166 protein-coding genes, 2 tRNA genes and 2 pseudogenes are annotated in these 172,679 nt (G+C 65.9%); 74 read left to right on the top strand and 96 right to left on the bottom strand.

Annotation, left to right across the window (positions count from 1 at the left end; translation table 11 throughout):
- The first annotated feature begins 54 nt into the window (after window positions 1–54).
- The gene (locus tag NMQ09_RS20455) at window positions 55–597 is read left to right on the top strand and encodes a hypothetical protein (protein ID WP_255192413.1); all 543 of its coding nucleotides are present in this window, start codon (window positions 55–57) and stop codon (window positions 595–597) included.
- Window positions 598–812: 215 nt separating this feature from the next.
- On the opposite strand, the gene NMQ09_RS20450 is transcribed toward NMQ09_RS20455, so the two are convergent.
- From NMQ09_RS20450 to NMQ09_RS20410, 9 genes are all read right to left on the bottom strand, one after another.
- A complete protein-coding gene (locus tag NMQ09_RS20450) occupies window positions 813–1,748 on the bottom strand; it encodes a glycosyltransferase family 4 protein (RefSeq protein WP_255192412.1) in 936 nt (311 codons plus the stop codon).
- Window positions 1,749–1,856: 108 nt separating this feature from the next.
- Window positions 1,857–2,954, bottom strand: a complete 1,098-nt coding sequence (wecB, locus tag NMQ09_RS20445) for a non-hydrolyzing UDP-N-acetylglucosamine 2-epimerase (RefSeq protein WP_255192411.1) — start codon at window positions 2,952–2,954, stop codon at window positions 1,857–1,859.
- The gene (locus NMQ09_RS20440) at window positions 2,951–3,997 is read right to left on the bottom strand and encodes a DUF354 domain-containing protein (RefSeq protein WP_255192410.1); all 1,047 of its coding nucleotides are present in this window, start codon (window positions 3,995–3,997) and stop codon (window positions 2,951–2,953) included. Before NMQ09_RS20440 ends, wecB begins: the two co-directional genes overlap by 4 nt.
- A gap of 30 nt (window positions 3,998–4,027) precedes the next feature.
- The gene (locus NMQ09_RS20435) at window positions 4,028–5,086 is read right to left on the bottom strand and encodes a glycosyltransferase family 2 protein (protein ID WP_255192409.1); all 1,059 of its coding nucleotides are present in this window, start codon (window positions 5,084–5,086) and stop codon (window positions 4,028–4,030) included.
- A complete protein-coding gene (locus tag NMQ09_RS20430) occupies window positions 5,086–6,417 on the bottom strand; it encodes a nucleotide sugar dehydrogenase (RefSeq protein ID WP_255192408.1) in 1,332 nt (443 codons plus the stop codon). Before NMQ09_RS20430 ends, NMQ09_RS20435 begins: the two co-directional genes overlap by 1 nt.
- Window positions 6,410–7,801: a nucleotide sugar dehydrogenase gene (locus NMQ09_RS20425; RefSeq protein ID WP_255192407.1), complete on the bottom strand. Its 1,392-nt coding sequence runs from the start codon at window positions 7,799–7,801 to the stop codon at window positions 6,410–6,412. The genes NMQ09_RS20430 and NMQ09_RS20425 overlap by 8 nt, the downstream gene beginning before the upstream one ends.
- The gene (locus tag NMQ09_RS20420; RefSeq protein WP_255192406.1) at window positions 7,794–8,786 is read right to left on the bottom strand and encodes a Gfo/Idh/MocA family protein; all 993 of its coding nucleotides are present in this window, start codon (window positions 8,784–8,786) and stop codon (window positions 7,794–7,796) included. Before NMQ09_RS20420 ends, NMQ09_RS20425 begins: the two co-directional genes overlap by 8 nt.
- Complete coding sequence (locus tag NMQ09_RS20415; RefSeq protein ID WP_255192405.1) at window positions 8,776–9,855, bottom strand: DegT/DnrJ/EryC1/StrS family aminotransferase; 1,080 nt, start codon at window positions 9,853–9,855, stop codon at window positions 8,776–8,778. The genes NMQ09_RS20420 and NMQ09_RS20415 overlap by 11 nt, the downstream gene beginning before the upstream one ends.
- Entirely contained in the window at window positions 9,855–10,448 is a 594-nt protein-coding gene (locus tag NMQ09_RS20410; RefSeq protein ID WP_255192404.1) for an acyltransferase, read from the bottom strand. Before NMQ09_RS20410 ends, NMQ09_RS20415 begins: the two co-directional genes overlap by 1 nt.
- Window positions 10,449–10,886: 438 nt before the next feature.
- On the opposite strand from NMQ09_RS20410, the gene NMQ09_RS20405 reads away from it, so the two are divergent.
- From NMQ09_RS20405 to NMQ09_RS20395, 3 genes are read left to right on the top strand one after another with little or no spacing between them, the layout of a single operon-like run.
- Window positions 10,887–11,168 (top strand): DUF8044 family membrane protein, encoded by a 282-nt coding sequence (locus NMQ09_RS20405; RefSeq protein WP_255192403.1) that lies wholly within the window; start codon window positions 10,887–10,889, stop codon window positions 11,166–11,168.
- A complete protein-coding gene (locus NMQ09_RS20400) occupies window positions 11,165–12,394 on the top strand; it encodes a DUF4350 domain-containing protein (protein ID WP_425607249.1) in 1,230 nt (409 codons plus the stop codon). Before NMQ09_RS20405 ends, NMQ09_RS20400 begins: the two co-directional genes overlap by 4 nt.
- Window positions 12,391–13,449: an AAA family ATPase gene (locus NMQ09_RS20395; protein WP_255192402.1), complete on the top strand. Its 1,059-nt coding sequence runs from the start codon at window positions 12,391–12,393 to the stop codon at window positions 13,447–13,449. The genes NMQ09_RS20400 and NMQ09_RS20395 overlap by 4 nt, the downstream gene beginning before the upstream one ends.
- A gap of 683 nt (window positions 13,450–14,132) precedes the next feature.
- Here NMQ09_RS20395 and NMQ09_RS20390 read toward each other — a convergent pair.
- The 5 genes from NMQ09_RS20390 to NMQ09_RS20370 form a co-directional block, all read right to left on the bottom strand.
- Window positions 14,133–14,342 (bottom strand): hypothetical protein, encoded by a 210-nt coding sequence (locus tag NMQ09_RS20390; protein WP_255192401.1) that lies wholly within the window; start codon window positions 14,340–14,342, stop codon window positions 14,133–14,135.
- 306 nt (window positions 14,343–14,648) lie between these two features.
- Window positions 14,649–16,040, bottom strand: coding sequence for a carboxypeptidase-like regulatory domain-containing protein (locus NMQ09_RS20385; RefSeq protein WP_255192400.1), 1,392 nt, complete (start codon window positions 16,038–16,040; stop codon window positions 14,649–14,651).
- Between the two features lie 118 nt (window positions 16,041–16,158).
- Window positions 16,159–17,028: a DUF7982 domain-containing protein gene (locus NMQ09_RS20380; RefSeq protein ID WP_255192399.1), complete on the bottom strand. Its 870-nt coding sequence runs from the start codon at window positions 17,026–17,028 to the stop codon at window positions 16,159–16,161.
- Window positions 17,025–17,528 carry a DUF8163 family membrane protein gene (locus NMQ09_RS20375; RefSeq protein WP_255192398.1) on the bottom strand — a complete coding sequence of 168 codons (504 nt, stop codon included), beginning with the start codon at window positions 17,526–17,528 and terminating at the stop codon, window positions 17,025–17,027. Before NMQ09_RS20375 ends, NMQ09_RS20380 begins: the two co-directional genes overlap by 4 nt.
- The gene (locus NMQ09_RS20370) at window positions 17,521–18,972 is read right to left on the bottom strand and encodes a DUF58 domain-containing protein (protein ID WP_255192397.1); all 1,452 of its coding nucleotides are present in this window, start codon (window positions 18,970–18,972) and stop codon (window positions 17,521–17,523) included. Before NMQ09_RS20370 ends, NMQ09_RS20375 begins: the two co-directional genes overlap by 8 nt.
- A 97-nt stretch (window positions 18,973–19,069) precedes the next feature.
- On the opposite strand from NMQ09_RS20370, the gene NMQ09_RS20365 reads away from it, so the two are divergent.
- The 7 genes from NMQ09_RS20365 to NMQ09_RS20335 all read left to right on the top strand — a co-directional run bounded on the left by NMQ09_RS20365 (window position 19,070) and on the right by NMQ09_RS20335 (window position 29,586).
- Entirely contained in the window at window positions 19,070–21,169 is a 2,100-nt protein-coding gene (locus NMQ09_RS20365) for a hypothetical protein (protein WP_255192396.1), read from the top strand.
- Window positions 21,162–21,395 carry a hypothetical protein gene (locus NMQ09_RS20360; protein ID WP_255192395.1) on the top strand — a complete coding sequence of 78 codons (234 nt, stop codon included), beginning with the start codon at window positions 21,162–21,164 and terminating at the stop codon, window positions 21,393–21,395. Before NMQ09_RS20365 ends, NMQ09_RS20360 begins: the two co-directional genes overlap by 8 nt.
- Window positions 21,385–22,470, top strand: coding sequence for a DUF1616 domain-containing protein (locus NMQ09_RS20355; protein ID WP_255192394.1), 1,086 nt, complete (start codon window positions 21,385–21,387; stop codon window positions 22,468–22,470). The genes NMQ09_RS20360 and NMQ09_RS20355 overlap by 11 nt, the downstream gene beginning before the upstream one ends.
- A gap of 162 nt (window positions 22,471–22,632) precedes the next feature.
- Window positions 22,633–23,802 (top strand): sugar phosphate nucleotidyltransferase, encoded by a 1,170-nt coding sequence (locus NMQ09_RS20350; protein WP_255192393.1) that lies wholly within the window; start codon window positions 22,633–22,635, stop codon window positions 23,800–23,802.
- Entirely contained in the window at window positions 23,802–25,604 is a 1,803-nt protein-coding gene (gene glmS, locus NMQ09_RS20345; protein ID WP_255192392.1) for a glutamine--fructose-6-phosphate transaminase (isomerizing), read from the top strand. Before NMQ09_RS20350 ends, glmS begins: the two co-directional genes overlap by 1 nt.
- 247 nt (window positions 25,605–25,851) lie before the next feature.
- Complete coding sequence (locus NMQ09_RS20340) at window positions 25,852–27,624, top strand: carboxypeptidase regulatory-like domain-containing protein (RefSeq protein WP_255192391.1); 1,773 nt, start codon at window positions 25,852–25,854, stop codon at window positions 27,622–27,624.
- A 105-nt stretch (window positions 27,625–27,729) separates the two neighbouring features.
- Window positions 27,730–29,586, top strand: a complete 1,857-nt coding sequence (locus tag NMQ09_RS20335) for a carboxypeptidase-like regulatory domain-containing protein (RefSeq protein ID WP_255192390.1) — start codon at window positions 27,730–27,732, stop codon at window positions 29,584–29,586.
- A 7-nt stretch (window positions 29,587–29,593) separates the two neighbouring features.
- Here the strand turns inward: NMQ09_RS20335 and NMQ09_RS20330 are convergent, their stop codons facing one another.
- Genes NMQ09_RS20330 through NMQ09_RS20320 form a run of 3 tightly spaced genes read right to left on the bottom strand, consistent with a single transcriptional unit; the run spans window position 29,594 to window position 32,696 of the window.
- A complete protein-coding gene (locus NMQ09_RS20330; protein WP_255192389.1) occupies window positions 29,594–30,817 on the bottom strand; it encodes an ABC transporter permease in 1,224 nt (407 codons plus the stop codon).
- Entirely contained in the window at window positions 30,814–32,004 is a 1,191-nt protein-coding gene (locus NMQ09_RS20325; protein ID WP_255192388.1) for an ABC transporter permease family protein, read from the bottom strand. Before NMQ09_RS20325 ends, NMQ09_RS20330 begins: the two co-directional genes overlap by 4 nt.
- Window positions 32,001–32,696, bottom strand: coding sequence for an ABC transporter ATP-binding protein (locus NMQ09_RS20320; RefSeq protein ID WP_255192387.1), 696 nt, complete (start codon window positions 32,694–32,696; stop codon window positions 32,001–32,003). The genes NMQ09_RS20325 and NMQ09_RS20320 overlap by 4 nt, the downstream gene beginning before the upstream one ends.
- Before the next feature lie 130 nt (window positions 32,697–32,826).
- Between NMQ09_RS20320 and thiE the strand changes: the two genes are divergently transcribed.
- The 3 genes from thiE to NMQ09_RS20305 all read left to right on the top strand — a co-directional run bounded on the left by thiE (window position 32,827) and on the right by NMQ09_RS20305 (window position 35,429).
- On the top strand, window positions 32,827–33,465 hold the full coding sequence (thiE, locus tag NMQ09_RS20315; RefSeq protein WP_255192386.1) for a thiamine phosphate synthase: 639 nt from the start codon (window positions 32,827–32,829) through the stop codon (window positions 33,463–33,465).
- Window positions 33,458–34,291: a hydroxyethylthiazole kinase gene (gene thiM, locus NMQ09_RS20310; RefSeq protein ID WP_255192385.1), complete on the top strand. Its 834-nt coding sequence runs from the start codon at window positions 33,458–33,460 to the stop codon at window positions 34,289–34,291. Before thiE ends, thiM begins: the two co-directional genes overlap by 8 nt.
- Before the next feature lie 88 nt (window positions 34,292–34,379).
- The gene (locus tag NMQ09_RS20305; protein WP_255192384.1) at window positions 34,380–35,429 is read left to right on the top strand and encodes a Leu/Phe/Val dehydrogenase; all 1,050 of its coding nucleotides are present in this window, start codon (window positions 34,380–34,382) and stop codon (window positions 35,427–35,429) included.
- Window positions 35,430–35,453: 24 nt separating this feature from the next.
- Here the strand turns inward: NMQ09_RS20305 and NMQ09_RS20300 are convergent, their stop codons facing one another.
- Window positions 35,454–36,845 (bottom strand): cytochrome P450, encoded by a 1,392-nt coding sequence (locus tag NMQ09_RS20300; RefSeq protein WP_255192383.1) that lies wholly within the window; start codon window positions 36,843–36,845, stop codon window positions 35,454–35,456.
- A 90-nt stretch (window positions 36,846–36,935) separates the two neighbouring features.
- Here NMQ09_RS20300 and NMQ09_RS20295 point away from each other — a divergent pair, with 90 nt between their 5' ends.
- The 4 genes from NMQ09_RS20295 (at window position 36,936) to NMQ09_RS20280 (ending at window position 42,079) form a co-directional block, all read left to right on the top strand.
- Window positions 36,936–37,631, top strand: a complete 696-nt coding sequence (locus NMQ09_RS20295; protein ID WP_255192382.1) for a helix-turn-helix domain-containing protein — start codon at window positions 36,936–36,938, stop codon at window positions 37,629–37,631.
- A 46-nt stretch (window positions 37,632–37,677) separates the two neighbouring features.
- Complete coding sequence (locus tag NMQ09_RS20290; protein WP_255192381.1) at window positions 37,678–38,652, top strand: AIR synthase family protein; 975 nt, start codon at window positions 37,678–37,680, stop codon at window positions 38,650–38,652.
- 45 nt (window positions 38,653–38,697) lie between these two features.
- On the top strand, window positions 38,698–39,189 hold the full coding sequence (gene tsaA / locus NMQ09_RS20285; protein ID WP_255192380.1) for a tRNA (N6-threonylcarbamoyladenosine(37)-N6)-methyltransferase TrmO: 492 nt from the start codon (window positions 38,698–38,700) through the stop codon (window positions 39,187–39,189).
- Window positions 39,190–39,355: 166 nt separating this feature from the next.
- On the top strand, window positions 39,356–42,079 hold the full coding sequence (locus NMQ09_RS20280) for a PAS domain-containing protein (protein WP_255192379.1): 2,724 nt from the start codon (window positions 39,356–39,358) through the stop codon (window positions 42,077–42,079).
- A gap of 62 nt (window positions 42,080–42,141) precedes the next feature.
- Here NMQ09_RS20280 and NMQ09_RS20275 read toward each other — a convergent pair whose 3' ends face one another.
- Together NMQ09_RS20275 and NMQ09_RS20270 are read right to left on the bottom strand one after the other, a co-directional pair.
- Complete coding sequence (locus NMQ09_RS20275) at window positions 42,142–43,317, bottom strand: NAD-binding protein (protein ID WP_255192378.1); 1,176 nt, start codon at window positions 43,315–43,317, stop codon at window positions 42,142–42,144.
- A gap of 128 nt (window positions 43,318–43,445) precedes the next feature.
- A complete protein-coding gene (locus tag NMQ09_RS20270; RefSeq protein WP_255192377.1) occupies window positions 43,446–44,669 on the bottom strand; it encodes a lactate racemase domain-containing protein in 1,224 nt (407 codons plus the stop codon).
- Window positions 44,670–44,791: 122 nt separating this feature from the next.
- Between NMQ09_RS20270 and NMQ09_RS20265 the strand changes: the two genes are divergently transcribed.
- Entirely contained in the window at window positions 44,792–46,441 is a 1,650-nt protein-coding gene (locus NMQ09_RS20265) for a tRNA uridine(34) 5-carboxymethylaminomethyl modification radical SAM/GNAT enzyme Elp3 (RefSeq protein WP_255192376.1), read from the top strand.
- Window positions 46,442–46,478: 37 nt separating this feature from the next.
- Here the strand turns inward: NMQ09_RS20265 and NMQ09_RS20260 are convergent, their stop codons facing one another.
- From NMQ09_RS20260 to NMQ09_RS20240, 5 genes are all read right to left on the bottom strand, one after another.
- Window positions 46,479–47,162, bottom strand: coding sequence for a hypothetical protein (locus tag NMQ09_RS20260; RefSeq protein WP_255192375.1), 684 nt, complete (start codon window positions 47,160–47,162; stop codon window positions 46,479–46,481).
- A 90-nt stretch (window positions 47,163–47,252) separates the two neighbouring features.
- Entirely contained in the window at window positions 47,253–47,459 is a 207-nt protein-coding gene (locus NMQ09_RS20255) for a hypothetical protein (protein WP_255192374.1), read from the bottom strand.
- A 63-nt stretch (window positions 47,460–47,522) separates the two neighbouring features.
- Window positions 47,523–48,296, bottom strand: coding sequence for an HpcH/HpaI aldolase family protein (locus tag NMQ09_RS20250; protein ID WP_255192373.1), 774 nt, complete (start codon window positions 48,294–48,296; stop codon window positions 47,523–47,525).
- Window positions 48,297–48,362: 66 nt separating this feature from the next.
- On the bottom strand, window positions 48,363–49,187 hold the full coding sequence (locus tag NMQ09_RS20245) for a ZIP family metal transporter (RefSeq protein WP_255192372.1): 825 nt from the start codon (window positions 49,185–49,187) through the stop codon (window positions 48,363–48,365).
- A 148-nt stretch (window positions 49,188–49,335) separates the two neighbouring features.
- Window positions 49,336–50,058 (bottom strand): hypothetical protein, encoded by a 723-nt coding sequence (locus NMQ09_RS20240; RefSeq protein ID WP_255192371.1) that lies wholly within the window; start codon window positions 50,056–50,058, stop codon window positions 49,336–49,338.
- A 171-nt stretch (window positions 50,059–50,229) separates the two neighbouring features.
- Between NMQ09_RS20240 and rqcH the strand changes: the two genes are divergently transcribed.
- Window positions 50,230–52,344 carry a ribosome rescue protein RqcH gene (gene rqcH / locus NMQ09_RS20235; RefSeq protein WP_255192370.1) on the top strand — a complete coding sequence of 705 codons (2,115 nt, stop codon included), beginning with the start codon at window positions 50,230–50,232 and terminating at the stop codon, window positions 52,342–52,344.
- A gap of 246 nt (window positions 52,345–52,590) precedes the next feature.
- Window positions 52,591–53,658 (top strand): mRNA surveillance protein pelota, encoded by a 1,068-nt coding sequence (locus tag NMQ09_RS20230; protein ID WP_255192369.1) that lies wholly within the window; start codon window positions 52,591–52,593, stop codon window positions 53,656–53,658.
- Window positions 53,659–55,038: 1,380 nt separating this feature from the next.
- On the opposite strand, the gene NMQ09_RS20225 is transcribed toward NMQ09_RS20230, so the two are convergent.
- Window positions 55,039–55,653 (bottom strand): hypothetical protein, encoded by a 615-nt coding sequence (locus NMQ09_RS20225; RefSeq protein ID WP_255192368.1) that lies wholly within the window; start codon window positions 55,651–55,653, stop codon window positions 55,039–55,041.
- Window positions 55,643–55,969 (bottom strand): DUF8065 family protein, encoded by a 327-nt coding sequence (locus NMQ09_RS20220; RefSeq protein WP_255192367.1) that lies wholly within the window; start codon window positions 55,967–55,969, stop codon window positions 55,643–55,645. Before NMQ09_RS20220 ends, NMQ09_RS20225 begins: the two co-directional genes overlap by 11 nt.
- A 297-nt stretch (window positions 55,970–56,266) precedes the next feature.
- Here NMQ09_RS20220 and NMQ09_RS20215 point away from each other — a divergent pair, with 297 nt between their 5' ends.
- The gene (locus NMQ09_RS20215; RefSeq protein ID WP_255192366.1) at window positions 56,267–56,923 is read left to right on the top strand and encodes a class I SAM-dependent methyltransferase; all 657 of its coding nucleotides are present in this window, start codon (window positions 56,267–56,269) and stop codon (window positions 56,921–56,923) included.
- Between the two features lie 80 nt (window positions 56,924–57,003).
- Here the strand turns inward: NMQ09_RS20215 and NMQ09_RS20210 are convergent, their stop codons facing one another.
- Both NMQ09_RS20210 and NMQ09_RS20205 read right to left on the bottom strand, forming a co-directional pair.
- Window positions 57,004–57,783, bottom strand: coding sequence for a LolA family protein (locus NMQ09_RS20210; protein WP_255192365.1), 780 nt, complete (start codon window positions 57,781–57,783; stop codon window positions 57,004–57,006).
- A 73-nt stretch (window positions 57,784–57,856) separates the two neighbouring features.
- Window positions 57,857–59,290: a S8 family peptidase gene (locus tag NMQ09_RS20205; RefSeq protein WP_255192364.1), complete on the bottom strand. Its 1,434-nt coding sequence runs from the start codon at window positions 59,288–59,290 to the stop codon at window positions 57,857–57,859.
- A gap of 156 nt (window positions 59,291–59,446) precedes the next feature.
- On the opposite strand from NMQ09_RS20205, the gene NMQ09_RS20200 reads away from it, so the two are divergent.
- The gene (locus NMQ09_RS20200) at window positions 59,447–60,532 is read left to right on the top strand and encodes a pyridoxal-phosphate-dependent aminotransferase family protein (protein WP_255192363.1); all 1,086 of its coding nucleotides are present in this window, start codon (window positions 59,447–59,449) and stop codon (window positions 60,530–60,532) included.
- 54 nt (window positions 60,533–60,586) lie between these two features.
- Here the strand turns inward: NMQ09_RS20200 and NMQ09_RS20195 are convergent, their stop codons facing one another.
- The 6 genes from NMQ09_RS20195 to NMQ09_RS20170 form a co-directional block, all read right to left on the bottom strand.
- Window positions 60,587–61,363, bottom strand: a complete 777-nt coding sequence (locus NMQ09_RS20195) for a hypothetical protein (protein WP_255192362.1) — start codon at window positions 61,361–61,363, stop codon at window positions 60,587–60,589.
- On the bottom strand, window positions 61,360–62,376 hold the full coding sequence (locus NMQ09_RS20190) for a signal peptidase I (protein WP_255192361.1): 1,017 nt from the start codon (window positions 62,374–62,376) through the stop codon (window positions 61,360–61,362). Before NMQ09_RS20190 ends, NMQ09_RS20195 begins: the two co-directional genes overlap by 4 nt.
- Complete coding sequence (locus NMQ09_RS20185) at window positions 62,373–63,440, bottom strand: hypothetical protein (protein WP_255192360.1); 1,068 nt, start codon at window positions 63,438–63,440, stop codon at window positions 62,373–62,375. Before NMQ09_RS20185 ends, NMQ09_RS20190 begins: the two co-directional genes overlap by 4 nt.
- Before the next feature lie 295 nt (window positions 63,441–63,735).
- Window positions 63,736–64,437, bottom strand: coding sequence for a hypothetical protein (locus tag NMQ09_RS20180; RefSeq protein ID WP_255192359.1), 702 nt, complete (start codon window positions 64,435–64,437; stop codon window positions 63,736–63,738).
- A gap of 138 nt (window positions 64,438–64,575) precedes the next feature.
- A complete protein-coding gene (locus tag NMQ09_RS20175; RefSeq protein WP_255192358.1) occupies window positions 64,576–65,997 on the bottom strand; it encodes a SipW-dependent-type signal peptide-containing protein in 1,422 nt (473 codons plus the stop codon).
- A gap of 13 nt (window positions 65,998–66,010) precedes the next feature.
- Window positions 66,011–66,799, bottom strand: coding sequence for a SipW-dependent-type signal peptide-containing protein (locus NMQ09_RS20170; RefSeq protein WP_255192357.1), 789 nt, complete (start codon window positions 66,797–66,799; stop codon window positions 66,011–66,013).
- Between the two features lie 429 nt (window positions 66,800–67,228).
- On the opposite strand from NMQ09_RS20170, the gene NMQ09_RS20165 reads away from it, so the two are divergent.
- On the top strand, window positions 67,229–67,759 hold the full coding sequence (locus tag NMQ09_RS20165; protein ID WP_255192356.1) for a DUF7344 domain-containing protein: 531 nt from the start codon (window positions 67,229–67,231) through the stop codon (window positions 67,757–67,759).
- Window positions 67,760–67,793: 34 nt separating this feature from the next.
- Here the strand turns inward: NMQ09_RS20165 and NMQ09_RS20160 are convergent, their stop codons facing one another.
- Window positions 67,794–68,636 (bottom strand): DUF8054 domain-containing protein, encoded by an 843-nt coding sequence (locus tag NMQ09_RS20160; RefSeq protein ID WP_255192355.1) that lies wholly within the window; start codon window positions 68,634–68,636, stop codon window positions 67,794–67,796.
- 294 nt (window positions 68,637–68,930) lie between these two features.
- Here NMQ09_RS20160 and NMQ09_RS20155 point away from each other — a divergent pair, with 294 nt between their 5' ends.
- Complete coding sequence (locus tag NMQ09_RS20155; RefSeq protein ID WP_255192354.1) at window positions 68,931–69,527, top strand: DUF7344 domain-containing protein; 597 nt, start codon at window positions 68,931–68,933, stop codon at window positions 69,525–69,527.
- Between the two features lie 53 nt (window positions 69,528–69,580).
- On the opposite strand, the gene NMQ09_RS20150 is transcribed toward NMQ09_RS20155, so the two are convergent.
- Window positions 69,581–69,952 carry a DUF5518 domain-containing protein gene (locus NMQ09_RS20150; protein ID WP_255192353.1) on the bottom strand — a complete coding sequence of 124 codons (372 nt, stop codon included), beginning with the start codon at window positions 69,950–69,952 and terminating at the stop codon, window positions 69,581–69,583.
- Window positions 69,953–70,034: 82 nt separating this feature from the next.
- Between NMQ09_RS20150 and NMQ09_RS20145 the strand changes: the two genes are divergently transcribed.
- Window positions 70,035–71,024 carry an NOG1 family protein gene (locus tag NMQ09_RS20145; RefSeq protein WP_255192352.1) on the top strand — a complete coding sequence of 330 codons (990 nt, stop codon included), beginning with the start codon at window positions 70,035–70,037 and terminating at the stop codon, window positions 71,022–71,024.
- A gap of 24 nt (window positions 71,025–71,048) precedes the next feature.
- Here the strand turns inward: NMQ09_RS20145 and NMQ09_RS20140 are convergent, their stop codons facing one another.
- From NMQ09_RS20140 to NMQ09_RS20125, 4 genes are all read right to left on the bottom strand, one after another.
- On the bottom strand, window positions 71,049–71,504 hold the full coding sequence (locus NMQ09_RS20140) for a hypothetical protein (RefSeq protein ID WP_255192351.1): 456 nt from the start codon (window positions 71,502–71,504) through the stop codon (window positions 71,049–71,051).
- A gap of 43 nt (window positions 71,505–71,547) precedes the next feature.
- On the bottom strand, window positions 71,548–72,840 hold the full coding sequence (locus tag NMQ09_RS20135) for a TIGR00341 family protein (RefSeq protein WP_255192350.1): 1,293 nt from the start codon (window positions 72,838–72,840) through the stop codon (window positions 71,548–71,550).
- A gap of 104 nt (window positions 72,841–72,944) precedes the next feature.
- Window positions 72,945–73,292 carry a four-helix bundle copper-binding protein gene (locus tag NMQ09_RS20130; protein WP_255192349.1) on the bottom strand — a complete coding sequence of 116 codons (348 nt, stop codon included), beginning with the start codon at window positions 73,290–73,292 and terminating at the stop codon, window positions 72,945–72,947.
- 406 nt (window positions 73,293–73,698) lie between these two features.
- Complete coding sequence (locus NMQ09_RS20125; RefSeq protein WP_255192348.1) at window positions 73,699–74,988, bottom strand: TIGR00341 family protein; 1,290 nt, start codon at window positions 74,986–74,988, stop codon at window positions 73,699–73,701.
- Between the two features lie 104 nt (window positions 74,989–75,092).
- On the opposite strand from NMQ09_RS20125, the gene engB reads away from it, so the two are divergent.
- Window positions 75,093–75,710 carry a GTP-binding protein EngB gene (gene engB, locus NMQ09_RS20120; protein WP_255192347.1) on the top strand — a complete coding sequence of 206 codons (618 nt, stop codon included), beginning with the start codon at window positions 75,093–75,095 and terminating at the stop codon, window positions 75,708–75,710.
- A gap of 5 nt (window positions 75,711–75,715) precedes the next feature.
- Here the strand turns inward: engB and NMQ09_RS20115 are convergent, their stop codons facing one another.
- Together NMQ09_RS20115 and NMQ09_RS20110 are read right to left on the bottom strand one after the other, a co-directional pair.
- A complete protein-coding gene (locus NMQ09_RS20115; protein WP_255192346.1) occupies window positions 75,716–77,023 on the bottom strand; it encodes a YncE family protein in 1,308 nt (435 codons plus the stop codon).
- Window positions 77,024–77,095: 72 nt separating this feature from the next.
- Window positions 77,096–77,671 carry a pyridoxamine 5'-phosphate oxidase family protein gene (locus NMQ09_RS20110; RefSeq protein WP_255192345.1) on the bottom strand — a complete coding sequence of 192 codons (576 nt, stop codon included), beginning with the start codon at window positions 77,669–77,671 and terminating at the stop codon, window positions 77,096–77,098.
- A gap of 169 nt (window positions 77,672–77,840) precedes the next feature.
- Between NMQ09_RS20110 and NMQ09_RS20105 the strand changes: the two genes are divergently transcribed.
- From NMQ09_RS20105 to NMQ09_RS20090, 4 genes and pseudogenes are all read left to right on the top strand, one after another.
- Window positions 77,841–78,233 carry a hypothetical protein gene (locus NMQ09_RS20105; RefSeq protein ID WP_255192344.1) on the top strand — a complete coding sequence of 131 codons (393 nt, stop codon included), beginning with the start codon at window positions 77,841–77,843 and terminating at the stop codon, window positions 78,231–78,233.
- A 141-nt stretch (window positions 78,234–78,374) separates the two neighbouring features.
- Window positions 78,375–78,647, top strand: a complete 273-nt coding sequence (locus tag NMQ09_RS20100) for a type II toxin-antitoxin system HicB family antitoxin (RefSeq protein WP_255192343.1) — start codon at window positions 78,375–78,377, stop codon at window positions 78,645–78,647.
- A 3-nt stretch (window positions 78,648–78,650) separates the two neighbouring features.
- The gene (locus NMQ09_RS20095; RefSeq protein ID WP_255192342.1) at window positions 78,651–78,896 is read left to right on the top strand and encodes a type II toxin-antitoxin system HicA family toxin; all 246 of its coding nucleotides are present in this window, start codon (window positions 78,651–78,653) and stop codon (window positions 78,894–78,896) included.
- Window positions 78,897–79,013: 117 nt separating this feature from the next.
- Window positions 79,014–79,303: pseudogene (locus NMQ09_RS20090) on the top strand (DUF7692 domain-containing protein).
- Between the two features lie 66 nt (window positions 79,304–79,369).
- Here NMQ09_RS20090 and NMQ09_RS20085 read toward each other — a convergent pair.
- The 4 genes from NMQ09_RS20085 to NMQ09_RS20070 all read right to left on the bottom strand — a co-directional run bounded on the left by NMQ09_RS20085 (window position 79,370) and on the right by NMQ09_RS20070 (window position 81,838).
- Window positions 79,370–80,083 (bottom strand): hypothetical protein, encoded by a 714-nt coding sequence (locus NMQ09_RS20085; RefSeq protein WP_255192341.1) that lies wholly within the window; start codon window positions 80,081–80,083, stop codon window positions 79,370–79,372.
- A 398-nt stretch (window positions 80,084–80,481) separates the two neighbouring features.
- Window positions 80,482–80,554 (bottom strand) — tRNA-Pro (locus NMQ09_RS20080).
- Window positions 80,555–80,633: 79 nt separating this feature from the next.
- Window positions 80,634–81,230 carry a tRNA (pseudouridine(54)-N(1))-methyltransferase TrmY gene (gene trmY / locus NMQ09_RS20075; protein WP_255192340.1) on the bottom strand — a complete coding sequence of 199 codons (597 nt, stop codon included), beginning with the start codon at window positions 81,228–81,230 and terminating at the stop codon, window positions 80,634–80,636.
- A 47-nt stretch (window positions 81,231–81,277) separates the two neighbouring features.
- A complete protein-coding gene (locus NMQ09_RS20070; protein WP_255192339.1) occupies window positions 81,278–81,838 on the bottom strand; it encodes a metal-dependent hydrolase in 561 nt (186 codons plus the stop codon).
- 147 nt (window positions 81,839–81,985) lie between these two features.
- On the opposite strand from NMQ09_RS20070, the gene NMQ09_RS20065 reads away from it, so the two are divergent.
- Window positions 81,986–82,144: an HVO_A0556 family zinc finger protein gene (locus NMQ09_RS20065; protein ID WP_255192338.1), complete on the top strand. Its 159-nt coding sequence runs from the start codon at window positions 81,986–81,988 to the stop codon at window positions 82,142–82,144.
- Window positions 82,145–82,186: 42 nt separating this feature from the next.
- Here NMQ09_RS20065 and NMQ09_RS20060 read toward each other — a convergent pair whose 3' ends face one another.
- The 4 genes from NMQ09_RS20060 to NMQ09_RS20045 form a co-directional block, all read right to left on the bottom strand.
- The gene (locus tag NMQ09_RS20060; protein WP_255192337.1) at window positions 82,187–82,429 is read right to left on the bottom strand and encodes a DUF8028 family protein; all 243 of its coding nucleotides are present in this window, start codon (window positions 82,427–82,429) and stop codon (window positions 82,187–82,189) included.
- Window positions 82,430–82,434: 5 nt separating this feature from the next.
- Complete coding sequence (locus NMQ09_RS20055) at window positions 82,435–82,635, bottom strand: DUF7511 domain-containing protein (protein WP_255192336.1); 201 nt, start codon at window positions 82,633–82,635, stop codon at window positions 82,435–82,437.
- A gap of 302 nt (window positions 82,636–82,937) precedes the next feature.
- Window positions 82,938–84,059: a S1C family serine protease gene (locus NMQ09_RS20050; protein ID WP_255192335.1), complete on the bottom strand. Its 1,122-nt coding sequence runs from the start codon at window positions 84,057–84,059 to the stop codon at window positions 82,938–82,940.
- A gap of 121 nt (window positions 84,060–84,180) precedes the next feature.
- On the bottom strand, window positions 84,181–84,375 hold the full coding sequence (locus tag NMQ09_RS20045; protein WP_255192334.1) for a DUF8024 family protein: 195 nt from the start codon (window positions 84,373–84,375) through the stop codon (window positions 84,181–84,183).
- A 102-nt stretch (window positions 84,376–84,477) separates the two neighbouring features.
- Between NMQ09_RS20045 and NMQ09_RS20040 the strand changes: the two genes are divergently transcribed.
- From NMQ09_RS20040 to yciH, 6 genes are all read left to right on the top strand, one after another.
- A complete protein-coding gene (locus NMQ09_RS20040) occupies window positions 84,478–84,834 on the top strand; it encodes a DUF7573 domain-containing protein (RefSeq protein WP_255192333.1) in 357 nt (118 codons plus the stop codon).
- A gap of 119 nt (window positions 84,835–84,953) precedes the next feature.
- Entirely contained in the window at window positions 84,954–85,148 is a 195-nt protein-coding gene (locus NMQ09_RS20035; protein WP_255192332.1) for a cold-shock protein, read from the top strand.
- A gap of 288 nt (window positions 85,149–85,436) precedes the next feature.
- The gene (locus NMQ09_RS20030) at window positions 85,437–86,426 is read left to right on the top strand and encodes an AAA family ATPase (protein WP_255192331.1); all 990 of its coding nucleotides are present in this window, start codon (window positions 85,437–85,439) and stop codon (window positions 86,424–86,426) included.
- The gene (locus NMQ09_RS20025; protein WP_255192330.1) at window positions 86,423–87,481 is read left to right on the top strand and encodes a DUF58 domain-containing protein; all 1,059 of its coding nucleotides are present in this window, start codon (window positions 86,423–86,425) and stop codon (window positions 87,479–87,481) included. The genes NMQ09_RS20030 and NMQ09_RS20025 overlap by 4 nt, the downstream gene beginning before the upstream one ends.
- Window positions 87,478–89,772 carry a transglutaminase TgpA family protein gene (locus tag NMQ09_RS20020; RefSeq protein WP_255192329.1) on the top strand — a complete coding sequence of 765 codons (2,295 nt, stop codon included), beginning with the start codon at window positions 87,478–87,480 and terminating at the stop codon, window positions 89,770–89,772. Before NMQ09_RS20025 ends, NMQ09_RS20020 begins: the two co-directional genes overlap by 4 nt.
- An 86-nt stretch (window positions 89,773–89,858) precedes the next feature.
- Window positions 89,859–90,152, top strand: a complete 294-nt coding sequence (gene yciH / locus NMQ09_RS20015) for a stress response translation initiation inhibitor YciH (protein ID WP_246972871.1) — start codon at window positions 89,859–89,861, stop codon at window positions 90,150–90,152.
- A 219-nt stretch (window positions 90,153–90,371) separates the two neighbouring features.
- On the opposite strand, the gene NMQ09_RS20010 is transcribed toward yciH, so the two are convergent.
- Entirely contained in the window at window positions 90,372–90,728 is a 357-nt protein-coding gene (locus NMQ09_RS20010; protein ID WP_255192328.1) for a rhodanese-like domain-containing protein, read from the bottom strand.
- Window positions 90,729–90,889: 161 nt separating this feature from the next.
- Between NMQ09_RS20010 and NMQ09_RS20005 the strand changes: the two genes are divergently transcribed.
- Window positions 90,890–91,555, top strand: coding sequence for an MBL fold metallo-hydrolase (locus tag NMQ09_RS20005; protein ID WP_255192327.1), 666 nt, complete (start codon window positions 90,890–90,892; stop codon window positions 91,553–91,555).
- Between the two features lie 150 nt (window positions 91,556–91,705).
- Here the strand turns inward: NMQ09_RS20005 and pdxT are convergent, their stop codons facing one another.
- Both pdxT and NMQ09_RS19995 read right to left on the bottom strand, forming a co-directional pair.
- Window positions 91,706–92,296, bottom strand: a complete 591-nt coding sequence (pdxT, locus tag NMQ09_RS20000; RefSeq protein ID WP_255192326.1) for a pyridoxal 5'-phosphate synthase glutaminase subunit PdxT — start codon at window positions 92,294–92,296, stop codon at window positions 91,706–91,708.
- A gap of 143 nt (window positions 92,297–92,439) precedes the next feature.
- A complete protein-coding gene (locus NMQ09_RS19995) occupies window positions 92,440–92,601 on the bottom strand; it encodes a preprotein translocase subunit Sec61beta (protein ID WP_255192325.1) in 162 nt (53 codons plus the stop codon).
- A 226-nt stretch (window positions 92,602–92,827) separates the two neighbouring features.
- Here NMQ09_RS19995 and NMQ09_RS19990 point away from each other — a divergent pair, with 226 nt between their 5' ends.
- On the top strand, window positions 92,828–94,363 hold the full coding sequence (locus tag NMQ09_RS19990; RefSeq protein WP_255192324.1) for a glutamate-cysteine ligase family protein: 1,536 nt from the start codon (window positions 92,828–92,830) through the stop codon (window positions 94,361–94,363).
- Window positions 94,364–94,462: 99 nt separating this feature from the next.
- Window positions 94,463–94,732, top strand: coding sequence for a thioredoxin family protein (locus tag NMQ09_RS19985; protein ID WP_255192323.1), 270 nt, complete (start codon window positions 94,463–94,465; stop codon window positions 94,730–94,732).
- A 47-nt stretch (window positions 94,733–94,779) separates the two neighbouring features.
- On the opposite strand, the gene npdG is transcribed toward NMQ09_RS19985, so the two are convergent.
- Entirely contained in the window at window positions 94,780–95,448 is a 669-nt protein-coding gene (gene npdG, locus NMQ09_RS19980) for an NADPH-dependent F420 reductase (RefSeq protein WP_255192322.1), read from the bottom strand.
- Between the two features lie 66 nt (window positions 95,449–95,514).
- On the bottom strand, window positions 95,515–95,775 hold the full coding sequence (locus NMQ09_RS19975; protein WP_255192321.1) for a hypothetical protein: 261 nt from the start codon (window positions 95,773–95,775) through the stop codon (window positions 95,515–95,517).
- Between the two features lie 92 nt (window positions 95,776–95,867).
- Between NMQ09_RS19975 and NMQ09_RS19970 the strand changes: the two genes are divergently transcribed.
- On the top strand, window positions 95,868–96,818 hold the full coding sequence (locus NMQ09_RS19970; protein ID WP_255192320.1) for a glycerophosphodiester phosphodiesterase: 951 nt from the start codon (window positions 95,868–95,870) through the stop codon (window positions 96,816–96,818).
- A gap of 159 nt (window positions 96,819–96,977) precedes the next feature.
- Here the strand turns inward: NMQ09_RS19970 and NMQ09_RS19965 are convergent, their stop codons facing one another.
- From NMQ09_RS19965 to NMQ09_RS19950, 4 genes are read right to left on the bottom strand one after another with little or no spacing between them, the layout of a single operon-like run.
- A complete protein-coding gene (locus NMQ09_RS19965) occupies window positions 96,978–97,925 on the bottom strand; it encodes a universal stress protein (RefSeq protein WP_255192319.1) in 948 nt (315 codons plus the stop codon).
- A 15-nt stretch (window positions 97,926–97,940) separates the two neighbouring features.
- Window positions 97,941–99,122 carry an ACR3 family arsenite efflux transporter gene (gene arsB, locus NMQ09_RS19960; protein WP_303842617.1) on the bottom strand — a complete coding sequence of 394 codons (1,182 nt, stop codon included), beginning with the start codon at window positions 99,120–99,122 and terminating at the stop codon, window positions 97,941–97,943.
- On the bottom strand, window positions 99,115–99,510 hold the full coding sequence (locus NMQ09_RS19955) for an ArsR/SmtB family transcription factor (protein WP_255192318.1): 396 nt from the start codon (window positions 99,508–99,510) through the stop codon (window positions 99,115–99,117). Before NMQ09_RS19955 ends, arsB begins: the two co-directional genes overlap by 8 nt.
- A gap of 52 nt (window positions 99,511–99,562) precedes the next feature.
- On the bottom strand, window positions 99,563–101,113 hold the full coding sequence (locus NMQ09_RS19950) for an FAD-dependent oxidoreductase (protein ID WP_255192317.1): 1,551 nt from the start codon (window positions 101,111–101,113) through the stop codon (window positions 99,563–99,565).
- Between the two features lie 133 nt (window positions 101,114–101,246).
- On the opposite strand from NMQ09_RS19950, the gene NMQ09_RS19945 reads away from it, so the two are divergent.
- Entirely contained in the window at window positions 101,247–101,495 is a 249-nt protein-coding gene (locus tag NMQ09_RS19945; RefSeq protein ID WP_255192316.1) for a hypothetical protein, read from the top strand.
- Between the two features lie 65 nt (window positions 101,496–101,560).
- Window positions 101,561–101,812 carry a hypothetical protein gene (locus tag NMQ09_RS19940; protein ID WP_255192315.1) on the top strand — a complete coding sequence of 84 codons (252 nt, stop codon included), beginning with the start codon at window positions 101,561–101,563 and terminating at the stop codon, window positions 101,810–101,812.
- Between the two features lie 30 nt (window positions 101,813–101,842).
- Here NMQ09_RS19940 and NMQ09_RS19935 read toward each other — a convergent pair whose 3' ends face one another.
- From NMQ09_RS19935 to NMQ09_RS19915, 5 genes are all read right to left on the bottom strand, one after another.
- Window positions 101,843–102,718 carry a TIGR01548 family HAD-type hydrolase gene (locus NMQ09_RS19935; RefSeq protein WP_255192314.1) on the bottom strand — a complete coding sequence of 292 codons (876 nt, stop codon included), beginning with the start codon at window positions 102,716–102,718 and terminating at the stop codon, window positions 101,843–101,845.
- A 102-nt stretch (window positions 102,719–102,820) separates the two neighbouring features.
- Window positions 102,821–107,389 carry a S8 family serine peptidase gene (locus tag NMQ09_RS19930; RefSeq protein ID WP_255192313.1) on the bottom strand — a complete coding sequence of 1,523 codons (4,569 nt, stop codon included), beginning with the start codon at window positions 107,387–107,389 and terminating at the stop codon, window positions 102,821–102,823.
- A gap of 452 nt (window positions 107,390–107,841) precedes the next feature.
- Window positions 107,842–108,546 (bottom strand): class I SAM-dependent methyltransferase, encoded by a 705-nt coding sequence (locus tag NMQ09_RS19925; RefSeq protein ID WP_255192312.1) that lies wholly within the window; start codon window positions 108,544–108,546, stop codon window positions 107,842–107,844.
- A 124-nt stretch (window positions 108,547–108,670) separates the two neighbouring features.
- Complete coding sequence (locus NMQ09_RS19920; protein WP_255192311.1) at window positions 108,671–109,972, bottom strand: DUF2238 domain-containing protein; 1,302 nt, start codon at window positions 109,970–109,972, stop codon at window positions 108,671–108,673.
- Window positions 109,973–110,052: 80 nt separating this feature from the next.
- Complete coding sequence (locus tag NMQ09_RS19915; protein ID WP_255192310.1) at window positions 110,053–110,526, bottom strand: hypothetical protein; 474 nt, start codon at window positions 110,524–110,526, stop codon at window positions 110,053–110,055.
- A gap of 235 nt (window positions 110,527–110,761) precedes the next feature.
- Here NMQ09_RS19915 and NMQ09_RS19910 point away from each other — a divergent pair, with 235 nt between their 5' ends.
- Window positions 110,762–111,403, top strand: coding sequence for a metal-dependent hydrolase (locus tag NMQ09_RS19910; protein WP_255192309.1), 642 nt, complete (start codon window positions 110,762–110,764; stop codon window positions 111,401–111,403).
- Window positions 111,404–111,492: 89 nt separating this feature from the next.
- Here NMQ09_RS19910 and NMQ09_RS19905 read toward each other — a convergent pair whose 3' ends face one another.
- The 6 genes from NMQ09_RS19905 to NMQ09_RS19880 all read right to left on the bottom strand — a co-directional run bounded on the left by NMQ09_RS19905 (window position 111,493) and on the right by NMQ09_RS19880 (window position 118,373).
- The gene (locus NMQ09_RS19905) at window positions 111,493–113,106 is read right to left on the bottom strand and encodes a long-chain-fatty-acid--CoA ligase (RefSeq protein ID WP_255192308.1); all 1,614 of its coding nucleotides are present in this window, start codon (window positions 113,104–113,106) and stop codon (window positions 111,493–111,495) included.
- A gap of 96 nt (window positions 113,107–113,202) precedes the next feature.
- Window positions 113,203–114,372, bottom strand: coding sequence for a DUF5305 domain-containing protein (locus NMQ09_RS19900; RefSeq protein WP_255192307.1), 1,170 nt, complete (start codon window positions 114,370–114,372; stop codon window positions 113,203–113,205).
- A gap of 190 nt (window positions 114,373–114,562) precedes the next feature.
- Entirely contained in the window at window positions 114,563–115,732 is a 1,170-nt protein-coding gene (locus NMQ09_RS19895; protein ID WP_255192306.1) for a signal peptidase I, read from the bottom strand.
- A 205-nt stretch (window positions 115,733–115,937) separates the two neighbouring features.
- On the bottom strand, window positions 115,938–117,161 hold the full coding sequence (locus tag NMQ09_RS19890) for a CARDB domain-containing protein (protein WP_255192305.1): 1,224 nt from the start codon (window positions 117,159–117,161) through the stop codon (window positions 115,938–115,940).
- Between the two features lie 144 nt (window positions 117,162–117,305).
- Window positions 117,306–117,842 carry a hypothetical protein gene (locus NMQ09_RS19885; protein ID WP_255192304.1) on the bottom strand — a complete coding sequence of 179 codons (537 nt, stop codon included), beginning with the start codon at window positions 117,840–117,842 and terminating at the stop codon, window positions 117,306–117,308.
- 24 nt (window positions 117,843–117,866) lie between these two features.
- The gene (locus tag NMQ09_RS19880) at window positions 117,867–118,373 is read right to left on the bottom strand and encodes a hypothetical protein (RefSeq protein ID WP_255192303.1); all 507 of its coding nucleotides are present in this window, start codon (window positions 118,371–118,373) and stop codon (window positions 117,867–117,869) included.
- A gap of 766 nt (window positions 118,374–119,139) precedes the next feature.
- On the opposite strand from NMQ09_RS19880, the gene NMQ09_RS19875 reads away from it, so the two are divergent.
- The 5 genes from NMQ09_RS19875 (at window position 119,140) to NMQ09_RS19855 (ending at window position 127,096) form a co-directional block, all read left to right on the top strand.
- On the top strand, window positions 119,140–119,676 hold the full coding sequence (locus NMQ09_RS19875) for a DUF7344 domain-containing protein (RefSeq protein ID WP_255192302.1): 537 nt from the start codon (window positions 119,140–119,142) through the stop codon (window positions 119,674–119,676).
- A gap of 93 nt (window positions 119,677–119,769) precedes the next feature.
- The gene (locus tag NMQ09_RS19870; protein ID WP_255192301.1) at window positions 119,770–120,558 is read left to right on the top strand and encodes a hypothetical protein; all 789 of its coding nucleotides are present in this window, start codon (window positions 119,770–119,772) and stop codon (window positions 120,556–120,558) included.
- Between the two features lie 381 nt (window positions 120,559–120,939).
- Window positions 120,940–124,689, top strand: a complete 3,750-nt coding sequence (locus NMQ09_RS19865) for a DUF7289 family protein (protein WP_255192300.1) — start codon at window positions 120,940–120,942, stop codon at window positions 124,687–124,689.
- 253 nt (window positions 124,690–124,942) lie between these two features.
- The gene (locus tag NMQ09_RS19860) at window positions 124,943–125,278 is read left to right on the top strand and encodes an EMC6-like membrane protein (RefSeq protein WP_255192299.1); all 336 of its coding nucleotides are present in this window, start codon (window positions 124,943–124,945) and stop codon (window positions 125,276–125,278) included.
- Window positions 125,279–125,281: 3 nt separating this feature from the next.
- Complete coding sequence (locus NMQ09_RS19855) at window positions 125,282–127,096, top strand: ribosome biogenesis/translation initiation ATPase RLI (protein ID WP_255192298.1); 1,815 nt, start codon at window positions 125,282–125,284, stop codon at window positions 127,094–127,096.
- Here the strand turns inward: NMQ09_RS19855 and NMQ09_RS19850 are convergent.
- The 4 genes from NMQ09_RS19850 to NMQ09_RS19835 all read right to left on the bottom strand — a co-directional run bounded on the left by NMQ09_RS19850 (window position 127,084) and on the right by NMQ09_RS19835 (window position 129,554).
- A complete protein-coding gene (locus NMQ09_RS19850; RefSeq protein WP_255192297.1) occupies window positions 127,084–127,413 on the bottom strand; it encodes a putative toxin-antitoxin system toxin component, PIN family in 330 nt (109 codons plus the stop codon). The genes NMQ09_RS19855 and NMQ09_RS19850 overlap by 13 nt on opposite strands.
- Window positions 127,410–128,162, bottom strand: a complete 753-nt coding sequence (locus tag NMQ09_RS19845) for a hypothetical protein (RefSeq protein WP_255192296.1) — start codon at window positions 128,160–128,162, stop codon at window positions 127,410–127,412. Before NMQ09_RS19845 ends, NMQ09_RS19850 begins: the two co-directional genes overlap by 4 nt.
- A 154-nt stretch (window positions 128,163–128,316) precedes the next feature.
- Entirely contained in the window at window positions 128,317–128,994 is a 678-nt protein-coding gene (locus NMQ09_RS19840) for a class I SAM-dependent methyltransferase (protein WP_255192295.1), read from the bottom strand.
- Window positions 128,995–129,032: 38 nt separating this feature from the next.
- Window positions 129,033–129,554 carry an archaemetzincin family Zn-dependent metalloprotease gene (locus tag NMQ09_RS19835; RefSeq protein ID WP_255192294.1) on the bottom strand — a complete coding sequence of 174 codons (522 nt, stop codon included), beginning with the start codon at window positions 129,552–129,554 and terminating at the stop codon, window positions 129,033–129,035.
- A 39-nt stretch (window positions 129,555–129,593) separates the two neighbouring features.
- Here NMQ09_RS19835 and NMQ09_RS19830 point away from each other — a divergent pair, with 39 nt between their 5' ends.
- Entirely contained in the window at window positions 129,594–129,998 is a 405-nt protein-coding gene (locus NMQ09_RS19830) for a UPF0146 family protein (RefSeq protein WP_255192293.1), read from the top strand.
- A gap of 409 nt (window positions 129,999–130,407) precedes the next feature.
- Entirely contained in the window at window positions 130,408–131,193 is a 786-nt protein-coding gene (locus NMQ09_RS19825) for a DUF4397 domain-containing protein (RefSeq protein WP_255192292.1), read from the top strand.
- 57 nt (window positions 131,194–131,250) lie between these two features.
- On the opposite strand, the gene NMQ09_RS19820 is transcribed toward NMQ09_RS19825, so the two are convergent.
- Complete coding sequence (locus NMQ09_RS19820) at window positions 131,251–132,993, bottom strand: excinuclease ABC subunit C (RefSeq protein WP_255192291.1); 1,743 nt, start codon at window positions 132,991–132,993, stop codon at window positions 131,251–131,253.
- 89 nt (window positions 132,994–133,082) lie between these two features.
- Here NMQ09_RS19820 and NMQ09_RS19815 point away from each other — a divergent pair, with 89 nt between their 5' ends.
- The 3 genes from NMQ09_RS19815 to NMQ09_RS19805 all read left to right on the top strand — a co-directional run bounded on the left by NMQ09_RS19815 (window position 133,083) and on the right by NMQ09_RS19805 (window position 135,213).
- Window positions 133,083–133,352, top strand: a complete 270-nt coding sequence (locus tag NMQ09_RS19815) for a DUF7967 family protein (protein ID WP_255192290.1) — start codon at window positions 133,083–133,085, stop codon at window positions 133,350–133,352.
- A 74-nt stretch (window positions 133,353–133,426) separates the two neighbouring features.
- Window positions 133,427–134,344 (top strand): ABC transporter ATP-binding protein, encoded by a 918-nt coding sequence (locus NMQ09_RS19810; RefSeq protein ID WP_255192289.1) that lies wholly within the window; start codon window positions 133,427–133,429, stop codon window positions 134,342–134,344.
- Window positions 134,341–135,213 carry an ABC transporter permease subunit gene (locus NMQ09_RS19805; protein WP_255192288.1) on the top strand — a complete coding sequence of 291 codons (873 nt, stop codon included), beginning with the start codon at window positions 134,341–134,343 and terminating at the stop codon, window positions 135,211–135,213. Before NMQ09_RS19810 ends, NMQ09_RS19805 begins: the two co-directional genes overlap by 4 nt.
- On the opposite strand, the gene NMQ09_RS19800 is transcribed toward NMQ09_RS19805, so the two are convergent.
- Window positions 135,210–135,641, bottom strand: coding sequence for a JAB/MPN domain protein-containing protein (locus tag NMQ09_RS19800; protein ID WP_255192287.1), 432 nt, complete (start codon window positions 135,639–135,641; stop codon window positions 135,210–135,212). The genes NMQ09_RS19805 and NMQ09_RS19800 overlap by 4 nt on opposite strands.
- A gap of 255 nt (window positions 135,642–135,896) precedes the next feature.
- Complete coding sequence (locus tag NMQ09_RS19795; protein WP_255192286.1) at window positions 135,897–136,727, bottom strand: N-acyl homoserine lactonase family protein; 831 nt, start codon at window positions 136,725–136,727, stop codon at window positions 135,897–135,899.
- A 139-nt stretch (window positions 136,728–136,866) separates the two neighbouring features.
- Here NMQ09_RS19795 and NMQ09_RS21205 point away from each other — a divergent pair.
- A pseudogene (locus NMQ09_RS21205) lies at window positions 136,867–136,917 on the top strand (hypothetical protein); the annotation flags it as partial.
- Window positions 136,918–137,031: 114 nt separating this feature from the next.
- Here NMQ09_RS21205 and NMQ09_RS19785 read toward each other — a convergent pair.
- Window positions 137,032–137,712 (bottom strand): hypothetical protein, encoded by a 681-nt coding sequence (locus tag NMQ09_RS19785; RefSeq protein WP_255192285.1) that lies wholly within the window; start codon window positions 137,710–137,712, stop codon window positions 137,032–137,034.
- A 750-nt stretch (window positions 137,713–138,462) separates the two neighbouring features.
- On the opposite strand from NMQ09_RS19785, the gene NMQ09_RS19780 reads away from it, so the two are divergent.
- A complete protein-coding gene (locus tag NMQ09_RS19780; RefSeq protein ID WP_255192284.1) occupies window positions 138,463–139,188 on the top strand; it encodes a VOC family protein in 726 nt (241 codons plus the stop codon).
- A gap of 407 nt (window positions 139,189–139,595) precedes the next feature.
- Here NMQ09_RS19780 and NMQ09_RS19775 read toward each other — a convergent pair whose 3' ends face one another.
- Entirely contained in the window at window positions 139,596–140,135 is a 540-nt protein-coding gene (locus tag NMQ09_RS19775) for an HIT family protein (RefSeq protein ID WP_255192283.1), read from the bottom strand.
- A gap of 276 nt (window positions 140,136–140,411) precedes the next feature.
- Between NMQ09_RS19775 and NMQ09_RS19770 the strand changes: the two genes are divergently transcribed.
- Window positions 140,412–140,612: a DUF7835 family putative zinc beta-ribbon protein gene (locus NMQ09_RS19770; protein ID WP_255192282.1), complete on the top strand. Its 201-nt coding sequence runs from the start codon at window positions 140,412–140,414 to the stop codon at window positions 140,610–140,612.
- 54 nt (window positions 140,613–140,666) lie between these two features.
- Here NMQ09_RS19770 and map read toward each other — a convergent pair whose 3' ends face one another.
- From map to NMQ09_RS19755, 3 genes are all read right to left on the bottom strand, one after another.
- On the bottom strand, window positions 140,667–141,563 hold the full coding sequence (map, locus tag NMQ09_RS19765) for a type II methionyl aminopeptidase (protein WP_255192281.1): 897 nt from the start codon (window positions 141,561–141,563) through the stop codon (window positions 140,667–140,669).
- A gap of 64 nt (window positions 141,564–141,627) precedes the next feature.
- Window positions 141,628–142,431: a TrmB family transcriptional regulator gene (locus NMQ09_RS19760; RefSeq protein ID WP_255192280.1), complete on the bottom strand. Its 804-nt coding sequence runs from the start codon at window positions 142,429–142,431 to the stop codon at window positions 141,628–141,630.
- An 83-nt stretch (window positions 142,432–142,514) separates the two neighbouring features.
- Window positions 142,515–144,152, bottom strand: coding sequence for a DUF255 domain-containing protein (locus tag NMQ09_RS19755; protein WP_255192279.1), 1,638 nt, complete (start codon window positions 144,150–144,152; stop codon window positions 142,515–142,517).
- A 144-nt stretch (window positions 144,153–144,296) separates the two neighbouring features.
- Here NMQ09_RS19755 and NMQ09_RS19750 point away from each other — a divergent pair, with 144 nt between their 5' ends.
- Window positions 144,297–144,896, top strand: coding sequence for an FxsA family protein (locus tag NMQ09_RS19750; protein WP_255192278.1), 600 nt, complete (start codon window positions 144,297–144,299; stop codon window positions 144,894–144,896).
- 67 nt (window positions 144,897–144,963) lie between these two features.
- Window positions 144,964–145,037, top strand: a tRNA-Ile gene (locus tag NMQ09_RS19745).
- A gap of 359 nt (window positions 145,038–145,396) precedes the next feature.
- Here NMQ09_RS19745 and NMQ09_RS19740 read toward each other — a convergent pair.
- Both NMQ09_RS19740 and NMQ09_RS19735 read right to left on the bottom strand, forming a co-directional pair.
- The gene (locus tag NMQ09_RS19740; protein WP_255192277.1) at window positions 145,397–145,903 is read right to left on the bottom strand and encodes a hypothetical protein; all 507 of its coding nucleotides are present in this window, start codon (window positions 145,901–145,903) and stop codon (window positions 145,397–145,399) included.
- On the bottom strand, window positions 145,903–146,442 hold the full coding sequence (locus NMQ09_RS19735) for a winged helix-turn-helix domain-containing protein (RefSeq protein ID WP_255192276.1): 540 nt from the start codon (window positions 146,440–146,442) through the stop codon (window positions 145,903–145,905). Before NMQ09_RS19735 ends, NMQ09_RS19740 begins: the two co-directional genes overlap by 1 nt.
- An 836-nt stretch (window positions 146,443–147,278) precedes the next feature.
- On the opposite strand from NMQ09_RS19735, the gene NMQ09_RS19730 reads away from it, so the two are divergent.
- On the top strand, window positions 147,279–147,572 hold the full coding sequence (locus NMQ09_RS19730) for a hypothetical protein (RefSeq protein WP_255192275.1): 294 nt from the start codon (window positions 147,279–147,281) through the stop codon (window positions 147,570–147,572).
- A gap of 141 nt (window positions 147,573–147,713) precedes the next feature.
- Window positions 147,714–148,631, top strand: a complete 918-nt coding sequence (locus tag NMQ09_RS19725) for an EamA family transporter (RefSeq protein WP_255192274.1) — start codon at window positions 147,714–147,716, stop codon at window positions 148,629–148,631.
- Between the two features lie 3 nt (window positions 148,632–148,634).
- On the opposite strand, the gene NMQ09_RS19720 is transcribed toward NMQ09_RS19725, so the two are convergent.
- The 3 genes from NMQ09_RS19720 to NMQ09_RS19710 form a co-directional block, all read right to left on the bottom strand.
- Entirely contained in the window at window positions 148,635–150,242 is a 1,608-nt protein-coding gene (locus tag NMQ09_RS19720) for an AMP-binding protein (protein WP_255192273.1), read from the bottom strand.
- Between the two features lie 232 nt (window positions 150,243–150,474).
- A complete protein-coding gene (ddh, locus tag NMQ09_RS19715) occupies window positions 150,475–151,410 on the bottom strand; it encodes a D-2-hydroxyacid dehydrogenase (RefSeq protein WP_255192272.1) in 936 nt (311 codons plus the stop codon).
- Between the two features lie 171 nt (window positions 151,411–151,581).
- Entirely contained in the window at window positions 151,582–152,868 is a 1,287-nt protein-coding gene (locus tag NMQ09_RS19710; RefSeq protein WP_255192271.1) for an eIF2B alpha/beta/delta subunit family protein, read from the bottom strand.
- Between the two features lie 438 nt (window positions 152,869–153,306).
- Here NMQ09_RS19710 and NMQ09_RS19705 point away from each other — a divergent pair, with 438 nt between their 5' ends.
- The 6 genes from NMQ09_RS19705 (at window position 153,307) to NMQ09_RS19680 (ending at window position 158,722) form a co-directional block, all read left to right on the top strand.
- Window positions 153,307–153,897 (top strand): helix-turn-helix domain-containing protein, encoded by a 591-nt coding sequence (locus tag NMQ09_RS19705; protein ID WP_255192270.1) that lies wholly within the window; start codon window positions 153,307–153,309, stop codon window positions 153,895–153,897.
- Between the two features lie 45 nt (window positions 153,898–153,942).
- Complete coding sequence (locus tag NMQ09_RS19700) at window positions 153,943–154,386, top strand: magnetosome magnetite crystal formation protein family (RefSeq protein ID WP_255192269.1); 444 nt, start codon at window positions 153,943–153,945, stop codon at window positions 154,384–154,386.
- 7 nt (window positions 154,387–154,393) lie between these two features.
- Window positions 154,394–155,260 carry a magnetosome magnetite crystal formation protein family gene (locus NMQ09_RS19695; RefSeq protein ID WP_255192268.1) on the top strand — a complete coding sequence of 289 codons (867 nt, stop codon included), beginning with the start codon at window positions 154,394–154,396 and terminating at the stop codon, window positions 155,258–155,260.
- Window positions 155,261–155,398: 138 nt separating this feature from the next.
- The gene (locus NMQ09_RS19690; protein ID WP_255192267.1) at window positions 155,399–156,157 is read left to right on the top strand and encodes a coenzyme F420-0:L-glutamate ligase; all 759 of its coding nucleotides are present in this window, start codon (window positions 155,399–155,401) and stop codon (window positions 156,155–156,157) included.
- Window positions 156,154–157,149 (top strand): 5,10-methylenetetrahydromethanopterin reductase, encoded by a 996-nt coding sequence (locus tag NMQ09_RS19685; protein ID WP_255192266.1) that lies wholly within the window; start codon window positions 156,154–156,156, stop codon window positions 157,147–157,149. Before NMQ09_RS19690 ends, NMQ09_RS19685 begins: the two co-directional genes overlap by 4 nt.
- A gap of 238 nt (window positions 157,150–157,387) precedes the next feature.
- Window positions 157,388–158,722: a tRNA pseudouridine(54/55) synthase Pus10 gene (locus NMQ09_RS19680; RefSeq protein WP_255192265.1), complete on the top strand. Its 1,335-nt coding sequence runs from the start codon at window positions 157,388–157,390 to the stop codon at window positions 158,720–158,722.
- Window position 158,723: 1 nt separating this feature from the next.
- Here NMQ09_RS19680 and NMQ09_RS19675 read toward each other — a convergent pair whose 3' ends face one another.
- The 3 genes from NMQ09_RS19675 to NMQ09_RS19665 are packed head-to-tail and all read right to left on the bottom strand — an operon-like array spanning window position 158,724 to window position 161,215.
- Complete coding sequence (locus NMQ09_RS19675; protein ID WP_255192264.1) at window positions 158,724–159,437, bottom strand: ABC transporter ATP-binding protein; 714 nt, start codon at window positions 159,435–159,437, stop codon at window positions 158,724–158,726.
- A 3-nt stretch (window positions 159,438–159,440) separates the two neighbouring features.
- Window positions 159,441–160,244 (bottom strand): ABC transporter permease, encoded by an 804-nt coding sequence (locus NMQ09_RS19670; protein ID WP_255192263.1) that lies wholly within the window; start codon window positions 160,242–160,244, stop codon window positions 159,441–159,443.
- A complete protein-coding gene (locus NMQ09_RS19665; RefSeq protein ID WP_255192262.1) occupies window positions 160,244–161,215 on the bottom strand; it encodes an aliphatic sulfonate ABC transporter substrate-binding protein in 972 nt (323 codons plus the stop codon). The genes NMQ09_RS19670 and NMQ09_RS19665 overlap by 1 nt, the downstream gene beginning before the upstream one ends.
- A 340-nt stretch (window positions 161,216–161,555) precedes the next feature.
- Between NMQ09_RS19665 and rnhB the strand changes: the two genes are divergently transcribed.
- Window positions 161,556–162,215: a ribonuclease HII gene (gene rnhB / locus NMQ09_RS19660; protein WP_255192261.1), complete on the top strand. Its 660-nt coding sequence runs from the start codon at window positions 161,556–161,558 to the stop codon at window positions 162,213–162,215.
- Window positions 162,216–162,254: 39 nt separating this feature from the next.
- Here the strand turns inward: rnhB and NMQ09_RS19655 are convergent, their stop codons facing one another.
- Both NMQ09_RS19655 and secF read right to left on the bottom strand, forming a co-directional pair.
- The gene (locus NMQ09_RS19655) at window positions 162,255–163,886 is read right to left on the bottom strand and encodes a preprotein translocase subunit SecD (protein WP_255192260.1); all 1,632 of its coding nucleotides are present in this window, start codon (window positions 163,884–163,886) and stop codon (window positions 162,255–162,257) included.
- Window positions 163,883–164,761, bottom strand: a complete 879-nt coding sequence (gene secF / locus NMQ09_RS19650) for a protein translocase subunit SecF (RefSeq protein ID WP_255192259.1) — start codon at window positions 164,759–164,761, stop codon at window positions 163,883–163,885. The genes NMQ09_RS19655 and secF overlap by 4 nt, the downstream gene beginning before the upstream one ends.
- Before the next feature lie 114 nt (window positions 164,762–164,875).
- Between secF and NMQ09_RS19645 the strand changes: the two genes are divergently transcribed.
- From NMQ09_RS19645 to NMQ09_RS19630, 4 genes are all read left to right on the top strand, one after another.
- Complete coding sequence (locus tag NMQ09_RS19645) at window positions 164,876–165,217, top strand: DUF7968 family protein (protein WP_255192258.1); 342 nt, start codon at window positions 164,876–164,878, stop codon at window positions 165,215–165,217.
- 171 nt (window positions 165,218–165,388) lie between these two features.
- On the top strand, window positions 165,389–165,967 hold the full coding sequence (locus tag NMQ09_RS19640) for a DUF6789 family protein (RefSeq protein ID WP_255192257.1): 579 nt from the start codon (window positions 165,389–165,391) through the stop codon (window positions 165,965–165,967).
- 135 nt (window positions 165,968–166,102) lie between these two features.
- Window positions 166,103–166,888: an ABC transporter permease gene (locus tag NMQ09_RS19635; protein ID WP_255192256.1), complete on the top strand. Its 786-nt coding sequence runs from the start codon at window positions 166,103–166,105 to the stop codon at window positions 166,886–166,888.
- A 122-nt stretch (window positions 166,889–167,010) separates the two neighbouring features.
- A complete protein-coding gene (locus NMQ09_RS19630; RefSeq protein WP_255192255.1) occupies window positions 167,011–167,181 on the top strand; it encodes a hypothetical protein in 171 nt (56 codons plus the stop codon).
- Window positions 167,182–167,211: 30 nt separating this feature from the next.
- On the opposite strand, the gene NMQ09_RS19625 is transcribed toward NMQ09_RS19630, so the two are convergent.
- A complete protein-coding gene (locus NMQ09_RS19625; RefSeq protein WP_255192254.1) occupies window positions 167,212–168,294 on the bottom strand; it encodes a glutamate-cysteine ligase family protein in 1,083 nt (360 codons plus the stop codon).
- A 252-nt stretch (window positions 168,295–168,546) separates the two neighbouring features.
- Here NMQ09_RS19625 and NMQ09_RS19620 point away from each other — a divergent pair, with 252 nt between their 5' ends.
- Window positions 168,547–170,058, top strand: a complete 1,512-nt coding sequence (locus tag NMQ09_RS19620) for an amidase (RefSeq protein ID WP_255192253.1) — start codon at window positions 168,547–168,549, stop codon at window positions 170,056–170,058.
- 21 nt (window positions 170,059–170,079) lie between these two features.
- Here the strand turns inward: NMQ09_RS19620 and NMQ09_RS19615 are convergent, their stop codons facing one another.
- Complete coding sequence (locus tag NMQ09_RS19615) at window positions 170,080–171,078, bottom strand: DUF7972 family membrane protein (protein WP_255192252.1); 999 nt, start codon at window positions 171,076–171,078, stop codon at window positions 170,080–170,082.
- Between the two features lie 77 nt (window positions 171,079–171,155).
- Window positions 171,156–172,631 carry a PQQ-binding-like beta-propeller repeat protein gene (locus tag NMQ09_RS19610; RefSeq protein ID WP_255192251.1) on the bottom strand — a complete coding sequence of 492 codons (1,476 nt, stop codon included), beginning with the start codon at window positions 172,629–172,631 and terminating at the stop codon, window positions 171,156–171,158.
- Window positions 172,632–172,679 lie beyond the last annotated feature (48 nt).

Genomic DNA, 172,679 nt, shown 5'->3' with positions numbered 1-172,679 from the left:
TTCACCTCAATGAGCGCGATGTATGCATTTGTACGGATGTTCTTACTTGGTAACATGGGAATTACTGCTTCATATTTCCCTGCTGTATTTGCAGCCGCATACTTATATAATAAACATTTTCATTACGATAGAAGGTTGTTCTCAAGTAAGTTTGTGAAAATCCACCAGAACTGGGCAATCATAGTCACTATAATCCTTTTATGTACCTCTTTAGTCCCACATGGGATTGATGAGACCAGGTCTGATAATGAACAAATCGAATATCACCAATTAAAATCTCCTGCCGAATGGCAAGCCCAATACTCTGAACAAACAGTAGTCACAGATGAATTTACATCTAATGTTTTCAATATACACACATCAAAACTTGAAGGAGATCATATCCGTGCAAAAAGGATGACTGCTGATCATGCGTTGTCGATAACGGGGTTTAAAAATGATGACGTCGATAGCAGTATTATTATAAACCATAATAGGGAATCAATGTCTTTGGCGTCATATAGGATTATCAAGTCATGGCGACACTGGCCAATAGATGATCAAAAAGGACTGAACAAAGTATATTCAAAAGACACTATTGAAGTCTATCAGTCATAGCCACTACTATATGGCGATATTTTAATATATTTCAACAATGCAACAGTTATGTGACCTTAGCACTATAAAGAGATGACTGGTAAAATTGTATTATAATGGTGATGAAATTGGCACTTCACAAAGCCGCTTAGTTAGCACGTCTACTGCTGTGAATGTGCATAGCAGACAGCAGCAAGAAGACAGTGAAAATGTGATAAATTTATGACTCATCTAATCTATTCGAGAGCGTGCTTGTACACATCCAAAATTTGCTCACCCATCTGGTCTATGCTGAGATCACGGATATGTTCTCTCCCGTTAGATCGTTCATTTCGCTCGAGCACTTCACAAAGCGCTGCAACGAGCTCGTCTTCAGTCGTACATACGAACGATGGTTCCACCTCGCATAGCCGTTCTTGAACGTCACCAACGTCGGTAGCAACGACGGGGAGATTACATGCCATCGCCTCTTTGACCGAGTTGGGAGAGCCTTCCCGGTGAGACGTTAACAGAAGTGCATCGGCGGCGTTCATGTACGTCGAGACATCGTCGTGGTCAACCCCATACACCGTCTGTAAACAGACTTTTTCGGGTAATTCTTCGTCGACTCGCTCTACGACGCGTTCGGCCAACGGGTAGTTCTTCACTGGTCTCGAGGGCGGATACGGGAACAGCACGTGCTTTTTCGATGGGTCCCATCCAACTGAGCGTGGCGCGTCGAGCTGAGGGTGTGGTTTGAATTGCTCCATGTCGATCCCCGCCGGGATCACGTGTGCGTCTCTTCCTAACTCACGACACATCTCCTCGTTTCTGACTATCACTTCGTCACAGAATTGAGCGCACCGTTTCGTCACCGACCCATACTTTCCAGCTAAATCGGATCCCCAGAGTGTGAGGACGATCGGGCGGTGCGGTTGAGCAAGAGCAAATGGCGCTGTTTTTCCGTTGTTAGCATGAACGAGATCGTACTCTTTAAACGCTTTTCGGATAGGTCTAGAAAACAATGGAAGATAGTCCACATACGACCTCGAGATCTGTTGTTGTTCTTCGTGATCTTCAGTCTGTTTTCGTGGATTCACATGGTCTATGTTGATACCTCTCGATTCTAATTCAACAGTCTGATTTACGTAGAACGGAGCGTACCGATTTGTGACAAGTGATAAGACGTTCATTCTCTAACTTAGTTACTCAGCATGATTCTATTACAGACACCATCCCTGCCATGGCAACACATCTGAAGATCGGCGTTAGGTGGGCAACATAATATGAACTCGGAGTCGTCACGCATCCTCGAGACCCCCTACTGTCGTCTCCGCTATATATTCGACGAGCACTTCCACGATCCGTTCGGCGGCAGTTCCGTCGCCGTACGGCGTTGGTTTCTCCTCGAGATAGCGGTTCACGCGAAGCTCTTTCTCGATTCGGTCTCGATCCGCGCCCACGAGTACGTTCCAGCCGCTGTCGACCGTCTCGAGCCACTCCGTCTCCTCACGCATCGTCACACAGGGGGTGTCGAGATAGAACGCCTCCTTCTGAACGCCACCGGAGTCGGTCGCAACTCGCTCCGAACCGTCGAGCAGCCGGACGAAATCCAGGTAGCCGACCGGGTCGATCACCTCGAGTGCCGCCGTCGCTCGCTCCCACAGTCCGTACTCCTGAAGCCGGTTCTCGGTCCGGGGATGAATCGGGAGCACGACCGGAAGCGGCGCGTTCGAGAGGGCGTCGATGATCGCCTCGAGTCGGTCGGGGTCGTCGGTGTTGCCCGCCCGGTGGACCGTCGAGAGGATGAACCCACCGTCCTCGACACCGACGCGACCGAGCACGTCCGACTCGCGCTGTGCGACGTCTCGGGCCCAGAGGATCGCATCGTACATCACGTCACCGACGACGTGGACGCCCTCGGTGATCCCTTCTCCCTCGAGCGTGTCGGCGGCCGACTCACTCGGCGGGAACAGTAGATCCGAGGCGTGGTCGGTCAGCACGCGGTTGATCTCCTCGGGCATCTCCCGGTTGTAGCTCCGCAACCCGGCCTCGACGTGGGCGACGAGCGGCTCGATCTTCGAGGCCGCGATTGCACCCGCGAGCGTCGAGTTCGTGTCGCCGTAGAGGAGCACGATGTCGGGGGTTTCGGCCTCGATGATCTCCTCGAGTCCCTCGAGCATCGCAGCCGTCTGTCGGCCGTGACTGTCGGAGCCGACGCCGAGGTTGTACTCTGGCTCCGGAATCCCGAGCTCCTCGAAGAACACTCCGGAGAGCTCCTCGTCGTAGTGCTGGCCGGTGTGAACGAGCACTTCCTCGTGCTCTTCACGGAGGACGCGGGAGACGGCGAACGCCTTGACGAACTGTGGGCGAGCACCAACGACCGTGACGACCTTCATGCAGCTGCACCCCCAAGCTCGAAGATTTGCTCGAGCATGTACTCCGTGACGTCGATCTTGTCGTCGATGAGTCGCTCCCGTTTCTCCTGCCAGCTGTCCTTTACGTTCGGATCGGCGAGCAGTTCGCGGATGATTTCGATCGTCTCGTTCTCGTCGGACCGTGAGTAGAGTAACCCGTACTCTTCTTCCAGTTCGACGAAGTTGCTCATGTCGCCATCGCCGGCAAACGAGTTGGATCGCACGGCTGGGGTGCCGAGGATCGCCGCCTCGGTGGCCATCGTTTGTGAATCACCCGCGTACAGATCCGCGTAGTAGAGCAGATCGTGCATTCGCTCTGGTGGGATCGGGAGGCGGTAGGCTTCGAATTCCGTAGGGAGGGGACTCTCACTGGTGATGTACACGTCGCCGTGCTCGGACAAGAGGGAAACGAGTTCCCGTTTTGCGTCACGAGAGAACCCGCTATGGCCGACATCGTGGTGTGCTCCCCACGAGACGAAGCGAAGTACCGAGTACTGATTATCCAGCTCTACCCCGTTCTCTCGTAGTGCGTCCGGGTTGGGATCGAATCGATCTGGATGAAGATATGCGAGTTCGTGGTAGCCGTCGTAGCGCTCTTGCTTTTTACCGATATCTGCGTCGAAGTTTGCAGGAGTACAAATTCGATCCGCAAATGGATGAGCGAGCTTCGACTGGAGATGTGCCGGCTCACTGTCGTTGAACACAATTTTGGGGCAGCCAACGATTTTGGCAGCGTGGGCTGCTGGTGGGCTGGCAACACTCAGAACGATATCAGGGTCATATGACCGAGCTATTTTAATAGTATGATACTCGCGCTTTGTCCATTCAGTGATGAGAGAGAATTTCCTCGAACCCATCGCTGATAATGGGTTATGTTTTATTTCGTACCCGTTTAACAGAGCGATTGTAATCTCCTTATCTCTCGACAGCACGCATGTATCGTGTCCCTCTGATTTGAGTTCGGATATTGCGTGCTTGAACAAGTGGACGTGAGCAGGATGTCCAATGTCAAATAATACCTTCATGAACCACTAATGTATTTAATTATGACTATTTCACTCACGGAGCTGCACCTCTTTACTTTCATTCACCTGCATGTCGAACAGCATCGCGAACATCACGAACATGCTCCCGACGCTGAACAGCAACAGACTCGAGCTCGCCCGGACGAACAACGAATCCCCGAGCATGAACTTCGCGTACAGCGACCATCCGCCGCCCAGGATCCCGAGTGCTGCCAGTGCAGCCCCGAAGAGGTAAAACAGCGCCAGCGGATGGAAGTCGAGCACGAGATATTTTACCTTCAGCCGCCAGAGGAAGTTCCGAAGCAACATCCACGACACCTTCCGGATGTAGGTCCGGTACCTGATCGAGGATTCCTCGTCGCCGTACACCGCCGGCATCGCGACGTCGGCGACGCGCATCCCCTTGGCGTTCAGTTTTACGAGCAGGTCGTTACAGTAGCCGTAGTACTCGTACATCGACGCGATGCCGACGTTCTCCAGCGCGTAATGGGAGATCGCCGTGTAGCCGTTCTGGGGGTCCATCGTCTTCCAGTAGCCGCTGGCGATCTTCGTCAGGAAGGTGAGGATCGAGTTGCCGAAAAAGCGGAACTTCGGCATCGCGGATCGGTACTCCTTGTACAGCAACCGGTTCCCTTTCGCGTAATCGGCCTCGCCTCCGACGATTGGATCGAGAAGCCGCGTCATCTGAGTCAGATCCATCTGGCCGTCGCCGTCGACCGTGACAGTCACGTCGGTCTCGTCCTCAAGCGCCGCCAGATAGCCGGTTTTGATCGCGCCGCCAGCACCGAGGTTTTCGCGGTGCTGGATCGGGGCCACCCGACCGACGGGCTCGTGAACAGTCGCCCGTTCGGTTAGCAACGAGCCGCCCCCGTCCGCCAGAACGGTTTCGTCGTCGTACTCGAGGGGGAGCTCCGACTCGGCGTCCTCGCCCGCCGCCTCGAGGATCTCGTCCCAGGTGCCGTCGGTCGAACAGTCGTCGATGACGTACATCACGTCGACGTAGGCGGGCATCTCGCGGATGACGTCGCCGACGAAGCCCTCCTCGTTGTAGGCGGGGATGACGACACCGATCGTGTGATCTCGATACATCAGATTCTCCGATACTCGAAGCCGTACTCGGTCAGCTCTGTCTCGTCCATCGCCGCATCCACGTCGAGGAAGAACGGCCGCTCGTCCATCTCGATCGCCGCCGACTTGTAGTCGATCCCGAGGAACCGATCGTGGGGCGTCGCGAGCACGATCCCGTCGACGTCCTCGAACGTGAGTTGCTCGAGGATCTCGATGCCGAACTCCTCGCGCATGACGTCGTCATCGGCGTGGGGGTCGAAGCCGACGACGTCGACGCCGTACTCCTCGAGGTAGTCGATCGTGCCGTCGACCGCCGACGTCCGGACGTCGCCGACGCCGGGTTTGTACGCCAGCCCGAGCACGAGCACCGTACTCTCCTTCGGAACCTGCCCACAGTCGTTCATCGCCTTCAGCGCAAGTTCGCCGACGTGTTTGGGCATGTACTCGTTGACCTCGCGGGCCTGCTGGACCAGCTTCGGTGAGTAGCCGTTGCGTTCGGACTGGTAGACCATGAAGAACGGATCGACGGGAATGCAGTGGCCGCCGACGAGCCCGGGCCGATAGTCGTGAAAGTTCCACTTCGTGCCGGCGGCCTCGAGGACGGCCCGGCCGTCGACGCCCAGATTCTCGGCGGCGATGGCGAGTTCGTTGACCAGCGCGATGTTCAGATCCCGCTGGGTGTTCTCGACGACTTTGGCCATCTCGGCGACCTCGATCGCGGGCGCCCGGTGGACCCCCGCGTCGACGATCCCCTCGTACAGCGACGCCACCTCCTCGAGGGTCTCCTCGTTCTGCCCGCTGACGATCTTCACGACGTTCCGCAGGCCGTGCTCCTCGTCGCCCGGCACCATCCGTTCTGGCGAGTAGCCGACGAAGAACTCCTCGCCGTAGGTGAGCCCTGAGGCCTCCTCCACGGCGGGGGCGAAGATCTCTCGGGTCGCGCCCGGGTAGACGGTCGACTCGAGGACGACGGTCGTTCCCGCTTCGATGTGGCGGCCGATCGTCTTCCCGGCGGACTGGACGTAGTCCAGGTTGGGGTTTTTCATCTCGTCGACCGGCGTCGGCACCGCCACGAGGACGAAATCCGCCTCGCCGATCGCCGCCTCGTCGGTCGTGAACGCGATGCTCGAGTCGGCGATCTCCGCGTCGCCGACGTCGCCGGTGGGGTCGATTCCGCGTCGCAGCTGTTCGATTCGCCCGTCGTCGATGTCGAAGCCGACGACGTCGTGGCCGATCCGGTCGAACTCGTAGGCCAGCGGCAGCCCGACGTAGCCGAGTCCGACGACGCAGACCACGTCGGTCAGTCTGGACCGTCTCGCCTGTGATTGTCTCGTGCGCTCTGGTTCACTCATCGTATCCCCTCCCGATCGTGTACACCCGAGCCCCCACAGCGTCCGCCTCGAGCGCCTGTCGTCCATCGATCACGATGGAGAGACTATCACTGTTGCGATGAACGTCTTCCCAGTTGATATCGAGGAACTCCTCGTGGGGCGTCACGAGCACGATGGCGTCTGCCTCGAGCTCGAGTGCCGCCTCCAGGTCGACCTGCTCGAGGGCGAATTCCTCGACGGAATCCAGCATCGGATCGACGCCGTACACCGTCGCCCCGAGTGACGACAGCTCCTCCGAGATCGGAATCGACGGCGTGGCGCGGATCTCCTCGACGCCGGGGCGATAGGTCAGCCCCAGCACGACGACGGTGGACTCCGCGACCGACTTTCCGTCGGCTTCGAGTCCTTCCTGGACCTTCTCGACGGTGAACGCGGGCATCGAGTCGTTGACTGCACGTGCGGTCTCGAGCAGCGACGAGTCGGCCTCGAACGGCTCGATCATGAAGTACGGGTAGTACGGGATGCAGTGACCCCCGACGCCGGGGCCGGGCGTGTGAATATCACAGAACGGCTGGGTGTTCGCCACGTCGATCGCCTCGGTGACGTCGATCCCCAGCTCGTCGGTAAAGCGCGCCAGCTCGTTCGCGAGCGCGATGTTGACGTCGCGGTACAGCCCCTCGAACACCTTCACCGACTCCGCGGTCGTCGCGTCCGAGACCGGGAGCACGCCCTTGGCGTTGAGCTCCTCGTAGATGAGCGTCGCCGCGCGCGTGCTCTCGTCGTCGACGCCGCCGACGACCTTCGGGTAGGCCCCGCGGATGTCCTCGAGCGCGCGACCCGACGACGTCCGTTCGGGACAGAACGCCAGGCCGAACTCGCCGCGTTCGAGTCCCGAGGCGTCCTCGAGGGCGGGCAACACCCGCCGTTCGGTCGTCTGCGGCGGCACCGTACACTCGATACAGACCAGATCGCCTTCCTCGAGGCCCGCCCCGATCTCCTCGACGACGGCGTCGAGAATCGCCAGATCGGGCTCCTTGTCGTCCGTGATCGGCGTCGGGACGATCACCACGTGGACCGCCGCCGCCGACGCCGCCTCCCGGGGCTCGGTCGTCGCCGACAGCGCCCCCGCCGAGACCAGCTCGAAGACGAGGTCCTCGAGGCCGGGTTCGCGTTTGACGTGTGAGCCGCCGTCCTCGATCGTCTCGACGACCGCGGGGTCGATATCCGCGCCGATGACGTTGCGCGAGACGTCGGCGAACACCGCTGCCAGCGGCAGCCCCATCTTTCCGAGGCCGTAGACGGCGACGGGCACCTCGCCCGCGAGGAACGACGCCCGCTGGACGGCGTCGTCGGCCTCGGCGCCGTACAGCGAGTCGACGGCCTCCGCCGACGCTGGTTCAGTCATCGGCGGCCACCGTCCGCGGTGCAACGTCGCTCTCGAGGGCGTCCGCTTCGATCTCGAGGGCCACCGACAGCGCGTCGATGCCGTCCTGGACGGTCACCTCGGGGACGCCGTTTCGATCGACGGTCCGCACGAACGACTCGAGTTCACACCGCAGCGGTTCGTCGTTCGCCACCCGTGGTTTCTCGACGATGCTTTCGTGTTTGAACCGGACGTCGCCGTTGCGCTCGACGTACTCCGGGATCGAGTTGCGGTGGATCTCGATCGACTGGTCGATGTAGTCGAGTTCGACGAAACACTCCTCGGCCGTGATCTCGAGGGTGCGCACTTTGCGCTGGGTCTTTCGACTCGCCGTCAGCGACGCCATCACCCCCGAGTCGAACTCGAGCAGCGCCGAGGCGTGTCTGTTCTCGTCGACGCCGACGCTCTTGACCGAACTCGGGACCGAATCGAGCAGCGAGCAGACGACGTCGATATCGTGGATCATCAGGTCGAGCACGGCGCTGTCGTCGATCTCGCGACCCGGCGGTGGGCCGAGGCGCTGGGCGCGGATGCTGACGATCGAGAGCTCATCGACGATCTCGGCGAGCGCCGTCACCGCCGGATTGAAGCGCTCGATGTGGCCGATCTGGACGGGAACGTCCGCGAGTCGAACCCGCGAGAGCAGGTCGTCCGCGCGCTCGAGGTCGCCGAGCACCGGCTTTTCGATGAACGTCCCGACGTTGGCGTCGAGACACTGCATCGCCATATCGTAGTGGTACTGCGTCGGGACGACGACCGAGACAGCGTCGACGGCCCCGAGCAGCGCGTCGAGGTCCATCGCCTCGACGCCGTGTTTGGCCGCCACGGTCTGGGCCTGGTCGTCGTCGACGTCGAAGACGCCGACGAGGTTCGCGTTCGGTAGTTCGCTATACACCCGTGCGTGATGTCGTCCCATCGAGCCGACGCCGATGACGCCGACGTCGATCGAATCATCCTCAGTTATCATAGTCGTTGAGTACCTCCACAATGTGGTCGATCTCCGTTCCCGAGACGTTCGGATGAACGGGCAGCGAGAGTACCTCCTCGGCGGCCGTCTCCGCGTTCGGCGCCGAACAGTCGACGCCGTCGTAGGCGGGCTGGTCGTGAATGCACGTCGGGTAGTAGACGCCCGCGCCGACGTCGTTGGCCTCGAGGTGTGAGAGCAGGCCGTCCCGATCCGCCGTCCGGATCGTGTACTGGTGGTAGACGTGCGTCGTGCCGTCGGGCTCGACGGGCGTCGTGATACCGTCGGCCGAGATGCCCTCGGTGAGCCGGGCCGCGTTCGCCCGGCGGGCCTCGATGAAGTTGGGCAAGCGCTCGAGCTGGACGCGCCCGATCGCTGCCCCGATCGACGTCAGCCGGAAGTTGTGCCCGACCGTCTCGTGGGCGTAGGTGCCCGAGCCGCCCCGGCCGTGGTTGACGAAGCGCTCGAGGCGGTCGGTGACGTCGGCCCGGTCGGTGACGACCATGCCGCCTTCGCCCGTCGTCATGTTCTTCGTCGGATAGAACGAGAAGCAGCCGGCGTCGCCGACACTGCCGACACGGTCGCCGTGATAAACGGCGCCGTGGGCCTGGGCGGCGTCCTCGAGCAGCGCCACGTCGAGCTCCTCGGCGAGGTCGACGAACGCCTCGAGGTCGGCCGGCAGGCCGTAGAGGTGGACGACGACGATCGCGTCGATCGACTCCTCTTTGGCAACCGCCCGCGCCGCGTCGGGATCGAGGTTGTACGTCGTTGGATCGATATCGGCGAAGACGGGCTCGGCGCCGGCCAGCCGGATCGCGTTGGCCGTCGCGATAAAGGAAAATGGCGTCGTCAGTACCCGGTCCCCCTCGCCGATGCCGAGGGCGACGAGGGCGGCGTGCAGCGCCGTGGTCCCGTTCGACGTCGCGACGCCGTGGGCGGCGCCACAGTAGTCGGCGAACGCGGCCTCGAACGACCGGACCTCCGGCCCGTCGGCGAGCATGCCGCTCTCTAAAACGTCTTCGACCGCCCGTTGCTCCGCCGCACCGAGTTCGGGATCTGCAATCGGAATCATTAGATGTCGTTCGAACCTCGAAGTGGCTCCGGCAATGGGTTGTGGCGCGCGGGAGCACCCACGGCCAGCGTCTCCTCCGGGACGTCTTCGGTGACGACCGCCCCGGCGGCGACGAACGACCCTCGGCCGACGGTCACGCCGGGCAGGACGGTCGCGTTCGCGCCGATCGAGACGTGCTCTTCGAGCGTCGGGCCGACCAGCTCGACGTCACGACGGATCGGGTACGGATCGTTCGTCAACACGGCGTGGGGGCCGAGGAAGACGTGGTCCCCGATCGTCGTCTCCGACGGGACGTAGACGCCCGTCTGGAGGCTCACGTTCGAGCCGATCGTCGTCCGCCCGTCGATCACCGTCTTCGTTCCGACGAGGACGTCGTCACCGATCTCGGTCAACTCACGAACCAGTGCGAAGTGGCCCGTCGAAAACCGTGCGCCAGCAGCGACGTCGTCGTAGATGATCGTTCCCGCCCTGATCGTCGACTCGTCTCCGATCGTGGGGGGCTTCGACTCGTTACTGTACGAGTGTCCAACCGTTGCAGTGTCGTCGACCGTACTGTCTTCACCCACCACGGCCGCAGTCCTCTTCTCACACATCCGTCTGAACCACCGTACTCCGCCACATACAATCAAAGATGAATCTACATCGAAGGCACATATAGGTAACGGCTTGCTGTCAACTCGCCGTCGCCGTGGCTATTTTCGCCCCGAATCTCGAGAGCTCACGCTCGAGTGCGTCACGAGCGCACCCCCCGAAAAACGCCTGGAGACGCCCGGGGGCGATGACCATTGCTCACACGGCCCCTTCCGGGACGCCTCCCCCAGCCGAGGCGGCGCGGTCGCCGGACGGTCTTCTCGGAATCACTGTCATAAACGGAAATGTTTACGCGTATATGGCTGTAATTTCGGCGCGTCTGACGGACGAATGCGCACTCGAACTGGACACCTGTACAGAGTCACACCCGGCTCCGCGTCGGCTCGTTCACGGTCGGCGGACGCTGGATTTACGGTCTCCCCCTGGCTTGGGTCGAACAGATGGCGACCCGACGGCGGATGCGATTCGTCCACTGGCAGCTGGCCTGGATGCTAGCCGCGGCCCTGGTGCTCGCAACGCTGGGGGCGCTCTCCGCCGAGCTCTTTTTCGTGCTCTCGTTGATCGGCCTGCTGATCGTCACGGAGCTGACGGCGCCGGTTAACGTCACCCCCGCCTGGCGCAAGCGACTGGTGTGGCTCATCGGCCTCGGCCTGGCGGGCTTCGCCGTGATCGTCGTCCGGCGCATCCTCGAGATCCTTCCCCCGGAGGTGCTCCCGCTGTGACGACCGACGACGACGCGACGCGACGCGCCGACGACTCACTCGAGCGATCCCCCGGGGGTGAGCGCGCGATGAACGGGCTCGAGGCGTTCCGCGACGGTCCGCGACTCGACTGGCCGCGAATACTCCTGTTCGCGCTCGCGCTCGTGATCGTCCTCGCCCTCGGGGTGGGCGCGGCCACCTCCCCGACGGCGTTCGGGCCGTACAACCCCGCCTGGGACGGCACCAGCGAGTTCCGCACGCAGGTCGACGCCGACCCGACCCGCGAGACGGTCTTGCTGCGCGACCCCGCGGCGTACGACGACCTCGAGGCGACCGAGACGGTGGCGTTCGTCGTCGCCCCCGGACCCGTCGACGACGCCGACGCGGACCGGCTACGTGCGTTCGTCGACGCCGGGGGGACGCTCGTCGTCCTCGAGAACTTCGAACCCCACGGCAACGAGCTCCTCGCGGCCGTCGGGGCCGAGGCGCGCTTCGACGGCCAGCTGGTGCGCGACGAGCGCCACCACTACCAGGGGCCGACGATGCCGGTCGCCACCGGCGTCGAGCCCCACCCGCTGACGGCCGACGCCGAGCAGCTGACGCTCAACTACGCCACGGCCGTCGAGCCGGGCGAGGCGACGGTGCTCGTGACCACGAGCGACTACGCCTACCTCGGCGCCGAGGCGGACGAACTCGACGACGACAGCGAGCTGGCAACCTATCCGGTCGCCACGCTCGAGGAAGTCGGCGACGGGCGGGTGATCGCGGTCGGCGACCCGAGCGTGGTGATCAACGCAATGATCGACCAGCCGGACAACGCGGCGTTCGTCCACGGCCTGACCGCCGACCGCTCGACGGTCGCAGTCGACCTCACCCACGGCGAGGGCGTGCCGCCGCTCGTCGGCGCCGCGGTGACCCTCCGGGAGTCGGGCGCGCTCCAGGCGCTGGTGGGACTGGCCGTCCTCGGCGCGACCGCGCTGCTGCTCGAGCCGCGCGGGAGGCCGATCCGCGAGCGCGCCCGGTGCTTGCGGTCCCGAATTCGAGCCGAGCGCGGTCGCCGGGGCCGACGCGAGAGTGAGCGCCAGCGCCGAGGTGGTGGATCGACCGACCCGTTGGTCCCCGAACTCACCGAGGAGCAACGCCTCGCCGTCCTCCGCGAGCGCTACCCCGACTGGGACGAGGCACGACTCGCTCGCGTGATAGGAGCATTTAACCGAACTGATCAGAGAGAGACAGAGAAGGAATGAGCGGGGACGATTCACCGACCGCCGGACGCACAGCCGGCGAGCCGCGAGCGGTGTTCGACGCGTTAGCCGAGGAGATGGGCCGCGTCCTGGTCGGCAACGACGACGTCGTCGAGCATCTGACGATCGCAATCTTGACCCGCGGCCACGTCCTGCTCGAGGGCGTGCCGGGCGTGGCGAAGACGACGATCGCGGAGCTGTTCGCGCGCACGACCGGCCTCGAGTACACCCGGATTCAGCTGACGCCGGACGTCTTACCGGCGGACATCACGGGCACGCACATCTATCGCGAGCACACGGGGGAGTTCGAACTCAAGCGCGGGCCCGTGTTCGCGAACCTCGTCGTCGCCGACGAGATCAACCGGGCGACGCCGAAGACCCAGAGCGCGCTGCTCGAGGCGATGGAGGAACGCCGGGTCACCATCGAGGGGGAGACGCTCGCGCTGCCGGAGCCGTTTCTGGTCGTCGGGACGCAGAACCCGATCGAGATGGAAGGCGTCTTCGAGCTGCCGGAAGCCCAGCGCGACCGGTTTCAGCTCAAGCTCACGATCGACCTGCCCGACCGGACGGCCGAACGGGAGCTGGTCGACCGCTTCGACGACGCACCCGAACTCGACGCCAGCGCGGTCGACGACGTGGTCTCGGCCGACGAGCTGCTCGCCGCTCGAGACGTGGTCTCGGCCGTCTACGTCGCAGCCGCCGTCAAGGAGTACGTCCTCGATCTCGTGGCGGCCACGCGTGACCACCCGGACGTCGATCACGGCGCCTCCCCGCGAGCGACGCTGGCGTTCGTCGACACGGCGAAAGCCCGGGCGGCGATCCACGGCCGCGAGTACGTCATCCCCGACGACGTGAAGGCGCTGGCCGAACCGATCCTCGCCCATCGGCTGGTGATGACCGCCGACGCCGAGCTGAGCGGCGTCTCGCAGGCCGCCGTCGTCGGCGAGATCCTCGACGCCGTCGAGCCACCGGGGGCGGAGACCGATCGCTTCGTCCCGCCCGGGGAGGCGGTCGCCAGCACCGACGACGTCGACGTCGAGCACCCCGGGATGCAGTAGCGCCCCGGCGTCGCTCGACGCCACCGAAATCGTCACGCCCGGACTCGCGAGCCACTGGCCCGGACTGGGCCAGTGCTGGTCGCTGCACCGTGAACGCCGTCGCCGTTTTCTCGCGGTGAGACGGGGTGGCGTCACTCGCTACCTCCTGCTCCACCAGCACAACCGCGAACCGACTGCGGGTGTGCCAGTACTGTCGTCGACGTGACGCCGCCGGCGTGGTTGGGGTCGCTGTGAGCTTCCTGTCCGCTCCGACGAAGGGACAAGCTCCGGTGAAAACCCGGATCGCTCAGCCCACACGGAGCGACTCGAGTGGGTTCGAGCGCGCCCGGGTGGAGGCGATAACTCGCTGACGTCCTCGCCCTACTCTTGAGTTGGCTCGTCGACACTGGCGCCACAGACGGCGCACAGGTCTGCCTGCCACGGCACCGTTTTCGTCAGTTCCTGCACTTGATTGCATCGGTGGCAAAACCCCCGAACGGTCTGCTCCATCTTTTTTTTAAACTCCCACCACACCCTCGCGGTACTGGATTATGAACCCATAGCCTACCGGAACAGAAACAGCGGTTCTCACACAGAATTTACGAAGAGGATACTGGCGACCGAGAAGCACCGTTGTACCTGGCCACCGCTGATCGCTGACTCCGCCGCCGGCGATCGCCAGTCCGTGACTCCAACGGTCTCGCTCAGGAGTGGTCGCGATCCCAGCGACAGGTGACCAGCCAGTCGGCCCGGTCGTCGCCGGGCTCGTCCGCTCGAGGCTTTTTCACCCGTCGACAGACGCGCTGTGGGCTTCGAAAACCGTTCCAGTCGCGGTTCCGCGCTGGCGTGAGGGTTCCGTCTTCGAGAACTTCGTCGGTCGCGCCGTCTGGATTCGCCACGAGTTCGGCGACCAACTCGAGACCTACTCCCGCGCAAACGGGAGGCGGCGATCACCGACGTCCGTCAGTCCGAATGGCTTCTGAAGATCCAGGGGCTGTTCACGGCCGCCCGGTCGAATCAGGGTGGGGAAACGGATCACGTGGCGTTTCCAGAGATTGACGTCCGTTTTGAGTAGCCGATGGCGAGGACTTCGAGGACGATCCATCAGCGAGTGAAGAACCCGTGACAGTGGCATCACCGAAGAAGGCTCTCGAAGGCGTCCTCGAGCAAAATCCCGTGTCTGCACTCGCTGTCGTGACGCGAGCCGCCACTCGAGCGAGTCAGTTTACCTGGTCGCCGCTTCGCCAGTAGTCGATGACGTCCCGCAGGAGGTCGGTGTCGACGTCGCCATCGCGCCAGTCGTCGATCGCATCCCGAAGCCCATCGGTTTCTACTCGTCCTGATTTGGGGGAAGCGTACTCTTCGACCGACGGTAACTCGGCGCCTGCAATTACGATGTCTCTATTGACAGTCTGTGCTTCGAGATCCGGAATCGGTTCACTCACACCCGTTTCACCCTCATATTCAGCTTCAATCTGGTAATCGTCACCAGTCACGACACCAACGAATGAGTATGATCCTTCGGGACCAGTAATAGTATTATCAACGACCTCATCGAAGTCGTTAGTGGCTGTGTCACCCCGAAAGAGCGTCACGTCTGCCCCCGGGATCAGTTCGCTCTCATCGGTAATGACGTCGCCGGTGATCTGGCCGGTGTCGTAGACGAAGACTGTAGCATTTTGACTGCTGTCCGTCTCGAACGTCTCATTTTCCGCGTTCCAGGTCACCGCGTCGATGTCTGTCACTCCCTCCTCGGGACCTGCTTCGAAGATGGTGCTCACGATACCGTCTGCGTCCAGCACTACTTCTGTACCGTACAGGTTACCGACTTGGTCATTGCTGAGAGTGAGCTCGACGGTCTGACCGGCGGCAGGCCAGGAGTCCTCACCATCCTGTGATAATACATGGCCTTCGATTCGAACCTCGGTCGTAGTCCCGTTGTGGAGGACTGCCTCGTCAACGAACTCATCGTGTTCGAGCGTCAGAACCTCGGTCGGACCGGTCTGGTCGGGGTCGTGGAGCGAGACTTGACTCGTGCTAGGCACGAACCCGCGGTCCTCGTTCACCGCACGAATGACGTAGTCGACGTGGCTATCTGGATCGGCGGAGTCGCCGACTGCCAGCCCATCGAACGTGGAGATGTTGCTATCCTCACCGGTGTTTTCGACGCTGAGCGGAATGGACGTGTCGGGGTTACCGGTCCAGTCTTCCGCGTGGTAGAGTTCGACCGTTGAGTCGGGAATCTCGTCACCGGCGGGGCTCTGAATCAACACGGTGATCGAACCGCTGACGTCAAGGACCGCTCCGTCTGGGGATCCGGAAACGGAGGTCGACGCGCTAACGCCGTCCTCCAGCGTCGAATCACCGTCCCCAGCGGACAGATCGGCCGTGTTGGGATCCAAAACGGTGACCTCGAGTTCGTAGTCGTATGCCGTCGTCGCCGTCGCTTGTCCGCCCGTCATCCCTGTCAAAAGCAGCCCAACCGCACTCCCGGCCGAGTACTGGAGCAACCGACGACGGGGAACGACCGTCTCTTGCTGTTTCGCTGCACAATCCGCCGTACCGATGGCTGTCTCGTCATCAACATCAGTTCCGGATTCTGAACTGAACATGTTTTGATTTATAATCAATGAATAATGTGTGTTGTGGCAGTTAGCAGGGGGGGAGCGACACGCAAAATACCGTCCGTCTCATCGGGACCAACGCCGTGGACTCGGAACGGCGACGCGCTCACTCCTCGAGCGGCAGGCGACAGGTGACCAGCCAGTCGGCTCGGTCGTCGCCCGGGTCGACCTCGAGGGAGATCGGCCGGTCGAGGCCGGTCGCGACGCCGACAGCAAAGAAGGAAGCGACGGGGTGATCGAACCGGTCGACGGGGCCGAATGCGGGGTCGACGAGCGCCACCGTCACCCGGCCCGCCTCGGGGTCGACGTCGGGCTCGGCGCTCCGGGCGAGTTCGAGCTGTTCGACGAGTCCGTCGGCGAGCTGGGCGGCGAGCGCGGCCGGCTGCCCCGCGAGCTCGCCCGGCAGGCCGCGCTCGAGTTCGCGGACCAGTCGATCGCCGGTCGGCTCGAGCACCAGCCCCCGTGACCGCTCGTCGGCGACGATCGGCCCGGCGTCGGCGTCCGGGAGGTCGTACTCGCGGTGGCGCGGGACGAACAGCCGAACGCCGCCGCCCTCGCCGAGGAAGTAGACGCGCTCCTCGCGCAATCCGAGTTCGGCCGCGAGCGCCGCCTGGTTGGCCGCCAGCCCGGCGTAGACGCGTTCGCTCACCTCGGCGGCGACGAACCGGCCGGGGGTGAGCGAGTAGGTGAGGAGGCCGCCGAACAGCCCCGTGGCGGCGAGCACGAACAGCACCTCGCGACTGCCGGGAACGAGCAGCCCGCCGAGCCCGGCGACGACGCCGAGTCCGGCGAGCCCGAGCGCCGTGTTCCGGTACTGCGCCCGGCGGGCCCGGACGTACTCCTCGCGAAGGCGGCTGTTCTCTTCGGCCAGCAGTTCCGCCCGGGCCGCGAGCTCGAGGTGCTCGTCGGCCGGCACCGTGTCGTCGTCGGGGGTCGGCTCCTCCGCGTCGTCCGTGTCGAAGCGTACCGTTCTCATGGATCGTTTCGGGTCGTTGGGGGGTGTTCGTCGGTCGCGTCGGGGACCAGCCCGAGGCGAACGAGTTCGTACCGGTGGACGCCGTAGGCCACGAGCGCGAGCGTTCCCAGGAGCACGAGCGCCGCGATCCAGGGGCCGCGGCTGGCGTAGCTCGCCCACGCGAGGGCGCCCAGGCCGGCGCCGGCGCCGATCACGACGCCACCGGCGACGAGCGGGGCGGGCGTCCGGCGGACGGACGCGACGGGCAGGGTCAGGAACGCGAGTTCGACGAGGACGATCGTCGACGGCGCGAGGCGGTCGGGCGTGGCCGCGACGAGCACCACGTGGCCGGCGGCGAGCGCGTACGGCACGCCGAGGCCGTACCAGACCGCCGCGGTCACGAGCCCGGCGAGGGCGCCGACCGGCCCGACCACCAGCCCGAGGGCGACCGTACACACCACCAGGGCGCCGACCACCGGCCACGGGCGCTCGCGGTCGGTCGCAGGCGGCTGCTCAGCCACGGCGCTCACCTCGCGTGCGGCCGGCGGCCAGCACCGCCGACAGCCGGTCACCGGGGCCGGCTTCGAGCGCGGTGACGCCGTCGACCCGCGCCAGCTCGCGTCGGAGCTCCTCGAACTCGAGGTAGCGGGCGTACGCCTGATCGAGCTCGGCCAGCCCGCCGGGTTCGTAGAGCACCGACGGGGCGAGCACGAGGGTGAGTTCGTGGCCTCGCTGGCGCGCCAGCGTCACGAGGTCGTGCAGCTCGGCCGGCCGGCTGTCGTCGGTGAAGACGATCGTCGACAGCCGGCGTCGGGAGTGGCCGAGCGCCGCGCGGACGGCGTCCGGGAGCGGGTGACCGGTCGAGTCGACGGTGGTCGAGCCGCGATCGGCGTAGAAGGGGCGAAGCGTTCGCGCGAACCGATCGTCGTCGACGAACGCCGACCGGTGATTTCGGCGACCGAGTCGCGAGCGCGTGAGCGTGGCGGCGAGGCTGTCGCCGGCCGTTTCCGACGTCGGGCCACCAGCGTGGCCGTCGCGTCGGCCCACCTCGAGGTCGAGCAGCCGGCGGCGGACGGCCGTGTACGGTCCCGGCCCGGACGCCGGCTCGAGGTAGCCCCCGTCGGAGGCGACCGTCAACAGCCCCACCGGATCGTCCTGCCGTCGGGCGGCTTCGGCCATCGCGAGTGCGACGTCGCGGAGGTACTCGAGTTTCGTCTCCCCGGGCGGTCCGACCGTCGTCGAGGGCCGCGCGTCGACGATGAGGAGGGTCTGTCGGTCGGTCTCGGTCTCGTACTCGCGGACGTACGGCGTGCCGAGGCGGGCCGTCGCCTTCCAGTCGATCCGTCTGACGGTGTCGCTGCTCGTGTACTCGCGCAGCTCCGAGGGTTCGACGCCCGAGCCGAGCTGACCGCCGTCGTGGGAGCCGTAGGCGGCGATGCGGGTGCCGCCCGAGCCCACGTGGACGCGTCGTGATCCACGCGATGCGACGGTGACCGCTGGCGTCGGGCCGACCGGAAACCGTTCACCGACGTACGGCGACGCCACCGTCACCGTCGCCGCCGAGAAGCGATGGCGACCGGCAACGGGCCAGCGTGCCGTCGTCGCGACGGCGTCCTGGCGCTCGCCTGGCGCCAGCGAGAGCGCGAGCGGCGCCTCGGCCGTCGTGGCCGTCGGCAGCCCGCCGGCGAGCGAGAGAGGAAGCCGCGCCGGCCGATCGAGCCGGGCCTCGAGCGTCGCGACGGTCGTCTCGCCCGTCCGGACCCCGCGGCGTTCGACGTCCTGGTCGACCGAGAGCGCCTCGCGTACGCGTGCGAGTTCGACGACGAACGCCACCTGCTGTGCGAGGAGCCACGCGCCGAGCAGGGCCGCGCCGGCGACCAGCAGTGGTCGCTCGAGCACGGCAGCGAACGCGGTGAGGGCGGCGACGAGGACGAACCCCGCCCACAGTCGGCGTGTGGCGTACACATCCTGTGGTTAGCCAGTGACGTGTTTAAGCTATTGATCGCTCCCGCTTCGCCCGGAGAAGTGAACGCTTTTTACCACCCAACGACCAGTCGCCTGTGTGAACACTGTCGGTCGCCGACTCGTACTGGGGGCGCTCCTCGTCGGCTGTCTCGCCCTCCTCGCGAGCGGGGCGGTCGTCGTCGGGGACGCAGAGCGAGCCACGACCGGCATCGCCGCGGCGACCGAGGACGACGCCGCCAACGAGACCGTCCGCCACCAGCACCCCGAGGAGTACGGCGAAACCGGCGACCTCGACGGCGTCCAGCGCTGGCTCGAGCGCGAACTCGGGAGCCAGCTGGGCGAGAGCACGCTCGAGTTGAGCCAGGGCGAGTACGACGCCGCCCGCCAGCTGATCGACGAGGAGTACCGCGGCCGGTTCGCCCAGCTCGTCGAGGTCGACGGCGAGACGGGGAACTACGAGACGGCCGACGACGAGGACGAGGCCGACGACGAGCCCACCCCCGACGAGCGGTTCGAGGAGGTCCGCGACGAACAGGCGCAACTCATCGACCTGCTCGAGGCGTTCGACGAGACCCGCGACGCCTACGAGGACGCCGTGAACGAGGGCGACGAGGAGCTCGCGAGGGAGCTCGCGAGAGAGCTCGAGGCGCTCGCCGCGGAGATCGAAGCGCTCAGCGACAGTATCGTGATCCACTTCGAGCGCCTCGACGAGGCGACCGGCGTCGACTTCTCCGAGAGCGTCGAGGCGACGACCGAGACGAACCAGCGGGTCCAGGACGAACAGACGGTGATCCGGCTCGAACAGTTCGAGGAGACCGAGCTCACCGTCGACGCTGTCGAATCGATCTCGTTTCTGACGCCCCTCGAGGCGACCGCCACGCTGACGACCGCCGACGGCACCCCCGTTGCGAACCAGTCGCTCACCCTCGAGGTCGCCGGCGACGCCCGGACGGTCCACACCGACGACGCGGGCACGTTCGCGTTCCGGTACCGGCCGGTCGACGAGCCGCTCTCGACGACGGCCCTCGACGTTCGATACCGCCCGGATCGGACGTCGGCGTACCTCGGCGGCGAGACGACGGTTCCCGTCTCGATCGACCAGGTCGAGCCGACGGTGACGATCGACGACGCCACCGCCGACACCGCCTACGGCGAGTCGATCAATGTCTCGGGTGAGCTGGCCGTCGACGACGTCCCGGTCGACGGGGTGGCTCTCGAGGTGGCCGCCGGCGACGTCCGCCTCGGCGACGTCCGGGTGACGAACGGCTCGTTCGACGGGGCCGTCGAGACGCCCGCGACGATCCCCGACGGCGAACACGAGCTCACCGCCCGGCTTCCGTTCGACGAACGGGCGCTCGCCGCGACCACCGAGACGACGCCGATCACGGTGCACGAGACCGAGACCGCACTCTCGATCGACCACGCGCCGGGAGACGACGACCTCGAGGTGAGCGGGACGCTCGAGACCGTAGACGGCGACGGCGTCCCCGACCAGCCGATCGAACTCGCCGTCGACGGCGCCCACGTCGCGACGGCGACGACGGGCCCCGACGGGGCGTTCGAGGCGACGGTGCACGTCCCGGCCGACGCCGACGAGGCGGTCACACTCGCCGCGACATTCGACGGGCGTGGAACGAATCTGGCCCCGGCCGAAGCCAGCACGAGCGCGCCCCTCGAGTCGCCAGCGACCGGCTCGTCGGCGCCGACCACGGCGTGGTCGGGCTGGCTCGCTGGCGCCACGGTGCTCGTGGGACTCGCGCTCGTCGCCGGCGGCGGCTGGTGGTACCGGCGACGCCGGGCACCGGAGCCGGCGACCGACGCCACCGACGTTCGCCCGGACGACGGCGGTGACGGGGACGAGTCGAGTTCCCCGACGACGCCGGAGCCGCTGGCCAGCCGGGCGGCCGAGTACCTGGTGGACGGCCGGCCGAACACGGCGATCCAAACAGGGTACGCCGCCGTTCGACGGACGCTCCGCCGGGAGGTCGACGACGATCGGACGCTGACCCACTGGGAGTTCTACGGGCGCTACCGTGGCCAGGACGGCGACGACCTCAGGGCGGTGACCGAGGCCTACGAGCGCGCGACGTTCACGCCCGAGGCGGTCCCCGAGGGCGAGGCGGCGTCCGTCCTCGAGCGGGTACACCGCCTCTGTGGCCTCGAGCCCAGCGCGACGGCCGAGGTGGCCGATGACTGACCGCGACGCGACGGTGGTCGTCGGGGAGCCGCCGACCGTCACTCGAGCGCTGGCCGCGACCGCTGGGAAGCCTGCAACGGCCGCCACTCGAGCGCTGGCCGCGACCGCTGGGAAGCCTGCGACGACCGCCACCGACGCGCCGGCCCTGCACACCTTCCCCCGGCGATCCGATCGATCGACAGACTGTTACCCGCGACGGGGCAACCGATCGGTACATGGCCGATAGGGATTCGCTTCGGCTGCTCCTGCCGCGACCGATTCGGCAGCTGCCGGCGGACCTCGCGGCCGTCCTCGTCTGGACGGCGCTCGTGAACGTCGCCGTCTTCGCCCCGCTCATCCGCGAGACGGTGCTGCGGATCCCGCTCGGGCTCGTCTTCGTTCTCTTCATCCCTGGCTACGCGTTCATCGCGGCGCTGTTCCCCGAGGCGGGCGAGTCGCCGACGGCCGACGACCTCGAGGAATCCGACCCCGACGCCGAGGACGACCCCGACGCCGAGGAGTCAGCCGACGCGTTCTGGGCGCTCGCGGACCGGTCGGGCATCGACGGCATCGAGCGCGTCGCACTCTCCTTCGGGCTGAGCATCGCGATCGTCCCGCTGCTCGGGCTCGTGCTCAACTTCACTCCCTGGGGCATCCGCCTCACCCCGATCATGGTCGCCGTCACCGCCTTCACCGTCGCGACGACCGCCGTCGCCGCCGTCCGGCGACGGCAGCTCCCCGCCGACGAGCGGTTCCAGGTCCCCTACCGCGACTGGCTCGAGGCGGGCCGCGCGGAACTGCTCGAACCGGAGACCCGCCTCGACGGCGTCCTGAACGTCTTGCTCGTGCTCTCGATCCTGCTCGCAGTCGGCACCCTCACCTTCGCCATCGTCGTCCCGCCCCAGGGCGAACAGTTCTCGGCGATCTACATCCTGACCGAGGACGACGACGGCGACCGCGTCGCCGCGAACTACCCGACCGAGTTCGAACTCGGGCAGCCCCAGGAGATCGTCGTCGGCGTCGACAACCACGAACACGACACCGTCGACTACACCGTGGTGGTCCTCGAGCAGGAAGTCACCCACGCGGGCAACGAGACGGTCGTCGAGCAACAGCGCGAGCTCGACCGATACTCACCCCGCCTCGCGCACAACGAGTCGTGGCTCCACAGCCACGCCCTCGAGCCGACGCTCGTCGGCGAGGACGTCCGGCTCGTCTGGCTGCTCTACGTCGACGAGGTGCCCGAGGAGCCATCGATGGACGACACCGAGTACAGCGTCCACCTCTGGGTCGACGTCGAGGCGCCCGCGGACGCCGACTGAGACAACGGCGACCGGTCGCACTCCCTCGAGTGCGACCGGTCGTTCACTGGTGGTGGCGTCGAGAGGGCCGCGAACGCTCGTCTGGGGCCGTCGTCCTCCGTTCGGCTGGGTGGAAATACCGATCCGAAAGAATAACGCTGGTACAGAATTGTCTCAGTATCCATGGAGAATTACTCCGCGATCGTCCTCGCAGCGGGGGAGGGAAGTCGGCTGCGGCCGCTGACGCGACACCGACCGAAGCCGATGCTGCCGGTGGCGACGAGGCCGGTCCTCGAGTGCGTCTTCGACGAGTTGCTCGAGGCCGGAATCACCGATCTCACCGTCGTCGTCGGTTACGGCCGCGAGCGCGTCCAGTCGCACTTCGGACCGACCTACCGGAACGTGCCGATCCGCTACGTCACCCAGGAGAAACAGCTCGGGAGCGGCCACGCGCTCCTCCAGGCCGCCGACGCCGTCGACGGCCCGTGTCTCGTCGTCAACGGCGACCAGCTGGTCGATCGCCGGATCGTCAGCGACGTGCTCGCGGGCCACGACGGCGACGCCACGCTCGGGCTGATCCACCGCCGCGACGTCAGCGAGTACGGCGGCGTCCTCCTCGACGACGACGGCACCGTCGACGAGATCGTCGAGCGCCCGCGCGACGACCGCAACTACCTGCTGAACGCCGGCGTCTACGCGCTCGAGCCCGACGTCTTCGAGACGATCCGGGCGGCCGAGCCGCGCGCGGGCGAACACTCGCTTACCGACGGCCTCTCGGCGCTGCTCGACTCGGGGGCGACGGTCACGGGCGTCGTCTCCGAGGGCGTCTGGGTCGACGCGACCTACCCGTGGGACCTGCTGGCGCTGGCCGACGCCGCTTTCGAACACGGCTTCGCCGACACGCAGGTCGCCGACTCGGCGCGTGTCCACGAGACGGCGACGCTCGTCGAGCCCGTCGTCGTCGCCGAGGACTGCGTGGTCGGCCCCGGCGCCGTGGTCGGGCCCGGCACCTGCCTCGGGGAGAACGTCACCGTCGGCGCGAACGCCGTCGTCGAGGGGAGCGCCGTCGACGCCGACACCCGCCTCGGGCCGACCGTCTCGCTTCGCGACTGCGTCACCGGCCGCGGGGTCCGCATCGGCGCGGGCTCGACGGTCGTCGGCGGCCCCGGCGACGTCCAGATCGAGGGCACCGTCCATCGGAACCGCCGGCTCGGGGCGGTGCTCGCCGACCGCGTCACCGACGAGGGCGGCGTCACGTACGCGCCGGGGGCGGTCGTCGGCTCGAGTGCCGTCGTCCACGCCGGCTCGACCGTCCGTGGCACCGTCGCGGCGGACGTGGAGGTGCGTGGCTGATGTGTGGGATCATCGGCTACGTCGGCGAAACCGAAGAGCACGACGCCCTCGACGTCTTACTCGAGGGGCTCTCGGGGCTCGAGTACCGCGGCTACGACTCTGCAGGCATCGCACTCGCCAACGGGTCGATCGCCGTCCGCAAGAAAGAAGGCGAGCTCTCGGCGCTCGAGTCGGCGCTCGAGGGCGAAGCGCTCGCGGGCGACGCGGTCGGCATCGGCCACACTCGCTGGAGCACGCACGGCCCGCCGTCGGATCGCAACGCCCACCCCCACACCGACGCCGACGGCCGGGTCGCCGTCGTCCACAACGGCATCATCGAGAACTACCAGCCCCTGCGCGAGGAGCTCGCCGACGGCGGCGTCACGTTCGAGAGCGACACCGACACCGAGGTCGTCCCGCACCTGATCGCAGCGTTCCTCGAGGCGGGCCTCGACCGGGAGGACGCGTTTCGGCGGGCGATCGGTCGCCTCGAGGGCAGTTACGCGATCGCGGCGGTCTTCGAGGGCGAAGAGACCATCTACGCCGCCCGAAACGAGTCGCCGCTCGTGCTCGGGCTCGGCGACGACGGCCACTACCTCGCGAGCGACGTCCCGGCGTTCATCCGCTACACCGACCGGGTGATCTACGTCGACGACGGCGAGTTCGCCACGCTCACCCCCGAGACGGTCACCGTCACCGACGCCGACGGCCGGGTCGTCGAGACGACCGTCGAGACGATCGAGTGGGATGCCGAAGACGCCGGCAAGAGCGGCTACGACCACTACATGCTCAAGGAGATCCACGAACAGCCGTCGGCGCTGCGGGAGTGTCTCCGCGGCCGCGTGAACGAACTCGAGCGCTCGATCACCCTCGAGGAGCTGCCCGCCCTCGAGTGGGAGGGCCCCGTCCAGTTCGTCGCCTGTGGCACCTCCTATCACGCGGCGATGTTCGGCGCGGGACTGCTCGAGTCCCGGGGCGTCCCGGCGCGGCCCTACCTGGCCAGTGAGTACACCGCCGCCGAGCGCCCCGTCGGGCCGGACTCGCTCGTCGTCGCGGTCACCCAGAGCGGCGAGACGGCCGACACGATGCGCGCCTTGCGGGAGGCCAACGCCGCCGGCGCGACGACCGTCGGCGTCACGAACGTCGTCGGTAGCTCGGCCGCCCGGGAGGCCGACCACGTCCTCTACATCCGTGCCGGGCCCGAAATCGGCGTCGCCGCGACCAAGTCCTTCGCGAGCCAGCAGGCGGCGCTGACGATGCTCGCGTGTGCGCTGAGCGAAACCGACGCCGGCGACGTCGTCCGCGCGCTCCGGGACGTCCCCGACGGCATCCAGACCGTCCTCGACACCTCCACTGCCCGCGAGGTCGCCGAGGCCTACGAGGACGCCGACGCCTACTTCTTCATCGGCCGAGGGCCACAGTACCCCGTCGCGCTCGAGGGGGCGCTGAAGCTGAAAGAGATCACGTACAAACACGCCGAGGGCTTCGCCGCCGGCGAGCTGAAACACGGCCCGCTGGCGCTCGTCACCGACAACACGCCGGTGTTCGCCGTCGTCGTCGGTGACGGCGAACGCGCCCGCAAGACCGTTGGCAACGTCAAGGAGGTCGAAGCCCGCGGCGCTCCCGTCGTCGCCGTCACCGACGGCCAGACTGACATCGAACGCTACGCCGACCACGTCCTCGAGGTGCCCGCTGGCGACGAACTCGCCGGGGCGATTCTCGCGAACGTCCAGCTCCAGCTCGTCTCCTACTGGGTCGCACACCGGCTTGACCGGTCGATCGACAAACCGCGGAACCTCGCCAAGAGCGTCACTGTGGAGTGATCCTCGGCGAGCCGACGGCGACTGTCCCGTCTCGGGCCACACTCATCCTGAATGTTTGCTTTTCTCAATGAAACTAAACTAATATGTGGCGAGCTCCGGAAATTATATGTTGTTGTCTTGTGTTGGGCCACCTGTGACCCGTAACGATTCCAGATAGTAATGAGTGCGTATACGAGTGCGAAATGCACGCAGTCGAGCGGCGTACGAGCCGTTTCGAGCGAAAGCCGATACAAATCGAACACATCTAATGACAACTAACGTAGAACAAATTCGCGCTGTCTTCCTGGCAGCCCTGATGGTCCTCTCCGTCTTCGCGATCGGAGGGATCGGGATGGCCGGAAGCGCAGTCGCAGACGACGGTACCGACGACGAAAAGACACTGGCCGACTACGCCGACGACGACACCGGCGTAGTCGAAACCGACGGCCTGCGTGAGGCGATCGATCACTGGCGCAGCGGTGAGATCGACACCAACCTTCTGCGCGACGTGATCGACGCGTGGCGAAGCGGCGACCCCGTCGAGGTCACCCAGGAGATCACCGGTGTCGTGACGGACGAACACGAGAATGAACCCATCGAGGGCGCGACCGTCTCAGCTGAGGAGACCAAATACCTCGGTGCCCAGTCCGTTGACGAGCCGGTGACGACTGACGCAGACGGCGTCTACACGATTGAAATCGACGAACCCGGTGCCTACTCCGTCGGGGTCGAGTACGAGGGCGCGACCGCTGACGAGTCCGTCGATGTCGAGGAAGGCGAGACGGTCACGCTCGACTTCGCGCTCGACGTCGACCGCGAGGACGGCACCATCGAGGGCACCGTCACCGATGCTGCGGGCGACCCGATCGAGGGTGCTGAGATCGTCGACCGGTTCGACAACGTCCTCACCACGACCGACGCCGACGGCACGTACGCGCTTGCCGTCGAGCCCGGCGAACACACGATCCGCGCAACCGCCGACGGCTACCAGGACTCCAAACTGGCGACCGTTCCCGTCGACGAGGACGAGACCATCGAGGGCGTCGACTTCGAACTCGAGGCAGAGGCCGAACCTGGTGAAGCCACGTTCGACCTCGGCGAACTCGAGGGCGAGGAGTTCGAACAGGGCGAGACCTACGAGCGTGAGGCCGGACTCGAGGTCAACGGCGAGTTTGCCGAGGACGCCGAGTTCACCATCCAGCTGTCCACCGAGGACCCCGACGGCGAGCTCGTCGACATCGGCGCCGAAGACGACTTCGAGGTCGAGAGCGTCTTCATCCCCGGCCTGGCCATCGACGCCACCGAGGTCGTCGAGGACAACGTCGACGACGGCGTCTTCTACCTCGACGAGACGGTGACCGGCGAACAGCTCACTGCCGCCGACGGCGAGCAGCTCGCCGAAGTGACCGTCACCGCCGGCGACGAAGCCCAGACCGGCGAGTACACGTTCACGGCCGCGCTCGTCGAGTTCGACGACGACGGGGACGAGACGTCACAGGCCGTCCGCACGATCGACGAGGAAGCCAGCGCGACCTTCGAGATCGTCGAGGCACTCGAGGCCGACTTCGACCTCAGCGAGATCGAGGGTGAGGAGTTCGAACAGGGCGAGACCTACGAGCGTGATGTGGGACTCGAAGTCAACGGCGACTTCGCCGAGGACGCCGAGTTCGCCATCCAGCTGTCAACCGAGGACCCCGACGGCGAACCCGTCGACATCGGCGCCGAAGACGACTTCCAAGTCGAGAGCGTCTTCATCCCTGAGCTGGGTATCAGCGCGACCGAGGTCGTCGAGGATAACGTCGACGACGGCGTCTTTTACCTCGACGAGACGGTCTCCGGCGACCACCTCAACGCCGCCGACGGCGAGCAACTCGCCGAGGTAACGGTTACCGCTGGCGACGAAGCCCAGACCGGCGAGTACACGTTCACGGCCGCACTGGTCGAGTTCGACGGCGACGTCAGTGACGGGGAGTCACAGGCTATCGACACGGTCGGCGATGCAGTCGACGCGTCCTTCGAGATCGTCGAGACGCTCGAGTAGCCGGACGCGATACGATTCGTCCTTTATTTTACACGCAACCACAGCGATTAATCGACAGTCACGATCCCGTCAGTTTTAGGTCCCCGTCTGCCGTACCGGATCGGTATGGAAACTCGAGTTGCCGCTGCACACCTCCTCGTCGTGGTCGTGCTGGCGGCGGTTCTTTCGGTCGGTGTCGCTGGCGGCGTGACGGCGGCAGGCGGCGACTTTGTGATCAGTGGAGACGATGGACAGACCGTCGACGTTCCACCGCGGACGGTAACCGCCGACGGGACCGAGTTCGAGGTGTCGTCGGTCATCGTCGTCGACGAATCCGAGTCCGTCCCCGTCGACGTGACGGCACCGAACGACGACGTCTACTCGACGAACCTGTACAACGCGGACGAAGAGATCGTCGACTTCAGTAGAGGGGAGGGCACCCAGACACACGACTTCGACGCCGCCGCCCTGGAGGGCGCTGGAACGTACAGCCTCGGCGTCGTTCAGGATGGCTCACTCGAGGCGATCAAACCGGTGGTCGTCTCCGGATACGACTTCGACGTCGCGATCCCCGACGAACTTCCGACCGACGAGACGGCCGAGATCGAGATCACCGTGGTGCCGTCGGCAGCCGATGGGGCCCCAGACAGCGTCGAACTCGTGCTCGCCAACGGGGGCGACGAGACGCGGATCGAGGCTGATTCTGAGGGGAGCAACACTTACGTCGCGACGTTCGACGTCGACTCGCTCGAGAACGGCGCGTACGACGCGTACGCGGTGGCGGTTGAGGGCTCCGACGAACCGATCCCGGTCGGCGTGAGCGACAGACACGGCGTCGCCGTCGTCGAGCCGACGGAGGAGCCTGACGGCGCCCTCGCGGGAACGGTCGCGGACCGAGAGACCGGCGACCCGATCCCGGCTGTGGACGTCACGCTGTCTGCGTCCGGCGAGTCGATCGACGCCACGACGACCGACGACGACGGCACGTACCTCCTCGAGGAACTCGAAGCCGGCGAGTACGACCTCGAGTGGGACGCAGACGGATACGAGTCGGCGCTCGAGACGGTGACTGTCGTCTCTGAGGAGACGAAAACGGTCGACGCCGAGCTGGTAGCGGTCGACGAGGGTGACGGTGACGAAGGCGATGGTGACGAGGGCGACGAAGGCGATGGCGACGAGGGTGATGGTGACGAGGGCGACGAGGGTGATGGCGACGAGGGCGACGAGGGCGACGAGGGCGATGGCGACGAGGGTGATGGTGACGAGGGTGACGAGGGTGATGGCGACGAAGGCGATGGTGACGAGGGTGACGAGGGTGATGGCGACGAAGGCGACGAGGGTGATGGCGACGAAGGCGATGGTGACGAGGGCGACGAGGGTGATGGCGACGAAGGCGATGGTGACGAGGGCGACGAGGGTGATGGCGACGAAGGCGATGGTGACGAGGGCGACGAGGGTGATGGCGACGAAGGCGATGGTGACGAGGGCGACGAGGGTGATGGCGACGAAGGCGATGGTGACGAGGGCGACGAGGGTGATGGCGACGAAGGCGACGAGAGCGATGGTGGCGAGGGCGATGGTGACGAGGGCGATGGCGACGAGCGAACTGGTGGAAGCGACGAGCGCGATGGCGGAAACGATGGGAACGGTGGGGACAGCGACGAGAGCAACGACGAATCGGACCGGACCGACGGTGATGGGAGCGAGGGAGCCGGCGACGAAGGCGCTGGTGACGACGGCGATAGCGAACGCGAAACCGAAGCCACCGACGAAGGAGCCACCACGGACGACGACGTCGGCCAGGAACGCACCGAGTCCGCAGGCGGCGAAGCCGACGGTGACGACGCGCTGGATCCGAACCTCCCGGACGAGCACTCGAGCGACCCCGACGAATCCGGGGCTGACGACGTCGGACTGCCGTTCGTCGCGCTGACCGTGCTCGCACTCGCCAGCGTCCTGGCGTACGCGCTCCGAACGCGGTGACGGCTCGCTACCGCGTGAGGACGTGCAGGGCCGGCACTCGAGTCACGCGCCAGGCGGCGTACAGCCCGGCAACGACGCCGATCGTCGTCGCCAGTCCGAACCCGACGAGGAGGATCGTCGTATCGACTCGCACGAGGTCGTCGAAGCCCGTGAGTTCGGAGGCGAGCGCATCGAGCGCTGCTGCACACACCGGCGTCGCCAGGACGCCGACGATGCCGCCGAGGAGCGCGTAACTGAACCCCTGCGTCGCGGCGATCGTCGCGATCGTCGAGCGCGAGACGCCGATCGCTCGCAGGGCGGCGAACTCCTGGCGCTGGTGGTGAATCGAGAGCGTGAGCAGCGTCACCAGCAACACTGCGCCGCCGGTGACGGCCAGAACGGCGAGTGTGATGCCGGCTGCGATGACGAGGAGCTGATCACCGAGAATCTCCTCGAGTTGTTCGCGGTTCGTTCGGACGTCGAGTTCCGGGTAGGTTTCCTGGAGCTCTGCCTGTACGGCCGCGACGTCCGCATCGTCCTCGACAGTCACTGTGATGAACGTCGCCTCGTCGGTGCCGCTGGTCCCGGTTAGCGTCTGGAGTTCGCTGAGGTAGAGCACGACCGTCTCCCCGCCGGTAAACTCATCGAGCGAGGAGGAGATGCCGACGACGGTAAACTCGTTGGCGCGGGCGTTGCTGGTGGTGCCGCCGACGTGGAGCTGATCGCCGACCTCGAGGTCGTACCGGGCGGCGGTTTCGGGATCGACGATGACCTCGTGGCTCATCGGGCCGCCGTAGGTGCCGTTGGCGTAGTGCGTATCGGAATCCGAGAACCCCTCGCCCTCCTGGAGTGACAGGGCGCTTCCGCCGCCGCTGACGCCGACGGCGAGCAGTCGGTCGAAGTCGTCCTCGTCGGTGCCGACGAAGACCGTCTGGAAGCCCATCGGGACCGCCGCGGAGACGTCGTCGTGGGCGGCGATCTCGTCTGCCGTTTGATGGGCGTCCGTGAGCGTCGGTCGAACGCCACCGACGTCGGCCGGCGAGAGCGCGATCGGGCCGCCGTCGATCCAGAGATCGCGGTCGGCGCTGTCGAACGACTCTTCGCCGGTCTCCAGAACGCCGACGCCGACGCCGGCCAGCAGCGTGATCGAGAGGACGGCCAGGGCGACTCCGGCGATCGCCAGGAGGGTCCGTTCACGGCGGTAGCCGACCCCACGGAGGCCGAGGCCGACGGCACCACGGAAGCGACTCATCCGCGCATCACCTCGACCGTCGAACCGAACGCGGAGACGGCGAGCAGGTACGGCACGGTGAGCAGGCCGATGAGGAGGGCAACGGTGGGGCCAGCGACCCACAGGAGGCCGGTCGTTTCGGCGATCGGGCCGAGGCCGACCGACGGCGCGACGAGGCGGTTCAGGACGGCGATCACCGCCGCGGCTGTGCCCGTCCCCAGCAGGCCGCCCAGGAGCGTGAGCGCGCAGGTCTGGATCGCGACGATCAGCGAGCGCGAGCGCCAGGAGACGCCGATCGCGGCGAGCGTCGCGAACGCCGGACGGTCGGCGGCGACGACCATGCCCATCGTCGTCGCGGTGAAGAGCGTTCCGATGGCGGTTCCGACCACGAACGCGGCGACGGCCATCGCCAGCGCCTGTCCGTCGTCGCTCGCCGCCGCGACCCCGAGCGTCGACAGGTCGGTGACCTCGGCCTCGTCGTACAGCGACTCGAGCACCGGTTCGGCATCCGAGCCGCCCGCGACGAGGATGGCGTCGGCGCGGTCGCCCTCGTCGGCCCCGGTCACCGCCTGGAGTTCGCTCAGTTGCACGACGACGATCGGGAGCCGGCCCGTGGGCGTCCCGGTGTCGGCGACGGCTTCGACGGTGACGGTCAGGTCGTTCGAGACGACGAGTTCGTCGCCGGCCTCGACGCCGAGCAGTTCGGCCGCTCCCGTAGAGAGGACGGCCTCCCCGGTCGGCTCGTCGCCGTCGTGGGCGGGATCTCCGTCGGTCAACCCAGTCGTCTCGACGCCGTAGACGTCGTCGACTCCCATGCCGGCGACCGTGCCGGTCACGATCGCGTACTCGCTGTCGTCGGCCGACTCGACGCGCAAGACGCGCGAGAGGACTGGCGTCGCGCCGTCGACCGTCTCGTGGTCGTGGAGGGCGCTCGCGGCCTCGTGGACCGAGCCTAGCCGTGGCCGATCCGTCGAGACGACGGCCGTGCCCGCCGCGTTTCCGGCGTCGAGCCGGTAGTCGGCGTTGGTGCTGTCGATCTCATCCGCCGTCGCCAGGCCGAGCGCGACGGCGCCGACGGTGAGCATCAGACAGATCGCGACGGCGACCGCGAGGACGCTCGCCCACGCACCCCACGAACGAAGCTGGTAGGCGAGCCGGTCAGTCGCGATGGCGAACAGGCCACCCCAGCGAGCGCGTCGGCCACTCATGCATCGAGACGCTTTCCGTCTTGCAATCTGATGACCCGATCGGCTCGTGCGAGCGCCCAGTCGTCGTGAGAGGCCAGGACGACTATTCGCTCGTCGGCGAGCTCCTCGAAGACGTCGAGGACGACCGCGCCCGTCTCGGTGTCGAGTTCGCCGGTCGGCTCGTCGGCGATGATGAGACGTGGATCGGCCGCGAGTGCGCGAGCGATCGCCACGCGCTGGCGCTCACCCCCGCTGAGTTGTCCCGGCCGGTGGTCGAGTCGATCCCCGAGTCCAACCCGTTCGAGCAGCTGCGTTGCGCGCTCGCGACGCCGCCGTTTTCCCCACCCGGCCTCGACGAGTGGCACGGCGACGTTCGCCCGGGCGCTCAGCGAGGGTAGGAGGTGAAACCCCTGAAACACCATCCCGACCGACTCGAGTCGGAGTCGTGCTCGTTCGCTGGCCGAAAGGCTTCCGGTGTCGACCCCGTCGAACACCACCCGACCGTCGGTCGGCTGGTCGAGCACCGCGAGCAGGTGGAGCAAGGTAGATTTTCCCGATCCGCTCGGACCGGCGAGGCCGAGGATCCCCGTCTGTGGGACGCGCAGCGACACCCCCGCCACCGCGCGAACGAGTGGGGTGCCCGCTGTGCCGCCGTACTCTTTCGTCACGTTTTCACAACGGACGAGCGGCTGTGTCGTCGCCGTCGGTTCCATCGATAGCTCCTCGATTGGTGAGTCTCGTATAAGTGAGTTATCACAGCCTCGTGACGTAGTCTCCGGCCGGCGTCTCGACCCGACCGGCCGTGACCGAAGGGCCTTTCCCGACTCCCAGGAAGTACCACCCATGAATCGTCCGGATTGGCGGACCTACCTCGTCACCCAGGAGTCGCTCTCGGCGGGCCGATCGACGCCCGAGATCGTTCGCGCGGCGATCGACGGCGGGATCGACGTCGTCCAGCTGCGCGAGAAGGAGACCGACGCTCGGTGGCGGTACGAACGCGGCCGCGAGCTGCGCGAGCTCACCGCCGACGCCGGCGTCGACCTGCTCGTGAACGACCGGGTCGACGTCGCGCTGGCGATCGACGCCGACGGCGTCCACCTCGGCGCCTCGGACCTGCCGGTCGCCGCCGCCCGGGAGCTGCTCGGCCCCGAAGCCGTGATCGGCTACTCGACGGCGGACCCCGAGGAGGCGCGGCGGGCCCAGGCCGACGGCGCGGACTACCTCGGCGTCGGTGCGGTGTACGGTACCACCTCGAAGAAAGACGTCGACGACGAGCAAAATGGGATCGGCCTCGAGCGCGTCCGCGCGGTCGCCGAGGCGGTCGACATTCCGGTGATCGGTATCGGTGGCATCACCGCGGCGAACGCCGCGTCGGTCGTGGAGGCGGGTGCGACGGGCGTGGCGGTCATCAGCGAGATTACGGCCGCGGACGACCCGAAAGGGGCAACTGCCGCGCTCGCGAAGGAGGTCTCCCATGACTGATCCGACCGCAGTCACCGGCGAGACGCTCGCGAGCTCCCTGGAAGCGATCCGGGAGCGCCAGCCGCTCGTGCAGCAGCTCACCAACGAAGTGACGAAAAACGACTTGGCGAACCTCACCCTCCACTGGGGGGCGCTGCCGGTGATGGCCGACGCGCCCGGCGATGCGGGCGAGATGGTCGAACTGGCCGGCGCCGTCCTGCTCAACACCGGTCGGATGAGCGACCGAAATATCGAGGCGCTCCACGAGGCCGGGCGAGCGGCCAACGATCACGGCGTTCCGGTCGTCCTCGATCCCGTCGGCGCGGGCGCGACGCCGACTCGCGACGAGGTCCAGGCCAGCCTCCTCTCGGAGGTCGACGTTGCGGCCATCAAGGGCAACTACGGCGAGATCAGCCATCTGGCGGGCGCCGAGGCGGAGGTGAAAGGCGTCGAATCCGTCGGCGAGTACGCGGAGATCGGCGAGACGGCGCGCTCGCTCGCGGCTGCCACGGGCGCGGCCGTCGTCGCCTCCGGCGTCGAGGACGTCGTGGCGGGACCCGACGCCGCCTACCGCGTCTCCGCGGGCCACGAGCTGCTGGGCGACGTCGTCGGCACCGGCTGCATGCTCGGTGCCTCGGTCGCGTCGTTCTGTGGCGCACTCGAGGACGACCGCATCGCCGCCCTCCACGCCACGCTCGCCTACGGACTCGCCGGTGAGCGCGCGGCCGAGCTCCCCCACAACGGTCCGGCGAGCTACCGGATCAACCTGCTCGATGCCGTCTACGGGCTCACCCCCGACGAAGCGCCGTCGCTCGACCTCGAGGATCGGATCGAACGGATCGCCTGAGCAGCGTGCGGTCGGTGTTTCGACGTCGGTGCTCGACTCGGCGAGAAAATGGGTAGCGTATTTACACCGCCCTCGCAAATATTGCCACATGGTACACGCCGAGATGCTCGAGGGGGGACACGAACAGGTAACGCACGTCGTCGACGAGGCCTCCGGGTTGCGAGCGATCGTCGCGCTCCACGACACGACGCTCGGGCCGGGACTCGGCGGCACGCGACTCATGCCCTACGAGACCGAGGCGGCGGCGCTCCGGGACGTGCTCCGCCTCTCCCGGGCGATGACGTACAAGGCAGCCGCGGCGGACCTCGAGCTCGGCGGGGGGAAGGCGGTGATCGTCGCCGATCCGGCCGAGAAGTCCGAGGCGATGATGGCCGCCTACGGCCGGTTCGTCGACCGTCTCGGGGGAGCCTACGTCACGAGCGTCGACGTGAACACGGGCGTCGACGACATGGACGTCATCGCGGGGGAGACCGACCACGTCACCGGCACCAGCGACGGCCTCGGCGACCCCTCACCGGTGACCTCCCGCGGAGTCTTCGCCGGCGTACGCGCCAGCGTGGAGACCGCCTACGGCACCGACGACCTCTCCGACCGAACCGTCCTGGTCCAGGGACTCGGCAAGGTTGGGAGCGGTCTCGCCGAACGCGCACTCGAGGCCGGCGCGACGGTGAAGGTGAGCGACGTCGACGAAGCCGCCGTCGAGGCGTTCGCCGCCGCCCACGACGTCGGGGTCGTCCCGCCCGAGAACGTTTACGAGGAACCCTGTGACGTCTTCTCGCCGTGTGCGATCGGCGGCGTCGTGAACGACGAGACGGTGCCCCAGCTCGAGTGCGACGTCGTCGCCGGCGGCGCGAACAACATTCTCGAGGATCGCGCCCACGCCGAGCAGCTCCGCGAGCGCGGCATCCTCTACGCTCCCGACTACGTCCTCAACGCCGGCGGACTGATCACGGTCGCGACGGAGTACCGCGGCGGCACGATGGACGAGGCGCTCGCCGACGCCGACCGGATCGGCGACCGGCTGCTCGACCTGTTCGAGCGTGCTGAGGACCGTGGGATTACGCCGATCGAGGCCGCAGACGCCTACGCGGAAGAGCGCATCGCCGCCGGTGGGACGGCGCTCGCGGCCTCGGACTGAAAACGGCGAGCGAAGCGAGCCGTTTTATCCGTCTTTTCGCACCCGCACCCGAACGTCCGACGCCGGCTGCAGCGTCGCGCCAGGCGAGAGCGCCGGCTCGGGGTCGCTCAGGAGGTCGAACTCGAGGCGCTGGACCAGCGTCGCGACGACCAGCGCGAGCTCGAGGCGCGCGAATCGCATGCCGATACAGTGGCGAGGGCCGCCGCCGAAGGGGAAGTAGGCGTACTCCGGCAGCTCGGCCTCGTAGCCGTCGGCCCAGCGCTCCGGGCGGAACGCGTCGGGCTCGTCGTAGAACCGCCCGTCGTGGTGGATCGCGTAGGTGGGCAGCGCGACGATGCTCCCTTCTGGGAGCTCGTAGCCGCCGACGACGGCGTCTTCGGTCGCCTTCCGGAAGAGCATGTACGCCGGCGGGTAGAGCCGCATCGCCTCGGTGACCACCCGGTCGGTGTACTCGAGTGCGGGGACGTCTTCGAAACCGGGCGTCGAGCCGTCGAGGACGTCCTCGAGTTCGGCCTCGAGTCGGGCCCGGACGTCGTCGTGCGTGGCGAGCAGCACGAACGTGTAAGTGAGCGCGAGCGACGTCGTCTCGTGGCCGGCGAAGGTGAACGTGATCAGGTTGTCCCGGACCTCCTCGTCCGTCAGCGTCTCGCCGTCGGGGGTCTCCGCGTGGAGGAGGTTCGACAGCAGATCGTCGCCGCCGTCGCCGCGGCGTCGGTCGATCAGGTCGTCGACGCGCTCGCGGTAGGCGGCCATCGCCCGCCGGTAGCGGCGGTTCCCCGGCGTGGGGAGCCACCGCGGCAGGAACGCGGCGAAGCTCCGGGAGCTACTCTGTTCGTTGATGAGCCGCGCCGCCCGGGTGATCGCCTCGTCGTCCGACCCAGGGTCGACCTCGACGTCGAACAGCGCCTTCGTGAGGATTCGCAGGGTCAGCCTCGAGAACGTCCGGTTCAGCGCGACCTCTTCGCCGTCGTCCCACGTCGCAGCCAGCTCCTCGGCGTAGGCGCTCATCGGCTCGGCGTACGACCGAATCCGCTCCATCGTGAACGCGGGTTCTACGACCTTGCGCTGGCTGCGCCACTGGTCGCCGTGGGTGAACAGGACGCCCTCGGGCGCGAAGTCGAACCCCCGGTCGGCGAAGAGGTAGCGCTCGAACCGATCGGGTTCCTCGACGAGCACCCGCTGGACGTCGGCAGGGTGGAGCAGCGCCGTGACGTCGTTGCCGACGATCCGGTACCGAACGACGTCGCCGTAGGTCCGAAGCTCCTCGAGGAAGCCGAACGGGTCGCGCATGATCTGGTGGACGTTGCCGACGACCGGATAGCCGTCGGGACCTGGCGGGATGGCACCGTTCGAGCCGTCGGCTGCGTCGACCGACCGCTCGTCGTGACCCTCGTCGGTGAGCGGCTCCGTGGTCATACCCTCTCGTGGGTTCGAGAGCCGCTTCGACGTTTCGTCTAGACACCTAGCCCGTTTTTGTATCTGGACGGTGATGCTTCGACTCGAGCGATGAAGTACCTCGAGGTCTGGCTGCGACTCCCCGACCGGCTGTGCCACCCGATGCAGGCGTTCATCCGGCACGACGACGCGCCGTGGTACGAGGAACTGCGTGCCTGGAACCTCGACGGGGCGTCGGACGGAGAGCACGTCCTGTTCTACGTCGAGGGCGACCGCGAACGGTACCGCGAGGCACTCGAGGAGATCGACACGATCCGGGAGTACGCCATCGCCCCGATCGACGCCGACGCCTTCCACGTCTCCGTCCGCGAGGAGACGCGCCCGGAGACGACCACGTGGCGGGGCGCGTTCGCGGAGCTGGAACTCGTCGTCGTGCCGCCGATCCGGTTCGACGAGCGGGGGACGATGGGGCTCACGCTCGTCGGCGACGGCGACGACGCCGCGCGGTTTCTCGAGGCGCTCCCCGACGAGATCGCCGTGACGGTCGACGAGATCGGAACGTACGACCGCCGCGGCGGGACGCTCGCGGGCGCCCTCTCCCGGCGACAGCTCGAAGCCGTCGCGGTCGCCGTCGACGCTGGCTACTACGACGTGCCCCGGACCGCGTCGCTGTCGGCCGTCGCCGACGAACTGGGTATTGCGGAGAGTTCCGCCTCGCTGTTGCTCCGGCGGGCCGAACGAACCGTCCTCTCGAGGCTGCTGGATCGACGCGGTGAGACACGCCGGCGAGCGGCCGTCCGCGAGTGAGCGCGGCTTCGACAGCTACAAACCTCGAATCGTACCAGTACGTACCATGCCCGGCAAAGTGAGCCCGGACGACCTGCTCGCACACGTCTTCGGTCGGACCGGCGAGGCCGACGAGTCGGTTCTCCAGGGGCCAGCCTACGGTGAGGACGCCGCCGCCATCGCGGTGCCGGAGGGGACGCTCGTGGTCAGCTCCGACCCGATTTCCCTCGCCGCTTCGGAGGTCGGAATCCTCGGCGTCCACATCGCCTGCAACGACGTCGCGACCTCGGGGGCCGACCCGCGGTGGCTCACCGTCGTTCTCATGCTCCCCGAACCCGACGAGGCAATCCTCGAGTCGATCACTCGCGACCTCGACGAAGCCGCCGCCGACCTCGGCGCGACGATCGTCGGCGGCCACACCGAGTACGTCGACGCGCTCGAGCGGCCGTTGCTCTCGCTGACGGCGATGGGCGTCGGCGAGTTCGTCCCCACCGGCGGCGCTACGCCCGGCGACCGGGTGCTCCTCACGAAAGCGGCGGGGATCGAGGGGACGGCCATCCTCGCGGCGGATTTCGGCGACGAACTCGGGATCGACTCCGAGGTCCTCGAGCGCGCCGAGGCCTCCCTCTCCGAACTCAGCGTCGTCCCCGACGCCCGCGTCCTGCGCGAGTACGCCACGGCGATGCACGACCCCACCGAGGGCGGCGTCGTCGCGGGACTGTACGAGCTCGCTCACGCTTCGGGCGTCCGCCTCGAGGTCGACCGCGAGGTGATCCCGATCCGGGAGGAGACCCGACAGCTGTGCGACGCGGCGGGCGTCGACCCCCTCCGGATCTTCGGCTCCGGGGCACTGCTCGCGACGGTCCCCGAGGACGACGTCGACGCGGCGCTCGCAGACCTCGAGGAGGCGGGGCTCGAGGCCGCCGAGATCGGTGTCGTCCTCGAGGGCGAACCGGCGCTCCGGATCGGGGACGAGGCGATCGACGAACCGGTCGAGGACGCGCTCTACCCGCTGTGGGCCGACGCCGACGCCGAAGAGTAGGGTGGATGAGGTAGCCATTTGTCGTCCCGCCGCCTCCCTCAGAGCATGACGGACAAGCCAATCGAGTACGAGGCGATCGGCGTGATCCGGACGCCGTACGAGTCTCCAGAGGGGATGCCGATCCAGCCGGTCGGCGCGGCTGACACGCCCGGGACGGTCGAGCTCGACGAGCGCTACGCCGCGGGATTGCAGGATCTGGACGGCTTTTCCCACTGCATTCTGCTGTATCACTTTCACGCGTCCGACGCGGACAGCCCGTTGCACGTCGAGCCGTTTCTCGACGACGCCGAACGTGGCATCTTCGCGACGCGGGCGCCGCGACGACCGAATCCGATCGGCCTCTCGGTCGTCGAGATAGACGACGTCACCGGCAACGAGCTGGCCGTCGTCGGCGTCGACGTCGTGGACGGAACGCCGTTGCTCGACGTCAAGCCGTTCGTCCCCGAGTTCGACATCCCGGAGCGCGCCGAGGCGGGCTGGCTCGAGTCGACCCGTTCGACGGCCCGATCGACGCGGGCCGACGACCGGTTCTGCTGAGCGCGCCGCCTCCATTCCGCTGGCGATCGCCGGCTCACCGTCGAGCCGTCGGTGTCGGGAAACGCCCGACCGCCCGCGACCTGATCGGTTCTTCCGTGCGGACACTCACGCAAAGATGACAGTAAACAGAAACCTTTACCCGTCCGTCGTTTATATGGGTGGCTGAATGACCTCCTCCGACGAGGCCACCGGGCGCCATCGGTTACCTCGCCAACAAGCAGTCAGCGCCGACCTCGGGAGGCGCGCACTCGAACTCGACGATCTCGAGCAACTGTTGTCCGAAACCGCCGTGGCTGTCGGGGAGCCACTCGGGGTGGAGTACGTGTCGATCCTCGACGGTTCGCGGGGCGACGACGCGCTCCTGTTGCGGGAAGGGGTGGGGTGGCGCGACGGACTCGTCGGATCGGCGAAAGTCCCCGCGACCGGGGACTCGGTGGCGGGGCACGTGATACGCACGGGCGAGCCGGTCGTCGTCGAGGACCTCGGAGGCGAGGAACGCCTGTCGGGCTCCGACCTGCTCACCAGCCACGGCGTCGTCAGCGGCATTAGCGTCCCCATCGGCTTGCGCGAGACACCGTGGGGGGTGCTGGGGGCGTACACGTCGACTCCTCGTGCGTTCGACGATCACGCCGTAGATTTCCTCCGGAGCGTGGCGAACGTGCTCGCGATGGCGATCGAGCGCGACCGGTCACAGCCCACGCTCGAGGAGCTCCACGGTCGGATTTCGGATGCGTTCTACTCACTCGACGAGAACTGGCGGTTTACCTACCTCAACGAGCGCGCCGAGGAGTTGATCGACGTCACCGACGAGGGGCTCGTGGGGAAGCACGTCTGGGAGACGTTCGAGTGGGCGGCCGGCTCGATGCTCAAAGTCGAGTACGAACGGGCGATGGACACACAGGAGCCGACCTCGTTCGAACTGTACTACCCCGAGCCGCTCGAGAGCTGGTACGAGATCAACGCCTACCCCTCGGAGACGGGGCTGTCGGTGTACTTCCGCGACGTCACCGAGCGAAAGGAGCGCGAAGCGGTACACGCAGCGGCGATGGAGGAGTTACGAGAGAGCGAAGAGCGGCTTCGGCTCGCCCTCGAGGCCGGCGAGATGGGCACGTGGGAACTCGACTTACAGACCGAGGATTCGCCCGTCAGGTCGCCGAGACACGATCGGATCTTCGGCTACGAGGAGCCGCTCGAGGACTGGGGGTTCGAGACGTTCCTCGAGCACGTCCACCCGGAGGATCGCGAGGAGGTGAAACGGCGCTTCGAGACGGCGTTCGAGACCGGCACGTGGGAGTTCGAGTGTCGGATCGTCCGTGCCGACGGTGAACGACGGGTGATCGCCGCGCAAGGCGAATTCTACTTCGACGACGGGGGCGAGCCGACGCGTGCGGTAGGGGTGGTCAGAGACGTCACCGACCGATACGAGCGGGAACGACACCTCGAAGACGCGAACGCCCGACTCGAGGCGGCGACCGAGGCTGGTGCGATCGGCACCTGGGAGTGGGAGATCCCCGAGGATCGGATGACCGTCGGCGCGTCGTTCGCCGACCAGTTCGGAATCGACCCCGATGAGGCGCGCGAGGGCGTCTCGCTCGAGCGGTTCTTCCCGTCGATCCACGACGCGGATCGCGACCGCGTGAGACGGGCGGTCGAGGAGGCCGTCGACTCCTGTGGCGAGTACGAAGCGGAGTACCGCGTCTGGAACGACGACGACGAACTTCGGTGGGTGCTCGCACGCGGCCACGTCGAGTGTGCCGACGACGGCACCCCCGAGTCGTTTCCGGGCGTTCTCATCGACATCACCGAGCGGAGAACGGCCCAGGAAGCCCTCCGCGAGAGCGAGGCGAAGTTCCGGATGGTCGCGGAGAATCTCGACGAGATCGTCTGGATCATGACGGCTGATGCCGCGGCGTACCTCTACATCAGCCCATCGTTCGACGAGATCTGGGGCGTCAGCCGGCAACGCCTGTACGACGACCCGGAGTCGTACACCCAGTTCGTCCACCCCGACGACCGAGAGCGCGTCAGCGAACGCTTCAGTAGGCTTCCAGACGTCGAGTTCGACGAAGCGTTCCGGGTCGTCAGACCCGACGGGGAACCCCGGTGGCTGGACGTCCGTGGTGAACGCGTCGAAAACGATGACGGGGTGGCCCACGTGATCGGGATCGGCCAGGACGTCACCGAGCGCGTCGAGTACGAGCAAAAACTCGAGGAATCCAACGAGCGGTTAGAGCAGTTCGCCTACGCCGCCAGCCACGACCTCCAGGAGCCCCTGCGGATGGTCACGAGCTACCTCCAGTTACTCGAGCGCCGCTACGTCGACGAACTCGATTCGGACGGACGGGAGTTCGTCGAGTTCGCCGTCGACGGCGCCGAGCGGATGCGCGAGATGATCGACGGGCTCCTCGCGTACTCGCGCGTCGAGACGCAAGGGGAGCCGTTCGAACCGGTCGACCTCGACGCCGTGCTCGACGACGTCCGAGCGGACCTCCGGTTGCAGATCGAGGAGTCGGACGCGAAGATCACGGCCGAGGCGCTGCCCCGCGTCTCCGGCGACGACGGACAGCTCCGACAGGTGTTCCAGAACCTGTTGGCAAACGCGATCGAATACAGCGGCGACGAGCCACCGCGCATCCACGTCTCGGCGACGCGCGACGGGCCGAACTGGCGCCTCTCGGTTCGCGACGAGGGGACCGGCATCGACCCCAGCGATGCCGATCGGGTGTTCGAGGTGTTCCAGCGCCTCCACAGCCACGAGGAGCACGAGGGAACGGGCCTCGGTCTCGCACTCTGTAAGCGCATCGTCGAACGCCACGGCGGGGAGATCCGGGTCGACGCCGAGCGAGGCGACGGCTCGACGTTCTCGTTCACCATCCCTTCGGCCGAGTGAGGGTGCCGAACCGTCGAGCGTGACGGCGGCTCGAGGGTCACCCGTGTGCGTCGTCGAGCCGATCACTCCTCGGCGCCGCCAGCAGCCGTACCCTCGCTCGTCCCGGCCGTCCCCAGTGCGGCGTCGACGACCACGGAGCCGAGCGGATTCCAGGGATCGAGCGCGACGTCGGCCCCGAGTCGCTCGAGCGCGCCGACGCGCCCACCCGGCGCGAGCGCCACGAGTGGCACGCTCGTGTCGACTGATCGGACGGCGAGCACCCCGTATGCTGTCGCCGCCTCGTCAGCCGTCGCGACGACGACCGCAGTCGCCCGTTCGAGGGCGGTCGCCTCGAGCGTCCGTTCGTCGGTCGGATCGCCGTGGACGACGGCGACGCCGTGGGCCTCGAGCCACGCCGCCCGGTCGGCGTCGGGGGTCACGACGAGAAACGGCGACGGTCGAGCCGCGAGCGTCGCGAGCACGGGAACCGTCAACTCGTCGAAGCCGAGGACGACGATTCGCTCGCTCCCGCCCGATTGGTCGGCGTCCGTCGACTGTCCACCGTCGGCAGTCAGCCGTTGCCCCGTCCGGGAGAGGTGCTCCTGGAGTGCGGGGCCAACCAGGCTGCCGACGACGACGCCGACGGCCGTCGGTCCCAGGATCACGAGCGAGATGACGAACAGCCGCGCCCCCGTCGACACGGCGTGGACGTCGCCGTAGCCGACCGTACTCGCGGTCACGAGGGTGAAGTAGAGGGCGTCGACGACGGTGGAGACGCCGTCGAACTCCGCCCGGAGTGCGTACGCGCCCGCGGTGCCGTAGGCCACGACGCCGACGACGGCGAGCAGCGCGCCGACCTGCGTCGACTCGAACGAGAACGAGCGGGTGAATCGGGGACTCGTGAGGGCAAGCACGACGAAGCCGACGAGCGAGAGCACCACGAGCGGGATCGAGAGTGCGCGCGAGTGAACGACCCCGTGTATCCCCGCGAGGACGACGAGAACCGCCGCCGAGAGGTACGCGAGCCGATAGCCACGGCGCATGCCCCACGCGGTGACGAGCAGGGCGAAGCCGACAATCGTGCCGCTGAACTCCGCGACCGCCTGGACGGTTTCGACGACTCCCTCGCCCTCGAGCGCGGGTTCGGTGACGATGGCCACGATCCCAGTCGCGATCGAGGTGAGCGCGACGGCGACGACGAGCCAGACGGCGACGTGGACGCCGGGTCGGCGCCCTCGAGCACGCAAACGGTCGAGCATAGGGTGCCCACGACGCCGACGGGGATAAAGCCGGAAACCGCGGGCGTCTCGAGGATTTCGCGGCTCTCCCCGTCGAGTTCGAGGATCGCGCTCGAGTCGAGCATCGACTGACCCCGGCCGTCGTCTCCTCAGCCGTCGACGAGCAACGTGTGCAACGCGTCGGGGACGACGAGCACGTCGCTTCCGGGCTCGAGGGCGTCCTCGACGGTCGCCTCGGCACGCATGAGACACGCCTCGACGACGTCGGGCGAGTGGCTGTTTGTCACGTAAACGTCGTGATCTCTGAGGACGCGAGCGACGACGAACGCTCGCTGGGCGCCGGGGTCGTACCCCTCGCGCAGCTCGCGGTAGAGCGACGCCGCGTCGTCGGCGTTCCGGAGGCGGTCGTAAAACCGCCGTTCGCCTTTCCCCTCGCCGGCCCCTTCCTCGAGGGTCGCCGGGACGACGAGCCGTCCCCCCTCACGGAGCGGGTTCCGATCGCCCAGCGCGACGTACGTCGCCGCCCGCGTCGCCTGATAGAGGTTCGCGTCCTTGGGCGCGCCGACGCCGCAGACGACGGCGTCGTACTCGCGGGAGACGGGGACCGACAGGGCGTCTCGAGCGACGTCGGCGAGCTCTCGAACCACCGCGCGACCGTCGCCAGCGCTCACCCCGAGGATGCCGTCGGGGCCGTGGGTCAGGTTGAGGCTACAGTCGATCCCCACGAGGTCGCCCGCCCGGTCGAGAATCTCGCGGAAGGGGTTCCCCTCGAGTCGCCCCAGCCGGACGGCCGCCCTGGAGAGGACGTCGGGACCGTGGGTGTACCGGATGATCGACTCGCTGCCGGCCCCGATGACGACGGTTTTCGCGCCGCCGGAGAAGCCGGCGTACTGGTGGGGCTCGACGACGCCCGTCGAGAGGACGCTGTCGGCCGCAACGACCGGCTCGCCCACCTCGATCGGGACGCCGTCGACCTCGCCGACCTCGACGACGGATTCGGGATCGTGGTTCACCGCGAGGTCGGCGTGGGGGCCGAGCATCGCCTCGAGTTCGGCGTCGGTCATCGGCCGGTGGAGTCCGAGGCCGACGACGACCGTGAGCTGGTCGCGAGAGACGCCGATGTCGGCTAACTCCTCGAGCAGGACGTCGAGCAGGACGTCGTCGGGCACGTTGCGGGTAACGTCGGTGACGACGATCGCCACCTCGTCGTCGGGGTCGACGCGCTCGACGAGCGGTGGGCCGTGCGGGTCGGCGAGGGCGGCTTCGGCCGCTTCCCGGACGTCGACGGGCGGGCGACCCGGCGCCTCGGCGACCGTCACGTCACACGCCGGCAACTGCACCTCGATCGTCCCCGCCCCGAGTGGAAGGTTCATAGCCAGCGTTGGGTCGGGGAGAGCAAAAGGGCTCCCCGACTCCTCGCACACGGCTCCGGCCGACCGTAGCCGTCACGGCCGAGGCGACACGCTTAACCGCGATCCGCGGCGAATGTGTCTCGATGAGCGGTGCCAGCGAGACGGAGACGCTCGAGCGGGTCTGTGAGACCCTCGCCGAGCGAATTCTCGAGGGTGAGATCGATCGCGACGAGGTCGAACAGGCCAAGCTCGCGGCGTGTGCCGAGCACTCGGCCCCGACGGTGCCGAAGAACTCTCAGATCCTCGATCACGCACCGCAAGAACACCGCGAGGAGCTCGAGGCCGTACTCCAGCGCAAACCCGTTCGCACCGCCTCTGGCGTCTCGCCGGTGGCGATTATGACCTCGCCCGAACGCTGTCCCCACGGCAAGTGTCTCTACTGTCCCGGGGGGCCGGACTCGGAGTTTTCGAGCTCCCAGAGCTACACCGGTGAGGAGCCCGCCGCCGCCCGCGGCGTCCAGAACGACTACGACCCGTACGGCCAGGTGACGCTGCGCCTGGAGCAACTCCGGGAGATCGGCCACCCCGTCGACAAGGTCGAGCTGATCCTCATGGGCGGGACGATGACTGCCCGTTCTCACGACTACCAGGAGTGGTTCGTCAAGCGGGCGCTCGAGGCGATGAACGACTACGACGTCGAAAAGGAGCCCGAGCCCGCCGAGGGCGTCAGTTTCGCCCAGGAGCCTTCTGAGTACGAGTTCAGCTACGTCGAGGACGTGATCGCCGAGAACGAGACCGCCGACGTCCGAAACATCGGGACGACGTTCGAGACCAAACCGGACTGGTGTGATCCCGAGCAGATCGACCGGATGCTCGAGCTCGGTGGCACCAAAGTCGAGGTCGGCGTCCAGACGACCTACGAGCGGATCAATCGGGAGATGCACCGCGGCCACGGCACGGCGGACTCGATCGACGCCAACCGGCGGCTGCGCGATTCGGCGTTCAAAGTCGGCTTCCACATGATGCCCGGCCAGCCCGGGATGAGCACGGAGATGTGTCTCGAGGACTTTCGGGAGCTGTTCGACTCGCCGCAGTGGCGCCCCGACTACCTCAAGATCTATCCGACGCTCGTCGTCCGTGGGACGGCGACCTACGACTGGTGGTACAAAGGGGAGTACGACCCCCTCGACAACGAGACGGCCGCCGAGCTGGTCGCCGAGATCAAGTCGATGATTCCCCGCTACACCCGTCTCCAGCGCGTTCAGCGGGACATCCCCGCGGACTTCATCGACGCTGGCGTTTGGAAGTCGAACCTCCGACAGCTCGCCCGACAGCGGATGGAAGAGCACGGCTGGAACTGCGAGTGCATCCGCTGTCGCGAGGCCGGGATGAACGACGAGGAGCCCGAACACGTCGAACTCGACGTCCTCGAGTACGAGGCCTGTGGCGGCACAGAACACTTCATCTCCTTCGAGGACTTCGAGAAGGACTTGCTCGTCGGCTTCTGTCGGCTGCGGTTTCCCAACGAGCCCGTGCGGCCGGAACTCGAGAACGCCGCGCTACTCCGAGAACTCCACGTCTACGGCTCGGAGGTGTCGGTCGGTGACGAGGGCGAGGACGGTGCTCACCAGCACCAGGGCTACGGCCGCCGGCTGATGGACCGCGCCGAGGAACTGGCCGCCGACGCCGGCTACGACAAGCTGAGCGTCATCTCGGGCATCGGCGCTCGAGAGTACTACCGGGAGAAACTCGGCTACCACCAGGACGGGCCGTACGTGAGCAAGCGGCTCTGAGCAGCGACCGGCCGAAAAATCGATGCGGTACCTCGGGCTACGCGTCCGGGACTTCTTCGAGACGGACCGCGTCGTCGGGCGTCTCAGACCGGAGGTACTCTCCGAGGAGCGCCACCGCCGCGACGAACGGAGCGATCATGATCGCGCCGACGATCGGTCCGAGGCCGAGCGCCTCGCCGACGGGGCCCGCGAGCAGGGTAGCGGGCAGCACGAGGATCAGCAGTCCGGCGACGAGTTTGGGCAGCATCCCCGTCCGGAGGAGCGAGACGCCCATGAGCAACGCTCCCACGTTGATGAAGATCATGAGTCCGAGCCCGATGACCGCGTTCCCGGGATCGACTACCTCCACGGCACCGACGGCTGGCGCAGCGGTCACGACGAGGAAGCCGACGGCGGCCATCGCAGAACCAATCACGGCGAGGTCGACGCCGATGCGCCAGAGGCGATCGTCGGCGCCCAGCATCCGGGCGCGAAGCGCCACGAAGCCGGCGAACATCCCCGTCCACGCGAGGAACAGGGAGCCTTCACCCATGTAGTAGGGAAGGCTCCCGATCTCGTGCCAGACGGGGACGGCTCCCTGTGCCTGTACGATCGTCGAAATCGTGATGTATGCGAACAGGAGGGGCGCGCCAAGGATGCCCGCGCTGCCGGCGAGGCGAACGCGGTGTGGCGTCCATCGGCCCGCTGGTAGCGACACCGGTTGTGAGGTGTATTTGACCATGTGGTTCACCGACTCTCCAGGAAGAGAATCGACTATCAGTAGGTCGCCGACGGGACTAAGGGGGGCACCTGATCCATCAGGTCGTCGTCCTCAGTGGCGGCGGGGATCGTCGCTCACGCCCCAGAAGATCCGGTAGGCGAGGTAGCCGACGACCAGCGCGAACGCGAACGTCGCGACCGTCTCGGTGAACCAGACGATCGCGTACAGGAGCCGGGTCAGGGTCCGGACGACCACGTAGCCGCCGAAGATCGCCACGAAGACCACGAGGCCGCCGATGGCGGCGCGAACGCGTTGCATATCCCTCCTCCTTCCTGCCGAGAAAAATAGCTCCCGGTCGCTCGAGCGACGACCGACCCTCGCTCAGCCGTCTCGCTCCTCGAGTGCCGCCTCGAACGCCGCCTTCGCCCGCTGGCTGCCGTCGACGACGTAGTTCGCGTCGAGCCCGACCATCATGAAGTCGAAGCCGCGGGCCAGCCAGCGCTCGACGTCCGCCTCGGAGAGCGCGAGCGTCGAGACGGCCGTCTCGGCCGCGTGGCCGGCCTCGAGGATCCGGTCGACGGCCGCCAGAAACTCCTCGTCGTCCCACTCGCCGAAGACGCCGAGGTTCGCCGAGAGGTCCGCGGGGCCGACGAACAGCCCGTCGAGGCCGGGGACGGCGGCGATCGCTTCGACGTTCTCGAGGCCCTCGAGCGTCTCGATCTGGGCGATGGTGATCGGGTCGGGGCCATCCCGGACGTACTCGGGCAGGTCGAGGCCGTACCGGGCGGCGCGCTCGCCGGCGACGCCGCGGATTCCTTCGGGCGGGTAACGCGTCGCCTCGACGAGCGCCTCGGCTTCCTCGGCCGTGCCGACCATCGGCGCCATCACGCCGCTGACGCCGGCGTCGAGGACGCGCTTGACCACGACGGGATCGTTCCACGGCAGGCGGACGATCGCCTCGGTGTCGGTCCCCGCGGCGTCCATCCCGCGGGCCATCGCCAGTACCGTCTCGAGGCTGTTCGGCGTGTGCTCGACGTCCAGCACCACGAAGTCGAAGCCGAGTTCGGCGCTGATCTCGGCGACGGCGGGATCCCGAAGGGTGAGCCAGTTGCCGACGGCCGGTTCCCGTTCGCGAATCGTCGTTGCGAGTGTCACGCCCTCGAGTTCACACGAGGACGGTAAAAAGCCACCTCACCCGGCGAGCGCCGTGTCGACGTCACGTCACACGGCGAGCACGGTGTCGACGACGAGCATGAGCGAGAAGCCGAGGACGAACGTCGCCGTCGCCGTGTCGGCGTAGCCGTGGCCGTGACTCGAGGGCACCAGTTCCCGGAAGACGACGGCGATCATCGCGCCGGCGGCGAAGCCTGCGGCGAGCGGAAAGAGGCCGGTGACGAGGACGACGAGCGAGAAGCCGACGGCGGCGGCGACCGGTTCCGGAACGCCCCCCGAGAGGGTCGTGTAGAGGACGACCTTCGACCGTGAGACGCCCGCTCGAGCGGCGGGGACGGCCATCGCGAAGCCGTCGGGGACGTTCTGGACGGCGATGGCGGTCGCGATGGCGAACCCGAGTCCCGTTTCGCCGCTGGCGAAGGCGATGCCGACGGCCAGTCCCTCGGGGACGTTGTGGATCGTCACCGCGCTCCCGACGAGGACGGCCCGCCGGAGGTCGTCCGTCCGGTCGGCGTCCTCGCGGGACGCCTCGAGCGTGGGGAGGTTCTCGGCTGGGTCCTCGAGGACGATGGTCCCCTCGGCGGCCTCGCCACGGAAGCGGAGGTGCAAGTGCGGCAGCAGGGCGTTCGCCGCGAGCAGAAACGCGCCGCCTGCGAGGACGCCGGCGACGACCTCCCATGGCGAGCCGAATTCGAGGCCGGGGACGACGAGCGCGAACACTGCGGCCCCGACCATGACGCCGCCGGCGAACCCGATCGCGCCGTCGTAGACGCGGTGGCTGACCCGGTCGGTGACGAGCGTCGGCAGCGCGCCGAGGCCGGTCGCACAGCCCGCGAGCGTGGCGACGAGGAGTACCTCGCCGAGCGAGGCCATGGCGGTGGCTTCGCGCTCGAGTGTCAAAGGCTACGGCCCGCTTCGCGCTCGCTGTGAACGGGCGTACTCATTCGGTCTGTTGTACTTCGTTACCGGTGATCGCTCGAACAGGGCAGCGATCACCGGTAAAACGGTATACTGATCCGTCTCAGGCGTCGTCCGGCTCGGGCGCGTCGTCCCCGTCTCCGGGCGCGTCGGCGTCGATCGACACCTCGAGTTCGAGCAGGCCGAGGTAGTCGGGTGCGCCAGCGCCCGCCCGGAACGCCTCCGGCGAGGACTCGACGAGGCTGTAGAAGTCCGGCTGGTTGTCTGGAACGAGCGTCCGTCCGTCCGGCAGCTGGACGAGCGCCGGCGAGTCGGTCGCCTGGATCACCTCGAGGCGCTCGGCCCAGGACTCCCCGCCGTAGAGGAAGAGGCCGAAGGAGAACTGGCCCGCGGCCACCGCCTCGCGTTTCGAGTCGAACTGCGTGGCCTCCTCGGCCTCGAACTCCTCGTCGGTCATCCAGGCGAGGACGACCGCCTCGTCGGTCTGGACGAGGTACCAGTCCCAGCCGAGCGTCACGTCGAACACGGCCCAGGTGCTCCGGGGGCCGACGGCGTCGACCTCGAGGCTGAACGCCGGGACGTCTCGCGAGCCGACGGGTTCGCGGACGAACATCCCGTTGTAGGCGGGCACCCGGACGCCGCGGTAGTGGAAGACGACGCCCTCGATATCGAGGTCGGGAGCGGCTTCGGCGACCAGCGCGCGGACGTCGAGGCCACCCGCCGCTTCTAACCGATCGACGAACGAGTCGAACCGGTGGACGTCGTCGTCCGGTTCCGAGTCCGCGTCGTCGTCGTCCTTCGGCGGTCCGTACATGTCGGCGGTCATCGAACGACCCCCCCGGCACCGACGACTGTTTCCATGCGTTTGTGCAACGGGCGAGAACGGATAAAGACCACGAGTGCGCTCGCTCGAGCCGGTTTCCCGGGTGCGGATCGAGCCCGCCACCGACTCGAGCGGGAGCGACACGTCTTTTTGACCGGGCCCGGCAGTTGTGGTATGGATCCGAAGCGGGAACTCACTAGCGTCGACCTCGCCGCCCTCGTTCGGGAGTTCGGGGCCTACGAGGGGGCGAAAGTCGACAAGGCCTACCTCTACGGCGACGACCTCCTCCGGCTCAAGATGCGCGACTTCGACCGGGGCCGCCTCGAGGTACTGATCGAGGTCGGCGAGGTCAAGCGCGCCCACACGGTCTCGCCCGAGCGCGTCCCCGATGCACCCGGCCGGCCACCCCAGTTCGCGATGATGCTTCGAAACCGCCTGTCGGGCGCCGACTTCGTCGGCGTCGAGCAGTACGAGTTCGACCGCATCCTCGAGTTCGTCTTCGACCGCGAGGACGGGATGACGAGACTCATCGTCGAACTGTTCGGCCAGGGGAACGTCGCCGTCACGAACGGCGAGTACGAGGTGATCGACTCCCTCGAGACGGTTCGGCTGAAATCTCGAACCGTTGCGCCCGGCTCCCGATACGAGTTCCCAGAGAGCCGTCTCGACCCACTGTCGGTCTCACGGGAGGCGTTCGATCACCACATGGACGAGTCGGACACCGACGTCGTCCGAACCCTCGCGACCCAGCTCAACCTCGGCGGGCTCTACGCCGAGGAGCTGTGCACCCGGGCGGGCGTCGAGAAGGCCCTCGACATCGACGACGCGGACGAGGAGGTGTACGACCGGCTCTACGGGGCACTCGAGCGCCTCGCGATCGACGTCCGAAACGGCAACGTCGAGCCGCGGCTCTACCTCGAGGACGGCGACGACGCCGAGGGACGGGTCGTCGACGTCACGCCGTTCCCGCTCGAAGAACACGCTCACCTCGCCGCCGAACCCTCCGACACGTTCCTCGCGGCGCTCGACGACTACTTCTTCCGCCTCGAGCTGGACGACGGCGAGCCCGAGCCGGGCACCCAGCGGCCGGACTTCGAGGAGCAGATCGCCAAACACGAGCGGATCGTCGCACAGCAGGAGGGGGCGATCGAGGGCTTCGAACAGCAGGCGGAGGCCGAACGCGAACGGGCCGAGTTGCTGTACGCGAACTACGGGCTGGTGGACGAGATCCTCTCGACGGTCCAGCGCGCCCGCGAGCAGGACCGCCCGTGGGAGGAGATCGAGGCACTGTTCGAGGAGGGCAAAGAACGCGGCATCGAGGCCGCCGAGGCGGTCGTCGCCGTCGACGGGAGCGAGGGGATGGTGACCGTCGACGTCGACGGCGAGCGAATCGACCTGGTGGCTCGCCACGGCGTCGAGAAGAACGCCGACCGGCTCTACACCGAGGCGAAACGCGTCGCCGAAAAGAAAGAGGGCGCCCTCGCCGCCATCGAGGACACCCGCGAGCAGCTGGCGGAGATCGAACGTCGCCGCGACGAGTGGGAGGCCGACGACGGCGAGCCGGATGAGGCCGACGAGGACGAGGACGAGGAGCGTGACTGGCTCGCCGAACCCTCCGTCCCCGTCCGCCGGACCGAGGAGTGGTACGAACGCTTCCGGTGGTTCCACACGAGCGACGACTTCCTCGTCATCGGCGGCCGGAACGCCGACCAGAACGAAGAACTCGTGAAGAAGTATTTAGAGCGCGGCGACAAGGTGTTTCACACGCAGGCTCACGGCGGCCCCGTCACGGTGCTCAAGGCGACCGACCCGAGCGAGCCCTCGAGCGCGGACGTCGAGATCCCCGACTCGAGCCTCGAGGAAGCCGCCCAGTTCGCCGTCTCCTACGCCTCGGTCTGGAAGGACGGCCGCTACGCGGGCGACGTCTACATGGTGGATTCAGACCAGGTGACGAAGACGCCGGAAAGCGGCGAGTACCTCGAGAAAGGTGGCTTCGCGATCCGGGGTGAGCGGACGTACTTCGACGATACGCCCGTGGGCGTCGCGGTCGGCATCCAGTGTGAACCCACCACGCAGGTCGTCGGCGGACCCCCGTCGGCGATCGAGGAGGTTGCGGTGACGACGATCCGGGTCGAACCCGGTCGGTTCGCCCAGGCCGACGCGGCCAAGCGGATCTACCGGCGGCTGCGCGAGCGATTCGAGGACGAGTCGTTCGTTCGCAAGATCGCCAGCCCGGACAAGATCCAGCACTTCTTGCCGCCGGGCGGGAGTCGGGTCGTCGAGGACTGACCGTCGCGAGCGTCGACTCGCGCCGATCGTCCTCAGAAGAGCGTGACGTTCACCCAGTGAATCGCGGCGAAGATGGCGAGAATCGATATCGAGAGCACGATGGCGACTTTGAGAGCGTCCAGGATCATGCAGTTCTATTCACAGCTCGGTTACTTAATAATTCCTCAGCCGTCGCTCGAGTGACGCCGACCCGGCCCGGACAGATCGATCGCAGCCCACTTACCGCCTCCCCGTGAACGAGTTCCCATGCAGATCAAGAGCCGGGAGCAGCTCGAGGGTGGCCGCGAGCGCGTCACCGTCGTCCCCGAGAGCCTGGACGACCTCTGGCACCTCCAGTACGTCCTCGAGCCCGGCGACCGCGTCGCCGGCGACACCACCCGGCGGATCCAGCGCAACGACGACCAGATGCGCGATACGGGTGGCGAGCGCGAGCACATGTGGGTCGCGATCGCCGTCGAGACGGTCGAGTTCCACAAGTTCGCCAACCGGCTGCGGGTAGGCGGCGAGATCGTCGCCTGCTCCCGGGAGGATCAGCTCGGCTTCCACCACACGCTCAACGTCGAAGAGCGCGAGGAGATCTCGATCGATAAGTGGTGGAAACCCGACCAGCGCGAGCGACTCGAGGAGGCCGAGGAAGCCGCCGAGAGCCCCGACGTCGCCATCGCCACCGTCGAAGAGGGGCAGGCCCACGTCCACACGGTCGCCCAGTACGGCACCGAGGAACGGGCGACCATCACGGGGCCGACGGGCAAAGGCGAGTACGCCCGCGAGCGCTCGGAGCTGTTCGCCGAACTCGCGACGGTCCTGAAACGACTCGAGGTCGACGCCATCATCCTCGCCGGCCCCGGCTTCACGAAGCAGGACGCCTACAAGTACGTAGAACAGAACGAGCCCGAGGTCGCCGACCTCGTCACGATGGTCGACACGGCGAGCGTCGGCGACCGCGGCGTCCACGAGGTCCTCAAACGGGGGGCCGTCGCGGACGTCCAGCAGGAGACCCGGATCGAGAGCGAGGCCGAAGACATCGACGAACTCACTCGGCGCATCGCCGAGGGGGCGAAAGCCGCCTACGGTCCCGAAGAGGTGGCGAAGGCCGCCGAGTACGGCGCCATCGAGCGCCTGCTCGTACTCGACGACCGCCTGCGTCAGGAACGCGGCCCTGACGGCGAGTGGACCGTCGACGTCGACGAGATCGTCCGCACGGCCGAACAGAAAGGCGGCGAGGTGACCGTCTTCTCGAGTGAGTTCCCGCCCGGTCAGCAACTGTCGAACCTGGGAGGGATCGCGGCACTGTTGCGCTACCGACTCGAGTGAACGGCCAGCGCGACGAACGGACTCGAGGTCGGTGACTGACCGAGGACTGTTTTCGAACATCGTGTAGCCAGGTCGAAGACACCAGCGACCAGTCAGACGCCAACCGGACGAACGCTCGAGGCAGCCGACGTCCTCGAGGGTTCCGGTGTGTGATTTCGTGAGGACCGGCTCTCAGTCGCGATGTCGACGGACTCGTCACTTCGGCCGTGATCGACCACCAGTCGCCGATTCTATATCGTGGAATTTGGTTTATCGGGGTGGGGTCGTCGGCGACGTCAGGTGGCCGGGCTCGAGGCGGCTCGTTCGGGCTGTCGCTCGTCAGGACCCGAGACCGCTCGAACCTGGTTGGGTGACGGCTGCCAAGGTGCTTTCAAGGCGACTGCTTCTCACCTGGGCTTCGGGACGCAACCTCCGACTTCGGACCGCACGCTCGCGTGCTGGCTGACCAGCTCACTCGCGTCGCTGCACGCCTCTCGCCTGGTAGGCGTCTCGCCATCGGACGTTTCGCTGCCCGATCGAGGTTCACGGCCCCGGTTGCTCCCGGCGTCGGCCGGACTGGGTGGGTCGCGCGACCCGTATACTGGCCGCTTCGGTATAGTAACCGTTGAACGTCATTGCACACCCGGTCACGACCGTTGGCGGACAGCCTCGCCGACGAGGCCGAGGCTGCCCGCCCGGCTGTGACCGGGGGTAACTCGTTTCAACGAGCACTATAGCCGTCCGGAGGCGACACGTCGCGGCTCACTCGAGTACGAGTGGCCGCTCGACGTTCAGACCGCGACGGTGGGGCTCGTCCGCGCCGTCGGCTGGGTGAGTCGGGATCGATTCCGTTCGGTCTCGGTCCTCCCCTCCGTGCGCGCGTTCGCATACCACTGCGGCGAGAACGGTCAACGGGCGGCGTCGAGAACTGGTTAGTTCATACTACTGGACAACAGTCAGTCCCCACTCGATCGCGCTGTGACCGGCCGTCAGCGAATCCGACGGCCGGTCGCGTGCGATCGATGTGTGAACCGGTCCGGCAGTATCACTCGAGGGCGTTCTCACGGGTCTCGGTCTCAGCTGAGCCCGATCGTACTCACAACGGTTGGAACGCACTCCTCGTCGACGCGACGACTCCTCGAGCGGTCGATGACGGGCTCGAGCAGCCACCCGTTCCGGTATAAACTATATACTGCTACATAAAATCAGTGTCCTGGTGATCACTATAGTAGCCGTTGAAAGTCATTGCACACCTGGTCACGACCGTTGTCGGGCAGCCTCGTCGACGAGGTCGAGGCTGCCCGCTCGGCTGTGACCGGGTGTAAACCGTTTCAACGAGTACTATAGCTGCTCCGGTGCCTGCTTGCTCTGTACTGGTCAGCTGGAACACAGTTTGTCGGATCAGGTTGGTGGAAGAGCGTCATCATATTCGCCGCCAAGGATTTCGGAACAATCGACGGGAATACTGGTCCACGCGTTCTTCACAACTTCGTACCCGGTCCACCCTTCCGTCCGAATCATCTCCACGGTTGCCTCGCAGAATTCAGGCTTTGCGATGAGGTCGTTATCAAGCAGGATGTAGAGGAGATACGGTGGTCCCACAACGTCGATGTCGTACGCGTTGTCCTCAATGAGACGCCGAATTGACCGTCTCGCAGCTGAGTCAAGAATCGAGACGATCTGATACGAAGAAGCATGCTCAGAAAGCTCCTGCTTGAGCGATTGCTCGCCTGCGTCTGGCCCATGCGGGCGGGGAACGACAGTTACGCACGACCACGGCGACGAATCCTCGTCTAGATGTTCAAGAACACGTTGGCTTCCTTGTTTTAAGTAGTGCTCACGGCTGCCCTCAGGCGGGTATTTGTTCGAGCTGACGTGGTTTTGCAGTTCGTGCTTGCAGACGTTTGTCGTTGTAAGGTGGATCGCGTCTTTCAGCAGTTCCCACTGAGTGGTGTTCGCAACCGCGATCAAGGAACTCGTATCAGCCAGTATCGGATAGCGAGCCTCACTCGCCATCGCTGCCCGTCAAGAACGCGGACGTGTCTCGTTCCATAGCCGCCTCGAACGACTCTTTCTCCTCATCCATCCGATTGAGTTTCTCACCGAGAAGGACACGGGCCACGTCCTCACTGATCTCACCGCGACTGTATCGTTCGTACACCGCGATCTTGTCTTGTTCGTCTAATGACTGTCGAAGCATTTCGACTAGCCCGACGCGGGCGAGCTCGCTCACGTTGATGCCACCGATGTGGATTTCATCGAGGAGTTCCGCGGCCTCTTTTTCGGCTCCGGCACGGAACTGAATCGTCTTGTCGTAGCTTGATCCGCTCATACAGCGACGTTTGACGGGGAGAGTCATATATGTTATGACGCGTACCTACCTGTCATTACAAATGGCCGAGAACGTAGCACTATCAGACAGACTCTCCTCTTTCAAGAGGTGCGACATGAGTTGGGAATCGTGCAGAATCATTCTGATCTAATGAAATGAGAGAACGCTAGTGAACTCGTCGGGATCGGTAGGTCACACCATCGTGTTTCGAGCACGGGCTCTACCCACGAGACTGAGCACGAACCGACATCGAACCCGGTCCGAACGACTACCCGTCTTCCCTTCCTACAGCCGCCTATGACCGAGCGAGCCGAGATTTCCCACCCGTTCGTCGCATCGATTTACGATCTGGTCGTTCCCGAACGGACGCTGTTCGCTTCCCAGCGAGCGGCGCTCGCAGCCGACCTCTTCGGACGCGTTCTCGAGATCGGAACTGGAACCGGGGCGATGTTCGCTCACGTCGCCCGCGAGCGATCCGATGCCCTCGAGTACCACGCGATCGAACCCGACCCGTACATGCGCAACCGGGCGCGAGCGACCGCTCGTGACGTCGGTCTCGCGGTCGACCTCCGTGACGTGCGGGCGGAGTCGCTCCCCTACCCCGACGACGCCTTCGACGTCGTCCTCTCGGCGATGGTGTTCTGTACGATCGCCGATCCCGACAGTGCCGTCGAGGAGGTCGCCCGCGTCCTCAAACCCGGCGGCGAGTTTCGCTTCCTCGAGCACGTCCACGCCGACGGCCCGCTCGGGGCGACCCAGGAACTGTTCAATCCGGCGTGGCGACGGCTGGCCGGGGGCTGCAACCTGGATCGCCGGACCGTCGAACGGTTCGTGGGCACCGGCGCGTTCGACGTCCTCGAGGTCGAACGGGTCGACTTCCCGGTGCCGTCGCCGATCCCGTTCGTTCGTGGGCGGCTCCAGCGGCGACGAGACGCGTCGTTCGTCGGGTGCTAACGATGGTTGTCGCCTCGCACCGGTGGTTGTCCAGTGGGGTGATCAGTGGGAAATAGTACCAACCGTCAGTATGAGCCCGTTCACCACTCCTCGACCGTGGCATCCGCGGGCGGCTCGAAGGCGAACTGCTCGTCCTCGAGGCCGTCGTTGAACGACACCGTCTCGAATCGTTCGGTGTAGCGATACGGCTCCTCGCCTGGGACGTCGAAAACGACCTCCTCTTTCAGCGGATAGCCGAACTCGGCGTCGAGCCAGACCCGTGCCTCCGTGGCGCCGACGCTCTCGGTCGGATCGACCGTCTCGAGGGCGTAGACGAACTCGGTGTCACCGACGAGGAGACTGATTCCGTCGGCGACGCTCTCGTTTCGCGCCTCGACGACGAGGACGTGGGCCTCGCGGTCGGCGACCGTCTCCGTCCCGTCGTACTCGAGGACCACGAGGTCGCGCTGCTCGGCGGCCTGCTCGGCCCGGGCGTCCCGGACCGCCTCGCTCCCGAACGGCTCGTCGGGCTGGAAGTAGCTTGCGGCGTTCGCCCCCTCGTCGTACCACCACGTGATCGTCGCGTTCGAGACGTAGACGTCGCCTTCCCGATCGAAGTTCGACGAGTCGAGTACCTCCGTGCGGTAGTCGACGAACGGTCGTTCGTGGACGCGGACCGTTTCGGACACCGTTTCGCCGTTGGTCGTGGCTTCACTCGTTCGCTCGCCGGTGACGTCCTCGAGACGCTCGTCGTAGACGAACGTCCGCTCCCAGAGTTCGTCGGGATCGGGCTCGTCGGACGGCGTCTCGGCGAACGTACAGCCCGCGAGGACGACGACGGCGAGAAGACAGAGGAAGATCGAAAGTCGACGCGAGCGCATCAACTGAGCTGTCTTTCTAAAGGGGCTAAACGTTGTCGCTCGAGCGAGCGATCTGAAGCCGGTTGGTCGATCGTTACCGACTGCTGCCGCCTGGGCCGTCTCCGTCGAGATCCTCGACTGTCTTCAGTGCGCTGATCCGACCGGCACCGAGCGCAGCGTCACTTCTCCCGGTCGCCCCCTCGGCACCCGCCTTGATGGCGGATTCGACCTGCCGCGCGTTCGCCTCGGGCTCGAGTTCGCGCACGAGCGCGACGAGTCCGGCGACCTGTGGGGCAGCCATCGAGGTGCCAGCCTTCCAGCCGTAGAGCGCTCCTTCGACACGAAGGGAGGTCGCAGAGAACACGAGGTTGGTCGGGAACGGCCAGTCGACCTCTTCGGGATCTTCGACGACCGTCTTCTCCAGCGTTTCGTATCCGCCACCCGGCGCGCCGACGTCGATCTCGTTCGTCCCGTAGTTCGAGTAGAACGAGAGCTCGTCGTTCGGCCCGGTCGCGCTCACGCTCATCGCGCCACGGATGCTGTTCGGGAGGCTGAACAGGCCGCCCTGCTGGAGGTTCGTCTCGGCGTTCCCCGCGCTCGCGGCGATCACCGTCCCCTGCTGGACGGCGTGTTCGACGACCAGTTTGTACGCCCGGACGAACGTCTCGCCGTTCAGCTGGGGCGGGAGCGGGGCCGTGCCGAGGCTGAGGTTCGCCACGTCGTGCCCCTCGCTCGCGGCGTAGTCGATCGCGGTCAGGACGTCACCGCTCGTCGTGACGGCCGCCGGCACCAGTTCCCCCGCCTCTTCGTCCGGCACCAGATCCCACCAGAAGACGCGAAGCGAGGTGAGCGTCGCGTCGGGTGCGGTGCCGATCACGCCATCCCCGTCGGCAGCGGCGGCGATCCCCGCAACGTGCGTGCCGTGGCCCTGCTGTTCGTCGGCGACGTGGAACTCCTCGGTCGTCAACTCCGTCGGAGCACCGTAATCGTCGGGCACCACGACCTCGCATTCACCCTCGCGGATCTCTCCTTCCCTGAACAGCCGTCCGGCGTCTTCATCGAGGTTCGGCACGAGTTCGGGATGGGCGTAGTCGATCCCGGTATCGACGATCGCGATTTGTTGAGCTTCGCCCGTTGCATACTCGTTCGCTTCGAGTGATTCTGTGACCTGTTTGTCCCAGAGGTACTCCTCGTAGAACGCCGGCAATTCCACGCTCGCCTCCGTGACGCCATCCTCGAGTCCGGGTTCCTCGAGTCGAAACCGTGCGCCTTCCGCGGCGTGGGTTACGCCTCGTATCGACGCCGGATCGGCTCCTGCCGGGCCGTAGGCGACGAAGACCTGGCCGCCGGCGAGTTCCTGCACGACGTCGAAGCCGGCGCGCTCGAGTCGTCGGCTGACGCCGTTGCCACCGATGACGATGTACTGGACTTGCTGGTCGTGTTCGTCAGCACTCGCGATCCCAGCGAACGCGAGCGTCGCACCCGTTCCACCGATTCCCTGCATCAGTTTCCGTCTCGTGAATTTCATTGTAGCGTGTGTCCCTTTCACAAATTCCAATAATAATTCGATAGGGTATTCGCCGGCGATGAAACGAACCCAAACAGTTACTTACCTCGAGCGCCGCCTCGGCCGGCTTCGACGATTCACGGCGGTTTTATACACCCTCGCCGCGGCCTCTCGGCTATGACCGACCACCGACTGCGCATGACGCCCGGTCCGACGGAGGTGCCGGCGGCGATTCGCGAACGGATGAGCGACGTGACCCCGAACCCCGACGTCGAGTCGGCGTTTTTCGACTTCTACCGGGAGCTCCAGGGGAAACTCGAGGCCGTTTACGGCGAGGACGAGATCCTGATCCTCGGCGGCGAGGGCATCCTCGGGCTCGAGGCCGCCGTCGCCTCGCTCGTCGATGAGGGTGACCGCGTCCTCTGCATCGCCAACGGGCTCTACGGCGAGGGATTCGCCGACTTCGTCGAACTGTACGGCGGCGAGCCCGTGGTTTGCTCGTCGCTGTCTACCGGGGGGTACGACCTCGAGCGAGTCGAAGCCGAACTCGAGGCGTCGGAGTTCGCGGTCGCGACGATGGTCCATTGCGAGACGCCGACTGGTACCCTGAACGACCTCGAGCCAGTCCTCGACCTGCTCGAGGCCCACGACGTGCTCAGTGTCGTCGACGCCGTCTCCTCGCTCGGCGGGGCGCCGGTTCCGGTCGAGCGGATCGACGTCCCCATCGGCGCGACCCAGAAGTGTTTCAGCGCGCCGCCGGGACTGACGGTGTGCTCGGTGAGCGATCGCGCCTGGGAGCAGATCGAGTCGTTCGACACCCGGTCGTACTACGCCGACCTCGCGCCCTGGCGCGGTGCGGCCGACGCGGAGTGGTTCCCGTACACCCACCTGCCGTCGAACCTGCTCGCGCTCGACGCCGCGACCGAGCTCCTCTTAGAGGAAGGCCTCGAGAACGTCTACGCCCGCCACGAGGAGGCGGCGGCGCTGTGTCGTGAGCGTGCCCGTGAACTCGGCCTCGAGCTGTATCCCGACGACGAGACGCTCGCCTCACCGACGGTCACGGCGCTGCACGTCGAGGGTCGGGCCGGCGAGTTGCAAGAACGGCTGCTCGAGGAGCACGGCATCGTCCTCTCGACGGGACTGGTCGATCTCGAGGACGAGATCCTCCGCGTCGGACACATGGGGCACAACGCCCGCGTCGAACTTGTCGAACAGACGATGGACGCGCTCGAGGCCGTGCTCGAGGGCAAGCACAGTCCGTGAGCGTGACGTTCTCCCCGCAGTGAATAGGCGACGGCTGCGCTACACCCTACTCGATTACTCGTCTGCGTCGTCGGTTTCAGATTCCTCATCTGAGTCGTCAGCTTCGGATTCTTCCTCCGAGTCGTCAGCTTCGGATTCTTCCTCCGAGTCGTCAGCTTCGGATTCTTCCTCCGAGTCGTCAGCTTCGGATTCTTCCTCCGAGTCGTCAGCTTCGGATTCTTCCTCCGAGTCGTCAGCTTCGGATTCTTCCTCCGAGTCGTCGGTTTCAGATTCCTCATCTGAGTCGTCAGCTTCGGATTCTTCCTCCGAGTCGTCGGTTTCAGATTCCTCATCTGAGTCGTCAGCTTCGGATTCTTCCTCCGAGTCGTCGGTTTCAGATTCCTCATCTGAGTCGTCAGCTTCGGATTCTTCCTCTGAGTTGTCCGTCTCTGACTCTTCCTCCGAGTCGTCTCCAGAGTCCTCGTCCGTGGTTGTTTCGTCTGCGTCCGCCTCGTCTGCGTCGTCCCCATCCGGTCCGTCCTCGAGTTCTTCATCCGCCTCGTTCGCTCCGTCCTCGCTGGCGGCGTCTGCTTCGTCCTCGTCCGACTCGGATACGGCTGTCTCGTTATCCCCGGCCGTCGCTCCGTCTTCGATCATACCGGAGTCACCATGGATCAGGTCGGACGAGTTGACCGTCGTGACGGCGTCGCCATAGTTCTCGGCGGTCGAAAACTCGCCGGATGCGCGTTCTGCATCGGTAAATAACGCGACGGTTCCAAACGCGCCGACGAACGCGCTCGAGACGACGACGAGACAGACCACGACCACAGCTCCCCTGGTAGCCAGGTTCATTCTCGCTCACCTCCCTGGGTCTCCGAATCGCCACCGGAAGCTGGCTCAGCTCTGTGCGCTGCGGTGCCGGCGATCGGCTCCGACGATCCGTTCTCGAGCGAAACTCCCGTCTCCGACTCCGGGGAGACGGTGACCGCGCGTTCGCCGACCGAATCGGATCGTCCCGGTTCCAGCGCGGGTTCGCTGCCGGCTTTCGGAGTCGCCGCGTCGGGCGTCTCACTCGAGGAGTCGGCAGCCGTCGATTTTCCTCCGCGGTCTCCCGTGAGTCGTGCCGAGAGCCACACGGCGCCGAGTCCGAGCGCCGAAAGGCTCGCCGCAAACGCGGCGGTGATCGCGATCGTCGTCTGCAACTGAAGTGCGACGTAGATGGTGTACGGTGCCACCAGCGCCAGGACGCCGAGTGTGGTCGTCAGATCCGTTACGTGAACGCTGATCTCGTCTTCCGCCTCCGTGCTCGCGGCGTTGCCCTCGGCTGAACCACTGTCGGATCGGGCCGCTTCGTCCGTGCTCGAGTCGTCTTTGACAGCGCTCATAACCGCCCAGAGCTCTGATAGCACCAACAGCCCGATAGGCAGGCCGACGAGCAGTACGAGCCCTTCTGTCGTGCTCCCAAACTGGATGACGTGCCCGATGAGTGGGATCGTGAGGACGACAGCACCGACGAGATTCTCTCCCGGGACGAGTCCCGAATCCGGCTCCGGGTTCGCGTCGCCCTGCGTCTCGAACGCGACGTTGCCGTTTCGCTCCTCGACGCCGATCACCCGGTGCGTGACCGGTGCACCCTCTCCCTCGCGGACGAACGTCACGACGTCACCCGTTTCGACCGTCGACGGATCGGTCTCCTCGACGATCACGACGTCGCCAGGCGAGAGCTCCGGCTCCATGCTCCCCGAGAGGACGACGAAACTGTGGTCGGCCCCGATCGCTCCGGGGACCGCGTACACGAGAAACGGGGTCACCAGCACGAGCAGAACGACGAAGCCGAGCACGCTCGCGATCCGTCGGTAGTTCACGAGTCAGCACCCCCGTCGTCGTCCCCATCGGGGCAGACGGACACCGTGACGTTGCTGATCGCTGCGATTCCGTTCTCCGTGCAGAGTTCCTCGGTGGTGCGCGTCAGCGGGGGATCGATCTCGTACGTCTCGGTCGCCGGCCCGGGCTCTCTGGAGGGGCCCCCGGCAACGTCGACGGTGCAGATCGGTGGCGCGTTCAGCTCGATACCGTCCTTCAGCAGCCTGAAGCTGGCGCAGATCGTCTCCTCACTGCCACCATCGTCCTTGTTCGTGGCCGTCAGGACGCCGAGTTCGTACACGTGACCGTCGGCTTCGAACTCGCCGTAGAGCTCGTCGAAGGCGTACGTTCCCGGCTCGAGTCGGTCGCCGACGACGTCCAGTTTTCCGAGTGGCTCACACGCTGGACACTCGAGTTCGGGGCAGGCGCCTGTGGCCTCCGCGAACGGATCGCCGACGTCGTCTTCGGAGACGTGCCTGCACTGTTCGGCGAAGACCTCGAAGCGGAGCTCGGTCCGAAGGTCGGCGGTCCAGTCGGCATCCTCGGGGAGTACGTACTCGAGCACGAGCGAGAGCTCGTCCTCACTCGAGAGGCAGGGGCCGTCGAGACGATCGTCGAGTCGAATCCCATCGCTGAACTCGTCTTTGAGTGAACCGAGGGTACCGAACGCGTCGTCTACTGCGGGGAAGAGCTGCGCTTCCCCGTCGGTTCGCTCGAGGAGGAGTCGCACCTGCAGGGCGTCCCCGAGCGGGTCGACGGCGGGTGGACACGCCGTCTTAACCCAGAGTCGCGCCGGGTTCTCCTCGACAGAAAGTGCGAACGGTTCTCGGCGAACGTCGCCTCCGGGCTCGAGGTCGCCGAACTCGAACCCGATCGATCCGTCCGCCTCGAAACACGCGCCACAGTCGACGTCGATCGACACCGCTCCCGCCTGGATCGTGATCGCACCGCCGTCCCGATCGTGCAGGTGGGCGGCCGTCACACCGACGGTGGCGCCGACGGCACCCACGCCGGCGACGGCCCCCAGCAGCTGCCGTCGAGTCGGCCCGGTGGACCGATCGGTCACGTGATCCACCTCCGCTGCGGACGTGGCTCAGCCGTCGTGTTGGTCTCCGTCAGTTCGTCCCCTCCAGCGAACCCAGTCTTCCGTTGTTTCCCCCTCATCTATCGTTCTTCCCCCAGCACTCGCCCCGTATCGAGCGGCTGGCTCACCGACACCGACGACACGACGGTTGATATGAATGTGTTACCTACCGTGACGTTCAACCGGAGTAATGATCGATTACTACGGCGCAGAATCGCCGTCCGGGGCCGACCTCGAGTGAACGGCCGTCTCCGATGGGGTCCAGGGCTGCGGTGGATCAGCATTGCTCGACGTCGAACCGAAGGTCGAACTCGACGGACGTTCCCTGGGCAGCGTTGACGTGCTCCTGTTCCGGCGGAAACGACCAGCCGATAGTGATCGTCACGTCGTCGTCGTTCTCGAGACAGCTCGTTCCGGGCAGGAACGGCGCTGGATCGAGGACGAGACCATCCTCGAGGGCGGCCGCGACGTCGGCAAGGGTCCCGTCCGCGTCGGGATTGACGAGGCGCTCGCCGAAATTCCGTTCGCCGTTGTGGGCGCCGAAGGCGTCGATTCCGAACACCCCGGTGTCGTACCAGACGGTGGCGTCGAGGAACTCCTCGAGGCCGGACGACCTCGGCTCGCCCATCAGTGAGACGCTGAGTACCGGCTTCACGGCGACCTCGTCGGCCGTCTCCGAGTCGAGGCGCAGTCGGATAGTGAGCGTGCCGAAATCCCCCGGGAGCACGTTTCCGAGCGAGATCGCCGGGCCAGCGGCCGCGCCACCGTCGGTGCTGGCGGTCGATGTCGTCAGCGTCGCTCCGTTGTACGTCTCCCACCAGGTGAGCCGGAGGCTGTCAGTTACGGCCGTCTGTGCGTCGTTCGGGTCGGTGCGTCCGCGGCCGCCGCCGGCCGTGATCGCCAGCCAGGCGAACGAGGCGACGCTCCCGCCAGCCATCCCGGCGAGCAGGTTTCGACGAGTGATTCGGTTCGATGTCATACGGTCTCGAGTGATGTGAGGGCCCACCGGTGGAATCGAACCACCGTCTTCAGCAAGGAGAAACGTGCTCCCACGATGTGGGAACAGTCTGCTGCACCAGTGTGGGTCGAGATCGGGAGTCGTCGCTCGACTCCGCGGTTAGACGAACCCGGATGGGCCACTCGGGTTCGAGTTGTGTCGGCACTGCTCGGTGTAGAAGCCGAGGTCGAAGCTGATCGACTGACCCTGCAGGTCGTTGATGTCGTCGACGTGTTCTGGTGTGGACGTCGGCAAGCACCACTCGAACGCGACGCAGAACGTCTCTTCCTCGGGGAAGCACAGCGGCGGTGCTTCGGACGCGCAGTACCTGAACTCGATGTGGCTGATTCCCTGCGGTTGCTGCTGGGGACCAGTCCCTGGTGTCCGGACGTTCGTCTGCCCGGTCGTACAGCCCAACGACGTGATCAGATTGCTCGTCTCCTCAGCTGTGCCCGACTTGATCGTCTTCTCACACATTCCGGCGTCATCAGTGGTTTCGTACCCGTCGTAGCTGTCGAGGATGTCCCAGTCGTACTCGACGATCTCTTCCCAGTCGATCTCGTCCTCGCTCGTTGCCAGCACCTCGTTGTCGTCCTCGTCCTTGTAGATGAGCTCCGAGAACTGGACGAGGATCTCCACGTCGCCGTCAGGCGAACGGAAGAGCGCGACGAGCTTCAGCTCGCCGTCCTCGACGAACACATCGAGGATCTCTCCATGTTCCATCACCGGCCCGTCTTCTTCGAACTCGATCTTATCGAGGTCCCTACAGTCGATCTCGGGTTCACCGTCGAGCGCGTCGTCTCCACCGACGCCAGCCCCGTCGTAGACGTTGGGGTTGAGGAACCGACCGTTCGGAGTGAGCCGATCCTGAACGAAGGTGTGCAGGTCCGTGCACTCGACGAGTATCTTGTCACCGTCTTCCTCGTCGAACTCGTTGGTACACCCGAGATCGTACCACGCCTTGACTTTGATCGCTTTCGCCAGGTCGTGGTCGAACTCGTTTACCTGGCCGATCCACCAGATGTACCCGGGATTGTCACAGAGATGGAGACTGAACGTCACCTCTCCGCAATCGCCCGGTTTGACGTCCTCGAGTTCGATCAGGCTACTCTGCGGTTCGCCAACGCCGTTGTCGAAATCGTCCGGGGCCTCGAAGTTCTCGAGCGTCTCGCAGGTCAGGTACTCCTGAATGTTCGCGTCCTCGTCGGAGTAGCGGACTACGCCGTGATCGGGGACGGAGTCAAAGTCGTCGCTGTCTAGCGATTGCTCTCCGGTCGTATCGTGATCCGGATGCGCATTGACGTACGGATAACCTGCTTTCCCGTACGGAGCGTAGTGGTGGGCGTTCGCCTCCGGCCCGAAGTACAGCTGCTGCCAGTCGATCCGAAGGTCCAGTTCACCGGCGGTCAGCGTGTTGCCATCGAACGTCTCCCGATCGCTGAAGTACGCACTCGTACCGAGGCCGGCCCCGACCGAAGCCGCGCCAATCGCGCCGATCCCAGCGAGCGCTTTCCGACGTGTCAGTTCGAAATCATTGGGCATTGTTCACTCCTGTTCAGTCCCCGTGTGCACCGACCGCACGTCCAACGAAGGCGTCCGTGTCGTCGTTGTGGCGCGCCTGCTCGGCGTAGAACGACTTGTTCCACTCGAGCGAGGCGCCCTGGATCTCGTTCCCGACGTCCGTCGGGATCGACAGCTTCACGCAGAGGAACCACTTCTTACCGGGTTCGAACGTGATGGGCACATCACCGTCGTCGGTGTGCAAGAGCACGCCGTCTTCGAGGTCCTCGAGAAGCTCCCCGAGCGTGTCGTAGTACTCTCCGTACTCGTAGCCGACCTCTTTCTTCCCGTTCGTGATCTTGAGGGAATCGACCAGGACCTCGTCACCGAGGGTCGACAGCTCCCCTTCCTCATCGATGTCCCAGAGGTCGTCCACCGAAACGTTGCCTGCGTCAACACCGTTCTCGTCGGTGTGATCGCCCGCAACCGCGACGTAGCCGGGGTTGTCGTGGACTTTGAGCTTCCAGCAGAACTCGTACTTGTCTCCGGGCTTTGCGTCCTCGATGGTAATCGTGTCCGTAGCCCAGACCCCGTATTCCGACTCCTCTACGTTACTGTTGAACGTCAGTTCGTCGGGACCGATGCCGTCCTGATCGACCTCGGTGACCGCCTGTTTGACGGTCAGGCCGAACTCGCCGGCGGTGATCGTGTTGTCGTCGAACTGTTCCTGGTCGCTGAAGTACGCCGTCGTCCCGATACCCGCGCCGGCGGAGGCGACGCCGATGGCGCCGAGCCCGCCCAGTACGCGTCTCCGGGACAGTCCAATGGTGTTGTCGTCTGTCATGATCTTTCTCCATCTCCCCAGCCGCGCCCTGCGTTGGCAAGCGGCTGAGGTCGTGCTCAACAACCGTCTTTCCCCACGTAGTTACGATCCAACACGTCACGATCGAACGAGACGATAGCCGATTCGGTGTCGATTCGAATCACCCATTCGTCGGCGTCGAATAGTCGATTAGCCTCGAGGACGGCCACCAAACTAACCGCTTCGGTGACAGTCGTGAAAATAAATACATCGTTTACGTGACTGGTTTCGCCATATGTGCTTCCTAGGCCGATCCCGGAGCGAAGAAACGGGCTGTATCCTCACGCAGCGTCGAACCAGGCAACCCATACCGGCGCCGGTAAGTACCTCGTAGTGATAGTAGTCGTTCTGTATTCCCGAATTAGGGGTGGTCGAGGTCGCTCGAGTCGACTTCGGCTACTGGGGGTGACGATGTTCAGGACACACGCGATTCCGGAGGGGGAGATCTACGAGATACTCGCCAACCGCCGACGCCGCGAGACGATCAAGCAGCTGACGGTCTCGGGAGGCAGCGGGCCGATTTCCCTGCACGAGCTGTCGAGGGCGGTCGCCACGCGGGAGACCGGCGAGTCGCCGCCGCCGAGTGGCGCTCGAGAGAGCGTGTACAACTCGCTGCACCAGACGCACCTCCCGAAGCTCCACGAGCTCGGCGTCGTCGAGTACGACCGCGAGGAGCGAACGGTTCAGGTGCGCCAGCGCGCCCGCGACGTCGATCGATACATGGAGGTCGTCACTGGCTACGGGGTGACCTGGAGCGAGCTCTATCGCACGCTCGGCGTCCTCTCGCTCGCCGTCGTGCTCGCCGCGCTTACGGACTTCCCCGTCGTCTCCAGCGTCGACCCGCTGCTGTGGTCGAGTCTCTTCCTGACGATCTTCGCCGTGACGATCGGCACGCAGCTGTGGTCGAACCGGTGGGTGATCGCCCACGCGATGCGCAGGTAACGACCACTCATACGCAACGCGCGGGAACGACCACTCATCTCTCTTCCTCGAGCGCCTCGGCATCGATCGGCGTCTCCAGCAGCCGGGCGCTACAGGCGTCACAGGCCGTGGCGACGACGTCGTGACTTCGACAACACGACTCGACGACCTCATGAGAGAGCGAGACCTCGCTGCCACACGCCGGACACGCCTCGAGAAAGAGCCTGAGCGTTGCGAGGAGGTCCAGTCGCTCGAGGACCGGGCGCCGAGACCACCGTGGATCGAACCGGGGCAGTACCGCGGCGGCGGCTACGTCCGCCTGGCAGGCGGCTCTGGACTCCCACTTACCGACCACGGTTCCCTCGTGGATGGCGGCGACGGAGGTGGTCCGGCGCTCGACCTCGAGGTGGCTCCCGTCGAGTTCCATCACCGCCGCGAGTCCCCGCTCGAGGGCGTCGTCGGTCGCCGCGTGCTCGGTCATCGCCTCGAGCCACGCCCGTTCGAACGCGGGCACGAGAATCAGGTCGTCGCGCGTCGGCGCGTCCTCGACGACGCCGATCGCACGCAGCGCCGCACCCGGATCGCGTGGACCGTCGGTGACGGTCGGCAGCTTATCGAACCGTGCGAGCACTGCCTCCGGCAGGAACCGCTTCGTCAGCGCCGGCGTTCCCGGGAGGAGATAGCCACGAAGGTAAATCACGCCGGCCGACGCGAGGAAGATGGCGACGGCGACGAGCCCGCCCTCGGTCGTCCATCCCCTCGACAGGATACCTGCGGTTCCGGCCAGTGCGGCCGCGAGCAGCACGTTGAGGACGGTACACGGGATGCACCTGTTCGCTCCGGTGTAGGCCGGGTTTTTCAGGGCTGTGACGGTCGGGATCGAACGCTCCTCGAACATACCAGCCAATTGGTGTGACGGGCGGTAGTTACGACGGGCATACCGGTGGGTGAGACCGTCGTTCGAGCGTCGAACTGCGGCCGGTGCCTCGAGCGGTGGGCTGTGTCTCTCACTCGAGCCCCCGAGGGGCCGGCTGTGAATCGAGTGAGTGTCGTCGGTCGGGAGTGATCGACTCGCGGCGACGCAGCCCGGATCCGGGACCGCTCACTGGCGACTGATCTATCAAACGAAGTACGTTAGTGAGATATTACGTTCCAGGTTAGTGTAGAAACAACTTCATACTTAATCAGTAACATGAAATACCAGGTCGGCGGGGGTGGCCAGAACGTGCACTCAAGTCAGCGCGAACAGTTACGGGACGCAACACAGTTGAATTACGCACAGACTACCGATCGTGAGGAGCTTTCGAAGAACGAGATATTCGAGATCCTCTCGAACCCACGTCGCCGGTTTACGATCAGGTACCTTGACCAGGCTGAGGACGGAGCGGTTCGACTCAGAACCCTGGCCGAACAGCTCGCGGCGTGGGAGAACGACGTCTCGTTGCCGGAGGTGACCTACAAACAACGAAAGCGAGTGTACATCTCGCTGTATCAGACGCACCTGCCGAAGATGGACCGGCTGGGAATTATCGAGTACGACAGCAGTTCGGGAGTGGTGAAACCGAACCCCGAGCTGGCGACACTCCGCGACCACATCGAACGCGAGTCCGACGACTCAGCCCGCTGGACGCACGTTACACTGTTTCTCTCGGCTGTCTGGGTCGCCCTCGTCGTCGCGGGAGCCGGAGTCCTGCCGCTCGGTGGTGGGGCCGGACTGTGGTTCGTCCTCGGCGTTACGACGGCGGCACTCGTCGTCTCGATCGCTCGCTCCGTCGGCCGGCCGGAGTAGTCGACAGCGGTGGCTCGTTCTCGAGACTGAGTCGGTCGGGACAGCGACGCCCATCAGGGGTTGAGCAGCCCGCCGATCGCGCCGGCGATCGCGCTCTCGAGGGCCATGACGAACGCGATCAGGACGGCGAGGCCGAAGATACCGACGCCGGCGAGCCCGGAGAGGAGTGCCCCGACCGGGCCGAGCGCGATGCCGGCGACGCCGACGACGATGGCGATGAGCAGTCCGCCGACGATGCCGCCGAGTGCGCCAGCGAGCAGGCCGTGCCAGAAGCCACTCAAGAGGCCGCCGCCAGCGAGAAAGCCGGCGACGAAGCCGCCGACGAGCCCCGCCGTCAGCTGGCCGAGTCCCGGCAACGCGATGCCGACGAGTCCGATCACGACCGCCAGGAGGAAGCCGATTACGACGGCGCGCCAGTTCGTCATGGCATTCTGTAGGGCTCGAGGGGACAAAAGGTCCGCGCGCGTAACGAACGACCTTTTATGAACGGAGGTCGTACCGTTGGCCATGATTTTCGAAGACCTTCCGACGACGCCCACGTCGGAAGAGCTGATCGACAAGGCGTTCTCCCGGGCGGCACGGGCCGGCAGGGCCCAGGGGGGGCTCGAGGCCCAGCAGTCGATGCTCCAGACGGCGTCGAACATCATCTCGGACAACCTCGAGAACGTGGTGACGGCGTGGCCCGACTTCGGCTACGAGGAGGAGGTCCACCCGTTCTACTACGAGCTCGCCGACGCCATCGTGGACGTCGACGAGCTCCGCCAGAGCCTCTCTGAGGTGATGTGGGCGAGTCGGAAAGCCCGGGAAATCAACCAGGAGTACCAGCCGCGGCTGCGCAAGACGGACGTCGACACCGCGCGCAAACACCGCAAGCAGGCCTTCGCCCGGCTGGCGGACATCGTCGAGCAGGTCGGAGATCACCTGCTCGCGATCAACGCGGCCAGAAACGACCTGCGTACGCTCCCCGAAATCAACCCCGAGGAGCCGACGATCGTCGTCGCGGGCTACCCCAACGTCGGGAAGTCCTCGTTCGTCAACGACGTGACTCGCGCCCGCGGCGAGACCGCTTCCTACCCGTTCACGACGAAAGGCGTCGGCGTCGGCCACTTCGAGCGCGATCACCTCCGCTACCAGATCGTCGACACGCCCGGCCTGCTCGACCGCCCGCCGGCGGAACGAAACGAGATCGAGTCCCAGGCCGTCAGCGCCCTCGAGCACCTCGGCGACTGCGTCCTCGTCCTGCTCGATCCCAGCGGGGAGTGTGGCTACCCCCTCGAGTCCCAGCTCGAGTTGCGCGAGGACATCGAAGCCCAGTTCGAGGCGGCCCCGGTCATCACGGTCGCGAACAAAGTCGACCGCGCCGAGCGCTGGACGCGCGACGTCTCCGAAGAGGTCGACTACGAGATGAGCGTCGAGACCGGCGAGAACGTCGAGGACGTCCTCGAGGCGGCCGTCGACGCGATCGGCTACGAACCGGAGCTACCGTTCGAGGGCTAGGTCACGCCACGCGGTGGCGACCGACTATCGGTTTTCGAGTCGTTCCCGGACCGACGGCACCACGACGGGCGCGAGCAGGTGTCCGGCCGTCCTGAGGCCGACGGCGAGCGCCAGGGCGAGGCCGGCGTACATCGTGAAGATCCCGCCGAAGAACACGCCACCGCCCTCAGGCGGGAACAGCAGGGTGTGGACGCTCGAGGCCGCGATCCAGAGTGTCACCAGTCCCAGGACGGCGACGAGGACCGAGCCGACCTCGAGCCCATCGAGGACGGCGCCGACGATCACGACGACGCCGAGGAGGGCCGGGACGCCGAGTTGTACGAACAACGGCCACAGGTCGGGGCCGCTGACGAGCCGTTCCCACAGCGCGTGCTGGCTGAGCCACAGGACGGCGGTAACGACGACGAGGAGAGCGAGGGCGGCCTCGAGGCCGCGGACGATTCTGAGAACCTGGACGGATCGCCGGGCGGGCGTCTCCATGTGCGGTACTGGACCGTCGACCCACATAGTTCTTTTCAACGATCTAACCAGTGGCCGTCCCACCAGCCGTCGCGGATTCGTACTCGAGGGACTGGACGCGGACGTCGATCGACTCCCCGGTTCGGTCCTCGATCCGATCCGCGAGGTCGGCGGCGAACGCGTCGGGTTCGGCGTCGCCCTCCTCGGCGACGACGACGGTCACCTCCAGCGGGCCGGTAAACGGCGAGAAGTCGGTGTACTGCGTCTGGATCGAGACCGCCGTGAGGTCCTCGTGGGCAGGCTCCTCTAAGACGTCCTCGGTCGCCTGGACGACCTCGCGGTCGACGACGACCTGGCCGGCCGTGGCGACCACGACCGCGAGCGTGATCGCAACGACGACGATCGCGAGGGCGCCGACTTTCGCCCACGATCGGGCGACGTCGCGGTTCCACGTGGCACGCTCTTTGCCCCGGTAGCCGAAGCCGAGGAGGACGGTGAGGACGGCGGCGTTGATCAGGAGCATCGTGACAACGAGCAGGGTGAGTGTGCCGAGGACGAGTTCGGGTTCGACCCAGGCGATGGCGATGCCCGTCGCGCCGGCGGTCGGGATCAGCGCAGCGGCGATCATGACGCCGATGATCGAGGTCGGTCCCTTGGTTGTCAGCCCGATTCCGGCCGCGAAGCCGGCCGCGAGGCCGACGACGAGCGAGAGTGCGTTCGGCGCGACGCGGACGCCGAGGAGGTCGAGCGCGGGCAGGTCGAGACGCGTCGGGACGAAGCCGCCGAATCGGAAGGCAGAGGCGAGCGCCGTCGCGGCGAGTACCGCCAGGCCGAGGCCGTACAGCTGCATCCACAGACTCTCGACGATCATCCGCCGGTCGCTCGTGACGACGCCGACGCTCGCGGTCAGCGCCGGGCCGATGATCGGCGCGATCACCATCGAGCCGACGACGATCGCCGGCGAGTCGACCAGTAACCCAGCCGTGGCGATGACGGCGGCGAGAGTCATCAGGGCGACGTAAGAAGCCGTATCGCGGCTCAGGTCGCGCGCTTTCGTCCGCAGCTCGACGCCCGTCAGCGGCTCGTAGTCGCCGGCGTAGCGCTGCTCGAGCGTCTCCGAGGTCGCCGTCAGCGCCGCCTCGCCGCTCGCGATGACGGTGTACTCCTCGATGTCGACCTCGGCTTCCTCGAGCGCATCGAGAGCATCGCCGATGGCGTTGCTCGGTAACGGGGCCTCGAGGAGGACGCCCGACTCCTCCTCGAGCGGGATGGCGACGAAGGTGAACTCCTGGGACTCGAGGGCCTCGCTGGCGGCCTCGCGGCGATCCGGCGGGACGACGACGTGCAGAACGCGCACTGGAACGTCCCACCACGGCGCGTGGGATAAGATTCAGCCATGCGCACGCCTCCGAACCAAGTGGTCGGGGTTCGAGGGGATCACCACGGCGCGACGACCCACACTCAGTGGGCGGCCATCTCACGACAGGTCTCGACGGCGTCCGGCAACACCTCGGCACAGAGCTGGCAGTGGTCGTGCTCGTGCTGTTCACACTCTTCTGCGCACTCCTCTAAGGCGTCGGCACAGACGCCCGCCAGATCGGCGTGGTAGCCCGAGTTCCGGGCCATGAAGCGGGCGTGGAGCGTCGCCAGGTCGGCCGCGTCCCGGCAGAGCCGGATGCAGCGAGCCATCTCCTCGCCCTCGTCGAGACAGGCGTCGGCACACCACTCGCAGGCCTGGGCCGCCTCGAGACAGTTGTCGATGCATGCTCGAATCTCCTCGTCCGCGTGGTCGATCTGCTGGAGCGCCATACGAGTGAACCGACGCCGACCGGCGTCGTCAAGGCGGGGTGTTCGATTGCAAGGTTCCCCGGAAGACGCCGTCGAATAGTTCGCCATCTCTCTACGCTCCCCGACGAACGGTCAGTCCAGCAACCTCTTTTACCGGGGTCCTCCCTCACTCGCTGCGCTCGTTCGGTCGAACCCCGGTAAAACCCGTTGATGCCAAAAGGCCGGCGTCGCGGGGTTTCACCCCGCTCCGGCGGTGAACCGCTCGCTTCGCTCGCGGATGCTGGGTCCGTCCCTACCGTTCCATTCGCAGGGCTACTGACCGTACTCGGCAGCGAGGACGCGGTCGAAACTTGGACAATTCCATGAGAACTCTTCTATGACACGCTTCTCCCGCGATCGAACCCCGACTCGGCCACCCGACCGCCGATCAGGCCTCGATCACCTCGACGTAGCGGACCTCGACGGCCACCGTTTCGCCGGCGTGCTGGTTGACTCGTTCGTGTAAGCGTTCGGCGAGTTCGGGGTAGGTCTCGCCGGGCGGGCCGCCGATCGTGACCACCACTCGATCGGGGCTGCGGAACGGGTAGTCGTCCTCCAGCGTCACCTCGAGGTCGACGAGCTGCAGTTGCTGGTACTCGTTCTCGAGGAGGGCCTCGACCTCGTCGCGGGCGTCCTGCTCGAAGCTCCCCGCGACGTAGGAGTTGTAGGTGATCCCGCCGAGAAAGGCCGAGAAGATCAACACCACGAGCGCGAGGGTGCCGATCTGTCGGCGAACGCGTTTCTGGGTCGGCTCGAGGTCGAAGAAGCTCTCCGGGCGGTAGCCGGCGTACCAGAGCGTCACCAGCCCCGCGAGGTTGACCGAGAGCACGTTGACGAGCACGAGGACGGTCGAGCCGATGGCGGCAGAGGGCTCGCCGAAAGCGATCGCGATCCCGGCGGCCGCCGCCGGTGGGATCAACGCGGCGGCGATCATGACGCCGACGAGCGCCACCGAGACGCCCGTCGCGATGCTCAGGATGCCCGCGACGCCAGCGCCGAGGGCGATCGCCAGCGAGAGCAGGTCGGGTGCGAGCCGTTCGGCGATCTCGTCGACGTCCGCGATAGCCATCCCTGGGGGGACGATGTTCCCCATCCTGACCAGCCAGGCGAAGACGGCCGCCGAAGCGATCGCGAGGGCGACGCCGAGCGCCTGGTACTTCAGGGCGCCGTACAGCAGGTCCGTGTCGTCGAGCACCGTCCCGATCGTCGCCCCGAGCGCGGGGCCGATCAGCGGCGCGATCACCATCGAGCCGACGACGACCGCCGGCGAGTCGAGCAACAGTCCCGCCGTCGCCACCACCGCGCTGATGACCGTCAGCGTCACGTAGACGCCGAACGTCGGCGTCAGGTCCTCGGCGTGGCTGCTCAGCTCCTGTCTCGAGATCCGATCCTCCTCGACGTCTCCTCGTTCGTACTCCTTGCGCAACGCCTCGAACTTTCGGGAGACGACCGTCTCCGCGTCGACGACGACCGTGTAGGCGTCTTCTTCGATCCCTTCGTCGCGCAAGGCGTCGAGCACCGACTCGACGGCCGACGTCGGCAATGGAAAGTAGACGACTGCCGTGTACTCCCGACCGCTCGTCTCGTCGGTGACGACGTAGTCGACGCCCGTCTCGTCGAGCGTCTCGAGGACCGCTTCGCGTTTACCCGTCGGAATCGTCAGCTGTACGAGCCGCACGACCGAACCGACGAGTGCCGGTGTTATAATTCCGATGACGAACGCAGAGCGCGCCCACCGACCGCTCGCGGCCCTTATTACGGTCGGCCGCCGTAGCCTCGAGCATGTTCGACACTCGCCCGGACCGCGACGCGGAGGTCGCCCTCGTCGGCCGCTCGAACGTGGGCAAGTCGACGCTCATGCGCGAACTGACGGGCCACCAGTTCGATACCGGCGGCAAACCGGGCGTCACCCGGAAGCCAAATCACTACGACTGGGCGCCCGAGGACTTCGTCATCACCGACCTGCCCGGCTTCGGCTTCATGAGCGGCGTCGAAGCCGACCGCCAGGAGCAGATCAAGACCGACATCGTCCGCTACCTCGAGGAGTACGCCGACCACGTCCTCGTCGCGATTCTCGTCGTCGACGGCAAGAGCGTGATCGACATCATCGATCGCCACACCGACCGCGGCGAGATTCCCTACGACGTCGAGATGTTTCACTTCCTGCGCGAACTCGACGTTCCAACGGTCGTCGCCGTCAACAAGATGGACAAAGTCGACGACGAGGACGAACGGCTGGACGAGCTCTGTGACCGACTCGGCCTCCTCCCGCCGTGGCAGCAGTGGAGCGACACCGTCGCGCCCATCAGCGCCAAACGCGGCCAGCTCGAGCCGCTGTACGAGGCCGTCCGGACGCACCTCCACGACCAGCAGCGCGACGACCTGTTCAAGTTCTTCTGACGACCTCAGCCGCAGTAGCAGTGGTCGTCCGGGCAGAACGTCGGCTCCCGCGAGCCGACGGCGAGGCCGAGCGAGGCGAGCGAGCCGCGGACGCGCTCGAGGGCGTCCGTCTCCGGGCGTACCATGCCACCGACGGCACCGGTCGGCGACTCGCCCGCCTCGAGGGTCGCGACGACGTCGCGTTCGGCGTGGTCGATCACCGCCACCCGGTTCTCGGTCTGGATGGGGACGTACAGCTTCTCCCGGTGGGGTCCCCACGCCCCCGAGATCGAGCTTCCGCCCACGTCGAGCACCCGGTCGACCGCCCGCTCCTCGAGGTCGAGCACCGTCACCGCGTCGGCGTCGGGCGTGAAGAGATACGCCGCCTCGCTGTCGGGATCGATCTCGCTCGTGATCGGCAGCGCAGGCAGGCCGTCCTCGCGGGTGAGCCGCTCGCGTTCGACGGGTTCCTCGGGATCGGAGAGATCCCAGATCCCCGCCGATCCCTCCCGGGGGACGTCCGGGTCGGGGCCGAGGTCGCCCTCGCCGTTTTCGACCAGCAGGTACGCGCCGTCGAACGACGCCGTGCACATGAACGGGAGGACGTCTCCCTCACCGACCGGGTCGCCGGCGTCGATTCGGGCGACGATCTCGAAGGGATCGACCCGAACGACGCTCAGCGTCTCGTTGGCGACGTCGGCGACGTAGGCGTACTCGCCGTCGGGGCCCAGCGTCACGTCACAGGGCCCCGTGTAGCCGACCTCGAGTTCGGCCGTCACCTCGCCGAACGTCTCGCTCTCGGGGTCGGCGTCCACCCGGACGAGCCGGTGCTCCTCGGGCTCTGCCGGGTCGGGATCGAGGGTGAGCGTCCCGCCGGCGGCCACGACCAGGTGGCGCTCGTCCGGCGTCAGGTTGGGATAGTTCGGCCCCAGGCCGGTCTCGACGTCGGCGACTTCCTCGAGCGTGCGGGCGTCGAGCGCCCTGACGCCCCCGTCGACGTTGAGCCAGCAGATGTCGTAGGTCGACTCCGCCCCGGTGCCGTACTGGTTCGCCGGGAACGAGGCGGTCGTTCCAATGTGGACGGTCTCGAGGGCCTCGTCGGTTTCGGCGTCGACGATCGTCACCGTGCGGTCGCCGTTGTTGAAGACGGAGACCGTCGGTGCGCGCTCGCCGCCCGCCGCGGTCGGAGCGCCACACCCCGACAGCGCCGCGGCCGCGCCGACGGTCGCCGACGACCGGAGGACCCGCCGCCGGTCGACGCCCCGGGCGAAGGGGTTCGACCCACGTGCGCGCGGCCGCTCGCGATCCGATCGATCGGGCTCCCGGCGGCTCATGCTCCCGCTAGTCGTGTGCCACCCGCATAAGCGGTCGATACGATTTGCGGGACTCTCTCATCCCTCGAGACGTCACTCCGCGTCGCGGACGGCCTCGAGATCGTAGGCGCCGGGATACGCCGGCGGCTTCTCCCCTTCCTTGCCGCTCCAGCGCGCCACGTCGAGCCGGTAGACTGCCGTTCGGTCGATCGACTCCTCGCTCATCTCCTCGTAATCCTCGCCGGGGGTCAGGTGCGGGGCGAACTTCTCCATGAACGCCTCGAGAACGCGGCGCTTTTCGGCCCGCCCCTCGAGCAGGTCGACGTCGCCGTAGGCGACCACGCTGGCGTACTCGACGGTGAAGTTCACGGGCTCGTCGGCAGGGATGTACCGCCCACTGTCGCTCGTCGTGAAACAGGCCCGGAGGCTCCCCTCTCGTTCGACGACGTCGTGGGTGCGGCCCGCCCGGGCGCCGTGGACGTAGATCGCGCCCTCGTCCTCGTCGTAGACGAACAGCTGCGTCACGAGGTGGGGCTCGTCCTCGTCCACGAGCCCGAGGACGCCGGTCTCCTGGCCGGCCAGGAACTCGACGATCCACGCCGAATCGTCGACCGCCTTGCCCCGGTACCGAATAGAATCTGAGTCAACTTTTGGCACACTCTCTCGCATGACGTGCAGCAGTACTGCCGGGGTGTTAACTGTTGTTACGACTGTCGGTCAGCCGCGACGGTCGTGGCCGCTCGCTCTCGCTCGAGTCGAGTTCGTCGCCGGCGGTCTCGGCTGCGAGCCGTCCGTCCGCAAGCAACACGACTACTGCCGTCTCGGTGGTAGCTCCCGTATGGTCGACGAAGATCTCGAACTCGAGGAAGACCTCGGCGAGGCGACGATCGTCTACGAGGACCCACACGAGGGCACGGTCGAGAAAACGGTGCCGAACGAACACGTAGCGTACTTCCAGGACCACTGGCTCATCAAGACCGACGAGGACGACGAGGGTCGGGACATCGTCCGCCGGATCCCCGCCCAGAAGGTCCACTACGTCGAACGAACCGTCGAGGCGTTCGAAGAGGAAGTCAAGACCCTGTTCGACCGCGTCGAGTCCGTCGCGAGCCGGCTCGGAACCAAGATCCCCATCGGCGGCGGGGACGACGAACCCGAGCCACGCCAGGAGCCCTACCGGATCAACGTCGAGGCGGGGGAAGCGGAGGGTGAGGACGCTCGAGGGGAGTAACGGCGTCTCGGCGGACTCGGGAGCGCGAGACGGTGTGGTACTGCGACGAGTCCGAAGTGCTCTGGACAGCGACGCTCGAGTACGCGCCCGACGACGAGTAGTGCAAAGTCTTATTGATCGAATGCCCGTACTCTCGGCCACATGGCGAGTGCGACCCGAGACGACCGCTCCGAAGGGGTCGAATTCTATTACGAGAGCGACGGCACCGTCACCGCCAGGGATCTCGAGACCGGCCTCGCCCGTGGCGGTGAGACGCGTGCGGAGGCGCTCGCTCAGCTCGCGGAGGTTCTCGAGCTCCACGAAGGCGGTGGGGAGTCGCTCGAGGACCCCGACGAGTTCCTCCGTGAGGAGTTCGACATCGATCCCGACGAACTCGAGGTCGACGACTCGGACGCCCCCGACTTCATGCGGTGACGGATGGTCCGGACGACGTTCTCCGGCCGAGAAGTCGTGAAAGTCCTCTGCTCTTTCGGTTACGTCCCCGTCTCTCGGAAGGGGAGTCACGTTCGGCTTCGATACGAACATCCAGAGACGGGCGAGGTTCGGCTCGTCGACGTTCCACAGCACGACGAGGTGGCGATCGGGACGCTTCGATCGATCGCTGACCAGTGTGGCGCCGACGATTTCTACGAGTGGTGCCGGTGGATCGACGACCACCGGTAGGGTGTCGTCCTCGAGTGTGTTCCCACACCCCCTCACCACGACCACAGAGCACCTTCACTCGCTGGCTGACCCGTTCGGTTGCTCGAAAAACTAACATTCGGGATCGTGTTCACGGACATGGTTTGCAGCGAGGTTCCCGGTTCAGTCCGGATCCGCACCGACGAGGGTAATGGGTGGTGTAACCACGCTATCGAGAAGGCCGCCGACTTCTACGACTGCAACCGATCGAACGCCGTCGCCTTCGCCTGCGAAGACGTCGACACGCTCGTTCGTGCAGCTCGTCGCGTCCTCGAGCGTGACGACCTCTCCCTCGAGCAGCGTCGCAAGATCGCCAAACGCTCAGCACTCGAGCCGTGACGTTCGACGTCAAAACCGAGGTCTCTGTCGTCAAGAAAGGTGAACAGTGAACTCTGGATCACCGCGGCTTAATTTCAGTCGGTGAGGACCTCCCCGTACAGCACAGGAGAAAGCGACTATTTTTCTATACCGGATTGGTCGATGTCCTTAGGATGGTCCCTTACTAATTTCTGGTAATTCGACCAATTGATATAGTCGTCCGGATCTGGGGCGAGTATATAGAGAAATTGTACTTTTAGTTCAAGCATGTCGAGTTGGAATCCTTCATCGGTTTCCCGGTACCATGTCTCGCCTCTCTCAACGGGTAAGAACACTCCTTCGAATGGGAATGGGTCGATGGTTTTCAACGCTGTGTAGACGAAACTACGTGAAGACCAGTTCTCGGGCGAGGTTAATCCCGAAAAGTCAACTTCATTCTCTATCCCCCTAACTTGGATCATTGTGTCCTCTGTCTCCTGTGTATGTACGAGTTGCAAATTCGTGTCAAATCTGTAAAGGCCGGTGGGAGACTCCTTCTCTTCTATCAAGGCCTCAACTGGGAGCACGAGATCACTGTCAGAAAAGACATTCATTAGTGCACGGACCTGACGGTAGTCCTCATTCAAATTTATCTCTTTGATCAGTTCCTTGCCCGACTTTTTCTTCAAAGCTCCCTTCAATGCTCCCAGTACACCACTGACACCTCCACTAAATTCCTTAGATGTAACCTCACTTTCCCGTTCAACAATTTTTGAAATGTCGTCGGAATACCGGCTGAAATACTGATTTAGCAGTCCTGACGAAGTATACATCACTAATTTATGTTCGCGCCTTGCCTCCTGGGTTTCCATGTTATCTAATTGTTGTCGATCTAATTAAAAATTCGTGTGGATATTCCCCACAACCAAAAGATCACCATCATCGAAATTGTTTACAGCAATCTATCGATCCATGGACCTGTACTGTTAAAAGTGATAACTTTCCGTATATTTCTGTAGTGTGTCAACCGCTTCCGAGTTCCACAGTTCCGTAAACAGGTTTTCAGAGCTCTGGCTAAATATCTGAAATTCGGGGAAAAGTATATCTCCAGTGGGCCGGCGCAGATTCGAACAGATGCGAGACGGTCGCGCTCACTTCGTTCGCACGCTGCGACTCGCGTGTTCGAATCTGCGCGCCGTCATCGACTCCCGCACTCTGGGTGCCTCGCGTCGCGACGCGCCGCTCGGCGGTGTTGAGTGCGGGAGTAAGATGGGCCGGCGCAGATTCGAACTGCGGTTACGGCCACCCGAAGGCCGAAGGATGCCAAGCTACCCCACCGGCCCGCACTCGAGGGAAAGCGACGGCCGGGTATAATTCTTGCTTTGTTCCCGCGAGTGCGTCCCCTGCCACCGACTGACGCGATCAGAACCGTTCGTAGCCGTCGGTGTCTAAAAAGTGGTGAGCGACCGTGATCGCCTGGTCGGCGTGCAGCCGCGTCGGCCCGAGGCTGAGCCGGCGGTCGGCTACCGACTCGAGCGCCTCAGCTTCGCGCGCGGTGAAGTCGTGGTGGTCCGAGAGGACGAACACCGGGTCGGCGAGGCCGTCGACGCCGACGTCGGTGATCGCCGCGCCGTCCTCGTGGAGCTGGACGACCGTGCTGTCGACGGTCTCGAGGGTGGGCTCGAGGCCGCGTCGGTAGAGCTCGATGCCGGGGCTGGGTTCGGCGGGCAGTGCGCCGATGGCTTCCTCGCGGTGCTCTAAGGCCTTCCGGACGAGGGCGGCCGTCGAGCGCTCGTCGGGGTTGAGCCGGCGGAGCTCGGCCCCGTCGAAGCTGATGGTGAGCTCGTCCTGGAGGACGAGGTGGACGCGGACGGCCTCGCGGATGCCGTGGGAGGTGACGAACGCCGCGGTGATCGACCGGCAGAGGGCGTCGAGGCGGCCGGCGCCGCCGGCGAGGTCGTCGAGGGAGAAGTCGGGCTCGGTGGGGGCGTCGTGGCCGATGAGGACGAACTGTCGCATACGGGAGCGTTGGCGGGCAGCCGGATATACGCTCTGTGGTGGGCCGGTCAACCGCGGTCGGCGACGGGTGCGTACCGGCCGAGGAAGGGAACGTACTCGAGGCCGGGGGCGCCGTCGCGGTACCAGACGAGCGCCCCGGCGACGAAGAGGGCGAGCTGGAACCACTCGTACGGTCCCATCGCGTAGTAGGTGAAGATTGCGTCGAGGATGCCGTCGACGGCGGTTTCCTGGGGTGGCTCGAGCAGCGGCCAGAGGAGGAACTCGGTCCCCGAGCGGTCCCCGGTGAGGACGGACGGGGGAATATCGGCGAGGAGGTGTGAGAGGTGGCCGATGACGAACGCGGTCCCTTCCTCGAGGCGGTCGAGCCGGAGGGCAATGGCGTAGACGGCTGGGATCAACAGGGCAGCGAAGAGCAGCGAGTGGCCGAGGGTGCGCCCGCCCGGCAGGACGTCGAACGTCCACGCCAGCGGTTTGTCCACGAGGTCGGGAAACTGCGAACCGATGGCGAGGGCGATCGCCGGGAGGGCGAGGGGTGGTCGGTCGAACCGGCGGTGCGTGTAGGCAGTGTAGAGGAGGTAGGCGACGGCGAGGTGTCCCCAGGGCCACATATCCCGGTGGTTACGCGAGCGGACGAATAGCCGCTTCGACTCGAGTCGGCGCGGACGGTGGCGGTCGTGTGCGAGGGCCGGATCGCCCGCTCGCGGGTTGCATACGCATGGTCAACCGATTAGCCTGACTCGGGCGAGAGAGCGGACATGACGCACGTTCAGTCGTCCGGACGGCAGGTACTCAGTAGGCTCGAGGGACGAGCGTGTCCGCTCTGTACAGCGGGTGAACTCGTTCAGACGACGTACAAGGGAAATCTGGCGGTCGTCTGTGACGACTGCGGAACGCCACGGGTACAGTTCTGGTGAGGCGGACCCGGTGTGAGCGGGTCCGGTCGGGACCGAATCCGGTTATCTCGAGCCGGTCGGGTCGTCCGTCTCGCTTCGGGACGTCGAGACGGACACCTCCCGAGAGCGGGTCTCGGGGTAGTCGCGACCGAGGGCGAGTGCGACGACGTTGAGCCCGAGGAGCCCGACGAACAGGGTGAGTCGAGCGAGCGAGTCGAGGCCGGCGATGACCACGGGAATGTAGACGACCGGCAAGAGCGTGCCGAGCCAGAACGCGACGGCGGTGAGCGTGCTACCGAGGCTCATTGTCCTCAGCGCATCGACTCGAGGCTGGTGAACGACCGTTCCTGCGCGGTGATCCACTGGGTGTGCAGTTCGGCTTCGGTTCCGTCGCGGGGGAAGATCGCACACTCGGCGGGGGCGTCGTCCGGCTCGATCGTGACGTGTTCGAGGTCGACGACCGGTTCGGAGGGGTCGATACGAGTGGGTCGGATGTCGGCATCGTAGCTCATGGGGTTGGAGAGCGGCGGGCTGGCCTCCGACCCGACGATACGCGCGAGATGACTATTGTTATCGAGTGACTACCGCCCTCGACCGGCGTGGTAGGCGCCGCCTCATCGGTCAATTCGGCTGGAGAATAACGGATGGAAATAATGTGTCGAACGACAACGTGTATGGAGCCGTTAGCCGGCAAGAGGGTACGACTGCGGTCGTGGATTCCGCCCTCGAGAGCCGTGTCACCGACCTCACCCTGGCGCTCGCTGCTCACGTCTGCGGACGGGATCGAGTGTGGTGTCCGAACCGAGAGAGCGGGTTATGGCGACGACGGCCGTTCGCCGAGTGTCAACTCGACGGTCGTCAGTTCGCCGTCGCGGCGGATCGTTACCGGCACGGTGTCGCCGGGGCTCATCTCGAGGGTGAGCACCGCCGAAAGCGTGTGTCGATCGGGGACCGGGTGGTCGTCGATCTCGAGGATCACGTCGCCGCCGATTGGGATAGGATCGCCGTAGCGCGTGACCTGGTCGTCACTGCCTCGCAGGACGCCGCTGGCGGGTGTGTCGTCGGCGACGTCCACGACGATCACGCCGCCGGGCCGATCGAGGTCGTTCTCCTCGGCGATGGCGCGGTCGACCGTCTGCAGGACGATGCCGATGTACGGGTGGTGGTAGACGCCGTCGTCGATCAGCGCCGGGACGACGCGTCGGGTCAGCGGGGCCGAGATCGCAAAGCCGATGTTGTCGCCGCCGCCGGCGTTGATGACGCCGACGACCTCGCCGTCTAAGTCGACCAGCGGGCCGCCACTGTTGCCGGGATTGACGCCGGCGTCGAACTGGATGACGTTCGGGAACGATCGGGCCCGCCCGGTTCGACCGCCGACGCCGAGCGAGCGGTCGACGCCGCTGACGATCCCTTGCGTCATCGTTCCCTCGAGGCCGAACGGGTTGCCGATCGCGAGCACCTCCCGGCCGACGGCCGGCGTCGTCTCCGCCAGGGTGAGCGGTGTGGCCTCGTCGGGAACGTGTTCGACCTCGAGGACGGCGAGGTCGCTGTAGACGTCGGTACCGACGAGTTCGGTCGTCGTCCAGTCGCCGTTGACGTACTGGAGGTCGACCTCCTCTCCGCCGGCGACGACGTGCTCGTTCGTCACGACGTGGTTCTCGTCGACGAGGAACGCGGAGCCCTGTCCCTGTCCCTCGCCGCCGGTGAGCGGATCGTTGACGCCGAAGACCCTGACGAGCGTGACGGAGTCGATCGTGCGTTCGTAGATCGCCGTGTACGCCGACCCGCCGCCGACCTCGCGGTCGTGGTCCGAGTGAGAGCCTTCGAACGAGACACCGGTTCTGGCCCTGGGTTCGGCGCAGCCGGCCACCGAGGCGAGCAGACCGCCTGCAGCCGCCGCGAGAACGCTTCGGCGGTCCAGTCGCGTCTCTTCCATACTCGAGTGTAGAATTCGATGACCTTGAACCCACGGCTACGGTCCCGAACGCCGACCGGTTGGCGAGCGGTGGTTGATCCGGACTCGTCGCCAGTGAGCGGGCGGCGGGACGAGGGGGTGTCTAGGCGGAGGTGAAGAGGCTCGTGACCGCGCCGAGGGTGAGCAGGCCAAAGACCCCGAGGGAGAAGACGACGATGAGCGTCCCGATCGCGACGAGGACGGGGGCGAGCCCGTCACCCATGGCGACGTCGGTGAAGAGGTCGTTCATCTCGACGATGTTGTCCACGATCACGTTCAACACTGGCGTGGTGTCCATGGGCGCGGATTCTCGCCCGGAGTACTTGGCCGTGGCGATCCGTGACAGGCGATCCAGCCGGCCGTCGGAGCGACTAAGCGGATCGACGTCCTACGGTCGCCCGTGACCGACGACGCGACGCTCACCGACTTTCTCGAGGGGAGAGCCGACGGCTCGACGGGCAACGGGGACACTTCCGACGCGTCGACGACCGACGGTACCGGGTCGTCGATGACTGCCGACGACGGCGCGTCAACGACTGACGGACACGACACGGCCACGATCGGTGAGGACGACACGGCTGCGGTCGACGAAGACGACACGGCCGCGTCCGACGGGAACGACGGCGAACCAGCAGTCGAACCCGCCGTCCCGACGTCCGCGTGGGGAGTGTACACCTGTGACGACTGCGGCTCGAGCGTCGAACGGGTCTGGTTTGACGAGGGGGTGCCCGTCTGTCCTGCGTGTAAATCGTGGTGAGTCGGTCCACGCCGACCGCGAACGGCCGTCGAACGACCGTCGAAACGCACACTCGAACCCGAAAGTGCGTTCAATGGTCCAGAACATTTATGCCTCTGTCGGGGCTCTGTGAAGATGCAATGGCGAAAGGTACGGTCGCGTTCTTCAACGACACTGGCGGTTACGGATTTATCGAAACTGACGATGCAGACGACGACGTCTTCTTCCACATGGAGGATGTTGGCGGCCCCGACTTAGAGGAGGGGCAGGAACTCGAGTTCGACATCGTCGAGGCCGATAAAGGTCCGCGCGCAACCAACGTCGAACGGTTGTAAGACGGTTCAGTAGCGGTATCGTTTTCCGATCGTCACGCCGGACAGCCACTGGTATCGGAGACGGCTGGATCTCTCCGCTTGATCGAGTCAGTCTCCACGCGGCTGGTGGTGGGGGTGATATATTCGTCAGGGGGTGGATAGGGACGTGACCGACGCGTCCGTGATCGCTCAGAGATCGCTGTTTCGGCGCTGGAAACCGCGGTGAGGGGCAACGCCTATACTGGTGACTCCCTTCAGACACACAACACGTACGACCAGCGGTCCCCGCGACACGACTCAACTCCATCCATGACGAACGCCGATACGCCACTCCCGTCCGAACAGGAACCCGGCCTCGAGTCGGTCGACCCGCTCTCGGTGACCGACGTCTCGCGGCTGTGTGACGCCGTCGCCGCGAACGTGAGCCGGGTGATCGTCGGCCACGACGACGAGATCGAGCACGTGATCACGACCCTCCTCGCGCGCGGACACGTCTTGCTCGAGGACGTCCCCGGGGTCGGCAAGACGATGCTCGCCCGGTCGATCGCGACCTCGATCGACTGTCTGTTCAGCCGGATTCAGTTCACGCCGGACCTGTTGCCGACCGACGTCACCGGCGTGAACGTCTTCAACCAGCAGACCCGCGAGTTCGAGTTCCAGCCCGGCCCCATCTTCGGCAACGTCGTGCTGGCCGACGAGATCAACCGCGCGCCGCCGAAGACCCAGGCCGCCCTGCTCGAGGCGATGGAGGAAACCCAGGTCACCGTCGACGGCGAGAGCCGCCCGCTGCCGACGCCCTTTACCGTCATCGCGACGCAGAACGCCGTCGAGCCGAACCGGACGTACGAACTGCCCTTCGCCGAGGTCGATCGCTTCACGAAGAAACTCGAACTCGGCTATCCCGACCCGGCAGAAGAGTCTGAGCTACTCGCCCGGATCGTCGGGCACCATCCGATCGAGGAGCTCGAACCGGTGACCGACCTCGAGACGGTCGTCCGGGCGCGCGAGACCGTCGCGCGGGTAGCCGTCGAAGCTCCGGTCCGCGAGTACGCGACGCGGCTTTCGACGTACACTCGCGAGCACGCCGAAATCGGTGCGAGTCCGCGCGGGACGATCGCCCTCCTCCGGGCCGCTCAGGCCCGGGCCGTGGTCGACGGCCGGGAGTACGTGATCCCGGACGACGTCAAGGCGGAGGCGCCGGTCGTCCTGAGCCACCGACTCAAGACGTCCGCGAGCGACCGCGCCCACGACGGTCGGACCGTCGTGGCGGACGCACTCGAGCGCGTTCCGATCGAATGAGACTCACGAGACGCGGGTGGGCGCTCGTCGCGCTCGTCGGCTTCGGCCTGCTCATGGCGTGGGAGTCTGGCGCCCGATCGCTGAACGCGCTCGTCGTCCCGGTGCTCCTCGCACTCGCCGCCGGAGTCGTCACGGTCGCTCGGGCGGGCGAGCCGACCGTCACCCGAGCGCCTATCGAGGCGGGCCACGTCGGCGACGGTCGACCCGTCGACCTCGAGTTCGACGTCGGTTCGTCGACGCCCGCGACCGTCGCTGACGCCGTCGGAGACGGACTCTCCGCTCGCGGCAACGTCGCGGAGACGATACTGACCGACGACGGCTACCGCTACGAGGTCACGCTCCTCGAGCGCGGTGACCACGAGGTCGGGCCGGTCTCGGTGACGGTGACCGACGTACTCGGGCTGGTGCGGCGTCGGTTCACGGACGACGGGCGAGGGCGGGTGCTCGTCTATCCGCGGGTGTACGACCTGCGTGGGAGTGCGAGCGCCGAGTTGCGGGCGCTCGCCGACGGGGCTCGTGGCTACGAACGCGACGAGTTCGACCACCTGCGGGAGTACGAACGGGGCGACTCTCTCCGGGACGTCCACTGGAAGTCGGCCGCCAGGCGGCCCGACGACGAGCTGATGGTCAAGGAGTTCGCCGACCAGGACGCCGCTGGCCGCGTCGACCTCGTCGCCGAATCGGCCCCCGGTCGGGCGGACGAGATGGCGACGGCTGCGGCGAGCGTGGCGGCCTCCCTGCTCGCAGCCGGCGTCCCGGTCCGCGTGATCGTACCGGACGGCGAACGGGAGGTGAGCGACGAGCAGCGTGGTCGTCGGGCGCTGTTCGAACTGCTCGCGACGACCGGCCCGGGTGACTTCTTGGAGCGAGAGCGACGGGAGGCCGACGTTCTGATCCGATCCGACGAGCGCGGGACGGTCGTCCGGACTGAAGCGGGTGAGACCCCGTTCGACCGACTCCGCGTCGACGAGTCGGCGTCCGGAGACGATCGGCGACCGTCGGACGGAACCCGGAGCGCTGAGGAGACGCCCTCCGGATCGGGGGTGGTCGCGTGAGCGCGAACACGGGTCGTGCGGCGTCGGCCGTGACCGACGCGAACACGACGAACGCGCGGACGGTTCGCCTGCTCGCACTCGGGGGCGTGCTCGTCCTGACGGCGTCGTACGTGAGTGTGTTGCGGGAGGTGACGGCAGTCGTCGGCGGCACCGAGTCGCTGTTCGCACTCGTCGTCGCAATGCTGGCCGCGGCGACGGTTCTCGAGCGGACGATCAGCCCCCGGACGGCGACGCTCGTCGCCGCGGTCGCCGCCGCTGTCGGGTTCGCCTACTACCTCGATGCGGCTGGCGTCGGGATCGGCGCCGCCTTCTCGGCGGGTGACACACTCGTCTCCGACACGATCACCCTCGCGAACGGACTGCCGTTGCTCCGGATGATCGACGCCGGCACCTGGACGCTCGGATTCGTACCCGGTCCCGTCTTCCTCTCGTGGTACCTCGCGTTGCGACGGCAGTACGCCCTGAGCGTCGTTCCCGGGGGGTTCGCCCTCCTCTTTCTCGTTCTCACCGGCGACGCGTCGCTCGCGACGACGGTTCTCGGCGTCGTCGGCGGCGTCGTGACCGTCGGCTTCGGCGAACTCGAGCGCCGGGGTGGAACCGTCGCCCAGCTCGACGTCCTCACGATCCTGATCGCCGCGATGATCGTTCTCTCGATGACCGTCCCGATCGTCCCCAACGGCTCGTCCGACGCGGCGCTCAGCGGTGGCGAGGGGACCCTCGAGGGAACGATCGCGTCCGCCCCCGACCGATCGGGGATCGGCGGCCAGGTCGACCTCTCTCCCGAGGTCCGGTTCACCGTCGCGAGCGAGGAACCGTCCTACTGGCGAACCGGTGTCTACGACCGATTCACCGGCGACGAGTGGATCCGTACCGGGCAGGAACGGCCGTACGAGGGGCCACTGGTGTCGTCGACTGCCGGTGACGAAACGATCACACAGACGGTTACGCTCGAGGGGCCGGCCGACGTCATGCCCGCAGCCCCACACCCCGTGGCGGTCGACGAGGAAACCGCGACGTACACCGAACTGGATGCCCACGGCCAGCTTCGACCCGCCGACCGGCTCGTCGAGGGTGATACGTACGTCGTCGAAAGCGACGTGGTCGACCCGTCGCCGGACGCACTCAGGATGGCCGGGACGGACTACCCCGACCACGTCACCGAGCGCTACCTGCAGACGCCCGAAGACGTCTCGAGTGAGTTCGAAGCGTACACCGCCGAACTCACCGCGGACGCCGAGAACCCCTACGAGACGGCCCTGGCCATCGAGACGCATCTCCGAACGTCGAAGAGCTACTCACTCGAGGTCGACCAGCCCGACGGCAACGTCGCCGAGGAGTTCCTCTTCGAGATGGACGAGGGCTACTGCGTCTACTTCGCGACGACGATGGTCCAGATGCTGCGCGCGGAGGACGTTCCCGCCCGCTACGCCGTCGGCTACACGAGCGGCCAGGAGATCGACGACGGCGAGTACGTCGTTCGCGGCCTGGACGCCCACGCCTGGGTCGAAGTGTACTTCCCCGGCCACGGGTGGGTCGCGTTCGAACCGACGCCCGGCGATTCCCGCGATGCGGTACACACCGAGCGACTGGAAACGGCTCGGCTCGCCGACGAAGCGGGTGTAGATACCGACGCCAGCGAAGACGTCCCGATCTCGACCGACTCGCCCGATCCGGCGACCGACGAAGAGCCGCTCGAAGAGTTCGAGACAGACGATTCGACCGACCCGGCGACCGACGACGGTCCGAGCGGCGACCCCGCCGAGGACGAGCCGACTCACGACCCACCCACGATCGACGACTCGACGGCGGCCGAACGCGACGCGGACTCGAGCGAGTCGGCTGGTGAGGCGGACGAAGCCGACGACGAGGGTATCACGTGGCCGGGCGTCCAGACCGTCGTCCTCGGGCTGTCGTTGTTCGTCGGCCTCGTCGCCGGCGCCTACCGCGCCGGCGCCCCCGGTCGCGTGCGCCGTGCACTCCGGCTGCGCTGGCAGGTCACCGGCGACGACCCCGACGCCGACGTCGACCGTGCCTACCGTCGACTCGAGTGCCTGCTCGAGCGCGCGTACCGACCACGGCGACGGTCGGAGTCGGTTCGCGAGTACCTCTCGTCGCTCTCGTCGGCGTCCGAGGGGGACGTGCCCATCGACGAGCGTGCATACCGCGTCGGGCGGTACTACGAACGGGCGACCTACGGTGACGGCGTGACGCGAGCGGAGGCCGACGCCGCCGTTTCGCTCGTCGACGAACTGGTCAGCGAACGGTCGTCGCTGACTGGTCGGCTCCGATGAGAGTCCGCCAACTCCTAAAAAGAACCGCACGAGAGCGTGTGGGTCCCGATAGTGTTTAATATGTCCATTTCGTAGCTCTGTACGTAATGTCGGAAGTCTGCTCGACGTGCGGGCTCCCCGAAGAGCTTTGCGTCTGTGAGGACGTGGCCAAGGGGCAACAGCAACTCAATATCCGCATTGACGAGCGCAGATACGGGAAGGAGGTAACGATCATCGAAGGATTCGACCCGAAGGACGTCGATCTCGACAGTCTTTCGTCGGATCTGAAGTCGAAGTTCGCCTGTGGGGGGACGGTCGAAGACAGCCACATCGAACTCCAGGGCAACCACACCGGCCGCGTCGAAGATTTCCTTCGGGATCGCGGCTTCAACGTCGCCTGATAACGTCCGTTGTGACTGGCTCTCGATGCAACCCCAAGACGGTTCGCGGTTGCATCGGCCCAGACGCACAACAGCCGTTATGAGTCCACGATGATCTGAACCGACTTCCGATCTCGCGGTTCGATCGCGCATCGCTTCTCTCGCTCGACCGGTCACCCCGTCACCTCGCCCGGTCGAGTTCGTTCTCGAGTCGACAGCCGTGGCGCCGGTCGTTCCCGATCAGAACGGCGCGTCCGCGTTCCCCGCTTTCTCCTCGTCTGCGATTAGTTCGTACGACTCCGTCCACTCCTCGAGCCCGCCGGCCATGCTCTCGACGCGGGCGTCGGCCGACCCCTCGTAGGAGCTGATGAGCCGGGCCGCCTGGATGCTCGACTGTCCTTTCGGACAGACCGTCACGATCCGTTCGGCGTCCTCGAACTCCTCGATCCGTGCCGGGAGTTCGGCGAACGGAACGTTCTCGCTGTCGGGGATCCGTCCTCGCTCGAAGCTCATCGGATCACGGATGTCCACGATGTGTACGTCGGCACCGTCCTCGAGGAGGTCGTGTAGCTCGTCGGTGGAGATTTCGCCGTCCATTTGGCAGGAATTGGACGGCGAGACGAATAAGAACCACGGCCCGAACGGCTCGAGGACCACGCCACGCCGAGTACTCGAGAGCCACGCCACGACGGTCGCTCGAGGGTCGCTGACGTCCCTTCGACCGGAGTATTATACGGATGTCCGGCGTACCCGCGACCATGTCAGTCGAGCACGACGGCCTGACGTTCGAGCGACTCGGTCACGCCAGCGTTCGCATCGAAACCGACGACGGTCGCGTCGTCTACGTCGACCCCTGGAGCGACGTCCTCGGGGGCGAGCCGGGCGACGCCGACGTCGTCTTCGTCACCCACGACGACTTCGACCACTACGACCCCGACGCCATCGCGGCGGTCGCAGGCGAGGACACCACCGTCGCCGCCTACGAGGCGATCGACACCGGGGCCCTCGCGTTCGACGTCGTCGACCTCCCGCTCGAGGGCGAGTTGACCGTCGACGGCATCGACGTCGAGACCGTCCCCGCGTACAACGACCCCGACGGCGACCACGTCGACGACGACGGGAACCCGTTCCACGCCGACGGCGAGGTGATCGGGCTCCGACTCGACCTCGAGGGCACGACCGTCTTCGTTCCCTCCGACACGGACTTTCTTCCCCACCACGAGGGAATCGAAGCCGACGTGTTCGTCCCGCCGATCGGCGGCCACTACACGATGAACCGCCACGAGGCTGCCGACTTCGCCCGGCACGTCGACCCCGATCTCGTCCTCCCGTGTCACTACGACACGTTCGAGCCCATCGAGACCGACGCCGAGGCGTTCGCCGACGAACTCGAGGGCGAGGGGATTCGCGTCGAGCTGTTCTGACGGGACGTCACCTCGGGTCCGTGGATGCCCGACGAATCGACCGTCTGCCGCCCGAATCGGGGTCGGAGCCATACTGGCGGTTGTGACCGGCTACCGATGCAACCGCAAGGCGGTCGCGGTTGCGTCGGCACTGACTCACAACCGTCGGTATCAGTCGCTGCTCCCGCGGAAGAACGCCAGCCGGTGGAGCCGCGAGTCGGGCGTCAGTTCGGGGTGAAACGCCGTCGCGAGCACCGGACCGTCCCGCACGGCGACCGGTCGGTCGTCCCACTCGGCGAGCACCGTCGCTCCGCCCACCGCGTCGATGGCCGGCGCGCGGATGAACACCGCGGGGAACGGCGCCTCGAGTCCCGCCACCTCGAGCGGGGCCTCGAAGCTGTCGGCCTGCCGGCCGAAGGCGTTGCGCTCGACGGTGACGTCGAGCAGTCCGAGCTCCTCGACGCGGTCGTCGCGGGCGTCGCTCGAGGCGACGATCAGGCCCGCACAGGTCGCGAGCAGCGGCTTGTCGGCGGCGACGTGGTCGCGGATCTCGGGGGCGATGCCTTCGGTGTGGAGCAGCCGGGAGATGGTCGTCGACTCCCCACCCGGGAGCGCGAGGAGGTCACAGTCGGGGACGACGCCCGACTGGCGAATCTCGTGGACGACGACGTCTTCGCCGTGATCCGACGCTGCGCGCTCGATGGCCGCGGCGTGTTCGGCGACGTTCCCCTGGACGCCGACGACGCCTGCAGTGAGTGTCATAGGGGCGGTTACGTACAGGGGAATCAAAAGCTGCGCGTCACGATCTCGGGGGCTCGCGATCGGGTGTGCGCCACGCCTCGAGAGCCGTTGTCTGTCTGTGGCTATCGCTCAATTCGATGGCTCGTGGAAGAAGGTGGGCCAATTCAGGAGACGAACGACAGCAGCTGCACGAGGACGCCCAGCAGGACGCCCGTCGCGATGACGGTCTTCGGGTCGATTCGGATGGCTTTCGAGTCCTCTGCGTCGAAGTACCGGACGAGCCCGGCACTGGACATCAGCCCACCAGTGTTCTGTCCTCTGTCCATACCCACGTTACTGATCGCCCCCACACTAAACCTTTCGTTGAGTGGCGCCCCGCTCCGATCGGTCCTCGAGCGACGGTCGAGCGCTACCCGCCCGGACCCCCGCTCGCGCCTTCCGGTTCGCTCCGGGCACCGTGGCTGATCCGGGCTCTGCGTCCGGTATCTTTCAGCTGCAGTCGAATTCGAACGATGGGAACGGTTGATTGCACTCGAGGGAGACTGGCCGGGTATGGCGTCGACTACGGAGTTCGCTGCCGAGGTGCGCGATGCGTTCGCCGATCCGGCCGTGCTCGCCGAGCGCGTCGAGGAGGAAGCCGAGCGGCTCAAACGCGACGTCGACCGGGGAATCTTCAACAACTCCCAGTCGATCGTCGGCCTCGAGTACGAGTTCTACGGCGTCGACGAGGAAACGAAGGCCCTTCGACGCGTGCCACGAGAGTTGCTCCGACTCATCGGCTTCGAGAAGGAGATCGGGCTCCACAACGCCGAGATGAACACGAGCCCCCAGCCGCTGAACGGCTACGGCCTGACAACCCAGCGGACGGAGGTCCAGGCGCGCCTCGAGGCCGCGCTGGCGCGGACGCGAGCGGAGGGAATTACCCTGGTGAGCGACGGGCTGTGGACGATCCCGCCCACGGGCGAGTCGACGATCGACTACCTCACGGACACCGTCGAGCACGACGGCATCACCCTCACCACCAACATGAGCGGCGACGTCCGGTATCACGCGATGTCGAACAGTCCGTACGAGCCACGCATGGCGATCGACGCGCCCCACGTTTCCTGTTCGGCGGAGACGGTCCTCCTCGAGGCGCTGATCACGTCGATCCAGCCTCACTACCAGGTGTCCCACGCGCCGGACCTGCCGGCGTCCTTCCGATACGCGTTGCGGGCCGCCGGCCCGTTGCTCGCTCTCGGGGTGAACGCGCCGTTTTTCCCGCCGGAGCTGTACGACGACGGCGTCGATCCGGAAGCGGTGCTCGAGGACGGCTGGGCGGAGCAGCGAATCGACGTCTTCGAGACGGTGTTGAATCCAGCCGACTGGCGACGGGGCGACCGGGAGCGCGACGGGAAGGTTCGATTCCCGCGTGACCTCGAGACCGTCGCGGAGGCGATCGATCGCCTCGTGGCCGACGAGCCGATCGTGCCCCAGACGGTCGACGGCTGCGGTCGGTTCGACGACCGGTACGCCCACCTCGAGTACAAACACGGGAGTTACTGGCGCTGGGTTCGGCCGGTGTTCGACGCGCCGAGCGAGTCGGCGGCGAACGCCCGTATCGAGTTCCGGCCGTTGCCCGCCCAGCCGACGATCCGGGACTCGGTCGCCTTCCTCGCGGCGTTCGCGGGGCTCATGGAGAGCCTCCCGCGGCGAGAACACCCCGTCGCGGCGTTGCCCTGGGAGGACGCCCGGGAGAACTTCTACGCCGCCGCACGCGACGGCCTCGCGGCCGATCTGACGTGGATCACCGCCGACGGGACGGAGACGACGAATCTCGAGGAACTCTACGACGACCTCTTCGCGGCCGCGCGAGATGGGCTCGAGCTGCGCGCCATTTCGCCCGCCGAGGTCGACGACCACCTTCGTCTGCTCGAGGCGCGGGTCGACCGGGGTGTGACTCCTGCCAGCTGGAAACGGCAGGTCGTCAGGCGACGACTCGAGGCCGGCGACTCCCTCGCCGAGGCGATCACCGGGATGGGCCGATCGTACGTCGACCACCAGTCCGAGACGCTCATCGACGGGACGTTCCTCGAGTGGCTCGAGTGACCTCTCGGCGGCGTTTCGGGCGTTTCGGACGGTTTCGCGGCAAGCGCACGCAGGTGGGAAACCCTTATGCGCGACCGACCGAAACTACCGATGAACGGCATGACTGTTACGCTCAAGGACTTCTACGCGGACTGGTGTGGCCCCTGTAAAACCCAGGATCCGATCCTCGAGGAACTCGAGGCAGACTGGGACGGCCGATTCGAGGTCGAGAAGGTCAACGTCGACGAACAGCAGGACGTCGCCAACGAGTACCAGGTACGCTCGCTCCCGACGCTCATCATCGAGAACGAAGACGGCGTCGTCGACCGGTTCGTCGGCGTCACCCAGCGCGAGGACATCGAAGAAGCACTCGAGTCGGCCGGTGCCTGAGTCCGGCCCTACGCGCGTTTTCGGGACGCAATTCCACCAGCTGACGCTCAGCGGAACCGGACGCCGAGGTCGTGGAGGCCGTCGTTGTAGCGGCCGACGGTGATCGACAGCGGCGTCAGGCTCTCGACTTCGGCGGCGTTAGCGAGCGGCCCGGCGTCGAGCGCGCGCAGCCCTTCGATTCCCTCCGCGAGTAACCGGACGGTCGATTTTGCGTCCGGATCGTCACCAACGAGGAGCGTGTCGAGGTCGAACTCGAGGGCTAAGTTCGCCAGCCGGTCGGCCGAGAGGGAGTGAAACGCGCCCACGACGGGCACCCCTTCGGGGGCGCGATCGGCGACGAGCTGGGTCACGCTGCCCGCCGGCGGCGGGTTGTAGTGGAGCCCGTCGTCGTCGCGGCGCATCCCGACGGCCGGGCTGACGAGGATCGTCCCCTCGTCGAGTTTTTCGGCGACGGCGTCGACGGTGTCGCCGACGTGGTACGGCGGGACGGCGAGGACGACCACGTCCGCGCGATCGGCCGCCATCTCGTTCGCGAAGCCGGTTATTTTCCGATCGAGCCCACGGCTGTCGAGTTCGGTCTCGTACTCCTCGGCCGCCGTCCGTGCGCGCTCGGGATCGCGCGAGCCGATCACGATCTCGTGGTCCGTGTCGTACGCCCACCGCAACGCGAGTCCCTGGCCGATGTCGCCCGTGCCGCCGAGTAACGCGATTCGCATACCGTCCTCTGGATGGGGCGGACGAATAAAAGGGTGGGAGGCGACCCGGGCTCGACCTGCTCGCGGTCAGGGCGCGTCGTCGTCGGGGTTCATCGCCGCTCCCATCTCGCTGTCGTACCGATCGCGCTCGCCTACCTCGCTGAGACGCTGTTCGACTCGCGTCTCGAGCGCCTGCCGCCGCTCCTCGTCGACGTCCGCCGATCGAAGCGCCTGGAGCTCGCGGTGGGCCTCCCGCAGGCGATCGATCGCCTCCTCGGCGGCGAGTTCGGTCGCCCGCTCGAGGTCGTCTTCGACTCGCTCGAGGCTCGGCTCGGTCGCGTCGGTCATACCTGCCTTTCGGGAGCCGACCGCATCAACGCCGAGCCTGCGAGCGACGGAGGGGGACAGATACAACTCCGAGCCGGCCGTCGAGTGAGGACATGAGCGCCGAGCCACCGCGCAACGAGTCGACGAGCGAGGGGTCAGCCGTCGACGGACCGACGACCGACGGACCGATAAGCGAGGGATCGGCCGTCGACGGACCGACGACCGAGCCGGCCGTGATCGCCCACCGCGGCTTCGCCGGGGTCTTTCCCGAAAACACCGTCGGCGCGGCCGTCGCCGCCGCCGACCGCGAGGAGACGTCGATGCTCGAGATCGACGTCCAGCCCGCCGCCTGCGGCACGCCCGTGGTGTTCCACGACGACCGCCTCGAGGGAACCCGGGACGGCCGGCCGATCACCGACGCCGAGGGTCTCGTCTGGGAGACGCCACTCGAGGAGCTTCGAGAAACGGACGTGCTCGGCAGTGGCGAGCCGGTGCCGACGCTCGCGGAACTGCTCGAGGCAGTCCCCGAGACGGTGGCCGTGAACGTCGAGTTGAAGAATCCGGGGACGGCCGACGTCCGCTTCGCCGAGGCGCTGCCCGAGCGCGACCGCGACCCCCGACGCGAGCTGTGGTCGCCGTTCGTCGAGCGCGTCGTCGACGACTGCGACGCCTTCGGCGGCGAGCTCCTCTTCTCGTCGTTCTTCGAGGGGGCGCTGGCGGCGGCCCGCGACGTCGCCCCCGAGTACGCTGCCGCGACGCTCGTCTGGGACTCGCTCGCAGACGGCCTCGAGGTCGCCCGGCGGTACGACTGTGAGGCGATCCACCCGCCGCGAAACGCGGTGACCGGGACGGCGATGACGGGCGAGGAGTACTACGGATTGCCGGCGAGCGAACCCGAGGTGGACGTGCTCGCGGTCGCCCACGAGGAGGGCCGGGCGGTCAACGTCTGGACGATCGAGACCTGGGTGCAGTTCGACGAACTCCGCGAGGCGGGCGTCGACGGGATCATCGCGGAGTATCCCGCGCTCGGTACGGACTCGAGCGAGCGCAGCCCGACCGCGTAACTATCGTAACCGTTGAAAGTCATTGCACATCCGGTCACGACCATCGGCGGTCGGCCTCGACCTCGTCGACGAGGTCGAGGCTGACCGCTCGGCTGTGACCGGGTGTAACTCGTTTCAACGAATACTATATCGAGCGCGTCGGTCGGTTCCCCTTCTCGGTCAGTCTCTGCGCTCGCTGTCGGGCCCGTCGCCACCCGCCTCGGCGGTCGTGGGAGTCGGGCGAACGGTGACGACGGGCACCGACGCCGTCCGCATCACGCGATCGGCCACGCTTCCGACGACCAGCCGCTCGAACCCGCCTCGCCCGTGCGTTCCCAGGACGATCGCACCGACGTCGTTCTCGTCGGCGTAGTCGACGATCTCCGCGGCTGGGCGCCCCGTTGTCGTCGCCGTTACGACCTCGAGGTCGAGGTCGCGCGCTCGCAAATCGGCCGCGAGCGCTTCGAGGTTTGCTTGCGCCCGTTCGCGCAAGTCAGCGGCGTCGACGTCGGCTCCCGAGACGGCCTCGAGCGTACTCGCGAGTTCGTCGTCGACGACCGAGAAGAGGTGGACGGTCGCCTCGAGCTGTGTCCCGAGGTCGAGCGCTCGTTCGACCGCTTCCGTCGCTGCCTCGCTTCCGTCGGTCGGCAGGAGAATCGAGTCGATCTCCGTCGGTCGATCGTCCCTCCTGGCTGCGTCCGCGGTGATCGTCACGACGGGCACGGATGCGGTTCGAACGACCTTGTCGGCGACGCTACCGACGATCGCGCGCGTGACGCCGCCGCGGCCGGACGTGCCGATGACGATCGCGTCGACGCCGTTCTCGTCGGCGTAGTCGACGATCTCCCTGGCCGGGATGCCTTCGCGGGTCGCGGCCGTCGCCTCGAGGCCACGCTCGGTGGCCGTCTCGCGGAGGGTGCTGGCTCGTCCGTCCGCCTGCTCGCGGAGCCGGCGGCGGATCGACGGCGAATCGCCCGCGTAGCCAGCCCCGGTCGCGATGGAACTGTCTGCAACCGAGAGAACGTGGACGCTCGCCTCGAGCGCTTCGGCGAGGTCGAACCCCCGTCGGGCTGCGGCTTCGGCCGATTCGCTTCCGTCGGTCGGGATCAGCAGTGTGTCGAATGCCATGGTCAGTCCTGGTGGTCAGTCGTCGTTCGTTCTGGACGGCGTCGGTTCGTCGCCCGCTGGCGTCGTGGGATCGAGCTGGCCGGTCTCGTAGCCGGCCCAGTCGAACCGTTGCTGGAAGTAGATCGCGACGTTGACCAGCGCCAGCAGGACGGGCACCTCGATCAGCGGGCCGACGACGGTGGCGAAGGCGACGCCGGAGCCGACCCCGAAGACGGCGACGGCGACGGCGATCGCGAGTTCGAAATTGTTCGAGGCGGCGGTAAAGCCGATCGCGGTGGTCGTCGAGTAGTCTGCACCGATTCCCCGCCCCATCGCGAAGCTCACGAGGAACATGACGACGAAGTAGATCGTCAGCGGGACGGCGATCCAGAGCACGTCCGTCGGCTGGGCTAAGATGTTCTCACCCTGGGTGGCGAACATCACGATCACCGTAAACAGCAGTGCGAGCAGCGTGACGGGGCTAATCTTCGGCACGAACTGCTCTTCGTACCACTCCTCGCCCCTGACGCGCACCCCACCGAGACGGGTGAGGATGCCACCGGCGAAGGGAACGCCGAGGAAGATCGCGATCGCCCAGAACACCTGGGAAACGGTGATGTCGAACGTGCCGATGCCGGCGACCAGCGCGTCCATGCCCAGGACCGGGGGCAAAAACAGCGCGAAAAACCAGATGTACACCCCGTAGGTAAGGATCTGGAAGACGCTGTTGAACGCGACCAGCCCGGCGGCGTACTCGCTCGAGCCATCCGCCAAGTCGTTCCAGACGAGCACCATTGCGATACAGCGGGCCATCCCGATGAAGATCAGTCCGAGGAAGTACTCGGGGTGGGCCGGAAACGGCGGCACGAGTCCGCTGAAGAAGACCACCGCGAGGGCGAACATCAGCGTCGGCCCGATCAGCCAGTTCTGGATGAGACTCAGGCTGAGCACGCGCCAGGCGCTGAACACCCGCGGCAGCTGGCCGTAGTTGACCTTCGCCAGCGGCGGGTACATCATCGCGATCAGTCCGAGTTCGACGAGGTAGTAGTCCTGGATCGGCTCGACGACGCCGGGCGCGACGTAGCCGAGGCCGACGCCGATCCCCATCGCGGCGAAGATCCAGACGGTGAGATACTTATCGAGGAAGTCCATCGACCGGGGATCGCCGCAGTCGGGACAGCCACAGTCGGGGCCGTGTTCATGTTCGTGCTCACTCACTCGCGCCCACCTCGCGATCGGCGGTTTCGAATAGCGACTCCGCGAGCGGCGTCGCGTCGTAGTACCGCCAGTTGCCCGCTTTCCGGCGGGTCGCGAGTCCCGCGTCGACGAGGTCCGACAGCGCGTGACTAACCGCGCTTTCGCTCACGTCGACGACCGGCTCGAGTTCGCAGACGCAGCGTTCGTCGTCCGTGACGGCGAGCGTCCGCGCGAGCCGATACCGGGTCCGGTTCCCGAGCACGGCGAAGACGGGACGAACCAGATCCTCGTCGAACGTCGCGTCGGTCAACGCGTGCAACTCCTCGAGTCGGCGGTCCACGTCCGCTTCGCAGCACTCCTCGAGTGTCTCCGCCAGAAGCCGGCGAAGGCGAGTTCGGGTCTCTGCCATCGACTGCTATTTGAATTCGTATTCATATAGGCGCTTCTATCTGAACCTGTATTCAAGTCGGTCGTCGGTCGTCGCTCGCTCGTCGCGGGAGGTCCTCGGTCGCCGGCCCTTCCAGTGCGTTGCCCTCGGGTGAGAAGCGCGAGCCGTGGCAAGGACAGTCCCAGCTGGCCTCGGCGTCGTTCCACTCGACGAGACAGCCCATGTGGGTGCAGACGGCCGACACCGCGTGCAGGGTCCCCTCGTCGTCGCGAGCGACCGCGACGGGGGTCGTCCCCTTGCGGATCACCCGTCCCTCGCCGGGGCCGATCGACTCGAGATCCTGTGAGAACAGCGTCCGGACCCAGTCGGTGGCGAACTGGCTGGCCGCGTCGGCGCTCTCGGTGAGCGTCTTCGGCGCGGAGGCCTTCGGGGTGAACCGAAGCGGGTCGAAAAGCTCGAGTTCGGGCCGGTCGCGGCCCTCGATCGCGTCGGCCAGCAGCCCGCCGGCGGCGACGCCGTTCGTCATGCCCCAGCCGCCGAAGCCGGTTGCGACGAAGACGTTCTCGGCACCGGCACCGAGCCGACCGACGAAGGGGACGCCGTCGGCCGAGACGTAGTCCTGGGTCGACCAGCGGTACTCGATCGAGTCGACGGGAAAGCGTTCGCGTGCCCACCCCTCGAGTCGGCGGTAGCGGTCGGCCGCCGAGCCGCCCTGACCGGTCTTGTGGTTCTCGCCGCCGACGAGCAGGAGCGTCCGATCCCCGTCGTGGTGAGCCCTGACCGACCGATAGGGCTCACCAGACCGGTAGTACAGCCCCTCGGGCGGCTCGCCTGCGAGCGTCATCCCGAGGACGTAGGACCGTTTCGGGGTCAGCCGGGCGAAGTAGCCCGCCCGGTCGAGGATCGGAAAGCCGGTCGCGATCACGACGGCGTCGGCGTGGACGGCCCCGCCGGACGTCTCGAGTTGCGGGCGTGAGCCGGGGGCGACGTCGGTGACGCGAGTTCCCTCGAAGATGGCCGTTCCCGACTGCGACGTCAGGTCGTCGGCCAGCGCCAGCAGGTACGCCCGCGGGTCGAAACGGGCCTGGTCGTCGAAGCGAACCGCGCACTGGGCGCGATCGAACGGCGGCACCGAGGTGACGAACGACGCCGGAAGTCCCGCTTCCCGGGCGGCGTCGACCTCCCGTTCGATCGCGTCCCGGCTGTCACCGTAGACGTACGCCGGCCGACGCTCGAAGCCGGCGTCGACCGCGAGCTCGCCGAGTCGGCGCTCGACCTCGTCGATGGCCGCCTCGTTCACCGTGGCGTACTGTCGGGCCCGTTCCCGGTCGAACGCATCGCGGAGGTGGGCGTAACACAGCCCGTGCTGACTCGTGAGCTTCGCCGTCGACTTGCCCGTGATCCCCGCCGCGATCCGGTCGCGCTCGAGGACGGCGACCGATCGTCCCCGCTCGCGGAGCCGCGTCGCAGCCGAGAGACCGGCGATGCCGGCGCCGACGACGGCGACGTCGACGGAGAGGTCGGTCTCGAGGGCGTCGTATTCCGTCTCGGTCGTCGACTCGAGCCACGGTGACGTCGGCTCGCCGGGCAGGTCGGCCGGACCGCGGGTGAACGCCTCGTGCATTGCTCACCGGCGACGTACACCGAGGACCGTCAAAAAGGGGCGGCTGGCAGCGAACCGACGTCGGCCCGATTCGACGGCATCCGGCGGGGAACGGACCGGAATCGACTTATCGGGCTGGTCGATATCGAACGGTATGTCGCTCCTCCTGACTGCTCTCTGGGTGGTGGTCTGTCTCGGCATGGTCGGGCTCGTCGCGGCCTCGATTCGGGGCGGAAAGCCGATCCCGACGCTCGCGGTGCACGCCCTGTTGGTGGTCCTGTGGCTCCTCGTCGGCTCGATTCGGATCTTCGGGATCGTTCCCGAGAACGAGACGACGATGGGCGCTATCTGGACGCTCGCGATTCTCGTCGTCCTGGTCAAGGTCGCAGAGGAAGTGCTCTAGCAGCGCCCGACGGATCGTCAGTCGGAAAGGTCGTAACCGCCAGCGGCGTACGTGGGCGTACGACCATGCTCATCGTCGTTCTCTGGTCGATCGTCTGTCTCTTCGCGGTCGGTCTCGTCATCGGCTCCGTCCGGGGCCGAAAACCGATCTCACGAGTTCTCACGGACGTGCTGTTACTGGCGCTGTGGCTCGTCGTCGGTGCGTCACTACTGTTCGAGGACGCCATCGACGACGAGACGGTACTGCTCGCTGCACTGATTGCTGCCGGCTGTTACGCCGTCCTCAGAGTCGCCGTCCGCGCCGGGCTGCTCGAGTGACGGCGGGCGGGACGGACTGCGAGTCCACCACTACCGGGACGACTCGAGCAGCTCCGGCACCTCGTTCACCGACTCGCAGACGGCGCTCGCACCCTCCGCCTCGTACTTTCGGCGACCCTCCTCGCCGGTCAGCCCGCCGGTCAGCACGCCGATCCCGTGATAGGTCCGGTCGGGGTCGGCCTCGCTCGCGTTGACGGCCGTCCGGATATCGTCCAGGGTATCGCCGACGAAGGCGACCTCGTCGGCGTCGAACCGTTCGGCGAGCGTCGTCAGCGCCCGCGGATGAGGCTTTCCTTCCTCCCAGTCGTCCATCGTAAAGCGGTGCTCGAGGGGCACCTCGAGGCCGACTCGCTCGAGGGCGATCTCGGCCTCCGCGGCGGGCCTCCCTGTCAGGATCCCCACGTCGTAGCGCTCGGTCAGGTGCTCGCGGGTCTCGGCATCGAGGATGACCGGCTCGTCGTGGATGAATCCCCGGGTCTCGCGCTCGGGCTCGCCATCCTCGAGCGCGCGGTAGAGGTCCGCGCCGAGGTACAGCTGCTGGAAGACGTCGCGCAACCCCTCGCGGTCCCAGCGATCCCGGACGCGCTGGGCAGCCGTCGCCTCGAGGTCCGCGCGGACGACCGCCTCGGCGGCCTCGAGGCCGCCACCTTCCACGGCGATGGCGTCCGTAAACCCGTCGATCGAGTTCCGATACCCCTCGCCGGTCGCCAGTACGTACAGCGCGGCGGCGTAGGTGAGCTCCCAGTCGTTGTTGAAGCCGCCCGCGTCCTTGAACCGCTGGATGTCGTCCCGTCGGATCGTTCGGCCGTAGACCTGCTCGACCGACTCGAGGATCGCCCGCCGGTAGGAGTCGGCGACGTCCACGAGCACCCCGTCTACGTCTAAGACGACGCTCTCGACGTTCATGCTCGAAGCGAGACGCTCGAGGGGTAAGGCCGTTACTGACCGCGCTCGCGGCGGTGGGTCGGTCGGCGCCGCCGAAAAAATCAGGTCGGAGTCGGTTCGCGACTACGCCGCAACCACCAGCGATGGCTGGACGCTCGCAGTCGGTTCGACGACGTTCTCTCCGGAGCGCCACGCGTCGATGACGTCGCGCAGGAGATCGGTTTCGATCTCGCCATCACGCCAGTCGTCAATGGCGTTCCGGAGCCCGTCAGTGGCGATGATACCGTCCTCGTCGGCGTACTGGGCCAACTCGCTCTCGGTGATCGTGAACGGAGCGACCGCTGGCTCGCCGACGACGTCGGTCATCGTCTCGTCGTCGCTGTCCCACTCGGCGACCGCCGTGGTGAACGTGTAGTCCCCTTCGGCGGCGTCGCTCTCGATCGCGATGTCGAGCTGGGCGATCAGGCTTTCACCCTCGATCTCCGAACCGAGCTCGGCTTTGTCGACTTTGAAGTAGCCATCGCCGATGTCGACGATGTCGACTTCCTCGCCGGTGTCGATGAGGACGAACTGTTCGACCTCGACGCCTTCGTTGTCGAGTAAGTCGACCGGCTCGCCGGCTTCGTCTTCGACCATCAACACGACGGTGTACTCCTCGTCAGCTGCGTAGCCCTCACCGAAGTCGATCGACGCGGTGAGTTCCTCGTAGGTTCCCCCGAGGACGAAGCTCGCGTTCTCGACGTCGCTGAGGTCGATCTCGGGCTCGGGCTGTTTCTGGAGCTCGAACGAGAGCTCGTTCGTTCCGGGTCCGAGATCGAGGAACTCGATGGTCGACTCGTCGTAGCCGTCTTTGTCCGCGCGGAGGGCGACCGTGTCGCCCTGCTCGAACGCGTCGGAGTCGATCGCGAACATTCCTTTCTCGTCGGTCACTGCGCTGAAGGCATCGCCGTCCGCATCGAATACCTCAGCGCCCTCGAGTGGCTCATCGTTCTGGTCGACGACGGTTCCGGCGATGGTCGACTGGACCGGGTCGACTTCGAAGTTCGCCTCGCTGACTTCCGCAATCTCGACGGTCACGATGGCCTCGAGGTCCTCGTAATCGTCGGGGACGCCGACCGGGTTGACGACGTACTGGCCGGGCTCGAGACCGCTCATCGAGTACTCGCCGTCGTCGTCGGTGACGGCGATGAAGGTGTCTCCAGCGTCGTTCTCGGCCTGGACCGTGACGTCGCCGACGGGAACGCCGGTCTTCGAGTCAGTCACTTCGCCGGCGATCGAGCCGGTGAAGCTGCGCTGGTCTTCGGCGTACTCGACCGCGTTGGCGAGAAGCGTTGCAGACTCCTCGGTGAGCTCGTCAGTGGAGACGTAGCTGCTGGTCGCAATCGACGAGAGGAGAACGGCGTTCGTGTCTGGATCGACGGCCAGCGCGGGTCCGCTGTCGCCGTCGACTTCGGCCTCGGCGAGCGTGTCGCCGCTGGCTCCCTCGAACCAGGTGATGTCCGCCGAGCCACCGTGGTGGATCACGAAGGAGTCACCGGGGTCGCCGACGCCGTCGAAGAGTTCGTGCTCTTCCGAGATGGTCATGATCGGCTCGCCATCGAAAGCGAACGCCTCGTCAGTGGTCGCCGGATCACCGATGACGTCACTTCGGGTGGGAATTGCGTCTGCGTTCCCGCCCCACTGGTCGAGGTAGACTGCACCGGTCGTCGGGTCGTCCTCGACTGCAGAGAGGACGTCTTCGGCGTCGTCCTCGGTGATGTCGTGGAAGACCATCACGTCGGTGTCGTCGACGTGTGCGGCGGCGTCGCCGCTCTCGACGACGTCGACGATGAACTCAGCGGAGACGTGATCGGCGATGACCGATGCGGTCGATTCACCGTACTCTCCGCTTCCGTCCTGTACGACCGTCACGGTGACGAACTCGACGCCGATGCCGACGTTGGACTCGGCACTATCGTTGGCGGTCTCGACACCGTGGACGTAGTACCCCTCTACGTCGGGGAGGGTAACGTTCTCGAACGTGACCGTCGTGGTCTCCTCGCTCGCGAGTTCGACGTCCATCGTTTCGACTTCGTCCCCATCGACGTGGTACGCGACGGTCTGTGTGTCAGTGTCCAGGCCGTAGTTCGTAATCGTTGCACTCACGTCGATTTCCTCACCGGGCTCGCCCTCCATCGGGGCGTCGAACTCCTCGACGAGGAAGAGCGTCCCGTCGGCGAGGAACGTGAGGTCAGCGGAGATCTCGTCGTCGATCTCCGTTGGGTTACCGAGGAAATCGCGCTCGGTCACGGTCACGAACCCGTGTTCGACGGTGTCGCCGTACTCGAAGAGCGCGTCGGCGCCGCCGATGCTGTACTGGAGCGTTTCGGATTCGCCGGGATCGAGCGTCACCGTGTCGAGTGCCGCGATCCCGGCCTCGTCGATGAAGTAATCGAGCTCGACGGTGTCGGTTTCCTGCCCGGTGTTCGTCACCGTAACCTCGGCCGGGATGTTCTCGAGCGGCATCGTCTCCGGTGCCTCGAGGTCCGAGAGCTCGAAGAACGCCGGTTCGAGCTCTTCGGTTATCTCGGTCGGACCGGTGACGAGCGTTTCCGTTGCACCGTGTCCGCCGAACGTGTGTTCGAATCCGACGAGGTCGCCTTCGGAGAGCTCATCGGCCGTCTCGACGACGATCTCGATCGTCGACTCGTTGAGATCGATGGTCTCACCGAGTGTGGCTTCCTCACCGTTCACTTCGAGGGACACGTCACTCGCTTCGACCGTACTCTCGTCGGACAGTTCGGGCGTGTACGATTCGAGATTGACCACTTCACCACCGAACTCGAACTCGCTACCGATCTCGGCGTACACCGGCTGGTCGTCGAAGAAGTCCTCGAGTGGCTCGAGCGTGACGCCGACGGTGAAGTCAGCTGTTGCACCATCTTCGACGGTCACCGTCTTTGTGTCGGGCGTGTAGCCGACGCCGCCGGCGGTGAGCGTCGCTTCGTCGGTGGCCAGCGTGAGCTCGTAGCTGCCGTCTTCGTCGGTGCCGGTGACCTGACCGTCTTCGGTCGTGACCTGTGCACCGGCGACCGGGTTGCCGTCTTCGTCGGTGACGGTACCAGTGACCGTTTCGACGCCGGTCTCCTCGAGCTGGTCGATGGCCGCTTTGACGTCGATGATACCGACGCCGTACCGGCTGTCTTTGTTCGCGATTTCCCAGCGCGCCTCGGACTCGTCCCACTCGGCTGGTTTGTGGGCCGTTTCCAGCAGCGCCGCTTCGATCTCTTTCGGCTCGTGGTGTTCGTCAGTCGCAGACTGGACCAGCGCGATTGCCCCCGCGACGTGCGGCGAGGACATACTCGTCCCGGTCAGTTCGCCGTATCCACCACCCGGGAGTGCGCCGTAGACGGCCGTTCCCGGTGCGGAGACGTCCGGATCGATCCACTGCTGTGGCCAGTCGGCCGGCGGGTCGTCGAAGCTCACGTAGCTGGAATCTTCGTCTTCTTCGGGCATCCCTTCGTACGACTCTTCGGGCCAGTCGGGCTGTCCGTGGTACTTGTCGATCAGCGAGCCACTCGAGCTGGGGTTGATACCCAGATCTGCCATGGAGTTCCCGATCGAGAACGAGTTGAAGTCGCTGGCGAAGCCACCGACACAGCTCTCGCCGGCGTTGCCGCTGGAGCTGACGACGCTCACACCGGACTCGTAGGTGTTTTCGATCGGCTCGACCATCACGTCGTTGTACACCGGTGGTGGGAAGTTCACGTTGCAGCCGGAGCCCCAGCTTCCACTGACGACGTCGGCGTCGTTCTCGACGGCTAGCTGCATGGAACCGATGGACGCACCGACGACACCTCCCTCGGAGAAGATGTCGTGTCCGTGGAGTTCGGCTTCGGGTGCGACGCCGATCCAGGTTCCGGAAGCGTTGCCACCCGCAGCCGTGCTGGCCACGTGAGTGCCGTGTGCCTGGACGTCGTCGACCTCAGCCGGTCCGACGACGTTTCCGTCACCGTCGAGTCTCACCGCCTCTTCGAAGTCGAGGTCGGGGTGATCGACGTCGAATCCGTTGTCCTGGATGGCGATGACCGCACCGTCACCCTGGGTGCCGTAGGCCTCCCAGACGTCTGGTGCATTGATCTGATCGAGGCCGTACGTGACGTCCTCGTACTCATCGGGAGCCTCCCCGTCGGTTGGGACCGGCGCTGGTGGCTCGATCTCGTAGTTTTTCACCACTTGCTCGACGCCGTCGATCTCGGCGAGGCGCTCGAGCTCCTGGTCGTCGAGATCGACCGTCACGCTCACGATGTTACCGATCCAGAACTGGCGGTCTACCGTCACGCCATCGAGCGTCTCGAGTTCGGTAACGACGGGTTCTTGAGACTCAGCAGCCTGACTCTGGAGGCTTGCCACCGTCGCCTCACGGTCGTGGGCCGAAACGACTTCGAGCTCTTCTTCGAGAAGAATGAGGATGTCCGTCGGACCCTCTTTCTCCTCGAGCTCGCGATCTATCTCGGCCATTTTCTTCGCCTCTTCCTCAGTCAGTACCTCAGCTGTGGTGCGCTCGAGCAGGTCCGTCTCGCCGTCCTCGAGTACACTACTACTATCCAAACTTGCCGTCGAGTTGCCTGCAGCCCCGACTACCCCCATACCGATCATCGAAAGCATGATCAGTGCAGAGAGGAAGACCGCAAGCGATTGTTCTCGTCTCATATATTAATTTTAAACCTTGTGTATCTCGCTTCTAGTAGTCAGTGGAGTCAACGCTCCACTTGGAAAAGTGGAAAGTAAGGATATATATAATTTCTTGAATTCGTGACTATATATTGTCTCGATAAATTTATTCGTAACACCCTATATGTTGGTTTGATTGGGGCGGGCGAGAACAGTCGATAACTGCTGGAACTCGCGTCTCAACTGCCTGGGCGGACGCTGAGGCCACCGCTGTGAAACTCACTGCGGCGGTGGCAACAGAGCTGCTGAGACCTCACGACTGCCGTCGTAGGTGGCTGATCTCAGTTCCCGCGTCTCGTACGTTTCTGAGTAACCACGGGCAGTCTCGCGACTCGATCTGCACCGGCGTTCCGCGGCTCCCCTCCCGGACGAATCAGTTCACCCACCGATCGTCCTCGAGCGGCTGGCACTATGGTGGTCGTTGAAACGGTTTACACCCGATCACAGCCGAGCGGCCATCCGAACGAATCGCTCGAGTCGGAATCGACCACCACGACACCCGTCACTGGGAGTCCGTACAGCTCGTCGGTCCAGGTCGACCGGATCGAGAAGTCGCTGGCCTCGAGACGGCGCTCGAGGTCGATCGGTCGGCAGTCGAACACCCCAGGAAGCCGACGGTGGAGTGCCTCGTAGATCGTCACCGTGAGATGGTCCTCGCGAGCGAGCGAGCAGACGCCCAGGCGACCCCCGGGAGCGAGCACCCGGCGACACTCCTCGAGGACGCGTTCCTGATCCGCCCTCGAGAGCAGTTCGAACGTGAACGTCATCACGATCGCGTCGACCGACGCGTCGGCGATCCGGCGCATGTTGCGGGCGTCGCCGTGGACCAGGATCGCCCGGTCGCCGAAGCCTCGTCGCTCGAGGCGCTCGCGGGCACGTTCGATCATCTCGCCGGAGACGTCGAGGCCGACGACGGTTCCCTCGGGGCCGACCCGTTCGCCGAGACTCACGAGCGCCGTCCCCGGCCCGCAGCCGACGTCGAGGACCGTCTCGCCCGGCTCGAGGGCGAGGTCCTCGAGTAGCCGTTCGACGTGGTCGCGTTCGAACCATTGAACGTAGCGGTCGTAGTAGGGGGCGAGCAGGTCGTATCGTTCCCGCGCACTCGCGTCAGGCCGGGTCAGCTCGCGGAGGTCCATGCGGACGGTTCGCCTCGGCGACACCTAAGTGGTAGCGGGCCGGGCGTGGCGTCGCGGCTCGTTGCACCGAGTTACCAGCACGATCGCAGCCGGTTGCATCGGTAACGACTCACGACAGTCCGTCTCAGGCGGTCCACTCCTCGAGTCGCTCGGAGATCGACTCGGAGACGTCGGTGAGGTAGACGGTGCCCCAGATCGCCGTGACGACCGCGCCGACGACGTTGAAGAGGAGGTCGACGATCGTGTCGTGGATGCCGTGCTGGGCGAGGACGGCGGGAATCCCGGCGTAGATGGCGAGCTGGTCGATGGCGAACTCGAGCAGCTCCCAGACGACGCCCGCCGCGAGGACGAAGACCAGGATGAGGACCACCATGAACGTCGGCGGAATGTAGACGTGGTCGGTGTGGAGGTGGACCGCGCGGAAGAAGGCGTAGCCGGCGGCGGCGACGACCGACGCCGAGAGGGCGTGGGTGACGTGGTCCCAGGGGGCGATCGCGTCGTACAGCCACGCCGAGCCGAGCGCGTGGAGGAACACCGCCGTCGTGATCCAGAGCACGAGCCCGGAGTCCATCGACAACTCGAGGTCGCGTTCTAAGATCGCGGGGACGAACGTGATCACGAGCGCGACGGCGGCGTTGGCGATCGTCGGGAGGTGGAGGCTGAAGAGGCCGTAGAACAGGACGCCGACGAGGACGACCTGCATTCCGCGAGTGAGCCGCCGCTGGGTGCGCCTCGAGAGGCGGAGCCGTTCGTCGAGCGGCTTCCCCCCGGGTTCCCGGCTCTCCGCCTGTTCCTCGGGGAGCGGTCGCGGCGGCACGTACGTCCGCTCGCTCGCGGGCGGCACCCGCCGCTCGAAGAAGAAGGCGAACGCGACGCCAGCGAGCAGCCCCGCGCCGGTCGCGTAGGCGAACTCGATCATCACGACGGCGTTCAGGACGTCGGGGTGGCGACCGTCGAGGAGGAATGTGGTTCCGAGAACGACGTCGGAGAGCCACTGGGCGACGTTGTAGACCGCGGCGGCGGCCATCGTCGTCAGCGTTACGAGGACGATGGCGAAGGTGTGGTTCATCCGCACCGGCGTGAACGCGTGGAGTTCGACGGCGATCAACAGCGCGACGACGGCGACGGCGACGTAGGGGACGACGTCGGTCGTGAAGGGAACGCCGACGAAGATCTCCCACAGGATCGGCAGACAGGCAACCACGAGCAGCTCCCACGGGAGCGTCACTGTCGGATCGCGGAACGCGGCCGGCGGCACGACGGCGATCACGAGGAGTGAGATAGCGAGTGCGGCCGTTCGCACGTCGCCGGCGCCGACGAGCCGTTCGACGGCGAGGACGGCAAGGACGCCGACGAGGGCCCAGAACAGGATCGCGTTCTGCCGGCTCTCGAGCAAGACGCCACCCAGCTTGTCGTCGGCTGGCATGTACTGGTTTGAGGGAGGCTATTCATCTAACTGTTCTGTTGTTGTGTGCACATTTGGTGTGCCTGGATGGATTTTCCAAGTCAGAGATGCTGCAAAAGGAACTTGCTCGCACCGAGGAGAAATAGATTAAACGAAACACTGCCGGCTAACACACCTACGATTCCATCCTGAGGAAACCCGACCGTTGCCTCTACCAAAAGAACAGTTACGAACCACCCGAGAACAGCCAGTAGGAACGTGATGAGTGCTATCGAACCAAACGCGCCACGCAAATCGATGGCTGGAAACCGGTTGCTCCAGCGGCAATCAACGAGGATGACCGCCGTGAACAGGACACCGACGAGTAGCACGAACGCGCCCCCGCTCGCTACGTCGATCCAATGAGGTACGCCATGAACGGAAACACCTCCGAAGATAGCGTCGCCGAGAATTCCGGCGTGGAAGTACGCATTGAATAGCGCGAACAGCCCCCCAATATAATACAGCCACGGCCGATTCCACGTCTTTGCTGCAGTGACTCGGCTAATACCGGATTTGAGGGCAGGAACTTTCACACTTGTCTATGAGTACGAAATTGTATATATACTATGATGTTCTCTCAACGAATTTGGTTCTGGATAGTGCCGGGGACAGATCCCACCGGTCAGTATGCACGTGTTGTGAGCGTGTGTTTCACACCCGACCACAGCAGAAGTATATCTCAGACGGAGTCTGATGCTGTGTTGGGTGAAACCGTCAGCCACATCTGACGACACCTTAATAGCTTCGTGTCGCCTAATATACGACAGTATGATGCTCCCGACCCACGCCCTCGCCGGGATGGCCCTCGCGCTGCCGCTCGTAGCCGTGGCGCCGGAGTTCGCTCCCGTCGCGCTCGTGGCCGGGCTGCTCGGGGGGATCTTCCCCGACCTGGACATGTACGCCGGACACCGCAAGACCCTCCATTTCCCGGTGTACTACAGCCTCGCCGCCGTCGTGGTGACGCTCGCAGCGATCCTGACCCCGACGACGGCGACCGTCGCCGCAGCGTTCTTCCTGCTCGGGGCCGCCCTCCACTGCGTCACCGACGTCTTCGGCAGCGGCCTCGAGCTTCGGCCGTGGGAAGGGACCTCACAGCGGGCGGTGTACGACCACTACCGTGGAACGTGGATCGCACCCCGGCGGCTGGTCCGGTACGACGGCTCGCCGGGCGACCTCCTGGCGTCGGTGACGCTTTCGATCCCGCTGTTTTACGCACTCGAGGGCGCGCTCCAGTGGCTCGTCCTCGCGGCCGTCGCCGTCGGGGTCGTCTACGCCGCGCTCCGCCGGGTGCTCGCGGACCTCGCGACCGTCGTCGTCGGCTTCCTGCCCGCTGCCGTGCGCCCGTACGTGCCCGAACGGTACCTGGAGGACCTCGAGCGTGACCGCTCGCGGCGCGTGTCGGGTCAATGAGTCAGTGACGATCACGAAATGCTGCGCTTGCGCGCTCGAAGCGAACCGGGCTGGAGTGCGTTCAGTCTGGTGGTGACGAGCGGTCGCGGTTATCCTTCGCCGACCAGGCGATCCTCGTCCTCCCACTCCTCCTCGCGGAGTTCGAACTTCTGGATCTTTCCGGTGGCGGTCTTCGGGAGTTCGTCGACGAACTCGACGCGGCGGACGACCTTGTAGCCGGCCAGGCGCTCGCGCGTGAATTTCGTGAGTTCCTCCGCGGAGACGGGTGGGTTCTCGGGGTCGCCGTTTGCGGGCACGACGAACGCCTTCGGCGTCTCGCCCCACTTCTCGCTGGGCGAGGGGATGACGGCGACGTCTCCGACGGCGTCGTGGTCGAACAGTGTGTCCTCGAGTTCGATGCTCGAGATGTTCTCCCCACCCGAAATGATGATGTCCTTGTCGCGGTCCTGGATGGAGAGCATGCCCTCGGCGTTGACGACGGCGAGGTCGCCGGTGTGGAACCAGCCGTCGCGGCGACCGCTGAACGCCTCCTCGGTCTCCTCGGGTTTCTCCCAGTAGCCCTCCATGACCTGGTTGCCCTTGACGACGACCTCGCCGATGGTTTCGTCGTCCCACGGCACGACCTCGCCGTCCTCGTCGACGACGTCGACGACGGTACCGAGCGGGGCGATGCCCTGGCGCTTCTTGAGCGAGAACCGCTCGTCGCTGTCCTCGTCGATGAGTCGTCGGGTAGAAGAGGTGCTGATGAGTGGGCCGGTCTCGGTCGCGCCGTAGAGGTGGCGGAAGTGCCAGCCGAACTCCTCTTCGACCATCTCGATGACGGCCTCCGGCGAGGCCGCGCCAGCGGCGGTGACCCGCATCGGGTTGTCGCCTTCGGTGGCGATGTCGTGGTCCTCGTAGTACTCGCCGAGCATACTGAGCACCGTGGGCGCACAGCAGAGGAACGAGACGTCCTCCTCGGCGATGTTCGTAAAGATTCCCTCGGGGTCGACGCCGCGGGTGCAGACGTGTTTCGCGCCCATCCCCGTGATGGCGTAGATGTGGCCCCAGCCGTTGACGTGGAACATCGGCAGGGTCCAGAGGTAGACGTCGTCGTCGGTGATCTCGTGGTGGATCGTCACGAGCTGAGCGTGTAGCGCCTCGGTCCGGTGGGTCCGACAGACGCCCTTCGGATCGCCCGTGGTGCCCGAGGTGTAGTTGATCGTAATGATCTCGTCCTCGCTCATTTCGGGACGTTCGTACTCGGGCTCGACCCCCTCGAGGAGCTCGTCGAACTCTTCCCAGTCGCCCTCCACGGCGTCGGCATCGTTCGTGATGAACGTCTCCGTGGGCACCTCCTCGCGGATCGCCTCGATCTTCTCGGCGTACTCGTAGTCGGCGTAGATCGCTTTCACGCCCGCGTCGGTGAGCATGTACTCGTAGTCGTCGGGCGTCAGCCGGTAGTTCAGTGGCGCGTGGATCGCGCCGAGTTGCATGATCCCGTAGGCCGCCTCGAGGTGATAATGGGTGTTCGGGTCGAGGACGGCGATGCGGTCGCCTTTCTCGATGCCTCGTTCCTGCAGTGCCGCCGACAGTCGGTCGGCGCGATCGCCGAACTCCTCGTACGTGAACCGCTCGCCAGTCGTCGCCACGATTGCTTCCTCGTCACCGTAGTACTTCCGTGCCCGATCCAGGAAGTCGGTGACCAAGAGTGGAACTTCCATACGGTATACTATCGATGATCGTTCGTGATACTCCTTGCGAAACGATCGAATATGGCCACGAGTTGTGTGGGGCTCTCCCCTGGGAAAACTCGACAGTCACAGCTTGTGCCAGGCGTCCTCGTCGTCCGGATCCGGCAGCTCCCCCTCGTCGACGTGCATCGAGGGCTCGCCGTCGGCCTCGGGGGGGATCTCGCTGCTCGGCCCGGTCGAACCGCTGTCGAGATCGATCGATGGCCACGCCGTCTCGCTCCAGGTTCCCCTGGCGCCGTAGTAGTAGACGACGTTGTCGCTGACGACGGCGAACAGGTCACGGTTACGATCGTGGACGACGCGTTCACCCGTGTCGATCGCGACGTCGACGACGTCCTCGAGTGAGTCGAGTTCGATCTGGTGGTCGCCGATCCACATCGGCATCGACCCTCGCGAGATCCAGTCGGCGTATCGCCGCTCCTGGACCCGCTGTCGGGCCACCTCGACGTCGATCTCTCGTCGACCGAAGACGAACGCGGCCGCACCGAACGACCCGACGCCGAGCGCCGCGAGTCCACCGATCATCGACGTATTCCGCGGTTCTTCGACCTCCCGCGTGACCGTCACGGGCTCTTTCCGTTCGACCGGCTCCACCGCTTCGAGCCAGTAGGCGTCGGTGGTTAGCTCGAGGTCCGTCGACAGCGTCGGCTCGTCGCCCGCCTCCACCTCGTACCAGCCTCCGTCTCGACTCTCGATCGTCACGTAGACGTTGACGGTCGCCGTCACCGACCCCACGCCGGCGAGCTGGCTCTGGAGTTCGTCGCGCCGGTCGGCGATGTCGGTCACGTCCACGTCTACGTCCGACGTCGCCACGCCATCTTCGATCGACACGTCCTGTCGATCCTGAAACACTGTCTCTTCGTAGAACACGTCTCCGCCGCGGTCGGCCGCGAGTTCGACCGACACCTCGTGGACGACGGTCGCATCCTCGGCCGGAACCGCGGTCGTCGTGTGAAGCGTTATCGTCGGCGTGGCGTTGGTGAGGTAGACGGGCTGGTCCTCGAGTACCTCGCCTGCCTCCCAGAGGTCGGCGCCGTCGACGACGGTCGCGCTCGCGTGGAGCTCGGTGGCGACGCGTTCCTCACCCACTTGCTCGGTCTCGGTCGTCGTCGGTGGCGGCGATGCGACTGCCCACCCGGCTGCGGCGAACGAGAGCACGCCGACGCCGATCAGCACGATCAGCAGCCAGCGGCCGTGTTTGGCGATCAACAGGTCTAGTCGCGGGTTATCGATCATCGTAGCTCGTCTCCGTCCCCCTGTCGGCCCTGGATTCGCTGCCCGGTTCGAGACCCGACCCCCCAACTTCGGGCCATCCAACCGGTCCGATTGACCGACACTCTCGATTTGAATGAGCGTCTCGAAGCGTATAATTGTAGTGGCCCGGACGGGCGATCAGCAATCTCTGTGTGATGAATTGAACGGCTGCTCATCGTCGGAACCGTCTGAGTTTTCGCGCCGTTCGGACCGACACCGGCACGTGGTCGCCCGCCCGACGGATCCGGAGGTCGCCTGCACCGAACAGCGCGAGGACGGCGGCGACGGCTCCGGCGACGACGACGCCGTTGACCGCCGTGATCGCGACGAGCGGGTGAACGTCGTGGAGCCACACGAGCACCGTCGGCGGGAGCACCACGAGGTACCGGTGCTCCTCGAGGTGCCTGACGTACTCCCCTTCGTCCTCGGGCGCGGTCAACTCGACCGTCGCCTCGAGTTCGTCGCGTCCGCTCACCGTCACTCGCTCCGGATCGGCCGTGACGCCGTCGCCCGGTTCGAAGGCGACCACGGCGGGGAGCAATCCGCTGTTCTCTACGGTTCGCGTCAGCGTTCCGGATTCGCCCGGGGCGAGCACTTGCGGATTGTCCGTCGGGTCGGTCGTGCTCACGACGCCGTACTCCGTTACCCCCGACGGCAGCACCATCGCGGCGGTCGCCAGCGTGACGAGGGTAATCAGGACGACTGCGAGCACGACACGAATCGCGAGGACGTTCTCCCGGGACGTCCGCCGGGCGGTTTCGCGTGCCGGCGTGCCGAGGAGCTCGAGCAGGAAGCCCAGCCCCAGCAACGCCACTCCGATCCCGACCAGCCACGCACCCATCCCTTCTCCGTCGACCGACGTCGTCAGTCCGGCCGCCGACGCAACCGCCCCGTAGATCGACTCGAGGACGCCGTGGACGGCCATCACGATCGTTCCGAGGAGGGGAATCGTCACGACCTCGCCGTTGACCTGCAGCGCGTGGGCGACGATCTGGCCGTCGGTCACCGGCGGCTCGGCCGCGTCCTGGTCGGTGAACGGATTCGCGTCCCCTCGCGTGATGTAGCCGTCGTCGGTCTCGTCGACGACGCGGTGAGTCGTCAGCCCACCGTCGTGGAGCTCTCGCGCCTCGAAGACGACGACGTCACCCGGAGCCGGTGATCCCGTGAGCGCGCTCGGAACCGCGACGAAGCCGTCGCCGGCGTTCATCGTCGGCTCCATACTGCCTGTCGCGACGTATCCGAGCAGGATGGGCTGGCCGAGGAGCTGTCCGAGCAGCAGCGAGACGAGCACGAGCACGACGACGATCGTGAGGAGCCGACCGAGGATCGTTCGCCCGCTCACGGCGACTCACCCCAACGGCGGAATGCACCGACGGCTCCCGACCCTCTTCCGCTGATCACTGCTGCCCACGAGGTACTACATCTCGACACAATTCACTTTCAAGTCTTTAGTACGGTCTGGAAACGCCCTAAGGCTTGCGGCCCAGTGTGAGGGGCCATCGAGTGGGTCGCGCTTTGAATCGCGGGAGCCGACGGCAGTCGAGCCGTCAGTCGCGGCGCTCGTCGGTCCACCGGGGGTCCCAGACGTCCCGGTGTCGCCGCACGACCGGGATCAGCAACAGCAACCCGGCTGCCAGCGGCGGCGCGACGACGGCCGTCGTCGGGCTCATGAGCACGCGTTCGGTGACCGTCGTCACGGGCGTGCCGTCGTCGCTCACCGTCACCGTTCCCGCGTCGACGCCGTTGACCGCGACCTCGTAGCTCCCCGGCTGACCGGGCACCCACTCGAGGGTCACCGTCACCGCCTCGTCGGGCTCGAGGGCGACCGTCTCGGCGTCGACGACGCCACCGCCGACCTCGAGTTCGGCCGTCGTCTCACCCGTCGCGTTGCCCCGGTTCTCGAGGGTCGCGGTCACGACGACGGCCTCGCCCAACTCGAGTTCCTCGGCCTCGAGGTCGACGTCGATCACCTCGATCGCCGGCAGCGGTTCGTCGGGCTCGGCAACCGTCACCGTCGCCGTCTCGCCACTCACCTCGAGGGTGTACGTGCCGGCCGCCGCGAGCGTCCACTCGAACGTGATCGACTCGCGCTCGCCCGCCGGCACCGTCACCGTCCCCGCGTCGACGACGGTTCCACCGACGACCAGCTCGGCCACCGTCTCGCCGGTCATCCCACCCGTGTTCTCGTACGTTGCGGTCACCTCGAGGGTGTCCCCCGCGCGAGGTTCGGCCGGCGTGACCTCGAGGTCGATCAGTTCGATGGCGGCCGGATCCACCTCGTCGGGCCCGTCCTCGCCGTCGGGCGTCTCGGCGGGCCCGTCCTCGACGTCGTCCTCGTACAGGACGTGAATCGTAAACGTTTCCGTGCCCGCCTGCGCGAGGCGAGAGTCGACCGTGACGCCGACGCGGACGACGTCACCAGGCGCGGGCTCGAGTCTCGACTCGGTCGTGATCTGGGCGCCCGGATTCCCGTCCGCGTAAAACTGCACCCCGTCGACGTCGTGCTCGATCCACACCTGCTCGAGGTCGTCGGCGTCCTCGCCGACCGAGATGGTGAACACGTCGACGATCGTCCGCGCGTTGTCGCCGTAGGCGTTCACCGAGAGCTCGAGCTGGCCGTTTTCGATGTAAGCGTGGCGCGTGTCGACCGGCTCGAGGACGACGTCGTCCGTCGCCGGATCCTCACCCACCGTGATCGCCGCCGTCGGCACTGCGAGTGCCACGAGAAAACAGAGCGCGGCCGCGGTGAGTAGGACTTTGGTGGATGGCATTTGGGGTTTCCTCGACGTGGTTCGATCGGGATCAATCGGCTGATCTTCGGCTACTCAATTCGTCGTGGTGCCTGAGTCGAACGTGACGATCACTCTCTCGAGGACGGGATTGGAACGGAGTGTTTCAGGTGGTTGGAACTGACGTCAGTTCTGCCGCGTGAGTTCGATCGTGAGCGTTCCCGTAGTATCGTCGTCGGCAGTGATGGTGAGATCAACCGTCTCCGTGCTGGTTTCGGTAACGACGACGTTGTTGTCAGAAACACTAAAGACGCTATCGGGTTCAAAGTCAAATGAAACTTCGAAGTCTCCATCTGATTCCGCTTCGTTCTCGTCGTTAATCAGACTGAAGAACGCATTGTACGTCGTATCGGCACCACCAAGGAATGGGCCGAAGAAGACCGTCACGTCGTTCTGGATGAGGCTGACGTCGGAACTCTGACCGGGGAAGAGACTGTCGGCATTTAGGTCTCCAGATTCCTCGTCCCCAATCTCGACCGTATCGGGGCTGGTGTCGATCTGGACGTCAACGAGCTCTACAGCAATGTCGTCATCAACGATGACCTCGACCTCGAGTCCGCGGTCTGCACTCGTCTGGTCCAACGCGCCCGTTCCGAGCGCGGCACCGCCACCGCCGACGATGGCTCCGACACCGATTAACACATTCCTTCTGTTCATTTTCATGGTTAATAATTCACTGTTGTACGTTTACTCAGTGTTGGCCGTGATCGTAATTGTCGGATCGAACGGGTCAGGAAGGTCCCCGTCGTTCCCCTGTTCCACAAGGTCGATCTCGAGGCCAAACGTGACCGAGTCACCTGCTCCCATGGTGAGAGTGTCAAAGCCTTCGTCTCCGACCACGGTCAAGACCTCGGCACCGTCGCCCTCGAGCTCAAGGTCGATGCTGGTAACCTGGTTCGTCCCGTTATTTGTGATCTCGACTAACTCGTTGAACGTTGTCACGGCGTTCTGGTTGACGCCGTCTTCTCCGCCACCGATGTCTATCTCGATCTGACCATCTTCCGGCTCGTTGACGTAGTCCTCGGCTCCATCCACGGCAGTGAGCGCGAGGAAGGCATCCGCGTCTCCTGCCGTCTCGACACTCACTGTCCGCGTCGCCTCAACTTGACTGAACGCACCCGTCCCGAGCGCGGCTCCGCCACCCGCGACGATCGCGCCGATTCCGACTAACACATTCCGTCTGTTCATTTTCATGGGTATGGTCTCCGTACGGCCTGTGCCGGACCCGTTAGCCGCCGGATACCGGTTGGCCCTTACTCCAGAAGAGACACCCTACCCACTTTGTATTGAGTATCGAGACTTGCTACAGGGTTGCCAATACTCGAGTCAGCCACACCGACACCGGCTTCAAGGACGGCCTGAGGTGCCGAAAACGGCGTTCTCGGGCGTTTTGGATTGGGTGACGACACCGACTCACACGGGAAGTCTTCACGTGGTTGATAGTGACTTTCTGCCGCTATCACCGGTGACAGCGACGGCACGTCTGCTCGAGCACTCTTCCCACGAACCGCTCGCTCGAGCACGGCGTCGGTTCCACGGCAGGAGCTCACGATCTCGAACTCGAGCTCGGCGCTACGCTCTTCGAGTCTACCCCTGCGTCGAAAGGAAAGACGATGTGTCGCCCGCTGCCGAACGGTGGTGTGACCAGGTCGCCACCCATCCCCACGGTGCGCGAATCCCGGTTCCCGCTGACCCCGGACCTCGATACACCCTGATCGATAGTAAAAATTCTGGCCGGCCCGTTCGCGTACTAAGGCGTTGTGGCCGGACTCGTCGACACGCGAGGTGGCGTTGGATCTCGAGTCCGGAAATCCATACGCGACACCCGATTTCAAGCGCCGCTTGGTCGCGCTCTGGATGCTGAGTCACGACGCAGGCCAATCTTGAAAGACATATGAGAACTTATGACAGTACAGAACGCTTATCCATCGAGCGCTCGTCAGTTTACGACAGGGGTTCCATGGCGACACAGGCAGACAGCCGGCCGGGTCGCGGAGAAATTTTCGACCTGCTGAGCAATCACCGCCGCCGGTACGCGATCCACTACTGCAAGCGCGAGGACGAGCCCGTCAGCCTCGGCGACCTCGCCGAGCACGTCGCCGCCTGGGAACTCGACAAGGAGGTCGAGGAGCTGACCTCCGCCGAACGCAAACGCGTCTACACCGCGTTACAACAGCAACACCTGCCCACGCTCGAGCGCGCGAACGTGATCGAGTTCGACAACCGGACCGTCGAGCTCACCGACGAGGCAGCCGAACTCGACATCTACCTCGACGTCGTCCCCGCGGACTCGATCCCCTGGGGGCTGTACTATCTGGGCCTGTCGGCGTTCGCGGGGATCGTGTTGGGTGGGCTCTGGCTCGAGTGGATTCCGACTGAGACGGTCCCCGAACTCGGCTGGGCGACGCTCCTGTTCGCGCTGTTCGCGGGCTCGGCGGTCGTCCACGTGCTGCAGAGTCGGCGGATGCGCCTCGGGAAGATGGAGAAACCACCGTAACTCATGTCAAATTGTATGATATTCAAATCCAATGTGCAACGTGGTGTCAAGAGTGTCGGTGAACTTATGCTATTAAAGAACTTTCAATAAACCATGAAGCGTCGGGCATTCATCGGTCTGGGGGCTGCATCAATCGCTGCCGGTGCACTACACAGTACCGGTGCGTTTGATTCGCTCAGTGCCGGGCGTGGGATCGCCGTCAACGCAACTGAAGATGCAAACGGTGCGCTGCTTGGGATCCAGAACGCCGATGATGAAGCCAACGATCCGGTGTTCGAGAACAACACCCCTTTGAATATGAAAGTAGGTCTGAATGCCGATTCTTTCACTCCCTCGGAGTTTGCACTCTCACCTGGCGAGGAACGAACCGTCACCATCGAGTCTGATGGGGGCGTTTCGGACGTTGTCATCACGGCCACGCTGTTTGACGGTGGGACCAGCGACCAGCTATTTGAGGACGGAACGCCGAAAGGCGAAATAACGCTGGTGCGCGATTTTAGCGATAACATTGTATTTGGAATTGATGGTAATATCCGGCCCGTAGGAAACCGGGGCGATAATTCAATCACATTCGACATTGATACGACTGGGGGTAACGAAGCAACTATAGATGGCTATGCCGTCCAAACAAATGTCGAAGATGTATCGTTTGATGAACGTGAGGTCGAATTTGACGGCGGTGATTTACCCGTCACATTTAGTTCTCAAATCGAGGTGACCATTTCTCGATTCAGAGGCCCAGGTGGTGGCGGTAGCCGTCCATCTAATATCATCATCGAAAATCAAGATTTTGTCCCAGTGACTGACGCGGATATCGTCGTTACCCTTGAATTAGCCGAGCGTGATAATGTTGATTTAGGCATCCAAGCAACTTTCGACTGAGGCCAGCGTTCTGACTCAAGTTGGTCAGTTGTACGCACGTTACCTCACTCTGACCATTTACACTCTGTCGACGCTCGAGAACTCGTCACTGTCGGTGACCACGGGTTCGCTGGAGAGCGTCCCGACACGGCGATCGTCGCGTGTCCGCGAAACCGACAACCGCCGTGTTTCACTCGAGATCGCCCTCGCTCAGTCTCTGCTGTGCGATCACGGTTAGTGCGGGAACCACCCTCTCACGTCGTCGTCGATTCTCCCGATTCCAGCGTCATAGAGAACTGAGACGTTTGATCAATGGACCGTAGTATCTGATTCAAGCTCTCCTTGGCCATGGTCGGTATCTATTGGTTATATATAGGGTGCGTTTGACTTGAGCACTGATAGATGAGCGCCGAATGGAACTCTAACCGCAATTCGACTAGCGATCGTGGGCTCACCCCACAGGTCGGGTTCGTCTTGCTCACCGGGCTAGCGATCCTGGGAGCGATCTTGCTTCTGGTTACCGGAGCAGCGATCCTCGATGCGCTCGGTTCGAACATCGACAGAGAGCAGGCACACAACTACATGGGGCAGACCGACCACGTGATCTGGACGGCGGCGGCCTCGAGCGACGGCTACGCGCTCCCGGACGACGACGCCTCGGTCACGGACGACGGGACGATCGAGATCGTCTGGTTCAACGCCACCGACGGGGATCCCGATTACAGCGGGTCGTGTCACGTGCACGGCACTCTGGGGGCAATCGAGTACGAGCTCGAGGATCGAACGATCGCCCACCAGGGCGGCGGCATCTGGGAGCGGACCGACGACACGACGACGGTGTACTCTGAGCCGAACATCGGCTACGAGAACGAGACGCTCCAGCTCCACGTCATGGCGCTCGAAGAGGAGCCGTCGGCTGCTGGCGATCGAATCGCGAAAGCCAACCACAGCAGGGCGACGGCGCTGACCGACGAGATCTACGCCGCCGCTACCGACACCGATTGTGGGAACGCGACCGACGTCGCGTTCAGGATCGAGAGCTCCTATCACGAAGGCTGGGAACGTTACCTGCGATCTGAGTTCGGTGACGACAACGTCGACGCGTACGACGAGTTCGTGGAAGTGAGGCTCATGGGCGTTAAAGACCCGTTCGAGACGGCGACGCTCATCGTCGAAGCAGACAACGGGATCTCGACCCCGTCAGGACTGGACCACCCTCACCGCCTCGACGATAGCCCACGGGACGGGTTTAACATCAATGCAGTGATAAACAACACTGGTGATGGGCCAGCGACGCAGGACGTCACGGTAACGATCTCCGACGAGAGTGGACCGATTCTGGAGCTTCCAGAGCCGTACGAGATTACTGTTCAACCCGGTGAACCGAAATCAATCGGTCACCCCGAGTTGCGATTTACTTACGGTCAGTACAAGGACACACTCCAGGTCGGCAACGTCTACGAGTACACCATCGAGACGGAAGATCACCAGTCTGGTCCGGGCTCGTTCTACTACGGGAAAGCAGACTCACACTTCGAGCTGTCGGACGACGACGTCGAGACGTCGGTGGATGGCGACGACGTGACGATCACCGCGACGGTCACGAACCTCGGGATCGAGGACGGTGACCGGAACGTCACCCTCGAGTTCGACGATCCGCCGCTCGAGGGCATCAGTGCGACTCAGTACCTGACGCTCGACTACGGTGCGGAGGGAACGGTCGAGTGGACGGTGAACGCGAGTGCGTTGCCGGAGGGCGACCACAGCTTCACGGTCGACACAGGGGATGCCGTCGCGAGCGGAACCGTCGAGGGGACGGGAACCGGTGGCTGGCACGGCTTCCTGATCGTCGAGGACCGTGGCGTCGGCGGCGAACAGCTCGTCACCGCCGAGGACGGGCCGTTCACGCTCGAGGTCGACGTCCTGAGCACGTACCCCGATTCGGAGAGCCAGGACGTCGAGCTGGCGATTTCGGAGGCGGGGATCGAGACGGACCAGACAGTGACGCTCGGATTCAACGAGAGCGAGTCGGTCGCGTTCGACTTAGAGCCCGAGGACTTCGAGGTCGGGTCGGTGTACGAGTACAACGTGACGACGGCCGAACACGGCGTGAGTGGTTCGTTCTACGTCGGCAGCTCAGGCTCGACGTTCGAGTTCGCCGACGGCGTCGACGTCGAGCCGTCGGCCGATGATGACGACGTGTCGATCAGCGCGGCCGTGCGAAACGTCGGCGTCGAGGAGGGGAGTCAGAACGTGACGCTCTCGTTCGACGAGTTCGACGCCGAAACGACCGAGTGGCTCACTCTCGACCGGGGTGCCGACGGGACGGTTGCGTGGACGATGAACCAGAGCGCCCTGCCGCTCGGGGAGAACGAGTTCACGATCTCGACCGAGAACGATGCCGTGAGCGGTTCGGTCGAGGGGCTGGCAACTGGAGACCAGGAGGGCTTTTTCGTCACCGAGGACCGGGGCACCGGAACCGACCAGCTCGTGACGCTCGACGACGGATCGTTTGAACTCGAAGCCGAGGTGATGAACGCGTACCTCACCGAAGAGAGTCAGGACGTCAGCCTGGCGATTCCAGACGCCGGAATCGAGAGCGATCGCGAAACGACGCTCGAGAGCGGCGAGCGGACGGCGGTGACGTTCGACTTAGCGCCCGACGACTTCGAGGCCGGGTCGGTGTACGAGTACGAGCTCTCGACCGACGATCACGCGGTGACCGGCTCGTTCTACGCCGGCAAGCCAGGCACCTACTTCGACCTCTCGAACCCGAACGCGACGGTCGACGGAAACGTCACGATCGCCGCCGACCTGCAGAACGTCGGCGTCGAAACCGGAGACCAGGAGGTGTTCCTCGCACTCGAGTACCTCGAGGAGATGCCAGAGGAGGTAGACGAGGACATCTACGGCGAGCTCGGCTCGAAGGTCGTGAACCGGTCCTACGGGACTGAGGCGCCCGTCGAGTTCGAGCTGAACGGTAGTGCACTCCTCGACGGCCCCTACGAGACGACGATCTACACGGAGAACGAACACGAGGGTGAGACTCAACTCGAGAGCGTCTCGACGACGTTCGACGTTACGGCTGGTGTCGATCCAGGCCGAGTTGGGCTGGGTGAGATCGAGGACGCGAACGTGACCGTCGACGTGCTCGGATCGCAGGTTTCCAGCACTCAGGGACACGTTGCGCCGATGACGTTAGACGTCGTGACGAACGACGAAACGGAACACTCGTTCCAGAACCCAAACGGCGGCAACAACATCAACATCGGGCCGACCTGGCAGGACAAGAGCGACGATAGTTACACCTACGAGTTCACCGTCGACGAAGAAACCGAGCTCACCTTGCGAAATTCGAGATATTGGATCTGTGACAGTCAGTATACGCACAGCAGTGAGTTACCACATTACACGGGTGAGTCGATCTGGTTCAGCTGGTGTGATAACGTGCCCGGTACTCCGGTGTTTGGACCGATCGACGCCTCACAGGACCAGAATCTACAGAACGTCCGGGTTCGCAGCGCCGAGAACAACACGATCCCGGCACTCCCCGCGGGAACGGATCACCAGTTGAGCGCAACGGAAGTACTCGCAAACCACGGACTGATCGAAGAAGGAGAGGACGAACTCGACCTCGGCCCGGGCGAGTTCGTGTTCCTCATCGAGAACACGATCGACTGTAGCGATGTCGGCTGTGACGAGGACGATATCGACGCGCTCTGGAACGACGCGATCGATGCCTACGAGGGCAATCCCGGGGAAACGTACGACCCGAACTTCAACGACCTGATTGTCTACGTCGAGGTCGAACGGGCGGGCGTGACGCCGAACACTCCGAGTATTACCATCACGCCCGGCGTTGGAAACGAGACGCAGGTCGACCCAGGTGAGGGCGACGACGTCGGGGGGATCGGTGCGGTCGACCCCGGATTCGACGGGAGCGCGGACCCAGGCGAGAGCCCCTCCGTCGGTGCCGGAGAGGGTGCCGATCCTGGCGACGGCGGCGGTGCCGTCGACCTCGACGGAAGCGCGGACGCAGGGGATGGCCCGCCCGTCGGACCCGGTGACCCGGACAGTGGCTCCGGCGATTCGGGCGTGGATCTCGACGACATCGGTGTCGATGTCGATGCCGATCACGTCGTGATCGGGTAGTCCACGACGCCGAGTCTTTTCAGCGAGGTGTAGGTATAGTAGCCACTGAACGTCAGTGCACACCTGCTCGCGATTCAGCGGCCAGTGCTGGCGAGATTCCGCCGGTACTGGCCGCTCCACTGCGAGCAGTGTGTACCCCGTTTCAGTTGTTACTATCGTCACGGGCAACGTGGGCAGGAGTCACGTCTCACGACTCCTCGAGCCCCCACCCGAACCCGAACCCCTTTTCACCCCCGACGACAGAGTTCGAGCTATGTCGACGGAATCGATCAGCGACCGGGGCGAACACGTCCGCTCGATCGGCGTGACGGCCTTCGCCGCCCTGCTGGGTGTCGCGGCGGCGTTTCTCTCCCTGATCGTCACGGGCGAGCCGGCCACGCTCGAGGAGGCGTCCGCAGCCGCGACCGACCAGCGGGCGTACCTCATCGTGCTCGGGGCGATCGTCGTCCAGTTCCCGCTGATCAACCTCGCGGGAATCTACGAGGAAGACGAGTTCGGGTTCAAACACTACCTCTTCATCACGTTCATGACGTTCTCGATCTGGTTCGTGGTGTGGGGGATCCTGCTCACGACGCAGGCGACAGCGTAACCCATGGCCGAAGACAGCATCGCCGTCGTCGATCTGGATCGCTGTCAGCCGGATCGATGCAGCTACGAGTGCAAGAACTACTGCCCGCCGAATCGGACGGGCAAAGAGTGCATCACCCTGCGTGGCGAGGAGACCGAAGAGGGCCAACCCGACCAGGTGCGCATCTCCGAGGAGATCTGTCTGGGCGAGAAGTGTGGCATTTGCGTCGAGAAGTGCCCCTTCGACGCCATCGAGATCATCAACCTCCCGCAGGAACTCACCGAGGAACCCGCCCACCGCTACGGCGAGAACGCCTTCTCGCTGTACGGCCTGCCCGCCCCCCAGGACGGCCAGGTGACGGGTATTCTGGGACCGAACGGCATCGGGAAGACGACGGCCGTCCGGATCCTCGCGGGCGAACTCGAGCCCAACCTCGGGCGCTACGGCGACCCGCCGGAGTGGGACGAGGTGCTCGAGGCCTATCGTGGCACCGAGTTGCAGGACTACCTGGTCGCCGTCCGCGACGGCGACGTGACGGTCGCGCGCAAGCCCCAGTACGTCGATCAGATTCCGAACCAGTTCGACGGCAATACCCGTGAACTGCTCGAGCAGACGGACGAACGCGGCGCCTTAGAGTCGTTGGTCGAGCGGCTCTCGCTCGGCCCCGTGATGGAGCAGTCGATCGATGACCTCTCCGGCGGCGAACTCCAGCGGGTGGCGCTCGCGGCGACGCTCGCCCGCGAGACGGACTTTTACTTCTTAGACGAGATCACGCCCTACCTCGACATCGGCCAGCGAGTGACGGCGGCGCGGCTCATCCGCGAACTCGCCGAGGAAGCGGGCAAGTCGATGCTCGTGGTCGAACACGACCTGGCGATCCTCGACTTGCTCGCCGACACGCTCCACGTCGCCTACGGTGAGCCCGGCGCCTACGGTGTCGTCACGACGCCCAAATCGGTGCGCAACGGGATCAACGAGTACCTTGCGGGCTACCTCGAGAACGAGAACATGCGGATCCGGCCGAACCCGATCGAGTTCGAAGAACACGCGCCGCGGTCGGTGGGGGCCGCCGACACGCTCGTCGAGTACCCCGATCTCACGAAGAGTTACGGCGAGGGCGAGTTCTCTCTCGAGGTCGACGGCGGGGAGATCCGCCGGAACGAGGTGCTGGGGATCGTCGGCCCGAACGGGATCGGGAAGTCGACGTTCGCGAAGCTGTTGACTGGCGCACTCGAACCCGACGAGGGCGACGCCGACCTCGACCTCCGGATCTCGTATAAACCCCAGTACGTCACTATCGACCAGCACATGCGCGTCGACGCCTTTCTGGCGTCGATCACCGACCAGTTCGGCTCCTCCTACTGGAACACCGAGATCGCCAAACCGCTCCAGCTCGAGCGGATCATGGAGCAGAACCTCGCCGACCTCTCCGGCGGTGAGCGCCAGCGGGTGGCCATCGCGGCCTGTCTTTCTGACTCCGCGGACCTCTACTTGCTCGACGAGCCCTCGGCCCACCTCGACGTCGAACAGCGCGTGCAGGCGACGAGCGCCATCCGCCGCTACGCCGAACAGCAGGGGGCGACGGTGCTCGTGATCGACCACGACATCTACATGATGGACCTGCTCGCGGATCGGCTGATGGTCTTTGACGGCGAGCCCGCCGTCCACGGTCGTGCCGGCACACCCCAGTCTATGCGCGAGGGCATGAACGATTTCTTGGCGAACCTCGAGGTCACCTTCCGCCGGGACGAGCGGACCTCCCGGCCGCGGATCAACAAACCCGACTCCCAGCTCGACCGCGAGCAGCGCCGGCAGGGCGAGTACTACTACGCGCCCTGATTGGCTTCGCCATCGGCTGTGTTTTCGCGCGGTGCCCACTTCTCGAGGACGGTGTTCGGATCGACGATGTCGATACCCTCGTACTGCTCGAGACGGAGGAGGTGATCGTCGCCGCTCACGATGACGTCGGCGGCTCCGGCGACGGCAGCTTCGAGGAAGGTGTCGTCGTCGGGATCGTCAGCGACGTCGACGGTACGGTCAGGGGTGACGAGCGTCGATGAATCGAACACGAGATGGTAGAACGCGGTTCGTTCCGAATCGGTGAACGGAAGGTGGTCGTACGCGAGGACGCCAGATGGCTCTCGATTCGCCGTCATCGTCCCTCGGCGGCGAGCGCGTACAGACCGAGCAACGCGAGCAAGAACCCCGGCAGCGCGTAGCCGACGGCAGCGGGTGAGAGTACGAGCCCGCCCGTCGCGCCCACGATCGCTCCGGCGACGGCCACGAGGACGCCGAGGAGGACCAGCCCGATGGCGGCCGTCTCGAGCGAGCCCTCGTCGTCGTCGGTCCGATCCGGTCGCTCGAGCGGGTCGACCAGCCGCCACTCGGGGCCGTGTCGGTCCTCGAGGCGGAACCGATCGCTGAGTGTGGCGAGGGCCACCTCGCCCGTGGCGCGGACGAGGGTCGTCCACCAGTCGGCTGGCTCCTCGTCGGCCGTCGGACCGGCGTCGGTCCGCACGAGGTAGATGGACTCGCCGAGCAGGTGGTCGATCGAGGCCGCGTCGTAGCCGACGTCCTCGACGATCCGCGCCAAGAGGAACTCCCGGGACCACGGGATCGGCTTCTCGAGTGTGAACGAGACCGTCTCCTCGTGCGGGAGGGTCACCTCGAGTCGGACGGTCGTCGCGTCGAGCGACGTCAGGTCGGTGACCCGGCCCTCGACGTAGCCCTCGGGCGTGGTCAGGAGGTCGATACGGCCGAGTTCGTCGCCGAGGCTGCGGTCGGACGAACCGGCGCGTCCGTCAGCCGAACGGTCAGTCGGCGTGTCGTCGTCACTGGCACGTTCGTCGCCCGGCTCGACTTCGATCTCGATCTCCCGTTCGGCGTCGGTCCCTGGGTCAGTCACGTCACACCTCCGTGGCGGATCAACACGTCGTGTCGGTGTTGTGCACGAACGGTGTTAAGCCGCTCGCCGGGGATCGACCTGACTCGAGTTGGGGCAGACCAGTCCTTCGAGGATGGCGGGGCTGGTTCGACACCGATGGTGGTGGTCCACGGCGTCAGTCTGTGCGAGCACGGAGGACGGCGAACAGGCCGTCGCCGTGGCCGTCGCGGACGTCGTCCTCGAGCGCGTTGGCCGCCGCGGCTGGTTCGCCGACCTCGAGTTCGGCCGGGTCGTCGAACACCGTTTGCCAGCGCCCGTCCACCGTGAAGCCGGCCGTCTCGAGCGCGTCGACGACCTCCGTGACGGAGTGGAACGTGGCGTCCGCGTAAAACGGGCTCTCCGCCTTGTGCGCCTGGTAGACTCGGCCCAGCGGACTCTCGCGATCGAGCGCCCCGACCACGAGCGTCCCGTCGGGGCGGAGGACGCGACGGCACTCCTCGAGCGTCGCCTCGAGGTCGTCGACGAAACACAGCGTGGTCGCGAGGAGGACGAGGTCGAGGACGTCGTCGGCGATCGGGAGGAACTCGGCAACGCCACGGACGGGTGCGACGCCGCGCTCGCGGGCGTACTCGAGCGGGTTGCGCGCGGGATCGATTCCGACGGGTATCCCGAGCGGAGCGGCGAAGCGGCCGGTCCCGACGCCGAGTTCGACGGCGCGGCTCGGATCGATAGACTCGCGCGCTGGGAGCGCACGCTCGAGTGCGGTGCGTTCGGCGCGGTAGGCGCCGGCGTGGTCGTCGTACCAGGCGTCGTACTCGTCGGTGCGGGTTTCGAACGGGGAGGTGGTGGGCATGCGTGAGACACCGGGGGTGGAGGACAGGGCGGTCGCCGTCAGTCGAGCAGTCGCTGGCAGCTTCCACAGAGGTTCTCTTCTTTGATGTCGACTTCGCGGACGGTCGGCGAGAAGTTCATTACACAGCGCTGGTTGTCACAGTGCTCGAGGCCGTAGGTGTGGCCGATCTCGTGGACGATCTCTTTTCGAACGCGGTCCTGGAAGATCTCGCTTGCACTTTTGTTCGAGAAGCCGCCGTCAGAAGAGGTCTGGAGCCGGTACGTCGAGACGACGCTGCCGCTGCCGTCGAGGTAGGCGAGTCCGAAGACGTAGTTTCGGCGGCGGTAGAAGAGGTCGTTGGGGGTGATCGCGATGTTCTTGTCGCCGCGGCCGACGCGTTCGGCCAGCTGGATGAAGTTCTCGGCGCAGTACTGGTTTCGACCGGCGTCGTAGGCACCGCTGGGGATCGACTGAGTGTCGTTGATCGTGACCTCGCAGTCGTAGACCGATCGCAACGCCGAGGAGGCCTCGCGCTTGACTTCCGCGGGGACGGTGCCGACCGGCACGATGTCGACGAGCATGACAACGTCTATGAGAGCCGAGAGCATAAACGTCCCGCAGTGACGCGCTTTCGTCGATCGCTCGAGGCGACGATCGAGTACCTCTTGGGCTACGACCACGTCCTCGAAGTCGGCATCGGCCGTCGGACGGGTGTGGCGAGCGGACTCGTCGAACGAGGGGGTACCGTTACGGCGACCGACGTGTATCCGCGCGACGTCCCAGCGGGCGTCCGATTCGTCGAGGACGACGTGGTCGACCCCGACCTCGCCGTCTACGAGGATGCGGACGTTCTCTTCGCGCGCAACCTGCCGCCCGAACTCCATCGTCCCGTCCGTGACGTCGCCCGGCAGGTCGACGCCGACTGCTGTTTTACCACCCTCGGTGGCGACCAGCCCGCCGTCCCGGTGAAACGGGTGACGATCCCCGGAGACACGCTGTACGTCGCTCGAGCCAGCCGACGATAACTGCCTGTCGCGGCGTGACGGGCCGAGACCGACGATAACTGCCGGCGCGGCGCGACGGGCCGACCGAGTACGCGACGCAGGCGACCTGCCTCCTCGAGCGGGGCGATCGCCGGTTCGTCGATTCTCCCCGACGTCGTCGGTCCAGTGTACCGGCGACGGGATCGGGAGGACGCTGCTCGTGGGAGACGTCACCAGTGAGCCATCACCGGTGAGCTATTCGCCGTGGAACATATGGCACAGCGGGACACTCTCTGGGGAACCGAGTGGCGAAGATCGCGATCTGCCAGCTGTGTCGCGGTAGAGGCTATCTCGATGGGTTCTGGATCGGTAGCCAGTCGGTCAGGTCGGGCCGACGCTTGCCGATGCAAGTGGTACCACTATCCGTTCGATCGTCGTTCGTGACAACGCAATGACTGGAAAAGACGGCATCACTCGACGACGAGTCGTGGCAATCGGCGGCGGTCTCGTACTACTCGGCGGTCTCGGCGGCACCGGAACGGCGTCAGAACACGACGAGGAAGAGACGGACGAGGGAGCCGACGACGACTACCCGACGGAGTCTCGGGCGCGTGCTGCACACCTCTCGCCCGACGCGCCGGACGTCGACGTCTACGTCGACGGCGACCTCGTCCTCGAGGACGCCACGTACCCGTCGGTCAGCGATTACGTCGACCTCGAGCCGGGGACGCCCACCGTCTCGATCGTTCCCGCGGGACAGGACGTAGACCAGGCAGTGGTCGAGGAGACCATCGACGTCACCGACGAGGAGTATCCCGACGGTGACTACACCGTCGCGGCGATCGGGGAGGTCGCAGCCGAGAACCAGCCCCTCCAGGCGCTGGTGCTCGAGGACGACAACAGCCCCACCGAGCCGGGGGCGGCTCGAGTGCGGGCCGTGCACGCGTCACCCGACGCGCCGGCGGTGGACGTCGTCGTCGAGGAGACCGGAGACGCCCTGTTCGAGGACGTCGCGTTCGGCGAATTCGGATACGTAGACGTACCCGAGGGTGAGTACACGCTCCTCATTTACCCGGCCGGCGACCGAACCGAGGCAGTCTTCGAGGTGGACGTCTCGCCCGCCGCCGGGACCGTCTACTCGGCGTTCGCCGTCGGCTACCTCACGCCGGAGGAGGCCCCGGCCGACGAGCCCCTCGACGTTATTCTCACGGAGGACGCCGCTCCGGGAGAGGCGTAGGCGTCCCGGACGAGCCGTGGTTCGAGGTCGACGTGTCGCTTCGGCGCGGAGCCGCGATCACAGCCGGGACTTGATCGTCTCGGCCGTTTTCGGCCCCACGCCCGAGACGCTCGTCAGGTCCTCGAGGCTCGCCTGCCGGACGTTTTCGACGCTGCCAAAGCGCCCGAGCAGTCGCTTTCGCGTCTCGGGGCCGATTCCGGGAACGTCGTCGAGCACCGTCGACACCTCGTCGCGAACCGTCTGGTGGTACTGCACGGCGAAACGGTGGGCCTCGTCGCGCACCCGCTGGAGGAGGTGTAAGTGTGGCGCGTCCCGCGGCCACGCGAACTCCCGGTCGGGCGTGATCACCCGCTCTTCGGCCTTCGCGAGCGCGACGGCGGGGACGTCCCAGCCGACTTCTTCGAGCGCGCAGAGCGCCGCCTCGAGCTGGCCGCTCCCGCCGTCGATCAGGAGCAGGTCGGGGTCGGGACGGTCGTCCCGGCCCTCGACCGCCCGGCGAGCGCGCCACTCGAGCAGCGCCCGCATGTTGGCGTAGTCGTCGTTTCGGTCCTCGAGTTTCTTCCGGCGGTAGTGGGCCGTCTCGGCGGCGCCGTCGACGAACGTCACGTCGCTTCCCACCGCCGCCTTCCCCTGGGCGTGGCTCACGTCGAAGCCCTCGATCCGCCGGGCCGAGTCGAGGCCGAGCGCGTCGGCGAGCATCCCGCACTCGTCGCGGCGGCCGACGTTCCGCCGGGCGTTTTTGAGCGCGAGGTCGACGAGTTTGGCCTCCCGGCCCGCGCCGGGGACGCGGACGGCGACGCCCTCGGCCTCGAGCCAGGCGCCGACTTCGGCGTCGCCGTGGCGTTCGGGCAGGAGGAGGGCGTCCGGCAGGTCGCGCTCGGCGTAGTACTGGACGACGAACGCCGCGAGGACGGCGGGGATCTCGTCCCCTCGCTCGCCCGTCCGCGGCGCCTCGAGCGTGTGTCGATCCCGCTCGACCAGCTTGCCACCCTCCGCGCGCAGGCGGGCGACCGTCGCGTCCTCGCCCTCGAGTGCGACGCCGAGGACGTCGACCGTCCGTTCGTCGCCGACCGACTGGACCGCCTCGCCTCCCTCGCCGTGGAACGCCTCGACGGCCTCGAGTCGATCCCGGAGGTTCGCCGCGCGTTCGAAGTTCTGCTCCTGAGCGGCCGCCTCCATCCGCCGCCGCAGCGGATCGGCGAGGATCCCGGTTTCGCCCTCGAAGAACCGCTTCACGCTCTCGGCGTCCTCGCGGTAGGACTCGAGGTCGATCTCCCGGGTGCAGGGGGCGGTACAGAGCCCCATCTCGTAGTCCAGACACGGCCGGTCGCGCCCGGCGTACTTGTGATCCGAGCAGCCTCGGACGCCGTACGTTTCCCGGAGGGCCTTCACGACCGTCTGGACCCGCCCCTTGTTCGTGAACGGGCCGTAGACGGTCGCCGCCTCGTTCGGATCGCGGGTGACCTCGATCCGCGGCGCCTCGTGGTCGGTGAGCTGGACCATCGGGTACGATTTGTCGTCTTTCAGCCGGACGTTGTAGCGGGGCTGATGGCGCTTGATCAGGTTCGCCTCGAGCAACAGCGCCTGCGTCTCAGTGTCGGTGACGGCGATCTCGAGGCCGTCGGCGCGCTCGACCATCCGACGGATGCGCGCGCCCCGTGGGTCGGCGTACGACCGCACCCGGCTCCGGAGGTCGACCGCCTTACCGACGTAGAGCGTCGTCCCCTCGGCCTGGAACTGGTAGACGCCCGGCTCGCGCGGCAGCTCGCTCGCGCGTTCGCGGACCGCGTCGGCGTTCATCGTGCCCCCGTAGTGAGTCGACGGCTTTGAGCCTGACGTCGGGCGACGGCTGGCGGTAGACTCACCGGTCTGGAGGCACAACCGCGAGTATGAGCGAGTCGACCGTCCGATGCTGGCTCGTCGAACGCTCCTTCGACGACCGCAACCTGCTGACGCTGGTTTACGCGACTCCCGATGGGTGCCGTTTTCAGCGACGCGAGCGATCCGCGGCGGCGCTGCGAAACGGGCCGCCGGTGACCGCCGCGGTCGAGATCGAGGCGGACGCTCTCGAGTCCGTCACCGACGAGGAGACCCGCGAGCGGTACGCTGCGGAAGCCGCCCGGACCGCCGAGCGGTACGCGCCCGACGGACCGATCTGAACGTGGTGTGAGACTCAGTCACGAGGGTGGGAAAGTGATGAACACTTATTGGAGGGCGTCGTGAGCACACATCCATGGTAGCGATAGCGGTCGACGGGCTGACCAAGCGGTACGGCTCGACGCTCGCGCTCGAGGAGCTCTCCTTTACGGTTCAGGAGGGGGAAGTGTTCGGATTCCTGGGCCCGAACGGCGCGGGGAAGTCGACGACGATCAACGTCCTGCTCGACTTCGTCCGGCCGACGGCGGGCGAGGCGCGGGTCCTCGGTCTCGACGCTCAGGCCGCGAGTCGCGAGATCCGCCAGCGAACCGGGGTCCTCCCCGAGGGCTACGAGACCTACGGCCGCCTGACCGGTCGCCAGCACCTCGAGTTCGCCATCGCATCGAAAGGCGCCGACGACGACCCCCAGGCGCTGCTCGAGCGGGTCGACCTCGCCGAGGCCGCCGACCGCAAGACCGGCGGCTACTCGAAGGGGATGGCCCAGCGGCTCCTGCTCGCGATGGCGCTCGTCGGCGAGCCCGACCTGCTGATCCTCGACGAGCCCTCGACGGGGCTCGACCCCAACGGCGCCCGCGAGATGCGCGAGATCGTCCGCGAGGAGAACGCCCGCGGCGCGACGGTCTTCTTCTCGAGTCACGTCCTCGGCCAGGTCGAAGCCGTCTGCGACCGGGTCGGCATCCTCCGGGAAGGGCAGATGGTCGCCGTCGACACCGTCTCCGGACTGCGCGACTCCGTCGGCGGTGGCACCACCCTCCGCGTGACCGTCGACCGGCTCGAGGAGGACGCCGTCGCCGCCGTCGAGGCGCTCCCCGACGTCGGCGCCGTGACGGTCGAGGACGGCGCCGAACCCACGATCGCCGTCACCGGCGACGGCTCGAAGACCGACGTCATCCACGAACTCGAAGCGTACGGCCTCGAGGTCCGGGACTTCGCCACCGAGGAGGCGTCGCTCGACGAGGTGTTCCACGCCTACACGGCGGAGGTCAGCGCATGAGTGCAGCGGACCTCGATCTCGGTAGCGTCGTTGCGATCGCCAAGAAGGACTTCCAGGACGCCGCCCGATCGAAGGTGCTGTGGCTCGTGACGACCGTCTTCGTCGCCTTCCTCGGCGGGATGGCGTTTCTGTTCGCCTGGCTCGACGACGTCCTCGCCCAGCAGGGCGAAGAGATCACCGCGATCAGCCTGATCTTCTTCCTGCAGAGCCCCGTCGCGATCGTCATCCCGTTGATCGGCCTGCTTGTCGGCTACAAGGCGCTCGCCGGCGAGGTCTCGACCGGGAGCGCGAAGATCCTGCTCTCGTTGCCTCACTCGAGGCTCGACGCTGTCCTCGGCAAGCTCGTCGGTCGGACGCTCGTCCTGTGGACGTCGTTTTTCGTCGGTCTCCTCGTCGCGCTGGTCGTCATCGTCGCGATGTACGACGAGTTCCACCTGGGTCAGCTCGTCGTCTTCACCGTCTTCTCGCTGCTGTTTGGCACCATCTTCGTTTCCCTCGGGGTCGCGATTTCGGCGGCGACGACCTCCACGACCAAAGCCGCCGCGGCCGTCGTTTTCGTTTTCTTCTTTTTCTTCTTCGTCTTCGACTCGATCCGGACGGTCGCCTACTACCTGCTTACGGGTGAGGTGTTCCCCTTCGAGGACGCTCCACACTGGTACCTCTTTTACCCCCGTCTCAGCCCAAGCGGGGCGTACGAGGCCGCACTCGTCGGCTTTCTCCCCAGCGGGGAGATCCCCGCCGGCGCCCTCTACCCGGAAGGAACCGAGGCGTTTTACTTCTCCCGCTGGCTCACGCTCGCGATTTTGCTCGCCTGGATCGTCGTGCCGATCGCCCTCGGCTCCCTGCGGTTCGAGCGACTCGACCTCTAGAAGCCGTCCTCCGAGAGAGACTCTGTCGGCGGTTCGGCGTCGATGATCTCGAGTGGCTGGCGCTCGCCGAGTCGGTCGAACGCGGCGAACGCATCCCCGTCCGTGCTCCACGGGGGGACGGCGACGAAGACGATCTGGGCGAGATCGTCGCGCTGGGTCACCTCGAGTTCGCCGACGGGGTGGGAGACGAACCGACCCTGCGTCTGGCGGTTGGGCGTCGAGAGGTCGACGCCGAAGACGGCGGTCACCGACTTCCCCACGTCGGGGAGAAAGAAGTCCGTAAAGACCGGCGTCTCCGGTGGAATCCCCCCGGCTCCCCGGAGGTCGCCGGCAGGAGTGACCGAGAGGCCGGTCGTCACCGGCTCGGGATCGGCGTCGCTCGCCAGATCGAGCAGGACGTCGACGAGCCCGCGCGTAACGTATACCACGGTGAGCTATACCGCCTGGAGAGGTATAGTGTTGTCCCGGATCGGGTGGCGTCGTCTCCTGGATTCTGCACTCACACAGGGTGTCACAGAAGGGTTCTCAAACGGGTGATTTCGACTGAGGAGTCGATGGGTAGTGTGTTCGGTGAAGTACCTCGGGGGTAAGTGGTTCGAGACGCTCCGGAACTCATCATCGAGCGAAACCTTCGGTTTCGCGAACATCGCGAAGCTTCGCTCACCCTCGGAAAGTGAGCTATCTCAGAGCTCTCCAGGTACGACGTCAGGATCGTGGTTGGCAAGGACGGCGAGACAGTCGTCACGCTGGGAGAACGCAGCCACCCACCGGAGGGCTGCCCGGGCCTCGTCGTCGTCGTCAGTAACCCCTGGCAGAACGTCTTCGGTCCAGGCGCTTGTGGCGTAGCCAACATCGCTTGCGAGGAGGATCCAGCCGGCTCCGGTGTGAACGAGGACGGACAGTTGACCAGCACTGTGTCCTGGCGTGGATACGAGGTAGACGCGTCCGTCACCGAAAAGGTCGAGCCCCTCGTTGTCCGGACCGAACGGGATGTCCTCGAGGCTGAAGGGGTCGATATCCACTCCATCCCACATCGACGGGATGTATCGAAACTGCCCTCTCGCGTCCCACTCGGGCTTGCTAACGATGATGTTCGATGCCTTCTCGACATGCCCGACACCGCTCACGTGGTCCGAATCGAGGTGAGTGAGAATAACGTAGGTTAGGTCACTGGCTTCGATGTTCATCGCGGCCAGTTGTTCGTGTATTGCCTCACCTGCTGGTAACCGTCCCGTGAGCATCGTTGCGGGAAGGAATCCAAGGTGACTCCGTTGATTCGTCCGCATATCCGTATGCCAGCCTGTATCGACGAGAACGAGACCATCTGGATGGTCGATAAGATATGCCGACACCGGAACCCAGCGCTTCTTCGACGTTGGCCGAAGCCACCCGGTGTAGGGTATCGGGTGCCAGGATTGCTCTCGGAACGCGAGCGAACGGTCGATGTACACCGACCCGGTATGAAAGACATGGACGCTGATCGGTTCTGACCCGCTACTCGATGGAGTCTCCATCCGTGACGTATCGTTCAAATTATCTGTAAAAGTGTGTTCCGAAGGCAAGCATTCCGAAACTGGAACCCACACCGAAACATCACTTCGATCTATGGCCAGCCCACTGGGAGTTCGTCCCGGTGGGGAATAATCTCCACCCTTGTTCACCGCCATCGATCCGGACGCGCTGGACGCGCTCGTTCAGGCGAATGCGGACTCGAACACCGGTGAGATGGAAATCCAGTTCACCGTACCTGGATTATCTGGACTGACTGTTCGTCGGGTAGTCGTAGAGGGAGGCGAGAACGGTTCTATGGCGCCCGTCTCACACGGGCAACAGCAGTCGCACGTTTTCCGCGTACAGCCGGGGCAGCCGTCTGCGCGAGCCACCCAGTGCGTCCCGGAGCGCACTCTCTGCCGCCGTCTGGATCCCTTCGCCGTGACCGACGAGGATGCGCTCGGGGGCGACTCGCTCGAGTGCGCGCGGCGGCACCGCCCGGAGCATCGGGTGGACGCCGAGGCGTTCTTCGCGGGTGCAGAAGTACTCGGCCGTGCCGACGGACTCGGGGACGAGGAGCGTTCCGCGTTCGGGGTCGTAGAGGGCGACCTCCTGCCAGAGGCGGCTGGTGTGTAAGACGATCGTCTCGAGGCCGGTGTCGGCGAGTGTCGCTCCGAAGCGGACGATCGGCGCGTCGAGCTCCTCGGCGACGCCCTCGAAGAAGTCCGGCAGGTAGACGGGGACGTCGTGGCGGTTCGCGACGGTCGCCGCGTCGCGTTTGTGCCGGTCGAAGGTGACGACGACGCCCGCTACCGCGCCGAACTCGGTGAGCAACTCGTCGAGCCCCTCGGCGTCGACGGGGTCGAACACCCAGACGTCGTCGTCGAACGCCAGGGCGTGGCTCGCTCGCTGCATCGTCTCGTCGGGGTGGGCGAGCCAGCCGACGCCATCCTCGAAGCGGTCGATCTCGCGAAATTCCGCCGCACGCTCGTCGACGCGGAATGCCATGGGCAGGCTAGGGACTCGAGGTCCATAAACGCGCGTCAGGCGGTGAACGTGCTCGAGCGGCGTCGACCACTCGGAAGCGTCGACGCCGAACCGGTCGACGCCCATAGTGTCTGCTCCAATAGGTATAAGTAACTATAATTCGTCTGTGGTGACTGAAGCCGCGCTCTAACAGTCGCGGGGGCATGCGCCGAAATGCCCCGGGTGCAGGATCACCCGAGACGTGGCTTCCAAGCCGCGAGGCTTCAAAAGCCATGTTCGCGTTCATCCCGCCGAGACATAAACGTCTCGCACGACAGACGTATCGCACACGATTAGCGGTTCGCGTCGGAATCCAGCGTTCGGGGGAGCCGTGAGCGAGCAGCCAGGAACGGCTCACGACCGCGAGGCGTCGTCGCTCCCGTCGTGTCCGCGGTGTGGCTCGCCTGTAACGGCGGTGACCTCACGTGGGCCGACAGAACACGTCGTCTCACCCTGTGGCTGTCGGGTTCCGTCGCCCGACTGCTGATACTACTGGACAACAGTCAGCAACCACTCGATCGCGCTGTGACCGGCCGTCGGAATCGCTGACGGCCGGTCGCGTGCGATCGATGTGTGAACCGTTTTGTCCGGCAGTATGAACTCGAGCCGATCGTCGAGACGGCCAGCCACCAACCACCGACACACCACCGCTCGAACCCGTCCCGGTCGCATCGACGATCGGTTTTTCCGACCGCCGACGCCTCTATATCACTCCCTCGAGTACCCCCACGTATGCTGACTGGTCTGGCCTGGCTCGCCCTCGAGGTCAAGTACCTCGAGCCGGCTCGCGAGTTCTACGGGGAGACGCTCGAGCTGTCGTGTCGCGGGGAGACCGAGCGCGAGCTTCGGTACGAGGCGGGCGAGACGACGATCGTCTGCCGGCGACCCGATGGAATCCCGCGCGGGGGGCTGCACACTCACTTCGCGTTCTCGATTCCGCACGCGGAGTACGACGACTGGTGGGATCGCCTCTCCAGGACGTACGACCTCGAGGAGTTTCGCTTCGGCTCCTCGCGGTCGCTGTACTGCTACGATCCCGACGGCAACTGCGTCGAACTCGGCCAGACCGACGTCGAGGGGCCGGGCATCGACGGGATCTTCGAGGTCGTCCTCGAGGTCGAGGACCTCGAGCGCGCGGAGGCGTTTTACGCCGAGTTAGGGTTCGAGACGGTCGATCGCGGCGAGGAACGGACTCGCGTGCGAATGAACGGCCCGATGGCGCTCGAGCTCTGGGAGCCCCAGCTTGGGCTGGCCGACGCCCGCGGCGGCGTCCACGTCGACCTCGGGTTCGAGACGGACGATCCGGCTGGCGCGGCCGAGGCGGTCGCGGATCGGGCGTGCTTGCTCGAGTCGGTGGGCGGCGGGGGTGGAGTCGACGTTGAGGGCGGAGCCGACGGGGACGAGCAGGTCGTGGTCCGCGATCCGGACGGCCACCACCTGACGTTCCTGACGCGGTAAGCGTTCGACGACTCCGACCGGAGACGAGAGCGGCGGATTCGAGGTCGGCGTTTTGCACCCGTCCAGTGTCGACGCTCGAGCGACCCGGCCCTCGAGCGGAGCGAGGGGTGACTGGGACGACCGAACTCACACGAAACACGAATGGGGCCGCCCATCCTCGTGCGGGCCTCGCGCTCGCTCGGCCACGCACTCGGGGATGAGACCGCCACGCCTCCCCGGCGGCGCGGGGATGCTCGACGCGCCGCCGTGATCGTCGGCGCGTCTCGCGGGTGCGCCGCCGCATCCTGGTGGCAGGCCCGACGGTCGGCGCGCGTGGTTGGGTCGGGAGCCGACGCGCGTGGTTGGGTCGGGAGCCGACGTGCGTGGTTGGGTTGGGAGCCGGCGCGCGTGCTCGCGTACGCCGTCGGTCAGTCGAAGACGACGGCGCATCTCTCGTCCGGTACGCTCGCCCCGTCCTGTGCGGCGAAGGCGTCGTGGACGAGGTCGTAGGTGTCCTCGAGCGCCTCGACGATGACCGTCGTGTCGCTGAGGACGGGCATGAAGTTGGTGTCGCCCTGCCAGCGGGGGACGACGTGGGTGTGCAAGTGCTCCTTGATGGAGCCGCCGGCGCCCTCGCCGAGGTTCAAGCCGGCGTTGAAGCCGTCCGGAGCCAGTGCCGACTCGAGGGCATCGAACGTGCGGGCTTTCAGGCGGGCGTGGTCGAGCAGTTGCTCGTCGGTCAGCTCCCCGTAGTCGCCGGTGTGTGCGTGGGGGATGACCATGGCGTGACCGGGGTTGTAGGGGTAGTTGTTCAGCAGGACGAACGAGTGCTCGCTTCTGGCGACGACGAGGTTCTCACGGTCAGCCGCCCGTTCTGCGAACGCACAGAAGACGCAGCCGTCGACGTCCGGGTTTTTCTCCTCGCGTCTGATCCACTCGATCCGCCACGGTGCGAACACCTGCTCCATACCGGTTCGTTCGTCAAGCGGAGCCTAAAGTGTTCGAATACCTGGCTCGACCGTGATCACCTTCCCTTGAAGGAGGGCTGCGCGGCTTCGGTAATTGCCAATTTATTCCACTAACCTCTTGAAAAAATATATATTTTAATGACTTCTTAGCTCTCGATAAACGGTCTCGAACCCTCTCTTGGCTATATCCGACTCGGCTGCACCGGCAATCTAGTTTTCGTCGCCACACGAAATGAAGTAGGGATTTATATTCCACCTGTGCTGAGTACTCAGCCAATGGCAACGACTGACAACTCAATAAACGGGATGACCGAATACTGTGAGGAGTGCGGGTTCGACACCTTGCACGAAGTCTCCGTCCAGATTCGCACGGAGAGCCTGAAAGAGGAGAACGCACAGTTCTCCCGGGAGCCCTACCGCGTCACCGAGTGTCAGCGGTGTGGGCTCCGCAAGAGCCAGCGAATGAACAACGCCTGAACGAATTCTCGGCGTCGACTCGACGAGCCTCGAGCGTGTGTCTATTCGACTGGCTCACTCCGTCGTGACTTCACAGCCGCCGTGCGTGACGATGATCGTGTGTTCTTTCTGGCTGACGAGGCAACCGTCGTCTTCTTTGAGGACCGGGTAGCCGTGGACGACGCCGCTGGCTTTCAGCCGGCGAAGGGCGAGCTCCGGTCGGTCCGTCTCGAGCCAGCGCGTCGCAAAGGGCAGCGTCCGGAACTCCTCGGTGATCTGGGCGAGCGCCTCCCGGGCCTGGCGGTTCCGGACCGATCGTTCGTTCTGCAGCGAGAAGATCTCCTCTTTCGACCCCTCGGTGACCTTGCCGCCGCCGTCGGTCGCGAACGGCTCGATGGCAACGACGTCGCCGACCTCGAGCGTGACGCCCTGTGAGACGGCCCGATTCGGGATGTTCGGGCTGGTGTGTTGTTCCCAGTGGCCGAGTCCGTGCCCGGTGAGATTGACGACAGGGTTGAAGCCGTAGCCGTCGATGACGTCCTCGATTTCGGCGCCGATGTCGCCCGTGTCGACGCCGGGTTCGATTACGTCGATGGCGGCCTCGAGCGCCTGCTCGGAGGCCTCAGCGAGTTCCGGGTTGCCCGAGAGGTCGACCGTGATCGCCGTGTCGGCGAGCCAGCCGTCGACGTGGACGCCGATATCTAAGTTGATCATCTCCTCGCCGAACGTCGACTCGTCGTCGATGGCGGGGGTCGCGTGAGCGGCCTCCTCGTCGATCGAGATGTTGACCGGGAACGCCGGCTCGCCGCCGAGCTCGCGGATGCGCTCTTCGGCGAACTCGGCGATCTCGAGGTGGCTCACACCGACGTCGACGCGATCGGCGGTTTCCTCGCGGACCTGCGAGAGGATTCGCCCCGCTTCGCGGTGTTTCTCGTACTGTTCTGCCTCGAGGTCGACCTCGGATTCAGCCATGCAACCGGGTTGTATCGGTCGACAAAAAGAGGTTGCGCCTCTCTGCGAGGGCCGTTCGCGATCGTCAGAACGTAAGCGGCGTCGCCTGATTCCAGTTGGGGAGGAACTCCTCGTGGACGTCGGCGGCGAACTCGGGGTCTTTGAGGTCGATCATACCGAACACCTCGTTCGACGAGAGGGGGTTCGGAACCTGGATACAGACCTCGACGCCGTCGATAATGTTGAACGTCCCCGTCACGTCCTCGCTCGTTCGCACGGCGAAGTCATCACGAGCCTGCAACGCCTCCTGGTACCGCTGGCCGACCTCTGGCGAGAGCGCGTCGACGAGCTCCCGGCTCATCAGGATGTCTACGCTCACGCCCCGGTCGAGGGCGTCCTCGAGGTGTGCCAGCACCTCGTCGCCGACCGTGCGGATGTCCATCTGGGGAGAGGGATCGGCCGCGACCATCACGATGTCCCGGTCGGCAGCGGTGAGTCGCTCGAGCAGGAGGTCGATCGTCTCCTCGGGGCCGACGGCAGCCGTCCAGAACTGCTCTTCGACTGGCTCGGCCGCGTCGAGCTCCTCCGAGAGGTCGTCGACGATCTCCTCGTACTGGTCGGCCTTCTCCTCGAGTTCGCGCTTTTTGTCCTCGAGCAGCCGATCGAGCGCCGTGGCGGGTTCGACGGCGACGTACTTCTTCGGTCGGCTCGCCGTCTGGCTCCGGACGAGATTGTACTGCTCGATGCTGTTGAGCACGTCGTAGATCCGCCCCATCGGGACGTCACTCGCTCGCGACAACTCCTTGGCGGTTGTGGGTCCCGTATTCAACAATGCGCGGTACGCCCGTGCCTCGTATTCAGAGAGTCCGAGGTCCCGGAGACTGGCCATGTCGTGAGCATCCGACGCCACGACCATAAACACTGCGATAGTTTTGACAATGGAGTTACAACGGCGCGAAGGCGGGCGATTGCTCACTCGAGGACCGACCGGAGCCGCTCACCCAACTCGGCCGGAGTTTCAGCGACGTCGGAGGCGCGCTCGCCGCGTTCGACCCGTGCCGTTCCCGGCTCGAGGCCGTCGACCGTCGCGTCGGGGACGACGACCTTCTCGTGGTCGGCGACGCGCAACGCGGCGCGGTGGAGGTCTGAGCCAGCCTCGTCGGCGACCCGCACGACGAGGGGGTCCTCGAGCAGTCGCGCCGTGACCGACGCGTACCGGGCGGCACTCGGGCCGAACCGGTCGCTCGCGCCCGCGAAGTCCGCGAGCGCCTCGCTGGCGAGCTCGCGGTACCGATCATCGTCAGTGAGGACGGCGAGGTCGACCAGCGCGTCGGCGAGCTCGACGTTCGCTCCGAGGGGACGGAGGGGATGGGAACACAGCCCGCACCCCGTCGCCGGCCCGTCGAGGAACGAATCGCCATCGCGGAGTCGCTCGAGGGTCGTCTCGGCCACCGCCTCGGCCTCGTCGAGGACGTCAGCCCCGAGGACGCTCCGGGCGCTCGTCAGCGCCTCGAGGACGCGAGCCTGGTTCGCGAGCAGGCACGGTTCACCGGTCTCGTCGGCCGCCCGGTAGTGGACGACGACCCCGTCCTCGAGCAGCTCCGTCCGGAGGTACTCGAGCGCGCGCTCGGCGTACCGACGGGCGCGCTCGTCGTCGGTGTAGCCGTAGTAGGCGAGCAGGGCGTCGACCGCCAGCGCGTTCGCACCTGCGTAGACGGTGTCGTCGACCGGCGGATCCTCGCGCTCCCGGTCGCTCGGCTCGAGGGTGTACGACGCAGCCGGAGCCGGCGCCTGGCTGCCCGCGAACGCGCCGGTGTCGGCGTTCCACAGCGTTGTCGTCAGGTAGTCGATCGTCCGGTCGGCCGGCTCCCGGTACACTTCGCGCCCGGTGTAGCAGTAGGCGTGAGCGAACGTTCGCACGAGCGCGGCGTTCTCGTCGAGCAGCTTCTCGTGCTGGATCCTCGACCAGTCGCGCTCGAGCGCGTAGCGGTAGAAGCCGCCCTCGTACTCGTCGAGCAGGTTCGCGCTCACCGCGTCGAGCGAGCGCCGGGCCATCTCCCGGTCGCGCTTGAGCGCGAACTCGAGCGCCTCGGGGAGCGGGAACTTCGGGCCGTCGCCCCAGCCGCCGGCGACCTCGTCGTAGGCCGCGGTGAGCTGGCCCAGCATCCCCGCTTCGACGTCCTCGGTGAGCTCGCCAGCCGGCGGCGTCTCGTCCTGCAGCGGGCGCGGGACCCGTCCGGCCTCGGCCCCCTTCGTCTCCCACAGGGCTCGGACGCGCTCGAGCACCTGGCGCATCCCGTCCTGGCCCAGGTAGCCTGCGCCGGTCAGCACCGCGCCGTCGGGGGCGAGAAACACCGTCGAGGGGAACCCACCCATGTTGTACCGGTCGCGAACGCGCGGGTGGCGATCCACGTCGATCCGCACGGGGACGAAGTCGTCGTTGACGTTCGCCGCGACCGTCGGGACGGCGTACGTCTCCGCGTCCATCTCGTGACAGCTGTCACACCACGTCGCGGTCAGCGAGAGCAAGAGTGGGACGTCCCGCTCGCCCGCCTCCGCGAACGCCTCCCGTCCCCACGCCCGCCACTCGACCCGCGTGCCGTCGTTCATGTCCGATTCGAGGGTCGTGAATCGTGTAAGGCCTTCGTTCACCGATCGCCGCGGTGATCTCGAGCCCGACTCGAGGTCGATGCGGCCGAATCGATCGTCGAGACGAGCGTAAAGCGTTTTCACCCCTCGGTTGGTACTCGAGGTATGCTCCGGTGGATCCTGGTGCTGTTGCTCATCCCCTTCCTGGACGCGGTGGTCCTCGCGCTCGTCGTGAGCCAGACGCCGTGGTTCGGCTGGGTCGCGATGGTCCTGCTCGTCGTACTGACGGGGCTGATCGGGATGTTACTCGTCCGCGCGGAAGGGCGGCGAACGCTCCGGAAGATGCACCGCTCGATGCTCGAGGGAGAGCCGCCGACGAACCAGCTGCTCGACGCCGGGCTCCTGATTGCCGCCGGGGCGTTCTTGCTCACGCCCGGGCTCGTCACCGACGCCCTCGGCGTCCTGCTCGTCATCCCGCCGACGCGGATTCCGATCCGGATGGCGCTCAAGCGGTTCGTCATCGTCCCCTACGCGGACAGAAAGACCGACGGCCTCGTCTCGGGCACCGTCTGGACCTACGGCTTCCCCGACCAGGGTGCACCCGGTGCTGGCGGCCAGGGTGGCGCCTCGAGCGGTGCCGACACCTACGACCTCTCCGAGGACGCCTACACGGTCGATGCCGATCGCGATGACGAGCCGTACACGATCGAGTTCGGCGACGACGACCGCGACGAGGACGAGTGGGACGACGGCAGCGTCCGCTAGCGCTTCTCACAGCCCTGCGAGAAAGAAACGCTTAAACCATCCAGCCGGCAACTGGAAGATGCGAAGCGGGCCAATAGCTCAATCAGGTTGAGCGCCACTCTGATAAGGTGGAGGCTCTCGGTTCAAATCCGAGTTGGCCCATATTCTGGTGGCGAGCAAGATCGCGAGCCACCAGTATCGGATCGAACTCGGATTTGAATTACGCGAGTCGCAGCCCGGGAAGCGACCCGGAACGTCTCGAGGTGGTTCAAATCCGAGTTGGCCCACTCAGCTTCTGAACGCTTCTTAGACGCCCGGTAACGCCGGTTTTAGCGCTCAACAGCTCCGTTCACGGCGTTTGGGGAAATCGGTGCCCCCTCAATTTCGCCGTTTAGTTGATTCACTTCCTGAACGCGGGTCGCCTCCGTCTTGGGATTCCAATTAGCCCAAACGGTTGTATGGTTGATGAAATTTGGGGTGGTCGGAGATCGTCTTTCCTAAATCAAAACGCATCTTGGACATTACTCGAAGAGAGACGAAGAGGTATCGAACCCGATGGGTCCCCCCTCCCAGTTGACAGCGAGGATCGCATCCTGAAGCGATTTGATCCGCTGCTCGACAACGTCAAGCGGATGCGTGTCGATGAATTGCGCTTGTTCGTGAGCGACGACCGTTGAGCCGTCGTTCACTTGCAGGTGTACCGGACCGAGGTCGTGATGAGTGTCGTCTTGATGCCAGCCGACGAGCAGGCTTCGATCCGGCTCGATCCAGTTGATCCAATAGTACTCATACGGATCGCTCGTTCGTAGTTGGAATCCGATCTCGACGCGAGCAGCCGTTACTGGATATGCGTCATCACTTAGGAACTGACGCGGATTCACGTCACCAACGACACGGTACGAGCCAGCTTCGCGCGGTTCAGCACGCCGTTGTCGCACGTTGTCACAGTCGGCGCTGAGCCGTTGCTGGATACGGTCGTGGAGCCGTTTGCTCTGCAGGTTCGCCCGATTAGCGAGAAATACAACCATCAGGCGAACGTCGAACGCGAGTCAGTTCGGGACGAGGTGAGTTCGACAACGTCCCCGTACAGCTGGAGCGCGTGCTTTACGAGCCCGAGTTCCGTGTTGATCGCTTCCCATGTAGCGATCACGTTGCGGCGCTCTCTGAGCTCTTCAGCCGACAACTCATCCGTAGCGAGTTGCTCTCGGAACTCCGTGAGCGATCCAACGTTGTACTCCGCCGCGAGCTCCTCTTGCTCCGCTTTCAGCTCCGTGAGCTGGCTCTCTAACTCGTCGCGCGAGTGCTCCTCGATCAAGTCCGTTACTTCGTCAAAGAGCATCCGGACAGGATTCAGATCATATGCCTTCGTGCCATCAATGGTCGTTTCGGTGACCCAGTCGTCGCTCTCCAACCGCTGGAGTTCGTCGGCTGCCGTTGCGCGCGAAACGGCTGCGCGGTCCGCGATCTCCTGTATTGGCGTTGGCTCGTCCAGCAACTCTACAACGTGTCGAACGCGCTCACGCCCGCTCATGCTCTCCGTCCACGATCTCTGGGTCGAGTCAACCATCGTACTGGCACTTACACCGGCTGGCTCAAATAATTTGGCTCTATTCAAATATTCAAACAGCGGCAACAGCGAGGCTTGGTATCTCTTACTGGATGCAGGAGATCCGTACGGTGGTGATAGAGATGCGAGCGCATACCCCCGCCTTCCCGTGGGGGACGGGCATTCCGACACCCTGTCGGAACCGAGGAGCGAACAGGCGGGGGTTGAGCGGACACAGCGGCCACCAACCACGGGCAGCGGCTGTCGGATTTCCCACCGCAACCGTTTTTCTGTGGTCCCGTGTAGTACGGAGTGCTACGGAATCAGTGAGATGCCGGCCCCGAACCACAAGGGGCGGCGAATTAGCGGTGGTTCGCACGGCGATGACACGGGTTCCGATGGGGCCTGTTTGACCGGGCCACAGCCCTATACAGGGAGGAAACGAGAGTTCCCCCGGTGTGTCGCCGGTTCCCCTCGAGTGCGGGTTGGAACCTCGAACGCCACGCTCGGCGGAACTCCGATGGGCGGATTCCACGTCCTCAGGGCGTGGAGGAGGTCAAACTGAACCAGCGGTCTTCTCCCAGGACTCAATTCGTACTCACTCCGGACGACCACAACCGTTTTTGACACCGGTTGAACGTCGATGAGGTCTCGAGAGCGTCCCGGAACACGCCAGAGGTATCAGCTTTGAAGTAATTGAACGAGCGGATAACCAAGCAATTCGTAGATGCCACCTCTGACCGGACCAGAGTCCCTAAATAGCGTGAACAGGTGAATTCGCTCGTGGCGCACTGTCTCGTGCACCTACCGATTTCTCGACAGGAAAGTTTATAGCCCCGTACTCGACTCTTCGAGGTATGCCACCTGAAGCAGGACTCCCCAATCGGGTCACGATTATCGGACGCGGCGTTCCTTCGAACTACGAGATCAGCGTCGACGGTGCGATCGAGATGGTCGACGCCGACCCGCTCGAGGAAGCGGTCGTCGTCTCGGATCGAGCGGCGGAAGGAGCGATCGAGACCGGCGTCCAGCGCTTTCGGTTCTCCGGTCGGATGGCCAACGTGCACCTCGTCGACTGGAACGGCGTCCCCGCGCCGGAATCGCCGAGTACGCCACACGTTCACGTCGATTACGGCGTTCCAGAACGGTAGGGCATCGAGCTGCTGTGCCGAGCGACCGGCACGGCTGCCGGATCGGTCGCAGCTGGGCCGAAACGCTCGTCCAGCAGTCAGTATCGATGCCGCGGTGAGGATTCCAGAGCGGTTATCCATCCAGGGACGAAAGTCGTTGGCGTGCCGCTCGAGGTATCGGACTGGACGCTCGGCGTACTCTTTGCGATCGTCGGAGCCGTCGGCTTCGCCGGCCAGTTTCTCTGCATTCGGTTAGGAACGGTCGACGGTGAGGTGAGCGATGCGGTGCTCGTCGTCCTGGGGTGTAACGTGGTGCTGGTCGCGCCGCCCGTGCTGGTGCTGTACGAGCCGCCGTACACGGCCCTGTTCACGCCGACGTCGTTCGCTGCGTTCGCCGCGGCCGGCATCGCGGGGATGTTCGTCGCCCGTCTCCTCATGTTCAAGAGCATCGAGGAGATTGGGGCGAGTCTCACCTCGCCCGTGATCGCCTCGAACGTCCTCTTCGCGACGATATTCGCCGTGCTCTTTCTCGGCGAGCGGCTGACGGTGATTCACTTTCTGGGCATCGTGTTAATCGTCGGCGGGCTCGCGGTCGTCTCCTGGGAGACGGCCGCTTCGTCGCGAGCGGAGCAGTCGATCCGGGAGACGGGGACGACGCTCTTGCTCCCGCTGGGCGCGGCCATCTGTATCGGTATCGAACCGATCTTCGTTTCGATCGGGCTGGTCGAAGGGACGGCGATCCTCCCCGGCATCGTCGTCATGGCGGGCGTGGCGACGATCGGGTTCGTCGGCTACCTCGCGTGGACGGGCTCGCTCCGCCGGATTCCGCTCCGGCGCGCGTCGACCGCGTGGTACGTCGGAGCCGGCGTCTCGACGACGATTGCCTTCCTCGCCTATTTCGCGGCGCTCGAGGTCGCCCCCGTCGTCCTCGTCATGCCGCTGTTGCAGCTCACGCCGCTGCTCGTGGTCGTCCTCTCCCTGCTCTTGCTCCCGCGACGCCTCGAGCACGTCACGTGGCGGGTGGGTGCATCGGCGCTCGTGATCGTCGTGGGTGCGACGTTCGTCTCCCTGTCCGGGTAGCGATCAGCCGATCCGCCGGTCGTCGTCCCAGTGGCGGTCGCGCAGTGTGTCCTTGTCGGGCTTGCCGAGCGGCGTCTCGGGGAGCGCGTCGACGAACTCGACGGCCTTCGGTTTCTTGTAGCCTGCGAGCCGCTCGCCGGCGTACTCGCGAAGTGCTGCCGCGTCGACGTCGGCTCCCTCGTCGACCACCACGACCGCGTGGACGGCCTCGCCCCACTCCTCGTGAGGGACGCCGATGACGGCCACCTCTGCCACGGCGGGGTGGTTGCCGAGCACCTCTTCGACCTCGCGGGTGTAGACGTTCAGCCCGCCGGTGACGACGACGTCGCTGCTCCGGTCGAGCAAGTAGAGGTAGCCGTCCTCGTCCACGCGCCCCACGTCGCCGGTCCAGACCCAGCCGTCGCGCAGGGTCGTTTCGGTCGCCTCCGGGCGCTCGTGGTACGACTCGAAGGCGTACGGCGAGCGGACGGTCACTTCGCCGCGCTCGCCCGTCGACACCGGCTCGCCGGTCTCGAGGTCGACGATGCGGACGTCGGTGAGCAGACACGGTCGCCCCGCCGAGCGAAGCAGCTCCTCGTCGCCGGTCTCGAGCGCCAGTTCGTGGTCGCGTCGGTCGAGCGTCGTGATCAGGTTCGGCACCTCCGTCTGGCCGTAGAACTGGACGAACACGGGTCCGAACCGGTCGATCGCCTCCTCGAGCCGGTCGGTCTGGATCGGGGCCGCGCCGTAGATCACCCGCTCGAGGGCGGGGACGTCGGCTGGCTCGACGCCGGCGTCGAGCAGCCGGTACAGCATCGTCGGCACGAGGAACGTCCAGCTCACGTCGTGTGCGTCGACGGCCGCGACGGCCCGGTCGACGTCGAACCCGTCCTGGACGACGACCGTGCCGCCGGCGAGCAGCCCCGACAGCAGGAACGTCCCGCCGGAGTGTGACAGCGGCGTCGAGACGAGCCCCGTGTCGGCGTCCGAGAAGCCGAGCTCCATCAGGTGGGCGTAGAAGTTGACGGTCAGGCAGGCGTGGCTGTACAGCACTCCCTTCGGCTTCCCGGTCGTCCCGCCGGTGTAGAAGTGGCCGGCGATCGACTCCGGGCGCACGGCGACGTCGGGTGCGGACTCGGCGTCGCCCGCGTCCTCGAGTGCCTCGAGCGCGTGCCACCCGTCGGGCGACGTCGATCCGGCCGCGTCGTTGGCTCCGAGCGAACGGGCGACGGCGATCCGGGTCGTGAGCGAGCCGTCCGACGGGAGCCCGTCGACGTCGCCCGTCCGGTCGGCGTCACAGACGATCGTCGTCGCGCCGGAATCCGCCAGCAGGTACGCGAGTTCGTCCGTCGACAGCGTCGGGTTGATCGGCAGCCGGGTCGCCCCGGCTTTGAAGATGGCGAGATCGACGATCGGCCCCTCGAGCCGGTTCGACAGCAGCGTCGCGACCCGATCCTCGGGTTCGACGCCGAGATCGACGAGGGCGTTCGCGAGCGCGGTCGACCGGCGGTCGAGCTCGCCGTAGGTGAGCGAGCCGTCGTCGGTGAGCACCGCGGTTCGCTCCGGTCGACGGGCGAACGCCTTCGAGAACAGCGCGGGCAGCGTCTTGGGAAACTCGCCTTCGAACTCCATGGGTGGCGTTACCGACGCAGCCACATAACGGTCAGCGGTTCGAATCCCGTCACGCCCGCCCGCCGGCGAACGACAGTGAGCCGTGCGGACGGCACTGCGGGATTCGAATCAGGGAGGTCGCGCGCAGCGAAGCGAGCACGTCCGACCGTGGTTCAAATCCGCCCGAGCCCACGTTGCTGTCGCGAACAACTCGTAACCGAGAGCAACGTCGCAATCGGCAGCGACGGGAACGTCAGACGACGCGGTTGTACAGCGCCGTCCCGGACCCGAGTCGCTCGACGTTCTCGCGGACGATCCCGCCGACGTCGCGGAAGTAGTCGCGGGTGTAGGCCGCACAGTGGGGGGTGACGATCACCTCCTCCATCCCCCACAGCGGCGACGACTCGGGGAGCGGTTCGGTCTCGAAGACGTCGAGAGCGGCCCCGGCGAGAGCGTCCCGCTCGAGGGCGTCGATCAGCGCCCCCTCGTCGACGACGGGGCCTCGAGCGACGTTCACGACGTAGGCGTCGTCGCGCATCGCGGCGAACTCCTCGGGACCGAACAGGCCGCGGGTCTCGTCGGTCAGCGGTACCGTGATCACGACGAAGTCGGCGTCGGCGATCGCCTCGTGGAGGTCCTCGACGGCGTACACCTCGTCGAAGCCGGGGACGGGTTCCGCCGAGCGCCGAACGCCGACGGTTCGAACGCCGAGCGAGCCGACGACCTCGGCGACGCCGCTCCCGAGCGTCCCGGTGCCGACGACGCAGGCCGTGCTTCCAGGCAGGGTGAACGCCTCGTCCCACGCGGGGCGTTCCCAGGTCCGGTCGGCCTGGTTCTCGACGTAGCGGTGCAGTCGCCGGGAGAACGCGAGCAGGTAGCCCGCGACGGTCTCGCCGACCGTCCGGTCGTGGATCCCCGTGCTGTTCGTGAGGACGACGCCCCGCTCGGCGAACGTCTCTTCCGGAAACCGGTCGACGCCCGCCTGGATCGAGTGGACCCACTCGAGGTCACAAAAGGCCTCGCGGTGTGCGAGGGTGACGACGGCGTCGCAGTCGCCGATCCGCTCGTCGTCGATCACGCGCACGTCGAACGGCAGGTCGGACAGCTCTGTCACGAGTCGCTCCGGCGGAAACACCGGTTCGACCGATTCGTGGACACCCAGTCGCGACAGCTCGAGTGTAGGTGACATACCGACCGGTACGAACGAGGGGAGATTCAATCTTCGCACGAAGGTGGGCGGCTCGGGTGAAAAGCGTCGTCACACGGGGCTCGGTGGGGGTAACTTTTCGTCATGGCCGCCCCACGCGATTTAGGGCCGGTGGGCCTTTCCGTCTGTCGCTTCAGTTCCACCGCCGTCGATTCAGCCCCACCCCTCGAGTCCCCGCAACTCCGCGGCCACCCCCTCGAGTTCCACACTCGAGCGCGTCCCGCGTTCGGTGACGATTCCCGTCAGGCAGTCGGCAGGGGTCACGTCGAACGTCGGGTTTAGCACGTCGAGTGTCGCGTCGCCCTCGTAGACGGCGTTTCTCGAACCGGACTCGAGGTTGATCGACTCGCGCGTCGAGGTCTTGTCCGTGGCGGCCACGGCGTACACCGGCACGCCCTCTCGGGCGGCGGCGATCGCCAGCGCTCGCGTCCCGGTCTTGTTCACGACGCGACCGTCGGGCAGGACGGTGTCGGCCCCGACGAGCACGCAGTCGACCCGCTCCCGCGAGAGGACGTGCGCCGCCGCCGCGTCGGTGTGCAGCGTCACCGGCACCGCCGTCGACAGCGCCTCGGCGACGTCGACGCCCTCACACCGCGGCCGCGACTCGGCGACGAACACGCGCGAGGGGTCGCCAGCCCGGAGCGCCTCGAGCACCGTTCCCGACCGCGAGAGCGTCAGCACCGCGCCCTCGACGTACTCGCTCGCGTTCGCCGCCGCGCGTTCATCGGCCTCGAGGGCGCGGTCGATTCCCGCGATCGTCGACTCGAGCACCGCAGTCGCGTTTCGCACCTCTGTACTCGCCATCGCCCGGTTCACCCGGTTTCTGAGGACGGCCATCGCGGGCCGGGCCTCGAGCAGCCGCCGGGCGAGCGCCGTGAGTTCGTCCCACTCCTCGGCGGGATCTGTACCATCGACCTCGCGCTCGTGGACGAGCAGTCCCGCCCGGTCGCGCAGGACCTCGAGTGCGCGAATCGAGAGGGCAGCCGCGCCGTGCTCGTCGTCGGCGGCGATCGAGCGGACGGTGGGGGCGACGCGCTCGTAGGCCTCCCACAGCTTCGGTACCGTCTCGCGGTCGCCGGTGAGGATCGCCGTCGGCGCGATCCACTCGGCGTCGTCGTGTTCCGCGCTCAGTTCGACGTCGCGGCGCTCACAGTCGAAGAGGTACGGGTGGACGACCCACTCGCGGCCGAGGTCGGGGTCTTCGAACCGGATCGGGTGGGCGGAGCGGACCAGCGAGACCGCCTCCTCGAGTCCCGTCTCCTCGGCGATTTCGGCCCGGACCTGGGCGTCGGGGTCGCCCTCGGCGAAGCCCGAAACGGCGCCCCAGGCACCCTGATACGTGCCGACGTCGTCGCTTCGCCTGCACAGTAACACCTCGCCACGGCTCCGGAGGAACGCCGTGACGACGTGGCTCGTCTCGTACTCGTCGGTTCCGGTCATACGCGTCCGGAGGCGGGCTCGAGGGGAATCGCTTTCGACCTTGCTGGCAAATTCTTCGCACGTCTTCGCTCAACCGCTCAGCAGTGGCGGTGGCGACCTGACGACCGCCGCGTTCGCCGTCGTGAGGAACGTTGCGATGGTCGAGTCAGGGTGGGGGGAGATCGCCTCGGCGTTTGGCCACCGGGATCGAGCTTGAACTGCGCTCATGGATCGTGTTCACTGACACCACTACCGTTTCGCCAGCTCGAACTGACCGGCGGTGGTGAACACCGATCCGGAGCTTCATTTTCCAGAAATCGTGAGTTTCATGGCCTTCTACCACGGATTCTCAGCTCGTGAAAATGGAGGAGCACCCGTTTCGAGGCCGTGAAACCATGGTTCGTGCGCTCGAAATCGCTGCCCTGTTTTAATCACTCCCGTCAACGATGTGGTGATACCGTGTCCGTGATTCCGCCCTGGATCGACGAACGAATCGATCGGAACCTCGATAACACGCTCACACAGGAGCACGTCGTCGAGACGATGCTCGAGTCCGACCGTCCGTTCTTTTCGATCCGCCAACTGCACGCGCGGATCAAGCCCGACGTCAGCAGGGCAACCGTCCGCAATCGGCTGCGTGAACTCCAGGAGATCGACGTCGTCGCGACCGAAACGTATCCCGACTCGATCACGCTGTACTACATCAACCACCCGGAGTCGAAATGGCCGCTCTCACCCGAGGGTAAACGTGCGCTGAACGCAGCCACCCCGCTGGATCGGCTCTCCACCCGCGGATTCCTCACGCTCTCGGACACGGCTGGGATCCGCACCCTCGTGCTCGCTGGCTTCCAGTTGAGCCTGGTACTGTTCGCACTCGGTGGCGTGCTCACGATCGTCGGTGCCGACGCCAGCGGAACCCAGAGCGATATCGTTCTCTGGGACACCGCGTTTGATCTCCTGTTCGTGAGTCTGGCGTTGCTCGTTGCAGAACGGACAGCCCGATGGGTTCGCGACAGATACGGCCCGTTGAACCTCCTTCCCTCGACGTAACCGAGTGACAACACACCCTGTGCCCACACGTACTACCGCATATCCATGACAGCCACACCCACTTCAGCCGGACCCGAACTGCTCGACGAACGCTCTATCGGTGGCATCCTCGTCCACCTGCTCGGACTGGTTACCGGATTTCTCGGACCGATCGTCGTCTACGTCGTTTCGGACCACGAGTTCACGCGGACGAACGCCCGTCACGTCATCAACTGGCATGTCACCGTCTTCGCGCTCTGGATTGTCACCTTCGTGACGTTCTTCCTCGGTGCCGACGAGATCACCGTGGGAGGAGAGCCAACCGAGGTCTCCCTGCTTCCAGCACCGCTCGATACGGTGTTCGCGATCGTTGGTATCCTTCTCCTGATCGTTCTGATGGTCGCCATACTGCTCACGTTCGTGTACACTATCGTCGCGACGGTGAAGGCGATCTTCGGATCGATCTGGGCGTATCCCGGCTCGATCGAGGTCGTCGAGCGATACCGGTAGAGCAACCATGTCTCCCAAACACACCCACGGTTCGTCGACGACCGAGGGGCCGACGCTCCTCGAGGAGCGATCGATCGGTGGTATCTTCGTCCACCTCGTTGCGATTCCGACCGGTGCCATCGGTGCCGGACTGGTGTATCTCCTCTCGACCAACGAGTTCACCAGACGAAACGCCCGCAACGCGCTCGATTGGCACCTCACCGTGCTGGCGGTGACCGTGGTCACGTTCGGTTCGCTGTTCACCTACGCCGAGCTGACGGGTCAGGGGGTTACCGGCGTTGTCGTCCTTTCTCCCCCAGTCACCACTGTCACCGTTAGTGTGATCTCTGCGCTGCTGTTTCTGTGGATGCTCGTGCCGTTGTGGACGTTCGTCGTCGGATGCATCGCGATGGGGAAAGCGACGTTCGGAACCGCGTGGCGCTATCCGCTAGCGCCCGCAGTCGTCGATCGATTCGCTTCCCGCGTTTCGCTTCCCGGCGGCTGGCTGCTCCCGATCAGTGGGTACGTTGTAGTCACACCCCTCACTATCGGGACTGCCTTCTTCGGCCCGCGAGCGGGGGTCGCGTTCATCGGAACGGTGTTCGGCGTGATTGGCCTGACCCTGGTGGTAACTCCGTTGGCAGTCGTTGCGATGTATCTCCACGGCGAGCGCACCCGCCCAGCGGACGCGACGTGGCAGCCACCGATCGTCGCGTACATCGGCGCTCCGACCGTCGTTGCCGTTGCTGGATACGTGCTCTCGAGGACGGCCACCGACTCGATCAATCCGGCCGGAGATGCAACGTACGTCTTCTTCGCTGCGTTCTGGATCTCTTCTGTCGTGTATCTTATTCGCTGGTGGACGAACGAACGACCGAAAGAGTTGGCTATCTAGTATACTACGCTCCTCGATCGGATAAGAGGTCGGTTTGAAACCGTTATCAGGACCCTATCCTTTCTGTACCATCACGTTCGTAGCGGCGTTCGTCTCCGGTGACGGTGGCCTTTTTAGCTCGCTTCTCGACCACCCGGTATGGAACTCCACGCAGTGGCGGACGTACCGGAGATCCGTCCCGGCGACGACCTCGCGGGCCTCGTCGCCGAGCGGTTCGACCTCGAGTCCGGCGACGTCCTGACGATCGCGAGCACGGTCGTCTCGAAAGCCGAGGGGCGAGCGGCCGACCTCGCGGACTTCCCCGCGAGCCCGCGAGCCCGGGAGATCGCCGGCCGTCTCGAGGAGCTGACGGGTGAGGAGAAAGACCCCCGGTTCGCCCAGGCCGTGCTCGAGGAGAGTACCGAGGTGTTGATGGAAGCGCCGTTCTTGCTCACCGAGAGTCGGTTCGGGCACGTCTCCGTCAACGCGGGAATCGATCGCTCGAACGTGCCGGATCACGACCTCCTGTTGCTCCCGAAGAACCCGACGGCGAGTGCCGAACGCATCCGCGCAGGCCTGCCCACCGACGTGCCCGTGATCGTCACCGACACCTGTGGTCGGCCGTTCCGTCACGGCCAGCGCGGCGTCGCGCTCGGCTGGGCGGGAATGCCCGCGAGTCGCGACTGGCGCGGCGAGCGCGACCGCGACGGCCGGGAACTCGGCGTGACGGTCCAGTCGATCGTCGACGAACTCGCCGCGGCCGCGAACCTCGTCACCGGCGAGGGGGCCGACGGGACGCCCGCGGTCGTCGTTCGCGGCTGGGAGTTCGGCGATCTCGAGGGGAGCAACGAGCTGTTCCGCGAGGTCGAGACCGACTTCGTTCGCCAGGCCCTGCGAGGGTGGAGCTACGAGCCATGACGGGGATCACGCGGGCGATCGAACTCACGCCCGAACACTCACTCGAGCGAATCGCCGACCTGGCCGCGCTCGCGGAGACCGAGGGGTTCGACGCCGCGTTCTCGAGTAGCCACTACTTCAACCGCGATCCGTTCGTCGCGCTCTCGCGGATGGCCGACGCCACCGACGAACTCCGGCTGGGGCCGGGCGTCGTCAACCCCTACGACTCCCACCCCGTCAGCCTCGCCGGCCGCGCGGCGACGATCGACGAGGTGAGCGGCGGTCGGGGACTGTTCGGAATCGGTCCCGGCGACCGCTCGACGCTCGCGAACCTCGGGATCGAGCACGACCGGCCCCTCCGGCGCGTCCTCGAGAGTTTCGACGTCGCGCGAAAACTCTGGGCGGGCGAGACGGTCACCCACGAGGGGACGTTCATCGCTCGAGACGCCTCGCTCAACCTCGAGCCCCGCGAGATTCCGGTCTACGTCGGCGCCCAGGGCCCGCACATGATCCGGATGAGCGCGAAACACGCCGACGGGGCACTGATCAACGCTGCGCATCCGGCGGACCTCGAGTGGGCCGCTGAACAGGTGGAAATCGGCCTCGCGGAACGGCCCGACGAGTACGGCGAGTTCGAGGCACTCGCCTTTGCCAGTGTGAGCGTCGCGGCCGACGCCGACGAGGCCCGGGAGGCCGCTCGCCCGCCGGTGGCGTTCATCGCTGGCGGTGCAGCCGAGCCGGTCCTCGAGCGTCACGGTATCGACCGCGAGGCCGCGAGCGCGGTGAGCGAGGCCTTAGAGCGCGGCGAGCTTGGCGAGGCGTTCGGTCACGTCACCCCCGAGATGATCGACGCCTTCTGCGTCGCCGGAACCACCGACGAGGTCGCCGAGCGATTCGCCGCAATCTCCGAGCACGTCGACGGAATCGTCGTCGGATCGCCCCTCGGGCCGGACTTAGAGGACGCCGTGGTGCGGGCGGGCGAGGCGCTGGATCGCGTCTACAGTGGCCATTGAACAGAGTACTCGTTGAAACGAGTTACTGATGAGTACGCGGGCGAGTGCGGTCCAGGCTGAGTATAACACCAAACATATCGGCCCTCACAGACAATCGAGGCAGAAGCCCACGACTTCAGTCGTGGGTTGATGACGACGGGACCCACGTGTCGTGGACTGACCGTGAGTTCCGGCAGCGAAAAGCGACGCTCACCGCGAAGGGAAAGGGTGTTACCCCCGGCGCGCCGACTCACGGGACATGACGCTCACGGAGGACGTCCGCGCACTCCTGGAAACGGGGCCAGTTTGTGACTCGTGTCTCGGTCGCCCCTTCGCGGACCGGAGTTTCGGGCTGACGAACGCCGAACGGGGACGAGCACTCCGGACGGCTCTCGCCCTCGAGGACGACGAGCCGTTCGAATCGGTCGCGGAAGCCGACTGCTGGGTCTGTGAGGGCTACTGCGGGACGTTCGACGCGCTGGCCGACGTCGTCGTCGCCGAACTCGATGGAATCGACTTCGAGACCTACCAGCTCGGCTCGCGGGTGCCGCCGCTGTGTGAGGAGAACGAGCGCCTGCTGCGCGAGGACGCGGGGCTCGACCCCGACGTCGGCGAATCGCTCAAGCGCGAGGTCAACCGCGAGGTCGGCCGACGCGTCGGCGCGAAAACGGGTGCCGACGTGGAGTTCGAGCGACCGGACGTCCTCGTGATCATCGACCTCGAGGCGTTCGACCCCCTCGAGGCACTCGAGGAGGTCACCGTGACGAGCCACGCGGTCGACGTTCAGGTCAACCCGGCGTTCGTCTACGGCCGCTACCGCAAGCTCGAGCGCGACGTCCCCCAGACCGAGTGGCCCTGCCGCGAGTGTGGCGGTAGTGGCGTCCAGCTCGGCGACGGGGGCGAAGAACCCTGTACATACTGCGACGGGACGGGGTACATGTACGAGACGAGCGTCGAGCAAACCGTCAGACCGCACGTCGTCGAGGCGATGGACGGCCGCGAAGGGAAATTCCACGGTGCCGGCCGCGAGGACGTCGACGCCCGCATGCTCGGGGAGGGCAGGCCGTTCGTCCTCGAGGTGAAACAGCCGCGAGAGCGCAGCCCCGACGTCGAGGCGCTCGAAGAGCAGATCAACGCAGCCGCCGACGGCGCGGTCGAAGTCGAGGGGCTCCGGCTGGCGACCTACGAGATGGTCGAACGCGTCAAAGAACACGACGCGAGCAAGCACTACCGCGCGGACGTCGAATTCGCCGAGCCGGTCGACGAGGCGACGTTCGCGGCGGCCCTCGAGGCCCTCGACGGGACGACCGTCGAACAGTACACACCCCAGCGCGTCGACCACCGTCGAGCGAACCTCACTCGCGAGCGCACGGTGTACGGAATCGGGGGGGAACTGCTCGAGCCCACCCGTGCGGAGGTCCGCGTCCACGGCGAGGGCGGCCTCTACATCAAGGAGCTGGTAAGTGGCGACGACGGTCGGACGGAGCCGAGCCTCGCCGGGCTGCTCGAGACGGGCGCCGAGGTGACGGCGCTCGACGTGACCGGCGTCGAGGGCGAGGCCGAGCCGTTCGAACGCGAGGCATATTTCAGGTAGCTCAGCGCCCGAGCGCAGCGGTGATCCGGTCGCGGACGCCGAGCAGCCGCTCGTCGGTTCGTTCGCGCGGTCGGTCGACGTCGACGTCGATCTCGTCGACGACCGTGCCGGGCTGGCCGCCGAGGGCGACGACGCGATCGGCGAGAAACGCCGCTTCCTCGATATCGTGGGTGACGAGGACGATCGTCGCCTCGACGTCCCGCCAGATCTCGAGGACGAATTCTTGCTGTTCGACCTTCGTCAGCGCGTCCAGCGCGCTGAACGGCTCGTCCAGCAAGAGTACCGCGGGCTCGTAGGCCAGCCCCCGGGCAAGTGCAACCCGCTGGGCCATCCCGCCGGAGAGCTCGCCGGGAAGCGCGGTTTCGAAGCCCGCGAGGCCGACGCGCTCGAGGAGGGCGTCGATGCGCTCGTCGGGCGGGCTCCCCTCAGAGGCGAGGCGAACGTTCTCGCGGACGGACGCCCACGGGAGCAGCCGCGGGTTCTGGAAGACGACGCCGACGTCGTCGCTGCCGCCGTTTCCGACCGCCCGCTCGTCGACGGTCACCGTTCCGTCGAAGTCTGGCTCGAGGCCCGCGAGCACCCGCAACAAGGTGCTCTTCCCACAGCCCGACGGGCCGACGACGGCGACGAACTCGCCGGGCGTGGCCGCGAAGTCGACGTCGGTCAGCGCGACCGTCTCGTCGTAGCGTTTGGTCAGATTTCGAGTTTCGAGCATGGGTCACCGCCAGTAGACGACGCGTCGCTGGATCGCCTTCACGCCGAGGTCAGAGAGGTTGCCCAAGAAGGCGAACAGGAGGATCGAGCCGATGATGATGTCGGGGCGAGAGAGGACGCGCCCGTCGCTCAGCAAAAATCCGATCCCCTGGCTCGCCGCGATGAGTTCGGCCGCCACGACGAACATCCACGCGAGGCCGACGCCCCCGCGGATCCCGACCAGCAGGCTCGGGAGGGCGGCCGGAAACACGACCCGCCGGAGCGCCTCGAGTCGGCCGACGTCGTAGACCTCGACGACCTCGAGCAGCTCGTCGTCGACGTCGCGGATGCCGGTCGAGAGGCTGAGGTAGACCGGGAAGAACGCGCCGAGGGCGATGAGTGCGACCTTCGAGCCCTCGCCGATGCCGAACCAGAGCAAGAAGAGGGGCACCCACGCGAGCGAGGGGATGTTCTTCATGCTCTGGAGCAGCGGGTCGAACAGGTCACTGACCAGCCCGAACAGTCCCGTCGCCGTGCCGAAGACGATCCCCACGATCACGCCGAGGAGGACGCCGAGGGCCACCCGCCTGACGGTGATGGACACGTGGCCCCAGAGCTCGCCGCTGGCCGCCATCCCATATAGTGTGCCGGCGACCGCGAGCGGTTCGGGGAGCTGGTGTGGGGCGAAGACCCCCACGGTAACGAGGACGTGCCAGACGACGACGAGGATCGCCGGCACGACCAGCCCGAGGAGCCACCGGAATCGGTCGATCGACGGCAGCGATTCGCCGTCGAGCCACCGTCGATTCGGTTCGTCGACCGTCGCCATCACTCGATCACCGGCTGTGCCGTCTCGGCGTCGATCAGTTCGTCGATGCTCGTTTCGAGGTCGACCGCCTCGTCGACCATCCCCTCGCGCTGGAGGATCGGCGCGAGGTCCGTGAGCAGGTTGCGGTGTTCTTCACCCGGGACCGGATTCGAGAGGTCGGTTCGGTCGACGAAGACGCGTTCGGCGACCGGTCCGGACAGCTCCGACTCGGCGGCGAGGATGCCGGCGGTCGCTTCGGGGTTGTCGATGGCCCACGTCCGCCCGCGCTCGTACGTCTCGAGCACCCGCTCGACGTCCTCGGGGTGGTCTTCGAGGAACCCCTCGAGCACGTTGAGGAAGCCATACGTGTTGAAGCCGGGGCGACGGAAGAACAGGTCGACGTCGTGTTCGAGCTCGAGTTCCGCCATGTGGGGGTCGAGGCCGGCCCACGCGTCGACGTCACCCTGAACGAGCGCGGACTGCCCCTCCGGATGCTGGAGGTGGACGACCTCGGCGTCGTCCTCGCTCAACCCGGCTTCCTCGAGCGCCTGCAGCAGGAAGAAGTACGGGTCGGTTCCGCGCGTCGCGGCGACCGACGTCCCCCCGAGGTCGGCGACCGACTCGATCCCGGTGTCGCTCTTCGCGACGAGGGCGGTCCACTCGGGCTTCGAATAGATGTAGGGCGTCCGGATGGGGACACCGTTCGACCGGGCCATCAGGGCCGCGATGCCGGCCGTCGAGGCGAACTCGGCCTCCCCGCTCTGGGAGTACTCGTTCGCCTCGTTGCTCCCGAGGCTCAACAGCCACTCGACCTCGACGTCGTCGGCTTCGAACGCCTCCTCGAGCCAGCCGTGCTCGCGTATCACGAGGCTCACGGGGTTGTAGTAGGCCCAGTCGAGCGTGATCGTCCGCGTCGCCGATCCGGTGCAGCCGGCGACGAACGGCGCTGTGATCGTCGTGCCGGCCGCCCCGAGGAACGTGCGTCGGTTCATGTCGTTTCGACCGAGGCGCCGCCCTGCCTAAGTAATATTCCTACTGGGAATTCTAATCCAGGTCTATGATGTTTTGAGGTAATATTCCGGTCGGGGTGCGAGCGCAGTCGCCCGGAACCGGCCGACGAGAGCGGTGAGAGCCAGCTGGCCGCTCATTTTCCCTGCGTCCGAAACGCCGGCCAGTAGTACCGGTATCGAAGACTCAGCTCCGAGCCCGAACGTGTTGCTTCCGCCGTGAGGGTCGGCGTGAGCGTCGCTCGAGTCGAGCGCGGACGGGTCGCGATGACTGCGGTGGCCGCGGAGAGCAAGGATTTTGCTCCCGGCCGGACCACTCGAGTGCATGGTCAGGTTCGGCGTCGACGAGGCCGGCAAGGGGCCCGTGTTCGGCTCGATGTTCGCGGCGGCGGTCTGCGTCGAGGAGCGAGGGCACCTGCCCGACGGGATCGCCGACTCAAAGCGACTGGCGCCGGCGCGACGGGAGGCGCTCGCCGCGACGTTACGCGGGGACGACCGTATCCGGGTCGGCGTCGCCGAGATCCCCGTCGACGTCATCGACGACCCGGCGACCGACATGAACACGCTCGCGGTGGAGGCCCACGCCGCGGCGATCGACGACGCGATCGGCGACGCCGGGATCGGATCCGCAATCGAGGGACTCTGTGACGCCTGTGACACCGACGCCGGACGGTTTGCCAGGCGGGTCGCCGACGCCTGCGAGACGGCGGTCGCACTCGAGGCCCGCCACGGCGCCGACGACGAGTCGCCGATCGTCGGCGCGGCGAGCATCGTCGCGAAGGTCGAGCGCGACGCCCACGTCGCCGCGCTCGCCGCCGACTATGGCGAGGTGGGCAGCGGCTATCCGAGCGATCCACGAACGCGAGGGTTCCTCGAGGAGTACGTCGACGAACACGGCTCCCTGCCACCGTTCGCCCGGGAGTCGTGGTCGACGTGTGCGGACGTGCTGGCGGCGGCGAGCCAGACAGGACTGGATCAGTTCTGAGCGGGAAAACGGGGAGCGGTGGACGAGCACCGCCTTCGATTACTTGTCGTCGGTCAGCAGGTACCGCAGGATGTCACCGTAGGCGGGTCGGGTGACGAGCACGCCGACGAGCACGCCGAGGATGGTGATGATGGCGAAGCCGCGGAGGTCACCGAGGCTGAGCACCGCCAGTGGCGAGAGGGCGACGATCGTCGTCGCGGCGGCGGCGCCGATGACCCAGAACGCCTTCCGGAACCGCGAGTCGAAGACGCGTTGCTGGCTGACGTCTCCCTCCGACATCACCTCGTCGGCGATGATGATGAGGTCGTCCACCCCCGTTCCGATGACGGCGATGAAGCCAGCGATGTGTGAGAGGTCCAGTGGCATCCGGATCAGGGCGGCGAAGCCGAGCAGGATGACGACCTCCGCGAGGGCCGTGACGATCATCGGCGCGGCGACGCGCACGTCGGAGTAGCGCAGGTAGACCATCCCGCTGACGCTGAGCACCGAGAGGAGCCCGATGAACAGCGAGTAGGTCTTGAACTGGTCGGCGAGCGCCGGCGAGACCATGAACGTGTCGTCCCGGTCGAAGTCGAGTTCTGCGGGGAGCGCACCGGCGCGCAGGTTCACCGACAGCGACTGGGCCTCCTGCTGGCTCTGAGCACCCATGATGAACGTCGGGCTGTCTGCCCACTGGCCGCTTCGGAGGTTCTCGGCGAGGCTCGGGGCCACGCTGTGGGCGTCGACGGGTTCGCCGTCGACAACCGTGACCATACAGTAGTTCGGCGGATCCCTGTCGAAGTCGATCTCACCGGTCACCTGATCGGTAACGTCACAGTTTCCGACACCCTCGGTGGTGAATCCCATCTCGTTCATCGCCTCCTGGAACCCCGGTGCCGCCTCCGACGTGATGGACACCGGGACGTGGTGACCGCGCTCGCTGTCGAAGGTGGCCGGATCGATGTTCTGGAAGTCGCCCTGCTCGAGCACCGTCTCGTTGACCTGTTCGCCGTTCTCTGGATAGTGGGCGACGACTTCGACGGCGCCGCGGTGGCTGAGCAGTTCGCGGAGCTCGCTCGGCGTCATGTCGGGTGCTTCGACGACGATGTAGTAGTCGTCCCCGAGCATCGCCTGCTGAGTCGCCTGGCCGCCCGCGAGTCCGGCCTCGTTGATCCGCGTCTCGATGGTCCGGACGATCTCCTCGCGGGTCTGGTCGGTGACGCCGTCACGGATGTCGTCTGCCTCGACCTCGACGCCGGCTTCCTGGAGTGCGGCCGCGAACTCGCTTCGATCGACCTCGCTCGAGAACACTTCGGCGTGAACCGCCTGGTCGCCCTCGTGATAGTCGACGCGGGCGTCGGCCCCGGAGAGCTCGAGTTCCTCGAGGAGCGTCGTTTCGATCGCTCTGAGACGATCGGTGTCGATCGTCCCCTCATCCTCGTTGACGGCACCCGCGTCGATGTTTTCGGCCGTCATGCCGACGACGGGGGCACTGATTCGCGTCCCGCCGTCGAGCCCGAGGCCGTACTGGAGGTTGGTCGGATCGCCGTCGTCGATCGTCTCGTTCCCTCCGGCCAGGCTGTCGTCGGCCATGATCCCGCCCGGAACGAACAACGCGAAGACGGCGGCGGCGACGAAGAGCACGAGCAGGATGATTCGCCAGTAAGTCCTGACGAAGCCGCGCTCGCTCATCGTTTCACCCCCTCGAACTTGTACCATCGAAGCAGGCTGAGGTTCAACATGTACGTGTTCATTAGATCAGCGGCGAGCCCCACGAAGAGGATGAGTCCGATCGCCGTCAGCAGTTCGATACCGAAGGCGTAGGCGGAGATGGCCATCACGAGCATGGCGACCATCGACGTCACCGTCATCGTGACGCCGGTGCGCATCGCCCGATATGTACTCTCGTAGAAGCCGCCGCTCTGTCTGAGAATGTGGTTGTTGAGCAGGATGTCCGAGTCGACGGAGTACCCGATGAGCAACAACAGCGCGGCGACCGTCCCGAGCGTGAGCTCGATGCCGGCGAGGTTCATGAACGCCAGCGGGATCATGATGTCCGAGAACGCCGAGGCGACGATCGCGATCGACGGGACGAACGTCCGAAAGAGCAAGAACGCGATGACGCTCATGCCGACGAACGCGACTGAAACCCCGAGCAGCGCCGTCTGCTGTGCCTGGGCGCCGAAACTCGCCGACGTCGAGGAGACCTGCTGGATGACGTCGGCGTCACCGGCCGGCTCGAGGTTCGCCTCGGCCTGTTCGCTCAGCCACTCCTGGTCCGTCGAGGTGAACTGAACGATGTACTGGTCGTCTTCTACCTGCACGCTCTGGATGCTCGAGGGTTCTTCCTCGAACGCCGCTGGAATCTCCTCTCGGTCGGTCGACGTCTCGACGACTATCTCGGTGCCACCGGCGAAGTCCATCCCGGCGTTTACTGGCGTTCCGTACGCCACGAACCAGACGCCCAGGATCGCGAGCGCGACGGCGAGGACCGCGAGCGGAACCGCCGCAAGCTGGCGGTTACTGTACCGGGTGTAGTCGATCTCCGGTACGTCGAAATACCCCATATGTCCGAGCAGTGGGAGTCGACGAAAGTAAGCCTTCTCAATTCCTGACGGTCGGCTGGCGATTGAAATCTGGCGCGGCGAACCCCCTTTGTCGCTCGAGGCCCTACACTGGTTATGGCATCCACATCGGAGCGGTCGACCGGCGGTCCGGCGACGTGCGTCGTGGTCTCCTACCCGGAGGATCTCTCGAACTGGGGCCGGTTCCAGGTCGAGAAACCCTCGTTCCAGGCGTACCTTCGCAAGACTCGAGACCGGGCCCGTGAGGGTGACGTCTGGGAGGAGTTCGTCGGCGTCGGCTGCTGTGGGAGTACGCTGGACGTCCCGCTGCGGGTCGAACGTGTCGAGGGTGGATCACGAATCGACGACGGAACCGAGTTCGAGTACGACGTCCGTGAGGCCTGTGGCATCCAGGGAAGCTGGCGCGTCCAGAGCGCCGGTGGCCCCAACCGGGCCTGAGGATCGTCGCCTGCCTCACTCGAGCACGGCCGTTCTCACCGACCGACGCTGACAGTTACGCACCGACCGACGCTGACAGTTACGCACCGACCGACGCTGACAGTTACGCACCGTCCGACGCTGACAGTTACGGCCTATTACTTAACCCCGCGTCCGTCGTGTATCGAAACTATGCTCGGCCGACTCAGGCAGCGCGTGATCGACCTCGAGGGAGCGGAGCCAGCGTCACCGGAACCAGCGGCGAGGACACAGGAGCGATCGCGACTCGCTCACATCGCGTACGCGAGCGCCCGGGGGCTCCAGGCAGGGTTCATTGCGACGCTCATCATGACGGCGTTTCGGCTGCCAATCATGCGGTCGCTGCCGCCGTCGGCGAACTTCTGGGCGCGGTACGTCACCGGCGGTGATCCGGAGGACCACCCGTTCGCTGGACTCGGTTTGCACCTGCTCTACGGAACGAGCGCGGGTGCGGTCTTCGGCGGCCTGTTCGCCCTGCTGGACGCCGAACGAGCCATCGAACCTGAACAGCGGGGGCTCGTCTGGGGATCGGTGTACGGCATGGGACTGTCAGCCTTTGGCTCCCAGATTATGCTGCAGGAGTTGCTCGACGTGCGGCTCGATCCGGACGAGCTCGCGCTGTTTCACGCCGCGCACCTCGTCTACGGGCTCGCCCTCGGCGCGTGGGTCGGGTCGCGAACCGAGGGCGTCGAAGACCCCGAAGAAGAGTACGAGTACGACGAGGGGAACTGAACCACGCTCGAGTCGGCGGCCTCGGCGAGTGCTACTAGACTCATCGGGCCAGTTGTCAAGTTTTCCTAGCCGTATTACGTCGACTCGAGTTCGATCATAACAAGCCGTAAACGTCGGCGACCAGCACGTCCGGACATGGAACTGGGGCTCGTCGCCGGCGTCGTCGTGATCGGGTTCGTCCACGGCGTCCTGCCGGACCACGGCTGGCCGATCGCGGCGACCTACGCGCTCAATCGGTCGCGGCGGTGGTTCTACGGCACCCTCGCGGCGCTGATCCTCGGGATCGGCCACCTGGTCAGCAGCGTCGCCCTCGTCCTCGCGTACTTCTGGTTCAGCCGTTTCGCCGCGTTCGCGGAGGGGCCGTGGCTCAGATACGTCGCTGGCACCCTGTTGATCGCCCTCGGCATCCACGAGTACCGAAACGGTGGCCACGGGCACCTCCACGAGGGTGATGCAGACGACGAGCACGACCACCATCACCACGGCGACGGGCACGACCACCATCACCACGGCGACGACCACCACCACGGCCACGAACACGCGGCTCACACGGATGGCTCCGGCCGAGGGCTCCTCGCTCGAGTCCGCGCTGCCCTCCCCGGCGGCGGTCACCGACATCTCGAGGAAGCACACGCCGAACGTGGCCTCTTCGCGCTCGGGACGACCGCCCTGCTACTGGGGTTCGCCCACGAGGAGCCGATCCAGATCCTGGCGATCTGCGTCGGGACGGCCTACTGCCTCGAGTTGATGCTGCTGTACTCGGTGGCGGTGATCGTCGCGATCCTCGCACCGACGCTGCTGTTGATCGCGGGCTACGAGCGCCACCGCGAAACCGTCGAGCGGTACACGCCGTACCTGCCGACGATCACGGCGGTGGTCCTGATCGGCATGGGGCTGGCGTTCATAACCGGGGTGCTGTGAGCACCGGTTGCCGGTCGGCGCGTTCTCCGTCGAACACGCGATTGCCTGCCATTGCGCTAAGCACGTCGAGCGTGGAGCCGTTACCGATGACGGGGTCCGATGCACACACCCGGCGGAGAGTCGTGAAACTGACGGGAGCGGTCGCGGCGACCGCGCTCGTCGCGGGCTGTGGCGGTCCAGGAGAGGAAGACGAGGACCTTCCAGCCGAAGAGGAGACGGGGAACGGACAGGACGTAGACGACGAGGAGGTACTGAGCGTCCAGCGTGACGCCGTCGACGCCGAGACCGCCTGATTCGACCGCTCGGCCCCACGGTTCCGAGCGTTACGCTTCTACCGTCCGGAGCAGGGAGTCGACGTCCCGGACGAGGTGGTCTGCGTACTCCCGGCGCAGTTCGCAGGCGTCGGCCGGCCCGACGCGCTCGCGGCCGCCGATTCGCGCCGAGATCGGGTCGTAGTCGGCCACCGAAAAGCCCATTCGATCGAGGTAGTCCCGCACGTTCTGTGAGGTGAGCCCGTCGACCATCGCCTCTTCGGCCAGGTCGCAGACGACGTCGAACTCGGGGAGGGTGATTCCGTCCTCGGTCACCGATCCCCGCTCGCCGCCGACGTCCACGTTGGTGTGGTGGAGCGTCTCCATCACGGTTCCGAGGTCGTCGACGAGCCGGAGGATCTCGCTCGGGAGGGTGGCGTCGGGCGAGCGCCACTCGACGGTCGGGAACTCCTGGCGGAGCCTGATCGGCGTCCAGACGACGTCGTCGGGGGTGAACTCTTCCTCGACGACTTCGGGGTCGATCCCCTCGGCCACCGCCGCCGCTTTGAACTCCTCGAAGCGGCGCTCGAGGCGGCGACGCCACTGGCCGACGTTCTCGGCGTACTCCCAGAGCTGGCCGTGTTTGGGGAAGTGCTCGTAGCACTTCCGCCGGTAGATGTACGACCGGGCGCTGCTGGCGATCGGCTGTCCCTGGAAGTACGGCGAGGAGTTACAGCACGCCAGCGCCGGGTCGAGTGCGATGAGCGTGTTCAGCTGATCGACCACGTTTCGTTTCTCGACGTGGACGTGCGTGCCGGCGCAGTACTTGGCGTAGCCGAAGTTCTCCCCGAGGACGCGCTCTTGAATGTCGCTTCGTTTCCCGGCGTGCTGGTCGATCGAGCCGCCGTTGATCGGCGTGCCGAACGGAACGAGCCCCTTCCCGGATCGCTCGGCCACAGCCAGCACGTCGGCGAGTTCGCCGACGAACGTTCGACCGAGTTCCTCGATCGTCTCGCAGGGCGGTGTCTTCAACTCGAGTAGCGGGTCGACGAACTCCGGTTCGACGTGCTCGGAGACGTCGAGGAGCGCCCCCGGTTCGGTGAGCCTCCCTGCCTCGTCGACGACCCAGTACTCTACTTCGATGCTGGTTTGCATGGGATAGTGCTGGCCCGCCCGGGTTCGGTACGCTGTCCGTCGCTGACGAAGCCTCGAGCGCTGCTGTGGAGGCGTCAATCGGGAGACGAAGCCGGGATCGGGACATCGCCTCGTACGGACGGTCTCCCGGTAGCCACCGCGCTTGCGTGCGCCGGCCGTACTTCGCCGTCGGCCGACGCCAACGTGTACGCGGTCGTGACGGTCAGGTTCGGCCGGAAACAGTCGTTTCAACCGCCGTCACGACTATCGAGTATGCCGATTCGACCGCCGACGGCGGACGATCTGCGAGCACTGGCCGACTCGCTGTACCTCGAGCTCACCGACGAGGAGGCTGCTGTCTTCAGCGAGCTGGCCCGCGAACGCGTCGAGGCCTACGAGACGGTCCGTTCGTACGACCTCGAGCCCAGGCTCGGGGGTCGCGAGCCCCGCGAACGAACCGGGGGGCGACGGCCACGGGACGACGAGGATCCCCACAACGCGTGGGTGACGAAGTGTCGCGTCGCGGGTGACGACGACGGGGACGGCGACCTCGAGGGCTGGGAGGTCGCGGTGAAGGACAACGTCTGCGTCGCCGGCGTGGAGATGACCTGTGGCTCGCAGGTCGTCGAGGGCTACGTCCCGACCGTCGACGCGACGGTCGTCACGCGCCTGCTCGCCGCCGGTGCGGACGTCGTCGGCAAGACGAACATGGACGACATGGCGATAACCACCTCGGGGTACAGCACGTTCGGGCCGATCAGGAACCCCCACGACCCCGAGCACACGGCCGGCGGCTCGAGCGGCGGCAGTGCGGTCGTCGTCGCCACCGGGGAGGTCGACGCCGCGATCGGCTCTGACCAGGGCGGCAGCGTCCGCATCCCTGCCGCGCTCTGTGGCGTCGTCGGCCACAAGCCGACCTACGAACTCGTCCCGTACACGGGTTGTGTCGGCTTAGAGCACGCCGTCGACCATCCGGGGCCGATGGGGCCGGACGTCGAGACCGTCGCCCGCGTCCTCTCGACCATCGCGGGCAGCAACGAACGCGACCTCCGGAGTCACGCGCCGGTGCCCGTCGAGCGCTACGAGGAGTGTCTCGACGGCGACGTCTCCGAACTGACGATCGGTATGCTGACGGAAGGCTTCGAGAAACCCGAAGCCGACGAGGGTGTGCTCGAGGCGGTTCGGAACTCGATCGACGCGCTCGCAGAACGTGGCGCGTCGATCGAGGAGGTGTCGGTGCCGATGCACGAAGACGCCGACGCGATCCACACGGTGTGTTCGGCCGAGGGGCTGCTCGACGCGATGATCGGTGAGGGGCTCGGCCACGGCTGGAAGGCGTGGTACAACACCTCCTGGGTCGACACCTTCGGGAAGTTTCGACGAGCGCAGGCCGACGACTTCCCGGCGCGGCTCAAGCTGTCGCTGCTGATGGGAAGCTACGCCAACAACGAGTACCACTCGCGGTACTACGCCGACGGGATGAACCTCGTCGTCGAGCTGACCGAGCGCTACGACGAGGCCCTCGAGCGCTGTGACCTGCTCGCGATGCCGACGACCGTCGTGACCGCGCCGAAGCTCGAGCCCGACCAGGACGAGTTCGACCGACTCCGGGAGACGGGCATCGTCGCCAACACGACCCCGTTCAACCGGACCGGCCACCCCGCGATCAGCACCCCCGCCGGCGCGGTCGACGGCCTCCCCGTCGGCCTCCAGCTCGTCGGGAGGCGCTTCGAGGACGCGACCGTCCTGAACGCGGCGGACGCGCTCGAGCGCGCTCGAGCGTGAGGTTTACAAACGGCGAGCGGGTCAGTCCCCGCTCGAGAACAGTGTGTAATCCTTCTCGGAGGCTGCGAAGGGCATGACGGTCGCGTTTCGCTGGGCCACCCACGACAGCCGGAGGACGAACGACGCCAGGATCGCGAGCGGCGCGAACGAGGCGATCATGGCGATCACCGTCGCGGCGACGATCGCGGCCACCGGGAGTTCCTCGATCGCCGCGAGATCGTACACCGCGAGCGTCGCCCCCGTGAACAGCTGTGCCGGGAGGCCGACGACCAAGAGCATCCTCGAGAGGAACGAGAGCTCCTTGGTGATGTAGACCGTCCGGAAGTACTTCCGGGCGACGTCGATGTGTAAGAGGAGTTCGCGAATCGACGCGAACAGTTCGCGCTGTTCGTCGGACAGCCGATCGTCGTAGCTCGTCTCGAGCCGGGCGAGGTCGTGTAGCTGTTCGGCCTGGGTCGTCCCGAGCGTCGCCGCGATCGCGCCGAAGATCTGCTCGTCCGCCGCGGGGGTGTCGAGCGCCCGCGTGACGGTGCGGACGTCGCCCCTGAGCGCGCCCACGAGTTCGTCGAGTTCCGCGGAGAGGTCGTCTTCGCCGGGGTTCGTGACCGTCTCGCGCAACGCCTGTGCCCGTGCGCCGAGGTTCTCGTGGAGCACCAGCAGGAACGATCCCGGCAGTACGGGGCTCACCGCCCGATCGATCGCGTCCTGGACCTGGTCACGGTACTCGACGGCGTTTCGCGTTCGCTGGGCTAAGTCCCCCGGCGAGCCGAGCTCCCGTGAGAAGACGACCTGGTTGATCGCGATGACGACCGAGATCAGCGTGAGGTTCCCGCCGAGGAAGGCGCTGAACAGGAGGTACAGCGGCTCGCCGGGCGCCCGCGGAAACAGGTTCACCGCGAGCAACCCGACCAGCACCAGCGCGATCGCGCCGAGGAACGCCCCCGCGACGACCAGCCGGTTCCCTTCGATCACCGCCCACCGGAACGCGGCGTGTCGTCGCTCGAACGACTGTTCGCTCATAGGCTCCGGTACGGACGCAGGGGCCCTGCCTCCGGCCACTGAACACGCAAGCGTCGTCGCGAGCGCGCCTGAGTTCGTCACTCGTCGGCTCGGCTCGCCGACGGTTCGCTCGAGCGAGCCGCTGCGTCGGTCGACGTCGGTCTGCCACGCCGAAGCCGCGACGCCGCGCCGACGAGCCCCGCGCCGACGCCGACGCCGACGGCGAACGTCGTTGCCCACCCGGGGAGCGACGGCGTCTCGAGCCCCCACCCGGATCCGTCTTCCGGCTCGTCTCCGCCGAGCTTGGCGAGCCAGGCGAGCGTGCTGTCGTCGGTCGTCTCCCCACCGACGAGGAGCCCCCCGTCGTCGGCGACGGTGAGGACGTGGCCACGGGTCCGTCGTCCCTCGCCGACCTCCTCGCTCCAGCGGGAGTCGCCATCGGCTCCGATCGAGTGCAGCCACGCCTCCCGTCCGTCCTCGGTCCCTCGAGCGCCGAGGAGGACGTAGCCGTCGCCGACCGCCAGGACGTCCTCGAGTTCGCTCGCGCCGTCGACGGCGACGGAACCACGCCACCGGACGTCGCCGTCAGCACCGTCGACGGCGACGAAGCCCACGTCACCGCGTTCCCGCAGACCGGCGACGAGAGCGGTTCCGTCGCCGGCGCCGATTCCGGTGAGACCGTCGCCATCGGTTTCGTCGTTCCAGATCGACTCGTACCAGACCGTTTCGCCGTCACCGCCGAGCCTGGCCACCCAGGACGTTTCCCCGGCGCTTCCCCTGGGTGAGCCGACGACGAGCACGTCGTCCGCAATGGACGTGACCGATCGGACGGTTCCGCGTTCCTCGTTGGGGTGGCGCCACCGCCACTCGACGTCGCCGTGGGCATCGAGTCCCATCGCGATCGGTGTGCTCCGAACGTGGCGGCCTTCGCTCACGTGCCCCCCAACCACGTACCCGTCTTCGACGCTGGCTACGTCCAGCAGCCGACCGCTCCCGCCGATCTCGCCGCTGTCGTCGGAACCGCCGTACGTCCCGCCGAACGAACGGTCCGTCTGGTACGTGAGTCGCCACTCGGCGGTCCCCTCGCCGTCGACGCGGACACAGTACGGATCGCCGTTCCTGGCGCCGGCTTCGGGAGCCTCCATCACGAAGTTCGTCGACCCGCAGACGAGCGCGCCGGACGCCTCGAACCCGGGTTCGCCGCCACGGTCGGCCGTCGCGGGTTCGACGGCGCGAAACCCAGCACCGTCGTCGAAGACGCGTTCCCACTGGTGTCGACCCGCATCGTCGACGGCGGTGAGCCAGCCGTGGGACGCGTCCCGCGTTATGACCTGACCGACCAGCAGGGCCCCGTCGTCGGTCGGGTAAACGTCGTACACGGTGGCCCTTCCGTGGTGGGGAGCGGCGGTCGAGGCGATCAGGTCACCGGGATCGTACGTTCGTGACCACGTTACCGGCGGCTTCTCGGTGAGGACGTCGGTGTCGGCGCTCGCGGTGCTCGTCCCGGCGAGCGTCGCCGCCGTCGCCGCCCCGACCGTTCGGAGGACCGTCCGTCTGGGGACCGATTCGGACATTACTGCAACAACGCGTGATCTGACACAAAGGGCTGTCGGTTTCGTGAC

The organism is Natronobeatus ordinarius, from assembly GCF_024362485.1.
In the GTDB taxonomy this organism is placed as follows: Archaea; Halobacteriota; Halobacteria; order Halobacteriales; family Natrialbaceae; genus Natronobeatus; species Natronobeatus ordinarius.
This window is presented reverse-complemented; position numbering and strand designations above follow the sequence as displayed.

Bases quoted from the DNA above. Each gene is read 5' to 3' on its own strand.
- NMQ09_RS20455 (WP_255192413.1), top strand. From the start codon at position 55: ATGGGAATTACTGCTTCATATTTCCCTGCTGTATTTGCAGCCGCATAC.
- NMQ09_RS20450 (WP_255192412.1), bottom strand. From the start codon at position 1,748: ATGAACGTCTTATCACTTGTCACAAATCGGTACGCTCCGTTCTACGTA.
- wecB (WP_255192411.1), bottom strand. From the start codon at position 2,954: ATGAAGGTCGTCACGGTCGTTGGTGCTCGCCCACAGTTCGTCAAGGCG.
- NMQ09_RS20440 (WP_255192410.1), bottom strand. From the start codon at position 3,997: ATGAAGGTATTATTTGACATTGGACATCCTGCTCACGTCCACTTGTTC.
- NMQ09_RS20435 (WP_255192409.1), bottom strand. From the start codon at position 5,086: ATGTATCGAGATCACACGATCGGTGTCGTCATCCCCGCCTACAACGAG.
- NMQ09_RS20430 (WP_255192408.1), bottom strand. From the start codon at position 6,417: ATGAGTGAACCAGAGCGCACGAGACAATCACAGGCGAGACGGTCCAGA.
- NMQ09_RS20425 (WP_255192407.1), bottom strand. From the start codon at position 7,801: ATGACTGAACCAGCGTCGGCGGAGGCCGTCGACTCGCTGTACGGCGCC.
- NMQ09_RS20420 (WP_255192406.1), bottom strand. From the start codon at position 8,786: ATGATAACTGAGGATGATTCGATCGACGTCGGCGTCATCGGCGTCGGC.
- NMQ09_RS20415 (WP_255192405.1), bottom strand. From the start codon at position 9,855: ATGATTCCGATTGCAGATCCCGAACTCGGTGCGGCGGAGCAACGGGCG.
- NMQ09_RS20410 (WP_255192404.1), bottom strand. From the start codon at position 10,448: ATGTGTGAGAAGAGGACTGCGGCCGTGGTGGGTGAAGACAGTACGGTC.
- NMQ09_RS20405 (WP_255192403.1), top strand. From the start codon at position 10,887: ATGGCGACCCGACGGCGGATGCGATTCGTCCACTGGCAGCTGGCCTGG.
- NMQ09_RS20395 (WP_255192402.1), top strand. From the start codon at position 12,391: ATGAGCGGGGACGATTCACCGACCGCCGGACGCACAGCCGGCGAGCCG.
- NMQ09_RS20385 (WP_255192400.1), bottom strand. From the start codon at position 16,040: ATGTTCAGTTCAGAATCCGGAACTGATGTTGATGACGAGACAGCCATC.
- NMQ09_RS20380 (WP_255192399.1), bottom strand. From the start codon at position 17,028: ATGAGAACGGTACGCTTCGACACGGACGACGCGGAGGAGCCGACCCCC.
- NMQ09_RS20360 (WP_255192395.1), top strand. From the start codon at position 21,162: ATGACTGACCGCGACGCGACGGTGGTCGTCGGGGAGCCGCCGACCGTC.
- NMQ09_RS20355 (WP_255192394.1), top strand. From the start codon at position 21,385: ATGGCCGATAGGGATTCGCTTCGGCTGCTCCTGCCGCGACCGATTCGG.
- NMQ09_RS20350 (WP_255192393.1), top strand. From the start codon at position 22,633: ATGGAGAATTACTCCGCGATCGTCCTCGCAGCGGGGGAGGGAAGTCGG.
- glmS (WP_255192392.1), top strand. From the start codon at position 23,802: ATGTGTGGGATCATCGGCTACGTCGGCGAAACCGAAGAGCACGACGCC.
- NMQ09_RS20340 (WP_255192391.1), top strand. From the start codon at position 25,852: ATGACAACTAACGTAGAACAAATTCGCGCTGTCTTCCTGGCAGCCCTG.
- NMQ09_RS20335 (WP_255192390.1), top strand. From the start codon at position 27,730: ATGGAAACTCGAGTTGCCGCTGCACACCTCCTCGTCGTGGTCGTGCTG.
- NMQ09_RS20330 (WP_255192389.1), bottom strand. From the start codon at position 30,817: ATGAGTCGCTTCCGTGGTGCCGTCGGCCTCGGCCTCCGTGGGGTCGGC.
- NMQ09_RS20325 (WP_255192388.1), bottom strand. From the start codon at position 32,004: ATGAGTGGCCGACGCGCTCGCTGGGGTGGCCTGTTCGCCATCGCGACT.
- NMQ09_RS20320 (WP_255192387.1), bottom strand. From the start codon at position 32,696: ATGGAACCGACGGCGACGACACAGCCGCTCGTCCGTTGTGAAAACGTG.
- thiE (WP_255192386.1), top strand. From the start codon at position 32,827: ATGAATCGTCCGGATTGGCGGACCTACCTCGTCACCCAGGAGTCGCTC.
- thiM (WP_255192385.1), top strand. From the start codon at position 33,458: ATGACTGATCCGACCGCAGTCACCGGCGAGACGCTCGCGAGCTCCCTG.
- NMQ09_RS20305 (WP_255192384.1), top strand. From the start codon at position 34,380: ATGGTACACGCCGAGATGCTCGAGGGGGGACACGAACAGGTAACGCAC.
- NMQ09_RS20300 (WP_255192383.1), bottom strand. From the start codon at position 36,845: ATGACCACGGAGCCGCTCACCGACGAGGGTCACGACGAGCGGTCGGTC.
- NMQ09_RS20295 (WP_255192382.1), top strand. From the start codon at position 36,936: ATGAAGTACCTCGAGGTCTGGCTGCGACTCCCCGACCGGCTGTGCCAC.
- NMQ09_RS20290 (WP_255192381.1), top strand. From the start codon at position 37,678: ATGCCCGGCAAAGTGAGCCCGGACGACCTGCTCGCACACGTCTTCGGT.
- tsaA (WP_255192380.1), top strand. From the start codon at position 38,698: ATGACGGACAAGCCAATCGAGTACGAGGCGATCGGCGTGATCCGGACG.
- NMQ09_RS20280 (WP_255192379.1), top strand. From the start codon at position 39,356: ATGACCTCCTCCGACGAGGCCACCGGGCGCCATCGGTTACCTCGCCAA.
- NMQ09_RS20275 (WP_255192378.1), bottom strand. From the start codon at position 43,317: ATGCTCGACCGTTTGCGTGCTCGAGGGCGCCGACCCGGCGTCCACGTC.
- NMQ09_RS20270 (WP_255192377.1), bottom strand. From the start codon at position 44,669: ATGAACCTTCCACTCGGGGCGGGGACGATCGAGGTGCAGTTGCCGGCG.
- NMQ09_RS20265 (WP_255192376.1), top strand. From the start codon at position 44,792: ATGAGCGGTGCCAGCGAGACGGAGACGCTCGAGCGGGTCTGTGAGACC.
- NMQ09_RS20260 (WP_255192375.1), bottom strand. From the start codon at position 47,162: ATGGTCAAATACACCTCACAACCGGTGTCGCTACCAGCGGGCCGATGG.
- NMQ09_RS20255 (WP_255192374.1), bottom strand. From the start codon at position 47,459: ATGCAACGCGTTCGCGCCGCCATCGGCGGCCTCGTGGTCTTCGTGGCG.
- NMQ09_RS20245 (WP_255192372.1), bottom strand. From the start codon at position 49,187: ATGGCCTCGCTCGGCGAGGTACTCCTCGTCGCCACGCTCGCGGGCTGT.
- NMQ09_RS20240 (WP_255192371.1), bottom strand. From the start codon at position 50,058: ATGACCGCCGACATGTACGGACCGCCGAAGGACGACGACGACGCGGAC.
- rqcH (WP_255192370.1), top strand. From the start codon at position 50,230: ATGGATCCGAAGCGGGAACTCACTAGCGTCGACCTCGCCGCCCTCGTT.
- NMQ09_RS20230 (WP_255192369.1), top strand. From the start codon at position 52,591: ATGCAGATCAAGAGCCGGGAGCAGCTCGAGGGTGGCCGCGAGCGCGTC.
- NMQ09_RS20225 (WP_255192368.1), bottom strand. From the start codon at position 55,653: ATGGCGAGTGAGGCTCGCTATCCGATACTGGCTGATACGAGTTCCTTG.
- NMQ09_RS20220 (WP_255192367.1), bottom strand. From the start codon at position 55,969: ATGAGCGGATCAAGCTACGACAAGACGATTCAGTTCCGTGCCGGAGCC.
- NMQ09_RS20215 (WP_255192366.1), top strand. From the start codon at position 56,267: ATGACCGAGCGAGCCGAGATTTCCCACCCGTTCGTCGCATCGATTTAC.
- NMQ09_RS20210 (WP_255192365.1), bottom strand. From the start codon at position 57,783: ATGCGCTCGCGTCGACTTTCGATCTTCCTCTGTCTTCTCGCCGTCGTC.
- NMQ09_RS20205 (WP_255192364.1), bottom strand. From the start codon at position 59,290: ATGAAATTCACGAGACGGAAACTGATGCAGGGAATCGGTGGAACGGGT.
- NMQ09_RS20200 (WP_255192363.1), top strand. From the start codon at position 59,447: ATGACCGACCACCGACTGCGCATGACGCCCGGTCCGACGGAGGTGCCG.
- NMQ09_RS20195 (WP_255192362.1), bottom strand. From the start codon at position 61,363: ATGAACCTGGCTACCAGGGGAGCTGTGGTCGTGGTCTGTCTCGTCGTC.
- NMQ09_RS20180 (WP_255192359.1), bottom strand. From the start codon at position 64,437: ATGACATCGAACCGAATCACTCGTCGAAACCTGCTCGCCGGGATGGCT.
- NMQ09_RS20175 (WP_255192358.1), bottom strand. From the start codon at position 65,997: ATGCCCAATGATTTCGAACTGACACGTCGGAAAGCGCTCGCTGGGATC.
- NMQ09_RS20170 (WP_255192357.1), bottom strand. From the start codon at position 66,799: ATGACAGACGACAACACCATTGGACTGTCCCGGAGACGCGTACTGGGC.
- NMQ09_RS20165 (WP_255192356.1), top strand. From the start codon at position 67,229: ATGTTCAGGACACACGCGATTCCGGAGGGGGAGATCTACGAGATACTC.
- NMQ09_RS20160 (WP_255192355.1), bottom strand. From the start codon at position 68,636: ATGTTCGAGGAGCGTTCGATCCCGACCGTCACAGCCCTGAAAAACCCG.
- NMQ09_RS20155 (WP_255192354.1), top strand. From the start codon at position 68,931: ATGAAATACCAGGTCGGCGGGGGTGGCCAGAACGTGCACTCAAGTCAG.
- NMQ09_RS20150 (WP_255192353.1), bottom strand. From the start codon at position 69,952: ATGACGAACTGGCGCGCCGTCGTAATCGGCTTCCTCCTGGCGGTCGTG.
- NMQ09_RS20145 (WP_255192352.1), top strand. From the start codon at position 70,035: ATGATTTTCGAAGACCTTCCGACGACGCCCACGTCGGAAGAGCTGATC.
- NMQ09_RS20140 (WP_255192351.1), bottom strand. From the start codon at position 71,504: ATGGAGACGCCCGCCCGGCGATCCGTCCAGGTTCTCAGAATCGTCCGC.
- NMQ09_RS20130 (WP_255192349.1), bottom strand. From the start codon at position 73,292: ATGGCGCTCCAGCAGATCGACCACGCGGACGAGGAGATTCGAGCATGC.
- engB (WP_255192347.1), top strand. From the start codon at position 75,093: ATGTTCGACACTCGCCCGGACCGCGACGCGGAGGTCGCCCTCGTCGGC.
- NMQ09_RS20115 (WP_255192346.1), bottom strand. From the start codon at position 77,023: ATGAGCCGCCGGGAGCCCGATCGATCGGATCGCGAGCGGCCGCGCGCA.
- NMQ09_RS20110 (WP_255192345.1), bottom strand. From the start codon at position 77,671: ATGCGAGAGAGTGTGCCAAAAGTTGACTCAGATTCTATTCGGTACCGG.
- NMQ09_RS20105 (WP_255192344.1), top strand. From the start codon at position 77,841: ATGGTCGACGAAGATCTCGAACTCGAGGAAGACCTCGGCGAGGCGACG.
- NMQ09_RS20100 (WP_255192343.1), top strand. From the start codon at position 78,375: ATGGCGAGTGCGACCCGAGACGACCGCTCCGAAGGGGTCGAATTCTAT.
- NMQ09_RS20095 (WP_255192342.1), top strand. From the start codon at position 78,651: ATGGTCCGGACGACGTTCTCCGGCCGAGAAGTCGTGAAAGTCCTCTGC.
- NMQ09_RS20085 (WP_255192341.1), bottom strand. From the start codon at position 80,083: ATGGAAACCCAGGAGGCAAGGCGCGAACATAAATTAGTGATGTATACT.
- trmY (WP_255192340.1), bottom strand. From the start codon at position 81,230: ATGCGACAGTTCGTCCTCATCGGCCACGACGCCCCCACCGAGCCCGAC.
- NMQ09_RS20070 (WP_255192339.1), bottom strand. From the start codon at position 81,838: ATGTGGCCCTGGGGACACCTCGCCGTCGCCTACCTCCTCTACACTGCC.
- NMQ09_RS20065 (WP_255192338.1), top strand. From the start codon at position 81,986: ATGACGCACGTTCAGTCGTCCGGACGGCAGGTACTCAGTAGGCTCGAG.
- NMQ09_RS20060 (WP_255192337.1), bottom strand. From the start codon at position 82,429: ATGAGCCTCGGTAGCACGCTCACCGCCGTCGCGTTCTGGCTCGGCACG.
- NMQ09_RS20055 (WP_255192336.1), bottom strand. From the start codon at position 82,635: ATGAGCTACGATGCCGACATCCGACCCACTCGTATCGACCCCTCCGAA.
- NMQ09_RS20050 (WP_255192335.1), bottom strand. From the start codon at position 84,059: ATGGAAGAGACGCGACTGGACCGCCGAAGCGTTCTCGCGGCGGCTGCA.
- NMQ09_RS20045 (WP_255192334.1), bottom strand. From the start codon at position 84,375: ATGGACACCACGCCAGTGTTGAACGTGATCGTGGACAACATCGTCGAG.
- NMQ09_RS20035 (WP_255192332.1), top strand. From the start codon at position 84,954: ATGGCGAAAGGTACGGTCGCGTTCTTCAACGACACTGGCGGTTACGGA.
- NMQ09_RS20030 (WP_255192331.1), top strand. From the start codon at position 85,437: ATGACGAACGCCGATACGCCACTCCCGTCCGAACAGGAACCCGGCCTC.
- NMQ09_RS20025 (WP_255192330.1), top strand. From the start codon at position 86,423: ATGAGACTCACGAGACGCGGGTGGGCGCTCGTCGCGCTCGTCGGCTTC.
- yciH (WP_246972871.1), top strand. From the start codon at position 89,859: ATGTCGGAAGTCTGCTCGACGTGCGGGCTCCCCGAAGAGCTTTGCGTC.
- NMQ09_RS20010 (WP_255192328.1), bottom strand. From the start codon at position 90,728: ATGGACGGCGAAATCTCCACCGACGAGCTACACGACCTCCTCGAGGAC.
- NMQ09_RS20005 (WP_255192327.1), top strand. From the start codon at position 90,890: ATGTCAGTCGAGCACGACGGCCTGACGTTCGAGCGACTCGGTCACGCC.
- pdxT (WP_255192326.1), bottom strand. From the start codon at position 92,296: ATGACACTCACTGCAGGCGTCGTCGGCGTCCAGGGGAACGTCGCCGAA.
- NMQ09_RS19995 (WP_255192325.1), bottom strand. From the start codon at position 92,601: ATGGACAGAGGACAGAACACTGGTGGGCTGATGTCCAGTGCCGGGCTC.
- NMQ09_RS19990 (WP_255192324.1), top strand. From the start codon at position 92,828: ATGGCGTCGACTACGGAGTTCGCTGCCGAGGTGCGCGATGCGTTCGCC.
- NMQ09_RS19985 (WP_255192323.1), top strand. From the start codon at position 94,463: ATGACTGTTACGCTCAAGGACTTCTACGCGGACTGGTGTGGCCCCTGT.
- npdG (WP_255192322.1), bottom strand. From the start codon at position 95,448: ATGCGAATCGCGTTACTCGGCGGCACGGGCGACATCGGCCAGGGACTC.
- NMQ09_RS19975 (WP_255192321.1), bottom strand. From the start codon at position 95,775: ATGACCGACGCGACCGAGCCGAGCCTCGAGCGAGTCGAAGACGACCTC.
- NMQ09_RS19970 (WP_255192320.1), top strand. From the start codon at position 95,868: ATGAGCGCCGAGCCACCGCGCAACGAGTCGACGAGCGAGGGGTCAGCC.
- NMQ09_RS19965 (WP_255192319.1), bottom strand. From the start codon at position 97,925: ATGGCATTCGACACACTGCTGATCCCGACCGACGGAAGCGAATCGGCC.
- NMQ09_RS19955 (WP_255192318.1), bottom strand. From the start codon at position 99,510: ATGGCAGAGACCCGAACTCGCCTTCGCCGGCTTCTGGCGGAGACACTC.
- NMQ09_RS19950 (WP_255192317.1), bottom strand. From the start codon at position 101,113: ATGCACGAGGCGTTCACCCGCGGTCCGGCCGACCTGCCCGGCGAGCCG.
- NMQ09_RS19945 (WP_255192316.1), top strand. From the start codon at position 101,247: ATGTCGCTCCTCCTGACTGCTCTCTGGGTGGTGGTCTGTCTCGGCATG.
- NMQ09_RS19940 (WP_255192315.1), top strand. From the start codon at position 101,561: ATGCTCATCGTCGTTCTCTGGTCGATCGTCTGTCTCTTCGCGGTCGGT.
- NMQ09_RS19935 (WP_255192314.1), bottom strand. From the start codon at position 102,718: ATGAACGTCGAGAGCGTCGTCTTAGACGTAGACGGGGTGCTCGTGGAC.
- NMQ09_RS19930 (WP_255192313.1), bottom strand. From the start codon at position 107,389: ATGAGACGAGAACAATCGCTTGCGGTCTTCCTCTCTGCACTGATCATG.
- NMQ09_RS19925 (WP_255192312.1), bottom strand. From the start codon at position 108,546: ATGGACCTCCGCGAGCTGACCCGGCCTGACGCGAGTGCGCGGGAACGA.
- NMQ09_RS19920 (WP_255192311.1), bottom strand. From the start codon at position 109,972: ATGCCAGCCGACGACAAGCTGGGTGGCGTCTTGCTCGAGAGCCGGCAG.
- NMQ09_RS19910 (WP_255192309.1), top strand. From the start codon at position 110,762: ATGATGCTCCCGACCCACGCCCTCGCCGGGATGGCCCTCGCGCTGCCG.
- NMQ09_RS19905 (WP_255192308.1), bottom strand. From the start codon at position 113,106: ATGGAAGTTCCACTCTTGGTCACCGACTTCCTGGATCGGGCACGGAAG.
- NMQ09_RS19900 (WP_255192307.1), bottom strand. From the start codon at position 114,372: ATGATCGATAACCCGCGACTAGACCTGTTGATCGCCAAACACGGCCGC.
- NMQ09_RS19890 (WP_255192305.1), bottom strand. From the start codon at position 117,161: ATGCCATCCACCAAAGTCCTACTCACCGCGGCCGCGCTCTGTTTTCTC.
- NMQ09_RS19885 (WP_255192304.1), bottom strand. From the start codon at position 117,842: ATGAAAATGAACAGAAGGAATGTGTTAATCGGTGTCGGAGCCATCGTC.
- NMQ09_RS19880 (WP_255192303.1), bottom strand. From the start codon at position 118,373: ATGAAAATGAACAGACGGAATGTGTTAGTCGGAATCGGCGCGATCGTC.
- NMQ09_RS19875 (WP_255192302.1), top strand. From the start codon at position 119,140: ATGGCGACACAGGCAGACAGCCGGCCGGGTCGCGGAGAAATTTTCGAC.
- NMQ09_RS19870 (WP_255192301.1), top strand. From the start codon at position 119,770: ATGAAGCGTCGGGCATTCATCGGTCTGGGGGCTGCATCAATCGCTGCC.
- NMQ09_RS19865 (WP_255192300.1), top strand. From the start codon at position 120,940: ATGAGCGCCGAATGGAACTCTAACCGCAATTCGACTAGCGATCGTGGG.
- NMQ09_RS19860 (WP_255192299.1), top strand. From the start codon at position 124,943: ATGTCGACGGAATCGATCAGCGACCGGGGCGAACACGTCCGCTCGATC.
- NMQ09_RS19855 (WP_255192298.1), top strand. From the start codon at position 125,282: ATGGCCGAAGACAGCATCGCCGTCGTCGATCTGGATCGCTGTCAGCCG.
- NMQ09_RS19850 (WP_255192297.1), bottom strand. From the start codon at position 127,413: ATGACGGCGAATCGAGAGCCATCTGGCGTCCTCGCGTACGACCACCTT.
- NMQ09_RS19840 (WP_255192295.1), bottom strand. From the start codon at position 128,994: ATGCCCACCACCTCCCCGTTCGAAACCCGCACCGACGAGTACGACGCC.
- NMQ09_RS19835 (WP_255192294.1), bottom strand. From the start codon at position 129,554: ATGCTCGTCGACATCGTGCCGGTCGGCACCGTCCCCGCGGAAGTCAAG.
- NMQ09_RS19825 (WP_255192292.1), top strand. From the start codon at position 130,408: ATGACTGGAAAAGACGGCATCACTCGACGACGAGTCGTGGCAATCGGC.
- NMQ09_RS19820 (WP_255192291.1), bottom strand. From the start codon at position 132,993: ATGAACGCCGACGCGGTCCGCGAACGCGCGAGCGAGCTGCCGCGCGAG.
- NMQ09_RS19815 (WP_255192290.1), top strand. From the start codon at position 133,083: ATGAGCGAGTCGACCGTCCGATGCTGGCTCGTCGAACGCTCCTTCGAC.
- NMQ09_RS19810 (WP_255192289.1), top strand. From the start codon at position 133,427: ATGGTAGCGATAGCGGTCGACGGGCTGACCAAGCGGTACGGCTCGACG.
- NMQ09_RS19805 (WP_255192288.1), top strand. From the start codon at position 134,341: ATGAGTGCAGCGGACCTCGATCTCGGTAGCGTCGTTGCGATCGCCAAG.
- NMQ09_RS19795 (WP_255192286.1), bottom strand. From the start codon at position 136,727: ATGGAGACTCCATCGAGTAGCGGGTCAGAACCGATCAGCGTCCATGTC.
- NMQ09_RS19785 (WP_255192285.1), bottom strand. From the start codon at position 137,712: ATGGCATTCCGCGTCGACGAGCGTGCGGCGGAATTTCGCGAGATCGAC.
- NMQ09_RS19780 (WP_255192284.1), top strand. From the start codon at position 138,463: ATGCTGACTGGTCTGGCCTGGCTCGCCCTCGAGGTCAAGTACCTCGAG.
- NMQ09_RS19775 (WP_255192283.1), bottom strand. From the start codon at position 140,135: ATGGAGCAGGTGTTCGCACCGTGGCGGATCGAGTGGATCAGACGCGAG.
- NMQ09_RS19770 (WP_255192282.1), top strand. From the start codon at position 140,412: ATGGCAACGACTGACAACTCAATAAACGGGATGACCGAATACTGTGAG.
- map (WP_255192281.1), bottom strand. From the start codon at position 141,563: ATGGCTGAATCCGAGGTCGACCTCGAGGCAGAACAGTACGAGAAACAC.
- NMQ09_RS19760 (WP_255192280.1), bottom strand. From the start codon at position 142,431: ATGGCCAGTCTCCGGGACCTCGGACTCTCTGAATACGAGGCACGGGCG.
- NMQ09_RS19755 (WP_255192279.1), bottom strand. From the start codon at position 144,152: ATGAACGACGGCACGCGGGTCGAGTGGCGGGCGTGGGGACGGGAGGCG.
- NMQ09_RS19750 (WP_255192278.1), top strand. From the start codon at position 144,297: ATGCTCCGGTGGATCCTGGTGCTGTTGCTCATCCCCTTCCTGGACGCG.
- NMQ09_RS19740 (WP_255192277.1), bottom strand. From the start codon at position 145,903: ATGGTTGTATTTCTCGCTAATCGGGCGAACCTGCAGAGCAAACGGCTC.
- NMQ09_RS19735 (WP_255192276.1), bottom strand. From the start codon at position 146,442: ATGGTTGACTCGACCCAGAGATCGTGGACGGAGAGCATGAGCGGGCGT.
- NMQ09_RS19730 (WP_255192275.1), top strand. From the start codon at position 147,279: ATGCCACCTGAAGCAGGACTCCCCAATCGGGTCACGATTATCGGACGC.
- NMQ09_RS19720 (WP_255192273.1), bottom strand. From the start codon at position 150,242: ATGGAGTTCGAAGGCGAGTTTCCCAAGACGCTGCCCGCGCTGTTCTCG.
- ddh (WP_255192272.1), bottom strand. From the start codon at position 151,410: ATGTCACCTACACTCGAGCTGTCGCGACTGGGTGTCCACGAATCGGTC.
- NMQ09_RS19710 (WP_255192271.1), bottom strand. From the start codon at position 152,868: ATGACCGGAACCGACGAGTACGAGACGAGCCACGTCGTCACGGCGTTC.
- NMQ09_RS19700 (WP_255192269.1), top strand. From the start codon at position 153,943: ATGACAGCCACACCCACTTCAGCCGGACCCGAACTGCTCGACGAACGC.
- NMQ09_RS19695 (WP_255192268.1), top strand. From the start codon at position 154,394: ATGTCTCCCAAACACACCCACGGTTCGTCGACGACCGAGGGGCCGACG.
- NMQ09_RS19690 (WP_255192267.1), top strand. From the start codon at position 155,399: ATGGAACTCCACGCAGTGGCGGACGTACCGGAGATCCGTCCCGGCGAC.
- NMQ09_RS19685 (WP_255192266.1), top strand. From the start codon at position 156,154: ATGACGGGGATCACGCGGGCGATCGAACTCACGCCCGAACACTCACTC.
- NMQ09_RS19680 (WP_255192265.1), top strand. From the start codon at position 157,388: ATGACGCTCACGGAGGACGTCCGCGCACTCCTGGAAACGGGGCCAGTT.
- NMQ09_RS19675 (WP_255192264.1), bottom strand. From the start codon at position 159,437: ATGCTCGAAACTCGAAATCTGACCAAACGCTACGACGAGACGGTCGCG.
- NMQ09_RS19670 (WP_255192263.1), bottom strand. From the start codon at position 160,244: ATGGCGACGGTCGACGAACCGAATCGACGGTGGCTCGACGGCGAATCG.
- NMQ09_RS19665 (WP_255192262.1), bottom strand. From the start codon at position 161,215: ATGAACCGACGCACGTTCCTCGGGGCGGCCGGCACGACGATCACAGCG.
- rnhB (WP_255192261.1), top strand. From the start codon at position 161,556: ATGGTCAGGTTCGGCGTCGACGAGGCCGGCAAGGGGCCCGTGTTCGGC.
- NMQ09_RS19655 (WP_255192260.1), bottom strand. From the start codon at position 163,886: ATGAGCGAGCGCGGCTTCGTCAGGACTTACTGGCGAATCATCCTGCTC.
- secF (WP_255192259.1), bottom strand. From the start codon at position 164,761: ATGGGGTATTTCGACGTACCGGAGATCGACTACACCCGGTACAGTAAC.
- NMQ09_RS19645 (WP_255192258.1), top strand. From the start codon at position 164,876: ATGGCATCCACATCGGAGCGGTCGACCGGCGGTCCGGCGACGTGCGTC.
- NMQ09_RS19640 (WP_255192257.1), top strand. From the start codon at position 165,389: ATGCTCGGCCGACTCAGGCAGCGCGTGATCGACCTCGAGGGAGCGGAG.
- NMQ09_RS19635 (WP_255192256.1), top strand. From the start codon at position 166,103: ATGGAACTGGGGCTCGTCGCCGGCGTCGTCGTGATCGGGTTCGTCCAC.
- NMQ09_RS19625 (WP_255192254.1), bottom strand. From the start codon at position 168,294: ATGCAAACCAGCATCGAAGTAGAGTACTGGGTCGTCGACGAGGCAGGG.
- NMQ09_RS19620 (WP_255192253.1), top strand. From the start codon at position 168,547: ATGCCGATTCGACCGCCGACGGCGGACGATCTGCGAGCACTGGCCGAC.
- NMQ09_RS19615 (WP_255192252.1), bottom strand. From the start codon at position 171,078: ATGAGCGAACAGTCGTTCGAGCGACGACACGCCGCGTTCCGGTGGGCG.
- NMQ09_RS19610 (WP_255192251.1), bottom strand. From the start codon at position 172,631: ATGTCCGAATCGGTCCCCAGACGGACGGTCCTCCGAACGGTCGGGGCG.